The organism is Paraburkholderia phosphatilytica (assembly GCF_003443895.1).
GTDB lineage: Bacteria > Pseudomonadota > Gammaproteobacteria > Burkholderiales > Burkholderiaceae > Paraburkholderia > Paraburkholderia phosphatilytica.
In genome coordinates this window covers 1-213,339 of the sequence record NZ_QQOA01000012.1, presented here as the reverse complement: position 1 = coordinate 213,339, position 213,339 = coordinate 1, and the positions used below count along the sequence as shown (strand labels likewise).

The window sequence follows — 213,339 nt, the reverse complement described above, 5'->3', positions numbered from 1 at the left end:
GGTGATCGCGCCGTTCGCGTTCGTGTGCGCATCGCTGATCCTGTACTGGGCGAAGTGGCCGCTGACGGGCGAGATCATCCTGCTGATGGTCGTGGCACTGCCGGTGTTCTTCTACTACCAGGCGAAGGTGGGCTTCACGGGCTTCAACCAGGACATGAAGGCGGCGTGGTGGCTGGTGGCGTACCTGCCGATCATGGCGCTGCTGTCGCTGATCGGCAGCAAACAGTTCGGCGGCCACGACGTGATTCCGTACGGCTGGGACATGCTGACGGTGATCGTGGTGTCGCTGGTGTTTTATTTCTGGGGCGTGAAGTCGGGGTATCGTTCGTCGTATCTTGATGAGCGTGACGCGATCGATGACGATCCGATGTCGCAAACCGATGCAGCGCAACTCGGCGAGCTGACGCCGATGCGCTGAGCGATTGGCGACTCCGGATTCACATGACGGCCGGCGCAGCGATGCGCCGGCCGTTTGCTTGATGACGAACCCGATGAACGATCCTGATGAACGATATTGATGAACTACGCCGGCATTCTCGAACAGATCCATCATGACGTGAGGCCATGGCTCGGCAAGGGCCACGTGGCTGACTACATTCCCGAACTCGCGAAGATTTCCGCCGACCGCTTCGGCATGGCGATCGTCACGGTGGCGGGCGACGTGCACCATGTCGGCGACGCGCATACGCGCTTCTCGATCCAGAGTATCTCGAAGCTGTTCGCATGCACGCTCGCGTTCGGGCTCATCGGCGATGCGTTGTGGCAGCGCGTGGGCCGCGAGCCGTCGGGCACCGCGTTCAATTCGCTCGTGCAGCTCGAATCCGAGCAGGGCAAGCCGCGCAATCCGTTCATCAACGCGGGCGCGCTCGTCGTGACCGACGTGCTGTGCCGGCGCTTCGTGAAGGCGGAGACGGCGCTCGTCGAATTCATGCGACGTCTTACCGGCGAACGCACTATCGACTACGACATGCGGGTGGCGCGTTCCGAGCTCGAGCATGCGGAGCGTAACCGCGCGATGGCGCATTTCATCGCGAGCTTCGGCAACCTGGAAATGCCGGCGAAGACGGTCGTCGATGCGTACTGCCGGCAATGCGCGATCGAGATGAACTGCGTCGAGGTCGCGAAGGCGGCTTTGTTCCTGAGCAATGGAGGCGTGGTGCCCGCTTCGGGCGAGCGGATTCTGGATTCGAGTTCGGCCAAGCGATTGTCCGCGTTGATGCTCACGTGCGGTACGTACGATGCGGCCGGGGATTTCGTGTTTCGCGTGGGCTTGCCGGCTAAAAGCGGTGTGGGCGGGGGGATCGTCGCCGTGTTGCCTGGGGAGATGGCGGTGTGCGTGTGGTCGCCGGGGCTCGATGCGAATGGCAATTCGCTGGCAGGGGTGATGGCGTTGGAGTGGTTGACGACGCGGACGGGAAGGTCGATTTTTTGAGGGGGGACGGGGCTTCGATGTGCATCTCTGAAGCCACATGATCACTCTGCGCGTCGTGCTAGGTGTTCTTTGCCCGCAATCTTGAACGACTGATGAGGCCCGACGCGCCCCATACGATGCCGGTGGCAATGATGAAGCTGGCGACCAGCAGTACGCCGGCCACCACGCTTTCGTGACCTTCGACACCGACCGCTCCGAACAGGACGAATAGCGGATGCAGCGCTGCGTACCCGTTGTCGCTATACAGCCAACCGGGGATCGCGTCGATTTTCGTCAGCACGAGGAAAACCGGTACGGTCAGTACTATTGCTAACAACAAACGCAGAATCGCTTTCATCGAACTGTTACCGTGCCGTAGTAAGGAATGGTCGTGCCTGGGATTATCTTTGTGTGCTGCGAAAGCAGCCACGTGCGCAATCGGTCGAACTGCGTTGGCGACAGCAGCGTAATGCACCCTTCGCTTATGCCAAACCGTCCATTCGGATGCAGCCGGAAGTTGCCGCGCCGCACGCCATTGATGAACATGTAGTCGCTTACGATGCGGTCGTTGCGGTAGAGCGCGAACCAGTTGTCGTGGTGCACGTGCGATGCGTTATCCTTCACCCAGTCCCATAGCCAGCCGAGCCGACCGCCGCTCTGGCGCGCGATGATGTAGTAGGTGCCTTTCGGGATAGGTCCGGCATCAGGCACAGCCTCGGCATCGGGACTGTCCACGTAGCCCGGCTTGCCTGAGAACGCGGCCATGCCGCCGAGGCCCACGCAGTATAACGCCGAGACTGACTGGCGATTCAGGGTGAATATGCACTGTGCTGGCATCTTGTGCTGTCGGTGGTGGTAACGGCGATACGCTATGTGGAAGCGCCGGCTCGCGCAATAAGAGATGTCAAATGCTGATTGCTTTATGCGCATTACATGTCAGATCGACTAACCGCGATCGATCATGGCGACCGTTACGGTTCAATACGCACGACAGTCGAAGCGCCGTTCGAATCGGTGTCTGGATTCCCATGTTCATCGACGCTGCCGGTATGCAACTCCATGTCGGCAGTCAGCGTGATGGTGGAGCCGGCCGGAAGAACGATCGTCTGCATGTCGTCCATCTCAGCGCCAGGCAGGAATTCATAGTTTCCGCTGGCTAGTTTCAGAAGATCGATGCTTGCGATCAGGTCGCCTTCGTCCTCGTGAAATACAGTCCCGGCCTTGCCGTCGGTTGCGATCTTTCGCACCCGTAGCGTGTAAGAATCATGTTGCGTGCTGTCGAGGTCGAAACTGGTGCTGCGCGGATTTTTAGCTTTTACGTGGACGACCAGTAGTCGCAGGTCGTCGCGATAAGGCAGGACTTGCGTGTCGACCGCGATATTTGCCTGCCAGTCCGTGGCGCCTCCGAGCCAGAACACCCAGAGCGCCCATCCGCCTGCGCACAGAATGGCGATGCATGACAGCGTCTTGAGCGCAAGATCCGATATTTCGATGGCTCTTTTCATGGCTCTTCTCCGCCGTGGCATACACCATCATAGCCAACGGCGGACGAGGCACCTGAAAGACAAGAGGCCCTTTACTCGGAGTCGCGCGACAATCGTCGGGTGTGTTGTTTGATGCTTTCTCGTTTTCCAGAGATTGACGACGCGGACGGGAAGGTCGATTTTTTGAGGGGGCACGCGGTATTCGCGGATGCCGCGCGGCGCAGGCTACCGATCTCCATATCCGACCTTGAGCGGCTCGGGATAGTGCTGCGTAATCGGATAAGCGCTCTCCGCGGGCCATGTCGGCGCCGCGAGGGTGCCCGGACCCTGGGGGATGCATGAGCCGGGCGCGCCGTTGTTCAGACTGAGGATCGACCCGGCCGCGTTGAGACTCGAATACGTATCGCTGGCGACGTACACGGTGACGTCCGCGCCATTCCTGATCGCGGTGGATGGCCGGCCGACGGAAACGTCTTCCGAGTTGCCGATCTGCAGGATCAGCGGCGTACCGCTGCAATCGGAGGACGCGTAGGCTACGGCAGAACTGTCCGACCACTGGTACTGTGATGACGAACGTTCGGCTTCCAGTCTTCCGTTGGTATAGTTGCGCGCGCTATGGATGATCGGCACGAAGGTGAACGCGCCGTTTATCGTGATGAACACGCCGCTGACGCCCGATGCCGACACGAGGGGACCGACCGTCTTGCCCTGTGCGTCGAACACCATCGGGATGCGGTGGTCGTCGAACTGGCCTGCTGCGGAACCCGGGCTGCTGTCGGGGTATGACAGGGTCGCGTTGCACACAAGCGCGCCGACGATGAGGACTGTACGCATGTCAGTCTCCCGTTGACCTCTCATACGATTGATAGGCCAAACAGGGGCGAACGCAAGCCATTTCGGCTGGCGTCACGCAAAGTTCACTGGGGCGGGGTGAGGCCGTAATCGAACGCGTGGCGGCGCCGTTTGGGTGCCCCACTCCGGGTAAACACCCACGAATTCCCATCACCCCCGAAAGCAGGCAGAAGGCAGCCAGTTTCTATACTCCCGCCAAAGTGCAGTGCCGCGCGCCGCGCCCATCCACGGCCCACGCGTCCCGCTGCAAAGCCGCAAGGCTGCACACTCACAAAACCCAGGAGACTCGCCGTCATGCCATCCATCACCCGATCCTTCATGCTCGCGCTCGCGGCATGCTCGATCCTGTGCTGGGCGCCCATGGCCGCCGCGCAGAAGGTGACGCTGATGACGGGCGGCGCGGCGAAAATCGTCTACCTGCCGGTCGTGCTGGCCTCGCAGCTCGGCTACTTCCGCGACGAAGGGCTCGACGTCGAAATCCTGTCGCAGCCGGCCGGCGTCGACACCGCCACCGAGCTGATCGCGGGCGCGATCCAGGGCGCGGCAGGCTTCTACGACCACACCATCGACCTGCAAAGCCGTGGCCAGGACATCGAAGCGGTCGTCGTGTTCTACGACGCGGCCGGGCTCGTCGAGCTCGCGTCGACCAAAGCCGCGCCGCACTTCATGGCGATGACCGACGTGCGCGGCCGCACGCTCGGCGTGACGGGTCTCGGCGCATCGACCTATTTCCTGACCCGCTATCTCGCGCAGCGCGCGGGCGTCGGGCCGAATGCGTACGCGGTCGTGCCGCTTGGCTCGGAGAGCGGCTTCGTCACTGCGCTTGGCAAGGGCACCGTCGACGCCGGCATGATCGAAGAGCCGACCGCGTCGCGTTTGCTGGCTGACGGGACGGCGCACGTGGTGGTCGACATGCGCGATCGCGACGGCACGCGCGCCGCGCTCGGCGGCCCGTACGTCGGTGCGTGCCTGTACATGCAGCGCGCGTGGGTGGCCGCGCACCGCGACGACACGCGGCACCTCGTGCGCGCGCTCGTGCGCACGCTCGGCTTCATCAAGTCGCACAACGCCGAGCAGATCGCCGCGGTGCTGCCGAAGGATTTCTCCGGCGTGGACCGCGCGCTGTACGTGAAGGCGCTGGCGGCATCGATTCCGTCGTTCAGTCCCGACGGCAGGATGCCGGACGGCGCGCCGCAGACCGCGCTCGCCGCGCTCGCAGCAGTGAACCCGTCGATCGTGCCGCGTCACGTGGACCTCGGCCGCACGTACACGAACACCTTCGCCGACGACGCCGCGCGCTCGCCGAATCTGGCATCGAACCCGGGCGCGTCGATGGCGCCCGCGCATTGAGCATCGCGACACGATACGGACGACACCCATGAAAGCGATACGCATCGAGGAGTACGGCGGACCTGAAGTCCTGCAGCGCGTCGACGTCGCGATCCCGGCGCCGGGACCGGACGACGTGCTGATCCGCGTTGCCTGCGCGGGCATCAACTTCATGGACGTGCACACGCGTCAAGGCAAGTACCGCGCGTCGCGAACCTACCCGGTGCGTCTGCCGTGCACGCTCGGCATGGAAGGCGCGGGCGAGGTCGTGCAGACGGGCGCGAACGTGCGCTCGTGCGCGCCGGGCGATCGCGTGGCGTGGTGCATCTCGTGGGGCTCGTATGCGGAGTACGCGGTGGTGCCGGCGGCACGCGTCGCTCGCATTCCGGCGGCGATTTCGTACGAACTCGCCGCCGCGGCGATCTTTCAAGGGTCGACCGCGCACTACCTGCTCGACGACGTCGCGCGTCTGCAGGCGGGCGACACCTGCCTTGTGCACGCGGCGTCGGGCGGCATCGGTCAGCTGCTCGTACAGCTCGCGAAGCGCCGCGGCGTGACCGTGTTCGCCACCACCAGCACCGACACGAAGGCGGAGGTCGCGCGCAGGCATGGCGCGGATCACGTGATGCTGTACGAAGACGGCCGCTTTGCGGACCGCGTGCGCGAAGCGACGGACGGCCGCGGCGTCGACGTCGTGTTCGATTCCGTCGGCCGCACGACGCTGCGCGACAGCTTCCGCGCGACGCGCGTGCGTGGGCTCGTCGTCAACTATGGATCGGTGTCGGGCTCGCTCGACAATCTCGATCCCTACGAACTCGGTGAAGCGGGGTCGCTGTTTCTCACGCGTCCCCGGCTGGCCGATCATCTCGCGGACGGCGCAACGGTACAGCGCCGCGCCGACGAGATTTTCGCTGCCTGTCTCGACCATACGCTGGATATCGCGATCAGCGGCCGCTATACGCTCGCCAACGTGGAAGAAGCGCATGAAGCGCTGGAGTCGCGCCGGCAGCTTGGGAAATCCGTGATGGTCATCGGCTGATGCGCTGAGCCGACCGTCACTTTGTCGTCAACCTTATCCGGACGCGGCGGTCTGCCTGGCCGCCGGGGCGCGTTTGAGCCGAACGTCCGTTGTTGTCTTTAACTGCGAGGCCACCATGGCAATCTCCACTTCGACCAACGCTGCCGCAGCCGGCGGCGCCGCGTCGCAATCGCGCCTCGGCGCGGTGTTCCGCGTCGTCAGCGGCAACTTCCTCGAGATGTACGACTTCATGGTCTACGGCTACTACGCCGCTGCGATCGCGAAGACGTTCTTCCCGACCGGCAACGAGTTCGCGTCGCTGATGCTCGCGTTTTCCGTGTTCGGCGCGGGCTTCCTGATGCGCCCGATCGGCGCGCTTGTGCTGGGCGCGTACATCGACCGTCACGGCCGCCGCAAGGGGCTGATCCTGTCGCTCACGCTGATGGCGATCGGTACCGCGTGCGTCGCGCTCGTGCCGGGCTATGCGTCGATCGGCCTGCTCGCGCCGGCCATCGTGCTGGCGGGCCGCCTGCTGCAGGGCTTCTCCGCGGGCGTGGAACTGGGCGGCGTGTCGGTGTACCTGTCGGAGATCGCGACGAAGGGCAACCGCGGCTTCTACTGCGCGTGGCAGTCGGGCAGCCAGCAGGTCGCGGTGGTGTTCGCGTCCGCGCTCGGCGTGCTGATGACCACCGTCGTGCCGCACGGCGCGATGGACGAGTGGGGCTGGCGCGTGCCGTTCGTGATCGGCTGCCTGATCGTGCCGTTCCTGTTCGTGATCCGCCGCTCGCTGCGCGAAACCGAAGAGTTCGAGAAGCGCCGCCACCATCCGTCGATGAGCGAGATCATGAAGTCGATCGCGCAGAACTGGGGCCTCGTGCTGTGCGGCATGGGTCTCGTCGTGATGACGACGGCGTCGTTCTACCTGATCACCGCGTACACGCCGACCTTCGGCAAGGTCGTGCTGAAGCTCACGTCGGTCGATGCGCTGCTGGTGACGGTGTGCGTCGGCGTGTCGAACTTCATCTGGCTGCCGATCTCGGGCGCCGTGTCGGATCGCGTCGGCCGCCGTCCGATGCTGCTCGTCCTCACGGTGCTGACCATTCTCACCGCCTACCCGGCGATGCAGTGGCTCGTCGGCGCGCCGTCGTTCACGCGTCTCCTGATCGTCGAACTGTGGCTGTCGGTGCTCTATGCGTGGTACAACGGCGCGATGGTCGTCGCGCTGACCGAGCTGATGCCCGCTGAAGTCCGCACCACCGGTTTCTCTATGGCCTACAGCCTGGCAACCGTGATCGGCGGCTTCACGCCGGCAATCTCGACGTGGCTGATTCATACTACCGGCGACAAGGCCGCACCCGGCGCGTGGATGGCATTCGCGGGTCTGTGCGGCGCCATCGCCACGCTGGTCGTGTACCGCTCGGCCCAATCCCGGGAGCAGTACAAGGCGGCATGAACGCTTCCGGGAAGGGTGGGAAAGAGGCAATGAGGTTGCTGCTCGTCGAAGACAATGACCAACTCGCGCACTGGCTGGCGCGCATCCTCGAGGACGACGGCTTCGCGCTCGATCGCGTGAGCGACGGCGAGGCCGCCGACCGCGCGGTGCGCGGCGTGCCGTACGACGTGGTGCTGCTGGACCTGAACCTGCCGGAGATGTCCGGCAAGAGCGTGCTGCGCCGCATGCGCGAGCGCGGCGACGAGACGCCCGTGCTGATCCTCACGGCGACGGGCGCGGTCGACGAGAAAGTGGTCTGTCTCGGCGCCGGCGCCGACGATTACATCGTGAAGCCGTTCGATGCGCGCGAGCTGATCGCGCGCGTCAAGGTGCTCGCGCGCCGGCAGGCGCCGTCGCGCAGCAACCGCCTCAAGTGCGGCAATCTCGCTTATGACATGGATCGCCGGCAGTTCGCCGTGGAAGGCGAGCCGCTGACCTTGACGCCGCGCGAACACGCGGTGCTCGAAGCGCTGATGTTGCGCGCGAAGAAGACCGTCGCGAAAGCGATGCTCGCCGATTCGCTCAGCAACGCGGACGTCGCGACGAGCGAGGATGCGATCGAGATCTACGTGTCGCGGCTGCGCAAGAAGCTCGAAAAGAGCACCGCGACCATCATCACGCTGCGCGGTCTCGGCTATCTGCTCGAAGACGGCGACGATGACGAATAGCCTGCGGCTGCGTCTGCTGCTGTGGCTGCTGGTGCCGATGACGGTCTTCGTCGTCGCGGCCGGCGTGATTTCGCGCGATAACGCACAGCAGGTCGCGAGCCTCCTGCAGGACGATTCGCTGCTGTCGTCGGCGCGCGTGATGGCGGGCGACATCCGCTGGCAGAAGGGCTATCTGCACGCGGAAATCTCGCCGAGCGCGATCGAGATTCTCAGCTCGCCGTACGGCGATCAGGTGTTCTTCAATATCCGCGAGGTGAACGGCGCGACGATCGCCGGCACCTCCGATTTTCCCGTGCGTGTGCCCGACGAGTCGCCGGAGTGGTACGACGCGAGCGTCGACGGCAAGCCGATCCGCGCGGTCGCGGTGATCCGGCGCATGTACGACTCGGGCACGAGCCGGCTGGTCGTGGTGTCGGTCGGCCGCACGACGATGCAGCGCGACGCGATGGCCGCGCAGCTGTGGCGGCCGCAGATGCTGTACTTCGCCGGCATCGTGACGATCGCCGTCGTGCTGGTGTGCGTCGGGCTCACCTTCGAACTCAGGCCGCTGGTGCGGCTCGCGCGCGGCATGCTCGCGCGTACGCCGAACGCGTCGGTGCGGGTGCGCGCGGACCCGCTGCGCAATGAACTGCGGCCGATCATCGATGCGTTCAACCAGTGCCTCGAGATCATCGAGCGGCAGACCGCGACCCAGCGGCGCTTCATTTCCGATGCCGCGCATCAGCTGCGCACGCCGCTGACGCTGCTCGGCACGCAGCTGCAGTTCGCGCGCCGGCAGAACGATCTCGACGAAGTGAAGGACACACTGCTCGCGATGCACCGGAGCAACCGCTCGCTGGTCGCGCTGACGAACCAGCTGCTGCTGCTCGCGCAGGCCGAAGCGGCCGACTACGCGCATTTTGAAGGCGAGCCTGTGGACCTGCGCGCGGTCGCCACCGATACGATCGAGCAGCTCGCGTTGCTCGCGCAGCGGCGCGGCATCGAGCTTTCGGTGCAGCTCGACGAGCCGGTCAGCGTGATGGGCAACGCGCAGCTGCTGTCGGTGCTGCTCTTCAACCTGATCGACAACGCGATCCGCTATACGCCGGCGGGCGGCCACGTGACGCTTTCCGTGGCGACGCGCGACGAGCGCGTGGTGCTGTCGGTCGCCGACGACGGGCCGGGCATTCCGGCGGAGATCCGCGCGCGGGTGTTCGAGCCGTTCTTCCGCGCATCGGCGGAAGAGGGCAGCGGGCTCGGTCTCGCGATCGTGCGTGAGATTGCGCGCGCGCATCGCGCGGAGATCACGCTCGCAGAGGGTCCGGCGGCGGACGGGCGGGGGTTGATGGTTTCGGTGGCATTTCCTCCGGAGCGGTAAGCACGCGGGTGTTCCATTTCTACGACGAATACTGTATATATATACAGTAAAATAGCGATGCGAGCTGCCCACGGCAGACCGACTGGAACCGCCATGATCGAACAACTGTTGCTACCCGGTGTCGAGCCCTCCTGGGCGCCGACCGACCGGTTGCTGCTGATGCTGATGCCGCCGCCGGAGGTCGCCGAGCGCGTCGACGCGTTGACCGCGCGGCTGCGCACCCAGCTCGGGCTCAAGCCCAGGCGTTCGCGCGAGCGCCTGCACGTCACGCTGTGTCCGCTGGGAGACTACGATGGGTTACCGGCGCCCGTCGTGGCAGCGGCGGGGCAGGCCGCCACCGAAGTGGCCGCCGCGCCGTTCGACGTAACGTTCGACCGGATGACGAGCTTTCGGGGCGGGCAGGCGCATCCGCTGGTGCTGCTCGCAGGTGCGGGCAACGACGCGATCGTCGCGCTGCGGCGCAGGCTCGCCGAATCGCTGCGCGCGGCCGGCGTGCCGTTTCCGTCCCGCAGCGCGATTACGCCGCATATGACGCTGCTGCGCTCGCCGCGGTCGCTGCCGGAGACGCCCGTCGAGCCGGTCAGCTGGACCGTCCGCGACGTGGTGCTCGTGCATAGCCTGCTCGGTCAGTCGAAGTACGTCGAGCTTGGGCGGTGGGCGTTGCAGTGAGCGGTCCCGGGTTCATCGTCCGGCGCGTGCGGCGGCCCGACGTAGCAGCCCCGCGGCCGCTATTGGTTGGACAAATACAACGGGCATCGGCGGCCACCGGTGAACCCGTGGGAATCCCATGCCTGGCAGGGATCGGGGGACTCGCGCAAGGCATTCTCTAGACGGCGTATACCAGGAATGAACCAGGAATGCGCCGATGGATCGTTGCGCTCCCTGATAGAATGCACCAGCCGCAACGTAGTGGATTCTCGATGAAATTGCTTGATGCACTGGTCGAACAGCGTATTGCCGCAGCAGCCGCGCGCGGCGAGTTCGACGACCTGCCCGGGGCCGGTCAGCCACAGGATCTGGACGACGACCTGATGGTGCCGGAGGAGGTTCGCGTGGCGAACCGCATCCTGAAGAACGCCGGCTTCGTTCCGCCGGCCGTCGAACACCTGCGGGCGTTGTCGGAACTGCGCCGTGAACTCGCCGCTGTCAGCGACTGCGCGTTGCGTGGTCAATTGCAGGCGAAGATGCTCGCACTCGGCATGGCGCTCGAATCGCTGCGCGGCGGCCCGCTGGTCGTGCCGCGCGAATACTGCCGCCGTGTCGCCGAACGCCTGTCGGAGCGTGCCAGCGGCGGCGAGGCGCCGGCCGCGGAAGCGCAGTGAGCGCGACGCGGTTGCCGCCCGGGGCGTCGTCGTCTGAGATGGACCTTCCCGATGCGGGCTCCGCGGCCGATGCCGCCGCAGGCGTATCCACCAGCCCGGCGATCCCTTCTGACTCCGTCGAACCCGTTTTTGAAGTGACCGATCGTGACCGGCACTTCATGTCGCTCGCACGCGCAGCGGCCGAACAGGCGCGCGCGGTCGGCGAGGTGCCGGTTGGCGCGGTGCTTGTGCGTGGCGACGAGGTCATCGCGTCCGGCTTCAATCATCCAATCAGCGGACACGACCCGTCCGCGCACGCCGAGATGGTCGCGTTGCGCAACGCGGCGCAGGCGCTGTCGAACTACCGGCTGCCGGGCTGCGAGCTCTACGTGACGCTCGAACCTTGCCTGATGTGCTCCGGCGCGATCATGCACGCGCGCATCGCGCGCGTCGTGTTCGGCGCCCGCGACCCGAAGACGGGCGCGTGCGGCAGCGTCGTCGATGCGTTCGCGAATGCGCAGCTCAACCACCACACCACCGTACTCGGCGGCGTCCTTGCCGACGAATGCGGCGCGTCGCTCAGCAGCTTCTTCGCGGAGCGGCGGCGCGCGATCCGGGCCGCGCGCGCGGCAGCGCGGGACGTCGAGGTTGCCGGTGAAGCCTCAGCTTCCGCCGACGCGGCCGCGCGAGATGGCGCTGGCCGCGAATCTCCGCCGGACCCCGCGACCGATAATCCCGCTCCTTCGAACGACCCCTGATGACCGCTCATCGCACCATCCAGCTGATCGCGCCGTCCGGCTATCCGCATGACCCGGAAGCCGTGCACCGCGCGCTGCACCGCCTGCGCGCGCAGGGACACCATGTGGAAGGCGTGCAGTCGACGGAGCGCCGCTACCAGCGCTTCGCGGGCACTGACGGCGAGCGCGCCGCCGAGCTGAACCGCCTTGCCGACCCGACGCAACCGCTGCCGGATATCGTGCTGGCCGTGCGCGGCGGCTACGGCGCGGTGCGCATCCTGCACGGCCTCGACTACGAAGGGCTGCAGCGCCGCCTGACCGGCGAGCCGATCGCGTTCGTCGGCCACAGCGACTTCACTGCGATCCAGCTCGCGCTGCTGGCGCGCTCGGGTCTGACGACCTTCGGCGGCCCGATGCTCGTCAGCGACTTCGGCGCGGAGAACCTGAGCAGTTTCACGATGAAGCACTTCTGGGACGTGCTGACCCAGCCCGACCTGAGTCTGACCGTCAAGGCGCCGCAGGCACAGACGGCCGACGTGGAAGGCACGCTGTGGGGCGGCAATCTCGCGGTGCTGTCGGCGCTCGTCGGCACGCCGTATATGCCGCCCGTGGAGGGCGGCATCCTGTTCGTCGAGGACATCAACGAACAGCCATTCCGGATCGAGCGGATGCTGTACCAGCTGCACCTGGCGGGCATCATCGAGAAGCAGCAGGCGCTGGTGCTGGGCGACTTCTCGGGTCACAAGCCGTTCGACTACGACAACGGCTACGATCTGCGCGCGATGATCGAGCAGATCCGCTCGGTGGTGGGGATTCCCGTGATCACCGGGCTGCCGTTCGGCCACATTCCGGATATGGCGACCTTGCCGGTGGGCGCCGACGCGCGTCTCGTCGTGCACGAGCATGGTTTTACGCTGGAGCTGTCCGGCTATCCCACACTTTCGTGACGTGAGCGAAACAGCAGACGAATCCGGATCGCGCGATTCCAGTCGCAGCAGGGCAGGGCGGACGATGAGGTCCGCCTTTTCTGGCGATGTTGTCGCAACTAACGGTCAATGCTGTGGCGCCCCAGCAAGTGGCATCGCGCACCGTTATCGTGAAGATTGTCAACAATATTGGGCGTGGCTTGAGCCAGTTTCGTGCTCCGGTGGCCGCCAGACCATAGCAAAATCAAGCCCAGAAGGCCGCCGGGATTACGCACTAAAAAGTCACGACTCTCCATAGCGTAAATAGCCCGCAAATATTGTTGACAATCTTTGTGTCCAATCTAAGATACGAACCATAACGACGGCTACATCATGTCCGACACCACTTCCGCCCAGGCGAACGGCACGAAACCCGAAGCGATCGCAGAGCGCATCCGCGCCGCGATCCTCGAACACCGGCTCGCACCCGGGGCGAAGTTAACCGAAGCGCAGTTGTGCGAAGTATTTGGCGTCAAGCGCGGTCCTATCCGTCTCGCGTTGGCGCAGCTGGCGACAGACCGTCTCGTTGACCTCGAACCGAACCGCGGTGCGTTCGTCGCGAGTCCGTCGCTGCAGGAAGTGCATGAAGTGTTCGAGATGCGCAGGATCATCGAGCTTGCGGTGGTCGAGCGGATCTGCGCCGGGCACGGCTTGCGGCGCCTGAAGAACATCGGCGGGATGATTGCGCGTGAACGCAAGGCGTTCGAGTCGCACGACTTTCCGGCGTGGATCCGCCTGTCGGGCGAGTTCCATACCGAACTGGCGAAGCTGACCGGCAATTCGGTACTGTGCGAATGCCTGAGCGGGCTCGTCGCGCGGTCCACGCTGATCTCGGCGCTGTACGAGTCGCTCGGCCGCAGTCCGTGTTCGTTCGACGACCACGAGGCGATCATCGCCGCGCTCGATGCCGGCGACGCAAAGGAAGCAGGTGCGCTGATGGCGCGCCATCTGCAGAGTGTCGAGCTGAAGATGCTCGACCGGCCCGCCCGGGGCGGCGCCGATCTGCACGAAGTATTTGGAGGCAACCGAGGCGCCTGAACAGGGCTGCCTGGTATCCCGGAGCGCACCACGCTCCGTGCTTCCGAACAGAATCCGCGCTGCGTCGCGTCCGGCTCACTGACCGCCGGATCCGACTCGCCGGGCGGCCTTCAGGCCGCGCCGACGTAGCGCGCATACGTTCCGGCCGGGTTCGCGGCTCGCCGGGGCGATAAAGACAAGTACTTAGTACGGAGATGACCGCGGCGTCCTCTGCAGGATGATCCACATTGGTAATGTATCGGATACCTAAATAATGGGGTGTCGAATGCATGCCGGTGTGATGAAGCGCGCAGAGAACGAAGGTGCTTTTCAGTTTTCAAGCCCAATCAACGGAGGAGTGTGATGGCTCAGTTCAGCGCAACACAGGGCAGTTCCGCGGTTTCATCGTATGAAAGCGAGGGGCCGCATCTGCCGGCCGGCTACAGCGAACGGCTCTACAACGAAGACCTCGCGCCGCTGCGTGCGCAGACCTGGGGTGCGTACAACATCTTCGCGTTCTGGATGTCGGACGTGCACAGCGTGGGCGGCTACGTATTCGCCGGCAGCCTGTTCGCGCTCGGCCTGACGAGCTGGCAGGTGCTGATCGCGCTGCTCGTCGGCATCACGATCGTCAACGTGCTGTGCAATCTGATCGCGCGGCCCAGCCAGCAGAACGGCATCCCGTACCCGGTGGCGTGCCGCGCAACGTTCGGCGTGCTCGGCGCGAACGTGCCGGCCGTCATTCGCGGGCTGATCGCGGTGGCGTGGTACGGCATCCAGACCTTCCTGGCGTCCAGCGCGCTCGTGATCGTCGTGCTCAAGTTCTTCCCGCAGTGGGCGCCTTATGCGGACGTGCACCGGCACGGGCTGCTCGGCCTCTCGACGATGGGCTGGATCGGCTTCATGACGCTGTGGGTGCTGCAGGCGCTGGTGTTCTGGAACGGCATGGAGACGATCAAGAAGTTCATCGACTTCGCCGGCCCGGCCGTGTACGTGGTGATGTTCCTGCTCGCGGGTTACATGGTGTATCGCGCGGGCTGGCAGAACATCAGCCTGAACCTCGGCGCCGTGAAGTATCACGGCATGGAGGTGGTGCCGGTGATGATCACGGCGGTGTCTCTGGTGGTCTCGTACTTCTCCGGACCGATGCTGAATTTCGGCGACTTCTCGCGCTACGGCAAGAGCTTTCGCAGCGTGCAGCGCGGCAACTTCTGGGGACTGCCGGTCAACTTCCTCGCGTTTTCGCTGGTGACGGTGATCACGACGTCCGCGACGCTGCCGGTTTTCGGACAACTGATTACCGATCCGGTGGACACGGTGGGTCGCATCGACATGCCGACCGCGGTGATTCTCGGCGCGCTGACCTTCACGATCGCCACCATCGGCATCAACATCGTCGCGAACTTCGTGTCGCCGGCCTTCGACTTCTCGAACGTCGCGCCGCGTCTCATCAGCTGGCGCGCGGGCGGCATGCTGGCCGCGGTGGCGTCGGTGTTCATCACGCCGTGGAACCTGTTCAACAACCCCGCCGTGATCCACTACACGCTCGACGTGCTCGGCAGCTTCATCGGGCCGCTCTACGGCATCCTGCTCGTCGACTTCTATCTCGTGAAGCGCCGCAAGATCGTGCTCGACGATCTGTACTCGGTGGCCGAGACGGGCACATACTGGTATCGCAATGGCGTCAACTACCGCGCGGTGTTCGCACTGCTGCCGGCTGCGCTGATCGCGATCCTGTGCGTGATGATTCCGTCGCTCGGCGGCTTCGCGAACTTCTCGTGGTTCGTCGGCGCGGGGCTCGGCGCCCTGTTCTACCGGTTGCTCGTGAAGTAACGCACGGCACCACCGCACTCGCAGCAAGCAATTCAGGAGGAGACATGCGCATCAAGCTCATCAACCCCAACACGACGCAGCGGATGACCGACGCGATGGCGCGTTGCGCGCGGGAAGTCGTCGCGCCCGGCACCGAGTTGATCGCCGCGACGCCGACGATGGGGCCGCCGTCGATCGAGGGCTACTACGACGAAGCGCTCGCCACGCCCGGTCTGCTCGCGGAAGTCGCGGCGGGCGAGCGCGACGGTTGCGACGGCTACGTGATCGCCTGCTTCGGCGATCCCGGCCTCTATGCGGCACGCGAACTGGCGCGCGGCCCGGTGATCGGCATCGCGGAAGCGGCGATGCACGCGGCGAGCGTGCTCGCGCCGGGTTTTTCGGTGGTGACGACGCTTGCACGCACCTGCGGGATGGCGTGGCATCTGGCGGAGCGCTACGGCATGAAGCGCTTCTGTCGCAACGTGCGTGCAACGGATGTTGCGGTGCTCGATCTCGATCAGCCGGGTTCGGCGGCGCGGCGCATCATCCTCGACGAATGCCGCCGCGCGCTCGACGAGGACGGTTCGGATGCGATCGTGCTCGGTTGCGCGGGGATGGCGGAACTGTGCGCCGAGATCGAGGATGCGCTTGGCGCGCCGGTGATCGAAGGTGTGACGGCTGCCGTCAAATGGACCGAGGCGCTCGTCGCGCTGCGGCTTTCCACGGCCAAGCGCGGCGACTATGCGCGGCCGCTCGCGAAGCGTTACGACGGCGCGCTGGAGCGCTTCAGTCCGTCGGACGCGCTGCTGGCGCGCGGCGGGGCGGCAGCAGCACCCGCAACGCACGATGTGCGGGTAAACGCGAGCACCGCGAAGCCCGACGTGGTGGGGCACATACATTCAGCGTGACTCGTACTATCTGCCCGTAAATATGGGCGTGCCGGGGTGTTTTCGCTACACTGGTCTGCATCCCGGTAACTCGCCCGGCGTCCGCAGACATCGGCTTCAGACCGTGTCGCGCGGCGCTCGCCGCGCGCATCGTTGCTCCCGGCACGGCCATCAGGAACTTCACTGCATCGTCCACTCATCATGTCATTCGACTCGAACTATCCCCGCGATCTGATCGGCTACGGCCGCCACCCGGTGCAGGCGAACTGGCCCGGTAAGGCGAAGGTGGCGGTGCAGTTCGTGCTCAATTACGAAGAAGGCGGCGAGAACTGCGTGCTGCACGGCGATCAGGGCTCCGAGCAGTTCCTGTCGGAGATCATTGGCGCCGCCGCGTATCCGGCGCGCCATATGAGCATGGAGTCGATCTACGAATACGGCTCGCGCGCGGGCGTGTGGCGCATCCTGCGCGAATTCGAGAAGCGCGGGCTGCCGCTCACGGTGTTCGGCGTCGGCATGGCGATCGAACGGCATCCGGAAGTGGCCCGCGCGTTCGTCGAACTGGGGCACGAAATCGCGTGCCACGCTTACCGCTGGATTCACTACCAGAACACGTCGCCGGAAGAAGAAGCCGAGCATATGCGCCTCGGCATGCAGGCCATCGAACGTGTAACGGGCGAGCGTCCGCTCGGCTGGTACACCGGCCGCGACAGCCCGAACACGCATCGGCTCGTCGCCGAATACGGCGGCTTCCTGTACGACTCCGATTACTACGGCGACGATCTGCCGTTCTGGATGGACGTCGAAACGTCGAATGGCGCGAAGACGCCGCAGCTGATCGTGCCGTACACGCTCGATACGAACGACATGCGCTTCGCGAGCCCGCAAGGCTTCAACACCGCGGACCACTTCTTCCACTACCTGCGCGACGCGTTCGACGTGCTCTACGCGGAAGGCGACGAAGCACCGAAGATGCTGTCGATCGGCATGCACTGCCGGTTGCTCGGGCGTCCGGGCCGCTTCCGCGGTTTGCAGCGCTTCCTCGATCACATCGAACAGCACGACCGCGTGTGGGTCACGCGGCGCGTGGACATCGCGCGGCACTGGCGCGAACACCATCCGTACCAATCACAGGACAACCGCGGGGCGGCCGCATGAAGGCAATGCACTACACACTCGAGCAACTGAACACGATTTCGGCCGACGCGTTCGTCGCGGCGTTGTCGGGCATTTTCGAGCATTCGCCGTGGGTGGCCGAAGTGGCGGCCGCAAAGCGCCCGTTCGCGAGCATCGACGAACTGCATCGCACGATGTCGAACGCGGTGGAGACGGCGGGCGACACGAAGCGGCTCGCGCTGATCAACGCCCACCCGGAGCTGGCCGGCAAGGCCGCCGTGCGCGGCGAACTGACCGAGGAATCGACGCGCGAGCAGAGCGGCGCGGGCCTCGCGCAATGCACGCAGGAAGAGTTCGACAAGCTGCAACGCCTGAACACCGAGTATCGCGCGAAGTTCGGCTTTCCGTTCATTCTCGCGGTGCGTGGTTACGACCGTCACGGCATTATCGCGAACTTCGAATCGCGCGTGAACCACGATCGCGAACAGGAACTGCGCACGAGCCTCGACATGATCTATCGCATCGCGCGTTTCCGGCTCGACGATCTGATCGACGCATGACGCGTTGCGTTCCGGCGGCGCTCGTATCCAGAGTAGGCCGAAGCATTTTTAGCGCTAACAGTAGTTTTAAACCAGACACGAAGGAAGACAACGATGGCACTCCCGACTCTCGACCCCAACGCACCGGATTTCACGCGCCGCTATGTGAACCTGGCGGACCCGCGCCTGGGCGCGGAGGCGCTCGAGGCCAGCGATGACTTCTTCGCGCCGAAGGAGCGCATGCTGAATCCGGAGCCTGCCGTGTTCATTCCCGGCAAGTACGACGATCACGGCAAGTGGATGGACGGCTGGGAGACGCGCCGCAAGCGCGTGTCCGGCTACGACTGGTGCATCGTGAAGCTCGCGCGGCCGGGCGTGATCAAGGGCATCGATCTCGATACGAGCCACTTCACCGGCAATTTTCCGCCGGCGGCGTCGGTCGAAGCCGCGTATGTCGCTGACGGCGCGCCGACCCAGACCACACAATGGACCGAGATCATTCCGTCGACCACGCTGCAAGGCAACAGCCACCACTATGTCGACGTGACGGCGACGGGCGCGTTCACGCATCTGCGCGTGAACCTCTATCCGGACGGCGGCCTCGCGCGTCTGCGCGTGTACGGCCAGCCGCAGGTGGACTGGCAGGGTGCGGACCGCAACCAGACCTTTGATCTCGCCGCGATGGAAAATGGCGCATACCTGGTCGCGGCGAACAACCAGCACTTCGGCAGCGCGTCGAACATCCTGATGCCGGGCCGCGGCGTGAACATGGGCGATGGCTGGGAAACGCGCCGCCGCCGCGAGCCGGGTAACGACTGGGCGATCATCGCGCTCGCGCAGCCCGGTATCATCAAGAAGATCGAAATCGATACCGCGCACTTCAAGGGCAACTATCCGGACCGCGCGTCGATCCAGGCCGCGCACGTGACGGGTGGCACCGACAGCTCGCTGATCACGCAGGCCATGTTCTGGCCCGTGCTGCTCGGCGAGCAGAAGCTGCAGATGGACAAGCAGCATTTCTTCGAGAGCGAGATCGCGTCGATCGGGCCGGTCACGCATGTGCGTCTGAACATCATTCCAGACGGCGGCGTGTCGCGGCTGCGTCTGTGGGGCACACTGGCATGAAAAAACTGCGCGTCGAAGCGCTGACGAAGCAGGCGTTCGCCCCGTTCGGCGACGTGATCGAACTCGAAGGCGCGAAACAGATTCCGATCAATCTCGGCACGACGATCCGCTTTCACGATCTCGCGAAAATAGATATTGCCGATGAAAGCGGCCGTCCGCTCGTCAACCTGTTCCGTGGCGAACCGCGTTCGCTGCCGTTCGAGGTGAAGATGCTCGAGCGCCATCCGCTCGGTTCGCAGGCGTTCGTGCCGCTCAACGACAAGCCGTATCTGGTCGTCGTCGCGCCGGCGGGCGAGCTCGACGAATCGAAGATCCGCGCGTTCGTCACGAGCGGCTGGCAGGGCGTCAACTACGCGAAGGGCGTGTGGCACCATCCGCTGCTGGCGCTCGGCGAAGTGACCGATTTCATCGTCGTCGATCGTGGCGGCGATGGGTTGAATCTGAACGAGCAGGATCTGAAGGAATCGCTGTGGCTCACGGAGTCGCAGCCCGTCTGATTCGCTGCATCCACGTAGGTCGTATTGAGTAGTTGGGTGATACGCCGGTTCGAAAGGACCGGCGTTTTTTTATTCTGATTCGGGACGATGAAACGAAGACTACTGACCTTTATCCGCGTACTTTTCTTCATCGCCACGACCTACTTCGGCGGATTCCTGCTTTCACACCTGATCGCCGATTGCATTCCCGAGATGCCGGACTGGATGTGCGAAGCGATTCGCTTCACGCTGGACAGAACCGGGAACGAGGACATCAGGGATCCGGAAAACATCACCACATCGGGACTGCTAACGATCACAGTCGCCAGCTGGATGTCCGTGGGAGCCGCGCTCTGGTTCGCAACGAAAATGCTCCGCCGGCGTAGGGCGAACCGAAGGCGCGACGCGCTGACCAACAACAGCAACTAGAAAAACAAAACGGGCTCTTCACTACCTCGAAGAGCCCGCGTTCTACAACCCACAACCTGCAACCGCAGCGATTTCGTTCAATCGCCAGCAGCAATCGCCGCAGCAAAAATCACTTCACCGCCCCACCTTCAAACCACGCGGCAATCTTCTGCCGCTCGTCGTCGGTCATATGCGTGACGTTGCCAAGCGGCATGGCCTTCAGCGACACCGCCTGCTGGTAGATCCGCTGCGCGTTCTGCGAGATCTCGTCCGGCGTATCCATCAGCACGCCGGCCGGCGCGCTGCCCATCAGCGTTGGATGCGCGGAGTGGCACGCGGCGCAGCGCTGCGTCAGGATCGGCTGGATGTCGGCAAGCTTCAGCTTCGGCGCGTTCGCGGCCTCGGCCTGCGGCACGACCGGATGCGGCAGCGTCCAGGCCAGTGCGCCCGCCATCAGCGCGACGCCGGCCACCGGCAGGTACCACAGCACCTGACCGCGGTGACGCATCACGAAGAACTGGCGGATCAGCGCGCCAGCGAACATGATGATCGCGAGCACCGCCCAGTTGTACGGATGCGTGTACGTCATCGCATAGTGGTTCGACAGCATCGCGAACACCACCGGCAGCGTGAAATACGTGTTGTGCACCGAGCGCTGCTTGCCGCGCTTGCCGTAGATCGGGTTCGGCGTGTCGCCCTTGAGCATCGCATCGACCATTTTGCGCTGGCCCGGAATTATCACGAAGAACACGTTCGCCGACATGATCGTGGCCAGCATCGCTCCCATGATCAGGTACGCCGCGCGGCCCGCGAAGATATGGCACGCGAGGTACGCCGCGATCAGCACATAGAAGCCGACGCACACGCCCAGCAGCTTGTCCTTGTTGCCGAGCACGCGGCACAGCGAGTCGTACACGATCCAGCCGGCCATCAGGAAACCGAGCGCCGAGAAGATCGCGACGACCGGGCCCATGTCGAGCACGTTCTTATCGATCAGGTAGGTCTCGGGCGAGTACAGGTACAGCACGGTGAAGAGGCTGAAGCCGGAGAGCCACGTCGTGTACGACGGCCACTTCGACCAGTGCAGGTCGTCCGGCATCTCGGGCGGCGCGACGGTGTACTTCTGCATGTTGTAGAAGCCGCCGCCGTGCACGTGCCACAGTTCGCCGAACACGCCGCGGCGGCGCTGGTTCGCGTCCGTCGGCGGTTTCAGGCTGTTGTCCAGCGCGACGAAGTAAAACGATTCGCCAATCCACGCGATCGCGGCGATGACGTGAAACCAGCGAAGCGCCAGGTTCAGCCAGTCGGTGATAAAGCCTTCCATGTACTCCTCCACTTCTCATTCGTTGGGGCGCGCGACGTTCGTTCGGGGTCGCTGTGCTGACTGCGGGGATGGGCTGCGCGATTCACCTGCAAAAAGCGGCGTTCGTCGCATGCGCCAGCCGGGGTGTCCGGTTCGCTAAGGCTGCGTTATGTGCGGAACTCAGCTGCCGCGATAGGTGCTGTACGACCACGGCGACACGAGTAGCGGCACGTGATAGTGCGAGCTGGCGTCGGCGATGCCGAAGCGCAGCACGACGCGATCGACGAAGCGCGGCTCCGGTACCTTCGCGCCGGCGGCGGCGAAGTAGTCGCCCGCATGGAACACGAGTTCGTATTCGCCCGCGACGAGCGCGGCGCCTTCGAGCAGCGGCTCGTTGCAGCGTCCGTCGTCGTTGGTGGTGGTGGTTTTCAGCGCGCGGCGCGTGTCGCCGACGAGCGCGAAGAGTTCGACCTTGATGCCCGCGCCGGGACGGCCGTTCGCGGTGTCGAGCACGTGGGTAGTGAGCTTGCCCATTCGCAGTGTTCCTTGTATGCGAGGTTTGCGAGGTTTCGGCGGCGGTCCGATCCGATCACGCATGTTGCTTTGCGTTGGCGGCGGATCGAGGCTCCACGTCAGTGGCTACATACCCGTCGGCGGATCGAAGAGAGCGCCGTGGGAGTGATTGTAAGAACGATGGGGCCCGCGCAACGCGAGCGATAGGAAAGATAATGCCGCGCACATGAGCGCCCGTCACCACCGCAGCGCATGCAGACTGCACGATCGTGCAGTGCATCAGGCCGAGCGCCGCGTCCCGATGCTACCGGCGCCAAAAATAGCCGTTATATGGTGCGCGTGAACCCCGGTATCGCACGGGGGTGAATTGCCAGCGCATTTTTGGCCCCTGAAGGTTACGTCCATGCGCAGCGCGGCTGCGCGTCCCGAAGACGGCGCCGTGCGCTGGGTAACCGGGCCAACGGCGTCCGAACGGGACGCGGCGGCGCGGTTGGTCAGGCGCGCTGCCTGCATCGCGTTCGGATTGGCTTTACAAGGCTTGCATATCAGCACGGAAACGCTGCACGCAGGCAGACTTGGAGCGGAGTGACGAATGACGATGCTGCACACACCCATGAATGACGGCGCGGGCCTACCGAGCCAGCCCGGCAAGCAGCCCGGCAGGACGATGCTGGTCCGCCACGCGGACGCGCTCGTGACGATGGATGGCGCCCGGCGCGAACTGCGCGACGCGGGCCTCTTCATCGAGGACAACCGGATCGTCGCGGTCGGCCCGACGGCGGAGCTGCCCGATACGGCAGACGAAATCCTCGACCTACGCGGCCATCTGGTGATTCCGGGCCTCGTGAACACGCATCACCACATGTATCAGAGCCTGACGCGGGCGGTGCCCGCCGCGCAGGACGCCGAGCTGTTCGGCTGGCTGACGAATCTGTACAAGGTCTGGGCGCATCTGACGCCCGAGATGATCGAGGTGTCGACGCTTACCGCGATGGCGGAGCTGCTGCTGTCCGGCTGCACCACGTCGAGCGACCATCTGTACATCTACCCGAACGGCAGCCGGCTCGACGACAGCATCCGCGCGGCGCGTCAGATCGGCATGCGCTTCCATGCGAGCCGCGGCAGCATGAGCGTCGGACAGAAAGACGGCGGTCTGCCGCCGGACAGCGTCGTCGAGCGCGAAGCGGACGTCCTGAACGATACGCAGCGCCTGATCGAGACGTACCACGACGATGGCCGCTACGCGATGCTGCGCGTCGTCGTCGCGCCGTGTTCGCCGTTTTCGGTGAGCCAGGGCCTGATGCGCGATTCGGCGGCGCTCGCGCGGCAGTATGGCGTGTCGCTGCATACGCATCTCGCGGAGAACGTGAACGACATTGCGTACAGCCGCGAGAAGTTCGGCATGACGCCCGCCGAATATGCGGAAGATCTCGGCTGGGTTGGGCACGACGTGTGGCACGCGCACTGTGTGCAGCTCGACGAGGCGGGCATCGCGCTGTTCGCGCGCACCGGCACCGGCGTCGCGCATTGCCCGTGCTCGAACATGCGGCTCGCGTCGGGCATCGCGCCGGTGAAGAAGATGCGCGCGGCGGGCGTGCCGGTCGGGCTCGGCGTCGATGGTTCGGCGTCCAACGACGGCGCGCAGATGGTCGCGGAAGTGCGTCAGGCATTGCTGTTGCAGCGGGTCGGATTCGGGCCGGATGCGATGACCGCGCGCGAGGCGCTCGAAATCGCGACGCTCGGCGGCGCGAAGGTGCTGAACCGCGACGACATCGGCGCGCTGGCGCCGGGCATGGCCGCGGATTTCGTATCGTTCGACCTGCGCCAGCCGCTGTTCGCGGGCGCATTGCACGACCCGGTTGCGGCGCTGGTATTCTGCGCGCCGTCGCAGGTGTCGACGAGCGTGATCGGCGGCAAGGTCGTGGTCAAGGACGGCGTGCTGAGCACGCTCGAACTCGGTCCCGTGATCGAGCGGCACAACCGGCTTGCGAGGCAACTGGTGGAAGCGGCACGGTAGCGCCACAAACGCGAACGCAACAGCAACACAGCATCAAGGCTTATCGATCAGGGTCCTCGTCGCTTCGGCGACGAGGCTCCTCAGCCAACGTACTTCGTCCGAATAGTGACAGCGCTCATGCCACAGCTGGTAGTACTGCATCGGCGGGAAGTCGAGCGGCGCCGGCACGACGGTGAGCGGCAGGAACTTCGCGTAATGGTCGGCGAACAGGCGCGTGGTCGTGAAGATCAGGTCGGACTTGATCAGCACGTACGGCGCGAGATTGAAGTACGGCAGCGTGACGACCACGTGGCGCTTCAGCCGTTCGCGCGCGAGATGCACGTCGATCGCGCCGCGCTGGCCGACCGAGTACGGCGTGGGCGCGAGATGCGGCGCGTTCAGGTACTGGTCGAGCGTCAGGCCGCCGCGCTTCGCGAACGGATGCGTGTTGCTCATCAGGCAGACGATCTGGTCGACGAACAGGTTCGACAGGTGCAGCTGCTCGGGCGGCTCCGGCCAGTTGCCGACCACGATGTCGAGCTTGCCGTCCTCGAGCGCGAGCTCGTAGTCGAACGCGGGGCCGAGCGAGTGGAATTCGAGCGTCGCGTTCGGCGCGGCCTGCCGGAAGCGTTCGACGACGGTCGGCACGAACAGCACGTTGAGGTAATCGGGGCAGCCGATCCGGTAGCAGCGGATCGATGTGGCCGGATCGAAGTTGTGCTGCTGGAAGCGGATGCGCTCGATTTCACGCAGCGCGTTCTGCACCGGCTCGAGGAGGCGCAGTCCGTATTCGGTGGGCACCATGCCGGACTTGCCGCGCACCAGCAGCGGGTCGCCGGTGATGTCGCGCAGGCGGCGCAGCGCGGCGCTGATCGCGGGTTGCGACTGGTTGAGCTTCACCGCGGCGCGGGTGACGCTGCGCTCCATCAACAAGGTGTGAAGGACGCGCAAGAGGTAGGTGTCGATCGCCTCGCGTTGCTGACTCATGACTTCTCCGAATTATATGGTTTGGCTGATCGAGCGGTCTCTGGGGTATATGGTTTTTAATATGAAGACGGGGCGCCGTCAAGAGTGGCTTACCCGCAAAGCAAGGTGTGGCGGGGCTTAGCGGGGATTTTTGGCAACTCGACGGGGCGCAGCGGATTCGGTATTGTCACCCGGCACCCCGCGCTTGCGAAGGGACCGGCAGGCGCGGGCAGTCATAGCGAACATCGAAAAGACATGGGCGATTCATCCACCAACAGCGGCAACGCTATGGCATCGGGCGCTGCATCGGCAACAGGCGGCGCGGCGGGCAACGTGCCGCGCCTCGCGCTGGCCGGCATCACGAAGCAGTACCCGTCGGTACGTGCGAACGACGACGTCAGTCTCGTCGTCGCGCCCGGCGAGATTCACGCGGTGCTCGGCGAGAACGGCGCCGGCAAGAGCACGCTGATGAAAATCATCTACGGCGCCGTGCGTCCGGATGCGGGCGAGATCCGCTGGGAAGGCGAAGTCGTGGAGATCGCGAATCCGGCGGCCGCGCGGCGGCTCGGCGTCGGCATGGTGTTCCAGCATTTCTCGCTGTTCGAGACGCTGACGGTTGCCGAAAACATCGCGCTCGCGCTCGACGAACCCTTCGACCTGAAGACGCTCGGCAAGCGTATCCGCGAAGTATCGGCGGACTACGGGCTCGACATCGATCCGCAGCGGCACGTGCACAGTCTCACGGTCGGCGAGCGGCAGCGGGTGGAAATCGTGCGCTGCCTGCTGCAGAACCCGCGTCTGCTGATCATGGACGAGCCGACCTCGGTGCTGACGCCGCAGGCGGTGCGCAAGCTGTTCACGACATTGAGGCGTCTCGCGTCCGAAGGTTGCAGCATTCTCTACATCAGCCACAAGCTCGACGAGATCCAGGAACTGTGCGACGTCGCGACCGTGATGCGCGGCGGCCGCCTAACGGGCCGCGTGATTCCGCGCGAAGAGACGCATGCGTCGCTCGCGCAACTGATGGTCGGCCATTCGCTGCCGGACTACGAGCGCCGCGCGCATACGCCGGGCGAAATCCGGCTCGACGTGCAGCATCTGAGCGTCGCGAGCGAAGACCCGTTCGGCACCTCGCTCGACGACGTGTCGTTCTCGGTGCATGCCGGCGAGATCTTCGGCATCGCGGGCGTGTCGGGCAACGGCCAGGCGGAGCTGCTCGCGGCGTTGTCTGGCGAGCGCCGCATCGCGCAGCACGACGCCATCTCGATCTGCGGCAAGGCCGCGGGCAAGCTCAACGCCGGCGCGCGCCGTGCGCTCGGCTTCGCGTTCGTGCCGGAAGAGCGTCTGGGCCGCGGTGCGGTGCCGGCGATGTCGCTTGCCGAAAACGGGCTGCTTACCGCGCATCGCGGGCAGAAGATGGTGAAGGGCGGCTGGATCAACGCACGCGCGATGCGCGCGTTCGCCGCGCGCTGCATCGAGTCGTTCGACGTGCGTTGCGGCGGCACCGAAGCGCTCGCGCAGAGTCTGTCGGGCGGCAACCTGCAGAAGTACATCGTGGGCCGCGAGATTCTGCAGGCGCCGCAGGTGCTGGTGGTCGCGCAGCCCACGTGGGGCGTCGACGTCGGCGCGGCGGCGTTCATCCGTCAGCAGCTGCTCGACCTGTCGGCGCGCGGCGTCGCGATCCTCGTGATCTCCGAGGAGCTCGAGGAACTCTTCGACATCTGCGATCGACTCGCAGTGCTCGCGCGCGGCAGACTGTCGCCCGTGCGCGCGACGGGCGCGACCAATGCCGAAGAGATCGGCCGCTGGATGGCGGGCCTGTTCGGCGAGCGCGCCGCGCCGCCCGCGGAGGAAGCGCCCGCGCACGTCTGAGTCTGAGTTTGAGTCTGAACGCAGCACCATCGGCGCACGCACGCCGATACCCGAACAACGAAGCACCACTTACACCCACTCACACGCTACGCATGATGCTTCCGTACCGACTCGAAGCGCGCACTTCGCCATCCCGCACGATGCAGCTCGCTGTGCCGCTGATCGCCGCGCTCCTCACGCTCGCGATCGGCTTCGCGATCTTCGGCCTCGTCGGCCGCGATCCCGTGCAGGCGATGACCGCGTTCTTCATCGAACCGCTGTCCAGCATGAACGGCTGGTCCGAACTGCTGCTGAAGGCGTCGCCGCTGTGCCTGATCGGCCTGGGGCTCGCGATCGGCTATCGCGCGAACGTCTGGAACATCGGCGCCGAAGGGCAGATGCTGCTCGGCGGCATCGCGGCGAGCGGCGTCGCGATCCACTTCGATCAGGCGAGCGGTGGGTGGATCCTCTTCACGATGATGATCGCGGGCGCGCTCGGCGGCATGCTGTGGGCCGCGATTCCCGCGTTCCTGAAAACGCGCTTCAACACCAACGAAATCCTCACGAGCCTGATGCTCACCTACGTCGCGACGCAGCTCCTGATCTGGCTCGTCAGCGGCCCGTGGCGCGATCCGCAGGGAATGAACTTCCCGCTCTCGGAGATGTTCAGCGGCGACGCGCTGTATCCGACCTTCGGCGGCGACTGGCGCTGGAAACTGCTGCGCGGTACGCGTCTGAACGCTTCGATCTTCATCACGCTCGTCGCGATTCCGTGCGTGTGGTTCTTCATGCGCAAGAGCTTCGCGGGCTTCCGGATGAACGTCGGTGGTCTCGCGCCGCTCGCCGCGCGCTACGCGGGCTTCTCCGATCGCAAGACGGTGTGGATGTCGCTGCTGATCAGCGGCGGTCTCGCGGGCCTGGCGGGGATGGGCGAGATCGCCGGTCCGATCGGCCAGCTGCAGGCTACGTGGTCGCCGGGTTACGGCTTCACCGCGATCATCGTCGTGTTCGTCGGGCGGCTGCATCCGGTCGGCATCGTGCTCGCGAGCCTGCTGATGGCGCTGCTGTACCTGGGCGGCGAAGCGGTGCAGACCTCGATGCAGCTGCCGCAGGCGCTATCGGGCGTGTTCCAGGGCCTGCTGCTGTTCTGCCTGCTCGGCGCGGACCTGTTCGTCAACTACCGGGTGCGCCGCCGCGCGATCGCGGTGGGCCATTGAACGCAACCGCGACGCGTGACCGCTGCGCATCGCAAGTACACCGAATCACCGTCTGACCTCGACAGAACGAAACACATGGATATTCAGACCGCCACCACGCTCACGTCGAGCGCCGTCGTCGCCGCGATTCCGCTGATGTTCGCCGGCGTCGGCGAGCTTGTCACGGAGAAGTCGGGCGTGCTCAACCTCGGAGTTGAAGGGATGATGCTGATGGGCGCCGTCACCGGCTACGCGGTGACGGCGATCAGCGGCAGCCCTTGGCTCGGCGTCGTTGCATCGGCGTTTGCCGGCATCGCGATGGCCTTGCTGTTCGCGTTCCTCGTGCTGACGATGATGGCCAACCAGGTCGCAACCGGCCTGTCGCTGACGATCTTCGGCGTGGGGCTCTCGGCGTATGTCGGCAAGCCGTACACGTCGGCCGCCGTGCGCGCGACGATCGATGCGCTGCCCATCCCCGGCCTCGCGTCGATCCCGGTGATTGGCCCGTCGTTTTTCAGCCTGACGCCGCTCGGCTATCTCGCGTTCGCGATGTTCGCGGTGGTGGCGTGGTTCCTGTACCGCACGCGCGCGGGGCTCGTGCTGCGCTCGGTCGGCGAATCGCCGCAGGTCGCGCACTCGGTGGGCTTTCCGGTGATCGGCGTGCGCTACGGCGCGACGCTGTTCGGCGGCGCGATGTCGGGCATCGCGGGCGGCTACTACTCGATCGTCTATCTGCACCTGTGGCAGGAGAACCTGATTTCGGGCCGCGGCTGGATCGCGCTCGCGCTCGTCGTGTTCGCGACCTGGCGGCCCGGGCGGCTGCTCGTCGGCGCGCTGCTGTTCGGCGCGGTGATGGGGCTGCAGTTCTACGCGCAGGCGATCGGTGTGCCGGTGCCGACCCAGTTCCTCGCGATGCTGCCGTACGTCGCGACGGTGGTCGTGCTGGTGCTGATCTCGCGCAATCCGAACACGATCCGCCTGAACGCGCCGGCTTCGCTCGGCAAGCCGTTTTTCGCGGCAGGCTGAGACTTCACAAAATGCATTTCCAGACCAACGCTTTGAAAACGCAATCACACGACAGGAGAAAACGATGCAAAGAAAACTGCTGACCGGACTCGCGATGGCCGCTGCGATCGCCGGCGCCGCCGGCTCGCTCGCGCAACCGGCGAACGCCGCCGACGCGCCGGGCGTCGCGTTCGTCTACCTCGGCAATCCGGGCGACGCGGGCTGGACCTTCGCGCACGACGCCGGTTCGAAGGAAGCCGAAGCGAAGTTCGGCAGCAAGATCAAGGTGACGCGCGTCGAGAACGTGCCGGAATCGGCCGACTCGGAGCGCGTGTTCCGCGATCTCGCGAGCAAGGGCAACAAGATCATCATCGGCACCAGCTTCGGTTACCAGGACTTCGAACTGAAGGTCGCGAAGGACTTCCCGGACACGGTTTTCCTGCACGCGACGGGCTACAAGAAGGCACCGAACTTCGGCACCTACGACGTGCGCATGTACCAGGGCGCGTACCTCGCGGGCGTCGCGGCTGGCTACGTGACGAAGACCAACACGCTCGGCTTCGTCGCGTCGGTGCCGATTCCGGAAGTGATCCGCAACATCAACGCGTACACGCTCGGCGCGCGTTCGGTGAACCCGAAGGTCCACACGAAAGTGATCTGGATCAACAGCTGGTTCGATCCGGGCAAGGAGAAGCAGGCAGCGGAGACGCTGATCGGCCAGGGCGCGGACGTGCTGCTGCAGAACACCGATTCGTCGGCGACGCTCGCTACCGCATCGGAGAAGCACGTGCACGCGTTCGGCTGGGACTCGGACATGAAGAAGTTCGGTCCTGACGCGCACCTCGGCTCGGTGGTCGGCCACTGGGGCGTCTACTACTCGGCCGCGATCCAGCAGGTGCTGGACGGCAAGTGGAAGAACGATCCGGTGTGGTGGGGCATCCCGCAGAAAGCGGTCAACCTGGAAGACCTGAACACCTCGGTGATTCCGGCGAACGGGATGAAGGATGTCGACGCGAAGCGCGAGCAGATCGCGAGCGGCAAGTGGGACGTGTTCACGGGCCCGATCAAGGACCAGTCGGGCGCCGTCAAGGTGCCGGCCGGCAAGTCGCTCGGCGATGCGGACCTGCAGCGCCTCAACTGGTACGTGGAAGGCGTGGACGGCTCGCTGCCGAAGTGACGCACCAGCGGCGCAGCCAGAGCGCCGCCGCTGTCATCGAATGGAAAGGCTGCACCCGCATGCTGTAGGTGCAGCTTTTTTATGGCCCGAGAACTGGTGGTGATCGAGCGAAGTCCGCGGCGAAATCAGTCGTCGATCCGCAGCCCGACCTTGAGCGTGACCTGCCAGTGGACGACCTTGTCGTTCTCGATGTGGCCGCGCGTCTCGGTCACCTGGAACCAGTGCAGATTGCGCAGCGTTTTCGACGCTTTCGCGATCGCGGTACGCACGGCGTCATCGCTCGACGTGGTCGACGACCCGGTGAGTTCGATCTGTTTGTAGACGTGGTCGCTCATGTTCGGCTCCTGTGTTGACGACGGGTTGGGAGGCGGCGCGTGTGCCGGGCAGATGATGCGCCGCAGCGTCTTTCGACGACGCACATCGCATTCCCGGCATGCCGCGCGATGGCGCTACCGGTATCATGCGCGCGTGATGCGGCGGCGGATACCGCCGCACGGGTTTGCGTGACGAAATCGCGTGACGAACCGAGGCGAGGGTGGCGATGGAACTGGGATTTTGCGGTCCGGGATTGATGGGTGCGGCGATGATCCGGCATCTGCTGCGCGCGGGACACAGCGTGCAGGTGTGGAACCGGACGCGCGACAAGGCGGAGGCGCTCGAAGCTGACGGCGCGCGGGTGGCCAATACGCCGGCCGAACTGGCGGCGCGCGCGGAGATCGTGTTGCTATGCGTCGCCGATGCGGCGGCCGTCGAAGCGGTCGTGTTCGGCGCGCAGGGTTTGCTCGCGGATGGCGCGGAGAACGCAGCGGGCGGCCCGGCGCGGAAACTGCGCCGCATCGTCGATCACTCCAGCATCCCGCCATCCGCGACGCGCGCGCTCGCGAAGCGCGCGGCCGCGGCCGGCGTCGGCTGGGTGGATGCGCCGGTGTCGGGCGGCGTCGGCGGCGCGCAGGCCGGCACGCTCGCGGTGATGGCGGGCGGCACGGCGGAAGACGTCGCCGCGGTCACGCCCGCGATCGACGCGTACGCCGCGCGAATCACGCATATGGGTGCCGTCGGTAGCGGTCAGACCACCAAGCTGTGCAACCAGGCGATCGTCACGGCGACGGTCGCGGCGATCGCCGAGGCGGTCACGCTCGCGGACCGCAGCGGCATCGATCCGTCGCTGTTGACCGAGGCGCTCGCGGGCGGCTGGGCCGACTCGGTGCTGCTGCAGACGTTCGTGCCCCGGATGACACAGCCGGCGATGAAGCCGATCGGCGCGCTGCGCACGTTCCAGAAGGACGTGGACACGATCGCCGCGGCCGCCGCCGAGACCGGCGCGCCGATGCCGGTCAGCAGCACGGTGCAGCAGGTGCTGCGGCTCGGCGCCGCGATGGGGCTGGCGGAGGCGGATCTGTCGGCGTTCATCGACGTGCTGCAGCCGCAGCGGACTTATTGACCCCGCCGGTGGCAGCACGCTGGTCGGCCCGGCAGCCCCGCCCCGCAGAGGACATAGCGATCTGCTAAAATTACGGGTTTTTCGCCGATCCATCATTCAAAGGGACGCGCCGTGCTGTCTACCGCCAATATCACCATGCAATTCGGGCCAAAGCCCCTCTTCGAAAACATTTCCGTCAAGTTCGGGGAAGGCAACCGCTATGGCCTGATTGGCGCGAACGGTTGCGGTAAATCCACGTTCATGAAGATCCTGGGCGGCGATCTGGAGTCGAGCGCGGGCAACGTGATGCTCGAGCCGAACATCCGCCTCGGCAAGCTGCGCCAGGACCAGTTCGCGTTCGAAGACGTGCGCGTGCTCGACGTCGTGATGATGGGCCACACCGAGATGTGGGCCGCGATGAACGAGCGCGACGCGATCTACGCGAACCCGGACGCGACGGATGACGATTACATGCACGCCGCCGAGCTCGAAGCGAAGTTCGCGGAATACGGCGGCTACACCGCCGAAGCGCGCGCGGGCGAACTGCTGCTCGGCATCGGCATCGCGCTGGACCTGCACAACGGCCCGATGAGCGCGGTGGCGCCGGGCTGGAAACTGCGCGTGCTGCTCGCGCAGGCGCTGTTCTCGAAGCCGGACGTGCTGCTGCTCGACGAACCGACCAACAACCTCGACATCAACTCGATCCGCTGGCTCGAAGACGTGCTGAACCAGTACGACTCGACGATGATCATCATCTCGCACGACCGGCACTTCCTGAACCAGGTCTGCACGCACATGGCGGACATGGACTACGGCACGCTGAAGGTGTGGCCGGGCAACTACGACGACTACATGCTGGCCAGCACGCAGGCGCGCGAGCGTCAGCAGGCCGCGAACCAGAAGGCGAAGGAGCGCGTGGCCGACCTGCAGGACTTCGTGCGCCGCTTCTCGGCGAACAAGTCGAAGGCGCGTCAGGCCACCAGCCGCCTGAAGATGATCGACAAGATCAAGATCGAGGAATTCAAGCCGTCGTCGCGGCAGAACCCGTTCATCCGCTTCGAGTACGAGAAGAAACTGCACAACATCGCAGTGGTCGCCGATTCGATCTCGAAGAAGTACGAACGCACGATCTTCAACAACTTCAGCATCAGCGTGCAGCCGGGCGAGCGCATCGCGATCATCGGCGAGAACGGCGCGGGCAAGACTACGCTGCTGCGCTCGCTGTACGGCAACCTCAAGCTCGAACACGGCACCATCAAGTGGGCCGAGAACGCGAACGTCGGCTACATGCCGCAGGATACCTACGAGGAATTCCCGAGCGACGTCACGCTGATGGACTGGATCGACCACTACCGCAAGGAAGGCGACGACGAGCAGATGGTGCGCGGCACGCTCGGCCGGCTGCTGTTTAACGCGGACGACATCCGCAAGTCTGTGAAGGTGCTGTCGGGCGGTGAGAAGGGCCGCATGATCTGGGGCAAGCTGATGCTCGGTCGCCACAACGTGCTGCTGATGGACGAGCCGACCAACCACATGGACATGGAGTCGATCGAATCGCTGCAGATCGCGCTCGAAAAGTACGACGGCACGCTGATTTTCGTGTCGCACGACCGCGAGTTCGTGAGCGGGCTGGCTAATCGGATCATCGAAGTGAAGACCGACGGCACGCTGTACGACTTCGGTGGGAATTACGAGGATTTCCTGCTGACGCAGGGCGTGCAGTAAGCGGCTTTCAACGCCTGTCTATCTGAGGCCATTGTCCCGTTGGGACAATGGCTTGCGTGGCCTCTGCCATAGCCGCCCGACGTGCCTGGCGCGGGCGGCCTACCGAAAGCCGACGCTTCGCGTTACTTGTACTCCCAGGTGTCGTCCACCTTGGTGATTTCCCAGTTGCCCGACACTTTCTTGAGAAACACCAGCACGTCCACCTTCTCTTTGGAACCGAACGTGACAGGCACGACCGTCACGCCGTTGAGCGCGATCGCGTGGTGGGTGGCGATGTGGGCGAGCCAGTCGCTCGGGTCGTAGTCTTGAACCTTCAGAAAATAATCCACGCCATTGGGCGGACCGCCGTGCGCGTATTCGCTTTTTAACCGGCTAACGGTTCCCGGCGCGACGTATTTCTCGATATCCGGCTTGTTGAGCGGGTATGACTTGTCCGAATCGTTCTTGATGAGCCACGCATAAAATGCGCTAACGCTTGCTTCAGGCGTGGCCTCTGAAGCAGATACGGATTGTGGCTGGAATGTCCCAAACACCAGCGCTATTGCCGCAATCCCCAACATTAGCAGACGCTTCACTATTCACCTCTTCAGTTATGGCGGAAGACCGTGTATGCGGGGTTAATACGGACCGCGTACGCTAGCATGAAATCGCGGCCTATTGGGGTGGTAACTGTTTGAGGAGCATCGAAAATCGTTAAAGCGGTGCTTCGATTATTCGCTATAACTGTCAGTTATTAAAAATCCTCTAGTTGGCAGAGCACGGCGTCGCACCGTCGCCCGCGCACCGTCCCCATCCTCATCGACTTAAAATAACCCCGACGACACACCAGGAGACAGGAGCCCCCGCCATGCACACCTTCGACAAGCTCTACATCAACGGCCAGTGGATCAAGCCATGCGGTACCGGCTCGATCGACGTGATCGACTCCGGCTCCGAAGAAGTGATGGGCCGCGTTCCGGAAGGCAACGCAGCCGACGCCGAACTTGCGATCGACGCGGCGCGCGCCGCCTTCGACGGCTGGGCCGCCACGCCCGCCGCCGAGCGTGCTGCGCTGCTGCAGAAGGTCGCGGACAACCTGAAGGCGCGCACCGACGAACTCGCGGCGATCATCTGCGGTGAAGTCGGCATGCCGATCAAGCTGGCACGTATGATCCAGGTGGGCAGCCCCGTCTACAACTGGGGGGCGTACGCGAAGCTAGCCGCTTCGTTCGAGTTCGAGCAGGAGGTCGGCAACTCGCTCGTCGTGCGTGAGCCCGTAGGCGTGGTCGCCGCAATCACGCCGTGGAACTACCCGCTGAACCAGATCACGCTGAAGGTCGCGCCTGCGCTGGCCGCCGGCTGCACGGTCGTGCTGAAGCCGTCGGAAGTCGCGCCGCTCGATGCGTTCGTGCTCGCCGAGGCGATTCACGACGCCGGTCTGCCGGCGGGCGTGTTCAACCTCGTGAGCGGCTATGGGCCGGTGGTGGGCGAAGTGCTCGCGAGCCATCCGTCGGTCGATATGGTGTCGTTCACGGGCTCGACGCGCGCCGGCAAGCGCGTCGCCGAACTCGCGGCCGCATCGGTCAAGCGCGTGGCGCTGGAACTGGGCGGCAAGTCGGCGTCGGTGATTCTCGACGACGCGGATTTTGCGGCCGCGGTGAAGGGCACGGTCGGCGCGTGCTTCGCGAACGCGGGCCAGACCTGCTCCGCGCACACCCGCATGCTGGTGCCCGCGGCGCGCTACGACGAAGCGCGCGATCTCACGAAGAAGGTCGCCGAAACGTACGCGCCGGGCGACCCGCGCAACGAGACCACGCGCCTGGGCGCGCTCGCCTCAGCCGCACAGCAGCAGCGGGTGCAGCAGTACATCGCGAAGGGCATCGAGGAGGGCGCGGAACTCGTGACGGGCGGCACCGGCAGGCCCGAAGGCCTTGGCAAGGGCTTCTTCGTGAAGCCAACCGTCTTCGGCCGTGTGCATCCGAAAGCGACCGTTGCGCAGGAAGAGATCTTCGGGCCGGTGCTGTCGATCCTCACCTACGACGACGAAGACGAAGCCGTGCGGATCGCCAACGATTCGCCATATGGCCTCGGCGGCGCGGTGTGGGCGGGCAGCGACGAGCGCGCGATGCGCGTGGCGCGCCGCATCCGCACGGGCCAGGTGGACATCAACGGCGGCAACTGGAACATGGCTGCACCGTTCGGCGGCTACAAGCAGTCCGGCAACGGGCGTGAGAACGGCGTGTACGGTCTCGAGGAATATCTCGAGTACAAGTCGATGCAGCTGAAGGTGGCGAAACCGGCTTGATGCGCGAACGAGCACGCGGGCGCGAACGGCGGACGATCGATCGGATGCCGTATCAACCGCGCCCGCTTCGCCGGAGGGAAAAGGCTCAGATCTTGTCGTAGCGGAAGCGCATCGCGGTGCCTTCGCGCTGGATGCGCTCCCAGACCGCGCGTTTTTCGTCGTCGGTCATGAACACCCAGTTCGCCACTTCCACGGCCGTGCGGCCGCACCCCTTGCAGATGTCGTCGAAGAGCGTCGAGCAGACGCCGATGCACGGACTGTCGGGAAGATCATGCAGATTGGAAGCCATCGAAAACCTTGGGGTGTCGCGCGTGAAAGTCCCGCTATGTTAACCGATGGTGCGTGGCGCCGCCGTGGCGTCGTCGATGACTTATGTCCGTCACGCGCGACGTTCCAGGCTCGCTTCGAACCGCGTAAAGCGATGCGCGTGTAAGCGTATCGCAAGCACGCGCACGCTAAATGGCGACTGCGCTGGCCGTCCTCCAGGCCGACAAGATTGCGCAAGCACTCACCCGAATGCACGTCGGGATTATTTCGGCTGGACACGGCCGCTCAACCCGCTAAAATTGCGGCCAATTTTGCAGTGAAGCACGTCCGCGCGAGGCCGCCAGACAAGCCGCGCCGCACGGGCCGAGGCAGGCCGCTCACTGCTTGTACCCTTTGTGCGACACCCTGGCATTTTTTTTGTGGTGTGCGATAAATGGTGGTAGCGTTCGGATTTTTCAGGGGAGCCGCGCGCCATGCGCGACGGCACGGGCGAGGCAGATGACCGGCACTGTCCGGTTGGGATCGGAGAACGGGATGAAAAAACAGGTGTTGAGCAGCCTTGCGGCGCTCGTGGTTTGTGCGGTGCCGTTTGTGAGCGCTGCGGCGAAAGACACGCAGCTGAACGTGTACAACTGGTCCGACTACATTGCCAAGGACACCATCCCGAACTTCGAGAAGCAGACGGGCATCAAGGTCAAGTACGACAACTACGACAGCGACGACACGCTGCAGGCCAAGCTGCTGACCGGCAGCTCGGGCTACGACATCGTCGTGCCGACCAGCAACTATGCCGGCAAGCAGATCGCGGCCGGCATCTTCGCGCCGCTCGACAAGTCGAAGATCCCTAACCTCAAGTACCTCGACCCGTCGCTGATGGCGCTCGTCGCCGGCGCGGATCCGGGCAACAAATACGTCGATCCGTGGGCGTACGGCACGACGGGCCTCGGCTACAACGTCGACAAGGTCCAGTCGATCCTCGGCAAGAACGTGCCGCTCGACAGCTGGGACATCCTCTTCAAGCCGGAAAACATCTCGAAGCTGAAGGCGTGCGGCGTGTCGGTGCTCGACGCGCCGGACCAGATGTTCGCCGCCGCGCTGCATTACATCGGCAAGGATCCGATGAGCACGAACCCGGCCGACTATCAGGCCGCGCTCGCGATGATGAAGAAGATCCGCCCGTACATCACGCAGTTCAACTCGTCGGGCTACATCAACGACCTCGTGGGCGGCGACATCTGCTTCGCTTACGGCTGGTCGGGCGACGTGGTGATCGCGAAGCACCGCGCGATGGACGCGAAGAAGTCGTATCACATCGAGTACTACATTCCGAAGGGCGGCGCGCCCGTGTGGTTCGACGTGATGGCGATTCCGAAGGACGCGAAGAACAAGGACGCCGCGTACCAGTGGATCAACTACATCGAGACGCCGCAGGTCCACGCCGCGATCACCAACGAGGTGTACTACCCGAGCGTGAACCTCGAAGCCCGCAAGTACGTCGACAAGGACATCGCGAACGATCCGGCCGTGTACCCGCCGGCCGACGTCGTGAAGACGCTGTTCCTGTTGAAGCCGCTGCCGCCGCAAATCCAGCGTCTGCAGACGCGGCTGTGGACCGAGTTCAAGTCCGGCCGCTGATGCGACGGAGTTGAGCCTTTCGCGCCATCATCCAGAAGCCCCCGGCGAGTGTGCCGGGGGTTTTGTTTGTCCAAAGCAGAGAGACGCAGCAGATCATGAGTAGTGAGCACACGGGCGTGCCGGCGGGGACCGGTGTGTCGCTCCAGGGCGCCCAGGGTAAAGAGGCCGCGCTGTCCGCGGCGGACAGCTTCGTGCAGATCGTCGACGTCGTGAAGAAGTTCGGCGAGACGTTCGCGGTGAAAGGCGTATCCCTCTCCGTCAAAAAGGGCGAGCTGTTCGCGCTGCTCGGCAGTTCCGGCTGCGGCAAGTCGACCCTGCTGCGGATGGCGGCGGGCCTCGAATCGATCACGTCGGGCAAGATCCTGATCGACGGCGAAGACCTCGCCGCGATGCCGCCGTACCGTCGCCCGGTCAACATGATGTTCCAGTCGTACGCGCTCTTTCCGCACATGACGGTGGAGTCGAACGTCGCGTTCGGGCTGAAGCAGGAAGGCGTCGCGAAGGCTGAGCTGAAAGACCGCGTGCAGGCCGCGCTCGAACTCGTGCAGATGGGCCGCTTCGCGAAGCGCAAACCGCATCAGCTGTCGGGTGGCCAGCAGCAGCGCGTCGCGCTCGCGCGTTCGCTCGTCAAGCGGCCGAAGCTGCTGCTGCTCGACGAACCGATGTCCGCGCTGGATAAACAGATCCGCCAGCGCACGCAGATCGAACTCGTCAACATTCTCGACAAGGTCGGCGTGACCTGCATGATGGTCACGCACGATCAGGAAGAGGCGATGACGATGGCCTCGCGGCTCGCGGTGATGAGCGAAGGCGAGATCATCCAGCTCGGCACGCCGAACGAAGTCTACGAGTTTCCGAACAGCCGCTTCTCGGCCGAATTCATCGGCTCGACCAACCTGTTCGACGGCCACGTGGTGGAAGATGAGCCGGACCACGTGTTCGTCGAGACGACGGATCTTTCCGTGCGGCTCTACGTGAGCCACGGCATTACGGGCCCGCTCGGCATGCCGGTCACGATCTCGGTGCGTCCGGAGCGCATCGCGCTGACCCGCAAGCCGCCCGAAGGTGCGTTCAACTGGGGGCACGGCGTCGTGACGAACGTCGCATACATGGGCGGCTACTCGCTGTACCACGTGAAGCTCGACTCCGGGAAGATCGTGATCGCGAACGTGACGAGCCTCGCGCTGTCCGAGATCGATTCGCCCGGCTGGGGCGACGAAGTGTACGTGCGCTGGAGCGCCTCGGCCGGCGTGGTGCTGACGTCATGAAGCGCACGCTGACCGCCTTCTGGCAGTGGCCGGTGCGTCGTTTCAACCTGACGGGGCGCACCGCGGTGGTGGCCGGGCCGTTCGTCTGGCTCGTGCTGTTCTTCCTCGTGCCGTTCCTGCTGGTACTGAAGATCAGCTTCGCCGACCTGCAGCTCGGCGTGCCGCCGTACACCGAGCTGACGTCGTTCAAGGACGGCGTGCTGAACATCGCGCTCGATCTCGGCCACTACGCATTTCTCGTCACAGATAGCCTGTACATCGCGACGTATATCAACTCGGTGATCGTCGCGGCGATCTCGACGTTGCTGTGTCTGCTGATCGGCTATCCGATGGCGTACTACATCGCGCGCTCGAATCCGGCCACGCGCAACATCCTGATGATGGCGGTGATGCTGCCGTTCTGGACGTCGTTCCTGATCCGCGTGTACGCGTGGATCGGCATCCTGAAGAACAACGGGCTCCTGAACAATTTCCTGATGTCGGTCGGGCTGATCCATACGCCGATCGAGCTGTATCACACGAACACGGCGGTCTACATCGGCATGGTGTATTCGTACCTGCCGTTTCTCGTGATGCCGCTCTACGCTCACCTCGTGAAGATGGACCTGACACTGCTCGAAGCCGCGTACGACCTCGGCGCGAAGCCGTGGAAGGCGTTCCTGCAGATCACGCTGCCGCTGTCGAAGAACGGCATCATTGCGGGCTGTCTGCTGGTGTTCATTCCGGCGGTGGGCGAGTACGTGATTCCGGAACTGCTCGGCGGCGCGGACACGCTGATGATCGGCCGCGTCATGTGGAACGAGTTTTTCGACAACGCCGACTGGCCGATGGCCTCGGCCGTGACGTGCGCGATGGTGCTGCTGCTGCTCGTACCGATGGCGCTGTTCCAGCACGCGCAGGCGAAGGAGCTGGAGGAGGGCAAGCGATGAAGCCGAATCGCATTCTCCAGTGCATCGCGCTCGGGCTGGGCTTCCTGTTCCTGTACATCCCGATCGTGAGCCTGATCGTCTACTCGTTCAACGAGTCGCAGCTTGTGACCGTGTGGACGCAATTCTCGACGAAGTGGTACGTGGCGCTCGCGCACGACGACGAGCTGATCACGGCCGCGTGGCTGTCGCTGCGCATCGGCCTGATGACCGCGTTCGCGTCGGTCGTGATCGGCACGTGGGCGGGCTTCGTGCTTGCGCGCATGGGGCGCTTTCGGGGCTTCACCCTGTACACCGGCATGATCAACGCGCCGCTCGTGATTCCGGAGGTGATCCAGGGTATCTCGCTGCTGCTGCTCTTCATCGAAATGGGCAAGTGGCTCGGCTGGCCGGCGGGGCGCGGCGTGTTCACGATCTGGATTGGCCACGTGATGCTGTGCATCTCGTATGTCGCGATCATCGTGCAGTCGCGGGTGCGCGAGCTGCATCCGTCGCTGGAAGAGGCCGCGCTCGATCTCGGCGCGACGCCGCTGCGGGTGTTCTTCGCGATCACGCTGCCGCTGATTTCGCAGGCGCTGGTGGCTGGGTGGCTGCTGTCGTTCACGCTGTCGATCGACGATCTGGTGCTGTCGGCGTTCCTGTCGGGTCCTGGCTCCACCACGTTGCCGCTCGTCGTGTTTTCACGGGTGCGGCTGGGACTGAATCCGGAGATGAATGCGCTCGCGACGCTGTTCATCACGGTGGTGACGATCGGTGTGATCTTCGCCAACCAGTTCATGCAGCGAGCCGAGAAACGGCGGATGGCGGAAGCGGTGTGAGCGCGATGCAGCGCGCATCATTTTCTCGGGCAAGCGCGGTGGCGGATGAAAGGAAAAAGGTAAAAATCGGTCAAGATCGATCGCGCCTCTGGCCGCGTGTGGCAACATAGCTCCGTTACTCATTGGGCCGTACCTGGCGAAAGCTTGTGGCGGCAAATCCTAGGGTCACCTTCGGGTGGCCCTAGTTGCGTTTACGGGGTGGAAATCTGCATTTGTGTTACATCGACGAGTCTGGTTGCCTCGGTGCAATCCGGCACGACAGTGATACCGGCCCAACCCCGGTGTTTGTCATGGCCGGTCTGTTCCTGCACAAAGACAAGATCAACACGCTGACCGGTGCTGTTCGATGTCGACCGCCGGTCAAAACAACCGCAACAACCCATCCAGCCCAACATGGTTGAACGCCACGCTGGCCGCTTCGCGCACCACCGGCTTCGCGCGGAACGCGACCGAGAGTCCGGCTTCCGCCATCATCTTCAGGTCGTTCGACCCGTCGCCCAGCGCGATTGCACGTGAAGGCTCGATGCCGAGCGTCGCGCAGGTTTCCAGCAGCGTGTGCGCTTTCACGTCCGCGTTGACGATCTCGCCCACCACCTTGCCCGTGAGCTTCCCGTCGACGATTTCGAGCGCGTTCGCGCGCGTGAAGTCGAGCCCGAGGCGCGCCTTCAGCTTCTCCGTGAAAAACGTGAAGCCGCCCGACACCAGCAGCGTTTTCAGGCCGGCCGCTTTCGCGCCGGCCAGCATCTGCTCCGCGCCCGGCGACAGCTTCAGGCGCTCCTCGTACACACGTTCGAGCGCGTTCGCATCGAGCCCTGCGAGCAGCGCGACGCGACGCGTCAGGCTCTCGTTGAAGTCCTTGATCTCACCGCGCATCGCCGCTTCGGTAATCGCCGCGACCTCCGCCTTGAGTCCGCAGAAGTCCGCGATCTCGTCGATGCATTCGATCGTGATCAGCGTCGAGTCCATGTCCATCGCGACGAGACCGAAGTCCGACAGCCGCTTGCCCGGCGCGACGAACGCATAGTCCAGGTCGTGCGTCGAGCAGTACACCTCGAGATCGCCACGTTGCGCGGGTTGCGCATCGTCGATGCGGATCGCGTTCGCGTCGATCGCGGTGACGCGGCTGCCCCGCGCGAGCGCCGCGAGCGGCTTGTGATGCGCGTCGGCGAGCGGCGCGGGACTCTGGATGACGAGATTCATGACGGCGTGAGTGGGCACGATAGCCGGGGGCGGCGAGGTGAAACGGCGAGTTGAGGCGGTTAAGGAAACGGGCAGTGCTGCCGCGGACGGCGGAAAATCCCGCTATTGTAACGGTTCGGCACTGCGAGCCTGGCCGTTTTACGGGCCGTGGTCCACATGGACGCATTCGCGTGAAGACCGGAACGACGGAGACAATCATGACCCCGGCTACCGCCATCGTCGACGACCGCGCACTCGCGGCCAGCTTCGACCTGCGGCATCTGACGCCCGGTTTCTATGCCGATCCCTATCCGCTCTACCGGGCGCTGCGCGCGCACGAGCCCGTGAAGCGGATGCCCGACGGCTCGCTGTTTCTGACGCGCTATGCCGACGTGCAGGCGGTCTACCGCGACCCGAAGCTCTTCAGCTCCGACAAGAAGGTCGAGTTCCGGCCGAAGTATGGCGACTCGCCGCTCTACGAGCATCACACCACGAGCCTCGTGTTCAACGATCCGCCGCTGCACACGCGGGTGCGCAGATTGATTGCCGGCGCGCTGACGGCGCGTGCGATCGCGGCGATGGAGCCGGATCTGGTGCGCCTCGTCGACGGATTGCTCGACCGCGCGGAGACGCGCGGCGAACTGGATCTGATCGGCGATTTCGCGGCCGCGATTCCGGTCGAGATCATCGGCAATCTGCTGGCGGTGCCGCATGACGAGCGCGGAGCGCTGCGCGACTGGTCGCTGGCGATACTCGGCGCGCTCGAGCCGGTGCCGACCGAAGCGCAACTGCAGCGCGGCAACGACGCAGTGCGCGATTTCGTCGCGTACCTGCAGGGGCTCGTCGCGCAACGCCGTCGCGCGCCCGGCGATCCGCAGCACGATGTGCTGACGCGGCTGATCGCGGGCGAGGGCGGCGAGCAATTGTCCGAAGCGGAGTTGCTGCAGAACTGCATCTTCATCCTGAACGCGGGGCATGAGACGACGACCAACCTGATCGGCAACGGCCTCGTGACGTTGTCCGAATGGCCCGACGAACGCGCGGCGCTGTTGCGCGAGCCCGAACTGATCGGGACCGCGGTGGAGGAATGTCTGCGCTTCGAGAGTTCGAACCAGCTCGGCAACCGGATGACGATGGCCGACACGCAGATCGGCGGTGTCGAAGTTGCGCGCGGCACACCGGTCACGTTGTGCATCGGCGCGGCGAACCGCGATCCCGCGCAGTTCGCGGACCCGGACCGGTTCGATATTCGTCGCGATCCGAACCGGCACCTCGCGTTCGCATTCGGCATTCACCAATGCGCGGGGTTGTCGCTCGCGCGGCTCGAAGCGCGGGTAGCGATCGGCCGGTTCGTGCGGCGCTTTCCGGGATATCGAGTGAGCGGCACGCCGACTCGCGGCGGTCGCGCGCGTTTCCGCGGCTTCGCGGCGGTGCCGGTCGCGCGCGCGTAGCAACGCGTACGACGTAAGTTTTTGCTCCGGTAAAGCAAGACTTACAGCACGTGCGATTGAACCCATGTGTTGCCGCGACGCACGCCGCGTCCATCGCCGATGGCCCTGTTCATTGGCACGTCCAATGCTTCGCCATCAATTCCATCTTCTGGGAGCGCGCGATGGCACACATGATCTGGAAAGGCGCGATCAGCTTCGGCCTCGTACACGTGCCGGTGCAGCTCTATCCGGCGACGCAGTCGGAGCGCGTCGGCTTCAATCTGCTCGACAAACGCAGCAACGATCCGATCGGCTACCGGCAGATCAACAAGCGCACCGGCAAGGAAGTGTCGCGCGACCAGATCGTGCGCGGTTTCGAGTACGAAAAGGAGCACTACGTGATCCTGACGGACGACGAGATCCGCGCCGCGAATCCCGAGTCCACACAGACCGTCGACATCATCGCGTTCGTCGACGGCGCCGACATTCCGTTTCTCTATCTCGACACGCCGTACTACCTCGCGCCGGACCGCAAGGGCGAGAAGGTCTATGCGCTCTTGCGCGAAGCGCTGAGGGACTCGGGCAAGGTGGGCGTGGCGAGCGTCGTGATGCATAACCGGCAGCATCTGGCGATGCTGATTCCGGTTGGTCCGGTGCTCGCGCTCAATACGCTGCGCTGGGTCGCGGAAGTGCGTTCGTACGACGAATTGAAGCTGCCCGCCGAGGGCGCGAAAGCGGCCGGCCTCGCGCCGCGCGAACTGCAGATGGCGAAAAAGCTCATCGATGACATGTCCGACACGTGGGATCCGGCGGATTACCACGACACGTTCCGCGACGACATCGTCGCGCTCGTCGAGCGCAAGGTGCGGCAGGGCAAAACGAAGGAGGTCGATAAACGGGCGGGCGAAGCGCGCGAGACGCGGCCGTCGGCGGACATTCTCGATCTGTCGGAACTGCTCAAGCGCAGCCTCGGGCACAGCAAGGGCGGTCGCGCTGCACGAACCAAAGCGGATGCCGACACCGCGCGCGGGACCGACGACGACAGCGGTCGCACCACCACCGCACGCAAGCGGCCCGCGACGAAGCGCGCGAGGGCAAGCGCAAGCGCCACGGCGGCACGCAAGTCGACGAGCACGAAACAAGGCGCGACCCGTGGCACATCGACCGCAGGCGCGGCTGCCGCGCGACGCAAACGCGCCGCGTAACGCTTGCCACACTGCTCGTGCGCAGTGCCGGTGCCGTGAACCATGGCGCGACGCTTGCGATGCAGCCGTAGCGGAAGCGAACGGAAGCAACACGGAGCCGACCGATCATGACCGACCGACTGGAACGCTACTCGACGAAGCGGCGCTTCGGCGGGACGCCCGAACCGCGGCCCGAACCGCGCGGCGCCCGCGCGCGCCGCAGCGCGTCCTCGCGAGCGCTCAGCTATGTGATCCAGGAGCACGATGCCCGGCGCCTGCACTACGACTTCCGGCTCGAACTGGACGGCACGCTGCTGTCGTGGGCCGTGCCGAAGGGTCCGAGCCTCGATCCGTCGGTCAAGCGGCTTGCGGTGCACGTCGAGGATCATCCGGTCGAATACGGCTCGTTCGAAGGCGAGATTCCGGAAGGCAACTATGGCGCGGGCACGGTGGTCGTGTGGGATCGCGGCACATGGGCGCCGCACGGCGGTATCGCCGCTGCGCGCAAGGCGTACGCGGCAGGCAAGCTGAAGTTCACGCTCGACGGCGACAAGCTGCACGGCGGCTGGGCGCTCGTGAAGAGCCACATGCGCGGCAGCGGCGACAAGGAGCAGTGGCTGCTCATCAAGGAGCGCGACGATGACGCGCGTCCCGAAACCGAGTTCGACGTGATCGCGGAGATGCCCGGCAGTGTGCTGGCCGATGCGCGTCATCATGGCGAAGCAGGGAAGCCGAAGAGGCGAGGGGTAGTTGGAAAATCAGCGGCGAAATCGGTGACAAAGTCCGCAGCGGCAAAGTCCACGATCGAAGGCGCGGTGAAGGCAACGTTACCCGCTACCTTCAAACCCCAGCTCGCGACGCTCGTCGATACCGCGCCGCCAGGCGACTGGCGCTACGAGATCAAGTTCGACGGCTATCGCGTGCTGATCCGCATCGATCGTGCGAAGGCATCGCGCGCAAAGCGACGCAATAGCGCAACCCACGTCTTCACGCGCGCCGGCAACGACTGGACCGCGCGCTTTCAAACCCAGGTCGAAGCATTCGATGCGCTCGACGTCGACAGCGCGTGGATCGACGGCGAAGCCGTGGTACTGAACCGGGACGGCGTGCCGGACTTCCAGGCACTGCAGAACGCGTTCGATGCGTCGAGCACGCAGGACATCGTGCTTTATCTGTTCGACCTGCCGTACCTCAATGGCTACGACCTACGCAGTGTGCCGCTCGTGCAGCGCCGTGCGCTGTTGCAGGCGCTGCTCGAACCGGTGGCGGGCGAGACGCTGCGCTTCTCCGAAGACTTCGCTCAGGTGCCCGACGAACTGCTGAAAAGCGCGTGCGACATGAAGCTCGAAGGGATCATCGGCAAGCGCGCAGATAGTCTATACACGTCCGGCCGCTCGCCGGCGTGGATCAAGCTCAAGTGCAGGCGGCGCCAGGAGTTCGTGATCGGCGGCTATTCGGAACCGTCGGGGAGCCGCGCGGCATTCGGCGCGCTGCTGCTCGGCGTGTACGACGAGGACGGCAAGCTGCGCTACGCGGGCCGCGTCGGCACCGGTTTCGATGCCGTGAAACTGCGCGCCGTGAAGCGCGAACTCGACGCGCGCGAAACCGCGAAGATGCCGTTCGCGAGCGTGCCGCGCGAACGCAGCCGCACGCCGGTGCATTGGGTGAAGCCCGAACTCGTCGCCGAATGCGAGTTCGCGGAGTGGACCACCGACGGCATCGTGCGCCAGGCCGCGTTCGTCAGCCTGCGCGACGACAAGCCCGCGAAGCAGATCGTGCACGAGACGCCGGCCGCGCATGACGCAGTGGAAGGCGATGAGCGCACTACATCGACATCGAAATCGACGAAAGCGAAAACGGAAACGACAACCACCGCAACGCACCGCGCGTCGCGCAAACGAGGAGCCGCCACCGTGACGACAGGCACCGCAAACCACGCATCGAAAGCCACTACCGCGCGCATCTCGAAGCGCGCCGCCGCCAGCGACGCCGAAGTCGCCGGCGTACGGATCTCGCATCCCGACCGCGTGATCGACAAGTCGACCGGCACCCGCAAGCTCGACCTCGTGCGCTACTTCGAATCGGTCGCGGAGTGGATCCTGCCGCATCTGCGCGACCGGCCGGTTGCGCTCGTGCGCGCGCCGGAAGATATCGGCGGCGAGCTGTTCTTCCAGAAGCACAGCGCGAAGCTCGCGATTCCGCACGTCACGCAGCACGAAGGACTCGACCCGGGGCATCCGCCGCTGATCACGATCGAAAGCGTCGAGGCGCTGATCGGCGCGGCGCAGATGGGCACCGTCGAGCTGCACACATGGAACGCGGTGGCGTCGAACATCGAGAAGCCGGATCGCGTGGTGTTCGATCTCGACCCGGACCCGTCGCTCGACTGGGCGCGGATGGTCGAGGCCGCGCAGCTTGTGCGTTCGCTGCTCGACGAACTGGGCCTCGTGTCGTTCTGCAAGACGAGCGGCGGCAAGGGCCTGCACGTGGTTGTGCCGCTGTCGAAACATGTGGGCTGGGACGCCGTGAAGGCATTCTCGCAGGCCGTCGCGCAGCACATGGCCGATACGCTGCCGAAGCATTTCGCCGCGAAGATGGGCGCGCAGAACCGCCGCAACCGCATCTTCGTCGACTACCTGCGCAACAACCGCGGCTCGAGCACGGTGGCCGCGTACTCGACGCGCGCGCGGCCGGGGCTCGGCGTTTCCGTGCCGCTCGCGTGGGACGAGCTCGATGCGACGACGGGCGGCGCGCAATGGACGCTCGCGAACCTTCACGAACGGCTCGACGGTTTGCGCAGGGACCCATGGGCCGATTACGCGAAGACGCGTCAGCGGATCACTGCGGAGATGAAGCGGCGGCTCGATGTCAAGGATGACTGAATGTCGATCATCGGGCGTGTCGACGAGACCCGTCTCGCTCGATATCCCAGTACGGCGGATCGCCGAAATGCTCCGCGAGAAAGTCGATGAACGCAACCGCCTTCGGCGGCACGAACGAGCGGCTCGGATACACGGCCCAGATCGCAACGGTCTCGGCGAGCGGATAGCTGTCGAGAATGCTGACGAGCTCGCCGGTTTGCAGATACGGGCCGACGTCCCACGTCGATTTCATCGCGATGCCGAAGCCGGCCAGCAGCGCATCGCGCAGCACTTCGCCGTTGTCGGCCGAGAGTCGCCCGGTTACACGCACGTTGACCGGTCCTGTCGGCGTGACGAAGCTCCAGTCGCGCTGGTCTCCGAGCACCATGCATTCATGTTGCGCGAGATCGGACGGATGCTGCGGCCGGCCATGCGCGGCGAGATACGCGGGCGCGCAGCAGATCACCCGGCGGTTCACCGCGAGCCGCCGCGCGACCAGCGTCGAATCCTTCAGCGCGCCAAGCCGGATCGCGACATCCACGCCCGCGTCGACCAGATCGACGATGCGATCGGTCAGGCTCAGCTGCACGCTGACGCCCGGATAGCGGCGCAAAAACGCCGGCATCACCGGCGACACATGCTGGCGCCCGAACGACGACGGCATCGATACGCGCAGCCGCCCTTGCGGCTCCGACTGCGCGCGGCCCACCGATGCGCGCGCGGCATCGGCGGCATCGAGCAGCGCTTCGGCGCGCGCGATGAACACTTCGCCGTCCTGCGTGAGACTGATGCGGCGCGTGGTCCGATGCAGCAGCCGCGCGCCGAGCGAGCGTTCGAGCTGCGCGATGCGCGCGCTCGCCACCGCCGCCGACAGCGAGAACTCGCGTCCCGCCGCGGACACATTCGCGAGCTGCGCCGCGCGCACGAACAGCGCGACGTCGAGCAGGTCGAGGCGTTCGCGGCCGTGGGTTGCAGCGGGCACCGGAGTCGGAATCGAAGCCATTTTCAGAAATTTCCGAAAAATGTTTCAGCGATTATGAGGCTTTTCTGAAAAACCGGGGCCACCTACGATGTCAGTCATGCGGTCGCACTTCAAGCACGGCGCCGTGCCAACCCAACTCAGCAAACGCTCAACGGAGTCCTTCACCATGAAAGCCATCGGCCTGTATCGCTATCTGCCCATCACCGATCCTGAATCGCTCGTCGACGTCGAGATCGACACGCCGCAACCCACCGGACACGATCTGCTCGTGAAGATCGAGGCGATCGCGGTGAACCCCGTCGACTACAAGGTCCGCGCGCCGAAGGACAAGGTCGAGGACACGCCGCGCGTGCTCGGTTGGGATGCGGCCGGCACGGTATCGGCCGTCGGCCCGGACGTCACGCTGTTCAAGGTCGGCGATCCGGTGTTCTATGCCGGCAGCATCACGCGGCCGGGCGCGAACAGCGAGTTCCATCTCGTCGACGAACGCATCGTCGGGCACAAGCCGCAGTCGCTCGACTTCGCGCAGGCCGCCGCGTTGCCGCTCACCGCGATTACCGCATGGGAGGCGCTGTTCGATCGCCTCGGCGTGTCGCCGGAAGGCCGCGACGAAGGGCGCACGGTGCTGATCATCGGCGGCGCGGGCGGCGTGGGTTCGATCGGCATCCAGCTTGCGAAGCAGGTCGCGAAGCTCACCGTGATCGCGACGGCGTCGCGGCCCGAATCGGCGAAGTGGGCGACCTCGCTCGGCGCGGATCACATCGTCGATCACTTCAAGGACATCCCTGCGCAACTGAAGGCGCTCGGGCACGACACCGTCGACTACGTGCTGATGTTCAACGACACCGACCGCCATTTCCCGGCAGCGGCGGCCGCGATCCGTCCGCAGGGCGGCATCGCGACGATCGTCGAGAACGCGAAGCCGCTGCCCGTCGAACTGCTGAAGGCGAAGAGCGGTGCGTTTCACTGGGAGTTCATGTTTACGCGCTCGATGTTCGGCACGCCCGACATGATCGAGCAGCACAAGCTCCTGACCGAAGTGGCGCGGCTCGTCGATGCGGGCAAGCTGCGCACCACACTCGGCGAGAATCTCGGCACCACCAACGCGCAGAACCTGCGGCGCGCGCACCAGATGCTTGAAGAGGGACGCGCGATCGGCAAGCTGGTGCTGAGCGGTTTCTGAGCCTGTCAGGACATGGCGATTCGTTGCAATACGATGTGCGTTGCCGTGACGCGTTGCGGATCGTCGTGCGACCGGGTTAACACCCAATCCGCAGACGATCCGCAATCTCGCGCGCGGAGTTAGACTGGTGCTGCATCAGGCACCCGGCGCGTGACGATGAAGTGCGGACGCAGTGCGTCACAGCATCGTCATCTGGCGCCGCGGCACAACAACGAGGTGACAGCCATGAGCTTCAGACTCCACGTCGTAACGGTCAGTGCTGGTATCGCATGCATGATGGCTTCGGCAGCGCAGGCCGCCACGCCGATCACGGTCACATCGCAAGCTGCAACGGACGGACCGATCCAGTACACGGTCAAGGTCACGTCGAAAGTCTTCGGCAACGCGCAGGACACGCGCACGATCCGCTCGGGCCAGTCCGACGACTACACATGGAAGACCGTACCGCCGGGCGGCCCCGTGGCGGCCACTGAGGATTGTCCGGACTACTCGTCGCTGCCTGTCGACGCGAACGGCAAGATGATCCGCCAGATCCAGGTGCGCGTTGCGCCGGTCGTCGCGAAAGACGGCGTCGCGACCGTGCAGATCAGCTTCCAGGCGCAGACGCCGAAGGGCACGAAATCCGTGACCGCGAACGGCAAGACGCTGACCTGCCCGAACGCAACGACCTTCAGCCAGATCCTGCACTTCACGATGCCGACCAACGGCAGCGTGAAGACCGTGTCGCTCACCGATGGCACACAGGTCGCGGTATCGGCGAAGCGCTAGTGGCTCGCTGTACCTGTCGGGCGCTCTGATTTCGCTGCGTGCTCAACCAGTGGCGCGTTTCGCGCGCGTGCGCTCGACCAGCCGCGTCGCGAGAAAGCGGTGCTCCTTCGAGAACAGCCGGCTCCACGTGAGCAGCACTGCGCCAACGGTGCCGAGCGCCGACGAAGCCGCGATCAGGAACATGATCACGATCTGATAGCGCACCGCCTGCAAAGGCGACTGACCCGCGAGCACCTGGCCCGTCATCATGCCGGGCAGGCTGACCACGCCCACCACCGCCATCTGGTTCAGCGTCGGGATCATGCCCGCGCGCACCGCTTCGCGCGCGGGGCCTTGCGCGGCTTCCCAGCGCGTCGCGCCGAGCGCTAGCGCCATGTCGACGCGATCGCGCCGCGCGGTCAGCTCTTCCGTCATCCGTTCGATGCCGAGCGACACGCCCGTCAACGTGTTGCCGAGAATCATCCCGAGGATCGGGATCGCATATTGCGGCTCGTACCACGGATGAATGCGGATGATCACGAAGAGTCCCACCGCGCCGATCAGCCATGAGCTGACCCAGATCGACGCGATGCTGTCCACGCGCTGCCCCAGGTAAGTGCGCGCGCCACGTTGCGCGCCTGCGAAGCCGGCAATCAGCGTCATCACGATCATCAGCGGCAGCACGACGAACCAGCGGCCGTAGCTGAACACCCAGCCGAGCACATAGCCGATCGCGAGCAGCTGGGTGATCGTCCGCAGCGCGGCCCACGCGAGTTTTCGTTCGAGGTCGAGCTTCAGCGCGACCGAGAGCGCGCCGTTCACGACGATCAACAGCGCCGCGAGTCCGACGTCCCAGAGACTCAGGTCCTGCAGCACGCCTTTCATTGCGCGCCTCCCTGTGTTTCGCCCGATGCGCGATGCGTCGTTTCGTTCGCCGTAGTCATGCGCAAAGCGTCGGAGGCTGGTCCGGTATTCGATGCGTTATGATCGTCGCCCGGTTGGTTGTCTGGTTGTTCGTTCTGCTGGTCGCTCGCTTCATCGCTCAGCGTGCCGGCCCGCATCGTCAGGCGCCGCTCGCTCATGCGCTTCGACTGCGCCGGGTCGTGCGAGACCCAGATCGATGCGCGCGGCCGGTTGCCCGCGGCGAACCATGCGTTGACGAGCGACTCGATCGCCTGCGACGATGCAGGGTCGAGCGACGCGGTGGGCTCGTCGAGCAGCAGCACGTCGGGGTCGAGCTGCAGCACGCGGATCAGCGCGGCGATCTGCGCTTCGCCGCCGGACAGCTCGCTCGCGCTCTGGTCGAGGAAGCCTGTGCCGCGTCCCGCCTTGCTCGCGAGTTCGGCGGCGCGGGCGCGATCGAAGCTCACGTCGCGATACACGGCGAGCGAGTACGGATAGCGCAGGTTGTCTTCGACGGTGCCGTCGAGCATCGCGGGCCGCTGGCGGATGTACGCGACATGACGGCGGTAGCGCGGAATGGTTGCGCGCGAGACGGTTTCGCCGAGCCATGCGATACGGCCCGCGTCGAGCGGATCGAGCATCGCGAGCGTGCGCAGCAGCACGCTCTTGCCCGAGCCCGACGGGCCCGTGATGGCGACGCGCTCGCCGCCGTGCAGCGCGAAGCGCGTGGGATGCAGCAGCGTACGGTCGCGTTCGCGGTCGCGCCGCGTGATGCCTTCGGCGTCGATGATCGGAGTTTCGGTCATGGCATCACAGATGGAAGAGGGAGGCGCAGAGTGCGCCACACACGGGATTGACCCGCAACATTGCGTCGCGTCGGGCACACGATATGCGTACCCGCGACGCACGAACGACATGGCGGAGCGTCTTCATGGCATGGGCAGGCAGCATCGGAAAACGCATCGGTAAAACGCTTCTGTGGCTACTCGCGCTGCTGATGGTGCTGATTGCGATCGTCGTGGTGTTCATACTCACGTTCGACTGGAACCGGGCCCGTCCTTACATCGACGAAAAAGTCACCGAGGCCATCGGCCGGCCCTTCGCGATCAACGGCGACCTGAAGGTGGGCTGGAAGCATCCGGTGGGTGAAACGGGCTGGCGTGCATGGGTGCCCTGGCCGCGATTTTCCGCGCAGAACATTACGGTTGGCAATCCCGACTGGACGAAGCGCCCGCACTTCGCGACGCTGGACGAGATCGACTTCCAGGTCGAGGTGCTGCCCTTGCTCGTGCACGACATCGTGATTCCGGCCATCAACCTCGTCAATCCTTCGGTGGACGTCGAACGCTTGATCGATGGCCGCGACAACTGGACGTTCAAGCTGCCGGCGTCGTCCGGGCCGTCCGAATGGAAACTCGATCTGCATGATATCGAGTTCGCGAAGGGCAACGTGACGGTGGACGACGCGAAGTCGAAGACCAGCGTCGAAGTGGGCATCGACACGCTCGGCCAGCCGATCCCGATCGGCGACGTGATGAAGCAGCAGGAAGCTGCGTCGCGCAGCAGCTCGGCTCAGGTGGTCGGCAAACAAGGCGAGAAGCGGCTCGAGGCGCAGGTTGCGTCGGAGGCGAAGGCGGCGTCGGCTGCTGCGGCTTCTGCGGCGTCCGGTGCTTCAGGTGTACCGGTGGCTTCGGCTTCCGCGGCGTCCGGTGTCGGCGCGATCGGTGCCTCCGCGGCGACGGCTGCGTCGGGCACCGTGTCGAGCGGCGCCGCTACGGCGGATGCCGCGGTGAGCGGGTCGGGCACGGCGTCGTCGGCGAGCGGCACGGCAGTGCAGCAGTCGATTCCGCTCTATGCGCTCGGCTGGACCGTGAAGGGCACCTACAACCATACGCCGGTGTCGGGCAGCGGCAAGGTCGGCGGCGTGCTCGCGCTGCAGGACGCGAACCGCCCGTTCCCGGTGCAGGCCGACGTGAAGGCGGGCGATCTGCACGTCGCGCTGGTCGGCACGCTCACCGACCCCGCGCATCTCGCCGCAGTGGACTTGCGGCTCTGGCTACAGGGCGTGAGCCTCGCGCATCTCTACTCGCTGACCGGCGTGACCTTGCCCGAAACGCCGCCGTATGCCACGGAAGGCCACCTGACCGGCAATTTCAAGCCGGGCGCGAGCGTGTTCCGCTATGAAAATTTTACAGGCCGGGTGGGCGGCAGCGATCTGAACGGCACGGTCACGTACTACCAGCGCTCGCCGCGTCCGAAGCTGGAAGGCGAGGTCGTGTCGAACCTGCTTCAGTTCTCCGATCTCGCGCCGATCATCGGCGCCGATTCGAACGCGAGCAAGGCGAAGCGCGGCGATACGACCCATCAGCCGTCGGATCGCGCGTTGCCGGTTGAAACGTTCAAGACCGACCGCTGGAAAGCGATCGACGTCGACGTGAAGTTCACCGGGCGGCGCATCGTCAAGAACGAAAACCTGCCGATCACCGATCTCTACACGCACGTGATCATGAACGATGGCGTGCTGTCGCTCGAACCGTTGCGCTTCGGCGTCGCGGGCGGCACGCTCGCATCGAACATCCAGCTCGACGGCAGCACGACGCCGCTGAAGGGCCGCTTCTCGACCGAGGCGCGCCACCTGAAGCTGAGGCAGCTGTTCCCCGGCTTCAAGACGATGCAGAACGCGCTCGGCGAGATCAACGGCGACGCCACGCTGTCCGCCACCGGCAATTCGCCGGCGGCGCTCGCGGCGAGTTCGAACGGCGAGGTCAAGACGCTGGTCACGCAGGGCGAGATCGACCTCATCCTGATGGAGGCCGCGGGGCTCAACGTCGCGAACGTCGTGTACGAGAAGCTCTTCGGCAGCCGCGATGTGAAGATCAACTGCGCCGCGACGGATTTCGTCGACACCGACGGCGTGCTCGATTCGCGCGTGTTCGCGCTCGATACCGACGACGCGGTGATCAATGTGGACGGCACCGTGAACCTGAAGGACGAGGCGATGGACCTGAAGATCCATCCGCATACGAAGGGCTTCCGCATCTTCTCGCTGCGCTCGCCGCTCTACGTGAAGGGCACGTTCAAGAATCCGCATGTGGGCGTGGATGCCGCCGCGCTCGCGCTGCGGGGCGGCGCGATGGTCGGCCTCGGCATCATCAACCCGTTCGCCGCGCTGATTCCGCTGATTGCGCCGAGCAACAACAAGGGTCTGCCGTGCGATACGCTGATGCAGCAGATCAGCGCCGAACGCACGACCGCGCCGCCGCCGGGCGTCAAGGAAAAGGCGCCGGCGGGCGCTTCGATGCCGGGCGCGGCGTCGGCGCCTGCACGCAAGGGCACCCAAGCTGGGCAAGGTACGACGCGGGGCACTGCAGCCGTGCCGGCCAACACCGGCAACACAGCGGATTACTCGAAGCCTTGAGGACGTTGCGCCGGCTACGAGCCTGATGTTGGGCCGTGGCCGCGCGCGGATTGCGCTCGCGGCACGAACGCGCACCAGGGCGCACCAAAACAAAACGCCGGACGTATCCGGCGTTATCTCGACCCAGCTACCCGAAGCAAAGGAAGGCGGCGCTAGCGTAGCGAACGCGGCGTCGCGTCGCCCGCTGCATCCTGCCGCCGCACGCCGCGCCGTACGGCGCCTGCCGCGCGCGTGGCGCCAAACTCGTGCAGCACGCGGGTGCGCGCGCGGCTCGCGAACACGAGGAAGCCGAAGCCATCCGCTTCGTACCAGTAGCCGCCGTTCTCGAGCCCGTCGAGCGGCTGCTCCAGCGCATTCGCGATCGATTCGATGCAGCGGCGGCGCAGCTCCGCCGTGGCCGGATAGGGAGGTTGCGCGCCGCGCACGCTGCACAGGAGCACGTCGAGGCCCGGCAGCGCGTGGGCGTACAGCACGGGTTCATCCTGCGCCCGGGCGCGCGCGATCTTGGTGTCGAGCTGACCGAAGGGCTTGAAGTGACGTAGCACGGCGAGGAACGACTCGTCGCCGTCCACCTTTGCGCGTTTACGCTTTTTCGGGAAGGACATAAAAATTCGCCTGAAAAAGAATTGCAAGAAACGCAGCGTCCTCATGCGACCACTCCCGGCTTCGCGCGCCGCACGTCGATCTTTTATAGCATACGAAAATGCCGTATTCACGGTGATCGCGCGTTTCAGTGCGCAGCAGCAATTCGCAACGAACCTGCCGCACTGCCGTGGATGCGCCGTCGTGCTTACGGCTTCCGCATTCCGTTCCATCACGTTCCATCATAGTCGCATGCGTCGCGCAAAGGATTCCGACACCGTAAAAAAAACGTCGCGAAATGTGGGTAAGCCCATGTGGGAACTCTTGCATGCGTGACGTTGAAATCAGGCTGATTCGCGTCGATAATGGCCCGGCCTCTGAATTCGTACGCAATCGGATCGAACCTCGGCCATTGTTGCTTTCAGGGCATCGACGCGCTACGAGCGGACATGAGACTACTTACCAAGGGCCTGTTGCTGATTGCCGTGCCGGGGCTGATCGAGCTTGCGCTCGTCACCGCGGTATTCGACGCGCAGCAGCGCACGGCGCGCGCCGAGCAGGGCGCGAGCACGAGCCGCCAGGTCCTGTATCAGGCATCGGCGCTCGTCGACCCGCTGCTACGCGAAGCGGCGCGGGTACGCACCGCGATCGTCGTCAGCGATGCGTCGTTCATCGACCAGCGCGGTGTCTGGATCGAACTGACCGACCGGCTGACGCGGCTCGAAGCACTGGTCGCGGGCAATGCGCAGCAGATCGAACGGTTGCGGCGGATGCGTTCGGACGTCGAGGCGTACCGGCTCAAGGTGGCCGCGCTGAGCGAGCGGCTCGACAATCTGACCGCGCCGCTCACGGCCGCGCAGATGAAGGAGGCGTTTCCGCTGACGGGCGAAGAACTGCCCAGCGAAGTCGCCGCGTTTCGCAGCGAACTGGATGCGTTTCTCGCCGACGAATCCCAGGCGAACACGCAGCAGAGCGAGTCGCTCGCGCGCAACCGCCAGCGCCAGCAGCTCACGCTGATGGCGGCAGTGCTCGCGTCGATGCTGGTGTGGGCGGTCGCGGCGCTGCTGTTCGCGCGCAACATCGGCAACCGGCTCGCCGCGCTGACGGCCAACGCGAAGCGGCTTGGCAGCGATCAGCGGCTGACCGTTGCGCTGTCCGGAAACGACGAAATCTCCGCGCTCGACGCGGTGCTGCACCAGACGGCCGCGCGCCTGCGGATCGCGGATCGCGAACAGGCGGCGCTGAAAGACCGGCTGGAAGAGCGCGCGGAGGAGCTGGCGCGGGTCAACGAGGAACTGCGCCAGGAGACGCAAGACAACGAAATGTTCATCTACAGCGTGTCGCACGATCTGCGCTCGCCGCTCGTGAATCTGCAAGGTTTTTCGAAGGAGTTGCAGGTATCGTGTGACGAACTGCGCGCGACGGTCGCCGCGGCCGGATTGCCGGACGCGGAACGCTCGCGGCTCACCACGGTGCTCGACGGCGACGTGGAAGAGTCGCTCGGCTTTCTGCGTTCCGCCGTGACCCGCGCGGCCGCGATCATCGAGGCGCTGCTGCGGATTTCCCGGGCCGGGCGCCTCGAATACCAGTGGCAGCGGGTGCAGGTCGGGCAGGTGGTGCGGCGGGTGGTCGATTCGCTGCAGACGCGGATCGACTCGCGCGGCGCGCGGATCGAGCTGCAGGAGCTGCCGCCGGCGTGGGGCGATCCGGGTGCGATCGGCCAGGTGTTCACGAGCCTGATCGGCAACGCGGTGAATTTTCTCGATCCGGGCCGGCCGGGCGTGATCGAGGTGGGGGCGCTGGAACCCGAGCCGCCGGGCGAGCCGCACGTCACCCGCACGCGCACCTACTATGTGCGCGACAACGGGCTCGGTATTCCAGCCGCCTACATGCCGAAGATGTTTCATGCGTTCCAGCGGCTGCATGGCGACGTGTCGCAGGGCGATGGCGTCGACCTGGCGGTCGTGAGGCGTATCGTGGAACGGTTGGGCGGACGGGTGTGGGTCGAATCGGAAGAAGGGCGCGGCTCGACGTTTTTCGCGGCGCTTCCGGAGCAGGCGATGCGGCGCGCATGACGGGACCGGGTTGCGCGAGCGGTGGCGATAACGAGGTAATGGGTACGGAGGCATCATGAATCACGGGGACGCGGTCGGCATCGTACTGATCGAGGATGACGACGGCCATGCGACGCTCGTCGAGCGCAATCTGCGCCGGGCCGGCATTTCAAACGGTTTCGTGCGCTTTTCCGACGGCCAGGAAGCGCTCGACTACTTCTTCGGCACACCGGCGCCGAACACGGCCGCGCTGACCGCGGCGGACCCCGCCGTCAAGCCGCGCCTGGAGCTGACCAACTTCGTGGTGCTACTGGATCTGAAGATGCCGCGCGTCGATGGCTTCGAGGTGCTGCGCCGCCTGAAGGAAGAGCCCGCCACCGCGGCGGTGCCCGTGATCGTGCTGACCACCACCGACGATCCGCGCGAGATCGAGCGGTGCTACGAACTGGGCTGCAACGTGTACATCACGAAGCCGGTCGAATACGATGCCTTCATCGAGGCCGTCCGCCGCCTCGGCTTCTTTTTGCAGGTCGTCAAGCTGCCGCAGAACCTGCGCCTTGCCGGACGCTGACACGCGATGACCCACGCTATCGCGGATAACGAGTTGCAAGAGAAAGCTGCATGACCGACCACGCATCGACCGCCCTGTCGCTAACCCCGGCCTGTGTGCTCGTCGTCGACGACGACGACGGCATCCTGCGGCTCGCGCGCAAGTCGCTCGAACGGGCAGGCTTCAAGGTCGCGATTTCCGGCGACCTGGCGGGCGCGCGCCGCTCGATCGACACGGCCGCGCCCGATCTGCTGGTGCTCGACTACCAGCTCTCCGGCGTCGATACAGGCCTCGATTTCTTCCGCCGGCTGCGCGCGGAAGGCATCCGTATTCCGGCCATTCTGGTGACCGGTTTCACCGACGAATCGCGCGTGATCGAAGCGCTGCGCGCGGGCGTGTCCGACGTGGTGCCGAAATCCGGCGACTACCTCGACTACCTGCCGGAAGCGGTCGAGCGCGTGCTGACCCAGGTGCGCCTGCAGCGCGCCTCCGACGAAGCCGCCGCGCTGCGCGACCGCGAGCAGCACTACCGGATGCTGTCCGACGCGCTGCCGCACCTCGTGCTCGCATGCGGCGCTGACGGCGACTGCGATTTCCTGTCGAAGCCCTGGTACGACTACACCGGGCTCGATACCCAGTGCTCGCTGGGTCTGTCGTGGCTCGATGCGGTGCATCCGGACGATCGCGAAGACATTCGCGGCATCTGGCTGAAGGCCGTGCGCAGCGGCGCGGACGACTTCCGGCGCGAACTGCGGCTGCGCCGCGCCGACGGTGCATGGCGCTGGTTCGACATGCGGATCCTGCCGGTGCGCGACGCGGCAGGCGGCGTGACGCGCTGGTTCGGCAGTTGCACGGACATCCATCCGCAGCGCGAAGCCATCGAGGAGCGCGAAGCGCTGCTCGTGTCCGAGCAGGCCGCGCGCCAGGCGGCGGAAGAGGCGAACCGCGCGAAAGACCGCTTCCTCGCGATGCTGTCGCACGAACTGCGCACGCCGCTCACGCCGGTGCTGGCGGGCACGCGGGTGCTCGAGCTGGTGCCGGAGCTGCCCGACAACGCGCGGGCGAGCGTGCGGATGATCCGCCGCAACATCGAACTCGAAGCACGCCTGATCGACGACCTGCTGGATCTGACGCGCGTGACCAACGGCAAGCTGCGCCTGTCGCTGGAAACGGTGGACGTGCACGACCTGATCGACAGCGTGCTCGACCTGTTCCGCAGCGAGATCCAGGTGAAGCAGCAGGACGTGCATATCGACGCGGCCGCGCAGCATCACTACGTGCTCGGCGATCGCGCGCGGCTACAGCAGATGCTGTGGAATCTGATCCGCAATGCGGCCAAGTTCACGCCGGATGGCGGCCATATCTTCGTGCGCACGCGCGACGAGCGGATGCACGTGCAGATCGAGGTCGAGGACACCGGCATCGGCATCGAGCCGGAGCAGATCGGCAAGCTGTTCAAGGCGTTCGAGCAGGGCAGTGAGAACACCAACCGGCAGTTCGGCGGACTCGGGCTCGGCCTTGCGATCACGAAGGCGCTGACCGACGTACATGGCGGGACGGTGGTCGCGAGCAGCCCGGGCGCGCATTGCGGCGCGACCTTCACGATCACGCTGCCGACCGCGTTGCCGCCGCCGCCCGAGGCGGTGCAGGCGGACGCCGCCGCGGCGCATCCGGCCAGCGCGCTGGCCATTCTGCTGGTCGAGGATCACCTCGACACGGCGGAGGTGATGGCGCAACTGATTCGCGGCCTGGGGCACGACGTGACGACGGTCGGGCGTGTGGCCGATGCGCTGGCGGCGACGCAGTCGCTCGAGTTCGACCTCGTGGTCAGCGATATCGGCCTTCCGGACGGCACGGGCCTCGATTTCATCAAGTCGTTCCGCGAGCGCTCCGAGGCGCCGGCGATTGCGCTCACCGGCTTCGGCACCGACGAAGACGTGCGCCGCTGCATCGCGGCCGGCTTCAATTCGCATCTGACGAAGCCGGTCAACTTCGGTCAGCTCGAACTGCTGATCCAGAACGAAGCGGACCGCAAGGCCGGACGCACTCCGGCCTGACGTCGCGGCTCAGCGTGTCGACGACACGCTGAGCCGCGACATTTAACACTTCAGCGCGGTGCCTTCAGCGAATCGCGGATTTCGCGCAGCAGCAGCACGTCTTCCGGCGTGGGCGGCGGCGCGGCCGGCGCGGCTTCAGCCGGTTTGCGCAGGTTGTTGATGAATTTCACCATCAGGAAAATGATGAACGCGAGGATGATGAAGTTGATCAGCACGGTGATGAACGAGCCGTAGCCGAACGCGGCGACGCCCGCCGCCTGCAGGTCCTTGTACGATTCCGGGTTGCCCTTGAAGTTGGCTGGTATGTCGCCGAGCCTGACGAATTTGTTCGAGAAGTCGAGACCGCCGGTCACGACTCCGATCACCGGCATGATCAGATCTTTAACGACCGAATTGACGATCGACGAGAACGCCCCGCCGATGATCACGCCAACGGCCAGATCCATCACGTTGCCCTTGACCGCAAACTCCTTGAACTCCTGGATGATGCTCATAGATCGATCCTCCTCGTTATCGATGGCGACATGATAGCCACCAGGAATGCGGTTAGGGTAGGGAATATCGAACAGGTTCCAGGCGCATCCATATTTCCGGACCGAATCCGGGTTCAGTTCTGGGCGCTTCCCGCACGCTCCAGATGGGCCGCGAGCGCAACCGGATCGGTGTTCGTCCCGCAGAGCAGAACGCCGACCCGCTTGCCTTGCAGCGTTTCGCGCAGCGGACCGAGCAGCGCCGCGGTGGCGGCCGCGCATGCCGGCTCGACCGCGAGTTTCAGTTGCGCGAACAACGTGAGCATCGACGCACGCAGCGCATCGTCCGACACCGTCACGATCCGGTCGATGTGACGGCGGCACAGCTGGTAGCTGTATTCCTCCGTGTGCGGCGCCATCAATGAATCGGCAATGCTATGCATCTGGCCCATCCGCACCGTGTGGTTCGCGGCGAAGCTCTTCGACATCGCATCCGAGCCTTCCGGTTCCACGCCGTACACATGCACCTGCGGATTCGCGAGCCTGAGCGCGGTGGAGACGCCCGCCGCGAGACCGCCGCCGCCGATCGGCAGGATCACCGCGTCCAGGTCCGGCGTTTGCGTCGCCCATTCGTAGCCGAGCGTCGACGTGCCGAGCACGGTCCGGTAGCCGCTGTACGGATGCACGAAGTAGCGGCCCTCCTCGGCTTCGATGCGCCTCACGATTTCGAAGGCTTCCGCCGCCGTCTCCGCGACCACGATCTCGGCCGCATAGCGGCGGCATAGCTCGACGCGTGCCGGATTCGCGCTGCGAAACAGCACGACCTTCGCGCCGATGCCGAGGCGCATCGCCGCATACGACACGGCGACTGCATGATTGCCACCCGATACGCAGGTGACCCCGGCGTTGCGCTCGGCGTCGGTGAGCGCGAGCAGGTTCGTGAACGCGCCACGCGCCTTGAAGCTGCCGCTTGCCTGCAACAGCTCGAACTTGAAGTTGATCAGCGTGCCTTCGAGCGACGGAAAGTCGTGCCGGTCGAACACCGGCGTTCGCAGCACCCACGGCGTGAGCGCGAAATGCTGCGCGGCGATGTCGTCGAGCGTGGGGATCGGCTCGCCGTCGATCGTGTGGTTCGTGTGTTGCGGCGTGGCTGTCGACATGGCGTGGGAAGCGACGGTTGGCCAGCGTGTTCGATGTGTTCGACCCGACTCAGACTGCTCAGACTGCTCAGACTGCGTGCACGTCCACCGACATGCTGTGGATGAACTTGTGCAGGAAGTTTTCGCACGCGGCCAGCTGTTCGAGCGACACGTATTCGTTCGGTTTGTGCGCCTGCTCGATGTTGCCCGGGCCGCACACGATGCTCGGAATGCCCGCGAGCGAGAAGAGGCCCGCTTCCGTGCCGTATGCGACTTTGCGCTTGTCCTGGTTGACGGTCAACGCCCGCACCAGTTGCGTGATCGCGGCCTGTTCCTCGGCGTCGAGTCCGGGTGCCGCGGCGATCTTCGTGAACTCGATCGCGGCCACCGCGTGTTCGGCCTTCATCTTCGGCAGCAACGTCTCGTTCGCGTACTGCTCGATGCGGCGGAAGATCGGCTCGGGGTCGAGCGTGGGCAGATTGCGGAATTCGAACTGGAAGCGGCATTCGGCCGGCACTGTGTTGATCGCGTTGCCGCCCTGGATCGTGCTGGTCTGCGCGGTGGTGAAGGGGACGTCGTAGAACTCGTCGAACGGACCTTCCGCGCGGAACTGGTCGGCGATGTCGCGGATGTGGCAGATCAGGCGCGCCGCGTATTCGATCGCGTTGAGCCCTTTCGGCGTCAGCGACGAATGTGCCGCATGGCCGCGCACGCAGCACTGGTATGCGTTGATGCCCTTGTGCGCGATGATCGGGCGCATGCTGGTCGGCTCGCCGACAATGCAGCCGTCCGGCTTGACGCCGCGCTTCATCAGGTCGGCGATCATCAGCGGCGCGCCGGCACAGCCCACTTCCTCGTCGAACGAGAACGCGAGATGGATCGGCTTCGCGAGCTTCGTACGCTGCATGTCGGGCACGAGCGTCAGCGCCGCGCCAATGAAGCCCTTCATGTCGCACGTACCGCGGCCGAACATCAGCCCGTCGCGTACTTCAGGCCTGAACGGATCGCTGTCCCATTGCTGGCCGTCCACCGGCACCACGTCGGTGTGACCCGACAGCACGATGCCGCCGTTGGTGTCGCCGTTGTGCGCGGGGATCGTCGCGAACAGGTTCGCCCATTTGCCGCTGTCGTCGTGCGTGAGCGTGGACTGCACGCCGAGCGCGCGCAACTCGTCGCGCACCGTCTCGATCAGGCCGAGATTCGGGTTGCGGCTGACTGTATCGATCGATACGAGCCGTTCGATCCAGCGCAGCGAAGCCGGGGACGACGCGTTTGAAACGGACGAGGCGGACGCTGCATCAGCGACGTGGGACATAGCGGACTCCAGCTTGTGAGTCTATCGATCATACTCAAAAAAATGCTGGACGGGTCTGGCGCGGCGCAGCAATCCGGAGCCCGTTGCGATGTATCGCGGCGGCTGCGAGCGGCTATGGATGGGCCCGAGGCGTGCCTTGCAGCAGCGTGTGCAGCGCATCCTCGTAGATGCGATAAACCGTGCGGATGCCGGCCAGTCCGATGCGCTCGTCGGCGCCGTGGATGCCTTCGGCACGGATGCCGAACCCGCACAGCGCCGGCACGCCGAGCGACGCCAGATAGTTGCCGATGTTCGACGGGCCCGCCACGGCATGCGGCAGCGCGGCGTGCAGTTCGTTGCGCGCGGCAGCATCGAGCGCGGCGAGCAGCGGATGCGTATCGGCGATCCGGTACGCGGGCCAGCCCGGCAGCCAGTCGATCGTCGTGGCCAGATCGGGCGGGTAGGCGGTGTCGTGCGTGGCGACTGCGTGCTGCACGGTGCGTCGTGCTTCGTCAGCGTCGAAGGACGGCGTGAGACGGATGTCCAGCGCGAGCTCGCAGCGGTCCGGCACCTGCGTGAAGCCGCCGGTTCCTGCGGCGAGGCTGGTGAGCGTGAGTTGCGCAGGCTTGTCGAAGGCGCTGTCGATGGGCGCTGTCTTGACCGGCACGAGCGGCAACGCGGCGAGTGTCTGCGCAAGCGCCGCGCCACGCAGCAGCGCGCTCAGGCCGCGCGAACTCGACCCGCCCGAATGCGCGGCGATCCCACGCACGGTCAGCCGGGCGCGCAGAAAACCGCGCGCGCCGACCATCACGCGATCGATGCCAGGATAGCCGATGAAGACGCCGTCGGGGCGCGGCGCCTGCGAGTGTCCATTCACTGGCAGCACCGGCGTATCGCGATCGAAGAATGCGCGTGCGCCGCCAAACCGGCCGCTGTGTTCGTCGACGTCGAAAAGGGCGGTGAGTGTGCCCGCGAAGCGGTCGCGCCGTGCCGCGAACGACGCGAGCAGATGCGCGAAGATCGCCGCGCCCGCCTTGCTGTCGCCCGCGCCGCGACCGGTGAGCCAGCCGTCGACGATCGCCGCGTCGAGCGGCGGGCGCATCCAGGATTGCGGATCGCCAAAACCGGCGGTGTCGAGCGTCGCGTTCAGCACGTACCACCGGCGACATTCGCGCGGAGCCGGCGCCAGGCCTTCGACCTGCGCGACGATGCCCACCGCCGCTGTGGCGTCCGCAGCCAGCAGACGTTGATGAGGAACGCCTTGGCCGTTGAGCCACGCTTCGATGCACGCGAGCACGGGCTCGTGATCGTCGCGTGCGCTGCCGGCATCGCCGCGGCTCGGAATTGCCACGAGTTCGCGCAGCAGCGTAACGATCGAATCGACGGGAACGTCGTCTTCGGGCATGTCGTGGAGAGCCTGTGCCAAGAGAGCGTAGCCAGCGAAAACGCGCTACGACGCGGCGACGCGTCCCGCCGCCGGCGCACCCTTCGAAGGCTGGCCGAGCGAGCGCAGCGTCTCCTTCACCGTCGCGACGCGTACCGCGATGTCCGGGCTGCGGGTTTCGATCCGCAGCCGGTCCTGACCGGACAGCTTGATGTGCCGATGCTTCTGCACCATCTCGATGATCCGCATCGCGTCGACGGGCGGATTCGGCACGAACTGCAGCGCGATCGCCGCTTCGCCCGCGTCGATTTTCGAGATGCCGAGCGGCTTCGCGGCGAGCCGCAGCCGGTGCGTCTCGACGAGCGCGTGCGCCTGCGGCGGCAGCTTGCCGAAGCGGTCGATCAGCTCTTCCTGAATGCCGTCGATCGAATCGTTGTGTTCGCAGTTCGCGAGGCGCTTGTACAGCGACAGGCGTTCCTGCACGTCGCCGCAGTAGTCGGCGGGGAGAATGGCCGGCACGTGCAGGTTGATCTCCGTGGTCGCGGCCAGCGGCGCGGTGAGGTCGGGTTCCTTGCCGTCTTTCAGCGCCTTCACCGCGTCGTTCAGCATGTCCGTGTAGAGCTGGAAACCAATCTCGTGGATTTCGCCCGACTGCTTGTCGCCGAGCACTTCGCCGGTGCCGCGAATTTCGAGGTCGTGCATCGCGAGGTAGAAGCCCGCGCCGAGTTCCTCCATCTGCTGGATCGCTTCGAGCCGGCGCTGCGCCTGCTTCGTCAGCCCCTGCGGATCGTGCACCAGCAGGTACGAATACGCCTGGTGGTGCGAACGGCCGACGCGGCCGCGCAGCTGGTGCAGCTGCGCCAGCCCGAACTTGTCGGAGCGGTGGATCAGGATCGTGTTCGCACTCGGCACGTCGATGCCGGTTTCGATGATGGTCGTACACAGCAGCACGTTCGCGCGCTGCGCGACGAAATCGCGCATCACGCGTTCGAGTTCGCGCTCGTGCATCTGGCCGTGCGCAACGGCGATGCGTGCTTCGGGCACGAGCTCTTCGAGCTTCGCGCGGCGGTTCTCGATGGTCTCCACTTCGTTGTGCAGGAAGTACACCTGGCCGCCGCGCTTCAGCTCGCGCAGCATCGCCTCGCGGATCACGCTGTCGTCCTCGCGGCGCACGAAGGTCTTGATCGCGAGACGCTTCTGCGGCGCGGTGGCGATCACCGAGAAATCGCGCAGGCCTTCGAGCGCCATGCCGAGCGTACGCGGAATCGGCGTGGCGGTGAGCGTCAGCACGTCGACCTCGGCGCGCAGCGCCTTCAGCGCCTCCTTCTGGCGCACGCCGAAGCGGTGTTCCTCGTCGATGATCACGAGGCCGAGCCGCTTGAACTGCACGTCCGACGACAGCAGCTTGTGCGTGCCGATCACGATATCGACGCTGCCTTCGTTGATCTGCTGGATCGCCGTGTTCACTTCCTTGCCGGTCTTGAAGCGCGACAGTTCGGCGATCCGCACCGGCCAGTCGGAGAAACGGTCGGTGAAGGTCTGCGTGTGCTGCTCGGCGAGCAGCGTGGTGGGCGACAGCAGCGCGACCTGCTTGCCGCCCATCACCGCGATGAACGCGGCGCGCAGCGCCACTTCGGTCTTGCCGAAACCGACGTCGCCGCACACGAGGCGATCCATCGGCTTGCCGCTCGTCATGTCGCCGATCACCGCGGCGATCGCGGCGGCCTGGTCGGGCGTTTCCTCGAAGCCGAAGCTCTCGGCGAATTTCACGTAGTCGCGCGGCTCCAGCGCGAACGCGTGGCCCTGGCGCGCGGCGCGGCGGGCATACAGATTCAGCAGCTCGGCCGCGGTGTCGCGGATCTGCTGCGCGGCCTTGCGGCGCGCCTTTTCCCACTGGCCCGAGCCGAGCGCGTGCAGCGGTGCGCTTTCCGGATCGGCGCCGCTGTAGCGCGAGATCACGTGCAACTGCGACACCGGCACGTAGAGCTTGCTTTCGCCCTGGTATTCGAGGTGCAGGAATTCGGTTTCGCCTTCGCCGAGATCCATCGTGACGAGGCCGTGATAACGGCCGATACCGTGCTGCGCATGCACGACCGGATCGCCGATCTTCAGCTCGGACAGGTCGCGCACCATCGAATCGACGTTGCTCGCCTGTTCCTGGCGGCGCCGCCCCGCGCGGCGCGTGAGCGGTCCGTATAGTTCGGTCTCCGTGACGATCGCGATGCCTTCGCCTGGCACCGCGAAGCCGGTGGAGAGCGGTGCAACGCCGAGCGAAAAGCGCTCGTCGCTCGCGAGCCAGTCGGCGTAGCTGTCGGTGGACACCGGACGCAGGTGATGCTCGGCGAACAGCTGCGCGATCGTCTCGCGCCGGCCGGCGGATTCGGTGGCGAACAGCACGCGGTTCGGCGTGGTCTCGAGCCATGCGCGAAGCGCGGCCATCGGTTCGTCCGCGTGGCGGTCGAGCGCGAGGTTCGGCAGCGACGTCGCCCAGCCGCCGCCCGCATCCGGGGTCAACTTTGCCGGCAACGTCAGACGCGCGAACGGCTTCGCGAGCACGAAGAAGTCTTCGTCGAGCAGGAACAGGCGCTGCGGTTCGAGGATCGGCCGGTCGCGGTCGTGCGAAAGAAATGCGTAGCGCTGCTTCGTATCGTTCGTGAAGCGGCGGATCGACGCTTCCAGATCGCCGACGAACACCAGCTGCGCGGCTTCCGGCAGATAGTGGAAGAGGGTGGCCGTTTCGTCGAAGAAGAGCGGCAGGTAGTACTCGATGCCCGCCGACGGCACGCCGTTGCCTATGTCCTTGTAGATGGACGCGCGGCTCGGGTCGCCTTCGAACACCTCGCGCCAGCGGCTGCGGAAAGCAGTGCGTGCGGCTTCGTCGAACGGAAACTCGCGGCCGGGCAGCAGGCGCACGTCCTTCACCGGATAGAGGCTGCGCTGCGAGTCCGGATCGAACGCGCGGATCGAGTCGACCTGATCGTCGAACAGGTCGATCCGGTACGGCAGCGTCGAGCCCATCGGGTACAGGTCGATCAGCGAGCCGCGCACGCAGTATTCGCCGGGCCGCACGACCTGGCTCACGTGCTCGTAGCCGGCCAGGGTGAGCTGCGCCTTCAGCTTCGCTTCGTCGAGCCGCTCGCCCTGGCTGAACGCGAACGTGTACGCGGCCATGAACGACGCGGGCGGCATCCGGTAGAGCGCGGTCGTGGCGGGCACGAGCAGGATGTCGCAGCGGTCTTCGCCGAGATCGTGCAGCGTCGCGAGGCGCTCGGACACGAGGTCCTGGTGCGGCGAGAAGGTGTCGTAAGGCAGCGTCTCCCAGTCGGGCAGCACCCGCACCCGGGCTTCCGGCGCGAAGAACGGCAACTCCTGCGCGAGGCGCTGCGCGTCGACCGCGCTCGCGCAGACCACCGCGAGGAGCGGCACGCTGCCGCGCGACGCGAGGTGGTAGCGGGCGATCAGGAGCGCGTCGGACGAGCCGTGGATGCCGTCGAACGCGAACCGCTGGCCCGGCTTGACGAGCGCAACGGGCAACGCGGCGCTGGCCGTGGACGGCGGTGCGGTGGACTTCGATGAAGCGTCTGTGTCTGACATAACCCGAAAGAAAACGGTGAACCCGGTTGATGCGAGCGGACGTGGCGGTGAGCCGCAAGTCTACGCGCTTTGAAAGGCCGGCGCGGGACAGTTTACGGCACGGCTGCAACGGCTCGCAGTGCGCCCCGTTGCCCGCCTGACAAGGCATTGCGCGTGATCGAGCTACGCGGCCGCGTACGTTTGCCGCGCTCCGGCACGGTACTTCGACGCGCATTGCCCCGACGCTCCGGGACACCCCGTCACATCTTTTCTTGCCCCCGAAGGCCGTCCGAAGGGTGCGAACGAAAGACCTATTATAAAATCCGTCCTTCACTTTGACTTCGCACCGTCTGCCTCAGCCGTGACATCACGCCTTTTCGCCCTGATCCCGTGCGCCGGAACCGGCAGCCGCTCCGGCGCCGCGCTTCCGAAGCAGTACCGCACCATCGCAGGCCGCGACATGCTCCATTTCTCGCTCGCGGCCTTCGACGCGTGCAGCGAGTTCGCGCAGACGCTCGTCGTGATCGCGCCGGACGACCGGCATTTCGACGCGGGCCGCTTCGCCGGCCTGCGCTATGCCGTGCGCCGCTGCGGCGGCGCGTCGCGCCAGGCGTCGGTATTCAACGGCCTTAACGCGCTCGCCGAATTCGACGCGCGCGACGACGACTGGGTGCTGGTGCACGACGCCGCGCGTCCCGGCATCACGCCCGAGATGATCCGCTCGCTGATCGGGGCGGTGAAGGACGACCCGGTGGGCGGCATCATGGCGCTGCCGGTGGCCGATACGCTGAAGCGCATCGCCACCGACGGCACCACCCGCATCGCGCGCACCGAGCAGCGCAACGGCCTGTGGCAGGCGCAGACGCCGCAGATGTTCCGCATCGGCCTGTTGCGCGAGGCAATCCTGCGCGCACAGACCGAAGGCCACGACCTCACCGACGAAGCGAGCGCGATCGAATGGATCGGGCATGCGCCGCATCTGGTGCAGGGCAGCCTGCGCAACTTCAAGGTCACCTATCCGGAAGACTTCGAACTGGCCGACGCGATTCTTTCCGCGGGCGCGAGCCTGCAGGTCGAATAGTTTCTTCCGCGCACACACTCCACGAATTTCACTTTCCAGCAGGCATTACCCATGGATCTCAGGATCGGACAAGGCTACGACGTGCACGCGCTGGTGCCGGGACGCCCGCTCGTGATCGGCGGCGTGACGGTGCCGTACGACCGTGGGCTGCTCGGCCACTCCGACGCGGATGTGCTGCTGCACGCGATCACCGATGCGCTGTTCGGCGCGGCGGCGCTCGGCGACATCGGCCGGCACTTTCCGGATACGGACAAGGAATTCCACGGCGCGGACAGCCGCGTGCTGCTGCGCGAATGCGTCGCGCGGGTGCGCCGCGCGGGTTTTTCGATTCTCAACGTGGACACCACCGTGATCGCGCAGGCGCCGAAGCTCGCGCCGCATATCGCGGGGATGCGCGAGAACATCGCGGCCGACCTCGGCATTGCGCCCGATCGCGTCAACGTGAAGGCGAAGACCAACGAGAAGCTCGGCTATCTTGGCCGCGCCGAAGGCATCGAGGCCCAGGCCGCGGTGCTGTTGCTGGGGGCGTGATCTACGGCGTGACGCCTACAGCGTCTCGCCGCCGATCGTCCGGCTCGACGGGCACGCTTCGCCCGTCTGCAGGCCGTCCAGCACCCGCAGCACTTCCGCCGGATTGCGGCCCACCTCGAGGTTGTTCACTGACACGTGCTGGATCGTGTTGTCCGGATCGACGATGAAGGTGGCGCGCAGCGCGACGCCCGCTTCGATATCGCGCACGCCCAGCTGATCGATCAGCTCTCCCTTCACGTCGCCGAACGAGTAATGGTTCAGTCGGTTCAGGTCCTTGTGCTCGCGTCGCCACGCGAGCTTCACATACTCGTTGTCGACGCTGCCGCCTAGCAGCACTGCCTCGCGGTCCTCGAAATCCTGCGCGAGTTTCGCGAATTCGGCGATCTCGGTCGGACACACGAACGTGAAGTCCTTCGGGTAGAAGTAGATGACTTTCCACTTGCCCGGAAACGACTGTTCGGTGATGTCCACGAACGCGGACACGCCGTTTTCCTCGTGATGATTGAAGCCCGGCTTCGCAGCCGTCACGGTGAACGCTTCGAGTTTGTCGCCCACGGTTTTCATGCGGATGCTCCTCGTGCGGATCGGGTCGGGTCTGATCGGTTGCGAGAGCCGGGCCGTGCCGGCGCGGTGTTTCATGTCTTGTCAGGCGGAAGAACGCGGCGCAGGTTTCGGGCCAGCGGGAGCCGGCCGTGAGATTCGCCGTGCGATCAGCTGCCGCGAGCGAGCGGGAATTCGATCGTCACTTCGAGGCCGGGGCCGGGCACGCGGTTGCGCAACCGCAGCGAGCCGCGATAACGGCCGACCAGCCGCAGCACGATCGCCATGCCGAGGCCGGTGCCGTTCGCCTGGGTGCGCGCGGTGTCGACGCGGTAGAACGGGCGCGTGACGAGCGGCAGCTGGTCTTCGGGAATGCCGGGGCCTTCGTCGAGCACCGACAGTTCCACGCGCGAGTGCGACACGCGCGTCTCCAGCATCACGTGCGGGATGCCGTCGCCGTCGCTCAGCCCATACTTGCGCGCGTTCTCGATCAGGTTGCCGACCACGCGCCGCATGTCGGTTTCGTCGGCTTCGATCATCGCGGTCGGCGCGAGACGCGTGATCAGGCGCATGCCGTCTTCGGTCGCCATTCGCGCAGCCAGTTCGCCCGCGATCACCGACAGATCCACCGGCTCCGGCATGCGCTGCACCGGCCGCGCGTAGTCCAGGAAGCGGCCGATGATCATGTCCATCTGCTCGATGTCGTCGATCATCGCGTCTTTCGTGGTCTGATCCGACGGGCTCATCTCGGTTTCGAGCCGCAGCCGCGCGAGCGGCGTGCGCAGGTCGTGCGAGATGCCGGCGAGCATCAGCGCGCGGTCCGCCTCCAGTTGTTCGAGGTCGCGCACCATCTGGTTGAAGCTTCGGTTGGTTTCGGCCGCGACGCCCATGCCGCGCTCGGGCAGCGCTTCGGGCAACTGGCCGGAGCCGACCTTGCGCGCGGCGAGCGCGAGCCGCGCGAACGGCCGGTTCACGAGACTCGTGATGAACGCCGCGCCGAACAGCGACAGCGCGAGCGCGAACACGCCCCAGCCGGCCCACTGCAGACCGGTGACGTTGTCGAGCTGATCGCGGTCGAGCGCGACCCAGTAGTCGTCGTCGTCGATCTTGAAGCTGATCCACACGCCCGGGATATCGTTCACCGACTGTGCGATCACAGTGTCGTCGCCGAGACGCCCGCGGATGTCGTGCTCGATCAGCCGGTTCAGCGATTCGTCCGGCTGCAGCTTGTACTTGTCGGTGGTTTCGCGCGGATACACGCGCACCCCCTCGTTGCTCTCGAGGTCCTGCAGCAGCGCGCGCCGCAGGTCCGGGTCGGAGTAGAGGAGCGCGGTGCGCGTGAGCTTGACGATCGCGACGAGCTGAAGCGCCACGCGCTGTGCGCGTGGTTCGCGTTCGATCACGCGAAAGCTCTGGAACCAGGCGGCGAGGCTGACGGCAATCAGCAGGGCGATCAGCAGAAAGGTACGCCAGAACAGGCCGCCGAACGCGAGCGTCAAGGTGCGTCGGTCAATCCGCATGAACCCTTCTTGTTGAAAAAACGAAGACACAACCGATCAACCGGTTTCAACGGAAGGATTCAGCGGCCAGACGCCCGACGCACGGCGCTCGCGGAAGTCAGGCCGCGCCATCCGGAATGAAGACGTAGCCAAGACCCCAGACCGTCTGGATGAAACGCGGGCTGCCGGGATCCGGTTCGATCAGCTTGCGCAGACGCGAGATCTGCACGTCGAGGCTGCGGTCGAACACTTCGTATTCGCGGCCGCGCGCGAGCTCCATCAGCTTTTCGCGCGACAGCGGCTGGCGCGGATGACGCGCGAACACCTTCAGCACCGAGAACTCGCCCGTGGTGAGCGGAATTTCCTGGCCGGCCTTGGTCAGCGTGCGGGTGGCGAGGTTGAGGGCGAACTCGCCGAACTCGAACACTTCGGTGGTTTCGGACGGCGCGCCCGGCAGCTCGGACGGCGACTGGCGACGCAGCACCGCGTGGATGCGCGCGACGAGCTCGCGCGGGTTGAACGGCTTCGGCAGGTAGTCGTCGGCGCCCATTTCGAGCCCGACGATACGGTCGACATCTTCACCCTTCGCAGTCAGCATGATGATCGGCGTGCGGTCGTTGCTGCCGCGCAGACGCCGGCAGATCGACAGGCCGTCTTCGCCCGGCAGCATCAGGTCGAGCACGAGCAGATCGAAGCGCTCGCGGACCCACAGCTTGTTCATCGACGGAGCATTTTCGGCGACGTAGACATTGAAGCCCTGTTCGCCAAGGTAGCGGCGCAGCAGATCGCGCAGACGCGGATCGTCATCGACGACGAGGATTTTCGAAGGGTTTTTGGTTTCCATGGTCGGCATCTTAGCGCGATTAGAAAGAGGTGCGCGTTTGCACTATTTCACAGGTTACAGTCAGTTACAAAATTTACCCTGCCTGTGGCACGGCGTAAAGCGGCTTCCCTTAGACTCCTTTACGGAATGCGGCTGTTCGGTAGATACTTCACTCGACTAAAACTCTCGCACCCGCCACTTTCCGGGTTTGCACACGCATTTGAGGTACCGGTTGCCGCGCCACGAAGGGAACAAAATGATGGGAGGGGTCTGGCCGAATCTGCGCCTGAGAGCGATCGCACTGGCCACCGCCAGCACGCTCGCCGGCGCGGTGAGCCCATCCGCTCATGCAGAGCCTTCGGCTGCGAGTGCCGGCTATCCTCACGTCCGCGGCCTCGGCAAACATCCTCACGGCGCCTTCGCCGATCAACCTGCCTCCGCTGCCATCATGCGTACCGCCGTGCCGCCCGAAATGGACGAGCGTCGCCGCGACGGTCACATGACCCCCGAAGAACGGCGCCTGCTCCGCCAGCACATCGAAGACGCCGTGCGCGAGCTGTACAAGCGCTGATCGCGCTGCCGCGTCGGTCGGCCGCGTGCGCTTTGCCGGCGCTTCCGGCACATCGTTTTCTTTGCTCACGCCGCGTCCCGCCATCGCGCTATCGACGTTCGTGCAGCGTTGCCGTGTGCGCGCCTCGAGCGCACCGTTTCCGGCGACGGATTTTCGCGCCCGGCAGCGTTCAACCGGTATCGAACTCCTGCGTATATCGAGCATGACCATGCGCTGTGCATCGCGTGTGAACGCGGAAAAATTCGGTTGCAAATTGACCGTCAACTTTAGCTCGCAAGGGCCGTTTAACTGGCCATGAGGCGTGCGCATCTGGCTGTATCAGGCGCGCCTGCAAGTGCGGCGTAAGCCGCTCTCCATGACCTCCATCCGCGAGCGACGATCGCCATGCACCTTTACCGTACCCGTCGAGTTGTCATGCTGATGTGCGCTTGCGCACTCGGCGTGCCGGCGATCGCGAGCGCTGCCACAAGTGCCACCCCGAGCGCTGCGAGCGGCGCACATCCCGCGCATGTGCGCCACCGCGCGGCGGCGTCCGTTGCGAGCACGCAAGCGGTGAACGAAGCCGACGAAGCCATCCTCACCGCGGACGACGTGCGTTTCCTGCTCACTCGCACCGGCTTCGAACCGGACCCGGCCGAAGTCGCGCCGTACGTCGGGCTCACGCGCGAGCAGGCGGTCGACCGGCTGCTGGCCAGCACCCGCACGACGACCGTCACGCCGGCGCCCGCGTGGATCGACGACCCGATTCCGACGCGCGCCGAGCGCAAGGCCTGGACGCCCGACGAACAGAGAGCGCAGCAGAAGCTCGATCAGCAACGCTATGAAGAACTGCGCGCGCGGTGGGTGCGCGAGATGATCGCGACGCCGTCGCCGCTGACCGAACGGATGACGCTCTTCTGGCACAACCACTTCACGTCGGGACAGGACAAGGTCGGCTATCCGCAGGTGATGGCGCGGCAGAACGAACTGCTGCGGCGCGATGCGCTCGGCAACTTCGGCACGCTGCTGCACGACGTATCGAAAGACCCGGCGATGCTGCTGTACCTGGACGGTGCCGGCAACCGCCGTGGCCGGCCCAACGAGAATTTCGCGCGCGAGGTGATGGAGCTCTTCACGCTCGGCGAAGGGCACTACACGCAGCAGGACGTGACGGAGGCGGCGCGCGCGTACACCGGCTGGACACTCGATCCGGATACGCAGGCGTACGTGTGGAATCCGAAGGTTCATGACGACGGCGTGAAGACCGTGCTGGGCGAGACCGGTCCGTTCGACGGCGACGCGGTGCTCGACATCCTGCTGCAGCGTCCCGAGACCGCGAACTTCGTGACGACGAAGCTGTGGCGCGAGTTCGTTTCCGATACGCCGGACGAGGCGCAGATCGCGCCGATCGCTGCGCGTTTTCGCGCGAGTCACTACGACATCAAGGTCGTGCTGCGCGGGCTGTTTCTCTCCGACGCGTTCTGGCGTGACGAGGATCGCGGCGTGCTTGTGAAGTCGCCGGCGGAGTTCGTCGTGGGGACTGTGCGCGCGTTCGACATCAGCTACGACAACACCGCGCCGTTCGCAGGCGCGATGCGCAATCTCGGTGAGAACCTGTTCTATCCGCCGAACGTGAAAGGCTGGCCGGGCGGCGAAACGTGGATCAACAGCTCGACCTTGCTCGCGCGCAAGCAGTTCGTCGAACAGATGTTCCGCGCGACCGAGCGGGCCGCGCCGCATCGGCCGGCTGGCAATGCGATGCAGAACGGTGCAATGCAGAGCGGCGCGATGTCGAATGGCGCGATGCAGAACGGCATGACGCAGAACGGCGCGTCACACGTTGCGGTGGCGGCCTCGGCGAGCGCCGCCGCGAACGTGCAGCGCGCAATGGCGCGCAGCGGGCAGGGCGGCGTACGCTTCGATCTGGATCACTGGCTCGCGCGCTTCAACGCGGCGCCCGACGCGCAGCCGGGGCTGTCGGCCGAACTGCAGATGCAGCACGCGGTGTTGCCGATCGCACCGGTCGATGCGATTGCGGTCGGTGCGAACGGCAGCGCGTATCTGGAAGCATTGCTGATGGATCCGGCTTACCAGTTGAAGTGACGGGATGAAGTCGAAGTGACGCAGTAGCGCAGGTATCACGGACGCGATGCCTGCTCAGGGAGAAACGACATGAAGCGACGCAATTTCCTGGCGATGACCGGCGCAGCCGGTGCCGCGTTGTGGCTACCACGCGCATTCGCCGCGCAGGCCGACGCGCATTCCGATTTCTCGGCGAGCGGCATCGCGCCGCCGTTCGCGCGCGGCTACGGCAACCTGCTGATCCTCGTCGAGCTGAAGGGCGGCAACGATGGTCTGAACACGGTGATCCCGTACACGGACCCGCTGTACCAGTCGTTGCGCCCGACGATCGGCATCAAGCGCGAACAGATGATCCAGCTCGATGAGCGCACGGCGCTGCATCCGTCGCTCGCGCCGCTGATGCCGCTGTGGCAGGCGAAGCAGCTCGCGATCGTCGAAGGCGTCAGCTATCCGCAACCGAACCTGTCGCATTTCCGCTCGATCGAGATCTGGGACACCGCGTCGCGCTCCGATCAATATCTGCGCGAAGGCTGGCTCACGCGCGCGTTTGCCGAGCGGCCGGTGCCTGGCAGTTTCGCGGCGGATGGCGTGGTGATCGGCAGCGCGGAAATGGGACCGCTCGCGAACGGCGCGCGGGCGATCGCGCTCGTCAATCCGGCGCAGTTCGTGCGCGAATCGAAGCTCGCGGTGCCGGTGTCGCTGCACGAGCGCAACCCGGAGCTCGCGCACATCCTCGACGTCGAAAACGACATCGTGAAAGCGGCGGACAGACTGCGCCCCGCGAAAGCGGTGCCGCTCAAAACGAGCTTCAGCGGTGACGCGTTCGGCACGTCGATCAAGGCGGCGATGCAGGTGCTGGCGGCAGGCGGCGCGCCGAAGTCCGACGACGTCGCGGTGATCCGGCTTACGCTGAATGGCTTCGATACGCATCAGAACCAGCCGGGCCGCCAGGCCGCGCTGCTCAAGCAGTTCGCGGACGGCATGGTCGCGCTGCGCTCGGCGCTGACCGAACTTGGCCGCTGGAACGACGCGCTCGTGATGACCTACGCGGAGTTCGGCCGGCGCCCGCGCGAAAACCAGAGCGCGGGCACCGATCACGGCACGGTCGCGCCGCACTTCATGCTGGGCGGCAGGGTGAAGGGCGGGCTGTACGGCGTGCCGCCCGTGCTCGCGCGGCTCGATGGCAACGGCAACCTGCCGGTCGGCGTCGATTTCCGTCAGATGTATGCCACCGCGCTCGGGCCCTGGTGGGGGCTCGATTCCGCGAGCATCCTGCAGGGACGGTTCGAACCGCTGCCGGTGTTGAGGGCCTGAGCGGGCGAAGCGACGCGCGGATTTTTACCGGGCGAAGCGATGCGCGCCGTTTTAATGGCGAGGGCAAGAAAAAACCCGCCATCCGGTCAGGACTGGCGGGTTTCAATGTTGCGAGCGACGGAACCACCGGTTGGTGCGCCCGACGCGGCAAACGTGAATGGTGCGAGGAGCGGGACTCGAACCCGCACACCATTGCTGGCGTCAGGACCTAAACCTGGTGCGTCTACCAATTTCGCCATCCTCGCAGCCGGGTGAGCTCAGCAAACTGAGCCTGCAAACTGCGTGCGGACGATCGACCGGATCGATCCGCAGGCCACCCGATGTCTGGCCATGCCGCCGGCAACATCGACGCCATCAAACTACGGCGACGGCGCCTTGCCCGGCAGTCAAGCGCGAGATTCTAACCGATTGAAATGCGCTTGTCTGCACCTGCCCGGGCGGCGCGCGATGCTACAATTTTGCGCTTTGTGCAATCGGCTCGCAGTTGCCTTGAAGTTGCCGTGCAGTTGCCGGCCAGGGGCCACGCCATTGCTCGCAAGAACACCAACGAACACCACCCCGCGCAACCCCGACGCATCCCCATCCGTGAATTTCGACGAATACTGTCAGCAGAAAGCGGCGCCGCCAGGCTCGAGCATCTACTACGCGCTGCGTCAGGCGCGTGCCGCGCATCAGCCGGCGCTGACCGCGCTGTTCGCGCTGCGTAGGGAGCTCGAGGAAACGGTCAAGGAACTCAGCGATCCGACCATCGGCCGGACCAAGCTCGCGTGGTGGCAAAAGGAACTGGCCGCGCTCGCGGCAGGGCAGCCGTCGCATCCGGTCGCGAAGGCGTTGCATGCGCATCTGCGCAATGCTGAAGCGAGCGATGCCACGCTGCAGACGCTCGTCGCCGGCTACGAGATGGATCTCGACCAGGCTCGCTACCTCGATTACCCGAACCTGCGCCGCTATATACAGAGCGTCGGCGGCACGTTTGCTGCGCTGGTGGCCGATGCGGTGGCCGGCAGCGACGGGGCGGCGGCGTGGGCCACGCCGCTCGGCGAAGCGCTGATGCTCGCGCAGTTCGTCGCCGATCTCGGCGACGACGCGCGGCACGGCCGTATCTACATCCCGATCGACGAGATGCAGCGCTACAACGTGACCGCTGCGGACATCATCAACCGTCGCTACGGCGACACCTACACCGAACTGATGCGCTTCGAGACCGGCCGCGCGCGCGACGCGCTCGAGGCCGCCATCGCCGCGATGCCGGCCGGCGAACGCAAAAGACAGCGCACGCTCGTCGCCCTCGTCGCGCTGGCGTGCGCGCTCCTCGATGAGATCGAGCGCGACGGCTTTCAGGTGCTGCATCAGCGCATCGCATTAACGCCGATCCGCAAGCTGTGGATCGCGTGGCGCGCGAAGTAGCGGCACAGCGGCATCGGCGCGCGTGGCGGGCATTGCCACAGCGCGCATGATGCGCGAAGCTCACGGCTCGTCGAACTTACGCGGAGCGAGTCCAGCATGAGCGCAACCCCAGTCAAAACAGCGGTCGTCGGCGCAGGCGCGATCGGCGGTCTGATTGCCGCCGCGGCCGCGCGCGCCGGGCACGCGGTCAGCGTGCTCGCGCGCGGCAAGACGCTCGACGCGATCCGTGCGGACGGCATCCGCGTGATCGGTGGCGACGGCAACGAAGCGGGCGTGTCGACGGTCCGCGCGAGCGATGCCGCAACCGAACTCGGCGTGCAGGACTTCGTCGTGGTCGCGCTGAAGGCGCAGGTGCTGCCTTCGATCGCCGCGAGCCTCGCGCCGCTCGTCGGGCCGCACACGGTCATCGTCGCGGCGATGAACGGCCTGCCGTGGTGGTTCCTGCATGGACTCGCCGGCCCGCTGTCGGGCCAGTCGATCGAAGCGGTGGACCCGGGCGGTGCGGTGTGCGCGGCGCTGCCGCCCGCGCAGGCGATTGGTTGCGTCGTGCATCTGTCGTCGTCGACGGATGCGCCGGGCGTGATCCGCCGTGGGCGCGGCAACCGGATGATCATCGGCGCGAGCCACGCGGCGCTCGATCCGGCCGCGCAACGCTTCGCGACGGCGCTGCGCGACGGCGGCTTCGACGTCGACATTGCCGGTGACAGCAAGGGCAACAGCGCGGCCGACATTCGCACCGAGATCTGGGTGAAGCTGTGGGGCAACATGAACATGAATCCGCTATCGGCGCTGACCGGCTCGACCGCGGACGTGCTGCTCGACGATCCGTTCACGCACGCGCTCGTGCTGCGGATGATGGAAGAGGCCGACGCGATCGGCGGAAAGCTCGGCCTCGCGACCGGCATGAGCGCGCCCGATCGCGTTGCGGTGACGCGTCAGCTCGGCGGCTTTCGCACGTCGATGCTGCAGGATTTCGAAGCGGGCCGCGCGCTCGAGATCGGGCCGATTCTCGGGGTATTCCCCGAACTCGGCGGCAAGCTCGGCGTGCCGACGCCATTCTGCGACGCCGTGCTCGGTTTGCTGCGGCAGCGCGCGGCGAACAGCGGGCTCGCCTGACGCCCGCGCGCGCAGCAATTCAGATCGATCGCAACGATCGCGCGCAACTCGACGAAGCTGCCGTCGAACTGCAACTCATTCGTCGCGCGCAAACATATGATCGATCACGCGTTCGAGCGCATTGCCGAACGCTGTCTTTTCCGCGTCGTTGAGGCAGTTGAACAGATCGGTATTCCAGCGTCGCGCGACCGGCATGACCTTGCGATGCAGGGCCCGTCCTGTCGTTGTGAGCGAGACGAGCACGATGCGGCCGTCGTCGTCGCTCGTGCGACGTTGCACGATGCCGCGCTGGATCAGCGCTTCGGCGGCGCGGCTTGCCTGGCTCTTGTCGAGATTCGCATGGCGAGCCAGGTCCATGATCGAAAACGGCCCGAACGTGCCGACCGCCGCAATGACCCGCGCTTCGGGGAGCGTGATGCCGAGCTTCTCCCGATATCGCTCGCCCATGATGCGGTCCGCGTGTTTGTTCAGGACGTGCAGTCGATACGTCAGAAACTGATCGAGCCCAGCTTTGGCAGCACCTTTCATGATCGACCCCGCTTGGGAGTGAAGGGCGGTTGCGGCATTTTGATTGTTGCCGCAACTGCTGGGCCGGTCAACGCCAGATCAACCCGAAGTCCTCGCTCAGCCAGACGGGACGGCGCTTTGCGGGAAACGTTGCATCGGCATCGTTGTGCAGCCGTTGCAATAAGCATCTAAAGAATTGCAATTTCTGAGGTATCGCGCGTGCACCGTGTGCTGCGATTGAGAATCACACACGAGGTGGTTGTGGCGCGAAGGCGGTGCTGGATGATGGAGTGGAAGCGCTCCCGCTCGAGCCGTCGCGTGAATGCGTTGCGCACTTCGCTGCGTTGGCCGCTGTGGGCACCGCTTTGGACTCTTGACGCAGGCGCCGCGTTGCCGGAATCAACCGGTGCGCCGGCGCGATGCAATTTGGTGCGGTGAGCGAAATATGTGCCGGCGTCAGCGATGTCCGTAGCGCACGCAGGTCAACTGCTCGGCTTCGTTCTCGAGCAGACGCGCGGCGTCGCGGATGGCGACTTCCAGCGTGATTGGCCCGGGTGCCGGCGAGAAGCAGCCGCTGAAATATTCGGACAATCTTGGCAGCGCGGCCGGGTCGACTGCGCCGGACAGGAGCGTGGCAGGCACCCCGGCCGCGGCCGCATGCCGGCACGCGACGAACGGCGCCTTGCCGTGCAGCGTCTGCACGTCGGAGCGGCCTTCGCCGGTGATCAGCCAGTCGGCGCCCGCGAGCGCGGCGTCGAGTCCGATCTGCCGCGCGACCACCTCCGCGCCCGGTTCGAACGCCGCGCCGAGCATGTGCAGCGCGAAGCCGAGTCCACCCGCCGCGCCGGCGCCCGGCAGGTCGCGCGCGCGACGGCCGAGCGCGGCTTCGAGCACGTCGGCGAAATGCGCGAGCGCGGCATCGATCGTATCGACCTGGTCCGCACGCACGCCTTTCTGCGGACCAAAGACGGCGGTCGCGCCGTGCTCGCCGGTGAGCGGATTGTCGACGTCCGACATGGCGGTGAACGACGCTTCGGCGAGCCGCGCATCGAGCTGCGAAACGTCGACGCGCGCAACCCGGCCGAGCGCGGCCGGCGTCGGTTCGAGCGCGTCGCCGGCCGCGTCGAAGAGCTGCAGACCGAGTCCGGCGAGGAGCCCCGCGCCGCCATCGTTGGTGCTGCTGCCGCCGAGCGCGACATAGAAGCGGCGCACGCCGGCGTCGAGCAGCATGCGGATCGCTTCGCCCATGCCGAGCGTGTCGCGTGTGTCGACCGGCACGGCCATGCCGACTGGGTCCGTGATGCCCGCGATCTCCGCGGTTTCGACGATTGCGCTGCCGTCGGGCAGGATGCCGGCGCGCGCGTTGCGCACGCGGCCGGCCGCGCCTCGCACGATCAGCTCGCGCTGTTCGCCGCCGCGCGAGAGCATCGCGTCGAGCGTGCCTTCGCCGCCATCGGCCATTGGACACAGCCGCACTTCGGCCTCCGGACGCGCGCGCCGCACGCCGCGCGCGATGGCTTCGGCCACCTGATCCGCTTCGAGCGAGCCCTTGAAGGAATCGGGTGCGATCACGACGACGGGTGCGGACGACGGATTCGTCATGGTGTCTCCTTCAGAGGATTGATGGATATCGGTGGATACGACGCCGCGAACTCCACGCGTCTGCGTCTTCCCGGGGCGACGCGGGAGCGTAGTGTGGGCGCTCAGCTTAGCAGTACATCGCGGGCCGCAGGATACGTTCGGCGGCATGACCGGGATGGTTCGGGCGCAGCCGTTTCCCGTCAAAAAACGGCCGGAAATCCCCGGAAAAACCCGTATCCGGTGCAGTTCGACCGCTGTTTGACTGGAATCGGCGTTGACCGGACCAATAGTTTGCTAAAATACTCGGCTCTTTTGACCCAAACCGTGTGCGGGCGGTCCGAGTGTTGACGGCGAAAGCCACGCCGGGCGCCGGAATCGAACCGCGGCAAGGCAAGAAACCTGATCCAGCAACTGATTCGCTCGAAAATATTAGGACGATTGAAGCCATGGCAAACGTAGTTGAGAACCTCGGCAAGCTCGAACGCCGCGTGACGATTTCCCTGCCGAAGGATGCCGTGCAGAAGGAAGTGGACACGCGTATCCGCCAGATCGCGAAGAACGTGCGCATGCCGGGTTTCCGCCCGGGCAAGGTGCCGCTCAAGATGGTCACGCAACAGTACGCGGGCCAGGTCGAAGCCGAAGTGCTGAGCGACAAGGTCGGCAAGGAATTCTTCGACATCAGCCGCGCCGAGAACCTGCGCGTCGCGGGCCAGCCGAGCTTCGCGCCGAAGTCGGAAGTCGCGGAAGGCGACTACTCGTTCGACGCGACCTTCGAGGTCTACCCGGAAGTGAAGCTGGGCGACGTCGCCACGGCTGAGATCGAGCGCACCACGACCACCATCAGCGAAGCGGAAATCGACCGCACGCTGGATATCCTCCGCAAGCAGCGCGTGCACTACCACGCGCGCGGCGAAGCCGGCGAGCACGGCGACGGCGGCGCGGACACGGCCGCGAAGGAAGGCGACCGCGTCACGCTGGATTTCGTCGGCAAGATCGACGGCGAAGCGTTCCAGGGCGGCAGCGCGGAAGACTTCGCGTTCGTGCTCGGCGAAGGCCGCATGCTGCCGGAATTCGAACAGGCGGCAACGGGCCTCAAGCTCGGTGAATCGCGCGAATTCGACCTGAAGTTCCCGGAGGACTACCACGGCAAGGACGTCGCCGGCAAGACGGCGCAGTTCACCGTGACGATGAAGAAGATCGAGTGGCCGCACCAGCCGGAAATCGACGGCGAATTCGCGAAGTCGCTCGGCATCGCTGACGGCGACCTGACGAAGATGCGCGCCGAAATCAAGGACAACCTCGAGCGCGAAGCGAAGCGCCGCACGCAGTCCATCGTGAAGAACCAGGTGATGGACGCGCTGCTGAAGATCGCCGAACTCGACGTGCCGAACGCGCTGATCGAGCAGGACCAGGAACGTCTCGTCGAGATGGCCCGCCAGGACCTGACGCAGCGCGGCGTGCCGAACGCGGCGAGCGCACCGATCCCGGCCGAGATGTTCAAGGAACAGGCCGAGCGTCGCGTGAAGCTCGGGCTGGTACTTGCAGAACTGGTGAAGGAGAACAATCTTCAGGCGAAGCCGGAGCAGATCCGCGCCGAAGTCGACGAATTCGCCAAGAGCTACGAAGACCCGAAGGAAGTCGTCCGCTGGTATTATTCGAACCAGCAACGCCTTGCTGAAATGGAAGCGTACGTGGTCGAAGCGAACGTCGTCGACTTCGTGCTCGGCAAGGCAAAGGTGACGGACAAGCAGGTGAGCTTCGAGGAACTGGCAAGCGCAACGGCGCAGGCGTAAGCGGCGCTGCAACGGCGTGCCGGCTGTCGGAGCGACGGCCTGCGCGCCGTTTTTCTTTTGGACATGCGAAAGTATCGCGTCCGTTTGCGAAAAGAATGACGGCGGCGTCCAGTTCGACCGTTCAAGAACCCATCCTGACAAGGACCGATTGCATGACCTTTCGCGCTCAATCAATGGACACGTTGTCTTCCCAGATGTCCCGGGATCTCGAGGCGCAGGCGCTCGGACTCGTGCCGATCGTCGTCGAAACGAGCGGCCGCGGCGAGCGCTCGTACGACATCTACTCGCGCCTCCTGAAAGAGCGCGTGGTGTTTCTCGTCGGCGAAGTCAACGACCAGACGGCGAACCTTGTCGTCGCGCAGCTGCTGTTCCTCGAGAGCGAAAACCCCGACAAGGACATCAGCCTGTACATCAACAGTCCGGGTGGATCCGTATCGGCCGGTATGGCGATCTACGATACGATGCAGTTCATCAAGCCCGATGTGTCGACACTGTGCATGGGGCTGGCCGCGAGCATGGGTGCTTTCCTGCTCGCAGCGGGGGCGAAGGGCAAACGCGTCGCGCTGCCGAACTCGCGCGTGATGATTCACCAGCCGCTTGGCGGCGCGCGTGGCCAGGCGTCCGACATCGAAATCCAGGCGCGTGAAATCCTGTACCTGAAGGAACGTCTCAACCAGCTGCTCGCGCACCACACGGGGCAGCCGGTCGAACGCATCGCGCGCGACACGGATCGCGACAACTTCATGTCCGGCGACGATGCGCAGGCATATGGCCTCGTCGACCAGGTACTGCACAAGCGTCCCTGATCTGGCACCCGCCCGCGTACGCACTCTCAAAAAGGGCGCGTACGTTGAAGGGAAGCGTTGTGAAATAATCGGCACGATATCCTGAGCGCCCGCGGCTAGCGCCGTCCCACTATTTGATCCGGCAACCCATCTGTGACACCGGGGCAAACGGCGTATCATGTAATTCGAGTGTCCGGAGGCTCATACATCTATGGCGGACAAAAAAGGTTCGAACAGCGAGAAGCTGTTGTATTGCTCGTTCTGCGGCAAGAGCCAGCATGAAGTGAAGAAACTGATTGCCGGCCCGTCGGTATTCATCTGCGATGAATGCATCGACCTGTGCAACGAAATCATCCGCGATGAAGCAGCAGGGGCCGGTACCGAGGCCGGGCTGTCGAAGTCCGATCTGCCCAGTCCGCAGGAGATCCGCGAAATCCTCGATCAGTACGTGATCGGCCAGGAACGCGCGAAAAAGATCCTCGCGGTGGCGGTGTACAACCACTACAAGCGCCTCAAGCATCTCGACAAGAAAGACGACGTCGAGCTCTCCAAGAGCAACATCCTGCTGATCGGACCCACGGGTTCCGGCAAGACCTTGCTCGCGCAGACGCTGGCACGCCTTCTGAACGTTCCCTTCGTGATCGCCGATGCGACCACGCTGACGGAAGCCGGCTATGTCGGCGAGGACGTCGAGAACATCATCCAGAAGCTGCTGCAGAACTGTAACTACGAGGTCGACAAGGCCCAGCGCGGCATCGTCTACATCGACGAAATCGACAAGATCAGCCGCAAGTCGGACAACCCGTCGATCACCCGCGACGTGTCGGGCGAAGGCGTGCAGCAGGCCCTGCTGAAGCTCGTCGAAGGCACGATGGCGTCGGTGCCGCCGCAAGGTGGCCGTAAGCATCCGAACCAGGATTTCATCCAGGTCGATACGACCAACATCCTGTTCATCTGCGGCGGCGCGTTCGACGGCCTGGAAAAGGTCATCGTCGACCGTACGGAAAAGACTGGTATCGGCTTCGGCGCGAGCGTGAAGAGCAAGCAGGACCGCGATTCCGGCGAAGTGCTGCGCGAAACCGAGCCGGAAGATCTGATCAAGTTCGGTCTGATCCCCGAACTGATCGGCCGTTTGCCGGTGGTCGCGACGCTCGGCAAGCTGGACGAAGCGGCGCTGATGAAGATCCTCGTCGAACCGAAGAACGCGCTCGTGAAGCAGTACCACAAGCTGTTCGCGATGGAGCGCGTGGAACTGGAAATCCGCCCGGCGGCGCTGCAGGCGGTGGCCCGCAAGGCGATCCGCCGCAAGACCGGCGCGCGCGGGCTGCGTTCCATTCTGGAACAGGCGTTGCTGGATGTGATGTACGAACTGCCGGCAATGAAAGGCGTCAGCAAGGTCATCATCGACGACAACGTGATCGATGGCGACGGCAAGCCGCTCTTGATCTACGAAGACGCCCCGAAGGTGGCCGGTTCGAACTGATGATCGGCTAAAGCTTTTTGCAAAAAAAGCCGTTCATGGAGACGTGAACGGCTTTTTCGTTATATTGTGGCTACGACGGATCGTTTTTGGTGTCACTGAACTTTTCCCACACGCGTAGGCTTGCAATCCGTACCCGCGGCCTTAACTACCGAACAAACTGATTCCACTCATGGGGAAATGAAATGTCAGGAACCCAACTCCTCCCGCCGGAAATGATCACGCTCCCGCTGCTGCCGCTGCGGGATGTCGTTGTCTTTCCGCACATGGTGATTCCGCTCTTCGTGGGCCGTCCGAAATCCATCAAGGCGCTCGAAGCGGCGATGGAAGGTGGGAAGCACATCATGCTCGTCGCGCAGAAGACTGCGGCGAAAGACGAGCCGACCGAAAAAGACATGTACGAAGTAGGATGTGTCGCGAACATCCTGCAGATGCTGAAGCTGCCCGACGGTACCGTGAAGGTGCTGGTCGAGGGCCTTCAGCGCGCGAAAACGGTGTCGATCGAAGAACAGGAATCGATGTTCTCATGCGACGTGATGCCGCTCGAACCCGACCACGCCGACAGCGCTGAAACCGAAGCGCTGCGCCGCGCGATCGTGTCACAGTTCGATCAATACGTGAAGCTCAACAAGAAGATTCCGCCAGAGATCCTGACCTCGCTGTCGGGCATCGACGAAGCGGGTCGTCTGGCCGATACCATCGCGGCGCATCTGCCGTTGAAGCTCGACCAGAAGCAGCACATCCTCGAGATGTTCCCGGTGATCGAGCGCCTCGAGCATCTGCTCGCGCAGCTCGAAGCCGAGATCGACATCCTGCAGGTCGAAAAGCGCATCCGTGGCCGCGTGAAGCGCCAGATGGAGAAGAGCCAGCGCGAGTACTACCTGAACGAACAGGTCAAGGCGATCCAGAAGGAACTGGGCGAAGGCGAAGAGGGTGCGGACCTCGAGGAACTCGAGAAGCGCATCACCGCCGCGCGCATGCCGAAGGAAGCGAAGAAGAAGGCCGACGCCGAGCTGAAGAAGCTCAAGCTGATGTCGCCGATGTCGGCGGAAGCGACGGTCGTGCGCAACTATATCGACACGCTGATCGGGCTGCCGTGGCGCAAGAAGAGCAAGGTCAACAACGACCTCTCGAATGCGGAACGCGTGCTCGACGAAGACCACTTCGGTCTCGAGAAGGTGAAGGAACGCATTCTCGAGTATCTCGCGGTCCAGCAGCGCGTCGAAAAGGTGAAGGCGCCGATCCTGTGCCTCGTTGGGCCGCCGGGTGTGGGCAAGACGTCGCTGGGTCAGTCCATCGCGCGCGCAACGAACCGCAAGTTCGTGCGCATGGCGCTGGGCGGCGTGCGTGACGAGGCCGAGATTCGCGGTCACCGTCGCACGTACATCGGCTCGATGCCGGGCAAGATCCTGCAGAGCCTGACGAAGGTCGGCGTGCGCAATCCGCTCTTCCTGCTCGACGAAGTCGACAAGATGGGCATGGATTTCCGCGGCGATCCGTCGTCGGCGCTGCTCGAAGTGCTCGATCCGGAACAGAACCATACGTTCGCCGATCACTATGTCGAAGTGGACTTCGATCTGTCGGACGTGATGTTCGTCGCGACGTCGAACTCGCTGAACATTCCGCCGCCGCTCCTCGACCGGATGGAAGTGATCCGCCTGTCGGGTTACACGGAAGACGAGAAGGTCAGCATTGCTCAGCGTTATCTGTTGCCGAAGCAGACCAAGAACAACGGTCTGAAGCAGGGTGAGATCGAGGTCGCGGAAGCCGCGGTGCGCGACATCATCCGCTACTACACGCGTGAAGCGGGTGTGCGTTCGCTCGAGCGTGAAGTGTCGAAGATCTGCCGCAAGGTCGTGAAGATGCTGCTGCTGAAGAAGGCAGAGGGCGCGGTGAAGGTCGATGCCGGCAACCTCGACACGTTCCTCGGCGTGCGTAAGTACGACTTCGGTCTGGCCGCGAAGGAAAACCAGATCGGTCAGGTCACGGGTCTTGCGTGGACGGAAGTGGGCGGCGATCTGCTGACGATCGAAGCGGCGGTGATGCCGGGCAAGGGCAACGTGATCCGCACGGGTTCGCTCGGCGACGTGATGAAGGAATCGGTCGAAGCGGCACGTTCGGTGGTGCGTTCGCGCTCGCGGCGTCTCGGCATAAAGGACGAGGCGTTCGAGAAGCAGGACATCCACATTCACGTGCCGGAAGGTGCGACGCCGAAGGACGGTCCGTCGGCAGGGGGTGCGATGACCACGGCGCTGGTGTCAGTCTTGACGGGCATTCCGGTGCGCGCCGATGTCGCGATGACGGGCGAAATCACGCTGCGCGGCGAAGTGCTGCCGATCGGCGGGCTGAAGGAGAAGCTGCTGGCGGCGCATCGCGGCGGCATCAAGCTCGTACTGATTCCGGAAGAGAACGTGAAGGACCTCGCCGAGATCCCCGACAACGTGAAGAACTCGATCGAAATCGTGCCGGTCCGCTGGATCGACAAGGTGCTCGAACTCGCGCTCGAACGTACGCCGGAGGCGTTGCCGGAAGAGGAACCGAAGGCGGATGCGCCGGCCGTGACCGAGAAGTCGAAAGACACAGGCGCGAGCGACGTCGTCAAGCACTGAAGCGGATCTGCTGCGCGCGCCGACCGGCGCGCTGCATCGGCCTCCGAACCAACCCGCGGCTTGCGCCGCGGGTTTTTTTGCGCCCGAATTTTCAGGGCTACGTACGGTTGGCCACGTACGCCGCACAGCGCACCAGCCGGCAAGCGATCGCCATAAAAATCGAAGCGGACGCAACGCGCAATCGTTTCCGTGTCGACTGGCGAGCATAGATCGCGCGAAGCGCTTCCTTCCAGCATGAAAAGTTTGGTATTAAATCGGCCGGAAACCCGCGTGGAATAAGGCTGAACCCGTCTTGACAGTGATCTTTCGGCCCATTCTAATTAGCTGGCCCGGCGCTAGCCGCCGTGTCGTTTCCTGGCTGCGCGCAAGCGCGTTCAAGATTGCCCAACAACATTCTCGGGGGCTGGAATGAATAAAACGGAATTGATCGACCACATCGCACAACAAGCCGATATCTCGAAAGCAGCGGCGGGTCGCGCACTCGATGCCGTCATCGGCGGTGTCAAAGGTACGTTGAAGAAGGGCGGCTCGGTGACGCTCGTCGGCTTCGGCACGTTCGCCGTCGGTAAGCGCACCGCTCGCACGGGACGCAACCCGCGCACCGGCGCCGCGATCAAGATCAAGGCAGCGAAGGTGCCCAAATTCAGGCCTGGCAAAGCACTGAAAGATGCGCTAAACTAGCGGGCTCGCTGCTTGAGAATCCTGATGCATAAAAATGCGTGAAAGCGATTCGACTCAGGCAGTGAAAGTTAGTAAAAGCGTTAGTGACAAGAACCGCGAAGCGGGTGCTTAGCTCAGTTGGTAGAGCGGCGCCCTTACAAGGCGTAGGTCGGGAGTTCGAGCCTCTCAGCACCCACCAGCTTCAGGTTCGCCCGCGGTGAGCGGCATGCGGTCATGCATGGCGGGCTCGCTGCAAACAAGGAGTGGTAGTTCAGTCGGTTAGAATACCGGCCTGTCACGCCGGGGGTCGCGGGTTCGAGTCCCGTCCACTCCGCCAGCATTTCGAAAGGCGAACTCCGGTTCGCCTTTTTTATTGCGCGCTGATGTAATATCGTGCGATTCGTTTTTGGCCAAAGCCGTTTCGGGGCACTCTTCACGCATGCTCGATTTCTTTCGCAATCACCAACGCCTGATGATGTTCATGCTGGTCCTCGTGATCCTGCCTGGACTGGGATTCGTGGGTATTCAGGGTTTCCGCGGCTTCTTCGATGAAAGCGCCAACGTTGCGAGCGTCAACGGTCACAAGATCACGCGCGCCGACTTCGACAGCCGGATGCGTCAGCAACTGGATCAGGCGCGTCAGATGCTGGGCGCGCAGTTCGATCCGAAGATCATCGACACGCCCGATCATCGCAAGGACATTCTGGATGGCCTGATCGACCAGCGCGTGGTAGCCGACGAAACGCAGCGCCTGCACCTCACGGCATCGGACGACGCGGTGCGCCGCGCCGAGATGTCGAGCGGCATCGTCGCGTCGGCGAAGAATCCGGATGGCTCGATCGACCTCGACCGCTACAAGCAGACGCTCGCGATGATGGGTATGACGCCCGAGCAGTTCGACGAAAGCATGCGCTATTCGCTCTCGTTGCAGCAACTGCAGGGCAGCATCGTGTCGAGCGCGTTCACGCCGAAGTCGCTCGCGCAGAACCTGACGGACCTCGCCGAGCAGCAGCGTGAAGTGCAGGGTCTCGCGTTCCACCCGGCCGATTACGCATCGAAGGTCCAGCCTACCGACGCGCAGCTGCAGGCGTTTTACGACGCGCACAAGAGCGACTTTGCGACGCCGGCCACCGCGCAGATCCAGTACCTCGTGCTGTCGCCGGCCACGCTTGCGGCGGGCGTCACGCCGTCGGACGCGGACCTGCAGAAGTACTACAACGACAACATCGCGCACTACCGCACCGAAGGCGAAGTGCGCGCGAGCCACATCCTGATCGCGGTGCCGAAAGACGCGAGCCCGGCGGATCGCGAGAAGGCGAAGCAGAAGGCCGATCAGCTGGACGCCGAAGTGAAGGCGCATCCGGACCAGTTCGCGAAGATCGCTCAGGACAACTCGCAGGATCCGGGTTCGGCATCGAAGGGCGGCGACCTCGGCTACTTCGGTCCCGGCATGATCGCGGGCGGCAAGGCGTTCGACGACGCCGTGTTCGCGATGAAGAAGGACGAGATCAGTAACGTGATCCAGTCGGACTTCGGCTATCACATCGTCAAGGTGACGGACGTGAAGCCGGCGGTCACGAAGCCGTTCGCCGACGTGAAGGATTCGATCGCGAAAGACCTGAAGACGCAGCTGGCCACGAAGTCGTACACGGACGATGCGGATGGCTTCACGTCGCTCGTCTACGAAAAGTCGAAGAGCCTGCAACCGGCAGCCGACAAGTACAAGCTGCAGGTCCAGACCGCCACGGTTACGCCGGCGCCGAACAGCGCATTGCCGCCGGATAGCCCGCTGAACAACGCGAAGTTCCTCGCGGCCGTGTTCGCGGACGATTCGCTCAAGCAGCACAACAACATCCAGGCGGTCGATCTCGGCAACAACGCGTTGATCTCGGCGCGCGTGACGGACTACAAGCCGTCCGCCGTGCCGGCACTCGATGCGGTGAAGGACGCGGTGCGCCAGAAGTACGTCGCCGAGCAGTCCGCGGAACTCGCGCGCAAGGACGGTGCCGCGCAACTGGCCGCGCTGGAAAAATCGAAGGCCACCACGGGCTTCTCGTCGGCGGTGAAGGTGTCGCGCAACAACGCGCAGGGCGTGCCGCCCGCGGCGCTCAGCGCGATCTTCAAGGCCGATGGCGGCAAGCTGCCCGCGTACGTCGGCGTCGATCTCGGCAGCGACGGCTATGCGATCTACCGCGTGAACTCGGTGTTGCCGGCGGCACCGGCGGATCCGCAGCGTCTCGCGGCCGCGCAGCAGCAGATCGCTTCGGTCGAAGCGCAGTCGCAGGCTGAAGCGTACGTCGAAGCGCTGCGCGCGCGTTCGAAGGTGAAGTACTACGGTTCGCTCGGCTCCGCGCAGGGCGACAGCAACTAACGTCGCCACGCGCAAAGCAGCCCACAAGCAGCAGGCCACGAACGAAAATGCCCCGCCATCAAGCAGCGGGGCATTTCTATATGTGCGGCATGACCAGACGCGTGAGCATCGTCACGTGCGCGATGACGATCGCCTCACACGCCGCATCACCCTCATTCAGGCATCACAGACACGCACTGATCCCGCTCGTCGCATCGGTGCCGCCCGCGCCGCCGGCGCGATAGCCGACCCACGTGCCGTTGCCTTGACGCGCGGGCCGTACCATCGCCGCGGAACCGTTCGGCGGCTGCTGACCCGGCATGTAGACGTCCACGGCGGCATCGTTGGCCATCACGGCCTGTGACACGACCTGCTGCTGCGACGCGTCGGCCCACTTGTGCGCGATGCACTGCGCGACCGCCGCCGGCGGTTGCTGGCTCGTTCCAACCGATTGCACATTCATCCCGGCTGCGCTTGCCGTCGTCGCATAGGCAGAAATTGCAATGGCGAGTCCCATCCACGGTAAGGATTTCACGTTTTCTTCCTCCAGATTCGGCTCGATACGAGCGTTACACGATTGGCGTCAGTGTCGGATCGGGGAAGCCGCGGAGTGTTCCGGCGATAGCGAAACAGGACCGGCGATTGAGCAACAGGATGTCAGCGCGCTTGACCGGGCTTCCCTGATGTGGCCAGCAAAGGTTTCAGGGTCGGCCACACATTGTCGAGTAGCGCGGATTGTGCCTGCTCGTTCGGATGAATCTGGTCGGCCTGAAAAAGTGCGCGATTGTTCTCGATGCCGGCGAGCAGAAACGGCACGAGCGGGACTTTGTACTGCTGTGCCATCTGCGTGTACAGCGCGTGAAATTTCTGGGTGTAGTCGGGGCCGTAATTAGGCGGCACATACATGCCGATCAGCATCACCTTCGCGTGCCCCTGCTGCGCCTGCTGGATGATCGCGCGCAGATTGTCTTCGGTCGTCGCGAGCGGAACGCCGCGCAACGCGTCGTTCGCGCCGAGTTCGATGATCATGATCGCGGGCTTCAAACGCTGCATCAACACGGGCAGACGCGCGCGTCCGCCGCTCGTCGTGTCGCCGCTGATGCTTGCGTTCGCAACGCCATAATCGAGCCGCTCGCTCGCGAGCCGCTGGCGCATCAGCGCGACCCAGCCTGTGTCGCGCTTGAGGCCATACTCAGCCGAAAGACTGTCGCCGAGCACGACGATCGCGGGCGGCGCGGCGCCTGGTGCCGCGGCGGGCATCGCCACTGCTTGCGCCGCTTGTGTCGTCTGACACATCACCGCGCCGACGAAAACAGTCAGCGCGAGCGCAACTGAGCGCGCAACGAAAAAGCCGCCCAGCCAGCGCGACATGTCGCGGACACGGCGCAATGCGCGGCGAACGGTTACGATGCGTCGAGCAGCCGGCGTCTCGTCCGGCCGTCTCTCCAATCGACCCATCCCTATGCAAAAGAAAACCGGTTCAGTCATCGAAGTTCGGGGTTTGTGCAAGCGGGTTAAGGACGCCACGGGCGAGCTGACGATCCTCGATCATATCGATCTGACGATCGATGCGGGCAGCAGCATTGCAATCGTGGGTGCGTCGGGGTCGGGCAAGTCGACGCTGCTCGGTCTGCTTGCCGGATTGGACAGCGCGAGCGAAGGCTCGGTTCGGCTGCTGGGCCACGAGCTGACGGGGATGAGCGAAGACCAGCGCGCGGCGTTGCGCAACGGCTCGGTCGGCTTCGTGTTCCAGTCGTTCCAGTTGATGCCGCATCTGACCGCACTGGAAAACGTCACGCTGCCGCTCGAACTGCAAGGCGGGATGGCGTCGCGCGATGCGGCGGCGCGGGCGCGGTCGCTGCTCGAGCAGGTGGGTCTCGGCCAGCGCACGCGTCACTATCCGAAGCTGCTGTCGGGCGGCGAGCAGCAGCGCGTTGCGCTCGCGCGCGCGTTCGTCACGCGTCCCGAGATCCTGTTCGCCGACGAGCCGACCGGCAGCCTCGACGCGGCCACGGGGCACGCGGTGATCGACCTGATGTTCGAGCTGAACCGCTCGCATGGCGCGACGCTGATTCTCGTCACGCACGATATCGAACTCGCGCGCCGCTGCGACTCGATCATCACGATCGAAGCAGGGCGCGTGGCCTGACACGCCACGCAGAAGCACAACGCAGAAGCACAACGCAGAAGCACGACGGCCGTCTCCGCATCACACGGAAACGGCCGTCAGACCATCTGTGAAAAAAAGGCGATTACTTCTTCAACGCCGCGCGCGCCCGCGCGATCAACGCGGACGTCGACGAATCGTGCTTCTTCGTGTCGACGGTTTCCGACGTCAGATCGGCCTCGACCACCTTGCCGAGAATCTTGCCGAGCTCCACGCCCCACTGGTCGAACGAATTGATGTTCCACACCGTGCCCTGCACCAGCACCTTGTGCTCGTAGAGCGCGATCAGCGCGCCGAGCGAACGCGCGGTGAGCGCATCGACCATCAGCGTCGTGGTCGGCCGGTTGCCGGGGAACATGATGTGCGGCACGAGCTGCGGCTTGTCGGGACCGGCCACCTTCTTCGCTTCCTCTTCGGTGCGGCCGAGCATCAGCGCTTCGCTTTGCGCGAAGCAGTTCGCGAGCAGCTTCGGGTGGTGATCGGTAAGCGGATGCTCGGGCGTCAGCACCGCGATGAAATCGATCGGCACGATCGTCGGGCCCTGGTGCAGCATCTGGAAGAACGCGTGCTGACCGTTGGTGCCCGGCTCGCCCCACGTGATCGCGGAGGTCGCGTAATCGACGAAGGTGCCGTCGAGCCGCGCCTGCTTGCCGTTGCTCTCCATCTCGAGCTGCTGCAGATACGACGGCAGCAGATGCAGCGCTTCCGAATACGGCGCGACGAGATAGCTCTGCGAGCCGAAGAAGTTGCGGTACCAGATGCCGATCATGCCCATCAGCACCGGCAGGTTGCGCTCGAGCGGCGCTTCGCGGAAGTGCGTGTCCATCGCTTCGGCGCCGGCGAGCAGTTCGTCGAACTGCTTCGGGCCGATCGAGATCATGATCGACAGGCCGACCGCCGACCACAGCGAGTAGCGGCCGCCCACCCAATCCCACATTTCGAACACGTTCTCTTTCGCGATGCCGAACTTCACGACTTCCGTCGGGTTCGCCGACACGCCGACGAAGTGCTTCGCGAGCTGGTTTTCCGGGCAGCCGCGCTGCGTGAACCAGTCGCGCATCGAGCGCGCGTTGGTCATCGTTTCGAGCGTCGTGAAGGTCTTCGACACGACGATCGCGAGCGTTTCTTCAGGATCGAGATGCTGGAGCGCGCGATACAGATCGGCGCCGTCCACATTCGACACGAAGTGCGCGTCGAGCTCCGGCGACGACAGGTGCTTCAGCGCGTGCACGACCATCTTCGGGCCCAGATCCGAGCCGCCGATGCCGATGTTCACGATGTGCCTGATGCGCTTGCCAGTGTAGCCGGTCCACGCACCGCTGCGGACCTGGTCGGCGAACGCGGCCATCTTCGCCTTTTCGGCCGCCACTTCCTTGTGGAACGGCGCGCTGGATGCGCTCGCGCGCAACGCGGTGTGCAGCACCGCGCGGCCTTCGGTCGGGTTGACGATTTCGCCGGCGAACATCGCGTCGCGGCGCTTTTCGACGTGCGCTTCGCGGGCAAGCTGCACGAGCAGCTTCAGCGTTTCGTCGGTGATGCGGTTCTTCGAGAAATCGGCCGTGATGCCGGCGCCTTCGAGCGTGAAGCGTTCGGCGCGCGTGGGAGCGGGGTCGTTGCCGGCGGCAAACCAGTCGCGCAGACGCGCATCGCGGATCTGTTCGTAGTGGGCCTGCAGCGAGGACCAGGCGGGGAGCGAAGAGTTGAGCGTCATAACCGTTCGTCTAACGATGAGGCGTGGAAGGAACGCAGCGGAGCACAGCTGCCGCGGAAACAGCGGGGCACAGCAATGACGTGCAGCGAAGCGCGGCGCACAGGCACTGCGGCGCGCGAATCATGTCGTGCACGTCGTGCGGCAAGGCTCGTGCGTGAGAATGCGCGGTGCGATGCGTCGAGGTGCAGTCATCCAGTATAGCGACCTTAAATCAACAAAGCGCGACAAAGCGTGACATGACGCGGGCAGCCGTTCGTCGGACCTTAAGCGATCACATTCAAGCGACCTCATTTAACCAACCTCATTTAAGCCACCTCAAGCGCGCGCCTTGTAGAACGACCGGTTCAGCAGCGTGCGAACCATCGGTGCAAGCTCGCCGGCGGTGAGGCCAGCAGGACCGTCGCCCTGTGCGGACAGCGTATCGGCAGCGAGGCCGTGCAGGTACACGCCCGCGAGCGCGGCTTCGTAGCGCGGCAGACGCTGCGCGAGCAGCGCGCCGATCAGTCCGCCGAGCACGTCGCCGGTGCCGCCCGTGGCCAGCCCCGCGTTGCCGGTCGGGTTGATCGCGAAGCGGCCGTCCGGGGAGGCAATCACCGTGCCCGTGCCTTTCAGCACGACGACGCTCGCGAATTTGTCCGCGAGCGCGCGGGCCGCTTCGAGCCGGTCGCGCTGCACGGTCTTCGCGTCGCTGCCGGCAAGCCGCGCCGCTTCGAGCGGATGCGGGGTCAGCACGCACGGGTCGCCTTGCTGGCCGCGCGCGGTGACGAGCGCGGCCAGCGCCGGGTCGTTCGCGATCAGGTTCAACGCGTCCGCGTCGACCAGCTTCGGTACATCGAGCGCGAGCGCGGTGCGCAGTACCGCTTTCGCGGTGTCGCGATGACCCATGCCGCAACCGATCGCGAGCGCGTCCATCGTGTCGAGCGCGAATTCGTCGGCGGCGTGCAGCATCAGTTCCGGATGCGGCGCGTCGTACGGCGGCGCGCCGGCGCCGATGAACGCGACGTGCACCTTGCCCGCGCCGATGAAGAGCGCCGCCCGCGCGGCGAGGATCGGCGCGCCGCACATGCCGGTGTCGCCGCCGATCACCGCGAGGCTGCCGAAGGTGCCCTTGTGGGTCGAGAAATCGCGCGGCGGCAGATGCGGCGCGAAGAGCGCGGGCGCGTTGAGCTGCACGCGATCATGCGCGCTGCTGTCGATGCCGAGCGGCGCGACCCTCACGTCGCCGGCGAGATCGCGGCCCATCGCCGTGAAGAGGCCGGGCTTCGCCGCGATGAACGTGACCGTGTGCGTTGCGCGCACTGCCGCGCCCCCGTCGACGACATTGCCGGTGTCGCTGTCGAGCCCGCTCGGCACATCGAGCGCGAGCACACGGCCATGCTTGCGCGCGTGCTCCGACAGGCGCCCCGCGAGCGTCGCGAACACGCCTTCGAGCGGCCGCGCGAGGCCGATGCCGAACAGGCCATCGACGAGCCAGCCATAGCCGTCGAACGTGGCCGGCGCTTCCGTCTGAATCGGCACGCCTGCCGCGCGCGCTTCGGCGAGCGCCCAGCGCGCGTCGTCCGGTTTCACTTCGACCGGCATGCATACTTCGACCGGCACGCCGGCGCGCCTGAGCACCGTCGCGACGACGAGCGCATCGCCGCCGTTGTTGCCAGGGCCCGCGGCGAGCCAGACCGGATGGCGGGCATCGATCGAACCGTCGTGCGCGGACTCGTCCAGCAGAAACTGCGCGGCGGCGTGGCCGGCGCGGCTCATCAGCGTGTTCGGCGGCAACGCGGCGGCAGCGTTGCGTTCGAGTTCGCGCAGACCGGCCACCGTGACGAGAGGCAACGCGCGTTCGTGCGGGCTCACGAGCGTGGACGCTTCACTGGCCGTGGAGCGCGGCGCGATAGGGGACAAAGAGGACGAAGGAGAGTCGGGGCACATGGCGGGCTTCGCGGTCAGGTTCGCGCGGCGCCAGGGCGCCTGCGCGAGCATGGGAGCGTGGACGTGGGTCCTGCCGATGATACCCGTCGACGGCGCGTCGGGTGAGCGACGCTGGCGAAGCGTCTAGCGCTTGAACCGCCCGGGCTGCAACGCTTTGAGCGTATGCTCCGGCACGGCCGGGGAATCGCCGGTGACGAGATCCGCGACGACCTTCGCCGAGCCGCACGCGAGTCCCCAGCCGGTCGGCCCATGCCCGACGTTGACGAAGAGCCGCTTGTGCGACGTCGTGCCGACCGCGGGCAAGCCGTCCGGCGACAGCAGCGTGACGCCTTCCCACGGCAGCGCCGCCGAAATTTTCGCGGCGCCGGGGATCCAGTCGCGCGCCGCCTCGCCGAGCAGCGCGAGCGCTTCCTCGGTCAGCTTCTCCGGCAGCGGCTTGCCGGTCTGGTCCGCGGGTTGCAGCACCGCGCCGCCCGCGATGCGCAGCCGGTGGTTCATCCGCGTGATCGTGATGCGCTTCACCGCGTCGACGACCGTCGAATGCGGCACGCACTCCTCATGCGCGATCGGCGCGACGAGCGTATGCATGCGCAGCGGATGAAACGGCAGCTTCACGCCCACCTTGTCGAGCAGCGCGAGGCTGCCCGCGCCGGCCGCGACGACGATCGCGTCGGCCTGCATCACGTCGACTTCGCGCGCGTTCGCCGCTTCGCCGTCACGCGGACCGAGTTCGACGGCCGCGCGCTGCGGGTCGACCCGAATGCCCGTGACCGCGCGGCCATGCAGGAACTGCACGCCATCCTGCAGATCGAGCGCCTGGCGCAGCAGCTTCGTGAAGAGCGGGCAGTTGCCCACGCGTTCGTGCTCCAGCAGCACGCCGCTGGCAAACGGCGGGTCGGCCGGCACCGCGTGCTCGTGCGCCGAGCATTCGGCCGCGGTCAGGATGTGGTGCGGAATCTCGTGCACGCGCAGCAGGTCGACCGCGGGTCGCGCGAGGTCCCACTCGGCCTGGCTGCGGATCAACTGGAGCACGCCGTTACGCTGTTCGAACTCGAAGCCGAAGCGCGCCTCGATCTCGGCCAGCTCGTCGCGCGACCGCTCGATCAGCGGACGCAGCGCATCGAACTGATGACCGAACTCGTTCGGTTCGCGCAGTTTCGCGATGCGTTTGACGAAATCCCGCGCGCCCGCGTTGAAACCGTAAGCACTGACGACACCGCTGCGTTCCGCGCGGCGCTGCTGCATGAAGGTGGGTCCGAACCAGACGTCGAGCGTGGTTGGCAGGATCGTGCCGCCATGCCCGTACGTCGCGCCCTGAGCGACTGTGGCGTGGCGTTCGATCACGCAGACGCGATGACCCGCCGCGCGAAGCTGGTAGGCGGTGGCGACGCCGGTGATCCCGCCGCCGATGACGATGACATCCATGTTGATTCGGATTGTTGCGGAGTAAAACTCGCCGTAAGTGGATTGCCGGCCGAATGCGAAATGCCGTGCGCGCCCCCGTTGGCGTGGCATGCGGCGCGCGGCGATTGCCGTCGCACCGATCTGTGAAAGGGCGAATGATAGCAGTCAAAGCGGGCCGGCGGGCGATGCGGAGCCGGGCGCGCAACACGGGGCCGGCACGCGGAAAAGGCCGTGCGGCCGAGCCGGCGTGGCCGCCGGGACACGTTCCCGGGGTATAATCGCGGACTCCCCTACGCCTCACGCCGTGCGTTCAGCGCGGCACATCGACGCAACGTCCTGTCCATGGCTCACTTCTCGTGTTTCCCCGGCGCTTCGGCCCTCTCCGACTTCCGTCAAACCCGCCTGCTCGACACGCTGCAACGTATCGACGCGAATATCGTCGGCGTGCGTGGCCAGTTCCTGCATTTCGTCAAAGCGGCCTCGCCGCTGTCCGCTGAAGACAGCGCGAAGATCGACGCGCTGATGCACTACGGCGAACCGTTCGACGCCGGCAAGGAGCGCGGCGCGGCGGAGACCTTCCTCGTGGTGCCGCGCTTCGGCACCGTCTCGCCGTGGGCGAGCAAGGCGACCGACATCGCGCATCACTGCGGCCTCACGCAGGTGCGCCGCATCGAACGCGGCGTCGAGTACACGGTGATCCTGAAGACGGGTCTGCTCGGCGGCAAGAAGCTCTTGTCCGACGAGGCCCGCGTGGCGGTGGCGACCGCGCTGCACGACCGCATGACCGAGAGCGTCGCGCCGTCGCGCGACGCGGCGCAGCACCTGTTCGACGAACTGCCGGCGAAGCCGCTGCAGTCGGTGGATGTGCTGAAGCACGGCCGCAAGGCTCTGGAAGAGGCCAATGCGGAACTGGGCCTCGCGCTCGCCGACGACGAGATCGACTACCTCGTCGATGCGTTCACGAAACTCGACCGCAACCCGACCGACGTCGAGCTGATGATGTTCGCGCAGGCGAACAGCGAGCACTGCCGCCACAAGATCTTCAACGCGCAATGGACGATCGACGGCGAGAAGCAGGACATCTCGCTGTTCCAGATGATTCGTAACACCGAGAAGCTGAATCCGCAGGGCACCATCGTCGCGTACTCGGACAACTCGGCGATCATGCGGGGCGCGCAGGCCGAGCGCTGGTTCCCGCGTAACGCTGCCGATGCCGGCAACGCGGCGAACGCGCCGGCCGAAAAATACGGCCGCCACACCGAACTCACGCACACGCTGATGAAGGTGGAGACGCACAACCACCCCACCGCGATCTCGCCATTCCCCGGCGCCGCGACCGGCGCGGGCGGCGAAATCCGCGACGAAGGCGCGACGGGCCGCGGCGCGCGTCCGAAGGCCGGTCTCACTGGCTTCACGGTGTCGAACCTCGAACTGCCGGATGCCGTGGAGCGCTGGGAAAACGCGGGCGACGCATTGCAGCCGGTCGCGGAGCGCAATCCGGAACAGCAGGCGGGCGCCTATGGCCGCCCGGACCGCATCGCGTCGCCGCTGCAGATCATGATCGACGGGCCGCTCGGCGGCGCGGCATTCAACAACGAATTCGGCCGGCCGAATCTCGGCGGCTACTTCCGTGTGTACGAGCAGAACGTCGGCGGCCGCGTGCGCGGCTATCACAAGCCGATCATGATCGCGGGCGGCATCGGCAACATCTCGGACCAGCACACGCACAAGCACGATCTGCCGGAAGGGTCGCTGCTGATCCAGATCGGCGGTCCCGGCATGCGGATCGGCATGGGCGGCGGAGCCGCGAGTTCGATGGCCACCGGCACCAATACGGCCGAACTCGACTTCGATTCCGTGCAGCGCGGCAACCCGGAAATCGAGCGGCGTGCGCAGGAAGTGATCAACTCGTGCTGGCAGCTGGGCGACGGCAATCCGATCCTGAGCATCCACGACGTCGGAGCGGGCGGTCTGTCGAACGCGTTCCCGGAACTCGTCGACGGCGCGGACAAGGGCGCGCGTTTCGAACTGCGCAAGGTGCAGCTCGAAGAGAGCGGTCTGTCGCCGCGCGAGATCTGGTCGAACGAAGCACAGGAGCGCTATGTGCTCGCGATTGGGCCCGAGCATCTGCCGATGTTCGAAGCGATCTGCGAGCGCGAGCGTTGCCCGTTCGCGGTCGTCGGCGTGGCGACGGCGGAACGGCAACTGCAGCTGATCGATACTGAAAAGCAGGCAAGCGACCAACACGAGCCCGTCGACATGCCGATGGAAGTGCTGCTCGGCAAGGCGCCGCGCATGCATCGCGACGTGAAGCGCGAATCCACCGAGCTTCGTCCGGTCGACGTGACCGGCATCAACCTGTCCGAAGTCGCGGCGAGCGTGCTGCGTCATCCGACAGTCGCGAGCAAGTCGTTCCTCATCACGATCGGCGACCGCTCGGTGGGCGGCACCAGCGTGCGCGACCAGATGGTCGGTCCGTGGCAGGTGCCGGTGGCCGACTGCGCGATCACCACGATGGACTACGCGGGCTTCCATGGCGAAGCGATGACGATGGCCGAGCGCACGCCGCTCGCGGTGATCGATGCGCCCGCATCGGGTCGCATGGCGGTCGGCGAGGCGATCACGAACATCGCGGCCGCGCCGATCGCGTCGCTGGATAAACTGAAACTCTCCGCGAACTGGATGGCCGCGTGCGGCAGCCCCGGCGAAGACGCGGCGCTGTTCGATACCGTGAAGGCGATCGGCATGGAACTGTGCCCGGCGCTCGGCATCGGCATTCCGGTCGGCAAGGATTCGCTGTCGATGCGCACGAAGTGGAGCGACGCGGGCGTCGCGAAGGAAGTCGTCGCGCCGGTGTCGCTGATCATCTCGGCGTTCGCGCCGGTCGACGACGTGCGCCGCCATCTGACGCCGCAACTGCGTCGCACGGCGGAGGTCGGCGAAACGGTGCTGCTGGTGATCGATCTCGGCCGCGGCAAGAACCGGCTGGGCGGCAGCATTCTCGCGCAGGTCACGCAGCAGGTCGGCGATGCGGTGCCCGACGTCGACGACGCGGAAGATCTGAAGCGCTTCTTCACGGCGATCCAGGCGCTGAATGCGGACGGCAGGCTGCTCGCGTATCACGACCGCTCCGACGGCGGCCTGTGGGCGACGGTCGCGGAAATGGCGTTCGCGGGTCACGTCGGCGTGTCGCTGAACGTCGACATGCTGACACTCGACCAGAACCACGAGTTCGACTACGGCGACGCGAAAGACTGGGCGAAGCAGACGAGCGGCCGCCGCGACGATCGCACGATCCGCGCGCTGTTCTCGGAAGAACTCGGCGCGGTGGTGCAGGTGCGCGCGGCGGATCGCGACGCGGTGCTCGGCGTGCTGCGCGAACACGGTTTGTCCGCGTGCTCACACGTGATCGGCAAGCTGAACGAACTCGACACGCTCGAAGTGTGGCGCGACGCGAAGAAGATTTTCGACGCGCCGCGCGCCGAACTGCATCGCGCGTGGGACGACGTGAGCTGGCGCATCGCGCGTCTGCGCGACAATCCGGCCTGCGCGGATGCCGAGCACGACACGCTGCTCGATGCCGCGGATCCGGGCATCAGCACGCATCTGAGCTTCGATCTCTCGCAAGACGTCGCGGCTCCGTTCATCGGCAAGGGCGCGCGCCCACGCGTCGCGATCCTGCGCGAGCAGGGCGTGAACTCGCACCTCGAAACGGCGTACGCATTCGACCGCGCGGGCTTCGATGCGCACGATGTCCACATGAGCGACCTGCTTGCGGGCCGCGCGACACTCGCGGACTTCACGGGCGCCGTCGCATGCGGCGGCTTCTCGTATGGCGACGTGCTCGGCGCGGGCGAAGGCTGGGCGAAGACGATCCGCTTCAATCCGCAGCTGGCCGACATGTTCGCGGCGTTCTTCGGCCGTGGCGACACGTTCGCGCTCGGCATCTGCAATGGCTGCCAGATGATGAGCTCGCTCGCGTCGCTGATTCCGGGCGCCGACGCGTGGCCGAAGTTCACGCGCAACAAGTCGGAGAAGTTCGAGGCGCGTTTCTCGCTGGTCGAAGTGCAAAGCTCGCCGTCCATCTTCTTCGCAGGCATGGAAGGCTCGCGCATTCCGGTCGCGATCGCGCACGGCGAAGGCTTTGCAGATTTCTCGCAGCAGGGCGACGCCGCGAAGGCGGCGGTGGCGATGCGCTACGTCGACCATCGCGGCCTGCCGACCGAGCAGTATCCGTTCAACCCGAACGGATCGCCGAACGGCATTACGTCGGTCACCACCGCCGATGGCCGCTTCACGGTACTGATGCCGCACATGGAGCGCGTACATCGCACGGTGCAGATGAGCTGGCATCCGGAAGGCTGGGGCGAGGCGAGCCCGTGGATCCGTGTGTTCCAGAACGCGCGCCGCTGGCTGGGTTGAGGTGAGTTGAGCTGGGCGCTGCGTCCCGACGCAGCGCCGCCTGGGCATCAAAAACAAAAAGCCGCCCGAGGGCGGCTTTTTGCTGCGTGCAAGATCTGGCGAGATACCGCGGGCGGCTACGTGCGCCCGCGCGCGTTACTGGATCTTCGCCTGCTTGCGCAGATTCTCTTCGAATGCCTGCAGCTTTTCCTGCTGGATCTGCTGCACGATCTGCGGCTTCACCGAATCGAGCGGCGGCGGCGTGACGTCGCGGACGTCGTCGAGACGGATGATGTGCCAGCCGAACTGCGTATGCACCGGCGTGTCGGTCATCTGGCCTTTCTGCAGATGCTCGGCGGCCGTGGCGAATTCCGGCACGTAGGCCTTCGGATCCGACCAGTCGAGGTCGCCGCCATTCTTCGCGGAACCCGGGTCCTTCGAGTACTGCTTCGCGAGGTCTTCGAAGCTCGCGCCGCCCTTGATCTTCGCGATCAGGTCCTTCGCCTGCTGCTCGTTGTCGACGAGGATGTGGTGCAGGTGATATTCCTTGCCGCCCGCCTGCTTCACGAGCTGGTCGTAGCGGGCTTTCACCTCGGCGTCGGTGGGCTGCTCGTTCTTCATCACGTCTTCGATCAGCGCGCGCAGCACGACGGTCTGGTCGGCGACGGCGATCTGCGCCTTGATGTCCGGACGCGTCGGCAGGCCGCGGCGGGCCGCTTCCTGCATCAGGATCTCGCGGTTGATCAGCTCTTCACGCACCGCTGCCTGCAGTTGCGGCGAATCCTGCTGACCCTGCTTGACGAGCTGGCTGACGAGCGCATCGACACGCGACTTCGGGATCGGCGTGCCGTTCACGACGGCGATATTCTGTGCGAACGCTGGCGCGGCCGCGAACGCAGCCGTCGCGACCCAAAGACGGGTTTTATTCAGAATCATGAAGTTTTCCTGACGGGGCAAAAACGGGATTTGACGCGCACCTGAGAGCACCTAAGGGCGCAACGCAGCGAATTCTTCGGGCGTGTAAGCCGTGATCGCCAGTGCATGGATGCCGCGCTGCATTGCGTCGGCCAGCGCATCATACACCAGCCGGTGGCGGGCGACCCGCGGCTTGCCCGCGAACGCCGGCGCCACGATCGTCACGCTGAAGTGGCCGCCGGCGGCCGCTCCGGCATGGCCCGCGTGCTGTGCGCTGTCGTCGCGAATCTCGAGAACCGCGACCGGTTCGAGCGCCGCGCGCAGCCGCGCATCGATCATCACAATGCGCGCTTCGGGCGACGCGTTGAGGAAAGCATCGCTCATCGTCACTCTTCTTCCTTCATATACTTCGCGAGCCACAGGCTCTGCCCGAGAATGAACACGATGAGGCAACCCGTCGCGCCGAACAGCTTGAAGTTGACCCACGCATCGAGCGAGTAGTGGAAGGCCACATACAGGTTCAGGAGACCGAGCAGCACGAAGAACACGGCCCACACGAGATTCAACTGGTTCCACACGCGGTGCGGCAGCGTGACCTGCTTGCCCATCATCGCTTCGATCAGGTTCTTGCCGAAGCCGAGTTGCGAAGCCAGCAGCGCGACCGAGAAGACCCAGTAGAGCACGGTGGGTTTCCACTTGATGAACGTGTCGTTGTGCAGCACGAGCGTCGCGCCGCCGAACACCGTCACGACGCCGAGGCTCACCCACAGCATCGGGTCCACCTTGCGGTGGCGGAACGCGACCCACGCGATCTGCACGAGCGTCGCGACGATCGCGACGGCGGTCGCGGTGAAGATGCCCCACACCTTGAACGCGACGAAGAACAGAATGATCGGGAACAGATCGAACAGAAATTTCATTGTCTGGCCGGGGGCTCGCAAAAAACGCGCAAAAAAGCGCGCAAAAAACACGCAGACGATGCGTGCTGGACAGGCGCAGAAGGACAGGGCGCGGCGCCCGCGTCGTGAGGCCGGCGGTGTTCGCGCGCCGGGCACGAGCCCGGCGTTCACCGTCGGCGCGCAGCCCGGCGCGGGTCCGGGTTACGTCACTTGGGCTCGAATTGTAGCGCAGCCGAGTTGATGCAGTACCTGAGGCCCGTCGGCGCCGGGCCGTCTTCGAACACGTGGCCGAGGTGCGAGCCGCACTGTTTGCAGCGCACCTCGATGCGCAGCATGCCGTGCGTGCGGTCGGTCTTCTCCTGAATCACCTCGCCGTTGAGCGGCTTGAAGTAGCTGGGCCAGCCGCAGCCGGCGTCGAACTTCGTGTCCGATTCGAAGAGCGGCGTGCCGCACGCGACGCAGTGATAGACACCGCGGTCCCAGTGGTCCCAGTAGCGGCCGGTGAACGCGCGCTCGGTGGCCGCGTGGCGCGTCACTTCGTACTCCATCTCGGAGAGCTGCTTGCGCCATTCGGCGTCGTCTTTCTGCACAGGGTAGGCGTCGGTATCGTGATCGTCGTGGCTCATGGTGTTGTCCTGATCGAAGGCTCGTGGCGTTGACTGATGAGTGAAGTTGGCGTCACGACGAACAGCTCACTTCCAGCGAGCTTGCCCAGTCAGGCGGCAGGCCCGCGTAGGCGTCGTGTTCCGGCTGTTCGTCGAACGGATGGCGCAGCACCGCGGCGAGACGTTCGAGTTCCGTGAAGTCCTTCTCGCGCGCGTGGCGGATCGCTGTTTCGGCCAGGTGATTGCGCAGCACGAATCTGGGGTTGATCCGGTTCATTGCAACCGCGCGCGCGGCGTCGTCGCGCGGTTCTTCGGACAGCCGACGGCGGTAGTCGTTCGCCCAGGCGTCGAACGCGGCGCGATCGAGAAACAGGTCGCGCGCGGGCGCGTCGCCGCTCGCGTCGTGCTTCGACAGCTTCGCGAGATGGCGGAACGTCAGCGTGAAATCCGCGCGGTTCTTGTGCATGACTTCGAACAGCGCGTTGACGAGCTGGTCGTCGCCGTCGCGCTCCAGTTCGAGGCCGAGCTTCGCGCGCGTTCGCGCTTCGAGCCCCGGGGCGAAGCGCGCCTTGAAGCCTTCGAGCACGCGCTGCGCGTCTTCGATCGCGCGTTCGTTGCGCTTCGCTTCGCCGTACTGCGCGCCAAGCAGCGGCAGCAGCGCCTGCGCGAGGCAGAACAGGTTCCAGTAGCCGACCTGCGGCTGGCGCCGGTACGAATAGCGGCCCTGCGAATCGGAGTGGTTGCAGATGTGGTTCGCGTCGAAGCCGTCGATGAAGCCGAACGGGCCGTAGTCGATCGTGAGGCCGAGGATCGACATGTTGTCCGTATTCATCACGCCGTGACAGAAGCCGACCGCCTGCCAGTCCACCATCAGGTCCGCGGTGGTCCGCACCGCTTCGCCCAGCAACGCGAGATACGGGTCGTCCTGCTCCCTGCACTGCGGATAGAAGCGGTCGATCACGTGATCGGCGAGCGTGCGCAGATCGTCGACGCGATCCTGCGAATAGAAATGCTCGAAGTGTCCGAAGCGCACGAAGCTCGTCGACACGCGCGTGACCACAGCGGCCGTTTCGATTTCCTCGCGGCGCACCGGCTGGTCGGAGCCGATCACGGCGAGCGCGCGCGTGGTCGGAATGCCGAGGTGATGCATCGCTTCCGAGCACAGATATTCGCGAATCGACGAGCGCAGCACCGCGCGCCCATCGCCCATCCGCGAATAGGGCGTAAGGCCCGCGCCCTTCAGTTGCAGCTCGTAGCGCATGCCCGCATGGTCGACTTCGCCGAGACCGAGCGCGCGCCCGTCGCCGAGCTGGCCGGCCCAGACGCCGAACTGGTGGCCCGAATAGACCGATGCGTACGGGAGCGACGGCTGCGGCCAGTCGGGCGTGGGATTGCCCGCGAAGTAGTCCGCGAAAGCGGGGTCGTCGGCGACCGATGGCGCGAAGCCCAGCATCGCCGCCGCGTCCTTTGAAAAGCCGACCACGTACGGCGAAGGCAGCGGTGCCGCGGGAAGCCGCGTCATGAACGCGGAGCCGAGCGAGCCGAATGAACCTTCGCGGCGGGAGTCGATCGCGGCTGATACCTCAGCCATCGTAGCGGCCATCCTGGTAGCCGACCCGTGCGATTCGTCGGCGGGAGAAGCGGCGAGCGTCGCCGCATTGCTTCGGGAAAACGACATGTTGAGCGCCTCTGGATTAACCGATATTGTAAGTCCGCACCCGCGGCGGCGCAGGCCGGCGCCCCGGCGTGGTGCGATCCCCGCGGGAGGCCGGCTGAAGCGGCGCCACAGGCGCCGCATCCGGTGCGGGACACAACAACGGAGACACCGCGCATGACGACGCCGCTCTTCGGGCAGATGATGGACATGCCGCTCAACGTATCCGCGCTGCTCGCGCACGCGGCGCGCTACAACGGCGACGCCGGGATCGTGTCGCGGCGGATCGAGGGCGATCTGCACCGCTACACCTGGCGGGACTGCGAGCGGCGCGCGAAGCAGCTCGCGCAGGCGCTCGCGGCGCTCGGCGTGCAACGCGGCGAGCGGATCGCCACGCTCGCGTGGAACGGCTACCGGCACGTCGAGGCCTACTACGGCGTGGCGGGTTACGGCGCCGTGTGCCACACGATCAATCCGCGCCTCTTCTGCGACCAGATCGCGTACATCGTCAGTCATGCGGACGACAGCTACGTGCTGTTCGACACGACCTTCGCCGCGCTGGTCGATGCGCTCGCGCCGCAGTGCCCGAAGGTGCGCGGCTGGATCGCGCTCACGGACGAAGCGCATCTGCCCGCGATGCAGACGCCGGTGCTGTCGTATGAAACGCTGCTCGCCGCGCAGGATGGCGAGTTCGACTGGCCGGTGCTCGACGAGCTGAGCGCGTCGTACCTCTGCTATACGTCCGGCACCACCGGCAATCCGAAAGGCGCGCTTTACACGCACCGCTCGTCGGTGCTGCACGCGTTCGGTGCGGCGATGCCCGACGCGATGGGACTGTCGACGCGCGACTCTGTGCTGCCCGTCGTGCCGATGTTCCACGTCAACGCGTGGGGCATTCCGCACGCGTCGGCGCTGGCCGGCTCGAAGCTCGTGCTGCCCGGCAAGGATCTCGACGGCAAGTCGCTGTACGAACTGATGGAGGCCGAGCGCGTCACGTTCTCGGCCGGCGTGCCGACCGTGTGGATGGGGCTGCTGCGGCACGTGAAGGAGATCGGCGCGAAGTTCTCGTCGCTCGAGCGCACGATCATCGGCGGGTCCGCGTGTCCGCCCGCGATGCTCGCCACGTTCCAGCAGGACTACGGCGTCGAGGTCATTCATGCGTGGGGCATGACCGAGATGTCGCCGCTCGGCACGCTGTCGAAGCTCAACTTCGAGCAGACCCAGCGCCCACCCGAAGCGCAACGCAAGCTGCTCGAAAAGCAGGGCCGCGCGATGTTCGGCGTCGACATGAAGATCGTCGGCGAGGACGGCCACGAGCTGCCGTGGGACGGCGTCGCGTTCGGCGATCTGCACGTGCGCGGTCCGTGGGTGATCGACCGGTACTTTCGCAGCGATGCGTCGCCGCTCGTCGACGGCTGGTTTCCGACCGGCGACGTCGCAACGATCGACCAGGACGGCTTCCTGAACATCACCGACCGCAGCAAGGATGTGATCAAGTCGGGCGGCGAATGGATCAGCTCGATCGACGTCGAGAACGTCGCGGTCGCGCATCCCGCGGTAGCTGAAGCGGCGTGCATCGCCTGCGCGCATCCGAAATGGACCGAACGGCCGCTGCTGGTGGTCGTGCTGCGGGAGGGCGCGAGCGTCACGCGCGAGGAACTCCTCGCGTTCTACCAGGGCAAGGTCGCGAAGTGGTGGATTCCCGACGACGTCGCGTTCGTCGACGAACTGCCGCACACGGCGACGGGCAAGCTGCAGAAGCTCAAGCTGCGCGACCAGTTCCGCGATCACAAGCTGCCGGGAGCCGTCGAAGGCGCAGCCTGAAACGGCGGTGAGGCCCGCCGGCGCGGGTTCTCTGACCCAACCCCGACCCGACCCCGAAGCGGCCTTCGCACGCACTGCTGCAAAAATTTGAACGATCGTGCTTTTGTCGTGTATTCTGCCTGCTGACAGGGAATGTCGGACAATGATCCGACCGCATGCAACGCGCGGCCGACGCGCATGGAGGCAGGCAGAATGGCAGTCGACTACACGACCCGCGACGGCGTCGCCGTCATCACGCTGAACAATCCGCCGGTCAACGGCCTCGGTCACTCGACGCGCCAGGGCATCGTCGAAGGTCTCGACCGCGCCGCGCAGGATCCGTCCGTTCGCGCAATCGTGCTCACCGGCGCCGGCAAGGCGTTCTCCGGCGGCGCCGACATCACCGAATTCAACACGCCGAAAGCGCTGCAGGAGCCGATGCTCGGCACGGTCATCAAGGCCGTCGAGAACAGCGCGAAGCCGGTCGTCGCCGCGATCCACAGCGTCGCGATGGGCGGCGGTCTCGAACTCGCGCTCGGCGCGCACTACCGGGTGGCCGCGCCCGGCGCGCAGATCGCGCTGCCCGAAGTGAAGCTCGGCCTGTTGCCGGGGGCGGGCGGCACGCAGCGTCTGCCGCGCGCGATCGGTCTCGAGGCGGCGCTCAACATGATCGTCTCCGGTGCCACCGTGAAGTCGGAACAGCTCGCTCAGTCTGGCCTTTTCGACGAGATGGCCGACGGCGACCTGCTGGAAGCCGCGCTCGCCTGTGCGCGCAAGGTCGGCGAACAGGCGGGCCCGCATCCGAAGCTGCGCGAGCGCAAGATCGAGCATCCGAATGCGGCGGGCTTCATCCAGTTCGCGCGCAACACCGTCGCATCGATGGCGAAGCAGTTTCCGGCGCCGCACAAGTGCATCGATGCGGTGGAGGCGGGTGTCAAACAGGGCTTCGAGAAAGGCCTCGCGTTCGAGCGCGAATGCTTCCTCGCGCTCGTGCAGACGCCCGAGAGCCGCGCGCTGCGCCACGCGTTTTTCGGCGAACGCGCCGCGAGCAAGATTCCCGACGTGCCGTCCGATACGCCGACGCGAGAGATCCGCCAGGTCGCTGTGATCGGCGCGGGCACGATGGGCGGCGGCATCGCGATGAACTTCGTCAACGCGGGGCTGCCCGTCACGCTGCTCGAAACGAAGCAGGACGCGCTCGATCGCGGCCTCGCGACGATCCGCAAGAACTACGAAAACACGCTGAAAAAAGGCAAGCTCACGCAGGAAGCGCTCGACGGGCGCATGGCGCTGATCCGCCCGACGCTGTCGTACGACGATCTGAACGACGCCGACCTGATCGTCGAAGCGGTGTTCGAGGAACTCGGCGTGAAGGAACAGGTGTTCAAAAAGCTCGACGAAGTGGCGAAGCCCGGCGCGATCCTCGCATCGAACACGTCGACGCTCGACCTGAACCGCATCGCCGCGTTCACGAAGCGTCCGCAGGACGTCGTCGGCATGCACTTCTTCAGCCCGGCGAACGTGATGAAGCTGCTGGAAGTGGTGCGCGGCAGCGAGACGTCGAAAGACGTGCTCGCCACCGTGATGAAGCTCGCGAAGAAGATCAGGAAGACCGCGGTGGTGTCGGGCGTGTGCGACGGCTTCATCGGCAACCGGATGGTCGAACAGTACATCCGTCAGGCGCTGTTCATGCTCGAGGAAGGCGCGCTGCCGCAGCAGGTGGACCGCGCGATCGAAAAATTCGGCTTCGCGATGGGCCCGTTCAGGATGAGCGATCTCGCCGGCAACGACATCGGCTGGGCGATCCGCAAGCGCCGCTATCAGGAGCATCCGGATCTGCACTACTCGAAGATCGCGGACCGCCTGTGCGAAACCGGCCGCTTTGGCCAGAAGACCGGCGGCGGCTGGTACGACTACAAGCCGGGCGATCGCACCGCGCATCCGTCGAAGCTCGTCGACGAGATGATCGTCGGCTATTCGAACGAAGTCGGTGCGACGCGCCGCAAGATCGCCGATGAGGAAATCGTCGAGCGGCTGGTGTTCGCGCTCGTCAACGAAGGCGCGAAGATTCTCGAGGAAGGCATCGCATCGAAGCCGTCGGACATCGACATGGTCTATCTGACGGGCTACGGCTTCCCGCTGTGGCGCGGCGGCCCGATGCTGTACGCGGATGCGGTCGGGCTCTACAACGTCGAGCGTTCGATTCGCCGCTATGCGTCGCAGGCGAACGGCGACGGCTGGCAGCCGGCGAAAACGATCGCCGAACTGGCCGCGCAGGGCCGCGGCTTCAATAGCTGAATACAGCTCAGCGCGGCGTCCGGTCAATCCGCGCGATGCGAACGGACGCGCGGTACACGAGGTGATGCGATGAAAGACGTCAGCGAGGTGCTGCTCGTCATCGACGTGCAGAACGATTTCATGCCCGGCGGTGCGCTTGCCGTCGCGCACGGCAACGAAGTGGTGCCGGTGATCAACCGGCTCGCGCGCGACTTCAGCCACGTCGTGCTGACGCAGGACTGGCATCCGGCCTCGCATGTGTCGTTCGCGGCGAATCATGCCGGACGGCAGCCGTTCGAGACGATCGCGCTGCCGTATGGCGAACAGGTGCTGTGGCCGGTGCACTGCGTGCAGGGCACCGAGGGCGCGGCGCTGCATCGCGATCTGGACGTGCCGCATGCGCGCGCGCTGATCCGCAAGGGACATCACGAGCAGGTGGACAGCTACTCGGCGTTCGTCGAAGCCGACCGCGGCACGCCGACGGGCCTCGCCGGTTATCTGCGCGAGCACGGCGTGAAGCGTGTGTGGTGCTGCGGCCTCGCGACGGACTACTGCGTCGCCTGGTCGGCGCTCGATGCGCGCGCAGCCGGCTTCGAGGTCGTGCTGATCGAGGACGCGTGCCGCGCGATCGATCTGAACGGCTCGCTCGATGCTGCGTGGCGCGATCTGCGGGCGGCGGGCGTCGAGCGTGTGCAGTCCGCCGGGATAGCGATCTGATGTGACGGAACGCGCGCCGGCGCGGCGCGCCCACGCGTTCCTTCATGAACTACGAACACCGAACCAACCGAAGCAGGAGACAGGCATGACTGATGCCGTAATCGTATCGACCGCCCGTACCGGGCTCGCGAAGTCGTGGCGCGGTGCATTCAACATGACGCACGGCGCGACGCTCGGCGGTCATGTCGTGCAGGCTGCCGTCGAACGCGCGAAGCTCGATCCGGCGCGCGTCGAGGACGTCATCATGGGTTGCGCGAATCCCGAGGGCGCGACCGGCATGAACATCGCGCGGCAGATCGCGCTGCGCGCCGGGCTGCCCGTCAGCGTGCCGGGCATGACGGTGAACCGCTTCTGCTCGTCGGGCCTGCAGACGATCGCGCTCGCGGCGCAGCGCGTGATCGCGGGCGAGGGTGACGTGTTCGTCGCGGGCGGCGTCGAGTCGATCTCGTGCGTGCAGAACGAGATGAACCAGCACATGCTGAAGGAAGGCTGGCTCGATCAGCACAAGCCGGAGATCTACTGGTCGATGCTGCAGACCGCCGAGAACGTCGCGAAGCGCTATTCGATCGCGAAGGAGCGTCAGGACGAATACGGCGTGCAGTCGCAGCAGCGCGCCGCGGCGGCACAGGAGGCAGGCCGCTTCGCGGCCGAGATCGTGCCGATGACCGTGCTCGCGGGCGTCGCGGACAAATCGGGCGGGCGCCTCTTCACGAAGGAAGTGACGATCGCGGCGGACGAAGGCATTCGCCCCGACACGACGCTCGAAGGCGTTGCGAAGATCCGCACCGCGCTGCCCGGCGGCGTGATCACGGCGGGCAACGCGAGCCAGTTTTCGGATGGCGCGTCGGCGTGCGTCGTGATGAACGCGACGGTCGCGGAGCGCGAGGGGTTGCAGCCGCTGGGCATTTTCCGCGGCTTCGCGGTGGCCGGCTGCGAGCCCGACGAGATGGGTATCGGCCCGGTGTTCGCGGTGCCGAAGCTGTTGCGGCAGACCGGCGTGAAGCTCGAAGACATCGATTTGTGGGAGCTCAACGAAGCGTTCGCGGTGCAGGTGCTCTATTGCCGCGACAAGCTCGGCATTCCGAACGATCGCCTGAACGTGAGCGGCGGTGCGATCGCGGTTGGGCATCCGTACGGCGTGTCCGGCGCGCGGCTGACGGGGCATGCGTTGATCGAGGGCAAGCGGCGCGGTGCGAAATTCGTGGTCGTCACGATGTGCATCGGCGGCGGACAGGGCGCCGCCGGGCTGTTCGAAGTCGTGTGACGGTGTGCGACCATCGTCCGGATGGCTAACGCTGTCCGGACAGATGGAATCCTGATGTCCAGTTGTGTATGATCGTAAGGACTGCAGTATGAATTGATCTGAACTGGACGTGAGGGTGGAAATGCAGCGAAGCAGCAGAGTAATGGCCATGCCGAAATTCGGCACGGCGAGGCGTTTCGGGCGGGCGGCTCCGCGATTCGTCGTGAAGCGTGAACAGGATATTCGACAGAAGCACGGGCAGAGGGAGTACGCAGCGGAGAATTGTCTGCTTGAAGATGTGGATGATTCCGCGGAATCGGCCTGGGAAGCTGAGCGTCACGCTTCCTTCGGCGCGAAGCTGAACCGGATCTTCGAACTGGCGATTGTCGGCATGCTCGGCGGTGCGGGTCTGGGCAGTGTCGCTGGTACGAACGGTACGTTGATCGGGTTGATCGTTGGCGGGGTGTTCTGTGTCTGCAATGAAAGCATGGCTTGCTTCGGCCGCAGCCGTTGACTTCGGCTTGTGCAGCGCGCTGGCCGCGGGGCTGTGCTTCGTGACGCTGCTGTTGGCCAATGCGTACCAGCGGAGATGGGGCGATCTCGGCGACTTCGCGCTGGCCATGACGACCGCCGGCAGCACCGTGATGGGCATCAAGGTGATGCTGCTCACGCTGGTGCTGGAACCGGCCAACTTGGGTGCATTGGCGGACGAACGCGCAGTGTTCCACATCGGCGGTGCGCTGGCTACGGCGATCTCGCTGCGGGAGTGCGTCAGGTCATGGTCTCGGGCTGCGGGTTTTCCGGACCGCTCCGGTGACAACCGGCGCGCCGCACGCCGGTTGAACCTGCATTGCGCAAGGCCCACTGGCGAACCTTGACATGAGCCGTGAGGCGAGCCTTGGAGCAAGCCGTAAACGGTGGAACCGGATGCCCGTGGCAGCGACTGATTTCGGCGCGCTCGGCTACAATTCCTTGCTGTTGGGACTGTCGCCACAAGCGTTGCGGGAGCAGTTGGCTCGTTAGTCTCCGAGGCACGCCGGCGCGCGCGACGTCCGACCATGGTCCAATTCGTTCTGCAAGGTGAAGCCGGTGATCAGACATATCGTGATGTGGAAGTTGAAGGAGCACGCCGAGGGTGCGAGCCGCGCGGAAAATGCGCTGAAGCTGAAGGAAAAGCTCGAAGCCTGTCGCAACATCGTGCCGGGCATCCTGCATCTGGAAGTGGGCGTGACGAGCGAAGGTCTCGACTCGACGCACCATGTCGTGCTGATCTCCGACTTCGAGAACAAGGCCGCGCTCGACGCATACCAGGTGCACCCAACGCATCTCGCGCTCAAGTCGTTCGTCAGCGCGGTGCGTGAAGCGCGCGAATGTGTCGACTTCGAAGTGTGATCTGCGGCGATGAGTGACAGCAAACAGACGTTGCCAGCTCTCGAGAGCCCGTTCGTCGATCGCCTCGGCGTTCAGGTCGTGTCGGCCATGGATGGCGCGAGCGAAGTCGTGCTTCGCCTCGCGCCCGACCATCTGAACACATGGGACGTCGCGCACGGCGGCGTCACGATGACCATCGCCGATGTCGCGCTGGCGATGGCGGCGCGCAGTCTCGCGGCAGACGGCGTCGGCGTCGTCACGGTCGAGATGAAGGTCAACTTCATGCAGCCCGGTCGCGGCGAACTGCGCGCGTTCGCACGCGTGCTGCATCGTTCTACAACGATGGCGTACTGCGAAGGCGAGATTCGCGACAGCGAAGGACATTTCGTCGCGAAGGCACTGGGTACGTTCAAGTACATGAAACGGCTCGCGGTCGGCCGTGACGTCGCGCAGCAGCGTTTGCGCACCGATCCGTCCGCGAAACCGGGGCCGAGCGACGGCTGATTTTCAGCTGACGTTCAGCTGGGTTTCACTTGAGTTTCAGCGCGGCGGGCAAGACGCGAACAGGCCGTTGCCGCGACGTCGCGCAACGGTCGAGCGGAACACACTACATCCTCATCAGGAGACAGACGCATGGCCGACATCAACCGTCAGATCCTGCTCGTGTCGCGGCCGCAAGGCGCTGCGAGCACCGATAACTTCAGTCTGGTCGAAGCGCCGCTCGCACCGCTCGCGGATGGCGAACTGCGCGTGCGCAACCACTATCTGTCGCTCGATCCGTACATGCGTGGACGGATGAGCGATGCGAAGTCGTATGCAACGCCTCAACCGCTGAACGAAGTGATGATCGGCGGCACGGTGGGCGAGGTCGTCGAATCGAAGCATCCGAAATTCGCGGTGGGCGACAAGGTGGTTGGTGTGCTCGGCTGGCAGGAATTCGGCGTATCGGACGGCCGGGGTCTGCAGAAGGTCGACGATACGCACGTGCCACTGTCGGCGTATCTCGGTCCGGTTGGCATGCCGGGCGTCACCGCATGGTATGGGCTCAACCGCATCATTACGCCGAAGGCGGGCGAAACAGTCGTCGTGAGCGCGGCCAGCGGCGCGGTCGGCAGTGTCGTCGGTCAGCTGGCGAAGCTCGCCGGCGCGCGCGCGGTGGGCATTGCCGGCGGCGCGGAGAAGTGCCGTTACGTGGTCGAAACGCTCGGCTTCGATGCGTGTGTCGACTACAAGGCGGGCAAACTGTACGACGACCTGAAAGCGGCCACACCGGATGGTGTCGACGGCTACTTCGAGAACGTCGGCGGAGAGATACTCGACGTCACGCTGGCGCGGATGAATGCGTTCGGCCGCATCGCGGTGTGCGGGATGATCGCGAACTACGATTCCGAGCCGATTCCGTTGAAGCGTCCGGGCACGATCCTCACGCAACGGCTGCTGGTGCAGGGCTTCATCGTCACCGAACACCTGGACGTCTGGCCGGAAGCGCTCAAACAGCTCGGCACGCTCGTCGCGCAGAAGCGGCTGCAGTATCGCGAGACGGTCGCGCAGGGTCTCGAGAGCGCGCCCGAAGCTTTTCTCGGCATGCTGAAGGGACGCAACTTCGGCAAGCAGCTCGTCAAGCTGATCTGACCGGCGCGCAAAGGCCTTTCAAGAGGAATCGCGATGTTCGACTTCGACGGCAAGGTTGCCGTGATCACTGGCGCGGCGAGCGGCTTCGGCCGCGCGTTCGCGCAGCGGGCGGCGGCGCTTCGCATGAAGCTGGTGCTGGCCGATGTGGATGATGCGGCGCTCGCGGCAACCGTCGACGCGGCGCGCGCGAGCGGTGCGGAAGCGATTGGCGTGCGCACCGATGTGTCGGATGCGGCGCAGATCGAAGCGCTTGCCGACGCGACGCTCGGCGCCTTCGGCAAGGTGCATCTGCTGTTCAACAACGCAGGCGTCGGCGCGGGTGGCTTCGTCTGGGAAAGCAGCGCGAACGACTGGGAATGGGTGTTTCGCGTCAACGTGATGGGCGTCGCGCACGGCGTGCGGGTGTTCACGCCCATCATGCTGAAACAGGGCGAGCCCGCGCATATCGTCAATACCTCATCGGTCGCGGGTCTGCTGTCCCCGCCGGCAATGGGCGTGTACAACGCGTCGAAGCACGCGGTGGTGTCGTTGACCGAGACGCTTTATCACGACCTGAAGACGGTGGGCGGCGAGGTCGGCTGCTCGCTGCTGTGTCCGGCGTTCGTGCCGACTGGCATCGCGGACGCCGAGCGCGCGCGGCCCGACATGTTGCGCAATGCGGATGCGCCGACGCGTTCGCAGCTCGCCGCTGGCAAGCAGCTGCAGCGCGCGGTGCGCTCGGGCAAGCTCACCGCGGACGACGTCGCGCAGATCACGTTCGACGCGGTGCGCGAGCGGCGCTTCTACATCGTCACGCACCCGGGCATCATGGCCACAGTGCGCCTGCGTCACGAAGACATCGAAACGCTGCGCGAGCCGACCGACCCGATGTCGTTGAAGCCCGAAGTCAACGAAACGCGCTAGACGCATGCCGCTGAACCCGAAAATCGCGCAGATGCTCGACATGGTCGCGCGAGCGAAGCGTCCGGCGTACCCAACGCTGACCGCGCAGCAGGCGCGTGCATCCTACGAAAAGAGCGCGACGATTCTCGAGATCGACTCCGCGCCGATGCACGCGGTGGAAGACCTGTCGGTCCCCACCCGCGACGGCGCCACGATCCGCGCGCGGCTCTACTATCCGACGCAGCCGCACTGGGCCGAACCGCTGCCGGCGCTCGTCTATTACCACGGCGGCGGGTTCACGGTGGGCAGCGTCGATACGCATGATGCGCTGTGCCGGATGTTTGCGCGCGACGCGCGGTGCGCCGTGCTGTCGGTCGACTACCGGCTCGCACCCGAGCATCGCTTTCCCACTGCGGTGAACGACGCGTTCGATGCACTGCGCTGGCTGCATACGGAAGCGGCGAGCTACGCGATCGATCCGTTACGGCTTGCGGTTGGCGGCGACAGCGCGGGCGGCACGCTCGCTACGGTCTGCGCGGTGCTCGCGCGCGACGCCGGCATCCGGCTCGTGCTGCAGATGCTGATCTATCCGGGAACGTCCGCGCATCAGCAGAGCGCATCGCACGTGCGGCTCGCCGACGGTTATCTGCTGACGGCCGAGACGATCCAGTGGTTCTTCGATCATTACGTGCTCGACCCGGAGGACCGCGAAGACTGGCGCTTCGCACCGCTCGACGGCGCGCGCGGCGCGCCGGACTTCAGCCACGTCGCGCCCGCGTGGATTGCGACGGCCGAATACGATCCGCTTAGCGACGAGGGCAAGGCGTATGCGGATAAATTACGCGCAGCGGGCAACGCGGTGACGTTCCACTGCTACGCGGGAATGGTCCACGAGTTCTTCAAGATCGGGCGCTTCGTGCCGGACGTGGCCGCGGCGCACGCGGACGCGGCGCTTGCGCTGAGGCAGGCGTTCGGCGTGGAGTGAGCGGACCCGCTACCGCGCAACCTCGCTGCCTCACTACGCATTGGCAACGTCGAACGCATATCGCGTCTCGAAGTGCCCTGGCCGCGCGAGCCGATGCGAACCGTTGTCATCGCTGCGCTCGACAGCTTCCACTGCGAGCCGCCCATCGCGCGCAATCACGCGCAGCGCGGTCGTGCCGCGCGTCCCGTAGTCCGGCGTATCGATGAATGCCGCGGACAGCGCCCGTTCGCGTTCGAGCGAAATACCCGTCGCAGGCAGTTCGTCGTCGCGCGCGAGCTGCGGGTCGCGCATCAGCTTCACCAGTTCGTCGAGCGGCGGCTGGCCGCCGTCGCCGACGAGCGCGCCGAGTTCCGCGCGCTTTCTGACGAGCTTCGGCCACGGCGTGTCGAGCACCGCGTTCGAGATGCCGTGCGTGCCGGCGGCGAGCAGTGCCGGCGCGGCGGCCGAGCGGTTGCAGTACCAGCCGAGTTCGCGCCGCCGCCAGTCGCCGACAATGAGGTTGAAGCCGTTGTAGACGTCGCCTGTGCGTGCGACGTGCCGCAGATAGTCGAGCGGCGTCGCAGACCGGATCAGCTCGCGCTTGCTGTCGGACGATCCGCCGTCGAGCCATTCCCCGCTCAGCCATTCCCCGGTAAGCCACGCGCTGACGAGCGTGCCGCGGGTCGGCGCATCGGCGCGGAATTCGCTCGGCGCGCGGTAGTTGGTCAGCGCGGCGAAGCGGCCGTCGCGCGTGATGCCGAGCCACGTGCCGCCGCCCACCAGATCGCGGCCTGCCAGCAGGTCGGGCGCATCGCCCCACCAGGCCATCGGCATGGCCGTGCGGCGCAGGAACTCGTCACGGTTCGCGGTGAGCGTGAAGAGCGCGCCGTCGTCGGCATCGGGACGCCAGTCGAAGACGATCAGGCACATCGTGGGCACACTCGTGGGAGCGCGGAAGCGCGGGGGGCGGGAAATGCGGCGGCCAGCGGAAGGCGGGCCGCCGCACGGCTTCAGTTTTCGGTGGGCAACGCGTACGGCAGCGGCAGGAACGACAGCAACGGGCCATCGGCCGCGCCGAGATGCACGCCGCCGGCTTCGAGCGCGGCGAGCTTGATCTCGACGAGCGCGTCCACGCCGCCTTGCGGCGCGGCGGCGACGTTCACGATCATGCCGCACGGCTGGCCCGGATCGTCCGCCTGAAACAGCTCCGCGCCGGCCGCGACCGGATGCGCGGCGTCACCGCTTTTGTCACCGAATGCAGCGATGTTCGCGAGCGCCATGCGGCGCTTGATCGTGCCGCGATACTGGCTGCGCGCGACGATCTCCTGGCCCGGATAGCAGCCTTTGCGGAAGTTGACGCCGCCGAGCACGTCGAAGTTGACCATCTGCGGTACGAACTGCTCGCTCACCGCCTGCGTGATGCGCGGCTCGCCGGCGTGGATGTCGAGCCAGTCCCATACGGCGGGCGACACGCGCGACAGCTTCTGTTCGAGTCCGGGCAGGCGCGCTTCCACTTCCGCTTTCGGGCCGATCCATAGATAGCGCAGCCGGCCGGCGGCATCGGGCACGCGGATCAGCGAACCCGCGGGGCCATCGACATTCACGTGCACACCGTCGGGCACCGCGTCGAACACGGTGGACAGCGCACGGCGCACGTCGCCGGCCAGACCGACGACGGCGAGCGCCGCGCTCGCATCGGCGAGCTTCGCCTTCGAGCGCAGCACGAACATCGACAGGCGCTTCTGCACCGCGGGCTGCACGTCCTTCGCGAGCAGCAGACGGATCGTGTCGCCATGGCGCCACGTGAGGAACGACGCGAGCAGGCGGCCTTTCGGCGAGCAGTAGCCGGCAAGGCGCGCGCTCGATGCGTCGAGATGCTGGACGTCGTTGGTCAGCTGCGCGTGCAGGAAGCTCGCCGCGTCGTCGCCGGTGACGTCGACGATGCCGAACTGCGTGAGCGGCATGAACGCGCCGCGCGACAGCACGGCGTCGAATTCATCGGGCGCGGGGCGCACGAGCGGCGCGGCATGACTGGCAGGCGTGACGGAAGCGGAGGGTGCGGTGCCCGGCGCGGCGGCGCCGGATGAAGAAGCGAGCGGCGTATTCATGTGATCCGGGGACAGTCAACTCTGACTTTGGCGTGTGCGAACTTGTATTATATGGGGTATGCGACTATAAAAATCACCACATAATCAATCGGTTGCGACTCTCTGTGTGGGGTATGGCACACTATTGGCACACACGCCCCGCAACAAGGTCTAGTGTACCGCGACCGCCGAGGCGGCGCCGTCCGTGGTCGCTAGCTCGCGCTGCGCCCAGCGTTGCCAGCCACGAATGATTGCGGCGTCGGCACGACAACCGGCGTAGTTGTCGCTGACGGTTTCGGCAACGGTTGCGGCAGGAACGGCGGGGCCATCAACGCCGCTGGGGGTTGCGGGAAGTGGCACACCTGCGGCGGCGGCATCGTGGAGCAGGCGGAAACCATAAGGCAAATCGGGAGTAGAAAGCGGAACATAGCGGATGACTTCCTTCGTGATGGTTGCGCCCTTGTCGTGGATGACCTGGAGCTTTGTAACGACTTTGGTTTGAACAATGGCGGTCTGTGCGACCTGTGCCGTGTTGACCTTGGCGACGGCTTTCGCGGTCGCGACCTTGGCGGCGTCCCATTTCGCCTGCACGCGGCTCGATCCGAAGTGGTATCCGGTCCCGAGCAGGACGACGGCGGCGAGCAGGGCGACGGCGATACGCCAGTGCGCGACGGCGAATTTGAACAGCTTGCCGAGCAGCGAGGGGAGCAGAAGTAGGAGGGTCATGTGTAGCTCATGAAGGGTTGGACGGTCATCGCGAACTGACACGCGCACGGCGTTGGGTTCCAGATTTTCCAGCCGAGGTTCAGGCGCAGCGCTCGCGTTTTGCTGTAGCACCAGACGATGTACAGTTCCCAGCACCACGACCCATCCGGGTTGATCAGGTCGGCATGGAAATAGCCTGTTTCGGTCGGGCCGCCGCTGACGTCCAGATTGCCTCGCTTGCGTGCGACCAGCGCGCCCTTAGTCGCCTGGAATGCAATAACCGTCAATCCGAACCCATAGGCAGGGTTCCGCAACAGCCAGAAGATTCGGTTGATGTATTGCCGCCATCCAGTCTGCGCGCCACGGAAGGGCGCTACGTTCGCCTGAAAGTTCGCGTCGCCGTCCAAGGGGTTGTCGGGCGTCTGGAAATACGCGAGCCACGAAGGGAGCGTTGGGCGGCCGATTGCGAATAGCGGCAGCAAGGGCGCCAGCAAGTACGCTAGCAGCGTCACAACGAAGTTCGCGAGGGAGAAGGCTAGCCATCGTGTGTACATGTCACTTCCCGAATTTGGCGGACAGACCGAGGCCGCCGAGCAGGGCGCAAGCGCCGATGCCGTAAGCCTGAAAATCGAACGGCTTGCCGGTGATGGAGCAATAAACCTCCAGTCCGAAGCCGACGAGAATCGCGGCAGCGGACCAGAAGTAGGCGGGCTCCAGAACCTTCCCGGCGTCGTCCGTGATGAGGTCGGACAATTTCATTTTGAACTATCTCCGTGGTATGTTACGCGCGCAACAGTACCACAAAGATAGTCGATAGTCAATTCGGACTACTTTTCTTCATCCGGCGTGAACACGAAATCGGCCTTCTGAATGCGCTGCATCTCCCACATCGGCAGCGGAACCATGTGAATCCCGTGATTGATGCCACGGTGATGCTTGGCGCACAGGATTTTCATGTTGTATTCCGAATCGATGAAGTCGGACGGCTCTTTGAACGTCGACCAGTCGAAGGCCGGATGCAACGCGCGCATCTTGTCCCAATCGATACCTTCGGCGTCCGCCCATTCCGCGTGCCAGTGGTGCACTTCGCGGTGTTCCTTCGTGTCGCACACGTAGCACGGCGTATCGAGCACGTGCACCAGGTGATGCTTGGTTTTTCGGAACAGCGCGGATTCGGTGCGCGGCGGATGATCGGGATAGAAAATGTCGATATGCAGTGTGGTAGCTTGCTCGTGCTCGTGTGCGGGCGTCATGTGTATGGGCGTAAAAAAGCCCGCACTAGGCGGGCTATGTTGATCGATGTGCGGGCGGGTCAGTGCGGCGTGCTTGCGGGCTTCATGAAGAGCGCCTTCTCTTCGGTGCGTCGCGTCTTGAGACCAGCCATAACATGGCCGCCCGCCAAATCCCAGCGGTCGAACTGCGTCGCGGCGTCGCCGTAGTTACCGGCGTTGAGCATGCGCAACAGGGTCGAACTGATGAAGTTCCCGGCGCCTTCGTTGAACACGAAATCGCTCAGTGCGTCGAACTGGTTTTGGTTGATTGTGGCGACAACGTACTTGTTCACCACGAACGCGGCCTTGCGCAAGTCAGCGACAATCCACGCTTCCGCCTGTGCGAGCGTAATCACCATGCGCGGCGTGACGTCGGGTCCGGTATGCCCCCATCCACCCGTCCACGGCGCGCCGTCGAGATGAGCCATTGCGACCGGGATTGCCTTTCCAGACAGAACGCCTTGCCACAGGCCCGCGCTCTGTAGCGCTTTGCCGAGTTCGGATGCCGGGTCGGGATACGCGATGAGATACAGCCCTTCGGATGCCTTGGTGAGGGCTACGCCGTTTTCAGATACCTGCATCATTGCTTGTCCGCCTTTGTGTCGAGTTTGTCGCGCACGTTGTCGAGCTTTTCAAAGATGAGCTTTGCAACTTCGTCAAAACGATCCGTGTAGGCCTCGAAGCGCTTCACCGATACGTAGTCCTCCGCCACATGCAGGGCCAGCGCTGCGGTAGCGTCTTCGGCTTTCTTGATGCGCTCGCTAGTCGCCGCTTCAGATGCAGTTAGGCGCGCGTTTGTGCTTCGGTATGCCCAAAAGCAAAGCACCGCGAACGCTGTAACGATCGCGAGCGACCATTCATTTACGATGTGAACGTCCATCGAATTCCCATAAAAAAAGCCCGCACGCGGCGGGCTCGATGACAGATAGACGGTTTGTTACGCGGGCTTGATGGTTGCGTTTGCGAGGCAATGCCCTTTGCCGAAAAAGAAATCGATGATGGGGCTGACGATCTTTGCCCAGCGCGCGCCCTCAATCAGGCCGTTGCCGGTGCGCGCTGAAATCGTCATGTAGGCCGGATTGCCGAACATGCCGCCCATCGCGCAGTCATAGCCGATTGCCATGTTCTCCGCGCGGGACGGAACACCGAACGACAGTTCGCACAGCATTCCTACATACATGATCGGCATCGTTACCACCATCAGAAGCCATACGGTCAACAGTTGAAGTCGGCTCATTGCGGCCACACTACGGCTTGCACGGCCGCCACAGTGGTAGCCGCGTTCACTTGCGCGACGAGAGACAGGAGTTGCGTGTAGTCCGGCGCGTCGACGGCTTCCATCGCAGCGGCGAGCCCTTGCAGGTCCGCATACGTGAAAGGCGTTACCGCCTCGCCCCCAGCGGATAGCCACAGATTGAGGGGCCACGTACCCGCCTTTTCGCTCGCGAGCATGGCGTTTTGCAGGTTCGATTTCGCCGTTGCGTCTTGATTGAAAGTCGCCGTAGTTCCCGCCGCCGTCGTGTAGCTTACAGGCGCGGTGATTGCCGCCTGATATGCCGAATTCAACGCTGCAATTTGAGCGGCCTTCGCGCCGGGGACCGTTGCAGAAGGATTCGAAAACGCGAGATAACGCAAATCGGTTGCGTCTATCTCACCCTGATTCGGATACTCGTTTGCATCCTGAGAGCACCCGAACGTCGCGACTACAACGGTTTCCGTTGCATCCGCGAACTGGACGAAAATCGTAGTCATGTTAGAAATCGTACCCAATGACAGAAACGGTCGTTGTGACGCTACCTTGGCACGTGTAATAGGTAGTTTGTGCGGTAATTAGCGGGATATTCTTCATCGTGCCGTAGGAGCTAACTCCGCTCGCGACATACCCACCGAATTGACGCGCGCCGATCTGATTCGACGTGCCGCAAAAAGTTACGTCCGTGTTGCCGCTGGAACTTGCGCCGCCGACAAGGCCGCTGGCGTCGAATGTCTTTGCATTCTTCGGAACAGCGGAAGCGATGCTCAGCGACTGGTTCGTTGCGGAGGTCGTTGTTGCCAGAACCTGAACAGGGAAGCAATCAATGTGTCGATCAAATTGATTGCCGATCTGCAACAGACCACCGCTCGTAGTCGGCCACACGCTGAGCAGTGCGCTAGCCGTATATCCTGCTGGCATGTGCCCGTTGGAGTAAACGCTAGGGGCAACGATGCTCGTCGCGTTAACGCCAATCAGGTTGAACGTGTTCGTTGTCGGATTGTAGATGCCGTAGATCGCGACATAGCCACTGGTAGGCGCACTACCGGTATCCATCGCCCCGGCACCATTGGCGCCGGCGAGATTGATCGATCCGCTAGCGTTCCCGACGCAATATCGAAGGCCGCCGAGCGCGGTTTCTAGCACGACTTCGTCGGTGGTCAGCGAGGCCGAAGCGCTCGCGGCGCCCACACTCATGACCAGATTGCGCACCTGACCGACGACGCCGGAAACCTGCCCGAACTGCACTGCATGGCTCGCGGATACTGCCGCCGCAACCTGGTCCGATCCGCCAGTGCACGCAAGCAAAATCCACGAACTGATGCTTGCTTTCCAGATAACCTCAACCTTGCCGCCAGCGACAATTTCGTTCCCGGTCAAGGCCTGATGTGCCGCGCCGAGAATCGGGTATGCGGTCAGCCCATTAACGGAAAACGTCGATGCGCCCGTGTTGGTGTGCGCCGCCTCGAAAACCAGAGTCTGATTGTTCTTGAGCGCGGTAATGGCGGGCAGGTAGCTAGCCGCATACGCGTTCGCTGCGCCCGTGTCAGTCGCGGACGTGGAAAGCGATCCTTGCACGATACCGAGCAAACTGGCGGGCATGACCGGAGCATTGCTAACTGCGGTGATGTTGCCAGCCGTAATCGTTGCGGCGCCGTATGCAACCGTGACGACGTACAGCGCGAATTGACCGGCAGGCGTCGAAGGCGTCGTTTGCGATCCGGTCGTGGCCGGAACGCCAGCGGTCAGCGTCAGTTGCACCGTGTCTTGCCGCGTGGTGTTCTGCGACACGCCGGTATTGTTCGGGCCGCTAAACGCAGCGGCAGGATTGGCCGCGTCGTAGTACGGCAGCACGACCGGGTTAATGTCCTGCTCGATGAACGCGGCGGAAATCAGGTAGTTAACCGAATAACCGACCGTGGTAGGCGCGGTGAGCGCGAGCGATTGCGCAGCCTTCAAGATGCCTTGCTTCTGCGTCGTGACGGAATCGGCGACGAGCGACGAGTAATTCGTTGCGTCCAACACCGATTGCGAATACACCGCGCCAGGCTGCACCGAAACCGACATGGACGCCGGTACGGTGGGGATGCACGACAGACCGCTAAACAGCGTCGTGGTCCCGAAAATGTCTTGCGCAAGCTGACCGATTGCGAACAAAACATTTTTGTTCGTGTTCAGAATGTCGGTTTCGAGCGGGATTGCGCCGGGGAAAACTACTTGACGGTCCATTGATTACCCAATAGAAAAAGCCCGCACGGGGCGGGCTTGTGAATTCGAATTGACTGGTGTTTTCGCTTAGGCGGGCGGGTTGGTGATGCTCACCCATGCAATCGTGGCGGCTGGCATAACGGAAGCGATTGCCGCGTAAATCTGCGCGTCCGACACGCCCGTTGCTACATCGGAAATATCGACGTAGGACGCTCGCGAAGGCGTCGAATAGCCGCCTGCGTAGTTGCCGTAACCATTGACATAGGGGATGCCTTTTCCTACAGGGCGATATGCCGTGATGAACGCTTGATACGGATACAGCAGAGAGCCGTATGCGCCTGCAACGCCGTAGCCCATCGCATACCCGTATGCGCCTGTGTCTTGCGGTCGCGACGGCTCGATGATCGTCGGCGCGTTGCCGGTTAGCTGCGTCAGGATGCTGATGACAGCGCGCCGCGTGCCTCGCTCGCGCAGCATGTTGATGCTGATGCGGCTTTGATACGATCCATCCGCCTCGTTCGCGTTGCGCTGCAATCCGGTCGATCCGAAGTAGTCGACGGCGAACAGGTCGAGCCATCCGCCTGTCGACGTCGACAAACGAGCCTGTGCAATGAAAAACTGCACTGACGTGTAGACCGTCGCTAACACATACGCGATGCCAGACAGAACAGCATTGATGACGGTCGCGCCAAGCGGGAACCAGGCATTCGGCATGCGCGCCCATAGACGCGCGAGAAAGTCGCTTTGATCGCCTGTAGCCATTACGTCACCGCGATACTGGAGAGCTTGATAACCTGCTGATTCGTCGCCGTCAGGTCGACTGTCACGCCGTTGAGCGTCAGGAGCGTAATGCTGATGACGTCCGGCGACGTATCGAGCGCGATTTGACCGAGACGGAAATACGAAAGCGACTGCCCGAGCACCAGCGCATTGACATAGTTCGTGATCGCTGTTTGCACGAGCGCAGCAGTCGCGACGTGTCCGACGCCGGTCGAGGTTGTCTCGATCGCCATAACGATCGACGCATTCAGAATGGACGGACCAAACACGCCGAATGTCGACGTGAAAGGACGAACGGCATCCACTGCGCTGTACACCGTAGAAAGGACCGTGCTTGTCGGGTTACCTGTGCCATCGTCCACGATGACATAGAAGTAACCCGGCTGATACGTGCCGCCCTTCGTGTAGTTCTCCGTCGCGTTGCAGGCGAAGTTATCGCCGAGCACCAGGATTGCCGCGAGAATTGCCGCCTTCGTCGCCTTCGAGAGGGACGCCAGCCACGCCACGAAACGGATGCGCGCTGCCGCGTCGCTTTCTGCGTTCTCGCCGTTCGTGAATGCGAGCGGGTTCGTTACCGTGTCTACGCCGGGGATCGACTGATACAGGGCATTGATTGCGTTCTCGCTGACGTTGCCCGACGCATCGGGCAGGCTGAGCGAGTTCGACCCAGGCGTGATGCAGGTAACAGGCACCGAAACGGACGACGTGCCAGCGGGCAAGTCGTATCCGTTATTGGTCGCGTCCCATGCTGCATTGGACGTGTTTTCGACAACCTGGTATTGCAGCGCGCCGTTCTGCGTCTGAACGATCGAGCCGACAGGAATTAGCGCCGCATTCGTAGGCGTGAAGCGCGAGAATGTGACGTTACCCGATGCGGCGGTAGGTGCGAGACGGGAAAAGCCGAACTGAGCAAGCCACGAATCCAGGTCCGGTCCGTTGGACGACGCCGCACGGGTGAGCGCGATGCCTTGCAGCACTAGCGACTGCAACCATACGCCCATCCAGCTTGTCGCTTCGCCAATCGACCGGATGACCGAGCCGATAACGAAATTTAGAAGCGTCGAACACTTACCCTGGACCGTTGATGCAAACCCGCTCAGAAACTGAGAGAACGAATTCTGTTGTACGGTCATTTATTCAGGTCGAAGGAAATAACCGCAGTGCGGCCGGTTATCGTGTTGTAATAGGTAATGTCAACCGTCGCCGTTCCTAGATCGTCCTGCACGACAGACACAGAGGGAATCGGTACACGCGCCACGCCGGGGAAGGTGACAAGTACGCTCGTGATGAGCGCAGCAAGCTCGCTCGAATCGATAGACGAGCCAATGCGACGCGGGAGGCCCGCGCCCCATTCCGGATGGTCGGTGTAATCAGCCTGTGCGACCGGATCGCCGCTTACGTCTTTCAGAAGCGGGTTAGTCAACAGGGCGCGAATGATTTCCTGCTCTGTGCTGTCTGTTGCGCTGGCTACCTCAAGATCGCCAGTAGGACTTACGGTTAGATCATTACCCCAATAGTGGTAAATGTCGCTCATTAACCAACAGGGGGAGTTGTGTTGGCGCCGCCGTTGCCGTTGCCGTGATAGTGGCCCGATCCAACGTCTGTACCGTTGTTTGTTAGGGTGCCTTCCGTCGCGACGTTCCCGTTAATGTTCATGTTTCCGGTTACGGTGGACGTCTGGCCGTTGCTGTTCGTGCCGCTGATTGCCATTCCGCCTTGGCCCGTGATTTCTTCCTCAACTAGTAGCGTGCTTTGCATCTGCACAGGGCCGACGAAATTGTGTTGCGTTGCCGTGTACGTGATTTGCGCGTTCGCCGTGACGGTTATGGTTCCGTCCGCGTTGAACTTGAGACACGACGTAGACGGATGAACGATCCAGGTATCGCCAGAAGGGACCGGACCAGGAGGCATGTCGACGGTATTGAAAAATCGCCCGGTGATGCGCGGGGCGTCCGGGCTACCGCCGTCGAACGTGACTTGCACCATGTCTCCGGGCTCGCCGTTGCTTCCGACGTTAGGCCCCGACACGATGCCGAAGCCATTACCGATCGCTGCCGCGCCAAGCGGAATCCAGCCAGGAACCTCAAGGTTTTCAGGCTGAATCAGAACCTTTACTGCGTATGCGTTCGGGTCGTAACTCGTCACGAATCCCGTGCGCGGCATGCTCAGGTCGAGCATTGCCAGCGCGGCGCGTTGCGACATTGCGTTAGCTAGATGCTTGCCCATTGCTTGCGTCCTGTGCGTCTGGAGACATGTTCTTTGCGCCGATGGTCAGGCAATATCCGCCTTCGATGTCGAGCGACCGTTTTAGCGTGTCGGGGTAGTACGTTTGATCGAACGCGGTTCCAGTCCCGCGTATGCCGATCGAACTGTTTTTCGTGATGCCGTCGTTACCGGCTGCTGGCAACGCTATGTCGCACTTCATTTCGTGCTGCACCAGTTCCTGATACTTCGCTTGCGCGAGTTGAACGCATTGTTGCTGCGTCTTGTTTGGAACATTGAAGTAGTAGACCTGAGGCTCAGAGCCAGCCTGAGAGCCAACACCCTGTTTCGGAATGCTGTTTCCAGGGTAGATCGCCGTGAACGATCGCTTCATCTTGTCGTGCAGCGAGCGGACAACCACAACGATTCCTTTTGAAACCGTCAGCGCTCGCGTGAACTTGATCGATTTGTAGTCCGCAATTGGGAATCCATTTACGGGGCTACGCGGGAACCAGTTAAGAATCTGGCTAGGTGGAGCGCTCGAATCGGGGATAGGCTGGAAGTACAGCGACGTCCCTTGCACGTACACCGTGTAACGCTCGAATCGCGCAAGTTCGCAGAGAATGTCCCATTCCGTGCGCGCGTTCGTCATCTTGTCGTGGTCGATCTGATAGAACTTGCCGACCTGCGTCGACGTCGCCGTGACAACCGGTGTCAAGCCGTGGCGTTTCGCGAGTAGCGTTGCGATTTGTGACGATGTTTTGTTCTGCCACTTCTCCGTTGTCTTTGCGTCCTGAAACACGCGCGTCAGGTCGCGGCCTTTCAGGGTGATCGTCGCGACTTCCGGATCGAATTCGACCGTATCGACCTGACCGTAAATCCATTGAGTCAGTTCGTTGAGCGCCCAATTCGTCGGGTCACTTGGCGTTCCGCCCCAAAGCGACACGTACATGACTTTCTGACTGGTCATCCATGCCGCGTCGTATGCATCGGGCAGTGCGTTCGCTGCGAAAACTACTTCGAATGTGTCGGGCGAATGGTGCGTGTTGTTATCGACTTCCCAAGACACCCAGCCGCCCACAGTTACGGGGGCGGCGTTCGTGTCAGTTGAGATTTGCACCGCGCCCCGTACCGTGGAGCTAGGCACTAAGGATGCCTCCAGAACCGCCGCTGTACGGCGGGATGGTGATGGTTTGGAAACCAGAGATATTCGGATCGGACCCAAGTTGCGGGTTCGCCTGCATGATCGCCGTCCATCCGGACGTGTCGCCGTAGTACTTCGAGGCGAGGTCATAGGCGTTCCCGCTTCCGACGTTCACCGTTCGAATTCCGGTGTTGATCTGACCGAGGTTCAGGCCGATTCGACCGAGCACGCCGGATAGCTGAATCAGACTGCCTTGATTCGCCATTGCCGTGACTTGCGACGTAAGCGCGGTTACCTGCTGCGAAAGCGGGTTGCCGGGCAAGATGCCGCCGACAGTCGACACGCTCAGCAGCGTGTTATCCGTCGACGCAATGAGCGTTGAAACCTGAGATTGCACAGCCTGTAGCGGTTGCAGAACGCTCGCGACAGTGCTTTTCGCCGCATTCGCGAACGTCGACACAGCGCTTATTGCCGATTGCAGCGACGACATGGGCGACGACAGCGCAGAGAAGGGCGACGCAAGGCTACTGGCCGTCGTCATGTCTCCGTTAATCAGGTCATCAATCGAATCCGTTCCGCCGTCGCTCGTGTTGTTCGTGAGGTCATCACTCACAATGATCGTTATCGAATACGGAATCTGGTAGTCCCGTTGATACTCGGCGGCAAAGTCGCCTATCACGACGTTGTACAGCCATTGCGACCAGGAGAGCGTTACCTCCTGGCCGCTGTCTTTCATCGCCTTGAGCGTTAGCGCGCGCTGCATCGCATTCGAGCCGGTCAGCCAGCCAGAAAACGCGATCGGGTCGTGATCCGTACCGAGCACGTCGATTTGCCGAGCGCCGCCGATGAAGCGGTGAACGGCAAGCCGTTGTTGCGTTCGAATCTTGATGTGTTCGGGAATCTCCGCGTCTTGAAAAACGAAACTGCCTAGAGCTAGTGTGATCGCCATTAGTAAGACATCCCCGCCGTTGCCTGCCCGAACGTCGAATCAAACGTGTTCGACTGGCTCGCCGATGCCGCCGCGTTGCCTAGATGCTTATCGAGCACCTTTCCTACCTTGGAGCCATCCATGTAGACGTCACCATTGCGGCCCGCGTTAGCCTGCGCCGCCGTGCGAACGTTGTCGGACGGCGAATCGTCAGTGATACCCAGGAATTTGCCCAGCTTGCCGAGCTTTTCGCTTACCCAATGCCAAAGGCCAGCGAACACGGACACGATCTTGTCGCGGAAAACGTAAATAGCCACGCCCGCCGCAACGAGCGCGACGCCGAGCGCAACCGGCCAGCCAACGAGGTCGACAAATGCCAGCGCGACGAACCGCAGAACCGTGAATGCGATCCTTCCGACCGTCCATAGCTTCGTCAGAACCGACCACAAACCTTTAATCAGGCCCGTGACGCGCATAACGGCGCCGATGAGTACCGAGATAGCCCCGGCCGCCATCAGAGCCGCTGAGAGCCCTAGAATCGCCTTGACGAGCCCAGCAAGCTTTCCAGGGTTCGCCTGCAACCATCCGTTTAGCTTGATGAATGCCGCATTCAGGAACGTGAGCCCCTTAACGATGATCGGGAGCGAGGTTTCGCCGATCATCAACAGCAAGTCCGACTCGCGCGCGCGAAGCTCCGCAACCTGGCGCGCTTGCAGGCCGCCCACTTCGGTAGCGCTGGCAGAAATGCCGTGCTGGCGTCGAATCGCTATTTCTGACGCGTCCATGAGCTTTTGCTCGCGGAGTGCGCCAGTAAGGAACTTAGAGCCGCCCGTGTTGCCGACCAGTTGGTCAACCTGTCGCCGATCGGCGTCGGTCTTTGCGCCATACCGCTTGTAGAACTCCGGCATGTGCTTCTGCGCCCATCGATCGGGGTCCGTTACGAGCGTGCCCGAATCGATCACCTTGCCTTGCTTGTCGAGCACTCCCAGGTCGATGAGTTTTCGGTATTTGCCAAGCTGCGGCTTCTCTCCAAGCCCGACGTGCGCGAGAAGCCGGTTTTCAAGGGTACGCAGACTGACCGCGAACGTGCCGCCCATCTGCTGCATAAGCGGCTCGGAACGCATCATGAACCCGTCCGAAACCTTTTGCATGTCGGCGGGGTCGTTTTTCATGATCGACGCCAGCACGTTCGCCTTGAGCGTGCCGCCGCCCGACTGCATGATGCGATAGAGCAGGTCGGCGCGTGCTTCGGTGTTGACGCCGTTATTGAAGCCGCCCGACATTTCGAGCGCCTTCACGAATGCTTGTTGCTGGGCGACGCTGGTATGCGTGCCGCGCGCCTTGTCTGCCGCTTCCATCATTGCGAGGATCGGCGCGAGCTTGACCGTTTCGTCGGCGTTATCCCGGCCCGCGTCACGGGTGAGCGCGAATGCTTCTTGGCCTACGGCCATCTTGTCGTTAATCGACAGCGTCGCGGTGCGCGGGTCGTACTTGTTTGCCCACGCGCTGACCTGCGAAAGCTGCGCCGCCTTCGCGCCGTGGTTCTGAATATCCTTCTGGATACGATAGTACTTGTCGGCTTCCTTGTTGGCGCGCTCGAATCCCAGCGCGATAGCGAACCCGACGCCGCCCGCTACCATCCCGCCAACAATTAGTTTGCTTGACGTCGAAAGTGCTTTAAACTTCGCGATGAGGCCGTCCGCTTCCTTCTGCGTCTTGGAGAAATCGCGTTGTAGGAGCAAGAGCCCCTTCGTAACCTCGTTTTTGAGTGAGAGGGTTACGCCAATCTTGAAAGCATCGTAAATTTCCGCCTCCCTGGGGTTGAATATGAGAAGGCCGTTGTATCTGCTGCACGAGTGGGCCGCCGATCACTTCCCGTTCGTCCAGTACCCTCGCATTCGCCGGGTTCTCCCGAAGCGTGCGCCGCTGCTCCAGCGCGTCGCGATATGGGAAATCCGCGCCGCATGGAGCATTGTGAAAGCCGCGATAGGCTTCGCTATCGTCGCGCTCGCACTCGCCGCGCTGGTATTTGCTTTCGGCATGATTACTGGACTATTCGCCGGGTGAGTTGCGTACCGGGCGACATGCCGCGCCCGAGCAGGCCGCCAACACACGCGGCGCCTATCTCTTCGCGAATCACGTCTTCACTTTCGACGGCGGCCGGACCCAGGAAGGGGCGGGGCGGTATCTTGTCCGTCCCAAGCTCCTGATACACCGCCTCATCGGCCGTCGATCCGATAATGGCCTCGCCGGGGTGAACCTCCTTCCCGATCGAGTCGCGCATTTCGCCAGTCAGCAGCAGCGGGGTATTCGGCCCTGCATCGCTCGCGGCCTCGCCGTCTACGATCACCTGTACGTGATGTTGAACGGTCGCATCAGCGAGCGGCGCCCATTCGTCAAAGTGTTCTACGGCGTCCTGGTACTCGCCAAGCTTTCCTTTCGCCGTCTTCTTTATGTGCTCTGCTACACGATCAAGCCCGGATTGCACTTGCATTGCCTGCGCAATAGCCGCGCTTTCCAGGTGCGCAGCAAATGACGCGAGGCTGGTAAAGTTCATCATTTCCGCTCTTTGAACTCCATGCGGTTGTAATCGAATTCGTTTCCTTCAAACTCGCTGAAAACGATCGAAAATGCCGTTCGTGTCACGTCGTCAATAGAAAACGCAACATCGAACGGCACACCATTCCGAACCAACCAAAGCGCCTCGCGAACCGGAGCAGAGCGCGCTAGTTTTTTACGCCTTCCGCTTGCTCGTCTTCGGTCGCGCTGCCGAAGTGTTCGCCGACCGCTTCCATGACCGCCGTAACGCCTTCCTCATCGAGGCGTTGAATCGTCGCTTCGATTTCGCGTTCCGTATTCGGATAACGCACCGCCTGGCCGTCGATCGACGTAACGAACGTGATCGGAATAACCATGCTCACGTACACATTGTTTTTCGCAGCATCGCCGAGGATTTTCACGAGCCGGAATTGCGACAGAATCCCCGGCTTTTTCAGGGTGATCGTCAGGCCGTTGGCGGCCTTGACGGTGACTTCCTTCGCGGCTTCGGCGACGAGCGCGGCGGACGGCTTGGTTTCGGCTTGTGGCGTGGTTTTCTTGCGAACGCTAAGGCTGGTCATGGATAGTTAGGATTACGAGAGTTGAACGCGCGTTTCCGCGACGAAGGCAAGCTTCTGTTTGACTGTTGCGTCGCCTGCCCAATCGCCAGCGTCATCGAGCTTGAAAATCACGCCGGTATAGATGAATTGGGACACGCTGCCGTCGACTTCGGTGATCGTCTCCGTGATGGTCGAGGCTTCCAGGTTCATGCCCGCGTAGTAGTTCGCTTCCTGGAGCGCGATGAACGTGTCAATCGTCGCGTCCTGGCGCTCCACTTCGAACGAGCCTGCCCAGCCATCCGGAAAGATCAGGTGCCGGGTGCGGCCGTCGAGCCCCTTCACCTTTACGTCGGTCGTTTCCGGCCGAGCGGTAAATTTGGTGATGAGCGACAGCGACATGGGACCGGTCGAGGTCTGAATGTTGACCGCGAGGTCGCGGCCAACGGTAAAGCCGTTGAGCGGCATCTAGACTCCAATGAAAAAAGCCCGCGCTAGGCGGGCTTGTCGATTACGACTGTTGGACGCTGGACTGGATGACGACGGTCTGACCGCCTTGCAGGTTGATGACGAAATAGAACACCACCGATAGGTATTTCACGGCGACGTTTGCCGTCATGTACCCGGCTGCAACCTGCGAATCCGTGTTGTCATCGGACGAAATGTCGACCGTGAACGGAACCTTTGTCGGGTTGTTCACGTCGCCGATCATCTTGGCTTTCCACAAATTCATTAGGAAAGCTTGCATTGCGGTCTGCGCGTCCGTGCGAAGGTCGGTTGTCTGGTTTTCACCGATGACCGATCCGAACGCATTGGCGAGCGTGAGCGCAATGTAATTCGTCATGCGCGTGTAGTTGTCGCCGAGCGTCGCCGCATTGCTCGATGCGTTCACGCCGGTTTCGCAACCGTAGTACGCACCGCCCGGACACGGATTCGAAATGCAGTCGAGGCGCGAGGTCTTCACGAAACCGATTTCGCCGCTCGTGTACGGCTGGTTCTGTGCGACGCGTTGCGTGGTGACGATTCCGGCAATCGGCTTGTTCAGCGACGACTTTTCCGGCGACAGCGACGCTTGCAGGCCAGCCCAAAACGTCGTCGGGCCAAGCAAACGCTGCTGGTTGTTCGTGTTGTCTTGGTACGTGATCCAGTCGCCGACGAACACTTTCAGGCCGTAGCCGTCCGCGCCCGCCGTGTTGAGTGCGGTTGCGACGGTCGCGTAGTTCTGGCCCGGTTGACCCTGCGCGCCGAAATAGATGCCTTCGGACAGGCCAAGCGCGAGCACGGTCGAGGCGGCGGTAATGTCAGAGTGGTCGACCAGGCAACCGACTTGCGAGCCCGTACCGCGCAAGCAATACATGCCTTTGCGCACGCCCGCGATGCCGTCGACGCCGACGAGCGTCGAATCCACAACGCCGGTCGTGCCGTCCGCGCCGCCCGTGAGCGCGTACGTGGTCGACGTGTTCGGCGTTGCCGTCGACACACCAATCGTTGCGATGACGAGTTGCGAGGGGCCGCGCGTGCCAATGCCGTTGTTCACAGCGTTGACGAGATTCGTCCAGAACGTCGCGCCCGTGCCGGGGATGTTGTCGAACACTTCAGGCTGAAGGTTCGGCATGGTGATGGTCAGCTTGTACGTGCTTTGCTTCGTACCCGTCGTGATCGCCGCGCCGATGTTGTTACCCAGCGAGCCGGTATAGAAGCCGGTCAGGTGCGCGCCGATCGCGGGCGTGCCTGCCGTGTCCATCAGCGTTCCCGCTGCTGCGGTATCCGTGCCGTCTGTCACGCGCACGTACTGGACTGCCGTTGCGCCGAGCAGCCACCAGATACCGAACGCCGTTGCAAGGTCGTACTTTCGTACCTGCGCCGCGCCAAGGTAGCGCGTCACATCGGACGGGCCGCCGCACAGGGTCGGCGCATTCACCGGACCCCACGAGCCGACGCCAACGGCGCCGAGCACATTCGAAGGCACGCCGTTGATAATCATCGGCGGCGGCTGAATTTGCAGGTAAACGCCGGGAGCACTGAGGGCCGTCGTGTTGAGCTGGCCCACTTGATAAATCGGCATTGAGACTCCAATAAAAAAAGCCCGCACGTGGCGGGCTTTTCATGGGTTGAGAGGTTGCTTACGAGACGATGCCGGTTCCGGCGACCTTCATGCAGTGGTGCGCGTAACCGTCATCGATCACGCGTTGGATTTCGTCCGGGTCGGTGATCTTCGAGCCGCGCTCGTTGAATTCGAATTGATGCTTGACCACGAAGTGAAACGGCGCTTCGGCCTGTTCGACCTTCTTTTTTGCGGTTGCCATGTTCCTGATTAGGAGAGAGGGTTAGGCACGTTGCCAGTGCCGACGATGACGGCTGCGGCCGTCTGCTGTTTCGTGGTCGCGTAGTCGATCATGTATCGCAGGTCCATCCGGAACAGGCGCGCCTTTTCGCCTAAGTCCTGTTGCGGGGCATCGTGAAACCGGATCGTTGCGTAATAGCCGTCCGGCATCACAATGCGAATCACGCCGGACAGCAGCGGATCAACCACGTTTTCCAGGGCCGTGCGCTGCGCTGGCGTGTTACACCAAAGCGTCACCTGAAACAGGCGTTCCTGGTTCTTCACGACCTGAGCGACGATGCCGCTACCGCCGACGCGAACCACACCGAGCGCCGCGTTTGGCGCGAGCGTGATAACCGGGCCGCTAGACGTCGTGCCGGGGTATTGCTGCGCGATGAGCGTCGCGAGCGCGGAAGCAATCGACGTCGGCGTGTCGGTCGGCTGCACCGAATACGTGTACGGTGAATTCGCGACGAAGATCGCGAAGTTCTGCACAAAGAACGCGGCCGGTTGCGCGCCGCCTACCGTGACAGTCGCGCCGCTCGCCGTAAGCGTGAACGTCGGTTCGTTGTTCAACACGGTTCGCCAGCGAGTCGGGTAACGTGTCGTTTTCTTCATCATCGGCGTGCCGTAAATCGACACGTTCGCGATGCCCTGCGATAGGTCGGGGTCCATCGAAATTGCGTTCGGCCATCCGCAGCCAACGCGGACAGGAAAGCCCACGCTGGACGCCTGGCCGGTCCCGTTCGGGTAGAGCGCGGACGCGATCAAACCCGCCAGGACGTTTTGCACGTCACCAACGGATGCCATATAGCCCTTATGTCTTGGCCTGCATTGCCGTGATCCGCCACCCGAGCGGCGAAAGCTCCGCGCTCGAAATGATGAAGCGGCGGCCGGTTGCGTCGGCTATCAGGTCGTTTGATTGAAGCGTCACGCCCGCCACGTATGGCGCGAGAATCAGCCACCACGGCAAGCGCGCGTCGCCCGGTAGGTCGACCGGGCCTTTCTCGCCCTTCGTGCCTTGCAGAACTGATGCAGGAAAGCCCGTCATCAGCGGCGTTTCGTTCGCCGCCGTTGTGCCTTCGTAGTTGGAAACCTGCCCGAACTGCGTCTGTTCCTGCGCGCGCGTGAAATTCAGCGTCGCATTGCACTGGACCGCTAGAATCGGCTTTATCTGCTGCATGGCCGCGATAAAGAACGTGCCATCCGCGCCGACCAGGTAATCACCTACCTGTGCTTGCGTGCCGTCTAGCAGCGCGTACCATGTTGCTTTTGCATAGCCTCGCGGCTTCGAGTAGGTCATATCCTCCGCATTGAACGACGCGTTAATCGTCTGCAATGCGATTTGCAGCGGGTTAGACGGGCCGCTGGGACGATACTGCGTGTACGCTGTGCCGATGTACTGCGCGGACTTGGCATAACCGTAGTAGACCTTTTGCTGTAGCGTGGCGCCGTTCATTGCTACACCACTATTCGCAGCGAACCAGGGCCGTTATCGAAATACGGGCCTGGCTGAACGCCGATGAACGCGCACAGGCGTTTCGCCCAATACGTGAAAAGTTGCGCGCGGTCTGCGACTTCATTCTTATTGTGCTTCCAGACCGCCGCCTGGTCGGTGTCCAGGTTGTTCGACGCGGCGGGAATCGCGTTCTCCAGCGTGGCGAGATTCGCCATGTAGACCGTTTGGCACGTCGAGATTTCCGTGTCTGACATGTTCGTCAAACGAAACTCGAGAGTGCCGTATTGCTGGAAAAACCGCCATCCGAACGCCTGAACCGGAACGCCGCCATATGCCGGGAATCCGCACCATCGGCGAATGTCGACCCGGTTTTGGTCGGTGAAGGATAGGAGTTGCCCCATATCACCCCTTTACGGTGTCTTGAACCGAGCCCCCGCCTTGACGAGCAGCGCGATTTCAGTCGCGTCCGTGACGTGATCGCCAGCCGCCCAGCCGTGCGCTACGTCGTCTTCATCGAAGTACGCGTAAGGCGCGATGAGCACGAGCGCGTCGGGGAGCGCGGAAGCATCGCCGCCGATCGGTTCGTTCTGCGGATTCGCGGCGCCTTCCGTGGCGCCGGTCGTGGTTGTCGGTTTCTTGATTGTGCGTGCCATAGGTGGAAGCCCCGCCGAAGCGGGGCGCGTCGATTACAGCGATTCTAGGATGACGGCGCGTTTGAAATACGCGGTCGAGGCCGTCGGGATGATGAGTTGCGTTGCGGTGATGTCTGTCGGCACGCAGAAGCCGCCGATGTAGTACCACGACTGCGCAACGATCTGTTGCAGGCGGTCCAGCGGCTCGCGGGTCACCATGCACACAGCGTCGACCATCGCCATTTCGGCGTTATTGCCCGCCGTTTCCTGGTAGCCCGTGCTTTCGTAGTCGCCTTCGATGAGCGCGCCTTGACCGCACATGATTGCGCGCTGCACGGTGTTGCCGTTCAGCGTCTGGAGCAGCGCTTCCGTAGTCGGGATGAAGCGCGCGCCGAGCAGTTCGACCACCATACCGGTACGCCACGGCGTGGACTCGTATCGACCGCGATAGAGCAACTGGAATTCCGGGTCTTTGAACAGGCCCTTCATCTGGTTGTCCGAAATGAACGTCGGATACGCGCCGCCGACCGAGGGAACGCCGTTCGAACGCAGTTGCGCGACGCCAGCTTGCACGCAGTCTGCCGTCAGCGTATCGCCGGACACGAGCAGCGACGTATTGGCGCGGCTGTTCGGGCGGAACACGCCAGGTGCATAGCCCGACGTCACCGTGTTGCCAACGGTGCCATCCGCAACGGTGACGTTGCTCGAAAACGTCAGCGTGCCCGAGATACCGCCCGGAGCCGTCGACACATTCGAGCCGTCAGCCGTGGCGCCGGTCAGCGTGTACGTGTCCGACGCGATCGTGACGGGCATGGTGTAGGTCGGCGAAACCGGAACCATCGTGCCATTGCTGGGCGTTGCGATCACGCCGCTGTCCGAGTACACGTACTGGAAGCCGCGAATGTCGTCCACGTGGACGGTCGCCGACGCGGCGCCGAGCGTGGTTGCGACACGGGTATTGCCGCCGAGGTACGAAGCGAACAGGGTGTTGCGGGCGAGACGGTCGAGCGATTGCGCGGCCTGCACGCCGTTCACCTTGGCGTTCACCAGGAATTGCGACGCGATGCCGACGCCTTGCGTCACGGTGTTGAGGTCGATCGTGTCCCCGTACATGTTGATCGAGAGCGTGTATTGCTCGATCGTCCACGTGGACGGCGTCAGACCGTTGTCGAGATTGGTGTTGCTCGTCGGGTTGAGCGGCGTCGTGGTCGGCGCCTTCATACCGTGGCGGGTCTTCGTGACGGTTTCACCGACCTTGTTCGGGAAAACCTCGCGATCGGCGATCGAGCGGAAGCCGAGCACCGATTGAAGGCCGGCCTCGAACTCGCGATCGAGGAAACCTTGCTGAATTGCGGGTTGCAGTGCAGCCGGGAAATTTTGAATCGGCATGTATCAGGTCCAGAAATGAATAAAGCCCGCTAGGCGGGCTTCGTGTGGGTTGGGTGCTACCGAGGTATTACCGGATCGCGCCGAGCGGCGCGGCGCGGCCTTAGCGCTTGCGAGCGTTGGAGAGGTACGCCGCTTTCTGTGCGTCGTAATCCTTCTGGTCCATATTCCGCACGTCGACGGGCTCGTTTTTCTTCGATTCCGGCGTCTTGGTTTCGGTGTGCGACGTGTTCAGGTCTTTGAACAGGTGCGGCTTCGATTTCTTCGCCGCTTCGAACAGTTCATCGGCGCCGACCAGGTTGCCGTCCGCATCGAGCTTCACCGCCGAAATGTCGAGCAGCTTCAGCGCATCGCCGACGTCCACAACGCCATGCTTCAGCGCAACGGATTTCAGTTCGGCGCGCATCACGCGGGCGTCGGCGTCTTGCTGGGCCTTCGTGATCGCTTCGCCGTTGGCCTTTTCCAGTTCCGCGATGCGCGTTTGCGCGGCCTTGTTCGCGGTTTCCGTCTCGCTGTACTTCGTGCGCCAGCTTTTGTTTTCCTCGCGCAGTTCGCTCACGTACTCGCGGGAAAACGATTCGCGTGCGGGCGCAGTTGCGGTCGCGCCGCCGTTCGGTGCACCACCACCGCCGTTTTCGCCTTCCATCAGGAAGCGATTCACGGTGCGGCCGAGGCCGATCATGGGGCGGAAGTTGAAGCCAGCGAAGGTGTGTTTTTGCATGTCGTTGTGTCGGGCATCAGCCCTTCAAAATGAAAAGGGCGCCCATCAAGAGCGCCCATCTGGTTTGGCGAATCGTCGCCGGGTTACGTGCCCGAGTTGTCGGGAACGGGTTTCGGTGCTGCGGCTTTCAGAGCAACGGCGTTTTGCTGCTGCACGTCGGCATCGGCCTTTGTGCGCGCCAGTTCCTCATCTGCGGCTACGTCGTATTCCTGCGCGATCGATCGCGTAGCGGTTTCCTTGGAAAGGATGCCGCCTTGAGTGAGCGTCGAGAGCGCGCCAGCTTCGTTCGTCTTGTCCGCCCACGTCGGGGCGTAGAACTCAGGCCAGCGAAGCTTGAGCGGCTTCGTAAGCTTGATCGGTTCGATTCGCTCGCCGTTGGAGTCGACCAGCTTTCCGGTCTGCGATACTTTCGCGATCATGCGGAACAGTGAGAGCAGGGCGCCCGCTCCATACGTGATGCGCAATCGTGCGCACAACTGGATAAGCGCCATGTTCATAAGCTCCATCGCACGACCAGACGTCGCCGCCGCGAGCTTGTCGGAATCGGCCTTGTTGCCGTTGATCGCTTCGAGCGCGGTTTGACGCAAGCACTTGCAGAACTCAATCAGCGCTTCGGTTCCGCCCCCGGAGATTTCCAGTAGCTTCGCGTCGCCTTTCTCGCTGACTACCAGCGCTTCGCCCGCGCCCTTCACAAGCTCGCCATTCGACGTTTGCGGGGCTTTCACGACCAGCGTAGGGTCAAGGGCGTACTTCATCGATCGGCCGCCCTGGGAGAGCAGGTAATCGATTTCGAGCATGGTTTCAATCGCCTTGTCGAACGTGCAACGGCCATCAATGCCGTTTCCGCCCGGTTTGGCGAGGTTCTGAGCCCAAATGATCGGGACGAATCCCAGCGTGTGCCCTACGGTGCGCTTTCCGTCGACCTTTCCGGGAGCGCTGTAGCTCTTTTTCCCGTTTGCCCGCCACGGCGCATACCAGATTTCCTGGGATTCCGTCCAATCGCGACGAAACCAGAAATCGGCCTGCATGTCGGTATCAGGGATGGCGTATCCACCTTCCGCGAGCACTTCGCCTTTGACCTTGTATTGCTCGCGCACGCTCTGTAGCACGTCGGGCTGATTCGCCTTCCATGTCGGCGTGAGAAATTGCGTTTGCAGCACATCGAAGTACAGGCGATTCGACAGAACGCGCATGCGGATCGCGACAGAGCCGACAGAGCCAGCGATAACCGCAGTGTCCATCAGCGCGGCAATCTGTTTGTCCTGCGCGATTGCCTGCAACGCGTCGCCTACGCCGTCATCGTCGCTTTCGATCGTTGGGAAGTGCTCTTCGCTGAAGAGCAGCGAGGCGGTGTGCTCCACGACCAGCGCGCACAGGTTCGATCGAACGCTGGGGCGACGCTGGCGAAGCGTGACATACGCTTTCGTGCTGTCCGTCTCGCAGTGGAACGGGTGTTCCAAGTCATCGTACAGTGTGCCGTCGAGCACTTCGTTTAGGCACTGAATGTCGAATGCGCGCTGCGGTAGGTCTTTGTCCTGGTTCTTTGTTTCCTTTAGCGCCCGCCACATTGGGCAATCTCCTAGTGCAGGGCCAACGGCCGGTTATTCAGGCTCGAAACGATCGAGCCGTTCGGGAGCGGCGTAACCACTATCTCAACGCCTCGCGGGTCGACGCTCTGAAACATCGCGCTCAGCGCTTCCGCTGCGTCCTCGCGGCGAATCGACTGCATGATTACGATCTGGTCTGCGGGCGAATACCCGCGTTTCACTTTTCGCTTTTTCATCGCGCCTGATGGTGAGAAGTGGCGTTTTGCGCCGGGATATAGCAATGCTTCGTGTACAGGTAGTACCCGATTGAATCGGGCATGTGATCCGCGCCGCTCTTTTTGTCGGGCTGGCCCGTGAGCGGGTCATACGTCAATTGCTCGAAGTTCTCGATAACCGTTTCGCACGACGGATCAACGAAGTAGCGACGCTGATACAGGCTGTTCAACAGCCAGCCATTCACGAAGTTGATACGGTCCCGGATGAGCGGGTGCGCTTCCATGTGAATGACATTGAACCCGGCAGACTGCAAAATCAGAATGTCGGTCAAGCCCTGCGCGCTGGTCTTCTGCTGCGTGCCAGCCGGATCGGGATAGATCGTGATGTGAGACACGTCGCGTTTCGTCGGATCGAAAGACGCTCTGCCGTATCGGTCTTTGATTTCCTTCGCCATTTCGTGCGTGTTGGACGACATGAGCACGATTTCACCGATGCACCACACCTCGCCGTTAGGCTGTTCCTGGTGCACGCTCGCGCTCATCGGATTGACGTTGAAGTCCATCCCAATGTGTATCGGCAATTTCGGGTTGTAGGCGCACGGCTTGACGTTTTGCTCGCGGTCGAAACACAGGTAGACCGTGCCTTGCGTCAGGTTGACGAACTCGCCGTTGAGGTACGCCTCGATCAGTTGCGGCGGGTACGATGCGCGCAATCCGTCGATATAGTCGTCGGGCAGGAACGGATTCGACGCCGTTCGCGCCTGCAACAGGCGATAACCTTTCTTCGGGCTCTTTTTCCACGTCTTGTACGTGAATTTGAACCCTTCCGGCGTGGTGTACGCGCTCACGCGGTTCATCTGCCTGACAAGCTTTCCTGTCTCGCGCGAGCGCATCACAATGCGTTGTCGATTCCGCGCGATGATCTTTTGCCAGGCAAGCTGCGCCTTTACTTCGGGCAACACGTCCAGTTCGTCCACGTGGGCACGAAACGACTCGTAACCGACGATGCGAACCGGGTTATCCAGCGTGCGAAGGATGAAATCCCCGATTCCTCCGCTGGACGTGTAGATGATGTTTTCCGACTTGTTGTAGCGATACCGAACGCCCATTTCGGCAAGCTTTGACTCCATACGCGGAGCCATAATCAGCCGGATAAGGTCGTAGGTCGGCTCGTACAGCGCAATCACAGCACTGGACGACATGTAGGCGTCACGCACCGCGCAATTCGCCATCGTCTCAGACTTGCCACTGCCGAACCCGGCCACGAATGCCGGGTATTTGTCGGTCAGGTTGAAAAACTCTTGCTGCGGCGCCGTCATCACGAAGCGGCGCTTACTCATCGTCGCCCGCCTCGCCGTCGCGGTACAGGTGGACGTTCTCAGCCGTCACAACATGCACTTCGAATTCCGTCACCGGGCCATCGTCGCCAGTGAGCGGGTTCTCACGATCGGCCTTGATAAGCTCCGCACGCGTCTTGGTGAGCGATTCGAGCCGCTTCGTTAGCCGCTCATAGTGCGCGCCGTAGTCGACGCGCTCTTTAATCGTTTCATCGCCCGCCGTGAACTCGCTCGCCTCGCGGTCGTGGTGCTTGACGATTTCGAGGCCGTTCGGGTCGTTGTCGTGCGCGTCGTGCCATGCCTGTATGCATCGCGCGATCAGATGGCGGGTTAGCTCGATTTCAGCGTCGAGGCGCCCCGTTTCCGACTTCACGTCGTCATGGCGCGCCTTTTCCTCTTCGGTCAGGAACCTGCCGTACAGACCGTGCGTCCGCCCGTTCTGCGAAATAGCTTGCTTGCCTTCATCCGTTTTTGGGCCGGTTGATAGTCCACCGTGCACCCGGCATACGTCCCGACCGGCTACCGCCTTGGCCTTGCACGGCGCCCCCGTGCGGGTTTTTGCCTTGCATGGCGCTCGCATCGAATATTCTCGTTTTGGTAGTTGACATATCACCACGATAGGTTCACAGTACGAGACATGGCAACCGGGAGCGCGATATGTCGCTAGGGGAACAGGGGTGGAAATTCATGGTTTCGCCTGACCGGACGCGAGCACGTTGGGCTCACGGCGAACAGGCAGAGGGTTACGCGCAGTGCGGCTGGCACGACTGCACGGGCATGACCGGGCAACAGTTCTACGACTTCATGAAAGGCAAGCAATGACCGCACGCGGCGCATACAACATCGTTTCGCAACCCGAATTCGAGGCGATGCTCACCAGCATTCTGATTGACGACGCGCTGATGACCGCACGCGACATTTCGCGGGCAACCGGCGTCAACATCAACACGTGCGAACGCAAGCTGACGCGCGCACGCACGAACGGCGTTATCCAGTTCGTCCGCGAAAACAAGGGCGGGAAATGGGCTATCGGACGCGACCCGAAGTGCGACGCCGAAAACACGGACATTTCGCAGGTTCGCCGCAAGTTGGGGTTCAACGAGGCAAGCATCGTGCGTCGCGCTATCGCAGCGTGCCGCAAGCTGTCTCGCGATCCGTTCACGCGCCTTGTGCAGGAGTTGCAATGCTTCGCGCCAGCGTCATAGCCACTCAACCGGCGCTTGCGCTTATCGGCGGACACGACGCTGGGCCGCTGTTCGCGATCAACAAGCGCCGTGAACTCGTTCGCCCGAAAGGGCGCGAGGGAACCGTATGGCGTCGACAGGTCAAGCGTCGCACGCCGAAATTCGCCGACCGCAAGGCTATCGCCGACGTGTACCGAGAGGCCAAGCGACTCACTCGCGAAACCGGAATTCTGCATGTGGTCGACCACATCGTACCCATGTGCGGCGGCATCGTGACTGGTCTTCACGTGCACTGGAATCTACGCGTCATACCGTGGCGAGAGAACGCGCAGAAGGGCGCCTTTTGGTGGCCCGACATGCCCGAGCAACAAGAAGCCCTTTTCTAACCCGCAACCAGGAGCAACCCAGCATGAAGCCGTTTAACCTCGAAGAAGCCAAGGCCGGTAAGCCGATCATCACGCGCGATGGTCGCACTGCTCGGTTCCTCGCGCACATCCCTGAAGCCAGCGAAGCGTTACAAGTATTCGCAATCGTGGACGGCGAGAAAGCAGCAACCCCGCTTTACACGTCAGGTCTGTTCTACGAAACCGGCGGCGACCACGATCACGACCTGTTCATGGCGCCGGAAAAGTCCACGGTGTACCTGAATGTCTATGCCGTGAACATGAAAACCCGGCACGCGTTCGAATCGTGTGCATTCAAGGTCGAAGCCGATGCGAAGCACGACGCATCTATCAACGGGGCTCGCCTTCTGGCCGTCGCCGTCCCGGTCGAAATCGAGGTCTGACCGTGCGGCGCCTTTTCTGGATCGCCCGTTGCGCCCGTCATTTCCTCGTGATCGGCTGCTCTTTGCGAAACGCCTGGGCGTGCGCTATAGCCTGCCACGAAAACCGAGACGAATTCACCAGCACACCGCGCGAGGCATTCGAGGCAGAAATCGAGGCCTGGTACGATTGACGAGCATACGTGCGAGCGCTCACACAAAGTGCTTGCACGTATACTATCGCCAGGGTAGTGTAGATACCAGCACGATACTTACGCGATCAGACCATGAAAACGATACGGAAAGTGCTGGAACAGACGTACAAGACGCTACGCCCGAGCAAAATCCTGTTCGACAGCGTGCAACAGGCTTTACGCCGCCTGACCGAACTTGAGGAAGCACGCAAGGCAGAGCGCCATGTGATAGCCGAGCTTCGATCGTTCGTAGACTACTGTGAAAAACTGCCCGGAGCAGGGCGGGAAAGCAAGTTCACGGAGCGTGTCAAGCGGGCTCGTGCCGCGCTCGATACGATTACCGACGAACACGAAGAATGACGTACAATGCTTTCCGGCCGTTACCGGGGAAAGGTCATGAAACAATACATTTTCGCGGCGCTCGCGGCGCTCGTGGCGCTCGCATCCATCCAGGCGCATGCCGACTGCACCGACCCGCGCACTATCCCGAGCTTCGATAGCTGGCCGGGAGCGAAGCGGGTCGCGGCGCTCAACCAGTACCACCAGCAATGCGGCGCGCAGATAGCCGCCGACAAGGCGCATACCGCCGCGAGCATCGCCGATGATAGCGGGCCTACGCCCGAGCAGCGGAAGCTACTGGCGGACGCCCACATGACCGAGACGCACGCGGACGGAAAGCCCTGCACGAAGGCCAACCCGTGCCACGACACGGCGACGCTGACCGAATACTGGTACGACGGCATGAACTGGCATCGCATGACGTCCTACACCCGGCAAACGACCGGGAACACCATCCCTGGGGGCTGAATGAACCGAATCACACGCATCGCATTGCGAACGCTGGCGCTCGCCGCTGTCATGCTCGCGGCGGCGCTCTACATCACGCACGGACCAGCGGTCTAGACGGCCGTTCCAAGCGCCTTATCGACCATTTCCGGCGTCGTGCCAAGGTAGCACGCCATGTACGCGCGCAGCATGGATAGGCGTTTCGCGTTCACCATCAGGCCGTGGCGCTTCCCGGCCTCGAAATCGGCTTCTCTGCGCTCCATGCGGCCCGCTTCAAGGCCGCTACGCCATCCTGTCGCGTATGACTCCATGCGTCCGCCCAGGAGCCTTGCAGCCGCCTTTTCCGCATCGTCAATCTGCCGCGTCAGGCAGTACGTCCGGATGCTGTACAGAACGTACAGGGCCGCGAGCACGCCGAACGACGGCTTGAACAGCACCGACAGGGCGAGCCAGAACGCGCAATGCGCGATGAATCGAATTACGTTCAGACGTTTCATGCCGCCAACCCTCCAAATGCCTTGATCCGCTCCAGAAGAACGTACGCATACGTCGTCATGGCCGCGCACTGAGCGGCCAGGCGCGTGCGCTCGTCATCCGGCAATGCTGCGTGCACAGGGCTGGACGTGATGAACGCTTGCAACTTCACGAGCCGGTCGCTCAGTTCCTCGAATTCCTCGATCACGCGAGCTTGATAGTCGGACATCACTTCACCCCTCGAAGGCACGAGATACCGAAATCGCCGTCCCTGTGGCCGTGCGCGAAATAGCACGTCACATTGCGTTGCGCATCCTCGATCACGTACACCGTGTTGTAGTCGCCCTTCCAGATCGACTGAGGGTCAGGTAACTCGTATTGCGCCACAACGTGCAGGCTGCTCGTGTCGGCGTGCACGGCTGCTGCCGCGACGATCGAATAGGCGAGCAGGGCGCCGACGATAGTTGATTTCCGCATAGGTGGATGCTCCAAGGTGGTTGATAGGTCAGTGATAGAGCAGCCGGTTCCGCTCGCACTTCCATTGCGCGACGTTGCGGCTACGATCGTATTGCGACGCGCGCATGGCCCGCATGCATTCGGCGAGAATCCGCGCGCCTGCCGCCAGAATCGGGCTCATCGAGCGGGGCGCTTGCCGTTCGGCTTGTCCCCGCGACGCGCCGCCGCTTGATCCTTCTGCGCCTGGGTGATCGTGCGACACACCACGACGGGCGACACGTACCGGAAATTGAATTTGCGCATGCGGGTATCTCCCTAGATGAAAAAACAGTTGACGGCTATCGCAATGATAGCGCACAATAGCATCACAGTAACGCAGCGCACGGAGCGAACCATGCACAAGTACGAAATCCTGTTCAACGGAAAGCGGATCGGCTACGAGTGGGCCGATACGGAGTGGGAAGCCGTGCGCACGTTCGCGGACATTACCGTGCGCGACTATCGCTTTGAAGGCCGCCGCGTGCGGTAACCAACAGGGGAACGACGATGGACCGCAAGACGTTGACGTGTTCAGAAATGATTAAGGCACTTGAACACATGATCGCGACGCACGGCGACCGGCCTGTGTACTTTACCGATGGATTCTTTCGGTACGGCGTGAATTGCCATCCCGAATCCGCACCGAATTTCGATTCGTCAAAAGCCTTTCTCGTAAAGGCGTTCAACCTCGAAACCGGGCGTAACGGGCCGAATGAGCCACTGAAATTCTGACAACAGCGCCCGCATTGCGCGGGCAACGATCACCCTCTCAGGTGAGTTTCGCGCGGGCAACCGCGTGTGTGTTTCGGGCGGCCAGTACGGCGCCCGCTTTTTATTCCACGGAGCAGCAATGAGCAATGGACAGCGCTACCCGCAACGCACGTGCGCGACCTGCAACGGCAACGGCATGATCGGAGGCCCTTCTTACTATGCGCCTGACGAAGGCGGCGTTCCGTGCCCCGACTGCACGCCCGCACCCTCGCCGGTGAGCGGGGCGGATGAGCGGGCAGCGTTCGAGGCGAAATTCGCCATGCCATCCGGCGTCGAGTGGGATGGTACGAAATACGCAGTGCGCGACGGCTGGGAGAATTCCTATCGGTGTGCTTGCTTCGTAAGTCAGTGGGATGCGTGGCAAGCTCGCGCTGTGCCGACAAAGCGAATCACCACCGTTACTGTTTATCAAGACGTTTGCCAGACTGAAATTGCTTTCTCAGACGGCACCAGTCAATTTGTCGGCGCAGCGACTTTTAAAAACGCACTCGCGCCAACCCCGACCAGGCAGCATTCCGACGATGCTGCCGTAGACCGGTTCTGCGCCGCTATGAAAGCGAAGTTGGCCCAAGCGCGCGACAAAGGCAGAGGCGGATGGGAGCAGTGCGACCCCACCGAACTGTCGATCATGCTGCGTGAGCACGTCGAAAAAGGCGACCCGCGCGATGTGGCGAACTTCTGCATGTTTCTTTGGGCGCTCGGTCACCCGATCTCAGATGCCACGTTGCCAATGGGGCGACGGGCAACCCAGACCGGGCAGCAGGCGCTGAGCGACGAGCAGGTACAGCGGTTCATGTACCGGATGATCGAGGCCGGGTTTTTGCCGCAAAGGCCGGACTACGATACCGACATGGCGAATGCCCGCGCCATCCTCGCCACCGCTGCACCGGCAACAGCAGATGCGCGGGATTAGACGCTCTCTCAACTGCGCACCCGACGGTCAAATTGCCGCGAGCCCTGCGACTAGGCTACCCCGTGTGTCCGCGTCGCAAGCGGTAAGGCCACGGGTAGGTGCGCATGTGAGAAAGTGCTTGACGCTATCATTGCGATAGCTGATACTGGCTCTACCGTAACGAAACCGGAGCCAGTCATGCAGGTAATCGAGAACACCACGTACAGCGACGGTAGTGGATGGGTCGCTTCTGTCACGGTCGGCGGCGTGCTGTACGTGTGCAACTACGTTGCGAACCGCCTTACCGTGCGCCTTGGCCCGTACAAGCACGCTCCGCGCCGTCCGCGCTGGCATATCTCGCACGTCACGAAGTGGGCAGAACAGCAAGTAGCAGCACTCAAGCCGGAATGGCTGGAGCTTCACCGGGCGATGTACGCTGATTAGTCGCGCCTCTCGCGATACTGCTCGCGGTAGCGCACGCACACGTCGCCGCACAGGTCGCACCACAGTTCGTCCACGTCGACATGCTCGCTTTCAAGCGTCGACATGTACGCGGCGACCTGTTCGGGCGTGGGCTCGCGCACCTTTTCGAACGTCGGCGGGTTCGGCACGCCGGGAACCATCGGCACGCGGACGACGGAGCCGTCGATGCCCCGCATTTCAACCATCAGCATAGGGACTCCAATGAAGCGCATTACACCCAAGATGATCCAGAAGGGCGGGAAGGCGTACTGCTGCGTGTGCGGAGGATCAAAATCTGCTCGCGTACCGGCTATCTATCGGCACAAAAACCGAAACTACTGCCGCGAGCATAAGCCGGAATACCGAGAGGAACCGCACGAGCAGAGCGAAGCGGATTACGAACTATCTCGCCGGTACGGCATCTGAGAGTGAATTCTTGCGATGCGCCGCGCTGCCGAAAGAAACGTTCCGCTCGCATGAAGATAGTCTGCGAGCGGAAATTGCTTTTAACCGCGCAGTTCCCGCACACGAGCAAGGATGCTGGACAAGAGGCTGTCGGCGCGCGCCAGATAGTGCGCGTCATCCTCGTGCCATATCCAGTCATCGCCAAGCGTGAAGCCGTCTAGCGGATGGAACGCTCTGGCGCGCGGTATGTTCACCGCGCTCAGAAGTACGTCAGGCGCCGACATGGCGCACTCCAGCATGCATGAACAGCAGTTCGACCGCGACCCGGATCGGGCTCTTACGCATACGCTGGCGCGCTTCCATGTGGACCGCGCGCATACGCTCGTGGAACTGACGTTGGTTGCGCACGAATGCGCGGATTTCAGCCGGTTGACGGGCCATACGATTCCTGTAGGTGGACAGTTAAGACAAAATACGGGCGAACAGGCAGATAGAAGTGATGAGACACGACCATCGCGCATTCTGTCGCCCGCTCCCGATTGATGGGATGCGGACACTCCAGAAACGTGCGCCGCAATGTGGCCGCAATGTACGCGGCCATTTCCTCCGCGCTCATCGTCACAACCTCACCATCCGGGCCGATACGCAAATCGCCATCCGCGCGCGCCTGGGTCATGGGCTTTGGTTCCGGGATAACGGCTCGATGCCGGAATGACGATCGGCGGGTGCACCTTCAAGCCACATACGCACGCCAAACGCGCTCGCCGCATCCCACTTGATACCCTCGCTCCACTTCTTGAGCGCGAACGTTTCTAGGCCCGTTTCCGCCTCGATAACGAGGGTTCCGCTTTCATTTATGGTTGCTTTCATGCGCCTCCCTGCGTTCGCGCCATGCTTTCCGGTCTGCAATGTGGATAACCGTGCTCCCTTGGCTGCGAATGCTCATCCACTCGTGTTGACCTGTCTGACCGGTTCGAATGAACGCCGGGAGATACGTTTCGAGCACGTTCATGGGATTCCCCGTTGTTAGGTGGGAGAGAGGCGGCGCGATGAGCGTTACGGCCATAGACAGCCGACACAGGTCAATGCCACGACTGAGCAAGCCGAATCACACCCATCGGACGCGACGCCGCAAAGATCGCGTCTCCACGCGCACAGGGGACTACACCAATCCCGAACCGTGCCGGGTTGTCGTCCAACGTAGTGCGCTTACCTCTCTCCCTTGACTTGTCAGCCAGGCTGTACGTGCTTGGCCGCTTTCGGGTCGACGCCGTAGAGCATCACATCGAGCGGCATACCGTGATACAAGAATCCCGTGTAGTGGCGCTCACGAGGCGGCAGCATCACGGCCGTATTCACCGGGTAGCGATGCACACGGCCGTCTCGCTCAATCTCCAGCGTTATCCGTGTGATAGCAGAGCGAGGCATTGGGTCAATTCCACCGCACCGAACCATCGGTGATAGCCGACACCGGGCCGCGCCAGTCCAGCGATTGTTCGCCGGAACTGCTGTAACGGTAACTTTCCGCTAATTCGGCACTCGGGCCATACGAGCCCCACCGGGAGCCGTCCCAATGCGAGTAGATGGTGCTCACGCCTTCACCGAACCGACGCTGATACACGCCGATTTCAGTCGGCTTTTCTTCGCCTTTCTGCCATGCGTTCGGATCGCGCAGCGGGGCGACGGGGCCGCGCCATTCATCGCCAGCATTGTCGAATTGCCAGACACTTGCTTGCGTGTCAGAGCGCGTCTGATCGATCGTTCTGCATTTCGGATGCCACTGGCCGCCCGCGAACTTGGCGTATGGGAGATGGGTTCCACTGCCATCCGCAAATTTGCGTTCGTAAATCCCATCCTTCGGCGGCGTCTGCGTTCCCGGATACCACTTCTCCGGATCGTGCGGAGTGGCGGCGTTCACGAGCCCCGATTGCGAGGCCGGAACCACATCGGGCGCCGTCGTTTCCGCCTGTTCGGCCTTCGTGTGCACGTCGGCGAACTTGAGATTCCCGGTCACCGTGAACGTCTGGCCGCCGTCCAGCGTCACCGTCGCGGCGGCAGGCGTCACGCGCACACTGTTCGTCGGCTGCACCGCGAAGTAGTTCGCGACCTGGCTAGCAGCCATCGCCCACAACGCGCGATCACCGCCCACGAGCACATTCACAAGGCGCCGCTTTTCAGCCATGTACACCTTGGCGAACTTCGGATCGTGCACGGCGATGCTCGACGTGTTGTCGATCAGGTCGGCCAGCTTGATCGTCTTGGCTTCCGGCGAAATGTCCGCAGCGCGGGCAAGCTCGATAGCCATGCGCTCGAAGCGGTTCAGTTTGCGCGGATCGTTCGTGCGATCGATGTGCGAGCACTCGGTAACGAGCTTCGCGACGGTCGGGCCGAAGAAGTACTCGATCATGCCCGCGTCGATGTTCGGGCAGTCTTCAACGACGTCATGCAGCCACGCGGCGGCGATCGTCTCGGGACTCGCGTGCGAGCTTTGCGTCACGAGCGCGGCCACGGTTGCGCAATGCGCGATGTACGGCTCGCCCGTGTACTTGCGGAACTGCCCAGCGGCGCCGTGCGCAGCGTGCGCAAAGGCGGATGCAGCGGTTGCGAGGTCTTTCATGGGTGGATTGTCCTCACGGCGTCAGGCCGTCAAAGGGTTGGTGAAATCGTTTTGCACTCGCCAGGCGCTTCCCGCTCAGTGACTCGCGGGCTCACGATCCGGTTTCGTTTCTCCAGCGCGAGGCGTTCGGCGCGCTCTTCGTCCGACTCCGGCGTGTCTTCAACTACCACCGGGATAGCGGCCGCGAACACGCCAAGCAACACACGCTGTGCGACGTCGTCACCATCGGGGAACACCAGCGACAGCCATTCCGGCGTCGCCTTGTTGGCGATCACCTTTTCAGCGATGTACGTCGCAGCAGCCCGCGCGTTCGGGCTTTCGTTCTCCCACGACGGCATCGAATCGGCGTCGTGATGCGCTGCGCGTGCGGCCTCGTGCGCTATACGCGCGAGCAATGCGGGCGTCAAAGCGCCCACCCGTAGCACAGGGCGCGATGCAGCGCGGAACCGTGCGGAACCGGACCACTGAGCGGGAACCCCGCCCACTGAAAGAGCCAGTGCCAATACTCAGCAATGCGAGCACGCATGATGGTTTCTCCTGGTGGATGATGGCGCTTGCGTGTTAGGCTATCACGATGATAGTATTAGTCATCGCACGAAGATAACCAACGCGGAAACAACATCATGAACTTCGATAGCCTGCAACGCCGTTACGACGCAATGAGCGACGAACGCGACGAAGTGCTTACCGATGAGCAGCGCGAGGAAGCGCGCTTGTTGGCCGAAGATGCAGAGCAAGACGCGGCAGAACTGGCCGACTGGTATTGATGCCTGCCCGACTCGCGTTCCCTATGGGGATAGGGCGGGCGAGCGGGCTACATCACTTCATTTTGGTGACGCTTCAGGCACGCTCCAGGCGTCCATAAGATCGTCATCCAGCCATCACACAGACGGCTTTCTGCATGGCAATGCAAACGCGTTCGCGTATGTGTACAGCTATCAATCGCTCGTCATGGCTCAACTTGTGCGCTAACTGCTCGCCTAGCAGAAAGTACCCGCTCCCAATCGAAAGGCCGATGCGCGGTAACTCGCCTGTCACATCCCCACATCCCGTGGGCGGATCAGAGTAAGCATGGCTACTTGCGCATAGCGCCTCCTGTCGTTCCGATCATTGCACCGCATTTACGGGCCTCGAAGCCTTCGGGTCGGCGCTCGCCACTTGGCGCGCCACATTGCCACCCCAACGCGGCAGCACACTGAGCGCAGCGAGCGCCGACCCGAAGGGATTCCTTAGGAGAATCACGCCGCCCGGGTATCACGCGGGTCTTTGGGTAACTGGCGGCGGGCCTAGGAGTCGAACCTAGTCAATCACGGGATCAAAACCCGTTGCCGTCCCATCTGGCTCGCCCGCTATCGAATTCTTGGCTCCAGGGGCAGGCATCGAACCTACCTCACACGGATTAACAGTCCGGCCGCACGCCTTGTGCGTTCCCTGGAAAAGCAAAAGGGCGCCGAACCCGTTAGGTTTGCGCCCTTCTGTGCCGCTCGCTATCCGTTACGGATTTCGAGCACTTGCATAAATACTATCAAATACCGAACCAGCCTGTCCACACTCCGCTATCGCGATGTTAGTCTTTTTTCACTGCGTTGCGAATTTGCAACAACACACCCCCTCGATCCTCATCCCGAACGGCCGTCAACAGCCGCACAAACTCCGCCTCTCCCAGCGGCGGGCACTCCATACGCTTCGGCTCCGAAGCCATAAGCGCCAACGGAGCGCCGCCCACAGCCACCTCTACACCAGCTTGCATCGTTTATCCTCGGTCCTGTTTTTCGTCGGCTATCACCACCGCCGGAGTAAACTATCGCGAAATGTAAGCAGATGCAACAGGGTCGGTCAGTTTGTTACAAAGCGCGCAGCGAAGGCAGCAAGTAATGCCGATTGGGCCGCATTAGGGTCTTCCCGGTACAGTTTCACGGCGGCATCAATAAACGCCTGTTCTCCAGTGGTTCCAGCCATAGACGCGGCTGCTGGGGCCGGGGCGCGATTGGCGGCCGGGGCCGGATCGAATCCGCCCGCGCTATCATCGTGCAGAACGTCCATCCAGCCATGCGCTAGTCTAAGCGCCTTCTCCATCTTTCGCGCCGTCTTGAGCCCTATCTCACGATAGCCCGTATTGATATGCGACAGGTAGGCGTCTGAGAACCCTAGCTGTGATGCAAAAAGCTTAAGCATGCCGCGCTCCGGTTCGCTCGGGCTGCGCGCCCAAACGCTTTCCTTGAAGCGGTCAAATAGGAACTCGTAGTTTTTTCTTCTGATTTGCGTAACGTCCATGACAATCCTTTCCCCAAAAATCGACGGCACTAGCGCCAATAGCACAAGGGTACTGTAAACGGGACAGATTGCAATCAGATTTTTAGAGCAACGTTGCCAAGCGAACTTTTGTAACGTATCATGACGATAGTTTTACAACCACCAAGAGAGCTAAACACATGAACGCAAAAGAATTTTGGGGGCAGGTAGGGCCAGAAGTGATGCGCGAAGTCTGCGCCGAAGCAGGCAGCAGTTACGGTTATTTCAAACTGTTAGCGAACGGCCATCGCGGCGCGAGCAAAGAGTTTGCAGAGCGGTTCGCAGAGGCCGCCATGAGGCTCACGGGGCTTGATCTGGACTTGCGTGCAGGGCGGGAAATCTGCCCGTGCTGCGGGCAGGCAATTCAACAATCGAAGTGAGGGACCGATCACATATGGCTATCGTTCGCGCAGCTAGACCCGATGGGAATTTCTATATCCTGGACAAAAAAATCAGCGAGGATTCGCGGCTATCGTGGAGTGCGCGAGGCATGCTGATTTTTCTGCTCGGGAAGCCGGATCACTGGTCCGTCAACGTGTCTGCACTCATCAACGAGACGGCAGAGTCAGCAAAGCCCAGCGGCCGTGATTCGGTCTATGGCGTCTTGCAAGAGCTTATCGAGACTGGCTATGTCACTCGCCAGCAAGGAAAAAACGACGCCGGGAAGTTCGGCGGGATTGACTATTTCGTGAGCGAAATATGCGACGCACCGCTTCCGGCAAATCCGGACACGGCACCGCTTCCGGGTTTGCCGTATCCGGATCAGCCGTATCCGGCAAATCCGCTACTAGTAAGTACTGATGTTGTAGTAAAGACTGAGGCCGTAGCAAAGATTGAGGTTAAGCGCTTCGACGCGCGTACGGTCGAACTGCCGGAAGGCGTGCCAGCCGATGCGTGGTCGAAGTGGTGCGCCTATCGCACCGAGATTCGCAAGCCCCTTGCAAAGCGCGCCGTTGAAATGCAGTTGCGGTTGCTGGGCGACGCGGCGAAGATCGGGCACAGCCCCGTCGAAATTCTGGACACGAGCATCCGGAATCAATGGACCGGCATTTTCATGCCCAAAGGTTTGCCTTCGAACACTATCGCGACGATAGGACAAAAGTCGCGTCTTGCAGTACCATCGCATTCTGGCGTCGAGTTCGATCACGAGGAGATTCCGTTTTGACCACCACCGAAACGAGAACGTGTGCCAAGCATGGCGTGTACGAAGTGCGCACGCTCACCTTTGCGAAGCGGCACGAAGAGACTGGCGAGCCGTTGCAAATCCGCATGGCTCACTGCGGGCAGTGCGCCCAGGATGAAGCGGACCAGCGCGCGGCGCGCGAGGCGGCAGAGCAAGCCCGCGAGCGACAGGACCGAATCGAAAAGCGTTTCGCCGCGTCAGGTATTCCGCGCGGGTTTGTTGATCGCACGTTTGACAGCTACCGGTGCGACACCCCGGCGAAGTCGTCGGCGCACGCGAAGTGCAAAGCGTTCGCTGACGCGTTTCTGAAACACCTGGATCGCGGAACGATGCTGCTCTTGCTCGGGAACACTGGCACGGGGAAATCTCACCTTGCTATCGCCGCTGCTAGCGCCATCATGGCGCGCGGGCATTCGGCCATGTACGAAACGGCGTTCAAGACTGTCAGTCGCATGCGCGACTGCATGCGCCGCGATGCCCCGATCGGCACGGCCGAAATGCTTCGCATCTATGGCGAAGTCGATTTGCTCATCCTGGACGAGATTGGCATTCAGGCTGCAACCGACGATGTAAAGGCGCACCTGACGAACGTAATCGACCAGCGCTATTGCAACGCGCGCCCAACGATCCTGATTACAAACCTGAGCAAGGCGGACCTTGCGGAATACGTTGGCGAGCGCATCGCGGATCGTATGCGCGAGCGTGCGAGCGTGATTCCTTTCGACTGGCAAAGCGAGCGCACCGCCGTGCGCGCAATGGGGGAGTTCTAATGTCATCCACACAAAGCCATTCGTTGCAGCAGCAGCGGGATAGCGGTGCAGCGCACGCGCAACGCGTCCGGATTCTGAACCTGTTAAACGACACGCCGCAAGGCCTCACGCGCGCCGACATTGCCCGTCAAACCGGATTCGCCCTGTCGAGCGTTTGCGGTCGCGTCGGCGAGCTTATCGAGTCGGGTCACGCGGAAAACTCTGCATTCACCACCACCGACCCCCTCACGCTTCGCACCGTGCGGCCGGTCGTTGCAATCTTTCCGGGAGCCTGACCGATGAAGCACCGCGAATACCTGTTCAAGACGGTAGACAAAGCGCTTGAAGCCACGTTCGATACGATCGCGCTCGCGAACGCGGTCAAGTCGCCGAAGTACGGCGTCCCGACGTCAGGCAGCACGACGCGCGACAAGCTGAGCACGGGCGAGCGCTACCAGCAAGCGACCTGGATACTGGCAGTGGCAAAGAAGGCCGTCACGCCGTTGCAGGCCGCATGGCTTACGCTCACCTACGACGAACCAGGGCAAGCCCGTGACGAGGCGCTTACCCTGCTCGCTGAGCATTTCCGCCCGATGGCGCGCAAGCCGGAATTGCTGCGCGCAGTGATCGACCGTGAATTCATCTTCGGCGCCGGGTACTGCCCGCCGTTGATCCGGATCGCGAAGGATACCGGCGTGACGACTCGGGGCGCAGAGAAGGCGTGCGAACGAATCCGGCCCGCACTCGCGAAGCTCGGCGAGGAAGCGAACGCAGCGATCCACAAGGTGTTCAAGCAAGCGGGGTACGCACAGCGCGCCGCGTAGGTGTTTGCCCTGATATTTTTCGTGCTTGACGGCTATCATGAAGATAGCCTATTATTCATCCCATCGCAGCACGAAACCAACAGGGGAACGCTATGGAACGCACTGAACACACGCTGGATCGAGCAAGCGCACTCAAGATGATCCGCAATGCACCGGGCGGCGCTCGATTCTTCGTTACGGCTCACCTTGAACTACCAATTGATGGCGACGATGGCAAGTGCTTTCGCACCTGCCAAGGCATTAAGGTGAGCCGCAATGAAGCGCTCAAATTCATTGACGGCGCGCTGTCCGAAACGCTGTCTGAGCGAGGCGGACGTATTCGAATTCGCACTTCCCCCAGCGCATCATCGCTCTTGGTTCGAAGCTACTACCACATCGGCTAACCCTCACGGCCGTATTGCGCGGCCAATTTCCACCAGACACAGAGCATCCACCATGACCGCATTTTCCGAAGCGCTGCAAACCGCCCTCGCCAAGGCGCAGAGCGGCGGCAACGGCAACCGCCCGACGATCAAAGAACAGCAGATGGGTTTCACGTCCGATCCGGTGTTCGCGGAACTGTTCCGCGCAGCACGCGCAACAACGCAAGCAAACCTGCGCATCGCACAGGCAAACAGCGATCTGTTGAAGGATGCGGCAAGCGTTCGCGCACTCCAGACGGCGCAGCATAACGTCGAGGAAGTCGAGCGGCAAATCATCGTTGCACGCGAACTGTTTTCGCTCGCGATCGATGTGGACGACGAGGTAACGCGCCACGCGGGCCGCGTCGATTCTTGGCTTGCGATGGTAGGCAATCGCGCCGCCAAGCTCGTGCGTCGAGTGCTCCAGTGATGCGCGCACTTCGGAGAATCCGGCGTGCCGACGTGATCGTAATCGGCGGCACGTGGACGGCGGCGGCTCTGATTTGCGTGCTGGTTAGCTGGCTCGCATGCAATTAAAAAAGCCGCTTGCAACTATCATCAAGATAGCCTATCATTGATTTCATGCAGTGAGGAATGTATGGAACACGATGACGAACAGGCCGCGCTCCACCACCAATGGGAGTGCGAACAGCAACAGCAAATCGAGGGTTTAAATGGCTACCGTTTCGTTTATTTTGGGCAAGTCGGGCGCGGGCAAAAGCACGTCACTACGGAACTTACAACCGAGTTCGACGTTGCTTATCCAAGCGCTGCGTAAAGCGCTCCCGTTCAAGGGTAAGGCGTTGGGCTGGGACTACCTTGGCCGCGAGAATCCGAAAGGAAACATCCTCGTTTCCGACCACGCGGAATCGATCATCAAGGCAATGCAGAAGACGCAACGCAAGGTGATCGTGGTGGACGACTTCCAATACACGATGGCAAACGAGTTCATGCGCCGCGTGGATGAGAAGGGCTACGACAAGTTCAACGACATTGGTCGGCGCGCCTGGGACATTATCAACGCGGCGGCAGCGCTCCCGGATGACGTGCGCGTGTTCATCATGTCGCACACGGAGGAATCCGACGACGGCCGGACGAAGTGCAAGACGCTGGGCAAGATGCTGGACGACAAGGTATGCCTTGAAGGCATGGTTACGATCGTGCTGCAAGCCGATGTTGTCGACCGCGAAAACGTGTTCATCACGAAGAACAACGGCCGCACGACGGTAAAGGCGCCGATGGGCATGTTTGCCGATGACATGGTGCCGAACGACCTGGCCGCAGTGGATGCCGCGATTTGCGACTACTACGAAATCAACATGCCGGCCTAAAAAACCGCTTGTAGACTATCGTTGCGGTAGTCTACAATACCAACACCTAACCACCTGAGGTAACGACATGTACGCACTCACCAAGGCAACCACGGCGAACGCAACGAAGGCCGATCAGCGATCGGCGTTCATCAACGAAAAGGGGCCTTACGTCGGCAAGTTCTCCCGCGCAGAAAAGCTCTACAGCGACCGCACCGGAGCGCACGGAATCGGGTTCGACTTCAAAAGCAAGAACGGCGAAAAGCTCTCTGCGTCCATCTGGACGCACAACGATGCAGGCGCTCAATGGTCCGGATTTGACCTGGTGATGGCGCTGCTCGCGGTAACCGGCGCATTCAACATCAAACCGGCTCGGCGCGCTTCGCTCGTGTGGGATCGCGAGCAGCAGAAGGAAGTTTCGAAGGAAATGGAGCAGTTCGCGGAACTTATCGGGCCGGAAGTCGGAATTCTGGTTCGCATGGTCGAGGAAGAGCGAAAGGACGGCCAGGGCACGTACTGGAAGCCGGAAATCGTCGGATTCTACCGACCCGCCGATGACCTGACCGCGAGCGAGATTATCGCGCACAAGACGGTTCCGGAAAAACTGGAACAACTCATCGCCGCACTGAAGGATAAGCCGTTGAAGCGCAACGGCGGCGCCAACGCTTCGCGAGGCAATAGCGGCCATCCGAACGCGCCCGGTAACGGCGGCGGGTTCCCTGACGATGATATTCCGTTCTGACCGGTAAGGACTCCAGATAATGGCGAAGTTTCACGCGCGGTGTCGAAAGTGTGAAGCACGGCGCGTGCTTCGCCTGCTACCGGAACAGTACAAGACGCAACCCGCGTGCAATTGTGGCGCTCGGGATTACCGAATAGACGCATGGATGCAAAAGCGCAATACCGGCCTTACCGGCATGGGTTGCGTGTGCGCCGGTTATTGGTTCACCCATCGGCGCGGCTCACTGTACTGCCATCACAGGGCGAACGGGGCCATGCGTGTGTTAGGCGATGCAGATTTCCACGACCGGAACTATACCGACGAAGAATTGAAGGGGTTTTTAAATGACAACCACCACGAAAGAAACGACGGCAGTATCGACGCATGTGCAGGCGTTCTCCGCGATCGAGGAAGCGGTAGCGGCCTTCGAGAAGCGGCATAAGGGCGTCGTCCACGACTGCACCACGACGGCGGGCGATAAGGCGGCGCGCAAAGACCGCCAGGAAGTGCAGGAACACATTTCGAGCATCGAGCTTAAACGCGTCGAACTGAAAGAGCCTCACCTGACGGCAGGCCGCGAGATTGATGCGCTCGCGAAGGTCTACACGGCGCGCCTCGCCACGCTCAAGGCTGGTTACGACACGCAAATCAAGGCCGAGGAAAACCGTAAGGCTGAAGCGAAGCGCGCCGCCGAACGGGAGGCCCAGCTCAAGCGCGACGAAGAAGCGGCAGCAGCGCGGAAGGAAGCCGAAGAGAAGGCCGCCGCACTCGAAGCGGAAAACGTTGTGCTGCGTGCGAAATTGGCCGCTGCGCAACCCGCGCAGGAGCCAGTTCAAGACGAGCCGCCGCATATTGTCGAGCGCGCATACACGTACGCGCCGACCGGATGGGATCGGATCGAGGCAGGCGACGAATACGAGGGCGGGCCCGCTGACGTCATTCGCGCCGAACGCGGCTCACCGGAAACCGACCCTGCATTGCGCGAGCGCGTCGGACATACGATCGATCATGCGTTGCTCGATTTGCTGGATGCTGGGCACGCGCACGGCGCAACCGAAGAGCGCAATACGAAGCCCGTAACGCGGTTCCGTCTGCCTGGTGCTGGCGAGATTACGGACGCGCTCAGCGACCACGCCAAAAAGCGAACCAATGTACGGCACGTGTGCGACGTGCTCGAAGCAATCCGCAAGATTACCGGGCTTCAATAAGCGTTGTACTATCGCGGCGATATGCTATCATGTCGCCACTTCACCACCTATGGAGTCGACATGCAACAAGTAGAAGAATTCGTAGCGGGCGGCCGCGAGCACATTCGAGCAGTGAAGGAAGGGACGTTCGACGGCTACATGGTCCCGGTCAACGCGCTTTCGGTTCGCCCTGGCTTCAACGAAGCACGCGAGGCGGACCCGGAATATCCGCAGCACATTCGCGAGCTTGCCGACAGCATCAAGGCTAACGGATTCATGCGTCACAAAGCGATCGTGATCGCGCCTGCCGCTGACGGATCGCTGTTCATTCAGGACGGGCACAGCCGGTATGCGGCGGTCATGCTCGCCAATACGGAAGGCGCGGGCATCGAGAATTTGCCAGTCGTGCAGGAAGCGAAGGGTACGACCGAAGACGATCGGATTTTCGGCCTCATCACGAACAACAACGGCAAGCGCTTGACGCCGATGGGCGAAGCGCTCGTTATCAAGCGCCTCGTGCTGCGCGGAATCGAAGAAAAGGAAATCGCGCGCCGCCTGGGGTACTCGGTAACGAAGGTGTCGCAAGCGCTCACTCTGATAGCGGCTCCGGAGCCAATCCGCAAGATGGTGACGGCGGGCGAGGTTTCCGCGACCACGGCGGTGCGCACGATGAAGCAAGACGGCGTGAAGGCCGTTACGACTCTCACGCAAGCCGTAGCGACGGCGAAGGCGCAGGGCAAGACGAAGGCCACGCCGAAGCATATCGAGCCCGCGAAGAAAGCGGCCCTGAATTCGGACACGACGCGGCTCGATTACCTGATTTCAGCGTCCGTGACGTGCCGAAAGTGCGCGGCCGTTGGCGAGCAACCGGAAGGGTTCGTTGTCGAGGATGCAACCGGCTTTCAGGTCGCATGGGCAACGACCGCACGCGGCGCGATCGACAATGCCATGAGCAAGCAATAACCGCAGTTCAACCCGCACCACCAGGAGAAAGCATGTCCATCATCAGCGAAGTGGAAACCAACAGCGCGGAGTTGCTGATTCGCACGCGCCAGTCGCTCGAAAAGCTCAATCAGTCGATGTTCAAGGGCGTGACGGACGAGAGCAAGGCGTTTGTCGATGAGGCGCACTCGCTCTGTTCGCGCCTGCAACGCGTCGTGCACTTCGAACACGCGGAGAGCACCGCGACGGAAGCGGCCCGCGTTGCGGCGGGCGCGGAGCAGGCAGCGGCCCCGGCAACGACGGCAGCAGCGCAACCGGCGTCGACCACCACGGCGGCGACGACGTAAAAAAACAGTTTGCAAACCTATCATAGCGATAGTATGATATTCATACATCGCAGCACAGAGCCCGCCGCGATAGTCGTAGCGGGCTTTTTTCTTTCCACCACCAAAGGAAACCACCATGCATATCGATAAGCTGGAAATCAGTATCGACTTGGAGACGATTCCGGACCAGAACCCGGAAGCGCTGGACGCAATTCGCGCCGATCTGCGCGAGAACTTCAAGGCGCCGTCCGACATGACGAAAGAGCGCGCATGCCGCGAGCTTGGCATGACGGACGCGAACGAAATCAAGTTCACGTCGAAGGATTCCGCCATCGAAAAATGGGTTGCGCGGTTCCGCGATGAAAAGCTCGAAGAAACGGCACAGGAAACGCTCAAAAAGACGTCGTTCGACGGCGCACGCGGTCAGATTGCAGTGATCGGCCTGAAGTTCGGTGCGGGCGAATCGCGGGCAATATGGAGCCCAAGCTGGAATGAAGATTTCGGCGAAGGTCTTGTTTTGCGCGAAGCGTTCGATGCGATCGAGTCGGCGTTTAGTGCGTGCAACATGCGTCAGCCGGTTTTCATCGGCCATTACATCAGCGGTTTCGATCTGCCGTTCCTGTTCAAGCGCGCCGTTATCCTGGGCGTCGAGCCGCCCGCGATCCTGCTGCATGCGATGCGCGCGAAGCCCTGGGACGATTGCCTGTTCGACACCATGAAGCGATGGGACGCACAGAACAATATCAAGCTGGATGCGCTGTGCGCAGCGCTGGGCGTGCAGGGCAAGACAGAAGGAATGGACGGCTCCCAGGTTTGGGAGTACATCCGCACCGGCCGTATCGCCGAGGTTGCTGCGTACTGCATGGATGACACCGACGCGGCCTATCGCGCCTACCGTCGCATGTCGTTCCTGCCGATCGAGGAACCGGCAATGGAGCTTGAGCCGGATTTCGCGTTCTGATGAACGGCGAGCAGCAACGGGCCGCGTGTCTGCGGCGCTTCATGGATGCGGTGCGCGACGGTAGAGCCGGTGACTACGTAAAGGCTCAGACGATCGTTCATCGCATCCGGCAGGCTAGCGGAGACACGGCAGCAGAGGCAGCACGCAGAGAGCTTTTCAACTTCATAAGGTCCGATAAGTCACATGCCATTACCGCAGAAGCCGACAGCGAAGAAAGCCCCGAAACCGCGCCGCGCACAGTCAAAAGGGCGGGCCGTACCGTTAGAATCCGCTGAACAAATCGCATTCTTCGATTGGCTAAGAATGGCGTTCCCGAAGCTTCTGGCCTACCACGTGCCGAACGGTCAAGGCAAACTTGGCAAGCTGGGGCGAATTCAGTCGAAGCGCAAGGGCGTGACGCCTGGCGTGCCCGACATAAATATCGATGAGCCGATGGGACCATACCACGGCGCACGCATCGAAATGAAGCGCGTAAAGGGCGGCGTGGTCAGCGAGGATCAAGAGCAGATACACGACATGCTCCGCGCCAAGGGCTATTACGTCATCGTCGCGCATGGCTTCGAGCAGGCGCGGGACGGCATTCTCAAGTATCTGTCGTTCGGGGAGCCGGTAGCATGGATTCGATAGAGCCGCTTTGGTGGCTCACAAAAGACGGCGACCTGAATTGCTTGGAGTTGTATGAACGGCACTACTCAGCAAATCAGTACAAGGATGGACGGGAACGTAAGTTGTTCGTTGGGCCAGGAGAAAAGTTTGTCTTTCGAACCATCAGCGGAAACGCATGCTTTGTCTGGCGAAAATTCATTGATGATTGCATCGACGTTCGAACTGGCGAGCGCCAATCAGGAGTCAATTGCGCAGTCTTTCGAAACGAGTCGCCGCATCGAAGCTCGCACCTTATTCGACAGGCGGACGCAATTGCTGATTGCATCTGGCCTGGTAGCAGGCATTATACCTATGTCGATTCGGAAAAGGTCAAATCAAGGAACCCTGGATTTTGCTTCATTGCGGCAGGGTGGAAGCGATGCGGCCGAACAAAAAACGGGCTTTTGATTTTGGAGCGCAACAGCAATGGATAAGGTGACATATATCCTGCACGATGGGACGCGCGAGGAAGCCGCACACGCCTTTGTCGACGCCCCGGATGGGTCCGTGTTCACCTTGGCGCCGTCGACCCGCACAATCCGCCAGAACGCGTTTCTGCATGCCTTGTTCGGGTTGATCGCGAAACAGCTTAAGTATCACGGCCGCGTGTTCAATGCGATCCAGTGGAAAACGCTGTTGATTAGCGGCCACAGCATGGCGACACAGCGCGGGGTTGACTTGATCCCCGGCATCGAAGGCGAGTTCGTGAACGTGCGCGAGTCATCGGCGCACATGGGCGTAGCGCGGATGAATTCGCTACTCGAATACGTGCTGGCCTACGCGACCACGAACGGCGTCAGGATTCCGGCAGGGAAGGGATACGAGGAATTCATGCAATGAGCAAAGGCACTGTGATTGCCCTGTGCAATCTGACGATGAATTTCGTTCAGCCGTGGCTTGACGCGGGTTATCGCGTGGTCATGGTCGACCCGCAACACGAGCGAAGCGAAGATGACGGGCAAGTGTTCCGGATCAAAGGTACGATTGATGAGGTAATGCCCGCGTTGCTGTACGTAATCAAGAATGAGCGCGTTGTGTTCGTCGCAGGGTTCCCGCCGTGCACCGACGTCGCCGTATCTGGCTCGCGATGGTTCGCCTCGAAGCGCAAGAAGGACCCGCATTTCCAGGCAAAGGCCGCGCTGGTCGCGGAGCAGTGCCGGACAATCGCCATGCTGACCGGCGCAAAATGGTTCTTCGAGAATCCGGTATCCGTGTTCGCCTCGATCTTTGGCAAGCCCTCTCACACGTTCCACCCGTGCGATTTCACCGCGTACTGCGCCGATGACAACTACACGAAGAAAACGTGCTTGTGGACGGGCGGCGGCTTCGTGATGCCTAGTGTTGCGCGAGACGCTACGCTAGGGGCGCCAGACGATCGCATTCACAAAGCGCCACCCGGACCCGAGCGGGCAAACTTCCGAAGTGCTACGCCTCGCGGATTCGCGCGCGCCGTCTTTCTGGCGAACGCACCGTGTCAAAAAATTTGCGCATAAAAACTATCACAGTGGTATGTTTAAGTGATAGTATTTGAGGGTAGTGAATGGCGACAGCAGCAGAAAGGCGGTACATGGGGCGCGTCGCGATGCTGGGGTGCGCGGTGTGTAGGCGGCTAGGGCATGACGTAGACGGCATGCAGGCCGCTGTACACCACCGCATACGAGGGCGGGGCGGATGGGGCAGGAGCAGCAACTATCAGACCATCCCCGTATGCGGACACCATCACCAGCACAGCGGCGAAGGGATTCACGACATGGGGGACGACGAGTATTTCGAATACTTCGGATTCCGTGAAATGGATTTGCTGATAGACACACAGCGGACGTTGCTGGAGCACGTCCCAACACAGGAACGGGTGTTCAATGACTAGGACCGACGAACAAGGCGTGCTGTCCGCGATGATGGAAGGGGAAGCCTACGGGGGCGATGACGTGCTCGATCGCGTGGGGTGCGTCGATGAGCTTTCGCGATACGAATGCATGGAGTCGCTGGGCGCGCTCGTGACGTCGGGTCGAGTTCTGCGCACGTATGCGGGCGGTTTTTTCACCTACCGCCGTGCGCCGCAAGAGACGATCGACGCAATCACGGCGAGGGAGCAGGAGCCGCCGAAAGCGGCCGATTGGGACCGTCGCACATACGACGGGTACGGGAACGATTTGGCATCGCATCGCGCGCTTGCGATGCTGGCGCGGGGCAGGTAACACGCAGCATGAACACGCAATTTCTCTTGATGGCGCAATTCAACGGCCGCGCAGTGGTTCCGCTCGATGAGGTTCGGGCGGCCTACTTTCCACACCTGGACGCGCACAATATGACGCGCAAAATCAATCGTGGGGAAATCGCGCTTCCTGTGATGCGCGCAGACAAAAGCGCAAAGACCGCGCGAGGCGTACACATCGCGGACCTTGCCGCGTACATCGATGCTCAGCGGGCGGCGGCCGTGAAGGAATGCAACCAGCTTTGCGGAATCAACTGAAGCGCTGCGGAAGCGGCGCAATCAAATCTAACCACTTCCATCGCGCGTACTTGTCTCCGGATGCCCGTATGTGGGCGTAGCGTTTCAGGTGAATCCATGTCTTGTGGCCGCTCATCGCGGCAACGGACGGGATACTGAAACCCATTTCGAACAAGCGGGAAACGCCTTCGTGACGGAGGTCGTGAAACCGCAAATCCTCTATCTTGAGCGCGTCGCACGCTTCTTTGAATGCGCCGCTCACAGCCGCTTTCCCATACGGGAAAATCACGTCTCCAGCGCGAGGCGCAGCGCTCACGACGCGAAGCGCTTCATAGGTCATTTCGACCCATACGTGATTTCCGATTTTCTTGCGCGGGTCTTTCATGTCGAACACGAGCAGCCTACAGCCCGTACGATCAATGTCGGACCACTTCATGCGCCGGATTTCGCTGGCACGTCTCGCCGAGAACATCGCAAAAAGTACCATCAGGTGATACGGCGCCGTGTCTTGGCGTTTGAGCCAGCGAGCGTACAGCCATTCAACGATTTGCGAAATTTCCTCGATCGACGGACGCCGGTCGCGAGAGTCTGACGATGACGAAAGCCCAAGCTCGTGCAAGACGTCGTTACCCTCGATAATCACTGCCTTGCGAAGTGGATAGCCCCACGCGGGCTGTGCGACCTTGAACACGGCTCGAAGGTGTGACAGGTAGTTGGCCGTAGTGGACGGCTTGTTACCCTTCTTTTCCTGTTCACGGCCATACTCTATGATCGCGTTCGGCGTAACCATCGAGCACGGAAGCTTCCCGAGCGAAGCATCTGCGATCAGCGTCAGGGCATTGACCTTGCCGGACGCCAGCCGCTTCGATTCCGACAGGTATTTTTTGATGACATCGGAAAGCGGCGGGTCACTAACCTTAGGCCCTTCGAGCGCCCCAGGCTGCGCAAGCTCAACCTCGCGCTTTTTACCCCACGAGTCGGCCGCCGCTCGTCGGTCGAATGTCTTCGTCTCTTGGTGTACGATAATGCCGTTCCGCCTGATGCGGACTTGCGCCTTGTAGGTCGTTTTTCCATTGGCGCCAGTGCGCGCGGTGATCGATGCCATAGTGCGTTTCTCGCGGTGTGCCGTGGCACACTTTTTAGCACACTGGCACACTAACGATCAACCACAACGCGCCATTACCGGCCACAACCAACCACGACGCACACAAGCCAGAACCCAAGCGCAGAGCGGCTTTGCGGGGGATTCACCCGGCAAATCAAGCTGTTGCGAGAAAGCCCCTTTGCATCGAAATTCCGATATTATATGGGGTCCACCCTGGTCTCGTTTTCATGTCCCTCTTGAAGAAATGTGTCATCGCCGGCGCGACGCTCGTCGTGCTGGCCGTTGCAGCAGGTTTTGGCGTTTATCGCTGGGCGAATTCGCCGGTCGCACTCGCCAGCCCTCAGCTCGATGTCACGGTCAAGCCGCACAGCAGCGTGCGCGGCGTCACGGCTCAGCTGATCCGCGGCGGCGTGCCGGTCGAACCGGAGCTGTTCGTGATCATGACGCGCGTGCTCGGGCTGCAGACGCAGCTCAAATCCGGCAACTACGAGTTCAAGGCCGGCATCACGCCCTACGAGGTGCTGCAGAAGCTCGCGCGCGGCGACGTCAACGAGTACGTCGCCACCATCATCGAAGGCTGGACCTTCAAACACATGCGTGCCGAGCTCGATTCGAATCCGGCACTGAAGCACGACAGCGTCGGCATGTCGGATGCGGACATCCTGAAGGCGATCGGCGTGCCGCCCGATGCGCCGGGCGTGATGGCGGGCAATGGCGAGGGGCTGTTCTTCCCCGACACCTACCTGTTCGACAAGGACACGAGCGATCTCGACGTGTACCGCCGCGCGTATCGCGAGATGCAGCTGCGCCTCGCCGAGGCGTGGAATGGCCGCGCGACAGGGCTGCCGTACCGCACGCCCTACGAAGCGCTGACGATGGCGTCGATCATCGAGAAGGAAACCGGCCGCGCCACCGACCGGCCGCTCGTCGCGGCGGTGCTCACGAACCGGCTGCGCGCGGGCATGCCGCTGCAGACCGACCCGAGCGTGATCTACGGCATGGGCGAAGGCTACAACGGTCATCTCCACAAGAAAGACCTGCAGACGGACACTCCCTACAATACCTATCTGCGGCAAGGCCTGCCGCCCACGCCGATCTCGCTGCCGGGCGTCGCGTCGCTGCAGGCGGCGATGAATCCGGCCGCGAGCCCGGCGCTGTACTTCGTCTCGAAGGGCGACGGCAGCAGCATCTTTTCAGACACGCTCGGCGATCACAACAAGGCCGTCGACAAATACATTCGAGGTCAATGATGGCGCGGGGCAAATTCATCACGTTCGAGGGCATCGATGGTGCCGGCAAGACGACCCACCTCGGCTGGTTTCGCGACCGGCTGGCGGTGAAGGTCGAGCCGGCGGGCCGCTCGGTCGTCATGACCCGTGAGCCGGGCGGCACGCCGCTTGGCGAGTCGCTGCGCGACATCCTGCTGCACCAGCCGATGGACCTCGAAACCGAAGCGCTGCTGATGTTCGCGGCGCGCCGCGAGCATCTCGCGCAGGTGATCGAGCCCGCACTCGCGCGTGGCGACTGGGTGCTGTCCGACCGCTTCACCGACGCGACGTTCGCGTATCAGGGCGGCGGCCGCGGCTTGCCGCGCGACAAGCTCGAAGCGCTAGAACGCTGGGTGCAGGGCGGCTTCCAGCCGGACCTGACGATCCTGTTCGACCTGCCGCCGGATACCGCCGGCGAGCGCCGCGCATCGGTGCGCGATCCGGACCGCTTCGAAAGCGAGTCGGAGGCGTTTTTCACGCGCACGCGCGCCGAGTATCTGCGTCGTGTCGAGGAAGCGCCGTATCGCTTCGCGGTGATCGACTCGACGCGAAGCATCGCGCAGATCCGGAATCAACTTGAAGAAATCATTGCAAGCCTCTGAATATTAATAGTTAAACACGATGACTTTTCCTTGGCAAACCGACGACTGGAACCGCCTTCAGCAACTGCGCCCGCAGTGGCCGCATGCGCTGCTGCTGCACGGCCAGGCAGGTATCGGCAAGCTGCGGTTCGCGCAGCATCTCGCGCAGGGCCTGCTGTGCGAGGCGCAATTGCCGAACGGCGAGCCATGCAACAGCTGCCCCGCGTGCACGTGGTTCAGGCAGGGCAACCATCTGGATTACCGGATCGTCGTGCCTGAGGCGCTCGCGGCCGAAGCGGGTCTCACCGCGAATGCCGACGACGAAAAAGCCGACAAGAGCGACGGCGACGACGGCAAGAAGACCCGTACGCCCAGCAAGGAGATCAAGATCGAGCAGGTGCGCGGGCTGCTCGACTTCTGCGGAGTCGGCTCGCATCGCGGCGGCGCGCGCGTCGTCGTGCTGTATCCGGCCGAGGCGCTCAACGTCGCTGCGGCGAATGCGCTGCTGAAGACGCTCGAGGAGCCACCGTCGGGCGTCGTGTTCCTCCTGGTATCCGCGCGCATCGACCGGCTGCTGCCGACCATCATCAGCCGTTGCCGCCAGTGGCCGATGGGCACGCCGGCGCCGGAGCCGGCGGTTGCGTGGCTGCGCGCGCAGGGCGTCGACGATGCCGACGCGCTGCTGGCCGAAGCTGGCGGTGCGCCGCTCGCCGCACTCGCGTTCGCGAGTGACGAGAGCCGTACGCTGCGCGACTGGACGCTGAAGCAGCTCGCAGCAGGCGGCGGATGCGATCCGTTCGCGTGCGGCGAGGCGCTGCAGAAGCTGCCGGTGCCGCTCGTGCTCGGCTGGCTGCAGCGCTGGCTCTACGATCTGCTCGCACAACGGACCGCGGGCGCGCCGCGCTATTTCCCGGCGGCGTCGAAGTCGCTCGCGCGCTGCGCGGCGGAGCTGGACGTCGGCGCATTCACGCGTTTCATGAAGGCGGTCACGCGGCAACGCGCGGTGGAGAATCACCCGCTGAACGCGCGGCTCGTATTCGAAGATCTGTTCCTCGGCTACCGCGACCTGTTCGCGCGCGCCTGATCCATCTTGTTACGCTTCGGGCATCGAACCGGACCTTGTGCCATGACCCTGCCATACCGCGACGCCACGCTCGACGATCTGCCCGCCATCGTCGCGATCTACAATTCGACCGTGCCGTCGCGCGACGTCACGGCGGATCTCGAGCCAGTGAGCGTCGAGAGCCGCGTCGCGTGGTTTCACGCGCATGGGCCGAAGACGCGGCCGCTGTGGGTCGTCGAAGAGGGCGGGCAGATGATCGCGTGGCTCAGCTTTTCCGATTTCTACGGCCGGCCCGCCTACCAGCGCACCGCGGAAGTGAGCATCTATCTGGATGAGCGCGCGCGCGGCAAGGGGCTCGGCAGGCAGCTGCTCGCGGCCGCGCTGGACAAGGCGCCGGGGCTCGGCATCGATACCGTGCTCGGCTTCATCTTCGGTCACAACGTGGCGAGCCTGCGGCTCTTCCGCAGCTTCGGTTTCGCCGACTGGGGCACGCTGCCGCGCGTGGCGGTGCTGGATGGCGTGGAGCGCGATCTCGTGATTCTCGGCCGGCGCCTCGACGCGCCGGTCGGCCCCGAGGCCGCGCACGACGCCTGAACCCGATCAATCCGATGGACGGCAGCACGTCCACCGCATACCCATAGAAAACGCAGGACCTCGAACATGTTTGTCGATTCCCACTGCCACATCAATTTCGAAGGACTCGCCGACCGCCTGCCGCAGGTGCTCGAGAACATGCGCGCGAACCAGGTGACGCACGCACTGTGCGTATCGGTCGATCTCGAGACGCTGCCGTCGGTGCTCGCGATCGCGGCGGCGCACGACAACGTCTACGCATCCGTCGGCGTGCATCCGGATCACGAGGACGCCGCGGAGCCGAGCGTCGAACAGCTGGTCGAGCTTGCTTCGCATCCGAAGGTTGTCGCGATCGGCGAGACGGGGCTCGATTACTATCGGCTCGAAGGCCGCACGATCGCCGACATGGAGTGGCAGCGCGAGCGTTTTCGCACCCACATCCGCGCCGCGCGCATCACCGGCAAGCCACTGATTATCCACACGCGTTCGTCGGCGGACGACACACTGCGGATCATGGCCGAAGAGCGCGCGGACGAGCCGGGCGGCGTGATGCACTGCTTCACCGAAGCATGGCCCGTCGCCGAGCGCGCGCTCGAACAGGACTTCCACATTTCGCTGTCCGGCATCGTGACGTTCAAGAACGCGACCGACGTGCAGGAGGTCGCGCGCCGCGTGCCGATCGACAAGTTGCTGATCGAAACCGATTCGCCGTACCTCGCGCCGGTGCCGTATCGCGGCAAGCCGAATGAACCTGCGTACGTCAGCCATGTCGGACGCTTTATCGCGCAGCAGCGCGGCTTGAGCGACGACGAGCTCGGTGTCGCGACCAGCCGGAATTTCTTCCGGCTGTTCCAGATTCCCGAGCCTCAGGTTGCGTGATAAAAAATACGATTAATCAACAGGATAGGAAATATTCCTAAAGTAAAGAATGATAAACAGCATGATTGAAATCGCCTCCGCTCAGACCTCGCGCGCTACGCGCAAACCAGCTTTCACGAAGCTGACCCGCCTCGCGGCGCGCGTCGCGCTGGCAGGCAGTGTTGCCTGCGCGACGCTGTTCGCGGGCCAGGCCCAGGCCACGCCAGCGGACACGATGATCAAGGCCGTCAAGTTCGACGACGTCAACGAGGTCAACAAGCAGCTCGCCCACGGCATGGATCCGAACATGACCGACGACCAGGGCTTGCCGCTTCTCGTGCTCGCCGCGCGTGAGAAGTCGGACAAGGTTGCGGCCGCGCTGATCGCGAACCCGAAGACCAACATCGAGATCCTCGACAAGGCAGGCGAAAACGCGATGATGCTCGCGTCGCTGAACGGCGACATCGACCTCGTGAAGCTGCTGATCTCGAAGGACGCCGAAGTCAACAAGAAGGGCTGGACGCCGCTGCACTATGCGGCCTCGAACGGCCACGACGACGTCGTGCAGTTGCTGCTCGACAACTCGGCCTATATCGATGCGGGCTCGCCGAACGGCACGACGCCGCTGATGATGGCGGCGCGCGGCGGCCATATCTCGACGATCAAGCTCCTGCTCGACAGCGGCGCCGACATCACGATCAAGAACCAGATCGGCTTGAACGCGCTCGATTTCGCGAAGGCGTACAAGGAGCCGGATGCAATCGCGGGTTTGAGCGCGCGCATGAACCAGATGCAGCAGCAAAAGCCGTCGGGGGCTCCAGCGCCTTCGCAAAACAGTGCAAAATAGCGGGCGGCGCGGCTGAGTCCGCGTTTCCGGCGCGGCAAAGACCGCGTGGCGCAGGATCTCTCACCGCTCACAATCAAGGAAGACCATGCTGCGGGTTCTAATTTGCGCGGGCGCGCTGGCGGTACCGTTATCGGCGGCGGCGTTCACGGGGGGCGACCTCAACAAGCTGTGCACGAAAACAGACCTCGCGTCGCGTGCCGCGTGCGCAGCGTATATCGAAGGCGCGGCGGACGGGGTCTACAACACGATCGACGCGATCGGCGGCACGACGGGTCCGCGCGTCGGTCAGTACTTCTGCCTGCCGCCGGACGCGCGCTCGCAGCAACTGACCGACGCGGTTCGCAAGTACATCGCGGACAACCCCACCGCGTCGGGTTTCAACGCCAGCACGGCAGTGTCGCTCGGGCTCGGCAAGGCGTTCCCGTGCAAGACCGCTGACAGCAACTGATGTCGGCAAGACGCCGGCGGCCCGCTGCGGCCGGCCGGCGGTGTGTGCGGGCCGGTTCCGCGACGCGGATGCGCGCCCGGCTGACCAGCCGGTTCGCAAATGCGTGAACTGCCGGCAGGGCGGCACCGCATGCAGCCGCAGCCGCAACCCGCGTCGTAGTCCTTCCGATCTTCCTCTCACGCTTTCGGGCACACCTGTGTGCGCTTCCGGGAGCACATCCTGCTTGATCCCTCGTGCAGCCGGCCCGCTTGTGCCGGCGTCGTCGCGGGATCGCCGCGTACGCGCTATCGTCACGTAACTGACGTGCAACCGATTCCACCGCGCGTCTGTCATATCGGAAGAAGCGCGGTCCCGAAGCTGCGCGCGGCATGAAAACAGGGAGGGGAACCGAGATGAGCCGGCTGATCGTCGTATCCAACCGGGTAGCCACACCAACCGAAACAAAGGGCTCCGCGGGCGGCCTCGCGGTCGGCGTATTCGGCGCGCTGAAGGAGAAGGGCGGCGTCTGGTTCGGCTGGAGCGGCGACGTGGTGAGCGAGACCGTCGCGAACGCGGGCCCGACGCTCGAGCAGGACGGCAACGTGACGTTCGCGACCGTCGGCCTGACGCGCAAGGACTACGACCAGTACTATCGCGGCTTCTCGAACGCGACGCTGTGGCCGGTCTTCCACTACCGCAATGATCTCGCGTGCTACGAGCGCATCGAATACGCGGGCTACCGGCGCGTGAACGCGTGGCTCGCGCACCGGTTGATGAAGCTGCTGAAGCCGGACGACGACATCTGGGTGCACGACTACCACCTGCTGCCGTTCGCCGAAGCGTTGCGTGCCGAAGGCGTCACGAACCGGATCGGCTTCTTCCTGCACATTCCGTTTCCCGCGCCGCAGATCCTGATCAACATTCCGCCGCACGAGGAACTGGTGAAGTCGCTGTGCTGCTACGACCTCGTCGGCTTCCAGACCACCAGCGACCAGACCGCGTTTCACGACTACATCACGCGCCACGCCCACGGCAAGGTCGACCAGGACAATCGTGTCGAAGCGTTCGGCCGCACGCTGCGCACCGGCGTGTACCGGATCGGCATCTTCCCCGACGAGATCGCCGAACAGGCGAAGCGCTACGAGAGCCGTCAGCATGTGCTCGAGCTGAAGCAGAGCCTGGAAGGCCGCAAGCTGATCATGAGCGTGGACCGGCTCGACTATTCGAAGGGACTCGTCGAGCGCTTCCGCGCGTTCGAGCACCTGCTCGAACGTTCGCCGGAATGGCGCGGCAACGTCACGCTCGTGCAGATCGCGCCGCCCACGCGCTCGGACGTCGTGACCTATCAGCAGATCCGCCAGGAACTCGAATACGAAGCAGGACGAATCAACGGCAAATACTCCGGCCTCGACTACACGCCGATCCGCTACCTGAACCAGCGCTATGACCGCTGGAAGCTGATGTCGCTGTTCCGCGAATCGCAGGTGGGCTTCGTCACGCCGTTGCACGATGGGATGAATCTCGTCGCGAAAGAGTACGTAGCGGCGCAGAATCCCGACGATCCCGGCGTGCTGGTGCTGTCCACCTTCGCCGGCGCGGCCGCCGAACTGACGGCCGCGCTGCTCGTCAACCCGCACGATTCCGCCGGCGTGTGCGAGGCGCTGCAGCGTGCGCTGTCGATGCCGCTCGACGAGCGCAGGTCGCGCCACGAGACCAACATGGACGCGCTGCGCAGGAATGATCTCGGCGTCTGGCGCGATTCGTTCCTGCACGATCTGCAGGCGGTGCCGGCGTCCCGCTCGCGCACATGATCTGGCGACGGGGTATGCCGTATGCCGGGTTATATGCGATAGGCATCGGGGCCGCGCGGCGACGCAGCACGATAACGGCTCGCTATTTCGGGTATCGACCCGTTCGCCTGGTGAAAACCATAGGTCGAGTCGCGCCGGCGCAATGACCGCCTGCCACCACGCCCGTCGCGGCCGCGCATCGCGGGATGTTTCCCGACTGTAACAGCGCTCTGGAAGTGAAAGAGGTCGCCCGCGGGCCCGGGTTTTGCACAATAATCGTGGGCAGATGACGGCGTTCTGAAAGGTTCGTCCCACACTCGGGACATTCGCGGTTCGTTGCCGCGGGTTCGTTGCGGCGGGTTCGTTGCATCAGAGACCTTCGATCGGCCAGCGGTGCGCGTGGCATACTCGTTCACCATCGGTGTACGGCGGGCATGCGGCGTGAACCCGCGCGGCGCCGTCGCTTCATGGAGACTCACGATGAGAATTGCGCAGATCGCGCCGTTGACCGAATCCGTGCCGCCGAAGCTCTACGGCGGCACCGAGCGCGCGGTGTCGTACATCACCGAGGCGCTCGTCGACCTCGGCCACGACGTCACGCTGTTCGCGAGCGGCGATTCCGTGACCAGCGCGAAGCTGGAGCCGGTGTGGCCGCGCGCGCTGCGGCTCGATCCGGGCATCCGCGACCGCGTCGCGCCGCACATGCTGCTGATGGAGCTCGTGCGGCGCAAGGCCGACCAGTTCGACGTGCTCCATTTCCACATGGACTACTACTCGTTCTCGGTCTTCAAGCGCCAGGACACGCCGTTCGTCACGACGTTGCATGGGCGGCTCGATCTGCCCGAGCAGCAGCCGGTGTTCGACACCTTCAACACCGCACCCGTGATCTCGATCTCGAACGCGCAACGTCAGCCGTTGCCGCAGGCGAAGTGGCTGACCACGGTCTATCACGGTCTGCCGGAGCAGCTGTACACGCCGCAGCCGGTCGAGCAGAAATACCTCGCGTTCCTCGGTCGGATTTCGCCGGAAAAGCGCGTCGATACCGCGATCCGCATTGCGGGCCGCTGCGGGCTGCCCATTCGCATCGCCGCGAAGGTCGACGCCGCGGACGAAGAATACTTCGAGCGCGAAATCAAGCCGCTCTTCGATTTGCCGTATGTCGAATACATCGGCGAAATCGCGGACGATCGCAAGGCCGAGTTTCTCTCGGGCGCGCACGCACTGCTGTTTCCGATCGACTGGCCGGAGCCGTTCGGGCTCGTGATGATCGAAGCGATGGCGTGCGGTACGCCGGTGATCGCGTTCAACCGCGGCTCGGTGCCGGAGGTGGTCGACGACGGCATCTCGGGCTTCATCGTCGAGGACGAGATCGGCGCGGTGGCCGCGATCAACCGGTTGAACAAGGTGCCGCGCGCGGGCGTGCGCAGACGCTTCGAGGAGCGCTTCACGTCGCACCGGATGGCGCGCGAGTACCTCGAGGTCTACCAGAAGGTGATCCGCGCGCAGAAGCGCTCGCGCTTCAAGGTGATCGACGCGTCGACGCAGTAAGGCCGACGCGGTTAGTTCAGGTCATGCAGCGGGCGGTACGCGGTGCGGGTGCGCACCGCGTACCGGTATCCGGCTCCCGCCGGACTCAGATGTTCAGGCGCGAAACCTTCGTGCCCTGCAGCGACAGGTCGCCCATCAAACCCGCGTTGGTCAGCACGAATACTTCCACCGGCGCCGTTGCGGTGTTCGAATCGACGGCGCCGTTCGCACCCATCTTCACCAGCGCGACCGACGCGTCGCCGCCCACCGCCCAGCCGTCCGAGCTGCGGAATTTGTCGAGCGCATCCTGCGTCATGAACAGGAAGATCATCGCCTTCGACTGTGCGCCTGCCTGCAGGCCGAACGAACCCGATACGGTGCTGTAGTAGCCGACCGTCGCGCCGCCCACGCGCAGCGAGCCTTCGCCATACTGGCCGCCGACGATGAAGCCCGCCTGGTAGATCGACGGGAACACGAGCACGCCGCGCGCCTTCGCAACGAGTTCACGCGAGCCGCTGACGGTCGTGTAGAGGCGCGACATCGTCGTGTCGACGTTCGAGTTGATCGACTGGCGCTTTGACGTGTTGCTCTCGTTCGTGGCCGAGTGCTGTTCGCTGGTGGTCGTGCAGCCCGCGAGCGTAAGCCCGCCGAAAGCCACCAGGCCCGCGGACTTCAGCATGAAATTTCGTCTTTGCATCGTTGTTCTCCGTCGTAAATTCTGGGATGTGCCCAGTGTTTCGAGCAGACCGACAATCAGGTTATAACACACGGATTGCGAAACAACGTGTCGGCTGCACCGGGTGAAAGCCTTGCCTGGCTTGGTTCTGCGGGCGGCGGCCAAAAGCGGTCCGGTAACTTTGACCCGGCGCGCACACGCTGGAAAGCCCGCTTCAGGCGTAGCACGTGGAGTGCCCGAACGGGTTCGGATGCGTATTTTCGGAGGCACCGCGACGCGTTCGAAGCGGTGCGCGCCAGGCCATTTCTACCGATCTGGCTCGCTCGAACAGCGCTGGATGAAAGTAGATGGAAAGCAAGGCGGGCGCACGCGAGTGTTGCGCCTCACAGACGGTTCGCGAACGATTTGCGGATGATGGCGCGAACGAACCGGCCTGCTGAGGGTGCCCCCAGCAACCGGTTCAGTGCGGCGTGTCGGCGTTGGTGGTAGCGGGCTTCACCGGCGGCCGGCGCAGCGCGCGCCGGATGCCGCCGATCACGACGCCGATGCCGAACAGCACGGCAGCCGGCACGATCCAGTAGCCGACGAACGCGTGCCACAGATAACCGTAGAGCGTCGCGCGGCGCAGCGCATAGAGGTCGATCGCTTCCTGCTGGCGTTGCGCGTTGGCGGAGAGCACATCGGCGGGGCAGCCGGCCGCGCGCGCATCGTCAGGCTTCCCATGACAGCGCGCGGGAGCACCGGCGGCGCGTTGCGCGTCGGTGAAGTCCCATGTCGTCAGCGCGTTGTTCAGATCGACGGTGTTGTACGCCATCTCTTCCTGAATCTCACGTACCGCGACGATCAGCACCGGCACCAGCCAGAACACGATGACGACGAGCCATCGCCGGAACCAGCGGTTCTTGTGTCTCCATGCCATCCCTGCCTCCGTTCGATGCACGCCGGCATCAACGACAAGACCGCGGCCCGATGGCGCATAGTTTTAGTGGGGTGGGCCGCGTACGCAGCCATCATAGAAGAAAACAGTGCGCTTTGCCGCACGGCAAGCCCGTAGGCGATGCGCGCCGCGAGCGAACGCGTGGAAGGTGCGCGATCAGCGGCGGATCGTTGTACGCGGGAGGGTGTCGGCGCGACGGGTTCGCTCGCGCGATCATGAAAAGGACGGCGGAAAAACGCAGCGCCCGGTCACCGTACCGGCAACCGGGCGCTGGCGCTTCGATCGATCGCGGATCTGGTCGACCCGAGATCAACCCGCGGATCAACCCGCCTTGTTGCTCAGACACGTCTTCATGAACGCCTTGCGGTCGTCGCCTTTCTTGCCGGCGGCCTGCTGGTTGCAGGCGGTCATCTTCTGCTGCTGGGTCATCGGCGCGGCGGCGGCCGCGGGTTTCGCCGACAGACAATCCTTCATGAACGCCTTGCGGTCGTCGCCTTTCTTGTCGCCGGCCTGCTGGTTGCAGGTGGTCATCTTCGACTGCTGGCTGTTCTGTGCGAACGTGGGCGCCGATGCGAGGAAGCCGACGAGGGCGAACGCGGCGACGGCGGCTTGAAGCTGGATGGGCTGGACGGACTGGATCTTCATGGGACTTTCCTCTTCGGTGTCAGACACAACGGTTGGGGAGAACGACTCGACAGCGGCTCATGCAGGTCCAGCGGATGCATCGGGTCAGGCGCAACGGCTACAGCAGACTTTCATCGGAGTTTTCCACACATCATGATGAAAGCTTTCCGTGAGAACGGGTGAACGTCTGTGTCGGTTGACGCACATGGCGCCAGGGGTTTCCCCTTGGAAAGCGGCGCCGATGACGTACCATCGAGTTCGCCCGTATTCGTCTGTGTTCGTCTGCGGCTGTGCGTGCCGATCGACGCATCGCGCGGCGCAATCTTCAAGGAGACTTCGATGCATTACCTGCTGATCTACGATCTCACCGACGACTACCTGCAACGCCGCGGCGAGTATCGGGCAGCGCATCTCGCGGCCGCATGGGCCGCGGCCGATCGCGGCGAGCTCGTGCTGGGCGGCGCGCTCGCGGATCCGACCGACAACGCGATCCTGCTGTTCACGGGCGACAGTCCTGCCGCTGCCGAAGCGTTCGCGAAGAACGATCCATACGTACTCGCCGGTCTCGTTACGCGCTGGCGCGTGCGGCCGTGGACCACGGTCGCTGGCGAGACCGCGTCCACGCCGGTGCGCTGAGCACCACACAACATTGCGATTGCAGCCGCCGCACGCCGCATCGCGCGCGTGACGCGTGTTGAACGGGGAGAAGCGCTTGGCGTTCGGAATTCGGCCGCGTGTGCCGCAGGTGGTGTCGCGGGCAGTGCGGTGCTGGGCGGCCGCGTTAGCCGCCGGCGCGCTGGTTGCCGCCGGCTGGTGCGCGCTCGGTGCGGACGCGGCGTCTGCGCCGCCCGCGCTCGATGTGACGACGTCATGGATCGGCAACACGTTCGGCTTCGGCGACGGCAGCTGGACGCAGATCAATATCACCGACATCGCGGTCACGCCGGACGGCCGGGTGTTCACGAATTCGCCGTGGGACGAGAGCGGCGCCGAAGCGAGCGTCTACCAGAACGGCAAGGTGCTGCGCGTGGCGGGCGGCACGCATGGCTGGGGCAACAGCGGCGGTCTCGCGGTGGCCGTCAACCATCGCTATGCGTATCTCGGCGTGAGCGTCAGCAGCGACGGCGGCCGCGTGTTCGCGCCCGGCGTGACGCCGCCGAAGGGCCACACGTGGTTCGGCGTGTCGCGCCGCGAAGTCGACGACGTGTCGAAGGCCGCGACGTTCCGCCTGCCCGACGTCGCCTACGACGAACATTCGCAGCTCGCCGCCGCGTTCCTGCGCATCAACGACCAGCTCGGCCCGCCCGCCGGCAGCACGCCGGATGCGAACGCGCCCGGCCCCGACGCAGGCGGTCTCGCTGCATCGGACAGCACGCTCTATGTCGCGAACACCGCGCACGACCGGATCGAGCGCTACGACGCGGAGACGCTCGCGCGTCTCGGCACGTGGCCGGTGCGCCGGCCCGGGCGTCTCGCGCTGGGCCCCGACGGCACCGTGTGGGCGTTGACCAGCGCGGGCCCGCATGAAATACCGCGTGTCGCGCATTTCGACGCGCAAGGCAACGCGCTGCCCGACACGCTGACGCTGCCCGCCGATACGATCGCGACGGATCTAACGGTCGATTCAGCGGACCGCGTGCTGGTCGCCGACAACGGCCCGCGCCAGCAGATCCTGATCTTCGCCCGCCGCGAAGGGCGCTTCGAGTTGACCGGCACACTGGGCGAAGCGGGCGGCATCTTCGGCGGCGTGCCGGGCAAGCCTGGGCCGCTGCGCTTCGACGGGCCGTCGGGCGTCGGTGTCGATGCGGCGGGGAACATCTACGTTGCGTGCAACGGCAGCGGTTCGCGCTACGGCACGATCGCGAACGGCACCGGCGCGACGCTCGCGAGCTTCGCGCCGGACGGCACGCTGCGCTGGCAGGTCGAAGGGCTCCTGTTCGTCGATGGCGCGTGGATGGACCCGGCGCGCCCGGACAGCGTGTACACCGGCAACAAGCGCTTCGTGCTGGACCTGTCGAAGCCGCCCGGGCACGACTGGACCTGGGTCGGGCTGCTGTCGAACCGGTTCCGCTATCCCGACGACCCGGTCTTCTACACCGACGACTATCCAGGCCAGCCGATCGCGCGCTCGCTGAGGGGGCACACGTTCCTGTTCCTCACCGACATGTACGCGGACCACCTGAAGATCTACCGCTTCGATCCCGCGCATGACGGCGAGACGGCGATTCCGTCGGGCTTCATCGCGGGCGGCGCGGAAGCCGTCGCGCGGGTGCCGCATGCGCCGCCGGGCGGCGAGTGGCTGTGGCGCGACCTCAACGGCGACGGCGGTTTTTCGGCGGACGAGTTCACGCAGAACGTCAGCGCGCCGAAACTCGCGGGCGGCTGGGGCTGGTGGGTCGACGAGCACGGCGACATCTGGCGCACCGTCGATCGCGCGATCTACCGGCTGCGGTTCGGCGGGCTCGATGCGCACGGTAACCCGGTCTACTCGTACGCGGACATGGTCGCGTACACGGTGCCGGCGCCGTTCACGAGCGTGCGCCGCGCCATCTACGACGCACAGGACGACTCGCTCTACGTGACCGGCTACACGCGCGACGCGCCGTTCGATCCGTCGTACTGGAAAGAGGCAGGGCGCGTGCTCGCGCGCTACGACCACTGGTCGAGCGGCAGTCCGGTGCTGCGCTATGCGATCGCGCTGCCGTGGCAGACCGGTGCGACGCCCGCGTTGACGAGCCTTGCGCTCACCGTGGAAGGGCAATACATCTTCGTCGTCGAACCGGCCGCGACGGTGCACGTGTTCGACCGCGCGAGCGGCGCCGAGGTAGGAACGTTCCGCCCTGGCCCGGAAGTGGGTCGCACGTCGGGCTGGATCGACGTGCCGAATGCGATCAGCGCGCATCGCGAGGCCAATGGCGAGTACCTGATCTTTGTCGAGGAAGACGCGCGCGGCAAGGTGCTGGTGTACCGCTGGAAGCCGCATGCCTGAGCGCCGCCTGCGCGCGCATCCGTGAACGCGTCGGGTGGTTTTGCTGCGGCTGCACCAGCGTGCGCATTTCGCTTTGCGCATGCATGGCGTTTTCGCCTGAACGGCTAATCGGATCGCTATATCGTCAATAAGATAAATGCAGTGAAAAATAAAAGCCGATTAACAGATCAATTTCATTAAAGCGAAAAACGCTTGCGCAGAGGCTTCAGTTCGTCGCGAAATCGCATGAGTTACCGGCTGCCCGCTATGCAGAAAAAACGCCCTGTTTTCAGGCTTTTTCTGCGTTGTGTGTCGTACCCGCTTGACATGCGGGCGGAAATGTCGGTTGGGGGAAATTTGTGCCGCCATTTAAATGGTCGGCGTAAATCATCCCGTTTGAGTTTCACCTTGTAACAACTCTACACATCGTGAAACGCGAAATGCGGGGTAAACATCAATCAGATGAATAGGATGCTAATTTTTTCTGGTAGGCTTTTTTGCAGTGCGGCGTTGCTGTCACGCGACGCCTCAATTCTCCCTTCCGCCCATTCAACCCAGAGGGAATAGATACCATGCTCAAAGTCACCAAAGCAGTGTTTCCTGTGGCAGGCCTCGGTACGCGATTCCTGCCCGCCACCAAGGCGAGCCCGAAGGAAATGCTGCCGATCGTCGACAAGCCGTTGATCCAGTACGCGGTCGAAGAAGCGATCGCGGCCGGCATCACGGAGATGATCTTCGTGACGGGACGCAGCAAGCGCGCGATCGAAGACCACTTCGACAAATCGTACGAGATCGAGGCCGAGCTCGAAGCGCGCGGCAAGCAGAAGCTGCTGGAACTGGTGCGCTCGATCAAGCCTTCGCACGTCGACTGCTTCTATGTGCGCCAGGCCGAAGCGCTCGGTCTCGGTCACGCGGTGCTGTGCGCGGAAAAGCTGGTCGGCGACGATCCGTTCGCCGTGATCCTCGCGGACGACCTGCTGTACAGCAAGACGCCGGTGATGAAGCAGCTCGTGGATACGTTCAACCACTATCACAGCTCGGTGATCGGCGTCGAACAGATCCCGCCGTCGGAAACGAAGTCGTACGGCATCGTCGACGGCAAGGAGTGGGAGAAGGACATCGTCAAGCTGTCGGGCATCGTCGAGAAGCCGGCGCCGGACGTCGCGCCGTCGAACCTCGGCGTGGTGGGCCGCTACGTGCTGATGCCGACCATCTTCGATCACATCCGCGCGCTGAAGCCGGGCGCGGGCGGCGAACTGCAATTGACGGACGCGCTGCAGTCGCTCCTCACCGAACAGCAGGTGCTCGCGTATCGCTACCACGGCACGCGTTTCGACTGCGGCAGCAAGCTCGGCTACCTGAAGGCGACGGTGGAGTTCGCGCTGCGCCACCCGGAAGTGCGAGCCGATTTCGAAGCGTATCTGCAGGACTATCTCGCGGCCTCGCAGACCATGCCGAAGGCGGCCTGAGCGGGCGATTTAGCGGATTCGTTGCGCGTACCACTGGAAACGCGGCGGCTGCGATGCAGTCGCCGCGTTTTTGTTTTCCGAGCTAACCGGATCGCAGTCGCAGGCTGATGGCAGTTGATGCCAGTCGATCTAGCACCGCGCGGCATCGAGCAGCGCGCGCACTTCGTCGTCCTCGGTCTGCTGGAAATCGACGTAGTACTGCCCGACGCTGATGAAGCGCATCGGCGTTTTCACACACACGAACTCGTCGACGGTATCGCCGATGCGAGCCGCCGCGCTATACGGCGCAACCGGCAACGCGGCGACGATCTTCACGGGGCGATCGGTCTCACCACGCGCGCGCAACGCCAGTGCGGCCGCGCGCAGCGATGCGCCTGTCGCCATGCCGTCGTCGACGACGATCGCCACGCGGTCCGCGACGGCCAGCGGCGCGCGAGTGCCGCGATACTGCGCTTCGCGCCGTGCAAGCTCGCCGCGTTCGCGCGCGAGCACCGCGTCGAACTGCGCGGTATCGACGCATGCGTCGCGCACGAGATGCCGATCCACGTACAGCGCGCCGCCGGACGCGATCGCGCCCATCGCGAGTTCCGGCTGGTACGGCACACCGAGCTTGCGCACGACGAGGAGATCGAGCGGCGCGGCCAGCGCTTTCGCTACTTCGAAGGCCACAGGCACACCGCCGCGCGGCAACGCGAGCACGATGACGTCGCTGCGTGCCGCGTAATGCGTCAGCAATCGGGCGAGTTCGCGCCCGGCATCGGCGCGGTTCGCGAAAGGTCGTTCCCAGTCCATCGCACACCTGCATGCCGCGAACGCGGCGAGCGATCGATCATCGGTTCGCCCAGTGTGCCACTCGCGCGGCACGCGTGCTCGCGGCGGTTTGCATGACCGCGTCAGCGCCTGAATGCGCTGCGCAGTTCTTTCTTCGCCTGCTGAAGCGTTGCGCGACGCGTCTTCGGCAGATTGCGGCCCGCGCGGTTGATGTAGAAGTTGAGCATCGACATCGCGGACTGAAACGGCGTCCCTTTGCGGCGCCGGCTGCGCTCCGACGAACGCTTCAACGACTGCGCGATCTCGCTCGCGCTGCCCGTCTTGAAGATGTCCTTCTCGACGTCCATCGCGTCGCTGCGTTCGTTGACGGACGCGGACCAGCGGCGCGAACTCACGGCTGCGCGCGGCTGGACGCGCTGGCGGTGCGCGTGCGCCTGCGTGTGGCGTTGCCGCGGCGGATGACCGGCGCGCTTGCGCGCGGTGGGGTGGGTGGATCGGCTGGCTGGCATGGTGAACCCCTCGTGGATCTGGATGGCCGCATGAACTGCGTCATGAGCCGCGTCGAATGGCGCGCGACGCATCAATGAGCGGACGGGCGCGCGTCGGTTGCGCTCGCGTACGCGATCCATGAATGCCGCAAGCGGGATACCCAAACGGGTTGCCGGAGGGTTGCCGCACCCGCAAAACCGGTGAGGTGCCGGTGATCCACGAGTCGACCCGATTGTGCCGGTTTCGATAACAGTGAATTTTTGAGATAGGTATTAACCCTAGAGAAAAACTGGCCTAAAGTGATTCCAACGGCATGTAGACAAACGGATTTGCTACACCGTCACAACAATCGTTGGAGGTATGCATCATGAAATCGCTGATCAAGGCTGTCGCTATCGCTGCTGTGTTCGCCATCCCGGCCGTGTCGTTCGCTCAATCGAACCAGCCGGTCACCCGCGCACAGATCCGCACTGAACTGCAACAACTCGAATCGGTCGGCTACAACCCGTCGATCTCGAACGACGAAGACTACCCGGCCGACATCCAGGCCGCCGAAGCCCGCGTTGCCGCGAAGTACGGTACGCAGAACAGCAGCTACGGCCCGGCCATGAACGGCTCGTCGCAATCGGGCGCTGCGGTTGCGCCGATCGCCGCACCGACGTCGGCTGCGCCGGACAACCAGTCGGTGTTTTTCGGCCACTAAGCAACGGCTGCTCGCCGGCAGCCAATGCCGGCGAGCGCTGACGCTGATATCGACGCGCTGGCGTCCGATGATCCCGGCGCTCGCTCGCCGCGGCGTCGAGAACATGGAATAGAAAACCTCCGCCGCCGGTTTCCGGTGGCTTCGCCCAGCCCGTCTGGACTGGGCGTTTTTTGCGCGCAGTACGCGTTGTTGTGCGTTGTACGATGCGGCTTTCCGCAGACGTTTGATTCACGTGCACAGCGACAAACTCCGCGACAAACTCGCGTGTCACGCCAGTGAAAAGACAGGGCGCTTCAGCCCGTGTTTTTCGCCCGGCTTCCATCCTGAAAATGCGCTGGTCTGTGGTAGATTGCCTCGTCGCATCGAGGTGCAGCCCGCGTCTTCGCTCAAGCACCCCAATGTCGCGGTGTTGTCGCGCGTAACCCGGCAGGTCTCAAAAAGGCTTTCTTCCCCGCGCCGGCACGGCGCGCGAGACACGTCCGCTGTTCGATCCCTGAAACACTCGCTGGTGTGCACGATGCGCGCCACGGCGTGGCTATGCCATGTCTGGCGCCAGAACAAATTCGTACGACGAGAAAACTGTTGTTTGATTGAAACACGCACGGTCAGGCAACGTTAAATTTTCAATGCTTAAAACTGTCTCCTCAGCCATGTCGATCGATCGGCGTTTCGGGGCGATCGCCGCGGCGATCGGCATCCCGCTCGTCGTGCTGAGCGGCTGGCTGTTGAGTCATCAGTGGCGGGCGTTTTCCGAGGCCAACCAAGGTCTCGTCGCGTTCCAGACCTTCCGCGGCGCGCTCGTCGTGATGGAAAAGATCTCGTTCGAGCGCGGCCCGACCAACGGCATGCTCGGCGAAGCGCTGCCCATTTCGCCCGCGGCAGTCAACGCGCTCGACGCCGCGCGCCGTGCGTCCGACTCAGCCATCGCCACGCTCGACGCGCAGCTCGACGCGTCGCATTGCGCGAACTGCGCGGCGGAGCGGCGCCAGCTGCAACAGTTGCGGACGGAACTGGCCGCGGCGCGTGCGAATGTGGACGCGCTCGCGCGGCAGCCTCGCGCGGAGCGCAAGACCGCGGCGATCGCGGGCGCGGTGGACCAGATGGTCGCGCTGGTGCCGCTGCTCGACCCGATCACCGACGAAGGCGGCATCGGCGCCGTGAAGGGCGATCCGGCCGCGGTGAACTGCATCGTGATCGCGCGGCTGGCGGCGACGCTGCGTGAGCAGGCGGGGCTGCTCGGCTCGCGCTTCACGCCGGCCCTCGCTTCGCAACGCGCGTTGACCGAAGACGAAGAATTCGCGATCGAGCGCACGCAGGGCGGCATCGACCGTCTGCGCGAGTTGATGGAGCCGCACGTCGACGCGCATCCGGCGCTCACCGCGGGCGCGTATCCGACCTTGAACCGCGTGTATTTCGGCGACGGCGAAGCGTATGTCGCGAAGGTCCGCGTGCTCGCGCGGCGTCCGCAAGGCGCGGGCATCTCGACGCGAGCGTTCGCGCTCACCTATGTGCCGCTGATGCGGCCGATCGTCGATTTCCGCAACGAAGTGCTCGATCTGTCCGACCACGAAATCCGCGCGCATCGCGAATTCCAGCTCGAACTGCTGCTCGGCACCTGCGCGTTCGCGTGGGCGTTTCTGGTCGGACTGGTGTGGCTCGTGTGGATGTTCCGTGAGCACATCGTGCGGCCGTTCTCGGAGGCCGCGCGCGTGATCCGCGCGATCGCGCTCGGCGACCATGCGATCGACGTGCCGAGCTACGTGTATCGCGGCGAGATCCGCGCACTGTTCGAAGCGATCGACGTGCTGAAGACGAGCGACATCGAACGCACGAAGCTCGAGCTCGAACGCTACCGGTTGATCGGCGAACTGCGCACGATGGCCGACACGGATTCGCTGACCCAGCTCTACAACCGCCGCGCGTTTGAGATCCGTGCGCGCGCCGCGTGCGCCGACCGCTGTGTCGATCGATGCGCGCCCGACCCGTGGCTCGCGCTGGTGATGTTCGACGTCGACCACTTCAAGCGCATCAACGACACGCATGGTCACGCAACCGGCGACCGCGCGCTGCAGAAGGTCGCCGACCTGTGCCGCGAGACCTGGCGCAGGAACGACATCGTCGCGCGGATCGGCGGCGAGGAGTTCGCGGTGCTGGTAGGCGTCGCGAAGCCGGAACTCGCGATCGAGATGGCGCACCGGCTGCGCGACCGTCTCTCCACGACGCGCCTGACCGTCGAGCAGGGCGGCGAAGTGCGCATGACGGCGAGCTTCGGCGTCGCGTTCGCGTTGCGCGCGGACGAACCGCGCCTCGAAGCGCTGCTCAGGCGCGCCGATGGCCTGCTGTATCGTGCGAAGCTCGCGGGACGCGACCGCGTCGAAGCGGAGCCGGTCGAACCGTCTGAAGTGTCGCTCTGAAAACACCATCCGTTTCAAATACGGCAGTATTCCTGATCGAACCCAACAGTTGATTCGACTGCGCGCTCGAAGATAATCGCATCGCGCGAATTCGCTTTAGCGGAAATCGTCGCGCAGGTGCGTGCTTTCATTTTCATAAACGCGATTTCCGTTTGAATCAGGACAATGCGCGGACAATCGCGGACAACGCGTTTTGCGAGATTTCACCTGTAAATATGAGTAAGAAATAGATACAGGCGATACAAAGCATCTCGAATCGTCCGGCAATTGCACGCTAACCGCGCTGATTGCGAGCGCCGGCGCGGCAGATCGCGAATTTCAGGCACCTGTGCGCAAAAAACGACGCCCTGGGACTCGGTACGCAACCGTACAGAGCGTGCCTCTACGGCGCGTCATCTTGGCAGCACTGGATCCCACTGAAGGTTCCACAGGGGCGCTGGCGCGCCATTGCAGGATGCGGATTGCCGAGCATCCCCCAGCCAGCCATTTGACTGTCTGCCTGAAGAATCAATCGACCACATGAAAAATCTGGAACTGTACGTACCGACGCGTATGCAGGGCTCCCGGCGAGAATTTTCGTGCGCGATCCTCGGAGCGGGACCGGCGGGGATGGGTTTCCTTTTTCACGCATTCAAATCGGGAAAGCTGGCCGATATCGCCAGGAAAGGATTGCTGATTATCGACAAGCGATCTTGGCTGGGTTCGGGAAAACTGGGCGATTATGCAAACGTCGTCGGTAACTCCGTTGGCAAAACCTTTCTCGCGTGCCTCGAACACGAAACGCTCGAAACCCTGTTCGACGACATCCGCAACTTCTCGCCGCTGCATCGCTGTATGGTCGCCGCCGGCGACGGCGCGCCGCAACTGCGCGATGCGGGCGACCTGCTCGCGCTCGCGGCCGAGCGGCTGATCGCGCATCTCGTCGCGCACTACGACGTCACCGTGCTGCGCGGCTACGAAGTGGATACGCTGCAGCGCCGTGCGGAAGGCGGCTACGACATCGTGTATCGCGACCTCAACGATCCGAAGGGTCTGCCGCTGTCGGTGTCGAGCGAAACGGTCGTGATGAATTTCGGCGGCATGCAGCGCACGGCGGAAATCGACAGCCTGTGCGACGGGCTCGGTCTGCCCGCGCCGGGTCCCGACGCCGAACGCTTCACGTCCGACGAACTGCTGAGCTGCAACACTGCGCAACTCGTCGGCACGTTCGCGCCGGTTTTCGCGCGGCTCGCGGAAGCGGGGCAGAGCGAACGCCGCAAGCGCGTCACGGTGATCGGCGGCGCGCACAGCGCGTTCTCGGTGGTCGACCGGCTGGCAACTGAACTTGGTTGCGTCGGCATCGATGAGATCGCCGTCGTGCACCGCTCGGCGATCCGCCTGTTCTTCGAGACCGCGGAGCTCGCGCGCGAGCACGGCTATGCGATCGACGAAGCCAACGACATCTGTCCGGTCACGAAGCGCGTGAACCGTTCGAGCGGGCTACGCTACCGCGCGTTCGACGTCGCGCGTTCGATCATGGCGACGGGCAAGGTGCCGGGCATGAAGCCGCCGGTGGAGCTGATCGAGGTGGGTAGCGGCGAAGCGGCGCGGCAGCGCGCGGCGGAGTGTCTCGCCGATTCGATCGCGGTCGTGCATGGGGCGGGCTACGGTCCGAACCTGCCGTCGCTGAACGACCGCCGAGGCGCGCCGATTCCGCTGCAGTTCGGTCAGGGCGGGCTCGTGTCGGACCCGACCGGCCGGCCGTTCGACGTGTACGGCGATGTCGTGCCGGGGCTGTTCTCGTTCGGGCTGGGCTCGGGTTTCCGGCCCGATGCGCAGATCGGCAGCGAGGCGGCGTTCCGCGGCCGCATCTACGGCGTGTGGATTTTCCACCACGACATCGGCGGCAAGGTGCTGAAGGGCGTGCTCGAAGCGCTCGAAGGAGGCACCGCGGGGGAGTCGTCGAGCGACTCGGATGCGCCGGCCGCTAACGACGCCGTTGCGGCCGGTCCCGCGCCGATGTCGCAGATGACCGCCTGATTCACTCCGGCGTGGGCTCGGCGTCGTTGCCGGACCAGCTCACGCTCGACACGCTCTTCTCCATCGCGAGACGGCTCGCGATCTGTTCGAGCTTCGGCTGATCCTTCGGATGCAGCCGCAGCGTCGCCGTCACCTCCACACGCGCCGGGTCGTTGTCGCCAGCGACATCGCGGCTCGTGAGGCTCTGGAACGACAGCGGCGTCGACGACATCGCGTTCGACAGCGCCGCGCGGATATGCACCTCGTCCGGCTCGCGGCACACCACCGTCAGCATGTACTCGCGCACGAGGTCCGCCGCCGATACCGGAGATGTATTGATCGCGCGGCTGACTTCGCGCAGCACGGTGTTCGTGAGCAGCACGACGATCGTGCCGGCGAACGCCGGGCCGTAGTGTCCCGCGCCGCACAGCACGCCGACGGCGGCCGCGCACCACAGCGTCGCCGCCGTATTGATGCCCTGGATCGAACCCTTGTCGCGCATGATCACGCCGCCGCCGAGAAAACCGACGCCGGACACCACGTAAGCCGCGATCTGCGTGATGCCGCCCGTGCCGTTGCCGGTCAGCACGCCGAGCGTGACGAACAGGCATGCGCCGCTCGCGACGAGCGTGATCGTGCGCAGGCCGGCCGTGCGCTGACGCATCTGGCGTTCGAGGCCGATCGCGACGCCGAGTAGGAACGCGGCGGACAGGCGCAGTACGAATTCGAGCGTCATGACGTGGTTGGGTTCGTTGGAGCGTGCGTGAACGGTTTCAGGTGCGACTCGATGCATCGCGGGCGGTTTGCCGCGGCCGCTACTTTAGCGCACTGACATTTCGATTCCGCTTTCAGCGCCGTTTGCGATCACGCCGGCGCGGCGCGCGCGCATGCGTTGCGCGCCTGCCGGCACGATCGGCGACGCGCGGCTAACATGGAGTGATCCCGTCGCATTCGACTCGCGCCTGCTTCGTGTTTGCCCGTGAGGATGCGGCATCGCTCTCCCACCTGCGCGCGCATTCACATCGGTACGTGCACTCACGCACCTCGATGCGCGCCGTCCCGCAAGGAAGCTCCATGACGACTCCTGAATCGCCCGTGTGGTTCATCACCGGCTGTTCGAGCGGCTTCGGCCGCGAACTGGCGCGCGCCGTGCTCGCGCGCGGCTGGCATTGCGTCGCGACCGCGCGCGATCGGCACGTACTGAACGATCTTGCCGAAGCGCCCGGTCACGGCGACCGGCTGCTGTGCGTCGATCTCGACGTCACGCAGCCGGCGCAGATCGACGCCGCGGTCGAAGCGGCGCGCTCGCGCTTCGGCAGCGTCGACGTGCTCGTGAACAACGCGGGCTACGGCTATCAGTCGTCGATCGAAGAGGGCGAGGAAGCGCAGATCCGCAGACAGTTCGACGTCAACGTGTTCGGCCTCTTCGCGATGACGCGCGCGGTGCTGCCGCTGATGCGCGCGCAGCGCAGCGGGCATGTGCTGAACGTGACGTCGGTGGCGGGTCTCGCGGGCTTCATGGGGTCGGGGTACTACGCAGCCAGTAAACACTCAATTGAAGGCTTCTCGGATTCGCTAGCGGCCGAAGTGTCGCCGCTCGGCATCCGCGTCACGTGCATCGAGCCGGGCCCGTTCCGTACCGACTGGGCCGGGCGCTCGCTGGTCCAGACGCGCAGCCGGATCGCCGACTATGCGGAGACCGCCGCGAAGCGCATGCAGGCGACCGCGGAGAACAGTGGCACGCAGCCCGGCGATCCGGCGCGCGCCGCGCAGGCGATGATCGCGGTGACCGAAACCGCGACGCCGCCGCGTCATCTGGTGCTGGGCGAGTGGGGCGTGAATGCGGTGTCGGCACGTCTTAATGCCGCGCTCGCCGATCTCGACGCGTGGCGCGACACTAGCGTGGGCGCGGATTTTCCCGAGAGCGAGCGATAGGCGCGCATTCTGAAGCGAACGCGAAAGCGGCGGACGCGAATGGCCCGCCGCGCGCCCACTTCACGCCGTGGTGTTGACCATCCCGGTCGTTTGACCGGACGCGAGCATCAGCTGCGCGAGCTCTTCGGTTGCCGTGGAGATCGCGGAGTTGATCGTCGCGACCTGGCCTTGCAGGCTGGTCATGCGTGCGGCCTGCGCACCTTGTTGCGCGCCCTGTGCCGTGGCTGAAGACGACGCTTGCGATTGTGGCTGCGACTGCGATGAGTCCGCACCTTGAGCGGCGTGCTTCGACTGCGACGCTCCAACCGATTGCACCGAGCCGCCAGCCTGGGACGACCCACCGCTCGCCGATGCCGCTGAAGCCTGCGCCAGCTGCGATTGCGCCGACGCCAGTTGCGCCTTCAGCGTGGTGATCAGCTGTTCGAGCTGCTGGATTTCGACGGCGGTAGTGCTCGAACTGCTGCTGCCGCCACCACCTCCTCCGCCACCACCGCCGTGGCTCTTGCTGGTGGTCGAACCCGTGCTGCTGCCAGTCGACGAGCTCGATGAGCTCGAGGAAGTCGATGAAGTTGAAGACGAGGACGAAGACGAGTCGCTGCCCGATTGCGACGAAGACGACGTAGACGAAGACGATGTAGCGGACGTCGACGATGCGGACGAGCCCGCCGCCGCGTTAGACGCCGCCGTGGAATTCGCCGTCGTCGAATTCGCCGTCGCACCGGCGCCGGTCGTCTGCCACGCGCTCACGCTGGTCGCGCTTGTGATCTGCATCAGCACACCCCTTTAGCTGTTCCGTTTCCATGCGCTCGAAGCGCGGGTGAAAAACCTTTCTCACCCTTTCGAGGTTTTACGGCAGCAAGCGCGTGAAACTTGAGCGTGTCGTCGCGTCGGCGTGACTGGCGGGTGTCCGCGCAGGCGGATGCGCGAGCCAGCCGGCAGATCAGGCCTGCGTATCCGGGGCGTCGTCCGACGGGTCGTCGTTATCCGAGGGCAGCGGCAGCGTAGCCGCTTCGAGAAACCGCCGCGTCGCTTCGAACGATTGCAGCATCTGGTCCGGCCACGGCGTCTTGTTCATCACCGACTGATGGTTCTCGAAGGCGGTCGTCATCAGCTTCGCGAGTTCCGGCGAGCGCAGATGGCGCAGTACGACGGACAGCGCGATCGCGGTGGCCTCGCTGGCGCCGGCGGTCTGGAGTTCGGAGGTGGTGAGGGCGGCGAGTTGCTTGTTGAGATCCATGATGTTCCTGGGCTTCGTTGCGGTGCAAAACCGTTATTTTGACGCAGATGCGCATCGCGTGCGGCCGGGCGGTCGGCGAGCGTTCGGCCCGCCAGGGTTATCCGCGATAGGCTCGACCTGCATTCGTCGGTACGCTGTTGTCGTACAACTTATGTGATGTCGTACAACGAGATTGCGCAATCCGGCGCAACACCTCGACGCGGCGCAGCATCCAGATTCCGGCGCGTCCGATCACTCGAAAGGAGATGCAGCATGGCCGACTCGACGCCGTCCCGCTGGTGGGGCATTGGCGCGCCGCTGATGACGGGACTCTTCGTCGCCTATCTGGACCGTACCAACCTGTCGGTCGGGCTGCCGTCGGTCGCGCACGATCTCGGCTTCGCGGGCAGCAGCTTCGCGGTCACGTCGAGCTGGGTGCTGACGATCTTCCTGATCGGCTACGCGCTCGCGAACGTCGCGGGCGGCGTGTTCACGCGCCGGCTCGACCCGAAGGGCGTCGTGATCTGGAGCTTCGCGATCTGGTCGCTCGCGACGGTGATCGCGGGCCTCACCACCAGCATCGCCGCGATGCTGGTCTGCCGGCTGATCCTCGGCATCGCGGAGGGCGTCTACTGGCCGCAGATGTCGCGTTTCGCGCGCGGCTGGTTCGCGCCGCAGGAGCTGACGAAGGCCAACACGCTGATCCAGTACTACGGCCAGTACATCGCGCTCGCGGTCGGTTTCATCGTGCTCACGCCGATTTACCACACGTTCGGCTGGCGCACGATGTTCTTCATCACCGGCGGGCTCGGGCTCGTCTTCATCGTGCCGATGTATCTGCGGCTGCTGCGGCCGCAGTCGGAAGCGCCGTTCGCACAGGCGCAGACCGCGCAGGGAGAGCATCAGCCGCTGACGTTCGCCGCGCTCGGCGGCAGCGCGTTCGTGCTGCTGGTGATCAGCTATCTGACGCAGGGGATGCTGTTCTGGGGCATCACGCTGTGGATTCCGCTCGCGGTGAAGTCGCTGGGTTTTTCCGGCATGGCGCAGGCGCTCACCAGCGCGTTGCCGTTCGCGGCCGCGGTCGTGCTCGCGATTCCGATGTCGATGCTGAGCGACCGCACCAACAAGCGCGTGCTGATCGCGAGCATCGGGATGCTCGTTGCGGGCGCGCTGCTGCTGTTGCTGCCGCAGATCGGCAACGGCACGCTGAAGCTCGCGGTGATCACGATCGCGCTCGGCTTCTACGCGAGCAGCTACACGCCGAACATCTGGTCGATCCTGCAGCTGACGGTGCGTGCCGATGCGATCGGCGCCGCGTCGGGGATCATGAACGGGATCGGCGCGGGCGGCGGCGGCACGCTGGCCGGTTTTCTCGTCGGGCTGCTGTATCACGCGACGGGCAGCTATATGCCGGGCTTCACGGTGCTCGGTGGGCTCGTCGTGATCGGCGGGCTGGCATTGCTCGCGTCGGGCTGGGTGAGCCGGCGGCGCGGGATCGCGGCGTCGCTGCAGCACGGCGTGTGAAGCGCGTTACCAGGCTTCAGACCCGGCTTCACACCCACCAGCGTTCAGGCGTCCTCGCGATGTCGCGCGGCGGCAGCGCGTCGCGCTCGATCATCACGGCGCCGTCCGGATCGACGACGGTGACCGCGCACGGCGCGCGGGCGAGCAACGCTCGCACGGTGCGGCTCGCGGGCCAGCGGCCGAACCACCGCCAGCGGCAGCCCACCACGATCCTGCCGACGCAGAACTCTTCGGCATAGCGCACGATCTCGTCGGCGGCGGTGCCGGTGCGCAGCGCGACCTGGATCATCCAGCGCGCGTCGATCGGCGTGCATTCGGTGAACTGCGAGATGAGCGCGCGCCGCAGCGTATGCAGCGAAATCTCGCAGCGCTGCAACTGCTGCTCGGCGAGCGCATCCACGCCGCTGTCGGGCGCGTGAGGCGGACAGGCCGCGACCGTCAGCAGATGCAGCCGCGCGCCGCACGAAGCCGCGAGCCGCTGCGCGACGGAAGCAGCCTGGCGTGACGGTGCGGAGCCATCGAAAGCGGCCAGAACGTAGCGCATGACGTACCTCCACGTGCGTCGGGTGAGTCTGGGGCGGCGAGGGGCGTCTGACGCGGGGCTAACCCCACAGGCGGCGCTCCTCACTGGGCAAGACGGATGACGAACGCCGGTTTTGAAACGCCGCCTTCTGTCGGGCCACGCCGTTGTGCTACCGCCCCGAGATCCGCTCCCGGCCGGCCGCCGTCGCCGAGGTGTCGGTGCCGGCGCCGCTCGCCGCGTCGAAGCGCGCGAGCTCCCGCTCCTGTTCCTCGAGAATGCGCGGCGCGTGCTCGCGCACGAATTCGACGAAGGTCTTGATCTTCGCGTCGAGGTAATGGCGCGACGCGTACAGCGCGTACACGTTGTTGGTGCGCAGCCGGTATTGCGGCAGCACGCGCACGAGCGAGCCGTCGCGCAGGCTCGGCAGCGCGACCGACAGCGGCAGCGGTCCGATACCCATACCCGCGCGGATCGTCTCCGCGAGCGCTTCGGAGACGTTCACGGTGAGCGGCGTCGTGTGACGGTGGCGGAACACCGTGGCGGCTGCGTCGCGCTCGTGCGTCTCGAAGATCCATTCGCCGGGCACGATGTCGGGCAGTTGCAGATGCAGACAGGTGTGATGGTTCAGATCGTCGAGCGTGAGCGGCGGGCCGCATCTCGCCACATAGTGCGGCGACGCGCACAGGATCGTGAACGCGGCGCCGATGCGCTGCGATACGAGCGCGGAATCGGGCAGCTCGCGCGCGACGACGATCGACACGTCGAAGCCTTCCTCGATGATGTCCGGCATCCGTTGCGCGAGCACGAGATCGATCGCGACGTCCGGGTAGAGCGCGTAGTACTGCGCGATCAGCGGCGCGAGATAGTGCTGGCCGAAGCCGTTGGTGCTGTGCACGCGGAGCCGCCCGGACGGCATCGCGGTGGCGCCCGCGGCTTCCGCTTCGGCGAGGTCTATATACGACAGGATCTGTTCGCAACGGTGCAGATAGCGCTCGCCCGCTTCGGTCAGCGACATCTGTCGCGTCGTACGGTGCAGGAGCCGTGTGTTGAGCCGCGCTTCGAGATCGGCGATCGACCGCGACACCTGCGCAGTGCCGACATCGGCCTGGGACGCGGCCTTCGTGAAGCTGCCCGCTTCGACGACCCGCACGAACATCCGCATGTTTTCCAGCGTGTCCATCCGTACTCCGTACCATCCGGTTCACGGACGCCCGCCGGCCATCGGGCCGACGCGCGCCGTGCGCCGCGTGTTGCCCCCGTCAATGCCGCGCGTTCATGGCGCGCCCTTTTTCTGTTGTGCGATGCCGGTGCCGGTCGCTTGCGACGATCCACCCGCATCAGCTGCGACCGGCAGCGATGCGCCCGCGCCGCTCGCCGCCTGATCGTCCTGCTCCCAGCCGCCGCCGAGCGCGAGGAACAGATTGACCTGGTCGGTCGCGACCTGCGCGTCGGCGGCGGCGACTTGCGAATCGACCGAGGTCAGCGTGCGGGTCGCATCGAGATCCGACAGGAACGACTCGCGGCCCGCCGTATAGAGCCGGTGCGTTTCGTCGGCGGATTGCGCCGCCGATCGCCGCGCCGTGTGCAGCGCGTCGTCGCGAGCGGAGTCGGCGGCGTAGGTCGCGAGGCTCGACTGCGTTTCGCGCAGCGCTTTCAGCACCACGCCGTCGAAGTGCGCGAGCGCGCCGCTCGTCGCGGCCTCGGATTCCTTCACGCGCTCGCGCTGGCCGTTGATCGGGAAGTTCCAGCTGATGAGCGGGCCGAATTCCCAGCGCGCGGTGGGGCTGGTCGGGATGTCCTCGAGCACCCCGGTGAAGCCCGCCGACGCGCCAAAGCTGATCGACGGATACAGCGCGGCGGTGGCGACGCCGATCCTCGCCGTGGATGCCGCGAGTTGCCGCTCGGCTTCACGCACGTCGGGTCGGCGCTTGAGCAGCGCGGCACCGTCGCCGACCGGAATCGGCTGGCGCAGCGGAGGCGGCCTGGCGCACGCGAGCGCGGCGGCCGGCAGGTCGGACGGCGCGCGGGCGAGCAGCATCGCGAGCCGGTACTGCGCGAGCCTGCGTTCGCCGATGTATCGCGGAATGTCGGCGGAGAGCGTATCCGCCTGGGTCTGGCCGCGCGTGACGTCCGGCTGGTTGCCGCGGCCCGCGTCGCGCAGGCGCCTGGTCAGCCCCACGCGCTGGTTCTGCAGCGCGAGCGATTGCTGCGCGATGGCGAGCTCTTCGGCGGCCGCGCACGACTGCACGTACGCGCGCACGACGTCGGCGACCACCGTGATGCGCGCGAGATCCGCCGCGGCCTGGGTTGCCTCGGAGTCCGCCTTCGCCGCCTCGACGCCGCGCCGCAGCTTGCCGAACAGGTCGATCTCGTACGACACGTTGATGCCGATGTCGCCTTCGTTCACGACCGGCAGCTTCTCGGTGAGCAGGTACTGCTCGGCGGACTCCTGTGCGCGCGCGAACGCGGCGGAGGTCTTGCCGGAAAAGCCGCCCTGTTCGTTCGCGACTTCGAGCGCCGCGCGCGACCGCGCGAGATTGGCGGTCGCGACGCGCAGATCGGTGTTCGACGCGAGCGCGGCTTCGACGAGGCTGTCGAGCACCGGATCGTCGTAGAGCCGCCACCACTTCGCGGGCACCGGCTGTTGCGACACCGGCGCTTCGTTCGCGCCGGCGATCGGACCGTTCGCGAGCAGCGCGTTCACGGCGGCGTCTTTCGGCAGCGAGTAGTTCGGCCCGACGTTGATGCAGCCCGCGAGCGCGATGACGGCACCGAGGGCGGGAGCGAGCGCGAGGTTGCGTGCGCTCATGATGGATTGCCTGCGGACGCGCCGCTTGCGCCCGATGCGCCGCTCGCCGCGCCCGTCGCGTTCTGCTGCCGTGCCGGTTCACGCACGGACACCGTCGCGGTACGCCCCGCGATCATGCGGAAATCGTCGGGCACTTCGTCGAGCGCGACGCGCACCGGAATCCGCTGCGCGAGCCGCACCCAGCTGAACGCCGGATTCACGTTAGGCAGCAGGTTCGAGCTCGGCTGGCGGTCGCGGTCCTCGATCGCCGCGACGATGCTCTGCACGTGGCCGCGCAGCACCTTCGGCTCGCCCATCACCGAGATATCCACCGGCTGGCCGATATGGATGCCGCGCAGCTTGGTTTCCTCGAAATAACCGTCGACGCGGAACGAATGCATGTCGACCACCGCCAGCACTGCGCGGCCCGCGCCGACGTATTCGCCGACGCGCGGCGCGCGGTCGTTCAGGTAACCGTCGACCGGGCTCACGATCGTCGTGCGCTGCAGGTTCAGGCTCGCGGTGTCGATCGCGACCTGCGCATCGGCGGCGGCCGCCTGCGCGTCGGCGATCGCAGCCTGCGCCTCGGCGAGCCCGGCTTGAGCCTGCTCGACCTTCGTGCGGCTTTCCTCGTTGGTCTCCTTCGCGACCAGATTGCCGAGACCGCGGTTGCGCGTATCTTCGCGGCGTGCCTGATCGAGCGTCGCCTGGCGCTGCAGGAGTGCTGCGCGCCGCTGTTCGAGTGTCGCGCGGCGTTGCTGCAGCGTGCTTTGCGCCTGGCGCAGCGCGAGCGAGTAGCGTGCCTGGTCGATCACGAACAGCACCTGGCCGCGCTTCACCGGCTGGTTGTCGACCACCTGCACCGACGTGATGAGGCCAGACACGTCGGGCGCGACCTCGATCACGTCGGCGCGGACGTGACCGTCGCGCGTCCACGGCGCATACATGTAGTAGCTGATGAGTTTCCACAGCACCAGCGCGGCGATCACGACGACGATGAGCGTCAGCAGGATCTGTCCGACGGAGAACCAGGTCTTTTTCAAGTGACGATCCGATGAGAGACGATAGCGACGAGGCCGAGCACCAGCACATACAGCGCGAGGTCGAACACCGAGCGGTGCCAGACGAGGCGGTAAAAGCCGATGCGGGCGAGAACGGTGCGGATGCCGAGGTTGATCAGGTAGGCGATCAGCATCAGCACCAGGATGGCTGGCACGAAGACGCCGACGACGTCGATTTCGCCGATCATGATGTTCGGGATCCTGAGTAAAGGGTGGCGTGCATGCGCGTCATGCTCCGGGTTGCGCGGTGGACGCGACGGGCGCGGCAGGCGGCGCTGACGACGAACCGGGAAACAGCGACAGCCGCATGCCGACCAGCGCGTGCATCGCCTCGCGGCGCCGGCGGCGCAGCGTGACCGACGGCGTATCCGTCGCGTCGCCCGCGGCGAAGGCCTGTTCGAGCACGCGCTGCATCGCCGTGTCGATCATGGCGAGCAGGCCAGCGGGCACTGGCTGGCGTTTGCGGCTCGTCGCGCAATCGTTGAAGTACGTATGCACGCCGGCCAGCACGCCCTCGATCGCGGCGGGCACGTCGCCCGGCAGCTTGCGGTGCGCTCGGCGCAGGTCGAGCGCATTCAGCGCGACGCGCAGATCGCGGAAGCTTTCGGTGGTCGGATGACGGTTTTCGTCGGAGGCGGCGAGGCGCGGAATCAGCTGCATCAGCCGGTCGAGCATCCGCGCGTAGAGATTGCGCTGGTCCTCGATCGGTTCGGTCGAAGCAGTGAGCGCCACATCGGCCCAGCTCGAGCGCAACAGGCGCGCCGCGGCGAACTCGGCGCCGAACGGGCGCGTGATGCGCGTCCAGACGAACGCGAACAGCAGCCCCGCGAGGCCCGCGAGATTGCTGTTCAGGAACACGAAGAAATCGGCGTCGTACGCGCTCTGGATGCTGATGAAAGTCGCGGTGTTCACCGCGACGAGCAAGGTCACGAGCGTGAACTGCGGCCGTGGAATCAGCGTGCCGACCAGGATGAACGGCCCCGCGAACATCACGACCAGCATCGCGAAATCGTGCACGTTCGGCAGCACGACGAACAGATAGACGCCGGCCAGCACGACGCTCATGCAGGTCGCGAGGAAGAAGCGGAACACCTGCGGCGCGGGCTCGTCGAGCGCCGCGAAGAAGGAGCAGGCCACCGCGGCAAGCGCCACCGCGCTCGCGCCGTCGGCCCAGCCCGAGCTGATCCACAGGCCGCATGCGATGACGATCGCGCCGACCGTCGTGGACACGGAAAACAGCATCATGCCGCGGTCGAAATAGCGCGCGGTGCCGCCGAGGCGCCAGTGGCGAAAGCGCGGCCGCCATGGTGCGCTGTCGCCGCCGATGATCGCGCGCAGCGTCCAGCAGTCGTCCCACGTATCGATCACCTGACGCAGCCGGAACAGCGCGTTCGACAGCAGCGCACCGTGCCATGCGCTCATCTGCCGCGCACCGGGTTGCAGCGCGGCGATCCGCTCGCGCAATGTGTCGCCGGTGCGCTTCCATTGCGCGTAGCGCTCGCCCGTGTCGTTGCCCGGCGCCGCGCCGATCCACGCGTCGGCGTCTTTCAGCAACGCATCGAAACCGTCGGGCCGCGGCTCGCTGCTCGCGAACAGTTCGGCGAGCGGGTCGGCCAGCGACGAGATGATCGGCAGGAAGATCTGCATGCGGCCGCGCAGCGCCTCGGCGCGCACGACGACGTCCGGATGCGCGTGGTCGTAGCTCAGCTGGCTCAGCAGGAACTCGAGGCCGTTCAGGTGCGCGGCGAGACGCTGACGGCACGCGGCGATCGGCTTGCCCGCGAAGCGGCCTTCGAGCGTCTGCGTCGCATAGAGCGCCGCATCGCGGAACCAAGCGTCGGTACGCTCCCTGAGCGACGGTCCGAGCCGGCTCGGAAACAGCGCACCGCCAACGATGCTCGCGCACACGATGCCGAGCAGGATCTCCTCGGTGCGGGTGATCGCGAGATCGAACACGATGGTCGGATTCGTGACCGCGGGCAGCGCGATCAGCGGCAGCGTGTAGCCCGCCAGCATGAACACATAGCTGCGCGCGGTGCGGTCGGAGATCGACAGATAGAGCAGGGTGCCCGTCCACAGCGCGACGACGACGCTGAAGAGCCACGGCGACTCGACGAACGGCGGCACCACGAGCACCGCGCCGGCCGCGCCGAGCGCGGTGCCGAGCGCGCGGTACAGCGCCTTCGAGCGGGTGGCGCCAACGAACGGGTTCGACACGATGTAGACGGTGGCCATCGCCCAGTACGGGCGCGGCAGTTCGAGCGCGAGGCCCAGATAGAGCGCGATCATCGCGGCGGCGAAGGTCTTCACCGAGAACAGCCAGTCGCGAACCGAAGGGTAGACCATGAGCGTTATCCGTTGTCCCGGGACGAAGCCTTGCCCAACGCTTTCTGCCTGTGATCCTGTTCCTGCTGCTCCTGCGATGCTTCCGCCTGCGGCGGTTCTTCAGGCGATGCGCTCACTGCATCGTACGACACGAACGCCTTCAATACCCTTAACGTCGCTTCGAGATCGTCGCGCGACACGTCCTTCAGCACCTGCGCGCGCAGCTTGAGCAGATCCGATTCCATCTGCGCGGTGACCGCGCGGCCTTCTTCGGTGACGATGATCGTCTTCGCGCGCCGGTCCGCGGGATCGTCCTCGCGACGCATCAGGCCCGCCGCGCACAACTGATCCAGCAGCCGCACGAGCGATGGACCTTCGATCCCGACGTTGTCCGCGAGCGTACCCTGGCGCACCGCCTCGCCCAGGCGGTTCGCGGTGAGCAGAGGCGTCGCGCATGCCTCCGACACGTTATACGCAGACAAAATGTCATGACTCGTGCGGCGCCACTTGCGAGCCGCAAGCACGAGCGTACTACTGACGAGGAGGCGCAGGCCATGGATCGATGACATGGGCGCCATTCTAGGGGCAGAAACATTCGTTAGCAAACTATCGATTATGAAAAATGCATGACGGCACGTATCCCGAACGGGGTTTCGAGGCGCCCGGAAGCGTGCATAAAACAGTACCTTGCATAAAACAATACCGGCTGCTACAGTTCGGCTCACGATGTTGCGGAACAAGCTGCATCCAGCATTCGTGCAAAGCAAGGTACTGTGCTTTGCTTACTACTGACGATGGAACCGGATGAAGACCCAGCTCAAGAAGGGAACGCTCGATATGTGCGTGCTCGCCGTCCTTGCTCGTGGCGACAGCTACGCGTACGAGCTCGTGTCGACGCTGTCGGAAACGATGGAAATCAGCGAAGGCACGATCTACCCGCTGATGCGCCGGCTGCAGGCTGAGGCGTGGGTGTCGACGTATTTCGTCGAGTCGAACTCCGGGCCGCCGCGCAAGTACTACTCGCTCACCGCGGCGGGCCGCTCGAGCCTCGCGGAGATGGAAGACGAATGGCGCAGTTTCGTCGATGAAGTGAACGGCGTGCTGGGGTTGCCTGGCCTGCCAACCGAACCAGGGGATACGCAATGACGCAGGACGAATTCATCCAGCGGCTGCGGCATGAACTGCGAAGCCTGCCGAAGCCGGCGGTCGACGAGATCGTCGCCGATTACCGCGAGTACATCGGCGACGCGCTCGCAGCGGGACGCAGCGAGGCCGACGTGATCGCCGCGCTCGGCGACCCGGTGAAGCTCGCGCGCGAACTGCGGGCGCAGGCCACCTTCCGCCAGTGGGAGTCGCGCCGCTCGTTCGGCAACCTGATGCGCGTGTTCGTGTCGATCGCGGGCATGGGACTGCTGCAACTGCTGCTGCTCATGCCGTTCATGTTCTGGCTGCTGTTTCTGACCATCGGCTATGTAGTGTCGTCCGCGCTCACGGTAGCGGGGCTTGCCACCGTACTGCTGCTCGGCAGCCATCAGCTGTTCGGCTGGCCGTCGTTCCACGCGATTCCGTTCAGCTTCGAGAGTTCGCATCATCGCGCGCGGGATCTCGCGAGGCTGCAGGCCGAACAGCAGGCCGAACAGCAGGACGAACAGCGGGCCGAGGATGCCGATGCGGCGTCCGATGCAGCGTCGAGCGCAAGCGGCGCATCGCAGGGCGCGAGTGCGGCCGCAACCGCATCCGCAACCGCATCCGCCGTGAGCGCCGACGACCCGCGTCTGTCGACCACGCACATCGTCGACTTCAAGGTCGTCGGCGAGCGCTTCGAGCTGCGTCCGCAGCCCGGCACGCGCGTATCGATGGTGACGAGCGGCGGCCCGATCGACATCAAGAACGTGCACGGCCAGCTGAAGATCGAATCCGTCGGCGACGTGCGCAGTCTCTTCACGGTCACCGGCGACACGTGGTCGATCCCGCGCGCCGACGTCGTCGCGCTCGATCTGAAAACGGACCACGGCGACAAGGTGTCCGTGGCGCGTATCGGCAGCGATCCGCATGCGATGGCGTGGGACATCCGCGATGGCGACCAGCGCATCTCGTTCGTCGAGGGCGGTCACGGCGGCGGTCATCTGTCGGTGCACAGCGGTTCGGATTCGGTCGAGATCGATCGCAATCACATGACGATCGAAAGCGGTTCGGACCGGATGCTGATCATCGGTCCGCATGGTTCGAGCATCGGCACGCTGCTGTACGGATTCGCGATGCTCATCGCCGGCGTGCTCGGCCTGTGGCTGTGCGTGTGGCTCACACGCTTCACGTGGCGCGGCCTCGTGCGCTACGTGCGGCGCCAGATCGAAAGCATCACGGAGCGGCTGGAAGGCGGCCAGGCCTGAACGGCTCAGTCGCCAGCGCGCTTCAACTCATTCGATGTCGGGTTCCCTCGATTCCTTCATTCGCTGAAAAGGACACGGTCATGAATCTGCATTCGCTTGCCAGCACGATGAACCCGGGCCGCGCGGCGCACGCGCACGGTCTCGCGTATCCCGATGGGCGCGCGGTCAGCGTGCTGCGTTTTCCGGCCTGGCTCGCCGACGGTTTCGCGATCGCGCGCACGCACCCGCTGTGGTGGCTCGCCGCGATTCTCGCGTGCGCGGACTACGCGACGTTGCTCGAACTCGCGCCGCCGCTGCGTCTCTTCGCGACGCTGATCGTGCCGGTCGTCATGGGCGGTCTGATGCTGATGCAGGAGCGCACGCGCAATGCGCGACCGTGGACGCTCGCGGAAACGTTCGAAGCTGTGGGCGGCCATCGCAACGCGCTGTCCGCCGTGGGGCTGACGGGCGCGGCGCTCGCGGGCATCGGTTATCTCGCGCCGCTCGCCGTGTTCCATACGACGGTGGCCGCGTCCGTCGCCGCGAACGGCGCACATCATCTGTCGATCGTGTACGGCGTGCACAACGGTGCGTCGAACGCGCTCGAACCGCTCGTCAGCGTGCCGTTCTATGCGGTCGCGGTGTCGGCGGTGTGGTTCGCGCCGGCGCTCGTCGTGCTGCACAACCTGTCACCCGTCGAGGCGCTTGCGACCAGCCTGCGCGCGATGCTGCGCAACTGGCCCGTCGCGCTCGTGTACGCGGCCGCGATCGCCGCCGATGCGCTGCTCGCGCCGGTCCTGCCGATGCTCGCGCGTGGTCTCGTCGTCACGCCGCTCGTCAGCGCGCTGATCGTGATGTCGATGTATGGCTGCTATCGGGACGTGTTCGGCGCGCGCTGAGCGGCTGCACCAGGCGGTGCGCACCTCCGGATCAACTCTGCCGCTGCGCGATATCCGGCGTGAACCGGCAGCCCAGCCGGTACCGCGAGCCCGGATGCACAAAGCGCGCGAACGTGACCGCGACGCCATGCGTCCACGTGCGCCGCACCAGCGTAAGGCACGGCTCGCTCGCCGGCACCTGCAGCAGTTCGGCTTCGGAGCGCGACGGCAGCGCCGCGTCCACCACGTGCTCGATCTCGTGCGCGGGCACCGTCGCGAACAGATACTCGGACGGCCGGATCGTCGCGAAGTCCTGCGCGATGAAATCGGGCGCGACGGCCGGGTTCACGTAGCGGTCTTCGAGCTGCACCGGCAGGCCGTTCTCGCGATGCACGCAGATCACGTGGAACACCGAAGCGCCCTGCGGCAGCCCGAGCGCATTCGATACGACGAGCGGCGCCGCTTCGCGCTGCGTGAGCAGCGTTTCGTACGTGTACTCATGGCCGCGTGCGCGGATCTCGTCGCCGATGTGCGCGATCATCAGCAGCGTCGACTGCGGCTTTGCCTCGGCAACGAAGGTGCCGACGCCGGACATCCGCGTGAGCCAGCCTTCGTGCGTGAGTTCGCGCAGCGCGCGGTTGATCGTCATGCGCGACATGCCGAACGACGTGACGAGATCGATCTCCGACGGAATGCGGTCGCCCGGGCGCCACGTGCCGGCTTCGATCGCCTCGCGGATGTAGGTCTTGACCTGCTCGTAGCGCGCCAGCGGCGCGGCGCTCGAAGCGACAGCGGGACCGCTCGCGGCTGCGGGCTTCGCGCGCGGCGTGCTCATGCATCCGCTCCGTCGGCTGCGTTCCTTTCGTCCACATCGTTCTTTTCGTCGGCCTCGCGGCTCCAGAACGCGTTGCGGTCGAAGTAGTTCTGCAGGAACTGCCGCAGACGCGGCTGCCGTGCGTCGTGAAAGACGTCGCGCGGTTTGCCCTGCACGGCGATGCGGCCTTCGTCGATGAACATCACCTTGTCCGCCACCTGCGCGGCGAAGCCCATCTCGTGCGTGACGACGGCCATCGTCATGCCGTCGCGCGCGAGCTGCTTCATCACCTGCAGCACCTCGCCGACGAGTTCGGGATCGAGCGCGGAGGTCGGCTCGTCGAACAGCATGATGTGCGGCTCCATCGCGAGCGCGCGCGCGATCGCGACGCGCTGCTGCTGACCGCCCGACAGCTTCGCCGGCTTCGCGTCGCCCTTGTGCGCGAGGCCCACCGTTTCGAGCATTGCGTTAGCGCGCTGCTTCGCTTCATCGCGAGGCAGTTTGCGCACGCGCAGCAGCGCCTCCATCACGTTGTCGAGCGCGCTCAGGTGCGGCCACAGATTGAACTGCTGGAACACCATGCCGACGTTGCGCCGCACGCGGTTGATCTCGCGCTGCGACGCGCGCACGCGCTGGCCGTTGCGTTCGGCATAGCCGAGCAGTTGTCCTTCGATCAGCACCTCGCCGGCATCGTAGGTTTCGAGCGCGGCGAGACAGCGCAGCAGCGTGCTCTTGCCCGAACCCGACGGCCCGATGATGCACACCACCTCGGACTTCGCGATGTCGAGGTCGACGCCGCGCAGCACTTCGAGCTCGCCGAAATGCTTGCGCAGCCCGCGCACCTGCACGAGCGGCGCCGTCGCGGCGGGCGAGGGCGCCGTGCTTGCGGAAGAAGAGGAAACGAGATCGGTCATCGCGTTCATCGGTTCACCATGTTGGATCACGCCATCATGCGCTCGAGCCGCGCCTCGACCCACATGCCCGCGCGCGATGCCAGCTCGACCAGCGCGAGATAGCACACGCACAGCGCGAGCAGCGTTTCGACGAACGCGAAGGTCGCGGAGCCGATGCCGGTCAGCACGAAGGTCAGTTCGGGCACCGTCACGATCGACAGCACCGCGGTTTCCTTGCTCAGCACGATCGTCAGGTTCGCGAGCGCGGGCACGATCAGCACCAGCATCTGCGGCAACTGAATGCGCCGCACCGCCTGCCAGCGCGTGAGGCCGAGACACGCGGCCGCTTCAAGATGGCCGGGCGGCACGGAACTGAAGCCGGAGCGGAATGCTTCGGCGAAATACGCGCTGCCGTACACCGCAAGGCCGAGCACGCCGGCCGTCAGCGGTTCGAGCGTGATGCCGAACGACGGCCCGCCGTAGTACAGCAGGAACAGCTGCACGAGAAACGGCGTGCCGCGCAGCACTTCGATATACACGCGCAGCACACCGCGCACCCAGCGGCCGCAGAAGAGCTGCAGCAGCGCGATCGCGAAACCGATCAGCATGCCGAGCGCGACACCGACGATCCACGTGCCGAGCGTCATCGCAAGACCGGACGCGATCTCGGGCAGGTTGTGCGTGATGACGGTGGGATCGAACTGCTGCATCGTCGGGTCCTCAGGCGTGCCGCAAGCGGTGCTCGCACGCGTGCGCGACGAGCGCGAGCGAACCGCAGATCGCGAAGTAGATGAGGCCCGCGGCGAGATACGCTTCGAGCGGCCGGTACGTGCTCGCGGCGATGTTCTGCGCGGTGCGGGTGATCTCCGCGACGCCGACCACCGAGATCAGCGACGACGCCTTGATCAGCAGCACCATTTCGTTGACGAGCGAAGGCAACGTGAGCCGGAACGCCTGCGGCACCTGAATTCTGCGCAGCATGTCGAGCGGGCCGAGCCCCAGCATGCGCGCCGCTTCGAGCTGGCCCGGCGGGATCGCGAGAAAGCCGCCGCGCAGGATCTCCGCGATATACGACGCCGAGCACAGTGACACCGCGCTGATCGCGGCGACGAGCGGCGGCACGTTGATGCCGACGAACGGCAACAGGTAGTAGAACAGCAGCAGCTGCACGAGCATCGGCACGCCGCGGAAGAAGAACACGTAGAAGCCGCCGAACGCGCGCAGCGAACGATTCGCCGACAGCCGCGCCGCGCAGATGCCGACCGCGACGAAGAAGCCGATCGCGAGCCCCGCGAGCGAGATCGAGACCGTCGCGACTGCCGCGCGCAGCAGCAGCGGCAGTCCCTGCATGAAGACCGTCAGGCTGAACATGGCGAGGCTAGCCCTGTGCGCGGCTCAGGCGTCAGTAGTTCGGCGTGGGCATCGTGGACGGCACGTCCATCGCGACGCCGAACCACTTCTTTTGCAGCGCCGCGAGCCGACCGTCCTTGTTCATCTTCACGAGCGCCGCGTTGAATGCTTCGGCGAGCGGCTGGCTGTCCGCGTCCTTGCGCAGGCAGTACGCGAAATACACCTTCGCGCCGAACGGCGGCTGCACGACCGCGAACGTTTCCGGCCGCTGCTTCGCGACGTACGCGATGTTGGTCATCGAGTTCGCGACCGCGACGACGCGGCCCGCCGCGAGGTCGGCGTAAGCCTGGTTGTTGTCGACGTATTCGCGGATGTCCGGCGCCTTCGGCAGCGTTGCGGCGTAGCTCTTCAACTGGTCGAGCTGCGCGGAACCTTTGCCGGCGCCGACCGGCTTGCCCGCGATATCCGACGACTGCTTGATGCTGCCGTCGTTCGCGCGCTTGAGGAGCGCGTCGGTGGCGTCGGCGATCGGCAGCGTGTACGTGTAGCGCTCCATGCGCGCTTTCGTGACGGTGAGCGGGCCGCCCACCATGTCGAACTTGCCCGCTTCGAGGCCCGGCAGCACGCTCGGCCACGGCAGGTCGATGAAGCGCACCTTGACGCCGAGTTCCTTGCCGACCTCGGCGAACAGATCCTTGTTGAAGCCGGCCTGCTGGCCGTTCTCGAGGAAGTCGAACGGCGCGAACTGCATTTCCGTGCCGACCACGAGCTCGCCCGACTTCTTCACTTTCGCGAGTTCGTCTTCGGCATGCGCGCAGAGGCTCGCGGCGCACAACGTCACCAGCATCAGACAACTTTTCCAGCCTGCAGGGATCTTCATGAGGGTCTCCGGGTGGCAATGCGGACGTTGCGCGAGCGCGCGGAAAAAGCGGCAGACGCAGGGCATGCGCCGCAGTATATACCGCTGAATCTGCGTCAAAAATACTTCGCGCACATCGCTTGCCGCCATCGGCGCGAACCCTGATGCGAAGTGTCGGACGTGCGCGCATTGCTGCTTGCGGGATCGCTTTTGGCGGTATATACCACTACCGAAGCGCGCGGCCAGCGGTGGTCGCGCGAGCACGAATCTCCAGTCGAAACGAGCGCCCGCGCGTCGGGCGGGGAGCCCATGATGGTGTCCGTTGCCTCTGCCGAAGGTCATGCCGCCACCGGCATTCCGGTGATCGATTTCGCCGGTGCGCGAACTGGCGATGCGGCCGCGCTCGCGCGCATCGGCCGCGAAATCTACGCCGCGTGCACGACGATCGGCTTCTTCTACATCATCAATCACGGCGTGCCGCAGGCCGTTATCGATGGCGCCTCGAACGCCGCGCGCGAGTTCTTCGCGCATCCCGTCGAAACGAAACGGCGTGCCGCGGTGAACGCGCGCCATCGCGGCTTCAATTCGCTCGGCGACGCGACGATGTATCAGGCGAAGCGCCCCGACTACAAGGAGTTCTTCAGCATCGGCCTCGAATTGCCCGAGGACGATCCGGACGTGCTCGCGGGGCAGGCGCTGCGCGGGCCGAACAACTGGCCGGATTTCATGCCGTCGCTGCAGCCTGCGCTCTATGCGTACTACGAAGCAATCGGCGCGTGCGGCGCGGACCTGCTGCGCGCGGTTGCGCATGGCCTTGGCATCGAAGAGCATTTCTTCGCGCCGCGCTACACGAAGCGGATGCAGCGCACGCAGATGGTCTACTACCCGCCGCAGCCGCCACAGTCCGACGAAGACCAGTTCGGCGTCGCGCCGCATACCGACTACGGCTGCATCACGCTGCTGTGGCAGGACAACGTCGGCGGACTGCAGGTGCGCGAAATCGCGAACGGCACGTGGATCGACGCGCCACCCATTGCCGGCAGCTTTGTCGTGAACGTCGGCGACCTGCTCGCGCGCTGGACCAACGACCGCTTCCGTTCGACGCTGCATCGCGTGATCAACGCGTCGGGTCGTGAGCGCTATTCGATCGCGACGTTCTACGACCCGACCTACGGCGCGATCGTCGATCCGCGCGAACTCGGTACACCCGTCGACGACGTGCGCTATGCGCCAGTCGCCGCGGGCGACTACATCCTCGGGCGGATCAACGATTCGATGGGCTATCGCAAGAAGCGCGCGGCGGAACAGGCGGAGCAGGGCGCGACGCCGGGAGTGCGGGCGTGATGGTTTCGAAGCAGCAGACTGACACTGAAGCGCTCGCGGAATCGGCGACACAACCCGTATCGCGGACGATCGCCGCGCTGCGCGACGCATTGGGCGACGACGCAATCCGCACGGGCGACGCTATCGGCGCGCGTTCGATGACCGACTACACGCGCCATGCGCCGATGCGACCCGCCGCGCTGCTGTTGCCGCGCACGACGCAGCAGGTCGCGCTGGCGCTCGCGATCTGCAACGCCGCGCGTCAGCCGGTGGTGCCGCAGGGCGGCATGACCGGGCTCGCGGGCGGCGCGATTCCGCGCGAAGGCGACATCGCGTTGTCGCTGGACAGGCTCGTGGGCATCGAGGAAATCGACACTGCCGCCGCGACGATGACGGTGCTAGCCGGCACCACGCTGCAGGCCGCGCAGGACGCGGCCGCGGAGGCCGGCTTTGAACTCGCGCTCGATCTGGGCGCGCGCGGCTCGTGCCAGATCGGCGGCAATCTCGCGACCAACGCGGGCGGCAACCGCGTGATCCAGTCGGGCACCGCGCGCGACCAGGTGCTCGGCCTCGAAGTCGTGCTCGCGAGCGGCACGGTGCTGAGTTCGCTGAACAAGATGGTCAAGAACAACACCGGCTACGACCTGAAGCAGCTGTTCATCGGCTCCGAAGGCACGCTCGGCGTGATCACGCGCGCGGTGCTGCGACTGCATCCGCCGCGCGCGGCACGTCATACGGCGCTCGTCGCGTTAGACAGCTACGACGCCGCGGTGCAGTTGCTGCGCGCACTCGGCGCGCGCTTCGGCAACGACATCGGCGCATTCGAGATCATGTGGCCGGACTTCTTCGATTTCGGCGTCGCGCTCACCTCGGCAGGGCGCTCGCCGTTCGAACGCGCGCATCCGCTCTATGCGTTGATCGAGCACGCAGGCTTCGATGCCGACGACACCGGTGAGCGCTTCGCCGCGCTGCTCGCACAGGCATTCGACAGCGGCACGATCCGCGACGCGGTGGTCGCGCAGACGGTGGCCGACGCGCGCGGCCTGTGGGCGATCCGCGAATGCACGGCCGAGTTTCCTTCGCGGATGGATCCGATCAACTTCGACGTGAGTGTCCCGATCGGCGCGATCGGCCGCTTCACCGACGAGTGCCGCGCGGCGCTCGATGCGCGCTGGCCCGGCAACCGCTCGTACTTCTTCGGGCACGTCGGCGATTCGAACCTGCACGTGACGGTGGACGGCCACTCGGTGCCCGGTGTGCCGCACGACGACGTCTACACATTCGTCTACGAACTGCTCGCGCCGTACAAGGGGTCGGTCTCGGCCGAACACGGCATCGGGCTGCTCAAACGGCAGTACATGCCGGTCTCACGTTCGCTTGACGAACTTGCAGCCATGGCAGCGATTAAACAGGCGTTCGATCCGAACCACATCCTGAACCCCGGCAAAGTGCTCTGAGCCATACTGGACGGGGTGTTGCGAAGGGGCGGGCAAACCCTGATACGCGTTCTGTTATGGCACTAAAATAGCGTGACGGAGAATTCAATAGGTAAAGCCAATCACAGCCATCTGAACAATCAACTTCCACCAGTTAAGGGGTTTCTTCATACTGTGTCCTGTTCACTCACCACCAACCAATGAGGACGCAGCAATGCCGATCATCAACACCCAGATCAAACCGTTCAAGGCTACCGCATACCACAACGGCGATTTCGTGACCGTGACGGACGAGACCCTGAAGGGCAAGTGGTCTGTGTTCGTGTTCTACCCGGCGGACTTCACGTTCGTGTGCCCGACCGAACTCGGCGACCTGGCTGACCGCTACGCGGAATTCAAGAAGCTCGGCGTGGAAATCTACAGCGTGTCGACGGATACGCACTTCACGCACAAGGCATGGCACGACACGTCGGACACGATCCAGAAGATCAAGTACCCGATGCTGGCTGACCCGACGCTGGCTATTTCGCGCAACTTCGACGTGCTGATCGAAGAAGAAGGCCTCGCACTGCGCGGCACGTTCGTGATCAACCCGGAAGGCGAGATCAAGCTGTGCGAAGTGCACGACAACGGCATCGGCCGTGACGCAGGCGAGCTGCTGCGCAAGGTGCAGGCTGCGCAATACGTCGCATCGCACCCGGGCGAAGTCTGCCCCGCGAAGTGGACGCCGGGCGCTGAAACGCTGACCCCGTCGCTCGACCTCGTCGGCAAGATCTAAAGCATCACGTTCTGCTGTAGCTGGCGCCGCCATCGGTTCTCGAGCGGCGGCGCCGCGCAGCGCAGCGCAGTTCCCCAGACACGTAACGTTTTGCGAAGCCCCTGCTTCGCGGGACGGTGCACGTCTGCCGCTTCCCGTATCGAACGTCAACCGGACGCCAAGCCATGCTCGACGCAAACCTCAAGACCCAACTGAAAACGTACCTGGAAAAAGTCAGCCGGCCGATCGAGCTCGTCGCGTCCGTCGACGACAGCGCGAAGTCGCAGGAACTGCTGGCGTTGCTGAACGACATCGCAACGCTGTCGGCGCGCGTGACCGTGATCGAGCGGCGCGGCGACGACGAGCGCAAGCCGTCGTTCTCGATCGGCCAGCCCGGTCAGGCCGCGGGTATCCGCTTCGCGGGCATCCCGATGGGCCATGAATTCACGTCGCTCGTGCTCGCACTGCTGCAGGTGGGCGGTCATCCGATCAAGCTCGACGACGCGGTGATCCAGCAGATCCGCGAACTCGACGGCGACTTCGAGTTCGAAACATATTTCTCGCTGTCGTGCCAGAACTGCCCGGAAGTCGTGCAGGCGCTGAACGTGATGGCGCTGATCAACCCGCGCATTCGCCACGTCGCGATCGACGGCGCGCTGTTCCAGAACGAAGTGGAAACGCGCCAGATCATGGCCGTGCCGACCTTCTTCCTGAACGGCGAAGTGTTCGGCCAGGGCCGCAGCGGCGTGAAGGAAATCCTCGCGAAGCTCGACACCAACGCCGGCGCGCGTGCCGCGAAGGAACTCGAAAACAAGCCGGTGTTCGACACGCTGATCGTCGGCGGCGGGCCTGCTGGTGCGGCGGCCGCGATCTACTCGGCGCGCAAGGGCATCGCGACGGGTGTGGTGGCCGAGCGCTTCGGCGGTCAGGTGCTCGATACGCTCGCGATTGAAAACTTCGTGTCGGTGCAGGAAACGGAAGGACCGAAGTTCGCGACCGCGCTCGAACAGCACGTGAAGCAATATGACGTGGACGTGATGGACGTGCAGCGCGCCGAAGCGCTGATCCCGGGCCGCATCCACGAGGTGCGTCTCGCGAACGGCGCGGTGCTGAAGGCGAAGACGATCGTGCTCGCCACCGGCGCGCGCTGGCGCGAAATCAACGTGCCAGGCGAGCGCGAGTACCGCAACCACGGTGTCGCGTATTGCCCGCACTGCGACGGTCCACTCTTCAAGGGCAAGCGTGTCGCGGTGATCGGCGGCGGCAATTCAGGCGTCGAAGCGGCGATCGATCTCGCCGGCATCGTCAACCACGTGACGCTCTTCGAGTTCGCCGCGCAACTGCGCGCGGACGAAGTGCTGCAACGCAAGCTGCGCAGCCTGCCGAACGTGAAGGTGATCACCGAAGCGCAGACCACCGAGATCACCGGCGACGGCAAGAAGGTCAGCGGCATCGCGTACAGGGATCTGCGATCGGGCGACACGCATCACGTCGAGCTGGAAGGCGTGTTCGTGCAGATCGGCCTCGTGCCGAACACCGAATGGCTGAAGGGCACGGTGGAACTGTCGAAGCACGGCGAGATCGTGGTGGACGCAAAGGGCGCGACGTCGGTGCCGGGTGTGTTCGCCGCCGGCGACGTGACGACGGTGCCGTTCAAGCAGATCGTGATCGCGGTGGGCGAAGGCGCGAAGGCGTTGCTCTCCGCGTTCGACTACCTGATCCGCAACAGCTTCGACGAAGCGGCTGCTGAGGCATCGGCGGAGCTGGCGGAAGCCTGAGCGAGGGTTTCGGGTTGCCGAACGAGTAGCTGAGCGAGTTGCTGAACGAGTTGCTCAAATAAGGAAGCCGCCTTCAGGGGCGGCTTCTGCTTTTCTGGGTGCGCCCGGCAGGGCGCACTCACTTGGAGGTGAAAGTCCTCTACTCGCCCGGCAAGGGGAAGAGTTAGCCGAAGGCAAGGGTTTCCCGGGTGNGGTTTCCCGGGTGACTGGGAGTCTGAAGGAAGCTGGAAGGCAAAGCGCTGGCCTGACGAACAGGAAGCGGATACGAGGCGTAGCGACTGGGTGAGGTGTCCCAATTCACCGAAGCCCGAAACTTGCACCGACGTTGTTACGTAGATCCGACAGGCATAAGCGTGAAGGTGAGTGCGCAATACCCGGGGAGATCTGTTTCTGAGCTGGCGCGGTACGGCCAGCTACCGGCACCAAGAGGTGACGGGATGCGGGAGCAGAAGTCAGCAGAAGGCATAGTAGGTCAAGGCGAAGGCGGCAAGCCGAAGAGAACCGGGACCGAAGGCCTGAACAGTGAATGCCGAGAGTAGGACGGATGATCTCGAAGCCTGTTATGGATGCAGAAGCGCTGGAGACAGCGGCCGAGCACGCGAGGGGTGGCCGGAAGCCACCGGGCTGCGTGCGGGGTGCGGAGACGGGCACGGCGACATCTGGGCAAACGAAATCGGAGGGCGACGCGCTGATGGAGCGCGTCGTGGAGCGCGGCAACATGAGGCGTGCATACCGCCGGGTGCTGAGGAACAAGGGTTCAGCCGGGGTAGATGGGCTGAGCGTGGAAGGCCTTGGTGACTGGCTAAAGCTGCACTGGCCGAGTGTGAAGCAAGCGCTGCTGGAAGGGAGGTACGTACCGCGAGCGGTACGCCGGGTGGACATACCGAAGCCGCAAGGCGGGGTGAGGACGCTGGGCGTGCCGACCGTGGTGGACCGACTGATCCAGCAAGCGCTGCACCAAGTATTGCAACCTATCCTGGAGCCGACGTTCTCGGCGAGTAGTTACGGATTCCGACCGGGCAAGAGTGCGCTGGACGCGGTGCGTCAGGCGCAAGCATATGTCCAGGGTGGTCGGCATTGGGTGGTCGATATCGATCTGGAGAAGTTCTTCGATCGTGTCAACCATGATGTGCTGATGGCGCGGGTCGCGAGGCATGTAAAAGACAAGGTGACGCTGAAGCTGATTCGCCGCTTCCTCGAAGCGGGGATGATGGCGGACGGTGTGACGCAGGCGAGGACGGAGGGCACGCCGCAAGGCGGCCCGCTGTCCCCGTTGCTGTCGAATATCTTGCTGAGTGATCTGGATCGGAGGCTGGAGAGCCGGGGGCTGGCGTTCTGCCGATACGCTGACGACTGCAACATCTACGTTGGCAGCAAACAAGCAGGACAGCGCGTCATGGCGAGAGTCAGGGCCTATCTCGAGAAGGTCTTGAAGCTGCGCGTGAACGAGCCCAGGAGTGCGGTGGCGCGGCCGAGCACGCGGA

The 213,339-nt window shown here is 64.2% G+C and carries 224 protein-coding genes, 4 tRNA genes and 2 pseudogenes; 126 read left to right on the top strand and 104 right to left on the bottom strand.

The window, feature by feature from the left end; genetic code table 11:
- Both DVS29_RS15880 and DVS29_RS15875 read left to right on the top strand, forming a co-directional pair.
- Positions 1 to 418 (top strand): annotated as a pseudogene (locus tag DVS29_RS15880) (hypothetical protein); the annotation flags it as partial.
- A 99-nt stretch (positions 419 to 517) separates the two neighbouring features.
- Positions 518 to 1,432: a glutaminase gene (locus tag DVS29_RS15875; RefSeq protein ID WP_118181411.1), complete on the top strand. Its 915-nt coding sequence runs from the start codon at positions 518 to 520 to the stop codon at positions 1,430 to 1,432.
- A gap of 58 nt (positions 1,433 to 1,490) precedes the next feature.
- Here the strand turns inward: DVS29_RS15875 and DVS29_RS15870 are convergent, their stop codons facing one another.
- The 4 genes from DVS29_RS15870 to DVS29_RS15855 all read right to left on the bottom strand — a co-directional run bounded on the left by DVS29_RS15870 (position 1,491) and on the right by DVS29_RS15855 (position 3,729).
- Positions 1,491 to 1,769 carry a hypothetical protein gene (locus DVS29_RS15870; RefSeq protein ID WP_118181410.1) on the bottom strand — a complete coding sequence of 93 codons (279 nt, stop codon included), beginning with the start codon at positions 1,767 to 1,769 and terminating at the stop codon, positions 1,491 to 1,493.
- Positions 1,766 to 2,248: a DUF2778 domain-containing protein gene (locus DVS29_RS15865; RefSeq protein ID WP_118181409.1), complete on the bottom strand. Its 483-nt coding sequence runs from the start codon at positions 2,246 to 2,248 to the stop codon at positions 1,766 to 1,768. The genes DVS29_RS15870 and DVS29_RS15865 overlap by 4 nt, the downstream gene beginning before the upstream one ends.
- A gap of 134 nt (positions 2,249 to 2,382) precedes the next feature.
- A complete protein-coding gene (locus DVS29_RS15860; RefSeq protein ID WP_118181408.1) occupies positions 2,383 to 2,916 on the bottom strand; it encodes a hypothetical protein in 534 nt (177 codons plus the stop codon).
- Between the two features lie 204 nt (positions 2,917 to 3,120).
- Entirely contained in the window at positions 3,121 to 3,729 is a 609-nt protein-coding gene (locus tag DVS29_RS15855) for a hypothetical protein (protein ID WP_118181407.1), read from the bottom strand.
- Positions 3,730 to 4,041: 312 nt separating this feature from the next.
- Between DVS29_RS15855 and DVS29_RS15850 the strand changes: the two genes are divergently transcribed.
- From DVS29_RS15850 to DVS29_RS15770, 17 genes are all read left to right on the top strand, one after another.
- Positions 4,042 to 5,097 (top strand): ABC transporter substrate-binding protein, encoded by a 1,056-nt coding sequence (locus DVS29_RS15850; RefSeq protein WP_118181406.1) that lies wholly within the window; start codon positions 4,042 to 4,044, stop codon positions 5,095 to 5,097.
- A 28-nt stretch (positions 5,098 to 5,125) separates the two neighbouring features.
- Complete coding sequence (locus DVS29_RS15845) at positions 5,126 to 6,115, top strand: quinone oxidoreductase family protein (RefSeq protein ID WP_118181405.1); 990 nt, start codon at positions 5,126 to 5,128, stop codon at positions 6,113 to 6,115.
- Positions 6,116 to 6,236: 121 nt separating this feature from the next.
- Positions 6,237 to 7,547, top strand: coding sequence for an MFS transporter (tcuC, locus tag DVS29_RS15840; RefSeq protein WP_420816114.1), 1,311 nt, complete (start codon positions 6,237 to 6,239; stop codon positions 7,545 to 7,547).
- A gap of 29 nt (positions 7,548 to 7,576) precedes the next feature.
- On the top strand, positions 7,577 to 8,254 hold the full coding sequence (locus DVS29_RS15835; RefSeq protein ID WP_118181403.1) for a response regulator transcription factor: 678 nt from the start codon (positions 7,577 to 7,579) through the stop codon (positions 8,252 to 8,254).
- Positions 8,244 to 9,611, top strand: coding sequence for a sensor histidine kinase (locus tag DVS29_RS15830; protein ID WP_118181402.1), 1,368 nt, complete (start codon positions 8,244 to 8,246; stop codon positions 9,609 to 9,611). Before DVS29_RS15835 ends, DVS29_RS15830 begins: the two co-directional genes overlap by 11 nt.
- 93 nt (positions 9,612 to 9,704) lie before the next feature.
- The gene (locus DVS29_RS15825; protein WP_164707930.1) at positions 9,705 to 10,280 is read left to right on the top strand and encodes a 2'-5' RNA ligase family protein; all 576 of its coding nucleotides are present in this window, start codon (positions 9,705 to 9,707) and stop codon (positions 10,278 to 10,280) included.
- Positions 10,281 to 10,531: 251 nt separating this feature from the next.
- Positions 10,532 to 10,933: a DnaJ family domain-containing protein gene (locus DVS29_RS15820; RefSeq protein WP_118181400.1), complete on the top strand. Its 402-nt coding sequence runs from the start codon at positions 10,532 to 10,534 to the stop codon at positions 10,931 to 10,933.
- Between the two features lie 38 nt (positions 10,934 to 10,971).
- Positions 10,972 to 11,670, top strand: a complete 699-nt coding sequence (gene tadA / locus DVS29_RS15815; protein WP_118181399.1) for a tRNA adenosine(34) deaminase TadA — start codon at positions 10,972 to 10,974, stop codon at positions 11,668 to 11,670.
- Positions 11,670 to 12,596: a muramoyltetrapeptide carboxypeptidase gene (gene ldcA / locus DVS29_RS15810; RefSeq protein WP_118181398.1), complete on the top strand. Its 927-nt coding sequence runs from the start codon at positions 11,670 to 11,672 to the stop codon at positions 12,594 to 12,596. The genes tadA and ldcA overlap by 1 nt, the downstream gene beginning before the upstream one ends.
- Positions 12,597 to 12,947: 351 nt before the next feature.
- Complete coding sequence (locus tag DVS29_RS15805) at positions 12,948 to 13,652, top strand: GntR family transcriptional regulator (RefSeq protein WP_118181397.1); 705 nt, start codon at positions 12,948 to 12,950, stop codon at positions 13,650 to 13,652.
- 342 nt (positions 13,653 to 13,994) lie between these two features.
- Positions 13,995 to 15,464, top strand: coding sequence for an NCS1 family nucleobase:cation symporter-1 (locus DVS29_RS15800; RefSeq protein WP_118181396.1), 1,470 nt, complete (start codon positions 13,995 to 13,997; stop codon positions 15,462 to 15,464).
- A 44-nt stretch (positions 15,465 to 15,508) separates the two neighbouring features.
- Entirely contained in the window at positions 15,509 to 16,351 is an 843-nt protein-coding gene (locus DVS29_RS15795; protein WP_118181395.1) for an aspartate/glutamate racemase family protein, read from the top strand.
- Between the two features lie 180 nt (positions 16,352 to 16,531).
- Positions 16,532 to 17,485: an allantoinase PuuE gene (puuE, locus tag DVS29_RS15790; protein ID WP_118181394.1), complete on the top strand. Its 954-nt coding sequence runs from the start codon at positions 16,532 to 16,534 to the stop codon at positions 17,483 to 17,485.
- Positions 17,482 to 18,003, top strand: coding sequence for a 2-oxo-4-hydroxy-4-carboxy-5-ureidoimidazoline decarboxylase (uraD, locus tag DVS29_RS15785; protein ID WP_118181393.1), 522 nt, complete (start codon positions 17,482 to 17,484; stop codon positions 18,001 to 18,003). Before puuE ends, uraD begins: the two co-directional genes overlap by 4 nt.
- A 93-nt stretch (positions 18,004 to 18,096) precedes the next feature.
- Positions 18,097 to 19,107, top strand: a complete 1,011-nt coding sequence (gene alc, locus DVS29_RS15780) for an allantoicase (protein WP_118181392.1) — start codon at positions 18,097 to 18,099, stop codon at positions 19,105 to 19,107.
- Positions 19,104 to 19,604 carry an ureidoglycolate lyase gene (locus DVS29_RS15775; protein WP_118181391.1) on the top strand — a complete coding sequence of 167 codons (501 nt, stop codon included), beginning with the start codon at positions 19,104 to 19,106 and terminating at the stop codon, positions 19,602 to 19,604. The genes alc and DVS29_RS15775 overlap by 4 nt, the downstream gene beginning before the upstream one ends.
- A gap of 87 nt (positions 19,605 to 19,691) precedes the next feature.
- Positions 19,692 to 20,012 (top strand): hypothetical protein, encoded by a 321-nt coding sequence (locus DVS29_RS15770; protein ID WP_118181390.1) that lies wholly within the window; start codon positions 19,692 to 19,694, stop codon positions 20,010 to 20,012.
- Positions 20,013 to 20,121: 109 nt separating this feature from the next.
- Here the strand turns inward: DVS29_RS15770 and DVS29_RS15765 are convergent, their stop codons facing one another.
- Positions 20,122 to 21,315, bottom strand: coding sequence for a urate hydroxylase PuuD (locus DVS29_RS15765; protein ID WP_118181389.1), 1,194 nt, complete (start codon positions 21,313 to 21,315; stop codon positions 20,122 to 20,124).
- Between the two features lie 159 nt (positions 21,316 to 21,474).
- Positions 21,475 to 21,828: a hydroxyisourate hydrolase gene (gene uraH / locus DVS29_RS15760; RefSeq protein ID WP_118181388.1), complete on the bottom strand. Its 354-nt coding sequence runs from the start codon at positions 21,826 to 21,828 to the stop codon at positions 21,475 to 21,477.
- Between the two features lie 577 nt (positions 21,829 to 22,405).
- Here uraH and DVS29_RS15750 point away from each other — a divergent pair.
- Entirely contained in the window at positions 22,406 to 23,824 is a 1,419-nt protein-coding gene (locus DVS29_RS15750; RefSeq protein ID WP_420816113.1) for an 8-oxoguanine deaminase, read from the top strand.
- 33 nt (positions 23,825 to 23,857) lie between these two features.
- Here the strand turns inward: DVS29_RS15750 and DVS29_RS15745 are convergent, their stop codons facing one another.
- Positions 23,858 to 24,790 (bottom strand): LysR substrate-binding domain-containing protein, encoded by a 933-nt coding sequence (locus DVS29_RS15745; protein WP_118181387.1) that lies wholly within the window; start codon positions 24,788 to 24,790, stop codon positions 23,858 to 23,860.
- A gap of 234 nt (positions 24,791 to 25,024) precedes the next feature.
- On the opposite strand from DVS29_RS15745, the gene DVS29_RS15740 reads away from it, so the two are divergent.
- The 4 genes from DVS29_RS15740 (at position 25,025) to DVS29_RS15725 (ending at position 29,998) form a co-directional block, all read left to right on the top strand.
- On the top strand, positions 25,025 to 26,641 hold the full coding sequence (locus DVS29_RS15740) for an ABC transporter ATP-binding protein (RefSeq protein WP_205962460.1): 1,617 nt from the start codon (positions 25,025 to 25,027) through the stop codon (positions 26,639 to 26,641).
- Positions 26,642 to 26,733: 92 nt separating this feature from the next.
- The gene (locus DVS29_RS15735; RefSeq protein ID WP_118181386.1) at positions 26,734 to 27,837 is read left to right on the top strand and encodes an ABC transporter permease; all 1,104 of its coding nucleotides are present in this window, start codon (positions 26,734 to 26,736) and stop codon (positions 27,835 to 27,837) included.
- Between the two features lie 75 nt (positions 27,838 to 27,912).
- Positions 27,913 to 28,842 carry an ABC transporter permease gene (locus tag DVS29_RS15730; RefSeq protein ID WP_118181385.1) on the top strand — a complete coding sequence of 310 codons (930 nt, stop codon included), beginning with the start codon at positions 27,913 to 27,915 and terminating at the stop codon, positions 28,840 to 28,842.
- 64 nt (positions 28,843 to 28,906) lie between these two features.
- The gene (locus DVS29_RS15725) at positions 28,907 to 29,998 is read left to right on the top strand and encodes a BMP family ABC transporter substrate-binding protein (protein WP_118181384.1); all 1,092 of its coding nucleotides are present in this window, start codon (positions 28,907 to 28,909) and stop codon (positions 29,996 to 29,998) included.
- A 125-nt stretch (positions 29,999 to 30,123) separates the two neighbouring features.
- Here DVS29_RS15725 and DVS29_RS15720 read toward each other — a convergent pair whose 3' ends face one another.
- On the bottom strand, positions 30,124 to 30,333 hold the full coding sequence (locus DVS29_RS15720) for a dodecin (protein ID WP_118181383.1): 210 nt from the start codon (positions 30,331 to 30,333) through the stop codon (positions 30,124 to 30,126).
- Positions 30,334 to 30,539: 206 nt separating this feature from the next.
- On the opposite strand from DVS29_RS15720, the gene DVS29_RS15715 reads away from it, so the two are divergent.
- Complete coding sequence (locus tag DVS29_RS15715; RefSeq protein ID WP_118181382.1) at positions 30,540 to 31,439, top strand: NAD(P)-dependent oxidoreductase; 900 nt, start codon at positions 30,540 to 30,542, stop codon at positions 31,437 to 31,439.
- Between the two features lie 111 nt (positions 31,440 to 31,550).
- Complete coding sequence (locus DVS29_RS15710; protein ID WP_118181381.1) at positions 31,551 to 33,143, top strand: ABC-F family ATPase; 1,593 nt, start codon at positions 31,551 to 31,553, stop codon at positions 33,141 to 33,143.
- A gap of 122 nt (positions 33,144 to 33,265) precedes the next feature.
- On the opposite strand, the gene DVS29_RS15705 is transcribed toward DVS29_RS15710, so the two are convergent.
- On the bottom strand, positions 33,266 to 33,718 hold the full coding sequence (locus DVS29_RS15705; RefSeq protein WP_118181380.1) for a DUF3828 domain-containing protein: 453 nt from the start codon (positions 33,716 to 33,718) through the stop codon (positions 33,266 to 33,268).
- Positions 33,719 to 33,990: 272 nt separating this feature from the next.
- Here DVS29_RS15705 and DVS29_RS15700 point away from each other — a divergent pair, with 272 nt between their 5' ends.
- Positions 33,991 to 35,427, top strand: coding sequence for an aldehyde dehydrogenase family protein (locus DVS29_RS15700; protein WP_118181379.1), 1,437 nt, complete (start codon positions 33,991 to 33,993; stop codon positions 35,425 to 35,427).
- A gap of 85 nt (positions 35,428 to 35,512) precedes the next feature.
- Here DVS29_RS15700 and DVS29_RS15695 read toward each other — a convergent pair whose 3' ends face one another.
- Positions 35,513 to 35,716 carry a DUF1289 domain-containing protein gene (locus DVS29_RS15695; RefSeq protein ID WP_118181378.1) on the bottom strand — a complete coding sequence of 68 codons (204 nt, stop codon included), beginning with the start codon at positions 35,714 to 35,716 and terminating at the stop codon, positions 35,513 to 35,515.
- 512 nt (positions 35,717 to 36,228) lie between these two features.
- Between DVS29_RS15695 and DVS29_RS15690 the strand changes: the two genes are divergently transcribed.
- The 5 genes from DVS29_RS15690 to DVS29_RS38330 all read left to right on the top strand — a co-directional run bounded on the left by DVS29_RS15690 (position 36,229) and on the right by DVS29_RS38330 (position 40,742).
- Positions 36,229 to 37,329 (top strand): polyamine ABC transporter substrate-binding protein, encoded by a 1,101-nt coding sequence (locus DVS29_RS15690; protein WP_164707929.1) that lies wholly within the window; start codon positions 36,229 to 36,231, stop codon positions 37,327 to 37,329.
- A gap of 95 nt (positions 37,330 to 37,424) precedes the next feature.
- Entirely contained in the window at positions 37,425 to 38,597 is a 1,173-nt protein-coding gene (locus DVS29_RS15685) for an ABC transporter ATP-binding protein (RefSeq protein WP_205962459.1), read from the top strand.
- Positions 38,594 to 39,526 carry an ABC transporter permease subunit gene (locus tag DVS29_RS15680; RefSeq protein ID WP_118181376.1) on the top strand — a complete coding sequence of 311 codons (933 nt, stop codon included), beginning with the start codon at positions 38,594 to 38,596 and terminating at the stop codon, positions 39,524 to 39,526. Before DVS29_RS15685 ends, DVS29_RS15680 begins: the two co-directional genes overlap by 4 nt.
- Positions 39,523 to 40,341, top strand: a complete 819-nt coding sequence (locus tag DVS29_RS15675; RefSeq protein ID WP_118181375.1) for an ABC transporter permease subunit — start codon at positions 39,523 to 39,525, stop codon at positions 40,339 to 40,341. Before DVS29_RS15680 ends, DVS29_RS15675 begins: the two co-directional genes overlap by 4 nt.
- 185 nt (positions 40,342 to 40,526) lie before the next feature.
- Positions 40,527 to 40,742 carry a DUF3800 domain-containing protein gene (locus tag DVS29_RS38330; RefSeq protein ID WP_118181374.1) on the top strand — a complete coding sequence of 72 codons (216 nt, stop codon included), beginning with the start codon at positions 40,527 to 40,529 and terminating at the stop codon, positions 40,740 to 40,742.
- Here the strand turns inward: DVS29_RS38330 and serB are convergent.
- On the bottom strand, positions 40,702 to 41,541 hold the full coding sequence (serB, locus tag DVS29_RS15665; protein ID WP_118181373.1) for a phosphoserine phosphatase SerB: 840 nt from the start codon (positions 41,539 to 41,541) through the stop codon (positions 40,702 to 40,704). The genes DVS29_RS38330 and serB overlap by 41 nt on opposite strands.
- A 197-nt stretch (positions 41,542 to 41,738) precedes the next feature.
- On the opposite strand from serB, the gene DVS29_RS15660 reads away from it, so the two are divergent.
- From DVS29_RS15660 to ligD, 3 genes are all read left to right on the top strand, one after another.
- Positions 41,739 to 42,971: a cytochrome P450 gene (locus DVS29_RS15660; protein WP_118181372.1), complete on the top strand. Its 1,233-nt coding sequence runs from the start codon at positions 41,739 to 41,741 to the stop codon at positions 42,969 to 42,971.
- 161 nt (positions 42,972 to 43,132) lie between these two features.
- Positions 43,133 to 44,155 carry a non-homologous end joining protein Ku gene (gene ku, locus DVS29_RS15655; protein ID WP_118181371.1) on the top strand — a complete coding sequence of 341 codons (1,023 nt, stop codon included), beginning with the start codon at positions 43,133 to 43,135 and terminating at the stop codon, positions 44,153 to 44,155.
- A 107-nt stretch (positions 44,156 to 44,262) separates the two neighbouring features.
- On the top strand, positions 44,263 to 47,016 hold the full coding sequence (gene ligD / locus DVS29_RS15650) for a DNA ligase D (protein WP_118181370.1): 2,754 nt from the start codon (positions 44,263 to 44,265) through the stop codon (positions 47,014 to 47,016).
- A gap of 7 nt (positions 47,017 to 47,023) precedes the next feature.
- On the opposite strand, the gene DVS29_RS15645 is transcribed toward ligD, so the two are convergent.
- Entirely contained in the window at positions 47,024 to 47,998 is a 975-nt protein-coding gene (locus tag DVS29_RS15645) for a LysR family transcriptional regulator (RefSeq protein WP_118181369.1), read from the bottom strand.
- Between the two features lie 145 nt (positions 47,999 to 48,143).
- Here DVS29_RS15645 and DVS29_RS15640 point away from each other — a divergent pair, with 145 nt between their 5' ends.
- Positions 48,144 to 49,160, top strand: coding sequence for a zinc-binding alcohol dehydrogenase family protein (locus tag DVS29_RS15640; RefSeq protein ID WP_118181368.1), 1,017 nt, complete (start codon positions 48,144 to 48,146; stop codon positions 49,158 to 49,160).
- Between the two features lie 225 nt (positions 49,161 to 49,385).
- Positions 49,386 to 49,928, top strand: coding sequence for a DUF6013 family protein (locus tag DVS29_RS15635; protein WP_118181367.1), 543 nt, complete (start codon positions 49,386 to 49,388; stop codon positions 49,926 to 49,928).
- Positions 49,929 to 49,970: 42 nt separating this feature from the next.
- On the opposite strand, the gene DVS29_RS15630 is transcribed toward DVS29_RS15635, so the two are convergent.
- Together DVS29_RS15630 and DVS29_RS15625 are read right to left on the bottom strand one after the other, a co-directional pair.
- The gene (locus tag DVS29_RS15630; protein WP_118181366.1) at positions 49,971 to 50,792 is read right to left on the bottom strand and encodes an ABC transporter permease; all 822 of its coding nucleotides are present in this window, start codon (positions 50,790 to 50,792) and stop codon (positions 49,971 to 49,973) included.
- 143 nt (positions 50,793 to 50,935) lie between these two features.
- Positions 50,936 to 51,616, bottom strand: a pseudogene (locus DVS29_RS15625) (ABC transporter ATP-binding protein); the annotation flags it as partial.
- A gap of 125 nt (positions 51,617 to 51,741) precedes the next feature.
- On the opposite strand from DVS29_RS15625, the gene DVS29_RS15620 reads away from it, so the two are divergent.
- Complete coding sequence (locus DVS29_RS15620; RefSeq protein WP_118181364.1) at positions 51,742 to 54,228, top strand: AsmA family protein; 2,487 nt, start codon at positions 51,742 to 51,744, stop codon at positions 54,226 to 54,228.
- Between the two features lie 152 nt (positions 54,229 to 54,380).
- Here DVS29_RS15620 and DVS29_RS15615 read toward each other — a convergent pair whose 3' ends face one another.
- Positions 54,381 to 54,878, bottom strand: a complete 498-nt coding sequence (locus DVS29_RS15615; protein ID WP_118181425.1) for a hypothetical protein — start codon at positions 54,876 to 54,878, stop codon at positions 54,381 to 54,383.
- Between the two features lie 381 nt (positions 54,879 to 55,259).
- Here DVS29_RS15615 and DVS29_RS15610 point away from each other — a divergent pair, with 381 nt between their 5' ends.
- The 3 genes from DVS29_RS15610 to DVS29_RS15600 are packed head-to-tail and all read left to right on the top strand — an operon-like array spanning position 55,260 to position 59,471.
- The gene (locus tag DVS29_RS15610) at positions 55,260 to 56,885 is read left to right on the top strand and encodes a sensor histidine kinase (protein ID WP_118181363.1); all 1,626 of its coding nucleotides are present in this window, start codon (positions 55,260 to 55,262) and stop codon (positions 56,883 to 56,885) included.
- 55 nt (positions 56,886 to 56,940) lie between these two features.
- Complete coding sequence (locus DVS29_RS15605; protein ID WP_118181362.1) at positions 56,941 to 57,435, top strand: response regulator; 495 nt, start codon at positions 56,941 to 56,943, stop codon at positions 57,433 to 57,435.
- Between the two features lie 50 nt (positions 57,436 to 57,485).
- The gene (locus tag DVS29_RS15600) at positions 57,486 to 59,471 is read left to right on the top strand and encodes a hybrid sensor histidine kinase/response regulator (RefSeq protein WP_118181361.1); all 1,986 of its coding nucleotides are present in this window, start codon (positions 57,486 to 57,488) and stop codon (positions 59,469 to 59,471) included.
- Positions 59,472 to 59,521: 50 nt separating this feature from the next.
- Here the strand turns inward: DVS29_RS15600 and mscL are convergent, their stop codons facing one another.
- The 5 genes from mscL to mfd all read right to left on the bottom strand — a co-directional run bounded on the left by mscL (position 59,522) and on the right by mfd (position 67,352).
- Positions 59,522 to 59,965 (bottom strand): large conductance mechanosensitive channel protein MscL, encoded by a 444-nt coding sequence (gene mscL / locus DVS29_RS15595; RefSeq protein WP_118181360.1) that lies wholly within the window; start codon positions 59,963 to 59,965, stop codon positions 59,522 to 59,524.
- Between the two features lie 113 nt (positions 59,966 to 60,078).
- A complete protein-coding gene (locus DVS29_RS15590) occupies positions 60,079 to 61,101 on the bottom strand; it encodes a threonine/serine dehydratase family protein (protein ID WP_118181359.1) in 1,023 nt (340 codons plus the stop codon).
- 67 nt (positions 61,102 to 61,168) lie between these two features.
- The gene (gene argE / locus DVS29_RS15585; RefSeq protein ID WP_118181358.1) at positions 61,169 to 62,395 is read right to left on the bottom strand and encodes an acetylornithine deacetylase; all 1,227 of its coding nucleotides are present in this window, start codon (positions 62,393 to 62,395) and stop codon (positions 61,169 to 61,171) included.
- 112 nt (positions 62,396 to 62,507) lie between these two features.
- Positions 62,508 to 63,800, bottom strand: a complete 1,293-nt coding sequence (locus tag DVS29_RS15580) for a M20 family metallopeptidase (RefSeq protein ID WP_240655634.1) — start codon at positions 63,798 to 63,800, stop codon at positions 62,508 to 62,510.
- Positions 63,801 to 63,824: 24 nt separating this feature from the next.
- On the bottom strand, positions 63,825 to 67,352 hold the full coding sequence (gene mfd / locus DVS29_RS15575; protein ID WP_118181356.1) for a transcription-repair coupling factor: 3,528 nt from the start codon (positions 67,350 to 67,352) through the stop codon (positions 63,825 to 63,827).
- A gap of 340 nt (positions 67,353 to 67,692) precedes the next feature.
- Here mfd and ispD point away from each other — a divergent pair, with 340 nt between their 5' ends.
- Complete coding sequence (gene ispD / locus DVS29_RS15570; RefSeq protein ID WP_118181355.1) at positions 67,693 to 68,412, top strand: 2-C-methyl-D-erythritol 4-phosphate cytidylyltransferase; 720 nt, start codon at positions 67,693 to 67,695, stop codon at positions 68,410 to 68,412.
- 51 nt (positions 68,413 to 68,463) lie between these two features.
- The gene (gene ispF / locus DVS29_RS15565; RefSeq protein ID WP_118181354.1) at positions 68,464 to 68,943 is read left to right on the top strand and encodes a 2-C-methyl-D-erythritol 2,4-cyclodiphosphate synthase; all 480 of its coding nucleotides are present in this window, start codon (positions 68,464 to 68,466) and stop codon (positions 68,941 to 68,943) included.
- Between the two features lie 15 nt (positions 68,944 to 68,958).
- Here the strand turns inward: ispF and DVS29_RS15560 are convergent, their stop codons facing one another.
- The 3 genes from DVS29_RS15560 to ompR all read right to left on the bottom strand — a co-directional run bounded on the left by DVS29_RS15560 (position 68,959) and on the right by ompR (position 71,835).
- Complete coding sequence (locus DVS29_RS15560) at positions 68,959 to 69,507, bottom strand: peroxiredoxin (protein ID WP_118181353.1); 549 nt, start codon at positions 69,505 to 69,507, stop codon at positions 68,959 to 68,961.
- 146 nt (positions 69,508 to 69,653) lie between these two features.
- Positions 69,654 to 71,003 (bottom strand): ATP-binding protein, encoded by a 1,350-nt coding sequence (locus DVS29_RS15555; protein ID WP_118181352.1) that lies wholly within the window; start codon positions 71,001 to 71,003, stop codon positions 69,654 to 69,656.
- Between the two features lie 97 nt (positions 71,004 to 71,100).
- Complete coding sequence (ompR, locus tag DVS29_RS15550) at positions 71,101 to 71,835, bottom strand: osmolarity response regulator transcription factor OmpR (protein ID WP_006048917.1); 735 nt, start codon at positions 71,833 to 71,835, stop codon at positions 71,101 to 71,103.
- 226 nt (positions 71,836 to 72,061) lie between these two features.
- Here ompR and DVS29_RS37840 point away from each other — a divergent pair, with 226 nt between their 5' ends.
- The 3 genes from DVS29_RS37840 to DVS29_RS15535 all read left to right on the top strand — a co-directional run bounded on the left by DVS29_RS37840 (position 72,062) and on the right by DVS29_RS15535 (position 75,751).
- Positions 72,062 to 72,376, top strand: coding sequence for a hypothetical protein (locus DVS29_RS37840; RefSeq protein ID WP_118181351.1), 315 nt, complete (start codon positions 72,062 to 72,064; stop codon positions 72,374 to 72,376).
- Between the two features lie 552 nt (positions 72,377 to 72,928).
- Positions 72,929 to 74,458 (top strand): DUF1800 domain-containing protein, encoded by a 1,530-nt coding sequence (locus tag DVS29_RS15540; protein ID WP_338069331.1) that lies wholly within the window; start codon positions 72,929 to 72,931, stop codon positions 74,456 to 74,458.
- A 69-nt stretch (positions 74,459 to 74,527) separates the two neighbouring features.
- Entirely contained in the window at positions 74,528 to 75,751 is a 1,224-nt protein-coding gene (locus DVS29_RS15535) for a DUF1501 domain-containing protein (RefSeq protein ID WP_118181350.1), read from the top strand.
- A 158-nt stretch (positions 75,752 to 75,909) separates the two neighbouring features.
- Here the strand turns inward: DVS29_RS15535 and DVS29_RS15530 are convergent.
- Positions 75,910 to 75,996, bottom strand: a tRNA-Leu gene (locus tag DVS29_RS15530).
- A 340-nt stretch (positions 75,997 to 76,336) separates the two neighbouring features.
- On the opposite strand from DVS29_RS15530, the gene DVS29_RS15525 reads away from it, so the two are divergent.
- Entirely contained in the window at positions 76,337 to 77,158 is an 822-nt protein-coding gene (locus DVS29_RS15525; RefSeq protein ID WP_118181349.1) for a squalene/phytoene synthase family protein, read from the top strand.
- 96 nt (positions 77,159 to 77,254) lie between these two features.
- Positions 77,255 to 78,274 (top strand): 2-dehydropantoate 2-reductase, encoded by a 1,020-nt coding sequence (locus DVS29_RS15520; RefSeq protein WP_118181348.1) that lies wholly within the window; start codon positions 77,255 to 77,257, stop codon positions 78,272 to 78,274.
- A 75-nt stretch (positions 78,275 to 78,349) separates the two neighbouring features.
- Here DVS29_RS15520 and DVS29_RS15515 read toward each other — a convergent pair whose 3' ends face one another.
- Positions 78,350 to 78,802: a MarR family winged helix-turn-helix transcriptional regulator gene (locus DVS29_RS15515; protein ID WP_118181347.1), complete on the bottom strand. Its 453-nt coding sequence runs from the start codon at positions 78,800 to 78,802 to the stop codon at positions 78,350 to 78,352.
- A gap of 435 nt (positions 78,803 to 79,237) precedes the next feature.
- Positions 79,238 to 80,383, bottom strand: coding sequence for a glycerate kinase (locus DVS29_RS15510; RefSeq protein WP_118181346.1), 1,146 nt, complete (start codon positions 80,381 to 80,383; stop codon positions 79,238 to 79,240).
- 425 nt (positions 80,384 to 80,808) lie between these two features.
- On the opposite strand from DVS29_RS15510, the gene tig reads away from it, so the two are divergent.
- The 8 genes from tig to DVS29_RS15470 all read left to right on the top strand — a co-directional run bounded on the left by tig (position 80,809) and on the right by DVS29_RS15470 (position 90,060).
- Complete coding sequence (tig, locus tag DVS29_RS15505) at positions 80,809 to 82,155, top strand: trigger factor (RefSeq protein ID WP_118181345.1); 1,347 nt, start codon at positions 80,809 to 80,811, stop codon at positions 82,153 to 82,155.
- Between the two features lie 152 nt (positions 82,156 to 82,307).
- Positions 82,308 to 82,961 (top strand): ATP-dependent Clp endopeptidase proteolytic subunit ClpP, encoded by a 654-nt coding sequence (gene clpP, locus DVS29_RS15500; protein ID WP_118181344.1) that lies wholly within the window; start codon positions 82,308 to 82,310, stop codon positions 82,959 to 82,961.
- Between the two features lie 190 nt (positions 82,962 to 83,151).
- Positions 83,152 to 84,423 (top strand): ATP-dependent Clp protease ATP-binding subunit ClpX, encoded by a 1,272-nt coding sequence (clpX, locus tag DVS29_RS15495; protein WP_118181343.1) that lies wholly within the window; start codon positions 83,152 to 83,154, stop codon positions 84,421 to 84,423.
- A 182-nt stretch (positions 84,424 to 84,605) separates the two neighbouring features.
- Positions 84,606 to 87,029: an endopeptidase La gene (lon, locus tag DVS29_RS15490; RefSeq protein ID WP_118181342.1), complete on the top strand. Its 2,424-nt coding sequence runs from the start codon at positions 84,606 to 84,608 to the stop codon at positions 87,027 to 87,029.
- 408 nt (positions 87,030 to 87,437) lie between these two features.
- Positions 87,438 to 87,710, top strand: a complete 273-nt coding sequence (locus DVS29_RS15485) for an HU family DNA-binding protein (protein WP_007585907.1) — start codon at positions 87,438 to 87,440, stop codon at positions 87,708 to 87,710.
- Positions 87,711 to 87,812: 102 nt separating this feature from the next.
- Positions 87,813 to 87,888 (top strand) — tRNA-Val (locus DVS29_RS15480).
- Positions 87,889 to 87,949: 61 nt separating this feature from the next.
- A tRNA-Asp gene (locus tag DVS29_RS15475) sits at positions 87,950 to 88,026 on the top strand.
- A gap of 102 nt (positions 88,027 to 88,128) precedes the next feature.
- The gene (locus DVS29_RS15470; RefSeq protein ID WP_118181341.1) at positions 88,129 to 90,060 is read left to right on the top strand and encodes a SurA N-terminal domain-containing protein; all 1,932 of its coding nucleotides are present in this window, start codon (positions 88,129 to 88,131) and stop codon (positions 90,058 to 90,060) included.
- A gap of 163 nt (positions 90,061 to 90,223) precedes the next feature.
- Here DVS29_RS15470 and DVS29_RS15465 read toward each other — a convergent pair whose 3' ends face one another.
- Together DVS29_RS15465 and DVS29_RS15460 are read right to left on the bottom strand one after the other, a co-directional pair.
- Positions 90,224 to 90,574: a hypothetical protein gene (locus DVS29_RS15465; protein WP_118181340.1), complete on the bottom strand. Its 351-nt coding sequence runs from the start codon at positions 90,572 to 90,574 to the stop codon at positions 90,224 to 90,226.
- 122 nt (positions 90,575 to 90,696) lie between these two features.
- Positions 90,697 to 91,335 carry an arylesterase gene (locus DVS29_RS15460; protein WP_420816112.1) on the bottom strand — a complete coding sequence of 213 codons (639 nt, stop codon included), beginning with the start codon at positions 91,333 to 91,335 and terminating at the stop codon, positions 90,697 to 90,699.
- A 166-nt stretch (positions 91,336 to 91,501) separates the two neighbouring features.
- Between DVS29_RS15460 and DVS29_RS15455 the strand changes: the two genes are divergently transcribed.
- Positions 91,502 to 92,188: an ABC transporter ATP-binding protein gene (locus DVS29_RS15455; RefSeq protein WP_118181338.1), complete on the top strand. Its 687-nt coding sequence runs from the start codon at positions 91,502 to 91,504 to the stop codon at positions 92,186 to 92,188.
- Between the two features lie 103 nt (positions 92,189 to 92,291).
- On the opposite strand, the gene pgi is transcribed toward DVS29_RS15455, so the two are convergent.
- The 3 genes from pgi to DVS29_RS15440 form a co-directional block, all read right to left on the bottom strand.
- Positions 92,292 to 93,917 carry a glucose-6-phosphate isomerase gene (pgi, locus tag DVS29_RS15450; protein ID WP_118181337.1) on the bottom strand — a complete coding sequence of 542 codons (1,626 nt, stop codon included), beginning with the start codon at positions 93,915 to 93,917 and terminating at the stop codon, positions 92,292 to 92,294.
- Between the two features lie 315 nt (positions 93,918 to 94,232).
- A complete protein-coding gene (locus DVS29_RS15445; RefSeq protein WP_420816111.1) occupies positions 94,233 to 95,894 on the bottom strand; it encodes an NAD(P)H-hydrate dehydratase in 1,662 nt (553 codons plus the stop codon).
- Between the two features lie 72 nt (positions 95,895 to 95,966).
- Positions 95,967 to 97,268, bottom strand: coding sequence for an FAD-dependent oxidoreductase (locus DVS29_RS15440; protein ID WP_118181336.1), 1,302 nt, complete (start codon positions 97,266 to 97,268; stop codon positions 95,967 to 95,969).
- A 321-nt stretch (positions 97,269 to 97,589) separates the two neighbouring features.
- Here DVS29_RS15440 and purL point away from each other — a divergent pair, with 321 nt between their 5' ends.
- The gene (gene purL, locus DVS29_RS15435) at positions 97,590 to 101,669 is read left to right on the top strand and encodes a phosphoribosylformylglycinamidine synthase (protein ID WP_118181335.1); all 4,080 of its coding nucleotides are present in this window, start codon (positions 97,590 to 97,592) and stop codon (positions 101,667 to 101,669) included.
- Positions 101,670 to 101,804: 135 nt separating this feature from the next.
- Here the strand turns inward: purL and DVS29_RS15430 are convergent, their stop codons facing one another.
- From DVS29_RS15430 to DVS29_RS15410, 5 genes are all read right to left on the bottom strand, one after another.
- Positions 101,805 to 102,584, bottom strand: a complete 780-nt coding sequence (locus DVS29_RS15430; RefSeq protein ID WP_118181334.1) for a peptidylprolyl isomerase — start codon at positions 102,582 to 102,584, stop codon at positions 101,805 to 101,807.
- Positions 102,585 to 102,635: 51 nt separating this feature from the next.
- Positions 102,636 to 102,947: a BolA family protein gene (locus DVS29_RS15425; RefSeq protein WP_118181333.1), complete on the bottom strand. Its 312-nt coding sequence runs from the start codon at positions 102,945 to 102,947 to the stop codon at positions 102,636 to 102,638.
- A gap of 2 nt (positions 102,948 to 102,949) precedes the next feature.
- The gene (locus DVS29_RS15420; protein WP_118181332.1) at positions 102,950 to 103,483 is read right to left on the bottom strand and encodes a septation protein A; all 534 of its coding nucleotides are present in this window, start codon (positions 103,481 to 103,483) and stop codon (positions 102,950 to 102,952) included.
- Between the two features lie 185 nt (positions 103,484 to 103,668).
- Complete coding sequence (gene msrB / locus DVS29_RS15415; protein ID WP_118181331.1) at positions 103,669 to 104,088, bottom strand: peptide-methionine (R)-S-oxide reductase MsrB; 420 nt, start codon at positions 104,086 to 104,088, stop codon at positions 103,669 to 103,671.
- 52 nt (positions 104,089 to 104,140) lie between these two features.
- Complete coding sequence (locus DVS29_RS15410; RefSeq protein WP_164707927.1) at positions 104,141 to 105,745, bottom strand: protein adenylyltransferase SelO; 1,605 nt, start codon at positions 105,743 to 105,745, stop codon at positions 104,141 to 104,143.
- Between the two features lie 153 nt (positions 105,746 to 105,898).
- On the opposite strand from DVS29_RS15410, the gene DVS29_RS15405 reads away from it, so the two are divergent.
- The 11 genes from DVS29_RS15405 to DVS29_RS15355 all read left to right on the top strand — a co-directional run bounded on the left by DVS29_RS15405 (position 105,899) and on the right by DVS29_RS15355 (position 116,631).
- The gene (locus DVS29_RS15405) at positions 105,899 to 107,545 is read left to right on the top strand and encodes a 3-(methylthio)propionyl-CoA ligase (RefSeq protein ID WP_118181329.1); all 1,647 of its coding nucleotides are present in this window, start codon (positions 105,899 to 105,901) and stop codon (positions 107,543 to 107,545) included.
- Positions 107,546 to 107,737: 192 nt separating this feature from the next.
- The gene (locus DVS29_RS15400) at positions 107,738 to 109,822 is read left to right on the top strand and encodes a 3-hydroxyacyl-CoA dehydrogenase NAD-binding domain-containing protein (RefSeq protein ID WP_118181328.1); all 2,085 of its coding nucleotides are present in this window, start codon (positions 107,738 to 107,740) and stop codon (positions 109,820 to 109,822) included.
- 69 nt (positions 109,823 to 109,891) lie between these two features.
- Positions 109,892 to 110,518 (top strand): bifunctional nicotinamidase/pyrazinamidase, encoded by a 627-nt coding sequence (pncA, locus tag DVS29_RS15395; protein ID WP_118181327.1) that lies wholly within the window; start codon positions 109,892 to 109,894, stop codon positions 110,516 to 110,518.
- Between the two features lie 85 nt (positions 110,519 to 110,603).
- Positions 110,604 to 111,782, top strand: coding sequence for an acetyl-CoA C-acyltransferase (locus DVS29_RS15390; RefSeq protein WP_118181326.1), 1,179 nt, complete (start codon positions 110,604 to 110,606; stop codon positions 111,780 to 111,782).
- A gap of 142 nt (positions 111,783 to 111,924) precedes the next feature.
- Positions 111,925 to 112,275, top strand: coding sequence for a hypothetical protein (locus DVS29_RS15385; protein ID WP_118181325.1), 351 nt, complete (start codon positions 111,925 to 111,927; stop codon positions 112,273 to 112,275).
- Complete coding sequence (locus tag DVS29_RS15380) at positions 112,241 to 112,639, top strand: hypothetical protein (RefSeq protein ID WP_124800653.1); 399 nt, start codon at positions 112,241 to 112,243, stop codon at positions 112,637 to 112,639. Before DVS29_RS15385 ends, DVS29_RS15380 begins: the two co-directional genes overlap by 35 nt.
- 211 nt (positions 112,640 to 112,850) lie before the next feature.
- On the top strand, positions 112,851 to 113,153 hold the full coding sequence (locus tag DVS29_RS15375; protein WP_164707926.1) for a Dabb family protein: 303 nt from the start codon (positions 112,851 to 112,853) through the stop codon (positions 113,151 to 113,153).
- Between the two features lie 9 nt (positions 113,154 to 113,162).
- Entirely contained in the window at positions 113,163 to 113,636 is a 474-nt protein-coding gene (locus DVS29_RS15370; protein ID WP_118181323.1) for a PaaI family thioesterase, read from the top strand.
- A 129-nt stretch (positions 113,637 to 113,765) separates the two neighbouring features.
- On the top strand, positions 113,766 to 114,764 hold the full coding sequence (locus DVS29_RS15365; RefSeq protein ID WP_118181322.1) for an NADP-dependent oxidoreductase: 999 nt from the start codon (positions 113,766 to 113,768) through the stop codon (positions 114,762 to 114,764).
- Between the two features lie 33 nt (positions 114,765 to 114,797).
- The gene (locus DVS29_RS15360; protein WP_118181321.1) at positions 114,798 to 115,667 is read left to right on the top strand and encodes an SDR family oxidoreductase; all 870 of its coding nucleotides are present in this window, start codon (positions 114,798 to 114,800) and stop codon (positions 115,665 to 115,667) included.
- Positions 115,668 to 115,671: 4 nt separating this feature from the next.
- Entirely contained in the window at positions 115,672 to 116,631 is a 960-nt protein-coding gene (locus DVS29_RS15355) for an alpha/beta hydrolase (protein WP_118181320.1), read from the top strand.
- Positions 116,632 to 116,664: 33 nt separating this feature from the next.
- Here the strand turns inward: DVS29_RS15355 and DVS29_RS15350 are convergent, their stop codons facing one another.
- The 18 genes from DVS29_RS15350 to DVS29_RS15265 all read right to left on the bottom strand — a co-directional run bounded on the left by DVS29_RS15350 (position 116,665) and on the right by DVS29_RS15265 (position 130,929).
- Positions 116,665 to 117,540, bottom strand: a complete 876-nt coding sequence (locus tag DVS29_RS15350) for an NRDE family protein (protein WP_118181319.1) — start codon at positions 117,538 to 117,540, stop codon at positions 116,665 to 116,667.
- Between the two features lie 80 nt (positions 117,541 to 117,620).
- Positions 117,621 to 118,718 carry a CAF17-like 4Fe-4S cluster assembly/insertion protein YgfZ gene (gene ygfZ / locus DVS29_RS15345; protein ID WP_118181318.1) on the bottom strand — a complete coding sequence of 366 codons (1,098 nt, stop codon included), beginning with the start codon at positions 118,716 to 118,718 and terminating at the stop codon, positions 117,621 to 117,623.
- A 150-nt stretch (positions 118,719 to 118,868) separates the two neighbouring features.
- Positions 118,869 to 119,423 carry a hypothetical protein gene (locus tag DVS29_RS15340; RefSeq protein WP_118181317.1) on the bottom strand — a complete coding sequence of 185 codons (555 nt, stop codon included), beginning with the start codon at positions 119,421 to 119,423 and terminating at the stop codon, positions 118,869 to 118,871.
- The gene (locus DVS29_RS15335) at positions 119,420 to 119,956 is read right to left on the bottom strand and encodes a DUF7338 family protein (protein ID WP_118181316.1); all 537 of its coding nucleotides are present in this window, start codon (positions 119,954 to 119,956) and stop codon (positions 119,420 to 119,422) included. Before DVS29_RS15335 ends, DVS29_RS15340 begins: the two co-directional genes overlap by 4 nt.
- Position 119,957: 1 nt before the next feature.
- Positions 119,958 to 120,161, bottom strand: coding sequence for a hypothetical protein (locus DVS29_RS15330; protein ID WP_118181315.1), 204 nt, complete (start codon positions 120,159 to 120,161; stop codon positions 119,958 to 119,960).
- Between the two features lie 68 nt (positions 120,162 to 120,229).
- Positions 120,230 to 120,655, bottom strand: a complete 426-nt coding sequence (locus DVS29_RS15325) for a hypothetical protein (protein ID WP_118181314.1) — start codon at positions 120,653 to 120,655, stop codon at positions 120,230 to 120,232.
- Positions 120,656 to 120,714: 59 nt separating this feature from the next.
- On the bottom strand, positions 120,715 to 121,257 hold the full coding sequence (locus tag DVS29_RS15320) for a lysozyme (protein ID WP_118181313.1): 543 nt from the start codon (positions 121,255 to 121,257) through the stop codon (positions 120,715 to 120,717).
- The gene (locus DVS29_RS15315) at positions 121,254 to 121,553 is read right to left on the bottom strand and encodes a hypothetical protein (RefSeq protein WP_118181312.1); all 300 of its coding nucleotides are present in this window, start codon (positions 121,551 to 121,553) and stop codon (positions 121,254 to 121,256) included. The genes DVS29_RS15320 and DVS29_RS15315 overlap by 4 nt, the downstream gene beginning before the upstream one ends.
- 57 nt (positions 121,554 to 121,610) lie before the next feature.
- The gene (locus DVS29_RS15310; RefSeq protein WP_118181421.1) at positions 121,611 to 121,910 is read right to left on the bottom strand and encodes a hypothetical protein; all 300 of its coding nucleotides are present in this window, start codon (positions 121,908 to 121,910) and stop codon (positions 121,611 to 121,613) included.
- Positions 121,907 to 122,425, bottom strand: a complete 519-nt coding sequence (locus tag DVS29_RS15305; protein WP_164707925.1) for a DUF4376 domain-containing protein — start codon at positions 122,423 to 122,425, stop codon at positions 121,907 to 121,909. The genes DVS29_RS15310 and DVS29_RS15305 overlap by 4 nt, the downstream gene beginning before the upstream one ends.
- A 1-nt stretch (position 122,426) precedes the next feature.
- Positions 122,427 to 124,154, bottom strand: a complete 1,728-nt coding sequence (locus DVS29_RS37835) for a hypothetical protein (protein ID WP_240655632.1) — start codon at positions 124,152 to 124,154, stop codon at positions 122,427 to 122,429.
- 66 nt (positions 124,155 to 124,220) lie between these two features.
- Entirely contained in the window at positions 124,221 to 124,847 is a 627-nt protein-coding gene (locus DVS29_RS15295) for a hypothetical protein (protein ID WP_240655630.1), read from the bottom strand.
- Between the two features lie 47 nt (positions 124,848 to 124,894).
- Positions 124,895 to 126,046, bottom strand: coding sequence for a baseplate J/gp47 family protein (locus DVS29_RS15290; RefSeq protein ID WP_118181310.1), 1,152 nt, complete (start codon positions 126,044 to 126,046; stop codon positions 124,895 to 124,897).
- Positions 126,043 to 126,447 (bottom strand): phage tail protein, encoded by a 405-nt coding sequence (locus tag DVS29_RS15285; protein WP_118181309.1) that lies wholly within the window; start codon positions 126,445 to 126,447, stop codon positions 126,043 to 126,045. The genes DVS29_RS15290 and DVS29_RS15285 overlap by 4 nt, the downstream gene beginning before the upstream one ends.
- Positions 126,447 to 127,139, bottom strand: coding sequence for a type VI secretion system Vgr family protein (locus DVS29_RS15280; protein WP_124800652.1), 693 nt, complete (start codon positions 127,137 to 127,139; stop codon positions 126,447 to 126,449). Before DVS29_RS15280 ends, DVS29_RS15285 begins: the two co-directional genes overlap by 1 nt.
- Positions 127,120 to 128,085, bottom strand: coding sequence for a hypothetical protein (locus DVS29_RS15275; protein WP_124800651.1), 966 nt, complete (start codon positions 128,083 to 128,085; stop codon positions 127,120 to 127,122). The genes DVS29_RS15280 and DVS29_RS15275 overlap by 20 nt, the downstream gene beginning before the upstream one ends.
- Before the next feature lie 169 nt (positions 128,086 to 128,254).
- Positions 128,255 to 129,208: a LysM peptidoglycan-binding domain-containing protein gene (locus DVS29_RS15270; RefSeq protein ID WP_118181306.1), complete on the bottom strand. Its 954-nt coding sequence runs from the start codon at positions 129,206 to 129,208 to the stop codon at positions 128,255 to 128,257.
- Positions 129,208 to 130,929 (bottom strand): phage tail tape measure protein, encoded by a 1,722-nt coding sequence (locus DVS29_RS15265; RefSeq protein WP_124800650.1) that lies wholly within the window; start codon positions 130,927 to 130,929, stop codon positions 129,208 to 129,210. Before DVS29_RS15265 ends, DVS29_RS15270 begins: the two co-directional genes overlap by 1 nt.
- A gap of 97 nt (positions 130,930 to 131,026) precedes the next feature.
- Between DVS29_RS15265 and DVS29_RS15260 the strand changes: the two genes are divergently transcribed.
- On the top strand, positions 131,027 to 131,254 hold the full coding sequence (locus DVS29_RS15260) for a hypothetical protein (RefSeq protein ID WP_124800649.1): 228 nt from the start codon (positions 131,027 to 131,029) through the stop codon (positions 131,252 to 131,254).
- Here DVS29_RS15260 and DVS29_RS15255 read toward each other — a convergent pair.
- From DVS29_RS15255 to DVS29_RS15185, 14 genes are all read right to left on the bottom strand, one after another.
- Positions 131,232 to 131,747, bottom strand: a complete 516-nt coding sequence (locus DVS29_RS15255) for a phage virion morphogenesis protein (RefSeq protein WP_118181303.1) — start codon at positions 131,745 to 131,747, stop codon at positions 131,232 to 131,234. The genes DVS29_RS15260 and DVS29_RS15255 overlap by 23 nt on opposite strands.
- A 166-nt stretch (positions 131,748 to 131,913) precedes the next feature.
- Positions 131,914 to 132,306 (bottom strand): hypothetical protein, encoded by a 393-nt coding sequence (locus DVS29_RS15250; RefSeq protein WP_118181302.1) that lies wholly within the window; start codon positions 132,304 to 132,306, stop codon positions 131,914 to 131,916.
- A gap of 12 nt (positions 132,307 to 132,318) precedes the next feature.
- The gene (locus DVS29_RS15245) at positions 132,319 to 132,750 is read right to left on the bottom strand and encodes a hypothetical protein (protein ID WP_118181301.1); all 432 of its coding nucleotides are present in this window, start codon (positions 132,748 to 132,750) and stop codon (positions 132,319 to 132,321) included.
- A gap of 43 nt (positions 132,751 to 132,793) precedes the next feature.
- A complete protein-coding gene (locus tag DVS29_RS15240) occupies positions 132,794 to 134,347 on the bottom strand; it encodes a phage tail protein (protein ID WP_118181300.1) in 1,554 nt (517 codons plus the stop codon).
- 58 nt (positions 134,348 to 134,405) lie between these two features.
- A complete protein-coding gene (locus tag DVS29_RS15235; protein ID WP_118181299.1) occupies positions 134,406 to 134,588 on the bottom strand; it encodes a hypothetical protein in 183 nt (60 codons plus the stop codon).
- An 8-nt stretch (positions 134,589 to 134,596) separates the two neighbouring features.
- On the bottom strand, positions 134,597 to 135,280 hold the full coding sequence (locus tag DVS29_RS15230; RefSeq protein WP_124800648.1) for a hypothetical protein: 684 nt from the start codon (positions 135,278 to 135,280) through the stop codon (positions 134,597 to 134,599).
- A 142-nt stretch (positions 135,281 to 135,422) separates the two neighbouring features.
- Positions 135,423 to 136,064 carry a hypothetical protein gene (locus tag DVS29_RS15225; RefSeq protein ID WP_118181297.1) on the bottom strand — a complete coding sequence of 214 codons (642 nt, stop codon included), beginning with the start codon at positions 136,062 to 136,064 and terminating at the stop codon, positions 135,423 to 135,425.
- Between the two features lie 2 nt (positions 136,065 to 136,066).
- A complete protein-coding gene (locus tag DVS29_RS15220) occupies positions 136,067 to 136,465 on the bottom strand; it encodes a hypothetical protein (protein WP_118181296.1) in 399 nt (132 codons plus the stop codon).
- 9 nt (positions 136,466 to 136,474) lie between these two features.
- The gene (locus tag DVS29_RS15215) at positions 136,475 to 136,717 is read right to left on the bottom strand and encodes a hypothetical protein (RefSeq protein ID WP_118181295.1); all 243 of its coding nucleotides are present in this window, start codon (positions 136,715 to 136,717) and stop codon (positions 136,475 to 136,477) included.
- A gap of 33 nt (positions 136,718 to 136,750) precedes the next feature.
- On the bottom strand, positions 136,751 to 138,085 hold the full coding sequence (locus tag DVS29_RS15210) for a major capsid protein (RefSeq protein ID WP_118181294.1): 1,335 nt from the start codon (positions 138,083 to 138,085) through the stop codon (positions 136,751 to 136,753).
- A gap of 100 nt (positions 138,086 to 138,185) precedes the next feature.
- Positions 138,186 to 138,803, bottom strand: a complete 618-nt coding sequence (locus DVS29_RS15205) for a phage scaffolding protein (protein WP_118181293.1) — start codon at positions 138,801 to 138,803, stop codon at positions 138,186 to 138,188.
- Positions 138,804 to 138,886: 83 nt separating this feature from the next.
- Positions 138,887 to 140,371, bottom strand: a complete 1,485-nt coding sequence (locus DVS29_RS15200) for a phage portal protein (RefSeq protein WP_118181292.1) — start codon at positions 140,369 to 140,371, stop codon at positions 138,887 to 138,889.
- A gap of 211 nt (positions 140,372 to 140,582) precedes the next feature.
- Positions 140,583 to 141,905, bottom strand: coding sequence for a terminase large subunit domain-containing protein (locus tag DVS29_RS15190; RefSeq protein ID WP_205962456.1), 1,323 nt, complete (start codon positions 141,903 to 141,905; stop codon positions 140,583 to 140,585).
- Positions 141,898 to 142,482 (bottom strand): HGGxSTG domain-containing protein, encoded by a 585-nt coding sequence (locus DVS29_RS15185; RefSeq protein ID WP_118181290.1) that lies wholly within the window; start codon positions 142,480 to 142,482, stop codon positions 141,898 to 141,900. The genes DVS29_RS15190 and DVS29_RS15185 overlap by 8 nt, the downstream gene beginning before the upstream one ends.
- A gap of 238 nt (positions 142,483 to 142,720) precedes the next feature.
- On the opposite strand from DVS29_RS15185, the gene DVS29_RS15180 reads away from it, so the two are divergent.
- The 5 genes from DVS29_RS15180 (at position 142,721) to DVS29_RS15160 (ending at position 144,850) form a co-directional block, all read left to right on the top strand.
- Positions 142,721 to 143,107, top strand: a complete 387-nt coding sequence (locus DVS29_RS15180; RefSeq protein ID WP_118181289.1) for a hypothetical protein — start codon at positions 142,721 to 142,723, stop codon at positions 143,105 to 143,107.
- Complete coding sequence (locus DVS29_RS15175) at positions 143,086 to 143,472, top strand: hypothetical protein (RefSeq protein WP_118181288.1); 387 nt, start codon at positions 143,086 to 143,088, stop codon at positions 143,470 to 143,472. The genes DVS29_RS15180 and DVS29_RS15175 overlap by 22 nt, the downstream gene beginning before the upstream one ends.
- A gap of 23 nt (positions 143,473 to 143,495) precedes the next feature.
- On the top strand, positions 143,496 to 143,873 hold the full coding sequence (locus DVS29_RS15170; protein WP_118181287.1) for a hypothetical protein: 378 nt from the start codon (positions 143,496 to 143,498) through the stop codon (positions 143,871 to 143,873).
- 263 nt (positions 143,874 to 144,136) lie between these two features.
- Positions 144,137 to 144,403: a hypothetical protein gene (locus DVS29_RS15165; protein WP_118181286.1), complete on the top strand. Its 267-nt coding sequence runs from the start codon at positions 144,137 to 144,139 to the stop codon at positions 144,401 to 144,403.
- A 6-nt stretch (positions 144,404 to 144,409) separates the two neighbouring features.
- Positions 144,410 to 144,850, top strand: coding sequence for a hypothetical protein (locus DVS29_RS15160; RefSeq protein ID WP_118181285.1), 441 nt, complete (start codon positions 144,410 to 144,412; stop codon positions 144,848 to 144,850).
- A gap of 92 nt (positions 144,851 to 144,942) precedes the next feature.
- On the opposite strand, the gene DVS29_RS15155 is transcribed toward DVS29_RS15160, so the two are convergent.
- From DVS29_RS15155 to DVS29_RS38140, 5 genes are read right to left on the bottom strand one after another with little or no spacing between them, the layout of a single operon-like run.
- Positions 144,943 to 145,326 carry a hypothetical protein gene (locus tag DVS29_RS15155; RefSeq protein ID WP_118181284.1) on the bottom strand — a complete coding sequence of 128 codons (384 nt, stop codon included), beginning with the start codon at positions 145,324 to 145,326 and terminating at the stop codon, positions 144,943 to 144,945.
- Positions 145,323 to 145,532: a crAss001_48 related protein gene (locus DVS29_RS15150; protein ID WP_118181283.1), complete on the bottom strand. Its 210-nt coding sequence runs from the start codon at positions 145,530 to 145,532 to the stop codon at positions 145,323 to 145,325. The genes DVS29_RS15155 and DVS29_RS15150 overlap by 4 nt, the downstream gene beginning before the upstream one ends.
- The gene (locus DVS29_RS15145) at positions 145,532 to 145,780 is read right to left on the bottom strand and encodes a hypothetical protein (protein WP_118181282.1); all 249 of its coding nucleotides are present in this window, start codon (positions 145,778 to 145,780) and stop codon (positions 145,532 to 145,534) included. Before DVS29_RS15145 ends, DVS29_RS15150 begins: the two co-directional genes overlap by 1 nt.
- Positions 145,781 to 145,808: 28 nt before the next feature.
- Positions 145,809 to 145,940: a hypothetical protein gene (locus DVS29_RS38145; RefSeq protein ID WP_276314307.1), complete on the bottom strand. Its 132-nt coding sequence runs from the start codon at positions 145,938 to 145,940 to the stop codon at positions 145,809 to 145,811.
- Positions 145,937 to 146,062: a hypothetical protein gene (locus DVS29_RS38140; protein ID WP_276314306.1), complete on the bottom strand. Its 126-nt coding sequence runs from the start codon at positions 146,060 to 146,062 to the stop codon at positions 145,937 to 145,939. The genes DVS29_RS38145 and DVS29_RS38140 overlap by 4 nt, the downstream gene beginning before the upstream one ends.
- Before the next feature lie 91 nt (positions 146,063 to 146,153).
- Here DVS29_RS38140 and DVS29_RS38135 point away from each other — a divergent pair, with 91 nt between their 5' ends.
- The 4 genes from DVS29_RS38135 (at position 146,154) to DVS29_RS15135 (ending at position 147,905) form a co-directional block, all read left to right on the top strand.
- A complete protein-coding gene (locus DVS29_RS38135; protein ID WP_276314305.1) occupies positions 146,154 to 146,288 on the top strand; it encodes a hypothetical protein in 135 nt (44 codons plus the stop codon).
- Between the two features lie 17 nt (positions 146,289 to 146,305).
- Positions 146,306 to 146,530 carry a hypothetical protein gene (locus DVS29_RS36895; protein WP_124800646.1) on the top strand — a complete coding sequence of 75 codons (225 nt, stop codon included), beginning with the start codon at positions 146,306 to 146,308 and terminating at the stop codon, positions 146,528 to 146,530.
- Between the two features lie 118 nt (positions 146,531 to 146,648).
- Positions 146,649 to 147,482, top strand: coding sequence for a hypothetical protein (locus DVS29_RS37830; protein ID WP_240655629.1), 834 nt, complete (start codon positions 146,649 to 146,651; stop codon positions 147,480 to 147,482).
- A gap of 177 nt (positions 147,483 to 147,659) precedes the next feature.
- Positions 147,660 to 147,905 (top strand): hypothetical protein, encoded by a 246-nt coding sequence (locus tag DVS29_RS15135; protein ID WP_118181281.1) that lies wholly within the window; start codon positions 147,660 to 147,662, stop codon positions 147,903 to 147,905.
- On the opposite strand, the gene DVS29_RS15130 is transcribed toward DVS29_RS15135, so the two are convergent.
- From DVS29_RS15130 to DVS29_RS15105, 7 genes are all read right to left on the bottom strand, one after another.
- Complete coding sequence (locus DVS29_RS15130; protein WP_118181280.1) at positions 147,902 to 148,135, bottom strand: hypothetical protein; 234 nt, start codon at positions 148,133 to 148,135, stop codon at positions 147,902 to 147,904. The genes DVS29_RS15135 and DVS29_RS15130 overlap by 4 nt on opposite strands.
- 294 nt (positions 148,136 to 148,429) lie before the next feature.
- Complete coding sequence (locus tag DVS29_RS15125; protein WP_118181279.1) at positions 148,430 to 148,612, bottom strand: hypothetical protein; 183 nt, start codon at positions 148,610 to 148,612, stop codon at positions 148,430 to 148,432.
- Complete coding sequence (locus DVS29_RS37335) at positions 148,599 to 148,769, bottom strand: hypothetical protein (protein ID WP_164707924.1); 171 nt, start codon at positions 148,767 to 148,769, stop codon at positions 148,599 to 148,601. The genes DVS29_RS15125 and DVS29_RS37335 overlap by 14 nt, the downstream gene beginning before the upstream one ends.
- The gene (locus DVS29_RS15120; RefSeq protein ID WP_118181278.1) at positions 148,750 to 149,004 is read right to left on the bottom strand and encodes a hypothetical protein; all 255 of its coding nucleotides are present in this window, start codon (positions 149,002 to 149,004) and stop codon (positions 148,750 to 148,752) included. Before DVS29_RS15120 ends, DVS29_RS37335 begins: the two co-directional genes overlap by 20 nt.
- Entirely contained in the window at positions 149,001 to 149,198 is a 198-nt protein-coding gene (locus DVS29_RS15115) for a hypothetical protein (protein ID WP_118181277.1), read from the bottom strand. Before DVS29_RS15115 ends, DVS29_RS15120 begins: the two co-directional genes overlap by 4 nt.
- Before the next feature lie 562 nt (positions 149,199 to 149,760).
- Positions 149,761 to 150,945 carry an HD domain-containing protein gene (locus DVS29_RS15110; protein ID WP_118181276.1) on the bottom strand — a complete coding sequence of 395 codons (1,185 nt, stop codon included), beginning with the start codon at positions 150,943 to 150,945 and terminating at the stop codon, positions 149,761 to 149,763.
- Positions 150,946 to 150,974: 29 nt separating this feature from the next.
- A complete protein-coding gene (locus tag DVS29_RS15105) occupies positions 150,975 to 151,283 on the bottom strand; it encodes a hypothetical protein (protein ID WP_124800645.1) in 309 nt (102 codons plus the stop codon).
- Between the two features lie 285 nt (positions 151,284 to 151,568).
- Between DVS29_RS15105 and DVS29_RS37330 the strand changes: the two genes are divergently transcribed.
- Positions 151,569 to 151,712 carry a hypothetical protein gene (locus tag DVS29_RS37330; protein ID WP_164707923.1) on the top strand — a complete coding sequence of 48 codons (144 nt, stop codon included), beginning with the start codon at positions 151,569 to 151,571 and terminating at the stop codon, positions 151,710 to 151,712.
- A gap of 594 nt (positions 151,713 to 152,306) precedes the next feature.
- Here the strand turns inward: DVS29_RS37330 and DVS29_RS37325 are convergent.
- Positions 152,307 to 152,381 (bottom strand) — tRNA-Asn (locus DVS29_RS37325).
- A 400-nt stretch (positions 152,382 to 152,781) separates the two neighbouring features.
- Positions 152,782 to 153,219, bottom strand: a complete 438-nt coding sequence (locus DVS29_RS15095; protein WP_118181273.1) for a helix-turn-helix domain-containing protein — start codon at positions 153,217 to 153,219, stop codon at positions 152,782 to 152,784.
- 158 nt (positions 153,220 to 153,377) lie between these two features.
- Between DVS29_RS15095 and DVS29_RS15090 the strand changes: the two genes are divergently transcribed.
- From DVS29_RS15090 to DVS29_RS15000, 20 genes are all read left to right on the top strand, one after another.
- Positions 153,378 to 153,617: a hypothetical protein gene (locus DVS29_RS15090; RefSeq protein WP_124800644.1), complete on the top strand. Its 240-nt coding sequence runs from the start codon at positions 153,378 to 153,380 to the stop codon at positions 153,615 to 153,617.
- Between the two features lie 110 nt (positions 153,618 to 153,727).
- A complete protein-coding gene (locus DVS29_RS37320; RefSeq protein WP_164707922.1) occupies positions 153,728 to 154,402 on the top strand; it encodes a hypothetical protein in 675 nt (224 codons plus the stop codon).
- Positions 154,399 to 155,190 carry an ATP-binding protein gene (locus DVS29_RS15085; protein ID WP_164707921.1) on the top strand — a complete coding sequence of 264 codons (792 nt, stop codon included), beginning with the start codon at positions 154,399 to 154,401 and terminating at the stop codon, positions 155,188 to 155,190. The genes DVS29_RS37320 and DVS29_RS15085 overlap by 4 nt, the downstream gene beginning before the upstream one ends.
- The gene (locus tag DVS29_RS15080; RefSeq protein ID WP_118181270.1) at positions 155,190 to 155,465 is read left to right on the top strand and encodes a winged helix-turn-helix domain-containing protein; all 276 of its coding nucleotides are present in this window, start codon (positions 155,190 to 155,192) and stop codon (positions 155,463 to 155,465) included. Before DVS29_RS15085 ends, DVS29_RS15080 begins: the two co-directional genes overlap by 1 nt.
- A gap of 3 nt (positions 155,466 to 155,468) precedes the next feature.
- Positions 155,469 to 155,993 (top strand): hypothetical protein, encoded by a 525-nt coding sequence (locus DVS29_RS15075; RefSeq protein ID WP_118181269.1) that lies wholly within the window; start codon positions 155,469 to 155,471, stop codon positions 155,991 to 155,993.
- Positions 155,994 to 156,085: 92 nt separating this feature from the next.
- Positions 156,086 to 156,376: a hypothetical protein gene (locus DVS29_RS36890; protein ID WP_124800643.1), complete on the top strand. Its 291-nt coding sequence runs from the start codon at positions 156,086 to 156,088 to the stop codon at positions 156,374 to 156,376.
- 52 nt (positions 156,377 to 156,428) lie between these two features.
- Positions 156,429 to 156,824 carry a hypothetical protein gene (locus tag DVS29_RS15070; RefSeq protein WP_118181268.1) on the top strand — a complete coding sequence of 132 codons (396 nt, stop codon included), beginning with the start codon at positions 156,429 to 156,431 and terminating at the stop codon, positions 156,822 to 156,824.
- A gap of 244 nt (positions 156,825 to 157,068) precedes the next feature.
- The gene (locus DVS29_RS15065; RefSeq protein ID WP_118181267.1) at positions 157,069 to 157,725 is read left to right on the top strand and encodes a DEAD/DEAH box helicase family protein; all 657 of its coding nucleotides are present in this window, start codon (positions 157,069 to 157,071) and stop codon (positions 157,723 to 157,725) included.
- Positions 157,726 to 157,792: 67 nt separating this feature from the next.
- Positions 157,793 to 158,446 carry a hypothetical protein gene (locus tag DVS29_RS15060; RefSeq protein WP_118181266.1) on the top strand — a complete coding sequence of 218 codons (654 nt, stop codon included), beginning with the start codon at positions 157,793 to 157,795 and terminating at the stop codon, positions 158,444 to 158,446.
- Positions 158,447 to 158,769: 323 nt separating this feature from the next.
- Complete coding sequence (locus DVS29_RS15050) at positions 158,770 to 159,633, top strand: hypothetical protein (protein ID WP_164707920.1); 864 nt, start codon at positions 158,770 to 158,772, stop codon at positions 159,631 to 159,633.
- Between the two features lie 3 nt (positions 159,634 to 159,636).
- Positions 159,637 to 160,575, top strand: a complete 939-nt coding sequence (locus DVS29_RS15045) for a ParB/RepB/Spo0J family partition protein (RefSeq protein WP_118181264.1) — start codon at positions 159,637 to 159,639, stop codon at positions 160,573 to 160,575.
- A gap of 32 nt (positions 160,576 to 160,607) precedes the next feature.
- Positions 160,608 to 160,901, top strand: coding sequence for a hypothetical protein (locus tag DVS29_RS15040; RefSeq protein ID WP_118181263.1), 294 nt, complete (start codon positions 160,608 to 160,610; stop codon positions 160,899 to 160,901).
- A gap of 265 nt (positions 160,902 to 161,166) precedes the next feature.
- Positions 161,167 to 161,841 (top strand): 3'-5' exonuclease family protein, encoded by a 675-nt coding sequence (locus DVS29_RS15035; RefSeq protein WP_164707919.1) that lies wholly within the window; start codon positions 161,167 to 161,169, stop codon positions 161,839 to 161,841.
- A gap of 183 nt (positions 161,842 to 162,024) precedes the next feature.
- Positions 162,025 to 162,468, top strand: a complete 444-nt coding sequence (locus DVS29_RS15025; protein WP_118181261.1) for a VRR-NUC domain-containing protein — start codon at positions 162,025 to 162,027, stop codon at positions 162,466 to 162,468.
- 51 nt (positions 162,469 to 162,519) lie between these two features.
- Complete coding sequence (locus DVS29_RS36885) at positions 162,520 to 162,894, top strand: hypothetical protein (protein ID WP_124800642.1); 375 nt, start codon at positions 162,520 to 162,522, stop codon at positions 162,892 to 162,894.
- A gap of 18 nt (positions 162,895 to 162,912) precedes the next feature.
- Positions 162,913 to 163,326: a recombination protein NinB gene (locus DVS29_RS15020; protein ID WP_118181260.1), complete on the top strand. Its 414-nt coding sequence runs from the start codon at positions 162,913 to 162,915 to the stop codon at positions 163,324 to 163,326.
- Positions 163,323 to 163,979 (top strand): dcm methylase, encoded by a 657-nt coding sequence (locus tag DVS29_RS15015; protein ID WP_118181259.1) that lies wholly within the window; start codon positions 163,323 to 163,325, stop codon positions 163,977 to 163,979. The genes DVS29_RS15020 and DVS29_RS15015 overlap by 4 nt, the downstream gene beginning before the upstream one ends.
- 47 nt (positions 163,980 to 164,026) lie before the next feature.
- Complete coding sequence (locus DVS29_RS38325; RefSeq protein WP_118181258.1) at positions 164,027 to 164,353, top strand: Ref family recombination enhancement nuclease; 327 nt, start codon at positions 164,027 to 164,029, stop codon at positions 164,351 to 164,353.
- Positions 164,346 to 164,684: a hypothetical protein gene (locus tag DVS29_RS15005; RefSeq protein ID WP_118181257.1), complete on the top strand. Its 339-nt coding sequence runs from the start codon at positions 164,346 to 164,348 to the stop codon at positions 164,682 to 164,684. Before DVS29_RS38325 ends, DVS29_RS15005 begins: the two co-directional genes overlap by 8 nt.
- Before the next feature lie 8 nt (positions 164,685 to 164,692).
- A complete protein-coding gene (locus DVS29_RS15000) occupies positions 164,693 to 164,959 on the top strand; it encodes a pyocin activator PrtN family protein (RefSeq protein ID WP_118181256.1) in 267 nt (88 codons plus the stop codon).
- On the opposite strand, the gene DVS29_RS14995 is transcribed toward DVS29_RS15000, so the two are convergent.
- On the bottom strand, positions 164,952 to 166,043 hold the full coding sequence (locus tag DVS29_RS14995; RefSeq protein ID WP_118181255.1) for a site-specific integrase: 1,092 nt from the start codon (positions 166,041 to 166,043) through the stop codon (positions 164,952 to 164,954). The genes DVS29_RS15000 and DVS29_RS14995 overlap by 8 nt on opposite strands.
- Positions 166,044 to 166,270: 227 nt before the next feature.
- Between DVS29_RS14995 and mltG the strand changes: the two genes are divergently transcribed.
- From mltG to DVS29_RS14950, 9 genes are all read left to right on the top strand, one after another.
- Positions 166,271 to 167,293, top strand: a complete 1,023-nt coding sequence (gene mltG, locus DVS29_RS14990) for an endolytic transglycosylase MltG (protein WP_118181254.1) — start codon at positions 166,271 to 166,273, stop codon at positions 167,291 to 167,293.
- Positions 167,293 to 167,913 carry a dTMP kinase gene (gene tmk / locus DVS29_RS14985; protein WP_118181253.1) on the top strand — a complete coding sequence of 207 codons (621 nt, stop codon included), beginning with the start codon at positions 167,293 to 167,295 and terminating at the stop codon, positions 167,911 to 167,913. The genes mltG and tmk overlap by 1 nt, the downstream gene beginning before the upstream one ends.
- A 19-nt stretch (positions 167,914 to 167,932) precedes the next feature.
- Entirely contained in the window at positions 167,933 to 168,976 is a 1,044-nt protein-coding gene (locus DVS29_RS14980; RefSeq protein ID WP_118181252.1) for a DNA polymerase III subunit delta', read from the top strand.
- Positions 168,977 to 169,018: 42 nt separating this feature from the next.
- Positions 169,019 to 169,549 carry a GNAT family N-acetyltransferase gene (locus tag DVS29_RS14975; protein ID WP_118181251.1) on the top strand — a complete coding sequence of 177 codons (531 nt, stop codon included), beginning with the start codon at positions 169,019 to 169,021 and terminating at the stop codon, positions 169,547 to 169,549.
- A 66-nt stretch (positions 169,550 to 169,615) separates the two neighbouring features.
- The gene (locus DVS29_RS14970) at positions 169,616 to 170,407 is read left to right on the top strand and encodes a TatD family hydrolase (protein ID WP_118181250.1); all 792 of its coding nucleotides are present in this window, start codon (positions 169,616 to 169,618) and stop codon (positions 170,405 to 170,407) included.
- Positions 170,408 to 170,468: 61 nt separating this feature from the next.
- Positions 170,469 to 171,233 carry an ankyrin repeat domain-containing protein gene (locus tag DVS29_RS14965; protein ID WP_118181249.1) on the top strand — a complete coding sequence of 255 codons (765 nt, stop codon included), beginning with the start codon at positions 170,469 to 170,471 and terminating at the stop codon, positions 171,231 to 171,233.
- Positions 171,234 to 171,318: 85 nt separating this feature from the next.
- Positions 171,319 to 171,681, top strand: a complete 363-nt coding sequence (locus DVS29_RS14960; protein ID WP_118181248.1) for a Rap1a/Tai family immunity protein — start codon at positions 171,319 to 171,321, stop codon at positions 171,679 to 171,681.
- A gap of 392 nt (positions 171,682 to 172,073) precedes the next feature.
- Complete coding sequence (otsA, locus tag DVS29_RS14955) at positions 172,074 to 173,471, top strand: alpha,alpha-trehalose-phosphate synthase (UDP-forming) (protein ID WP_118181247.1); 1,398 nt, start codon at positions 172,074 to 172,076, stop codon at positions 173,469 to 173,471.
- A 459-nt stretch (positions 173,472 to 173,930) separates the two neighbouring features.
- Positions 173,931 to 174,998: a glycosyltransferase family 4 protein gene (locus tag DVS29_RS14950; RefSeq protein WP_118181246.1), complete on the top strand. Its 1,068-nt coding sequence runs from the start codon at positions 173,931 to 173,933 to the stop codon at positions 174,996 to 174,998.
- Between the two features lie 85 nt (positions 174,999 to 175,083).
- Here DVS29_RS14950 and DVS29_RS14945 read toward each other — a convergent pair whose 3' ends face one another.
- From DVS29_RS14945 to DVS29_RS14935, 3 genes are all read right to left on the bottom strand, one after another.
- Positions 175,084 to 175,674 (bottom strand): BPSL1445 family SYLF domain-containing lipoprotein, encoded by a 591-nt coding sequence (locus DVS29_RS14945; RefSeq protein ID WP_118181245.1) that lies wholly within the window; start codon positions 175,672 to 175,674, stop codon positions 175,084 to 175,086.
- A 439-nt stretch (positions 175,675 to 176,113) separates the two neighbouring features.
- Positions 176,114 to 176,572, bottom strand: a complete 459-nt coding sequence (locus DVS29_RS14940; protein WP_118181244.1) for a hypothetical protein — start codon at positions 176,570 to 176,572, stop codon at positions 176,114 to 176,116.
- A gap of 339 nt (positions 176,573 to 176,911) precedes the next feature.
- Positions 176,912 to 177,235, bottom strand: a complete 324-nt coding sequence (locus tag DVS29_RS14935; RefSeq protein WP_420816110.1) for a PsiF family protein — start codon at positions 177,233 to 177,235, stop codon at positions 176,912 to 176,914.
- Positions 177,236 to 177,553: 318 nt separating this feature from the next.
- Here DVS29_RS14935 and DVS29_RS14930 point away from each other — a divergent pair, with 318 nt between their 5' ends.
- From DVS29_RS14930 to galU, 3 genes are all read left to right on the top strand, one after another.
- Positions 177,554 to 177,850 (top strand): YciI-like protein, encoded by a 297-nt coding sequence (locus DVS29_RS14930; protein WP_118181416.1) that lies wholly within the window; start codon positions 177,554 to 177,556, stop codon positions 177,848 to 177,850.
- Positions 177,851 to 177,926: 76 nt separating this feature from the next.
- Positions 177,927 to 180,203: an NHL repeat-containing protein gene (locus DVS29_RS14925; RefSeq protein WP_420816109.1), complete on the top strand. Its 2,277-nt coding sequence runs from the start codon at positions 177,927 to 177,929 to the stop codon at positions 180,201 to 180,203.
- Positions 180,204 to 180,754: 551 nt separating this feature from the next.
- A complete protein-coding gene (gene galU, locus DVS29_RS14920; protein WP_118181243.1) occupies positions 180,755 to 181,651 on the top strand; it encodes a UTP--glucose-1-phosphate uridylyltransferase GalU in 897 nt (298 codons plus the stop codon).
- A 129-nt stretch (positions 181,652 to 181,780) separates the two neighbouring features.
- Here galU and DVS29_RS14915 read toward each other — a convergent pair whose 3' ends face one another.
- Positions 181,781 to 182,443 (bottom strand): phosphoribosyltransferase, encoded by a 663-nt coding sequence (locus tag DVS29_RS14915; RefSeq protein WP_118181242.1) that lies wholly within the window; start codon positions 182,441 to 182,443, stop codon positions 181,781 to 181,783.
- A gap of 101 nt (positions 182,444 to 182,544) precedes the next feature.
- Positions 182,545 to 182,931 (bottom strand): DUF3175 domain-containing protein, encoded by a 387-nt coding sequence (locus tag DVS29_RS14910; protein WP_118181414.1) that lies wholly within the window; start codon positions 182,929 to 182,931, stop codon positions 182,545 to 182,547.
- Positions 182,932 to 183,278: 347 nt separating this feature from the next.
- On the opposite strand from DVS29_RS14910, the gene DVS29_RS14905 reads away from it, so the two are divergent.
- Both DVS29_RS14905 and DVS29_RS14900 read left to right on the top strand, forming a co-directional pair.
- A complete protein-coding gene (locus DVS29_RS14905; RefSeq protein ID WP_118181241.1) occupies positions 183,279 to 183,614 on the top strand; it encodes a DUF4148 domain-containing protein in 336 nt (111 codons plus the stop codon).
- A gap of 650 nt (positions 183,615 to 184,264) precedes the next feature.
- Positions 184,265 to 186,028 carry a GGDEF domain-containing protein gene (locus DVS29_RS14900; protein WP_240655628.1) on the top strand — a complete coding sequence of 588 codons (1,764 nt, stop codon included), beginning with the start codon at positions 184,265 to 184,267 and terminating at the stop codon, positions 186,026 to 186,028.
- 14 nt (positions 186,029 to 186,042) lie between these two features.
- On the opposite strand, the gene DVS29_RS38130 is transcribed toward DVS29_RS14900, so the two are convergent.
- Complete coding sequence (locus DVS29_RS38130) at positions 186,043 to 186,165, bottom strand: hypothetical protein (protein ID WP_276314304.1); 123 nt, start codon at positions 186,163 to 186,165, stop codon at positions 186,043 to 186,045.
- A 532-nt stretch (positions 186,166 to 186,697) separates the two neighbouring features.
- Between DVS29_RS38130 and DVS29_RS14895 the strand changes: the two genes are divergently transcribed.
- Positions 186,698 to 188,047: a hypothetical protein gene (locus DVS29_RS14895; RefSeq protein WP_118181239.1), complete on the top strand. Its 1,350-nt coding sequence runs from the start codon at positions 186,698 to 186,700 to the stop codon at positions 188,045 to 188,047.
- A 1-nt stretch (position 188,048) separates the two neighbouring features.
- Here DVS29_RS14895 and DVS29_RS14890 read toward each other — a convergent pair whose 3' ends face one another.
- Positions 188,049 to 188,762, bottom strand: coding sequence for an MgtC/SapB family protein (locus tag DVS29_RS14890; RefSeq protein WP_118181238.1), 714 nt, complete (start codon positions 188,760 to 188,762; stop codon positions 188,049 to 188,051).
- 338 nt (positions 188,763 to 189,100) lie between these two features.
- On the opposite strand from DVS29_RS14890, the gene DVS29_RS14885 reads away from it, so the two are divergent.
- Positions 189,101 to 189,961 (top strand): oxidoreductase, encoded by an 861-nt coding sequence (locus DVS29_RS14885; protein ID WP_118181237.1) that lies wholly within the window; start codon positions 189,101 to 189,103, stop codon positions 189,959 to 189,961.
- Between the two features lie 60 nt (positions 189,962 to 190,021).
- Here DVS29_RS14885 and DVS29_RS38125 read toward each other — a convergent pair whose 3' ends face one another.
- Positions 190,022 to 190,144, bottom strand: a complete 123-nt coding sequence (locus tag DVS29_RS38125) for a hypothetical protein (RefSeq protein WP_276314303.1) — start codon at positions 190,142 to 190,144, stop codon at positions 190,022 to 190,024.
- 223 nt (positions 190,145 to 190,367) lie between these two features.
- Between DVS29_RS38125 and DVS29_RS37315 the strand changes: the two genes are divergently transcribed.
- The gene (locus tag DVS29_RS37315; RefSeq protein ID WP_164707918.1) at positions 190,368 to 190,748 is read left to right on the top strand and encodes a hypothetical protein; all 381 of its coding nucleotides are present in this window, start codon (positions 190,368 to 190,370) and stop codon (positions 190,746 to 190,748) included.
- A 153-nt stretch (positions 190,749 to 190,901) separates the two neighbouring features.
- Here DVS29_RS37315 and DVS29_RS14875 read toward each other — a convergent pair whose 3' ends face one another.
- Positions 190,902 to 191,198 carry a hypothetical protein gene (locus DVS29_RS14875; RefSeq protein WP_240655626.1) on the bottom strand — a complete coding sequence of 99 codons (297 nt, stop codon included), beginning with the start codon at positions 191,196 to 191,198 and terminating at the stop codon, positions 190,902 to 190,904.
- Positions 191,199 to 191,450: 252 nt separating this feature from the next.
- Here DVS29_RS14875 and DVS29_RS14870 point away from each other — a divergent pair, with 252 nt between their 5' ends.
- Positions 191,451 to 192,701: an MFS transporter gene (locus tag DVS29_RS14870; protein WP_118181236.1), complete on the top strand. Its 1,251-nt coding sequence runs from the start codon at positions 191,451 to 191,453 to the stop codon at positions 192,699 to 192,701.
- A 28-nt stretch (positions 192,702 to 192,729) separates the two neighbouring features.
- Here the strand turns inward: DVS29_RS14870 and DVS29_RS14865 are convergent, their stop codons facing one another.
- The 7 genes from DVS29_RS14865 to DVS29_RS14835 all read right to left on the bottom strand — a co-directional run bounded on the left by DVS29_RS14865 (position 192,730) and on the right by DVS29_RS14835 (position 199,967).
- Positions 192,730 to 193,245, bottom strand: a complete 516-nt coding sequence (locus DVS29_RS14865; protein WP_118181235.1) for a universal stress protein — start codon at positions 193,243 to 193,245, stop codon at positions 192,730 to 192,732.
- A gap of 148 nt (positions 193,246 to 193,393) precedes the next feature.
- Positions 193,394 to 194,404, bottom strand: a complete 1,011-nt coding sequence (locus tag DVS29_RS14860) for a LysR family transcriptional regulator (protein WP_118181234.1) — start codon at positions 194,402 to 194,404, stop codon at positions 193,394 to 193,396.
- Between the two features lie 93 nt (positions 194,405 to 194,497).
- The gene (locus tag DVS29_RS14855; protein WP_118181233.1) at positions 194,498 to 196,033 is read right to left on the bottom strand and encodes an efflux transporter outer membrane subunit; all 1,536 of its coding nucleotides are present in this window, start codon (positions 196,031 to 196,033) and stop codon (positions 194,498 to 194,500) included.
- Entirely contained in the window at positions 196,030 to 197,055 is a 1,026-nt protein-coding gene (locus DVS29_RS14850) for an HlyD family secretion protein (RefSeq protein ID WP_118181232.1), read from the bottom strand. Before DVS29_RS14850 ends, DVS29_RS14855 begins: the two co-directional genes overlap by 4 nt.
- Positions 197,052 to 197,261 (bottom strand): DUF1656 domain-containing protein, encoded by a 210-nt coding sequence (locus DVS29_RS14845; RefSeq protein ID WP_118181231.1) that lies wholly within the window; start codon positions 197,259 to 197,261, stop codon positions 197,052 to 197,054. Before DVS29_RS14845 ends, DVS29_RS14850 begins: the two co-directional genes overlap by 4 nt.
- 40 nt (positions 197,262 to 197,301) lie before the next feature.
- Positions 197,302 to 199,419 carry an FUSC family protein gene (locus DVS29_RS14840; protein ID WP_118181230.1) on the bottom strand — a complete coding sequence of 706 codons (2,118 nt, stop codon included), beginning with the start codon at positions 199,417 to 199,419 and terminating at the stop codon, positions 197,302 to 197,304.
- Between the two features lie 5 nt (positions 199,420 to 199,424).
- Positions 199,425 to 199,967: a MarR family winged helix-turn-helix transcriptional regulator gene (locus DVS29_RS14835; RefSeq protein ID WP_118181229.1), complete on the bottom strand. Its 543-nt coding sequence runs from the start codon at positions 199,965 to 199,967 to the stop codon at positions 199,425 to 199,427.
- Positions 199,968 to 200,202: 235 nt separating this feature from the next.
- Between DVS29_RS14835 and DVS29_RS14830 the strand changes: the two genes are divergently transcribed.
- The 3 genes from DVS29_RS14830 to DVS29_RS14820 all read left to right on the top strand — a co-directional run bounded on the left by DVS29_RS14830 (position 200,203) and on the right by DVS29_RS14820 (position 202,666).
- Entirely contained in the window at positions 200,203 to 200,544 is a 342-nt protein-coding gene (locus DVS29_RS14830; RefSeq protein ID WP_118181228.1) for a PadR family transcriptional regulator, read from the top strand.
- Entirely contained in the window at positions 200,541 to 201,788 is a 1,248-nt protein-coding gene (locus DVS29_RS14825; RefSeq protein ID WP_118181227.1) for an HAAS signaling domain-containing protein, read from the top strand. Before DVS29_RS14830 ends, DVS29_RS14825 begins: the two co-directional genes overlap by 4 nt.
- A gap of 80 nt (positions 201,789 to 201,868) precedes the next feature.
- Positions 201,869 to 202,666, top strand: a complete 798-nt coding sequence (locus tag DVS29_RS14820; RefSeq protein WP_118181226.1) for a BPSS1780 family membrane protein — start codon at positions 201,869 to 201,871, stop codon at positions 202,664 to 202,666.
- A 31-nt stretch (positions 202,667 to 202,697) separates the two neighbouring features.
- Here the strand turns inward: DVS29_RS14820 and hutC are convergent, their stop codons facing one another.
- Genes hutC through DVS29_RS14795 form a run of 5 tightly spaced genes read right to left on the bottom strand, consistent with a single transcriptional unit; the run spans position 202,698 to position 206,582 of the window.
- Positions 202,698 to 203,480, bottom strand: a complete 783-nt coding sequence (gene hutC, locus DVS29_RS14815; RefSeq protein ID WP_118181225.1) for a histidine utilization repressor — start codon at positions 203,478 to 203,480, stop codon at positions 202,698 to 202,700.
- Positions 203,477 to 204,382 carry an amino acid ABC transporter ATP-binding protein gene (locus DVS29_RS14810; protein ID WP_118181224.1) on the bottom strand — a complete coding sequence of 302 codons (906 nt, stop codon included), beginning with the start codon at positions 204,380 to 204,382 and terminating at the stop codon, positions 203,477 to 203,479. Before DVS29_RS14810 ends, hutC begins: the two co-directional genes overlap by 4 nt.
- A 17-nt stretch (positions 204,383 to 204,399) precedes the next feature.
- Positions 204,400 to 205,062, bottom strand: coding sequence for an amino acid ABC transporter permease (locus DVS29_RS14805; RefSeq protein ID WP_118181223.1), 663 nt, complete (start codon positions 205,060 to 205,062; stop codon positions 204,400 to 204,402).
- Between the two features lie 10 nt (positions 205,063 to 205,072).
- A complete protein-coding gene (locus DVS29_RS14800) occupies positions 205,073 to 205,723 on the bottom strand; it encodes an amino acid ABC transporter permease (protein WP_118181222.1) in 651 nt (216 codons plus the stop codon).
- 31 nt (positions 205,724 to 205,754) lie between these two features.
- Entirely contained in the window at positions 205,755 to 206,582 is an 828-nt protein-coding gene (locus tag DVS29_RS14795; RefSeq protein WP_118181413.1) for a transporter substrate-binding domain-containing protein, read from the bottom strand.
- Positions 206,583 to 206,873: 291 nt separating this feature from the next.
- Between DVS29_RS14795 and DVS29_RS14790 the strand changes: the two genes are divergently transcribed.
- The 5 genes from DVS29_RS14790 to ltrA all read left to right on the top strand — a co-directional run.
- Positions 206,874 to 207,905 carry an isopenicillin N synthase family dioxygenase gene (locus DVS29_RS14790; protein ID WP_118181412.1) on the top strand — a complete coding sequence of 344 codons (1,032 nt, stop codon included), beginning with the start codon at positions 206,874 to 206,876 and terminating at the stop codon, positions 207,903 to 207,905.
- The gene (locus tag DVS29_RS14785; RefSeq protein ID WP_118181221.1) at positions 207,905 to 209,341 is read left to right on the top strand and encodes an FAD-binding oxidoreductase; all 1,437 of its coding nucleotides are present in this window, start codon (positions 207,905 to 207,907) and stop codon (positions 209,339 to 209,341) included. The genes DVS29_RS14790 and DVS29_RS14785 overlap by 1 nt, the downstream gene beginning before the upstream one ends.
- A 193-nt stretch (positions 209,342 to 209,534) precedes the next feature.
- Positions 209,535 to 210,098 carry an alkyl hydroperoxide reductase subunit C gene (gene ahpC, locus DVS29_RS14780; protein WP_118181220.1) on the top strand — a complete coding sequence of 188 codons (564 nt, stop codon included), beginning with the start codon at positions 209,535 to 209,537 and terminating at the stop codon, positions 210,096 to 210,098.
- A gap of 164 nt (positions 210,099 to 210,262) precedes the next feature.
- Positions 210,263 to 211,855, top strand: a complete 1,593-nt coding sequence (ahpF, locus tag DVS29_RS14775) for an alkyl hydroperoxide reductase subunit F (RefSeq protein WP_118181219.1) — start codon at positions 210,263 to 210,265, stop codon at positions 211,853 to 211,855.
- Positions 211,856 to 212,399: 544 nt separating this feature from the next.
- Positions 212,400 to 213,339: group II intron reverse transcriptase/maturase (gene ltrA, locus DVS29_RS14770; RefSeq protein WP_118181218.1), on the top strand; the 940-nt coding region annotated here is incomplete at its 3' end.

Bases quoted from the DNA above. Each gene is read 5' to 3' on its own strand.
- DVS29_RS15165 (WP_118181286.1), top strand. From the start codon at position 144,137: ATGAAAACGATACGGAAAGTGCTGGAACAGACGTACAAGACGCTACGC.
- DVS29_RS15015 (WP_118181259.1), top strand. From the start codon at position 163,323: ATGAGCAAAGGCACTGTGATTGCCCTGTGCAATCTGACGATGAATTTC.
- DVS29_RS15735 (WP_118181386.1), top strand. From the start codon at position 26,734: ATGATGCTTCCGTACCGACTCGAAGCGCGCACTTCGCCATCCCGCACG.
- DVS29_RS15510 (WP_118181346.1), bottom strand. From the start codon at position 80,383: ATGACGAATCCGTCGTCCGCACCCGTCGTCGTGATCGCACCCGATTCC.
- DVS29_RS14875 (WP_240655626.1), bottom strand. From the start codon at position 191,198: ATGGATCTCAACAAGCAACTCGCCGCCCTCACCACCTCCGAACTCCAG.
- DVS29_RS14790 (WP_118181412.1), top strand. From the start codon at position 206,874: ATGGTGTCCGTTGCCTCTGCCGAAGGTCATGCCGCCACCGGCATTCCG.
- DVS29_RS15460 (WP_420816112.1), bottom strand. From the start codon at position 91,335: ATGTGTCAGACGACACAAGCGGCGCAAGCAGTGGCGATGCCCGCCGCG.
- DVS29_RS14940 (WP_118181244.1), bottom strand. From the start codon at position 176,572: ATGGCATGGAGACACAAGAACCGCTGGTTCCGGCGATGGCTCGTCGTC.
- DVS29_RS15080 (WP_118181270.1), top strand. From the start codon at position 155,190: ATGTCATCCACACAAAGCCATTCGTTGCAGCAGCAGCGGGATAGCGGT.
- DVS29_RS15825 (WP_164707930.1), top strand. From the start codon at position 9,705: ATGATCGAACAACTGTTGCTACCCGGTGTCGAGCCCTCCTGGGCGCCG.
- DVS29_RS15235 (WP_118181299.1), bottom strand. From the start codon at position 134,588: ATGGCAACCGCAAAAAAGAAGGTCGAACAGGCCGAAGCGCCGTTTCAC.
- DVS29_RS15660 (WP_118181372.1), top strand. From the start codon at position 41,739: ATGACCCCGGCTACCGCCATCGTCGACGACCGCGCACTCGCGGCCAGC.
- DVS29_RS38140 (WP_276314306.1), bottom strand. From the start codon at position 146,062: ATGCGCAAATTCAATTTCCGGTACGTGTCGCCCGTCGTGGTGTGTCGC.
- tig (WP_118181345.1), top strand. From the start codon at position 80,809: ATGGCAAACGTAGTTGAGAACCTCGGCAAGCTCGAACGCCGCGTGACG.
- DVS29_RS14785 (WP_118181221.1), top strand. From the start codon at position 207,905: ATGGTTTCGAAGCAGCAGACTGACACTGAAGCGCTCGCGGAATCGGCG.
- DVS29_RS14835 (WP_118181229.1), bottom strand. From the start codon at position 199,967: ATGTCATCGATCCATGGCCTGCGCCTCCTCGTCAGTAGTACGCTCGTG.
- pncA (WP_118181327.1), top strand. From the start codon at position 109,892: ATGAAAGACGTCAGCGAGGTGCTGCTCGTCATCGACGTGCAGAACGAT.
- DVS29_RS15615 (WP_118181425.1), bottom strand. From the start codon at position 54,878: ATGAGGACGCTGCGTTTCTTGCAATTCTTTTTCAGGCGAATTTTTATG.
- DVS29_RS15210 (WP_118181294.1), bottom strand. From the start codon at position 138,085: ATGCCGATTCAAAATTTCCCGGCTGCACTGCAACCCGCAATTCAGCAA.
- DVS29_RS15805 (WP_118181397.1), top strand. From the start codon at position 12,948: ATGTCCGACACCACTTCCGCCCAGGCGAACGGCACGAAACCCGAAGCG.
- DVS29_RS14840 (WP_118181230.1), bottom strand. From the start codon at position 199,419: ATGGTCTACCCTTCGGTTCGCGACTGGCTGTTCTCGGTGAAGACCTTC.
- DVS29_RS15240 (WP_118181300.1), bottom strand. From the start codon at position 134,347: ATGCCGATTTATCAAGTGGGCCAGCTCAACACGACGGCCCTCAGTGCT.
- DVS29_RS15305 (WP_164707925.1), bottom strand. From the start codon at position 122,425: ATGACTACGATTTTCGTCCAGTTCGCGGATGCAACGGAAACCGTTGTA.
- otsA (WP_118181247.1), top strand. From the start codon at position 172,074: ATGAGCCGGCTGATCGTCGTATCCAACCGGGTAGCCACACCAACCGAA.
- DVS29_RS14870 (WP_118181236.1), top strand. From the start codon at position 191,451: ATGGCCGACTCGACGCCGTCCCGCTGGTGGGGCATTGGCGCGCCGCTG.
- DVS29_RS15110 (WP_118181276.1), bottom strand. From the start codon at position 150,945: ATGAAAGACCTCGCAACCGCTGCATCCGCCTTTGCGCACGCTGCGCAC.
- DVS29_RS14810 (WP_118181224.1), bottom strand. From the start codon at position 204,382: ATGAACGCGATGACCGATCTCGTTTCCTCTTCTTCCGCAAGCACGGCG.
- DVS29_RS15835 (WP_118181403.1), top strand. From the start codon at position 7,577: ATGAGGTTGCTGCTCGTCGAAGACAATGACCAACTCGCGCACTGGCTG.
- DVS29_RS15095 (WP_118181273.1), bottom strand. From the start codon at position 153,219: ATGGACGTTACGCAAATCAGAAGAAAAAACTACGAGTTCCTATTTGAC.
- DVS29_RS15555 (WP_118181352.1), bottom strand. From the start codon at position 71,003: ATGCGGATTGACCGACGCACCTTGACGCTCGCGTTCGGCGGCCTGTTC.
- DVS29_RS15560 (WP_118181353.1), bottom strand. From the start codon at position 69,507: ATGAAAACCGTGGGCGACAAACTCGAAGCGTTCACCGTGACGGCTGCG.
- DVS29_RS15430 (WP_118181334.1), bottom strand. From the start codon at position 102,584: ATGATTCTGAATAAAACCCGTCTTTGGGTCGCGACGGCTGCGTTCGCG.
- DVS29_RS36895 (WP_124800646.1), top strand. From the start codon at position 146,306: ATGGACCGCAAGACGTTGACGTGTTCAGAAATGATTAAGGCACTTGAA.
- DVS29_RS15380 (WP_124800653.1), top strand. From the start codon at position 112,241: ATGAAAGCATGGCTTGCTTCGGCCGCAGCCGTTGACTTCGGCTTGTGC.
- DVS29_RS15340 (WP_118181317.1), bottom strand. From the start codon at position 119,423: ATGACCCTCCTACTTCTGCTCCCCTCGCTGCTCGGCAAGCTGTTCAAA.
- DVS29_RS38130 (WP_276314304.1), bottom strand. From the start codon at position 186,165: ATGAAAATGAAAGCACGCACCTGCGCGACGATTTCCGCTAAAGCGAAT.
- DVS29_RS15145 (WP_118181282.1), bottom strand. From the start codon at position 145,780: ATGCGGAAATCAACTATCGTCGGCGCCCTGCTCGCCTATTCGATCGTC.
- DVS29_RS15105 (WP_124800645.1), bottom strand. From the start codon at position 151,283: ATGCCGTCGTGGGAGAACGAAAGCCCGAACGCGCGGGCTGCTGCGACG.
- DVS29_RS15765 (WP_118181389.1), bottom strand. From the start codon at position 21,315: ATGGAAGGCTTTATCACCGACTGGCTGAACCTGGCGCTTCGCTGGTTT.
- DVS29_RS14945 (WP_118181245.1), bottom strand. From the start codon at position 175,674: ATGCAAAGACGAAATTTCATGCTGAAGTCCGCGGGCCTGGTGGCTTTC.
- DVS29_RS37320 (WP_164707922.1), top strand. From the start codon at position 153,728: ATGCTGATTTTTCTGCTCGGGAAGCCGGATCACTGGTCCGTCAACGTG.
- DVS29_RS15040 (WP_118181263.1), top strand. From the start codon at position 160,608: ATGTCCATCATCAGCGAAGTGGAAACCAACAGCGCGGAGTTGCTGATT.
- DVS29_RS15605 (WP_118181362.1), top strand. From the start codon at position 56,941: ATGAATCACGGGGACGCGGTCGGCATCGTACTGATCGAGGATGACGAC.
- DVS29_RS15220 (WP_118181296.1), bottom strand. From the start codon at position 136,465: ATGGGGCAACTCCTATCCTTCACCGACCAAAACCGGGTCGACATTCGC.
- DVS29_RS38325 (WP_118181258.1), top strand. From the start codon at position 164,027: ATGGCGACAGCAGCAGAAAGGCGGTACATGGGGCGCGTCGCGATGCTG.
- DVS29_RS15025 (WP_118181261.1), top strand. From the start codon at position 162,025: ATGCCATTACCGCAGAAGCCGACAGCGAAGAAAGCCCCGAAACCGCGC.
- DVS29_RS15365 (WP_118181322.1), top strand. From the start codon at position 113,766: ATGGCCGACATCAACCGTCAGATCCTGCTCGTGTCGCGGCCGCAAGGC.
- DVS29_RS14935 (WP_420816110.1), bottom strand. From the start codon at position 177,235: ATGAAGATCCAGTCCGTCCAGCCCATCCAGCTTCAAGCCGCCGTCGCC.
- DVS29_RS15875 (WP_118181411.1), top strand. From the start codon at position 518: ATGAACTACGCCGGCATTCTCGAACAGATCCATCATGACGTGAGGCCA.
- DVS29_RS14960 (WP_118181248.1), top strand. From the start codon at position 171,319: ATGCTGCGGGTTCTAATTTGCGCGGGCGCGCTGGCGGTACCGTTATCG.
- ligD (WP_118181370.1), top strand. From the start codon at position 44,263: ATGACCGACCGACTGGAACGCTACTCGACGAAGCGGCGCTTCGGCGGG.
- tadA (WP_118181399.1), top strand. From the start codon at position 10,972: ATGGACCTTCCCGATGCGGGCTCCGCGGCCGATGCCGCCGCAGGCGTA.
- DVS29_RS15725 (WP_118181384.1), top strand. From the start codon at position 28,907: ATGCAAAGAAAACTGCTGACCGGACTCGCGATGGCCGCTGCGATCGCC.
- DVS29_RS15175 (WP_118181288.1), top strand. From the start codon at position 143,086: ATGCTTCGCGCCAGCGTCATAGCCACTCAACCGGCGCTTGCGCTTATC.
- DVS29_RS37835 (WP_240655632.1), bottom strand. From the start codon at position 124,154: ATGGACCGTCAAGTAGTTTTCCCCGGCGCAATCCCGCTCGAAACCGAC.
- DVS29_RS15850 (WP_118181406.1), top strand. From the start codon at position 4,042: ATGCCATCCATCACCCGATCCTTCATGCTCGCGCTCGCGGCATGCTCG.
- ygfZ (WP_118181318.1), bottom strand. From the start codon at position 118,718: ATGAATACGCCGCTCGCTTCTTCATCCGGCGCCGCCGCGCCGGGCACC.
- DVS29_RS15125 (WP_118181279.1), bottom strand. From the start codon at position 148,612: ATGTCGGCGCCTGACGTACTTCTGAGCGCGGTGAACATACCGCGCGCC.
- DVS29_RS15750 (WP_420816113.1), top strand. From the start codon at position 22,406: ATGCTGCACACACCCATGAATGACGGCGCGGGCCTACCGAGCCAGCCC.
- DVS29_RS15350 (WP_118181319.1), bottom strand. From the start codon at position 117,540: ATGTGCCTGATCGTCTTCGACTGGCGTCCCGATGCCGACGACGGCGCG.
- DVS29_RS15675 (WP_118181375.1), top strand. From the start codon at position 39,523: ATGAAGCCGAATCGCATTCTCCAGTGCATCGCGCTCGGGCTGGGCTTC.
- DVS29_RS15330 (WP_118181315.1), bottom strand. From the start codon at position 120,161: ATGAAATTGTCCGACCTCATCACGGACGACGCCGGGAAGGTTCTGGAG.
- DVS29_RS15320 (WP_118181313.1), bottom strand. From the start codon at position 121,257: ATGATGCAGGTATCTGAAAACGGCGTAGCCCTCACCAAGGCATCCGAA.
- ahpF (WP_118181219.1), top strand. From the start codon at position 210,263: ATGCTCGACGCAAACCTCAAGACCCAACTGAAAACGTACCTGGAAAAA.
- DVS29_RS15370 (WP_118181323.1), top strand. From the start codon at position 113,163: ATGAGTGACAGCAAACAGACGTTGCCAGCTCTCGAGAGCCCGTTCGTC.
- DVS29_RS15075 (WP_118181269.1), top strand. From the start codon at position 155,469: ATGAAGCACCGCGAATACCTGTTCAAGACGGTAGACAAAGCGCTTGAA.
- DVS29_RS14965 (WP_118181249.1), top strand. From the start codon at position 170,469: ATGATTGAAATCGCCTCCGCTCAGACCTCGCGCGCTACGCGCAAACCA.
- DVS29_RS15280 (WP_124800652.1), bottom strand. From the start codon at position 127,139: ATGGGCAAGCATCTAGCTAACGCAATGTCGCAACGCGCCGCGCTGGCA.
- DVS29_RS15635 (WP_118181367.1), top strand. From the start codon at position 49,386: ATGAGCTTCAGACTCCACGTCGTAACGGTCAGTGCTGGTATCGCATGC.
- DVS29_RS15115 (WP_118181277.1), bottom strand. From the start codon at position 149,198: ATGAAAGCAACCATAAATGAAAGCGGAACCCTCGTTATCGAGGCGGAA.
- DVS29_RS15050 (WP_164707920.1), top strand. From the start codon at position 158,770: ATGACAACCACCACGAAAGAAACGACGGCAGTATCGACGCATGTGCAG.
- DVS29_RS15290 (WP_118181310.1), bottom strand. From the start codon at position 126,046: ATGACCGTACAACAGAATTCGTTCTCTCAGTTTCTGAGCGGGTTTGCA.
- DVS29_RS15390 (WP_118181326.1), top strand. From the start codon at position 110,604: ATGACTGATGCCGTAATCGTATCGACCGCCCGTACCGGGCTCGCGAAG.
- DVS29_RS15690 (WP_164707929.1), top strand. From the start codon at position 36,229: ATGAAAAAACAGGTGTTGAGCAGCCTTGCGGCGCTCGTGGTTTGTGCG.
- DVS29_RS14865 (WP_118181235.1), bottom strand. From the start codon at position 193,245: ATGCGCTACGTTCTGGCCGCTTTCGATGGCTCCGCACCGTCACGCCAG.
- alc (WP_118181392.1), top strand. From the start codon at position 18,097: ATGGCACTCCCGACTCTCGACCCCAACGCACCGGATTTCACGCGCCGC.
- DVS29_RS15000 (WP_118181256.1), top strand. From the start codon at position 164,693: ATGAACACGCAATTTCTCTTGATGGCGCAATTCAACGGCCGCGCAGTG.
- ompR (WP_006048917.1), bottom strand. From the start codon at position 71,835: ATGCCGACCATGGAAACCAAAAACCCTTCGAAAATCCTCGTCGTCGAT.
- DVS29_RS15275 (WP_124800651.1), bottom strand. From the start codon at position 128,085: ATGACCAGTCAGAAAGTCATGTACGTGTCGCTTTGGGGCGGAACGCCA.
- DVS29_RS15400 (WP_118181328.1), top strand. From the start codon at position 107,738: ATGGCAGTCGACTACACGACCCGCGACGGCGTCGCCGTCATCACGCTG.
- DVS29_RS15610 (WP_118181363.1), top strand. From the start codon at position 55,260: ATGAGACTACTTACCAAGGGCCTGTTGCTGATTGCCGTGCCGGGGCTG.
- DVS29_RS15155 (WP_118181284.1), bottom strand. From the start codon at position 145,326: ATGAAACGTCTGAACGTAATTCGATTCATCGCGCATTGCGCGTTCTGG.
- DVS29_RS15590 (WP_118181359.1), bottom strand. From the start codon at position 61,101: ATGTCGACAGCCACGCCGCAACACACGAACCACACGATCGACGGCGAG.
- DVS29_RS37335 (WP_164707924.1), bottom strand. From the start codon at position 148,769: ATGGCCCGTCAACCGGCTGAAATCCGCGCATTCGTGCGCAACCAACGT.
- DVS29_RS14900 (WP_240655628.1), top strand. From the start codon at position 184,265: ATGTCGATCGATCGGCGTTTCGGGGCGATCGCCGCGGCGATCGGCATC.
- DVS29_RS15795 (WP_118181395.1), top strand. From the start codon at position 15,509: ATGCGCATCAAGCTCATCAACCCCAACACGACGCAGCGGATGACCGAC.
- DVS29_RS15205 (WP_118181293.1), bottom strand. From the start codon at position 138,803: ATGCAAAAACACACCTTCGCTGGCTTCAACTTCCGCCCCATGATCGGC.
- galU (WP_118181243.1), top strand. From the start codon at position 180,755: ATGCTCAAAGTCACCAAAGCAGTGTTTCCTGTGGCAGGCCTCGGTACG.
- DVS29_RS15515 (WP_118181347.1), bottom strand. From the start codon at position 78,802: ATGAAAGGTGCTGCCAAAGCTGGGCTCGATCAGTTTCTGACGTATCGA.
- DVS29_RS15335 (WP_118181316.1), bottom strand. From the start codon at position 119,956: ATGTACACACGATGGCTAGCCTTCTCCCTCGCGAACTTCGTTGTGACG.
- DVS29_RS15445 (WP_420816111.1), bottom strand. From the start codon at position 95,894: ATGCTCGCGCAGGCGCCCTGGCGCCGCGCGAACCTGACCGCGAAGCCC.
- DVS29_RS15310 (WP_118181421.1), bottom strand. From the start codon at position 121,910: ATGAGCCGACTTCAACTGTTGACCGTATGGCTTCTGATGGTGGTAACG.
- DVS29_RS15425 (WP_118181333.1), bottom strand. From the start codon at position 102,947: ATGAGCGATGCTTTCCTCAACGCGTCGCCCGAAGCGCGCATTGTGATG.
- uraH (WP_118181388.1), bottom strand. From the start codon at position 21,828: ATGGGCAAGCTCACTACCCACGTGCTCGACACCGCGAACGGCCGTCCC.
- DVS29_RS15775 (WP_118181391.1), top strand. From the start codon at position 19,104: ATGAAAAAACTGCGCGTCGAAGCGCTGACGAAGCAGGCGTTCGCCCCG.
- DVS29_RS14995 (WP_118181255.1), bottom strand. From the start codon at position 166,043: ATGGCATCGATCACCGCGCGCACTGGCGCCAATGGAAAAACGACCTAC.
- mfd (WP_118181356.1), bottom strand. From the start codon at position 67,352: ATGTCAGACACAGACGCTTCATCGAAGTCCACCGCACCGCCGTCCACG.
- purL (WP_118181335.1), top strand. From the start codon at position 97,590: ATGGCTCACTTCTCGTGTTTCCCCGGCGCTTCGGCCCTCTCCGACTTC.
- DVS29_RS15600 (WP_118181361.1), top strand. From the start codon at position 57,486: ATGACCGACCACGCATCGACCGCCCTGTCGCTAACCCCGGCCTGTGTG.
- DVS29_RS14855 (WP_118181233.1), bottom strand. From the start codon at position 196,033: ATGAGCGCACGCAACCTCGCGCTCGCTCCCGCCCTCGGTGCCGTCATC.
- DVS29_RS38125 (WP_276314303.1), bottom strand. From the start codon at position 190,144: ATGACCAGCCTGCAAGGCCAGGTCGCGACGATCAACTCCGCGATCTCC.
- DVS29_RS14860 (WP_118181234.1), bottom strand. From the start codon at position 194,404: ATGGACACGCTGGAAAACATGCGGATGTTCGTGCGGGTCGTCGAAGCG.
- DVS29_RS14820 (WP_118181226.1), top strand. From the start codon at position 201,869: ATGAATCTGCATTCGCTTGCCAGCACGATGAACCCGGGCCGCGCGGCG.
- msrB (WP_118181331.1), bottom strand. From the start codon at position 104,088: ATGAGCCACGACGATCACGATACCGACGCCTACCCTGTGCAGAAAGAC.
- DVS29_RS15180 (WP_118181289.1), top strand. From the start codon at position 142,721: ATGACCGCACGCGGCGCATACAACATCGTTTCGCAACCCGAATTCGAG.
- DVS29_RS14930 (WP_118181416.1), top strand. From the start codon at position 177,554: ATGCATTACCTGCTGATCTACGATCTCACCGACGACTACCTGCAACGC.
- DVS29_RS38135 (WP_276314305.1), top strand. From the start codon at position 146,154: ATGCACAAGTACGAAATCCTGTTCAACGGAAAGCGGATCGGCTACGAG.
- DVS29_RS37830 (WP_240655629.1), top strand. From the start codon at position 146,649: ATGAGCAATGGACAGCGCTACCCGCAACGCACGTGCGCGACCTGCAAC.
- DVS29_RS15620 (WP_118181364.1), top strand. From the start codon at position 51,742: ATGGCATGGGCAGGCAGCATCGGAAAACGCATCGGTAAAACGCTTCTG.
- DVS29_RS15820 (WP_118181400.1), top strand. From the start codon at position 10,532: ATGAAATTGCTTGATGCACTGGTCGAACAGCGTATTGCCGCAGCAGCC.
- DVS29_RS14910 (WP_118181414.1), bottom strand. From the start codon at position 182,931: ATGCCAGCCAGCCGATCCACCCACCCCACCGCGCGCAAGCGCGCCGGT.
- DVS29_RS15185 (WP_118181290.1), bottom strand. From the start codon at position 142,482: ATGCGAGCGCCATGCAAGGCAAAAACCCGCACGGGGGCGCCGTGCAAG.
- DVS29_RS15245 (WP_118181301.1), bottom strand. From the start codon at position 132,750: ATGCCGCTCAACGGCTTTACCGTTGGCCGCGACCTCGCGGTCAACATT.
- DVS29_RS15090 (WP_124800644.1), top strand. From the start codon at position 153,378: ATGAACGCAAAAGAATTTTGGGGGCAGGTAGGGCCAGAAGTGATGCGC.
- clpP (WP_118181344.1), top strand. From the start codon at position 82,308: ATGACCTTTCGCGCTCAATCAATGGACACGTTGTCTTCCCAGATGTCC.
- DVS29_RS14845 (WP_118181231.1), bottom strand. From the start codon at position 197,261: ATGATCGGCGAAATCGACGTCGTCGGCGTCTTCGTGCCAGCCATCCTG.
- DVS29_RS15035 (WP_164707919.1), top strand. From the start codon at position 161,167: ATGACGGACGCGAACGAAATCAAGTTCACGTCGAAGGATTCCGCCATC.
- DVS29_RS15860 (WP_118181408.1), bottom strand. From the start codon at position 2,916: ATGAAAAGAGCCATCGAAATATCGGATCTTGCGCTCAAGACGCTGTCA.
- DVS29_RS14950 (WP_118181246.1), top strand. From the start codon at position 173,931: ATGAGAATTGCGCAGATCGCGCCGTTGACCGAATCCGTGCCGCCGAAG.
- DVS29_RS15255 (WP_118181303.1), bottom strand. From the start codon at position 131,747: ATGATGAACTTTACCAGCCTCGCGTCATTTGCTGCGCACCTGGAAAGC.
- DVS29_RS15535 (WP_118181350.1), top strand. From the start codon at position 74,528: ATGAAGCGACGCAATTTCCTGGCGATGACCGGCGCAGCCGGTGCCGCG.
- DVS29_RS15680 (WP_118181376.1), top strand. From the start codon at position 38,594: ATGAAGCGCACGCTGACCGCCTTCTGGCAGTGGCCGGTGCGTCGTTTC.
- DVS29_RS15685 (WP_205962459.1), top strand. From the start codon at position 37,425: ATGAGTAGTGAGCACACGGGCGTGCCGGCGGGGACCGGTGTGTCGCTC.
- DVS29_RS37330 (WP_164707923.1), top strand. From the start codon at position 151,569: ATGAACTTCGATAGCCTGCAACGCCGTTACGACGCAATGAGCGACGAA.
- DVS29_RS15200 (WP_118181292.1), bottom strand. From the start codon at position 140,371: ATGTGGCGGGCGCTAAAGGAAACAAAGAACCAGGACAAAGACCTACCG.
- DVS29_RS15800 (WP_118181396.1), top strand. From the start codon at position 13,995: ATGGCTCAGTTCAGCGCAACACAGGGCAGTTCCGCGGTTTCATCGTAT.
- DVS29_RS15215 (WP_118181295.1), bottom strand. From the start codon at position 136,717: ATGGCACGCACAATCAAGAAACCGACAACCACGACCGGCGCCACGGAA.
- DVS29_RS15700 (WP_118181379.1), top strand. From the start codon at position 33,991: ATGCACACCTTCGACAAGCTCTACATCAACGGCCAGTGGATCAAGCCA.
- mscL (WP_118181360.1), bottom strand. From the start codon at position 59,965: ATGAGCATCATCCAGGAGTTCAAGGAGTTTGCGGTCAAGGGCAACGTG.
- ahpC (WP_118181220.1), top strand. From the start codon at position 209,535: ATGCCGATCATCAACACCCAGATCAAACCGTTCAAGGCTACCGCATAC.
- DVS29_RS15770 (WP_118181390.1), top strand. From the start codon at position 19,692: ATGAAACGAAGACTACTGACCTTTATCCGCGTACTTTTCTTCATCGCC.
- DVS29_RS15730 (WP_118181385.1), top strand. From the start codon at position 27,913: ATGGATATTCAGACCGCCACCACGCTCACGTCGAGCGCCGTCGTCGCC.
- DVS29_RS15410 (WP_164707927.1), bottom strand. From the start codon at position 105,745: ATGTCGTTTTCCCGAAGCAATGCGGCGACGCTCGCCGCTTCTCCCGCC.
- DVS29_RS36885 (WP_124800642.1), top strand. From the start codon at position 162,520: ATGAACGGCACTACTCAGCAAATCAGTACAAGGATGGACGGGAACGTA.
- ku (WP_118181371.1), top strand. From the start codon at position 43,133: ATGGCACACATGATCTGGAAAGGCGCGATCAGCTTCGGCCTCGTACAC.
- clpX (WP_118181343.1), top strand. From the start codon at position 83,152: ATGGCGGACAAAAAAGGTTCGAACAGCGAGAAGCTGTTGTATTGCTCG.
- DVS29_RS14890 (WP_118181238.1), bottom strand. From the start codon at position 188,762: ATGACGCTCGAATTCGTACTGCGCCTGTCCGCCGCGTTCCTACTCGGC.
- DVS29_RS15355 (WP_118181320.1), top strand. From the start codon at position 115,672: ATGCCGCTGAACCCGAAAATCGCGCAGATGCTCGACATGGTCGCGCGA.
- ldcA (WP_118181398.1), top strand. From the start codon at position 11,670: ATGACCGCTCATCGCACCATCCAGCTGATCGCGCCGTCCGGCTATCCG.
- hutC (WP_118181225.1), bottom strand. From the start codon at position 203,480: ATGAGCACGCCGCGCGCGAAGCCCGCAGCCGCGAGCGGTCCCGCTGTC.
- mltG (WP_118181254.1), top strand. From the start codon at position 166,271: ATGTCCCTCTTGAAGAAATGTGTCATCGCCGGCGCGACGCTCGTCGTG.
- DVS29_RS15225 (WP_118181297.1), bottom strand. From the start codon at position 136,064: ATGAACGGCGCCACGCTACAGCAAAAGGTCTACTACGGTTATGCCAAG.
- DVS29_RS15250 (WP_118181302.1), bottom strand. From the start codon at position 132,306: ATGACCAGCCTTAGCGTTCGCAAGAAAACCACGCCACAAGCCGAAACC.
- DVS29_RS37840 (WP_118181351.1), top strand. From the start codon at position 72,062: ATGATGGGAGGGGTCTGGCCGAATCTGCGCCTGAGAGCGATCGCACTG.
- DVS29_RS14830 (WP_118181228.1), top strand. From the start codon at position 200,203: ATGAAGACCCAGCTCAAGAAGGGAACGCTCGATATGTGCGTGCTCGCC.
- DVS29_RS15745 (WP_118181387.1), bottom strand. From the start codon at position 24,790: ATGAGTCAGCAACGCGAGGCGATCGACACCTACCTCTTGCGCGTCCTT.
- DVS29_RS15455 (WP_118181338.1), top strand. From the start codon at position 91,502: ATGCAAAAGAAAACCGGTTCAGTCATCGAAGTTCGGGGTTTGTGCAAG.
- DVS29_RS14825 (WP_118181227.1), top strand. From the start codon at position 200,541: ATGACGCAGGACGAATTCATCCAGCGGCTGCGGCATGAACTGCGAAGC.
- DVS29_RS15070 (WP_118181268.1), top strand. From the start codon at position 156,429: ATGACCGCATTTTCCGAAGCGCTGCAAACCGCCCTCGCCAAGGCGCAG.
- DVS29_RS15065 (WP_118181267.1), top strand. From the start codon at position 157,069: ATGGCTACCGTTTCGTTTATTTTGGGCAAGTCGGGCGCGGGCAAAAGC.
- DVS29_RS15640 (WP_118181368.1), top strand. From the start codon at position 48,144: ATGAAAGCCATCGGCCTGTATCGCTATCTGCCCATCACCGATCCTGAA.
- DVS29_RS15870 (WP_118181410.1), bottom strand. From the start codon at position 1,769: ATGAAAGCGATTCTGCGTTTGTTGTTAGCAATAGTACTGACCGTACCG.
- DVS29_RS36890 (WP_124800643.1), top strand. From the start codon at position 156,086: ATGGAACGCACTGAACACACGCTGGATCGAGCAAGCGCACTCAAGATG.
- DVS29_RS15150 (WP_118181283.1), bottom strand. From the start codon at position 145,532: ATGTCCGACTATCAAGCTCGCGTGATCGAGGAATTCGAGGAACTGAGC.
- DVS29_RS15695 (WP_118181378.1), bottom strand. From the start codon at position 35,716: ATGGCTTCCAATCTGCATGATCTTCCCGACAGTCCGTGCATCGGCGTC.
- DVS29_RS15630 (WP_118181366.1), bottom strand. From the start codon at position 50,792: ATGAAAGGCGTGCTGCAGGACCTGAGTCTCTGGGACGTCGGACTCGCG.
- DVS29_RS14980 (WP_118181252.1), top strand. From the start codon at position 167,933: ATGACTTTTCCTTGGCAAACCGACGACTGGAACCGCCTTCAGCAACTG.
- DVS29_RS15720 (WP_118181383.1), bottom strand. From the start codon at position 30,333: ATGAGCGACCACGTCTACAAACAGATCGAACTCACCGGGTCGTCGACC.
- DVS29_RS15285 (WP_118181309.1), bottom strand. From the start codon at position 126,447: ATGAGCGACATTTACCACTATTGGGGTAATGATCTAACCGTAAGTCCT.
- DVS29_RS14975 (WP_118181251.1), top strand. From the start codon at position 169,019: ATGACCCTGCCATACCGCGACGCCACGCTCGACGATCTGCCCGCCATC.
- DVS29_RS15385 (WP_118181325.1), top strand. From the start codon at position 111,925: ATGGCCATGCCGAAATTCGGCACGGCGAGGCGTTTCGGGCGGGCGGCT.
- DVS29_RS15020 (WP_118181260.1), top strand. From the start codon at position 162,913: ATGGATAAGGTGACATATATCCTGCACGATGGGACGCGCGAGGAAGCC.
- DVS29_RS15230 (WP_124800648.1), bottom strand. From the start codon at position 135,280: ATGGACCCCGACCTATCGCAGGGCATCGCGAACGTGTCGATTTACGGC.
- DVS29_RS15420 (WP_118181332.1), bottom strand. From the start codon at position 103,483: ATGAAATTTCTGTTCGATCTGTTCCCGATCATTCTGTTCTTCGTCGCG.
- DVS29_RS15315 (WP_118181312.1), bottom strand. From the start codon at position 121,553: ATGGACGTTCACATCGTAAATGAATGGTCGCTCGCGATCGTTACAGCG.
- DVS29_RS15160 (WP_118181285.1), top strand. From the start codon at position 144,410: ATGCTTTCCGGCCGTTACCGGGGAAAGGTCATGAAACAATACATTTTC.
- DVS29_RS15190 (WP_205962456.1), bottom strand. From the start codon at position 141,905: ATGAGTAAGCGCCGCTTCGTGATGACGGCGCCGCAGCAAGAGTTTTTC.
- pgi (WP_118181337.1), bottom strand. From the start codon at position 93,917: ATGACGCTCAACTCTTCGCTCCCCGCCTGGTCCTCGCTGCAGGCCCAC.
- DVS29_RS15130 (WP_118181280.1), bottom strand. From the start codon at position 148,135: ATGCTGATGGTTGAAATGCGGGGCATCGACGGCTCCGTCGTCCGCGTG.
- DVS29_RS15295 (WP_240655630.1), bottom strand. From the start codon at position 124,847: ATGCCGAATGCCTGGTTCCCGCTTGGCGCGACCGTCATCAATGCTGTT.
- DVS29_RS15740 (WP_205962460.1), top strand. From the start codon at position 25,025: ATGGGCGATTCATCCACCAACAGCGGCAACGCTATGGCATCGGGCGCT.
- puuE (WP_118181394.1), top strand. From the start codon at position 16,532: ATGTCATTCGACTCGAACTATCCCCGCGATCTGATCGGCTACGGCCGC.
- DVS29_RS15520 (WP_118181348.1), top strand. From the start codon at position 77,255: ATGAGCGCAACCCCAGTCAAAACAGCGGTCGTCGGCGCAGGCGCGATC.
- DVS29_RS15135 (WP_118181281.1), top strand. From the start codon at position 147,660: ATGCAGGTAATCGAGAACACCACGTACAGCGACGGTAGTGGATGGGTC.
- DVS29_RS14805 (WP_118181223.1), bottom strand. From the start codon at position 205,062: ATGCAGCAGTTCGATCCCACCGTCATCACGCACAACCTGCCCGAGATC.
- serB (WP_118181373.1), bottom strand. From the start codon at position 41,541: ATGAATCTCGTCATCCAGAGTCCCGCGCCGCTCGCCGACGCGCATCAC.
- DVS29_RS15440 (WP_118181336.1), bottom strand. From the start codon at position 97,268: ATGGATGTCATCGTCATCGGCGGCGGGATCACCGGCGTCGCCACCGCC.
- DVS29_RS38145 (WP_276314307.1), bottom strand. From the start codon at position 145,940: ATGAGCCCGATTCTGGCGGCAGGCGCGCGGATTCTCGCCGAATGCATG.
- DVS29_RS14970 (WP_118181250.1), top strand. From the start codon at position 169,616: ATGTTTGTCGATTCCCACTGCCACATCAATTTCGAAGGACTCGCCGAC.
- DVS29_RS15845 (WP_118181405.1), top strand. From the start codon at position 5,126: ATGAAAGCGATACGCATCGAGGAGTACGGCGGACCTGAAGTCCTGCAG.
- DVS29_RS15170 (WP_118181287.1), top strand. From the start codon at position 143,496: ATGAAGCCGTTTAACCTCGAAGAAGCCAAGGCCGGTAAGCCGATCATC.
- DVS29_RS14795 (WP_118181413.1), bottom strand. From the start codon at position 206,582: ATGAAGATCCCTGCAGGCTGGAAAAGTTGTCTGATGCTGGTGACGTTG.
- DVS29_RS15405 (WP_118181329.1), top strand. From the start codon at position 105,899: ATGACGACGCCGCTCTTCGGGCAGATGATGGACATGCCGCTCAACGTA.
- uraD (WP_118181393.1), top strand. From the start codon at position 17,482: ATGAAGGCAATGCACTACACACTCGAGCAACTGAACACGATTTCGGCC.
- DVS29_RS14800 (WP_118181222.1), bottom strand. From the start codon at position 205,723: ATGTTCAGCCTGACGGTCTTCATGCAGGGACTGCCGCTGCTGCTGCGC.
- DVS29_RS15470 (WP_118181341.1), top strand. From the start codon at position 88,129: ATGCTCGATTTCTTTCGCAATCACCAACGCCTGATGATGTTCATGCTG.
- DVS29_RS15715 (WP_118181382.1), top strand. From the start codon at position 30,540: ATGGAACTGGGATTTTGCGGTCCGGGATTGATGGGTGCGGCGATGATC.
- ispF (WP_118181354.1), top strand. From the start codon at position 68,464: ATGGATCTCAGGATCGGACAAGGCTACGACGTGCACGCGCTGGTGCCG.
- DVS29_RS15485 (WP_007585907.1), top strand. From the start codon at position 87,438: ATGAATAAAACGGAATTGATCGACCACATCGCACAACAAGCCGATATC.
- DVS29_RS15855 (WP_118181407.1), bottom strand. From the start codon at position 3,729: ATGCGTACAGTCCTCATCGTCGGCGCGCTTGTGTGCAACGCGACCCTG.
- argE (WP_118181358.1), bottom strand. From the start codon at position 62,395: ATGTCCCACGTCGCTGATGCAGCGTCCGCCTCGTCCGTTTCAAACGCG.
- DVS29_RS15005 (WP_118181257.1), top strand. From the start codon at position 164,346: ATGACTAGGACCGACGAACAAGGCGTGCTGTCCGCGATGATGGAAGGG.
- DVS29_RS15865 (WP_118181409.1), bottom strand. From the start codon at position 2,248: ATGCCAGCACAGTGCATATTCACCCTGAATCGCCAGTCAGTCTCGGCG.
- DVS29_RS14885 (WP_118181237.1), top strand. From the start codon at position 189,101: ATGACGACTCCTGAATCGCCCGTGTGGTTCATCACCGGCTGTTCGAGC.
- DVS29_RS15645 (WP_118181369.1), bottom strand. From the start codon at position 47,998: ATGGCTTCGATTCCGACTCCGGTGCCCGCTGCAACCCACGGCCGCGAA.
- tmk (WP_118181253.1), top strand. From the start codon at position 167,293: ATGGCGCGGGGCAAATTCATCACGTTCGAGGGCATCGATGGTGCCGGC.
- lon (WP_118181342.1), top strand. From the start codon at position 84,606: ATGTCAGGAACCCAACTCCTCCCGCCGGAAATGATCACGCTCCCGCTG.
- DVS29_RS15270 (WP_118181306.1), bottom strand. From the start codon at position 129,208: ATGGCGATCACACTAGCTCTAGGCAGTTTCGTTTTTCAAGACGCGGAG.
- DVS29_RS15120 (WP_118181278.1), bottom strand. From the start codon at position 149,004: ATGACCCAGGCGCGCGCGGATGGCGATTTGCGTATCGGCCCGGATGGT.
- DVS29_RS15830 (WP_118181402.1), top strand. From the start codon at position 8,244: ATGACGAATAGCCTGCGGCTGCGTCTGCTGCTGTGGCTGCTGGTGCCG.
- DVS29_RS14905 (WP_118181241.1), top strand. From the start codon at position 183,279: ATGAAATCGCTGATCAAGGCTGTCGCTATCGCTGCTGTGTTCGCCATC.
- DVS29_RS15360 (WP_118181321.1), top strand. From the start codon at position 114,798: ATGTTCGACTTCGACGGCAAGGTTGCCGTGATCACTGGCGCGGCGAGC.
- DVS29_RS15325 (WP_118181314.1), bottom strand. From the start codon at position 120,655: ATGACGCCCGCACACGAGCACGAGCAAGCTACCACACTGCATATCGAC.
- DVS29_RS14915 (WP_118181242.1), bottom strand. From the start codon at position 182,443: ATGGACTGGGAACGACCTTTCGCGAACCGCGCCGATGCCGGGCGCGAA.
- DVS29_RS15060 (WP_118181266.1), top strand. From the start codon at position 157,793: ATGTACGCACTCACCAAGGCAACCACGGCGAACGCAACGAAGGCCGAT.